Annotated in this window: 193 protein-coding genes, 1 pseudogene and 2 other annotated features (1 of these 196 cut by a window edge); of the genes and pseudogenes, 140 read left to right on the top strand and 54 right to left on the bottom strand. The window is 46.8% G+C overall.

Annotation, left to right across the window (positions count from 1 at the left end; all coding sequences use genetic code 11):
* A protein-coding gene (locus tag MKY73_RS23920; RefSeq protein ID WP_076214488.1) for a sugar phosphate isomerase/epimerase crosses the window boundary here: on the bottom strand, positions 1-782 show its 5' portion. Its footprint begins 106 nt before the window's first position; 782 of the gene's 888 nt are visible here — the first part of the coding sequence; the start codon lies at positions 780-782; its stop codon lies beyond the left edge, outside the window.
* A gap of 129 nt (positions 783-911) precedes the next feature.
* Between MKY73_RS23920 and MKY73_RS23915 the strand changes: the two genes are divergently transcribed.
* The 3 genes from MKY73_RS23915 to MKY73_RS23905 are packed head-to-tail and all read left to right on the top strand — an operon-like array spanning position 912 to position 4,087.
* Positions 912-1,808 carry an AraC family transcriptional regulator gene (locus tag MKY73_RS23915; RefSeq protein WP_339303733.1) on the top strand — a complete coding sequence of 299 codons (897 nt, stop codon included), beginning with the start codon at positions 912-914 and terminating at the stop codon, positions 1,806-1,808.
* Between the two features lie 58 nt (positions 1,809-1,866).
* Complete coding sequence (locus MKY73_RS23910; RefSeq protein WP_339303732.1) at positions 1,867-3,186, top strand: FAD-dependent oxidoreductase; 1,320 nt, start codon at positions 1,867-1,869, stop codon at positions 3,184-3,186.
* On the top strand, positions 3,176-4,087 hold the full coding sequence (locus MKY73_RS23905; protein ID WP_339303731.1) for an RNA polymerase sigma-70 factor: 912 nt from the start codon (positions 3,176-3,178) through the stop codon (positions 4,085-4,087). Before MKY73_RS23910 ends, MKY73_RS23905 begins: the two co-directional genes overlap by 11 nt.
* 103 nt (positions 4,088-4,190) lie before the next feature.
* Here MKY73_RS23905 and MKY73_RS23900 read toward each other — a convergent pair whose 3' ends face one another.
* Positions 4,191-4,874, bottom strand: coding sequence for a serine/threonine protein kinase (locus tag MKY73_RS23900; protein ID WP_339303730.1), 684 nt, complete (start codon positions 4,872-4,874; stop codon positions 4,191-4,193).
* 355 nt (positions 4,875-5,229) lie between these two features.
* Between MKY73_RS23900 and MKY73_RS23895 the strand changes: the two genes are divergently transcribed.
* The gene (locus tag MKY73_RS23895) at positions 5,230-6,147 is read left to right on the top strand and encodes a PD-(D/E)XK nuclease family protein (protein ID WP_339303729.1); all 918 of its coding nucleotides are present in this window, start codon (positions 5,230-5,232) and stop codon (positions 6,145-6,147) included.
* 170 nt (positions 6,148-6,317) lie between these two features.
* Here the strand turns inward: MKY73_RS23895 and ald are convergent, their stop codons facing one another.
* A complete protein-coding gene (ald, locus tag MKY73_RS23890; RefSeq protein ID WP_339303728.1) occupies positions 6,318-7,451 on the bottom strand; it encodes an alanine dehydrogenase in 1,134 nt (377 codons plus the stop codon).
* 189 nt (positions 7,452-7,640) lie between these two features.
* On the opposite strand from ald, the gene MKY73_RS23885 reads away from it, so the two are divergent.
* Positions 7,641-9,311 carry a PucR family transcriptional regulator ligand-binding domain-containing protein gene (locus tag MKY73_RS23885; protein ID WP_339303727.1) on the top strand — a complete coding sequence of 557 codons (1,671 nt, stop codon included), beginning with the start codon at positions 7,641-7,643 and terminating at the stop codon, positions 9,309-9,311.
* 59 nt (positions 9,312-9,370) lie between these two features.
* Here MKY73_RS23885 and MKY73_RS23880 read toward each other — a convergent pair whose 3' ends face one another.
* Positions 9,371-9,661 (bottom strand): hypothetical protein, encoded by a 291-nt coding sequence (locus tag MKY73_RS23880; RefSeq protein WP_339303726.1) that lies wholly within the window; start codon positions 9,659-9,661, stop codon positions 9,371-9,373.
* 319 nt (positions 9,662-9,980) lie between these two features.
* On the opposite strand from MKY73_RS23880, the gene MKY73_RS23875 reads away from it, so the two are divergent.
* Complete coding sequence (locus tag MKY73_RS23875; protein WP_339303725.1) at positions 9,981-12,050, top strand: hypothetical protein; 2,070 nt, start codon at positions 9,981-9,983, stop codon at positions 12,048-12,050.
* A 48-nt stretch (positions 12,051-12,098) separates the two neighbouring features.
* Here MKY73_RS23875 and MKY73_RS23870 read toward each other — a convergent pair whose 3' ends face one another.
* Positions 12,099-13,946 (bottom strand): sigma 54-interacting transcriptional regulator, encoded by a 1,848-nt coding sequence (locus MKY73_RS23870; protein ID WP_339303724.1) that lies wholly within the window; start codon positions 13,944-13,946, stop codon positions 12,099-12,101.
* Positions 13,947-14,417: 471 nt separating this feature from the next.
* The gene (locus MKY73_RS23865) at positions 14,418-15,341 is read right to left on the bottom strand and encodes a proline dehydrogenase family protein (protein ID WP_339303723.1); all 924 of its coding nucleotides are present in this window, start codon (positions 15,339-15,341) and stop codon (positions 14,418-14,420) included.
* Positions 15,342-15,666: 325 nt separating this feature from the next.
* On the opposite strand from MKY73_RS23865, the gene pruA reads away from it, so the two are divergent.
* On the top strand, positions 15,667-17,214 hold the full coding sequence (gene pruA / locus MKY73_RS23860; protein WP_339303722.1) for an L-glutamate gamma-semialdehyde dehydrogenase: 1,548 nt from the start codon (positions 15,667-15,669) through the stop codon (positions 17,212-17,214).
* A 129-nt stretch (positions 17,215-17,343) separates the two neighbouring features.
* Positions 17,344-18,648 (top strand): RNA polymerase factor sigma-54, encoded by a 1,305-nt coding sequence (gene rpoN, locus MKY73_RS23855; protein ID WP_339303721.1) that lies wholly within the window; start codon positions 17,344-17,346, stop codon positions 18,646-18,648.
* Positions 18,649-18,769: 121 nt separating this feature from the next.
* Here the strand turns inward: rpoN and MKY73_RS23850 are convergent, their stop codons facing one another.
* Complete coding sequence (locus tag MKY73_RS23850) at positions 18,770-20,203, bottom strand: aspartate ammonia-lyase (protein ID WP_339240121.1); 1,434 nt, start codon at positions 20,201-20,203, stop codon at positions 18,770-18,772.
* Positions 20,204-20,537: 334 nt separating this feature from the next.
* Between MKY73_RS23850 and MKY73_RS23845 the strand changes: the two genes are divergently transcribed.
* The 3 genes from MKY73_RS23845 to MKY73_RS23835 all read left to right on the top strand — a co-directional run bounded on the left by MKY73_RS23845 (position 20,538) and on the right by MKY73_RS23835 (position 23,841).
* Positions 20,538-21,815 (top strand): methyl-accepting chemotaxis protein, encoded by a 1,278-nt coding sequence (locus tag MKY73_RS23845; RefSeq protein WP_339240122.1) that lies wholly within the window; start codon positions 20,538-20,540, stop codon positions 21,813-21,815.
* 199 nt (positions 21,816-22,014) lie between these two features.
* A complete protein-coding gene (locus MKY73_RS23840; RefSeq protein ID WP_339303720.1) occupies positions 22,015-22,860 on the top strand; it encodes a hypothetical protein in 846 nt (281 codons plus the stop codon).
* A 273-nt stretch (positions 22,861-23,133) separates the two neighbouring features.
* Positions 23,134-23,841 carry a hypothetical protein gene (locus MKY73_RS23835; RefSeq protein ID WP_339303719.1) on the top strand — a complete coding sequence of 236 codons (708 nt, stop codon included), beginning with the start codon at positions 23,134-23,136 and terminating at the stop codon, positions 23,839-23,841.
* A gap of 149 nt (positions 23,842-23,990) precedes the next feature.
* Here the strand turns inward: MKY73_RS23835 and MKY73_RS23830 are convergent, their stop codons facing one another.
* Entirely contained in the window at positions 23,991-24,965 is a 975-nt protein-coding gene (locus MKY73_RS23830; protein ID WP_339303718.1) for a ring-cleaving dioxygenase, read from the bottom strand.
* 231 nt (positions 24,966-25,196) lie between these two features.
* Between MKY73_RS23830 and MKY73_RS23825 the strand changes: the two genes are divergently transcribed.
* Positions 25,197-25,958, top strand: a complete 762-nt coding sequence (locus MKY73_RS23825; RefSeq protein ID WP_339303717.1) for a TIGR02206 family membrane protein — start codon at positions 25,197-25,199, stop codon at positions 25,956-25,958.
* 136 nt (positions 25,959-26,094) lie between these two features.
* Here MKY73_RS23825 and MKY73_RS23820 read toward each other — a convergent pair whose 3' ends face one another.
* From MKY73_RS23820 to MKY73_RS23810, 3 genes are all read right to left on the bottom strand, one after another.
* Entirely contained in the window at positions 26,095-26,889 is a 795-nt protein-coding gene (locus MKY73_RS23820; protein ID WP_339240128.1) for an SDR family NAD(P)-dependent oxidoreductase, read from the bottom strand.
* A gap of 208 nt (positions 26,890-27,097) precedes the next feature.
* On the bottom strand, positions 27,098-27,361 hold the full coding sequence (locus MKY73_RS23815; RefSeq protein WP_339303716.1) for a YqkE family protein: 264 nt from the start codon (positions 27,359-27,361) through the stop codon (positions 27,098-27,100).
* Positions 27,362-27,797: 436 nt separating this feature from the next.
* The gene (locus tag MKY73_RS23810; RefSeq protein ID WP_339259280.1) at positions 27,798-28,448 is read right to left on the bottom strand and encodes a peptidylprolyl isomerase; all 651 of its coding nucleotides are present in this window, start codon (positions 28,446-28,448) and stop codon (positions 27,798-27,800) included.
* Between the two features lie 256 nt (positions 28,449-28,704).
* Between MKY73_RS23810 and MKY73_RS23805 the strand changes: the two genes are divergently transcribed.
* On the top strand, positions 28,705-29,919 hold the full coding sequence (locus MKY73_RS23805) for an MFS transporter (protein ID WP_339308727.1): 1,215 nt from the start codon (positions 28,705-28,707) through the stop codon (positions 29,917-29,919).
* A 297-nt stretch (positions 29,920-30,216) separates the two neighbouring features.
* Here MKY73_RS23805 and MKY73_RS23800 read toward each other — a convergent pair whose 3' ends face one another.
* The 3 genes from MKY73_RS23800 to MKY73_RS23790 form a co-directional block, all read right to left on the bottom strand.
* Positions 30,217-30,411, bottom strand: coding sequence for a hypothetical protein (locus MKY73_RS23800; protein ID WP_339303715.1), 195 nt, complete (start codon positions 30,409-30,411; stop codon positions 30,217-30,219).
* A 39-nt stretch (positions 30,412-30,450) separates the two neighbouring features.
* Positions 30,451-30,822: a hypothetical protein gene (locus MKY73_RS23795; RefSeq protein WP_339303714.1), complete on the bottom strand. Its 372-nt coding sequence runs from the start codon at positions 30,820-30,822 to the stop codon at positions 30,451-30,453.
* Positions 30,823-30,943: 121 nt separating this feature from the next.
* Positions 30,944-31,105, bottom strand: a complete 162-nt coding sequence (locus MKY73_RS23790; RefSeq protein ID WP_339303713.1) for a hypothetical protein — start codon at positions 31,103-31,105, stop codon at positions 30,944-30,946.
* Positions 31,106-31,250: 145 nt separating this feature from the next.
* Here MKY73_RS23790 and MKY73_RS23785 point away from each other — a divergent pair, with 145 nt between their 5' ends.
* Both MKY73_RS23785 and MKY73_RS23780 read left to right on the top strand, forming a co-directional pair.
* Positions 31,251-31,532 (top strand): hypothetical protein, encoded by a 282-nt coding sequence (locus MKY73_RS23785; protein WP_062832955.1) that lies wholly within the window; start codon positions 31,251-31,253, stop codon positions 31,530-31,532.
* A gap of 153 nt (positions 31,533-31,685) precedes the next feature.
* Positions 31,686-33,584, top strand: coding sequence for a HAMP domain-containing sensor histidine kinase (locus MKY73_RS23780; RefSeq protein ID WP_339303712.1), 1,899 nt, complete (start codon positions 31,686-31,688; stop codon positions 33,582-33,584).
* 77 nt (positions 33,585-33,661) lie between these two features.
* Here MKY73_RS23780 and MKY73_RS23775 read toward each other — a convergent pair whose 3' ends face one another.
* Together MKY73_RS23775 and MKY73_RS23770 are read right to left on the bottom strand one after the other, a co-directional pair.
* Positions 33,662-33,904, bottom strand: a complete 243-nt coding sequence (locus MKY73_RS23775) for an NHLP leader peptide family RiPP precursor (protein WP_017690236.1) — start codon at positions 33,902-33,904, stop codon at positions 33,662-33,664.
* A 54-nt stretch (positions 33,905-33,958) separates the two neighbouring features.
* Positions 33,959-34,891 (bottom strand): hypothetical protein, encoded by a 933-nt coding sequence (locus MKY73_RS23770; RefSeq protein WP_339303711.1) that lies wholly within the window; start codon positions 34,889-34,891, stop codon positions 33,959-33,961.
* Positions 34,892-35,313: 422 nt separating this feature from the next.
* On the opposite strand from MKY73_RS23770, the gene MKY73_RS23765 reads away from it, so the two are divergent.
* Positions 35,314-36,051, top strand: coding sequence for a hypothetical protein (locus tag MKY73_RS23765; protein ID WP_339303710.1), 738 nt, complete (start codon positions 35,314-35,316; stop codon positions 36,049-36,051).
* 37 nt (positions 36,052-36,088) lie between these two features.
* On the opposite strand, the gene MKY73_RS23760 is transcribed toward MKY73_RS23765, so the two are convergent.
* Together MKY73_RS23760 and MKY73_RS23755 are read right to left on the bottom strand one after the other, a co-directional pair.
* Complete coding sequence (locus MKY73_RS23760; RefSeq protein WP_339303709.1) at positions 36,089-37,342, bottom strand: acyltransferase; 1,254 nt, start codon at positions 37,340-37,342, stop codon at positions 36,089-36,091.
* A 178-nt stretch (positions 37,343-37,520) separates the two neighbouring features.
* A complete protein-coding gene (locus MKY73_RS23755) occupies positions 37,521-38,516 on the bottom strand; it encodes an LCP family protein (RefSeq protein WP_339303708.1) in 996 nt (331 codons plus the stop codon).
* Between the two features lie 184 nt (positions 38,517-38,700).
* Here MKY73_RS23755 and MKY73_RS23750 point away from each other — a divergent pair, with 184 nt between their 5' ends.
* The 5 genes from MKY73_RS23750 (at position 38,701) to MKY73_RS23730 (ending at position 49,115) form a co-directional block, all read left to right on the top strand.
* Positions 38,701-39,252 carry an undecaprenyl-diphosphatase gene (locus MKY73_RS23750; RefSeq protein ID WP_339303707.1) on the top strand — a complete coding sequence of 184 codons (552 nt, stop codon included), beginning with the start codon at positions 38,701-38,703 and terminating at the stop codon, positions 39,250-39,252.
* 241 nt (positions 39,253-39,493) lie between these two features.
* Complete coding sequence (locus MKY73_RS23745) at positions 39,494-41,209, top strand: methyl-accepting chemotaxis protein (RefSeq protein ID WP_339308725.1); 1,716 nt, start codon at positions 39,494-39,496, stop codon at positions 41,207-41,209.
* A 333-nt stretch (positions 41,210-41,542) separates the two neighbouring features.
* Positions 41,543-44,536, top strand: a complete 2,994-nt coding sequence (locus MKY73_RS23740; RefSeq protein ID WP_339308723.1) for a glycoside hydrolase family 9 protein — start codon at positions 41,543-41,545, stop codon at positions 44,534-44,536.
* 43 nt (positions 44,537-44,579) lie between these two features.
* Positions 44,580-47,855 (top strand): glycoside hydrolase family 48 protein, encoded by a 3,276-nt coding sequence (locus MKY73_RS23735; protein WP_339303706.1) that lies wholly within the window; start codon positions 44,580-44,582, stop codon positions 47,853-47,855.
* A 465-nt stretch (positions 47,856-48,320) separates the two neighbouring features.
* Positions 48,321-49,115: an SH3 domain-containing C40 family peptidase gene (locus MKY73_RS23730; RefSeq protein ID WP_339303705.1), complete on the top strand. Its 795-nt coding sequence runs from the start codon at positions 48,321-48,323 to the stop codon at positions 49,113-49,115.
* 130 nt (positions 49,116-49,245) lie between these two features.
* Here the strand turns inward: MKY73_RS23730 and MKY73_RS23725 are convergent, their stop codons facing one another.
* Positions 49,246-50,154, bottom strand: a complete 909-nt coding sequence (locus MKY73_RS23725; RefSeq protein ID WP_339303704.1) for an ArsR family transcriptional regulator — start codon at positions 50,152-50,154, stop codon at positions 49,246-49,248.
* A 179-nt stretch (positions 50,155-50,333) separates the two neighbouring features.
* Between MKY73_RS23725 and MKY73_RS23720 the strand changes: the two genes are divergently transcribed.
* On the top strand, positions 50,334-51,839 hold the full coding sequence (locus tag MKY73_RS23720) for an alpha-N-arabinofuranosidase (protein WP_339240155.1): 1,506 nt from the start codon (positions 50,334-50,336) through the stop codon (positions 51,837-51,839).
* A gap of 352 nt (positions 51,840-52,191) precedes the next feature.
* Complete coding sequence (locus tag MKY73_RS23715; protein WP_339303703.1) at positions 52,192-55,287, top strand: S-layer homology domain-containing protein; 3,096 nt, start codon at positions 52,192-52,194, stop codon at positions 55,285-55,287.
* 140 nt (positions 55,288-55,427) lie between these two features.
* Here MKY73_RS23715 and MKY73_RS23710 read toward each other — a convergent pair.
* Positions 55,428-56,181 (bottom strand): annotated as a pseudogene (locus MKY73_RS23710) (MBL fold metallo-hydrolase).
* A gap of 131 nt (positions 56,182-56,312) precedes the next feature.
* Between MKY73_RS23710 and MKY73_RS23705 the strand changes: the two are divergent.
* Positions 56,313-56,744: an Lrp/AsnC family transcriptional regulator gene (locus tag MKY73_RS23705; protein ID WP_339303702.1), complete on the top strand. Its 432-nt coding sequence runs from the start codon at positions 56,313-56,315 to the stop codon at positions 56,742-56,744.
* Positions 56,745-56,773: 29 nt separating this feature from the next.
* Here the strand turns inward: MKY73_RS23705 and MKY73_RS23700 are convergent, their stop codons facing one another.
* The 3 genes from MKY73_RS23700 to MKY73_RS23690 all read right to left on the bottom strand — a co-directional run bounded on the left by MKY73_RS23700 (position 56,774) and on the right by MKY73_RS23690 (position 60,990).
* Positions 56,774-57,283, bottom strand: coding sequence for a hypothetical protein (locus MKY73_RS23700; protein ID WP_339303701.1), 510 nt, complete (start codon positions 57,281-57,283; stop codon positions 56,774-56,776).
* 160 nt (positions 57,284-57,443) lie between these two features.
* Positions 57,444-59,255, bottom strand: a complete 1,812-nt coding sequence (locus MKY73_RS23695) for an ABC transporter ATP-binding protein (RefSeq protein WP_339303700.1) — start codon at positions 59,253-59,255, stop codon at positions 57,444-57,446.
* On the bottom strand, positions 59,248-60,990 hold the full coding sequence (locus tag MKY73_RS23690; RefSeq protein WP_339303699.1) for an ABC transporter ATP-binding protein: 1,743 nt from the start codon (positions 60,988-60,990) through the stop codon (positions 59,248-59,250). Before MKY73_RS23690 ends, MKY73_RS23695 begins: the two co-directional genes overlap by 8 nt.
* A gap of 361 nt (positions 60,991-61,351) precedes the next feature.
* Here MKY73_RS23690 and MKY73_RS23685 point away from each other — a divergent pair, with 361 nt between their 5' ends.
* The 8 genes from MKY73_RS23685 to MKY73_RS23650 all read left to right on the top strand — a co-directional run bounded on the left by MKY73_RS23685 (position 61,352) and on the right by MKY73_RS23650 (position 72,795).
* Positions 61,352-62,275 carry an S-layer homology domain-containing protein gene (locus tag MKY73_RS23685; protein WP_339240162.1) on the top strand — a complete coding sequence of 308 codons (924 nt, stop codon included), beginning with the start codon at positions 61,352-61,354 and terminating at the stop codon, positions 62,273-62,275.
* Positions 62,276-63,089: 814 nt separating this feature from the next.
* Positions 63,090-64,061 (top strand): ABC transporter permease subunit, encoded by a 972-nt coding sequence (locus tag MKY73_RS23680; RefSeq protein ID WP_339303698.1) that lies wholly within the window; start codon positions 63,090-63,092, stop codon positions 64,059-64,061.
* Positions 64,062-64,076: 15 nt separating this feature from the next.
* The gene (locus tag MKY73_RS23675) at positions 64,077-64,985 is read left to right on the top strand and encodes a carbohydrate ABC transporter permease (RefSeq protein WP_105600785.1); all 909 of its coding nucleotides are present in this window, start codon (positions 64,077-64,079) and stop codon (positions 64,983-64,985) included.
* 41 nt (positions 64,986-65,026) lie between these two features.
* On the top strand, positions 65,027-66,622 hold the full coding sequence (locus MKY73_RS23670; RefSeq protein ID WP_339240164.1) for an extracellular solute-binding protein: 1,596 nt from the start codon (positions 65,027-65,029) through the stop codon (positions 66,620-66,622).
* A gap of 111 nt (positions 66,623-66,733) precedes the next feature.
* On the top strand, positions 66,734-68,020 hold the full coding sequence (locus tag MKY73_RS23665; RefSeq protein ID WP_339303697.1) for an alpha-L-fucosidase: 1,287 nt from the start codon (positions 66,734-66,736) through the stop codon (positions 68,018-68,020).
* A 59-nt stretch (positions 68,021-68,079) separates the two neighbouring features.
* Positions 68,080-69,102 (top strand): carbohydrate-binding family 9-like protein, encoded by a 1,023-nt coding sequence (locus tag MKY73_RS23660; protein ID WP_339303696.1) that lies wholly within the window; start codon positions 68,080-68,082, stop codon positions 69,100-69,102.
* A gap of 7 nt (positions 69,103-69,109) precedes the next feature.
* Complete coding sequence (locus MKY73_RS23655) at positions 69,110-71,743, top strand: transglutaminase domain-containing protein (RefSeq protein ID WP_339303695.1); 2,634 nt, start codon at positions 69,110-69,112, stop codon at positions 71,741-71,743.
* 5 nt (positions 71,744-71,748) lie between these two features.
* On the top strand, positions 71,749-72,795 hold the full coding sequence (locus MKY73_RS23650) for a glycoside hydrolase family 18 protein (RefSeq protein ID WP_339303694.1): 1,047 nt from the start codon (positions 71,749-71,751) through the stop codon (positions 72,793-72,795).
* Positions 72,796-72,956: 161 nt separating this feature from the next.
* Here MKY73_RS23650 and MKY73_RS23645 read toward each other — a convergent pair whose 3' ends face one another.
* A complete protein-coding gene (locus MKY73_RS23645; protein WP_339303693.1) occupies positions 72,957-75,257 on the bottom strand; it encodes a helix-turn-helix domain-containing protein in 2,301 nt (766 codons plus the stop codon).
* Between the two features lie 314 nt (positions 75,258-75,571).
* Positions 75,572-77,086, bottom strand: a complete 1,515-nt coding sequence (locus MKY73_RS23640) for a glycoside hydrolase family 43 protein (RefSeq protein WP_339308721.1) — start codon at positions 77,084-77,086, stop codon at positions 75,572-75,574.
* Between the two features lie 178 nt (positions 77,087-77,264).
* On the opposite strand from MKY73_RS23640, the gene MKY73_RS23635 reads away from it, so the two are divergent.
* The gene (locus MKY73_RS23635; protein WP_339303692.1) at positions 77,265-78,128 is read left to right on the top strand and encodes a helix-turn-helix domain-containing protein; all 864 of its coding nucleotides are present in this window, start codon (positions 77,265-77,267) and stop codon (positions 78,126-78,128) included.
* A gap of 135 nt (positions 78,129-78,263) precedes the next feature.
* Here MKY73_RS23635 and MKY73_RS23630 read toward each other — a convergent pair whose 3' ends face one another.
* The 4 genes from MKY73_RS23630 to MKY73_RS23615 all read right to left on the bottom strand — a co-directional run bounded on the left by MKY73_RS23630 (position 78,264) and on the right by MKY73_RS23615 (position 81,449).
* Positions 78,264-78,833, bottom strand: coding sequence for a YdeI/OmpD-associated family protein (locus tag MKY73_RS23630; RefSeq protein WP_339303691.1), 570 nt, complete (start codon positions 78,831-78,833; stop codon positions 78,264-78,266).
* Positions 78,834-78,844: 11 nt separating this feature from the next.
* Positions 78,845-79,354, bottom strand: a complete 510-nt coding sequence (locus MKY73_RS23625; protein WP_339303690.1) for a DinB family protein — start codon at positions 79,352-79,354, stop codon at positions 78,845-78,847.
* 82 nt (positions 79,355-79,436) lie between these two features.
* Positions 79,437-80,354 carry a YafY family protein gene (locus MKY73_RS23620; RefSeq protein ID WP_339303689.1) on the bottom strand — a complete coding sequence of 306 codons (918 nt, stop codon included), beginning with the start codon at positions 80,352-80,354 and terminating at the stop codon, positions 79,437-79,439.
* Positions 80,355-80,531: 177 nt separating this feature from the next.
* Positions 80,532-81,449, bottom strand: coding sequence for a winged helix-turn-helix transcriptional regulator (locus tag MKY73_RS23615; protein WP_339303688.1), 918 nt, complete (start codon positions 81,447-81,449; stop codon positions 80,532-80,534).
* A gap of 385 nt (positions 81,450-81,834) precedes the next feature.
* Here MKY73_RS23615 and MKY73_RS23610 point away from each other — a divergent pair, with 385 nt between their 5' ends.
* The 10 genes from MKY73_RS23610 to MKY73_RS23565 all read left to right on the top strand — a co-directional run bounded on the left by MKY73_RS23610 (position 81,835) and on the right by MKY73_RS23565 (position 92,563).
* Positions 81,835-82,755 (top strand): glycoside hydrolase family 43 protein, encoded by a 921-nt coding sequence (locus MKY73_RS23610; protein WP_339308720.1) that lies wholly within the window; start codon positions 81,835-81,837, stop codon positions 82,753-82,755.
* 132 nt (positions 82,756-82,887) lie between these two features.
* Positions 82,888-84,231 carry a sugar ABC transporter substrate-binding protein gene (locus MKY73_RS23605; protein ID WP_339303687.1) on the top strand — a complete coding sequence of 448 codons (1,344 nt, stop codon included), beginning with the start codon at positions 82,888-82,890 and terminating at the stop codon, positions 84,229-84,231.
* Positions 84,232-84,387: 156 nt separating this feature from the next.
* On the top strand, positions 84,388-85,278 hold the full coding sequence (locus tag MKY73_RS23600) for a sugar ABC transporter permease (protein ID WP_339303686.1): 891 nt from the start codon (positions 84,388-84,390) through the stop codon (positions 85,276-85,278).
* Positions 85,279-85,304: 26 nt separating this feature from the next.
* Positions 85,305-86,147: a carbohydrate ABC transporter permease gene (locus MKY73_RS23595; RefSeq protein ID WP_278296469.1), complete on the top strand. Its 843-nt coding sequence runs from the start codon at positions 85,305-85,307 to the stop codon at positions 86,145-86,147.
* A gap of 56 nt (positions 86,148-86,203) precedes the next feature.
* Positions 86,204-87,625, top strand: coding sequence for an arabinan endo-1,5-alpha-L-arabinosidase (locus MKY73_RS23590; RefSeq protein WP_339308718.1), 1,422 nt, complete (start codon positions 86,204-86,206; stop codon positions 87,623-87,625).
* A gap of 567 nt (positions 87,626-88,192) precedes the next feature.
* Positions 88,193-89,173: a family 43 glycosylhydrolase gene (locus MKY73_RS23585; RefSeq protein ID WP_339303685.1), complete on the top strand. Its 981-nt coding sequence runs from the start codon at positions 88,193-88,195 to the stop codon at positions 89,171-89,173.
* Between the two features lie 326 nt (positions 89,174-89,499).
* A complete protein-coding gene (gene tnpA, locus MKY73_RS23580) occupies positions 89,500-89,898 on the top strand; it encodes an IS200/IS605 family transposase (RefSeq protein WP_047840510.1) in 399 nt (132 codons plus the stop codon).
* A 5-nt stretch (positions 89,899-89,903) separates the two neighbouring features.
* On the top strand, positions 89,904-90,983 hold the full coding sequence (locus tag MKY73_RS23575) for a transposase (protein WP_339308716.1): 1,080 nt from the start codon (positions 89,904-89,906) through the stop codon (positions 90,981-90,983).
* A gap of 174 nt (positions 90,984-91,157) precedes the next feature.
* The gene (locus MKY73_RS23570; RefSeq protein ID WP_339303684.1) at positions 91,158-92,003 is read left to right on the top strand and encodes an EcsC family protein; all 846 of its coding nucleotides are present in this window, start codon (positions 91,158-91,160) and stop codon (positions 92,001-92,003) included.
* Between the two features lie 71 nt (positions 92,004-92,074).
* Positions 92,075-92,563 carry a prolyl-tRNA synthetase associated domain-containing protein gene (locus tag MKY73_RS23565; protein WP_339303683.1) on the top strand — a complete coding sequence of 163 codons (489 nt, stop codon included), beginning with the start codon at positions 92,075-92,077 and terminating at the stop codon, positions 92,561-92,563.
* A 428-nt stretch (positions 92,564-92,991) separates the two neighbouring features.
* Here MKY73_RS23565 and MKY73_RS23560 read toward each other — a convergent pair whose 3' ends face one another.
* Positions 92,992-94,266: an MFS transporter gene (locus MKY73_RS23560; RefSeq protein WP_036611474.1), complete on the bottom strand. Its 1,275-nt coding sequence runs from the start codon at positions 94,264-94,266 to the stop codon at positions 92,992-92,994.
* A gap of 617 nt (positions 94,267-94,883) precedes the next feature.
* Here MKY73_RS23560 and MKY73_RS23555 point away from each other — a divergent pair.
* Positions 94,884-95,768: a hypothetical protein gene (locus MKY73_RS23555; RefSeq protein WP_339303682.1), complete on the top strand. Its 885-nt coding sequence runs from the start codon at positions 94,884-94,886 to the stop codon at positions 95,766-95,768.
* Between the two features lie 13 nt (positions 95,769-95,781).
* Positions 95,782-95,994 carry a hypothetical protein gene (locus tag MKY73_RS23550; RefSeq protein ID WP_339303681.1) on the top strand — a complete coding sequence of 71 codons (213 nt, stop codon included), beginning with the start codon at positions 95,782-95,784 and terminating at the stop codon, positions 95,992-95,994.
* Positions 95,995-96,132: 138 nt separating this feature from the next.
* Here the strand turns inward: MKY73_RS23550 and queF are convergent, their stop codons facing one another.
* The 6 genes from queF to MKY73_RS23520 all read right to left on the bottom strand — a co-directional run bounded on the left by queF (position 96,133) and on the right by MKY73_RS23520 (position 100,502).
* The gene (gene queF / locus MKY73_RS23545) at positions 96,133-96,624 is read right to left on the bottom strand and encodes a preQ(1) synthase (RefSeq protein ID WP_017690202.1); all 492 of its coding nucleotides are present in this window, start codon (positions 96,622-96,624) and stop codon (positions 96,133-96,135) included.
* A 151-nt stretch (positions 96,625-96,775) separates the two neighbouring features.
* The gene (gene queE / locus MKY73_RS23540) at positions 96,776-97,486 is read right to left on the bottom strand and encodes a 7-carboxy-7-deazaguanine synthase QueE (protein ID WP_339308714.1); all 711 of its coding nucleotides are present in this window, start codon (positions 97,484-97,486) and stop codon (positions 96,776-96,778) included.
* 127 nt (positions 97,487-97,613) lie between these two features.
* The gene (gene queD, locus MKY73_RS23535; RefSeq protein WP_036611465.1) at positions 97,614-98,105 is read right to left on the bottom strand and encodes a 6-carboxytetrahydropterin synthase QueD; all 492 of its coding nucleotides are present in this window, start codon (positions 98,103-98,105) and stop codon (positions 97,614-97,616) included.
* Positions 98,102-98,782: a 7-cyano-7-deazaguanine synthase QueC gene (gene queC / locus MKY73_RS23530; protein ID WP_339308712.1), complete on the bottom strand. Its 681-nt coding sequence runs from the start codon at positions 98,780-98,782 to the stop codon at positions 98,102-98,104. Before queC ends, queD begins: the two co-directional genes overlap by 4 nt.
* A 542-nt stretch (positions 98,783-99,324) precedes the next feature.
* A complete protein-coding gene (locus tag MKY73_RS23525; protein WP_339240194.1) occupies positions 99,325-100,029 on the bottom strand; it encodes an AIM24 family protein in 705 nt (234 codons plus the stop codon).
* Positions 100,030-100,046: 17 nt separating this feature from the next.
* Positions 100,047-100,502 carry a hypothetical protein gene (locus MKY73_RS23520; protein WP_339259339.1) on the bottom strand — a complete coding sequence of 152 codons (456 nt, stop codon included), beginning with the start codon at positions 100,500-100,502 and terminating at the stop codon, positions 100,047-100,049.
* 330 nt (positions 100,503-100,832) lie between these two features.
* On the opposite strand from MKY73_RS23520, the gene MKY73_RS23515 reads away from it, so the two are divergent.
* The 3 genes from MKY73_RS23515 to MKY73_RS23505 all read left to right on the top strand — a co-directional run bounded on the left by MKY73_RS23515 (position 100,833) and on the right by MKY73_RS23505 (position 103,042).
* The gene (locus MKY73_RS23515; protein WP_339259341.1) at positions 100,833-101,000 is read left to right on the top strand and encodes a hypothetical protein; all 168 of its coding nucleotides are present in this window, start codon (positions 100,833-100,835) and stop codon (positions 100,998-101,000) included.
* A gap of 207 nt (positions 101,001-101,207) precedes the next feature.
* The gene (locus MKY73_RS23510; protein ID WP_339303680.1) at positions 101,208-101,912 is read left to right on the top strand and encodes a hypothetical protein; all 705 of its coding nucleotides are present in this window, start codon (positions 101,208-101,210) and stop codon (positions 101,910-101,912) included.
* A 158-nt stretch (positions 101,913-102,070) separates the two neighbouring features.
* A complete protein-coding gene (locus MKY73_RS23505) occupies positions 102,071-103,042 on the top strand; it encodes a WYL domain-containing protein (protein WP_339303679.1) in 972 nt (323 codons plus the stop codon).
* 56 nt (positions 103,043-103,098) lie between these two features.
* Here MKY73_RS23505 and MKY73_RS23500 read toward each other — a convergent pair whose 3' ends face one another.
* The gene (locus MKY73_RS23500) at positions 103,099-103,770 is read right to left on the bottom strand and encodes a 3'-5' exonuclease (RefSeq protein WP_339259345.1); all 672 of its coding nucleotides are present in this window, start codon (positions 103,768-103,770) and stop codon (positions 103,099-103,101) included.
* Positions 103,771-104,195: 425 nt separating this feature from the next.
* Between MKY73_RS23500 and MKY73_RS23495 the strand changes: the two genes are divergently transcribed.
* Together MKY73_RS23495 and MKY73_RS23490 are read left to right on the top strand one after the other, a co-directional pair.
* Positions 104,196-106,142, top strand: a complete 1,947-nt coding sequence (locus MKY73_RS23495) for an FAD-dependent oxidoreductase (protein WP_339303678.1) — start codon at positions 104,196-104,198, stop codon at positions 106,140-106,142.
* A gap of 368 nt (positions 106,143-106,510) precedes the next feature.
* Entirely contained in the window at positions 106,511-108,295 is a 1,785-nt protein-coding gene (locus MKY73_RS23490) for a proline--tRNA ligase (RefSeq protein WP_339303677.1), read from the top strand.
* 610 nt (positions 108,296-108,905) lie between these two features.
* On the opposite strand, the gene MKY73_RS23485 is transcribed toward MKY73_RS23490, so the two are convergent.
* The 3 genes from MKY73_RS23485 to MKY73_RS23475 all read right to left on the bottom strand — a co-directional run bounded on the left by MKY73_RS23485 (position 108,906) and on the right by MKY73_RS23475 (position 111,789).
* Positions 108,906-110,705 (bottom strand): 5'-nucleotidase C-terminal domain-containing protein, encoded by a 1,800-nt coding sequence (locus MKY73_RS23485; protein ID WP_339303676.1) that lies wholly within the window; start codon positions 110,703-110,705, stop codon positions 108,906-108,908.
* A 181-nt stretch (positions 110,706-110,886) separates the two neighbouring features.
* Positions 110,887-111,303: an ImmA/IrrE family metallo-endopeptidase gene (locus MKY73_RS23480; RefSeq protein ID WP_339303675.1), complete on the bottom strand. Its 417-nt coding sequence runs from the start codon at positions 111,301-111,303 to the stop codon at positions 110,887-110,889.
* 42 nt (positions 111,304-111,345) lie between these two features.
* Positions 111,346-111,789, bottom strand: coding sequence for a helix-turn-helix domain-containing protein (locus tag MKY73_RS23475; protein ID WP_339240212.1), 444 nt, complete (start codon positions 111,787-111,789; stop codon positions 111,346-111,348).
* 791 nt (positions 111,790-112,580) lie between these two features.
* Here MKY73_RS23475 and MKY73_RS23470 point away from each other — a divergent pair.
* The 7 genes from MKY73_RS23470 to MKY73_RS23440 all read left to right on the top strand — a co-directional run bounded on the left by MKY73_RS23470 (position 112,581) and on the right by MKY73_RS23440 (position 118,552).
* Positions 112,581-113,063: an ArpU family phage packaging/lysis transcriptional regulator gene (locus tag MKY73_RS23470; RefSeq protein WP_017690187.1), complete on the top strand. Its 483-nt coding sequence runs from the start codon at positions 112,581-112,583 to the stop codon at positions 113,061-113,063.
* A 100-nt stretch (positions 113,064-113,163) separates the two neighbouring features.
* The gene (locus MKY73_RS23465) at positions 113,164-114,831 is read left to right on the top strand and encodes a GAF domain-containing sensor histidine kinase (protein WP_339303674.1); all 1,668 of its coding nucleotides are present in this window, start codon (positions 113,164-113,166) and stop codon (positions 114,829-114,831) included.
* A 19-nt stretch (positions 114,832-114,850) separates the two neighbouring features.
* The gene (locus tag MKY73_RS23460; protein WP_339303673.1) at positions 114,851-115,585 is read left to right on the top strand and encodes a response regulator transcription factor; all 735 of its coding nucleotides are present in this window, start codon (positions 114,851-114,853) and stop codon (positions 115,583-115,585) included.
* 189 nt (positions 115,586-115,774) lie between these two features.
* Positions 115,775-116,350, top strand: coding sequence for an NAD(P)H-dependent oxidoreductase (locus tag MKY73_RS23455; protein ID WP_339303672.1), 576 nt, complete (start codon positions 115,775-115,777; stop codon positions 116,348-116,350).
* Positions 116,351-116,394: 44 nt separating this feature from the next.
* Complete coding sequence (locus MKY73_RS23450; RefSeq protein WP_339303671.1) at positions 116,395-116,853, top strand: VOC family protein; 459 nt, start codon at positions 116,395-116,397, stop codon at positions 116,851-116,853.
* Complete coding sequence (locus MKY73_RS23445) at positions 116,850-117,485, top strand: ring-cleaving dioxygenase (RefSeq protein ID WP_339303670.1); 636 nt, start codon at positions 116,850-116,852, stop codon at positions 117,483-117,485. The genes MKY73_RS23450 and MKY73_RS23445 overlap by 4 nt, the downstream gene beginning before the upstream one ends.
* A 107-nt stretch (positions 117,486-117,592) precedes the next feature.
* Positions 117,593-118,552, top strand: coding sequence for a hypothetical protein (locus MKY73_RS23440; protein ID WP_339303669.1), 960 nt, complete (start codon positions 117,593-117,595; stop codon positions 118,550-118,552).
* 94 nt (positions 118,553-118,646) lie between these two features.
* Here the strand turns inward: MKY73_RS23440 and MKY73_RS23435 are convergent, their stop codons facing one another.
* Complete coding sequence (locus MKY73_RS23435; RefSeq protein ID WP_339303668.1) at positions 118,647-119,129, bottom strand: hypothetical protein; 483 nt, start codon at positions 119,127-119,129, stop codon at positions 118,647-118,649.
* Between the two features lie 344 nt (positions 119,130-119,473).
* Between MKY73_RS23435 and MKY73_RS23430 the strand changes: the two genes are divergently transcribed.
* From MKY73_RS23430 to MKY73_RS23315, 24 genes are all read left to right on the top strand, one after another.
* Positions 119,474-121,324, top strand: coding sequence for a DUF4127 family protein (locus tag MKY73_RS23430; protein ID WP_339303667.1), 1,851 nt, complete (start codon positions 119,474-119,476; stop codon positions 121,322-121,324).
* A gap of 330 nt (positions 121,325-121,654) precedes the next feature.
* A complete protein-coding gene (locus MKY73_RS23425; RefSeq protein ID WP_339303666.1) occupies positions 121,655-122,578 on the top strand; it encodes a hypothetical protein in 924 nt (307 codons plus the stop codon).
* Positions 122,579-122,757: 179 nt separating this feature from the next.
* Positions 122,758-122,958, top strand: coding sequence for a hypothetical protein (locus tag MKY73_RS23420; protein ID WP_339303665.1), 201 nt, complete (start codon positions 122,758-122,760; stop codon positions 122,956-122,958).
* Positions 122,958-124,421 carry a phage tail sheath subtilisin-like domain-containing protein gene (locus MKY73_RS23415; RefSeq protein WP_339303664.1) on the top strand — a complete coding sequence of 488 codons (1,464 nt, stop codon included), beginning with the start codon at positions 122,958-122,960 and terminating at the stop codon, positions 124,419-124,421. The genes MKY73_RS23420 and MKY73_RS23415 overlap by 1 nt, the downstream gene beginning before the upstream one ends.
* A 244-nt stretch (positions 124,422-124,665) precedes the next feature.
* Positions 124,666-125,073: a phage tail tube protein gene (locus MKY73_RS23410; protein WP_278296442.1), complete on the top strand. Its 408-nt coding sequence runs from the start codon at positions 124,666-124,668 to the stop codon at positions 125,071-125,073.
* A 108-nt stretch (positions 125,074-125,181) separates the two neighbouring features.
* The gene (locus tag MKY73_RS23405; RefSeq protein ID WP_339303663.1) at positions 125,182-125,616 is read left to right on the top strand and encodes a hypothetical protein; all 435 of its coding nucleotides are present in this window, start codon (positions 125,182-125,184) and stop codon (positions 125,614-125,616) included.
* A 183-nt stretch (positions 125,617-125,799) separates the two neighbouring features.
* Positions 125,800-127,545 carry a hypothetical protein gene (locus tag MKY73_RS23400; RefSeq protein ID WP_339303662.1) on the top strand — a complete coding sequence of 582 codons (1,746 nt, stop codon included), beginning with the start codon at positions 125,800-125,802 and terminating at the stop codon, positions 127,543-127,545.
* A gap of 56 nt (positions 127,546-127,601) precedes the next feature.
* Positions 127,602-128,234 carry a LysM peptidoglycan-binding domain-containing protein gene (locus MKY73_RS23395; RefSeq protein WP_339308710.1) on the top strand — a complete coding sequence of 211 codons (633 nt, stop codon included), beginning with the start codon at positions 127,602-127,604 and terminating at the stop codon, positions 128,232-128,234.
* Positions 128,231-129,217: a phage portal protein gene (locus tag MKY73_RS23390; protein ID WP_339303661.1), complete on the top strand. Its 987-nt coding sequence runs from the start codon at positions 128,231-128,233 to the stop codon at positions 129,215-129,217. Before MKY73_RS23395 ends, MKY73_RS23390 begins: the two co-directional genes overlap by 4 nt.
* On the top strand, positions 129,210-129,620 hold the full coding sequence (locus MKY73_RS23385; protein WP_339303660.1) for a hypothetical protein: 411 nt from the start codon (positions 129,210-129,212) through the stop codon (positions 129,618-129,620). Before MKY73_RS23390 ends, MKY73_RS23385 begins: the two co-directional genes overlap by 8 nt.
* A complete protein-coding gene (locus tag MKY73_RS23380) occupies positions 129,613-130,068 on the top strand; it encodes a DUF2634 domain-containing protein (protein WP_339303659.1) in 456 nt (151 codons plus the stop codon). Before MKY73_RS23385 ends, MKY73_RS23380 begins: the two co-directional genes overlap by 8 nt.
* A 4-nt stretch (positions 130,069-130,072) precedes the next feature.
* Entirely contained in the window at positions 130,073-131,212 is a 1,140-nt protein-coding gene (locus MKY73_RS23375; protein ID WP_339303658.1) for a baseplate J/gp47 family protein, read from the top strand.
* A gap of 137 nt (positions 131,213-131,349) precedes the next feature.
* Positions 131,350-131,940 carry a YmfQ family protein gene (locus MKY73_RS23370; protein WP_339303657.1) on the top strand — a complete coding sequence of 197 codons (591 nt, stop codon included), beginning with the start codon at positions 131,350-131,352 and terminating at the stop codon, positions 131,938-131,940.
* Positions 131,940-133,448 carry a tail fiber protein gene (locus MKY73_RS23365; RefSeq protein ID WP_339303656.1) on the top strand — a complete coding sequence of 503 codons (1,509 nt, stop codon included), beginning with the start codon at positions 131,940-131,942 and terminating at the stop codon, positions 133,446-133,448. Before MKY73_RS23370 ends, MKY73_RS23365 begins: the two co-directional genes overlap by 1 nt.
* Positions 133,449-133,551: 103 nt before the next feature.
* Positions 133,552-134,049 (top strand): phage holin family protein, encoded by a 498-nt coding sequence (locus MKY73_RS23360; protein ID WP_339303655.1) that lies wholly within the window; start codon positions 133,552-133,554, stop codon positions 134,047-134,049.
* Between the two features lie 303 nt (positions 134,050-134,352).
* On the top strand, positions 134,353-135,315 hold the full coding sequence (locus MKY73_RS23355; protein WP_339303654.1) for a glycoside hydrolase family 25 protein: 963 nt from the start codon (positions 134,353-134,355) through the stop codon (positions 135,313-135,315).
* A 934-nt stretch (positions 135,316-136,249) separates the two neighbouring features.
* Positions 136,250-137,899 carry an ABC transporter substrate-binding protein gene (locus MKY73_RS23350; RefSeq protein ID WP_339308708.1) on the top strand — a complete coding sequence of 550 codons (1,650 nt, stop codon included), beginning with the start codon at positions 136,250-136,252 and terminating at the stop codon, positions 137,897-137,899.
* Positions 137,900-138,122: 223 nt separating this feature from the next.
* On the top strand, positions 138,123-139,127 hold the full coding sequence (locus tag MKY73_RS23345; RefSeq protein WP_339303653.1) for an ABC transporter permease: 1,005 nt from the start codon (positions 138,123-138,125) through the stop codon (positions 139,125-139,127).
* Positions 139,128-139,168: 41 nt separating this feature from the next.
* Entirely contained in the window at positions 139,169-140,068 is a 900-nt protein-coding gene (nikC, locus tag MKY73_RS23340; RefSeq protein WP_145146408.1) for a nickel transporter permease, read from the top strand.
* A gap of 728 nt (positions 140,069-140,796) precedes the next feature.
* A complete protein-coding gene (htpG, locus tag MKY73_RS23335; RefSeq protein WP_339303652.1) occupies positions 140,797-142,677 on the top strand; it encodes a molecular chaperone HtpG in 1,881 nt (626 codons plus the stop codon).
* Positions 142,678-143,398: 721 nt separating this feature from the next.
* A complete protein-coding gene (gene dgt, locus MKY73_RS23330; RefSeq protein ID WP_339303651.1) occupies positions 143,399-144,814 on the top strand; it encodes a dGTP triphosphohydrolase in 1,416 nt (471 codons plus the stop codon).
* A gap of 42 nt (positions 144,815-144,856) precedes the next feature.
* On the top strand, positions 144,857-145,891 hold the full coding sequence (locus MKY73_RS23325) for an MsnO8 family LLM class oxidoreductase (RefSeq protein WP_339308707.1): 1,035 nt from the start codon (positions 144,857-144,859) through the stop codon (positions 145,889-145,891).
* A 198-nt stretch (positions 145,892-146,089) separates the two neighbouring features.
* Positions 146,090-147,856 (top strand): methyl-accepting chemotaxis protein, encoded by a 1,767-nt coding sequence (locus MKY73_RS23320; RefSeq protein ID WP_339303650.1) that lies wholly within the window; start codon positions 146,090-146,092, stop codon positions 147,854-147,856.
* Positions 147,857-148,119: 263 nt separating this feature from the next.
* Positions 148,120-149,097 (top strand): RNA methyltransferase, encoded by a 978-nt coding sequence (locus MKY73_RS23315; protein ID WP_339303649.1) that lies wholly within the window; start codon positions 148,120-148,122, stop codon positions 149,095-149,097.
* A gap of 177 nt (positions 149,098-149,274) precedes the next feature.
* On the opposite strand, the gene MKY73_RS23310 is transcribed toward MKY73_RS23315, so the two are convergent.
* Positions 149,275-150,231 (bottom strand): D-2-hydroxyacid dehydrogenase, encoded by a 957-nt coding sequence (locus MKY73_RS23310; RefSeq protein ID WP_339303648.1) that lies wholly within the window; start codon positions 150,229-150,231, stop codon positions 149,275-149,277.
* A 207-nt stretch (positions 150,232-150,438) separates the two neighbouring features.
* Between MKY73_RS23310 and thpR the strand changes: the two genes are divergently transcribed.
* Both thpR and MKY73_RS23300 read left to right on the top strand, forming a co-directional pair.
* Complete coding sequence (thpR, locus tag MKY73_RS23305) at positions 150,439-151,041, top strand: RNA 2',3'-cyclic phosphodiesterase (RefSeq protein WP_339303647.1); 603 nt, start codon at positions 150,439-150,441, stop codon at positions 151,039-151,041.
* A gap of 130 nt (positions 151,042-151,171) precedes the next feature.
* The gene (locus tag MKY73_RS23300; RefSeq protein ID WP_339240257.1) at positions 151,172-152,017 is read left to right on the top strand and encodes a cell wall hydrolase; all 846 of its coding nucleotides are present in this window, start codon (positions 151,172-151,174) and stop codon (positions 152,015-152,017) included.
* Between the two features lie 275 nt (positions 152,018-152,292).
* On the opposite strand, the gene MKY73_RS23295 is transcribed toward MKY73_RS23300, so the two are convergent.
* Positions 152,293-153,507, bottom strand: a complete 1,215-nt coding sequence (locus tag MKY73_RS23295; RefSeq protein ID WP_339303646.1) for a glycosyltransferase — start codon at positions 153,505-153,507, stop codon at positions 152,293-152,295.
* Positions 153,508-153,888: 381 nt separating this feature from the next.
* Between MKY73_RS23295 and MKY73_RS23290 the strand changes: the two genes are divergently transcribed.
* The 4 genes from MKY73_RS23290 to MKY73_RS23275 all read left to right on the top strand — a co-directional run bounded on the left by MKY73_RS23290 (position 153,889) and on the right by MKY73_RS23275 (position 162,614).
* Positions 153,889-154,470: a TetR/AcrR family transcriptional regulator gene (locus tag MKY73_RS23290; protein WP_339240260.1), complete on the top strand. Its 582-nt coding sequence runs from the start codon at positions 153,889-153,891 to the stop codon at positions 154,468-154,470.
* 206 nt (positions 154,471-154,676) lie between these two features.
* Positions 154,677-156,959: a YhgE/Pip domain-containing protein gene (locus MKY73_RS23285; RefSeq protein ID WP_339303645.1), complete on the top strand. Its 2,283-nt coding sequence runs from the start codon at positions 154,677-154,679 to the stop codon at positions 156,957-156,959.
* 674 nt (positions 156,960-157,633) lie between these two features.
* A complete protein-coding gene (gene gltB, locus MKY73_RS23280; protein WP_339303644.1) occupies positions 157,634-162,232 on the top strand; it encodes a glutamate synthase large subunit in 4,599 nt (1,532 codons plus the stop codon).
* 226 nt (positions 162,233-162,458) lie between these two features.
* Positions 162,459-162,614, top strand: coding sequence for a hypothetical protein (locus MKY73_RS23275; RefSeq protein ID WP_215078381.1), 156 nt, complete (start codon positions 162,459-162,461; stop codon positions 162,612-162,614).
* A 97-nt stretch (positions 162,615-162,711) separates the two neighbouring features.
* Here the strand turns inward: MKY73_RS23275 and MKY73_RS23270 are convergent, their stop codons facing one another.
* Positions 162,712-163,080 (bottom strand): helix-turn-helix domain-containing protein, encoded by a 369-nt coding sequence (locus tag MKY73_RS23270; RefSeq protein WP_047841965.1) that lies wholly within the window; start codon positions 163,078-163,080, stop codon positions 162,712-162,714.
* Between the two features lie 348 nt (positions 163,081-163,428).
* Here MKY73_RS23270 and MKY73_RS23265 point away from each other — a divergent pair, with 348 nt between their 5' ends.
* The 28 genes from MKY73_RS23265 to MKY73_RS23130 all read left to right on the top strand — a co-directional run bounded on the left by MKY73_RS23265 (position 163,429) and on the right by MKY73_RS23130 (position 190,786).
* Positions 163,429-163,863, top strand: a complete 435-nt coding sequence (locus MKY73_RS23265) for a hypothetical protein (RefSeq protein WP_339240265.1) — start codon at positions 163,429-163,431, stop codon at positions 163,861-163,863.
* A gap of 155 nt (positions 163,864-164,018) precedes the next feature.
* The gene (locus MKY73_RS23260) at positions 164,019-164,777 is read left to right on the top strand and encodes a CpsB/CapC family capsule biosynthesis tyrosine phosphatase (RefSeq protein WP_339303643.1); all 759 of its coding nucleotides are present in this window, start codon (positions 164,019-164,021) and stop codon (positions 164,775-164,777) included.
* Between the two features lie 38 nt (positions 164,778-164,815).
* Complete coding sequence (locus MKY73_RS23255; RefSeq protein ID WP_339303642.1) at positions 164,816-165,565, top strand: Wzz/FepE/Etk N-terminal domain-containing protein; 750 nt, start codon at positions 164,816-164,818, stop codon at positions 165,563-165,565.
* On the top strand, positions 165,546-166,223 hold the full coding sequence (locus MKY73_RS23250; RefSeq protein WP_339259407.1) for a CpsD/CapB family tyrosine-protein kinase: 678 nt from the start codon (positions 165,546-165,548) through the stop codon (positions 166,221-166,223). Before MKY73_RS23255 ends, MKY73_RS23250 begins: the two co-directional genes overlap by 20 nt.
* Positions 166,224-166,403: 180 nt before the next feature.
* A complete protein-coding gene (gene galU / locus MKY73_RS23245) occupies positions 166,404-167,306 on the top strand; it encodes a UTP--glucose-1-phosphate uridylyltransferase GalU (protein WP_253431548.1) in 903 nt (300 codons plus the stop codon).
* A gap of 35 nt (positions 167,307-167,341) precedes the next feature.
* Positions 167,342-168,001, top strand: coding sequence for a sugar transferase (locus tag MKY73_RS23240; RefSeq protein WP_339308706.1), 660 nt, complete (start codon positions 167,342-167,344; stop codon positions 167,999-168,001).
* A gap of 34 nt (positions 168,002-168,035) precedes the next feature.
* Positions 168,036-169,412 carry an O-antigen ligase family protein gene (locus MKY73_RS23235; RefSeq protein ID WP_339303641.1) on the top strand — a complete coding sequence of 459 codons (1,377 nt, stop codon included), beginning with the start codon at positions 168,036-168,038 and terminating at the stop codon, positions 169,410-169,412.
* Positions 169,409-169,867, top strand: a complete 459-nt coding sequence (pssD, locus tag MKY73_RS23230) for a PssD/Cps14F family polysaccharide biosynthesis glycosyltransferase (protein WP_339303640.1) — start codon at positions 169,409-169,411, stop codon at positions 169,865-169,867. The genes MKY73_RS23235 and pssD overlap by 4 nt, the downstream gene beginning before the upstream one ends.
* Positions 169,864-170,343, top strand: coding sequence for a PssE/Cps14G family polysaccharide biosynthesis glycosyltransferase (gene pssE / locus MKY73_RS23225; RefSeq protein WP_339259410.1), 480 nt, complete (start codon positions 169,864-169,866; stop codon positions 170,341-170,343). The genes pssD and pssE overlap by 4 nt, the downstream gene beginning before the upstream one ends.
* A gap of 37 nt (positions 170,344-170,380) precedes the next feature.
* Positions 170,381-171,448, top strand: coding sequence for a glycosyltransferase family 4 protein (locus MKY73_RS23220; RefSeq protein WP_339303639.1), 1,068 nt, complete (start codon positions 170,381-170,383; stop codon positions 171,446-171,448).
* Between the two features lie 21 nt (positions 171,449-171,469).
* Positions 171,470-172,414, top strand: coding sequence for a glycosyltransferase (locus tag MKY73_RS23215; protein ID WP_339303638.1), 945 nt, complete (start codon positions 171,470-171,472; stop codon positions 172,412-172,414).
* 11 nt (positions 172,415-172,425) lie between these two features.
* Positions 172,426-173,448 (top strand): glycosyltransferase, encoded by a 1,023-nt coding sequence (locus MKY73_RS23210; protein ID WP_339303637.1) that lies wholly within the window; start codon positions 172,426-172,428, stop codon positions 173,446-173,448.
* 43 nt (positions 173,449-173,491) lie between these two features.
* Positions 173,492-174,397 (top strand): glycosyltransferase, encoded by a 906-nt coding sequence (locus MKY73_RS23205; protein ID WP_307539070.1) that lies wholly within the window; start codon positions 173,492-173,494, stop codon positions 174,395-174,397.
* Positions 174,398-174,405: 8 nt separating this feature from the next.
* Positions 174,406-175,782 carry an oligosaccharide flippase family protein gene (locus tag MKY73_RS23200; RefSeq protein ID WP_339303636.1) on the top strand — a complete coding sequence of 459 codons (1,377 nt, stop codon included), beginning with the start codon at positions 174,406-174,408 and terminating at the stop codon, positions 175,780-175,782.
* Positions 175,769-176,797, top strand: coding sequence for a polysaccharide pyruvyl transferase family protein (locus MKY73_RS23195; protein WP_339240282.1), 1,029 nt, complete (start codon positions 175,769-175,771; stop codon positions 176,795-176,797). Before MKY73_RS23200 ends, MKY73_RS23195 begins: the two co-directional genes overlap by 14 nt.
* Complete coding sequence (locus MKY73_RS23190; protein ID WP_339303635.1) at positions 176,794-178,176, top strand: sugar phosphate nucleotidyltransferase; 1,383 nt, start codon at positions 176,794-176,796, stop codon at positions 178,174-178,176. The genes MKY73_RS23195 and MKY73_RS23190 overlap by 4 nt, the downstream gene beginning before the upstream one ends.
* Positions 178,177-178,208: 32 nt before the next feature.
* A complete protein-coding gene (locus tag MKY73_RS23185; protein ID WP_339303634.1) occupies positions 178,209-179,540 on the top strand; it encodes a UDP-glucose/GDP-mannose dehydrogenase family protein in 1,332 nt (443 codons plus the stop codon).
* A 13-nt stretch (positions 179,541-179,553) separates the two neighbouring features.
* Positions 179,554-180,474, top strand: a complete 921-nt coding sequence (locus tag MKY73_RS23180) for an LCP family protein (RefSeq protein ID WP_339303633.1) — start codon at positions 179,554-179,556, stop codon at positions 180,472-180,474.
* A gap of 21 nt (positions 180,475-180,495) precedes the next feature.
* Positions 180,496-182,655: a hypothetical protein gene (locus MKY73_RS23175; RefSeq protein WP_339303632.1), complete on the top strand. Its 2,160-nt coding sequence runs from the start codon at positions 180,496-180,498 to the stop codon at positions 182,653-182,655.
* Between the two features lie 31 nt (positions 182,656-182,686).
* On the top strand, positions 182,687-183,250 hold the full coding sequence (locus MKY73_RS23170; RefSeq protein ID WP_339303631.1) for a VanZ family protein: 564 nt from the start codon (positions 182,687-182,689) through the stop codon (positions 183,248-183,250).
* A gap of 86 nt (positions 183,251-183,336) precedes the next feature.
* Positions 183,337-183,858 (top strand): hypothetical protein, encoded by a 522-nt coding sequence (locus MKY73_RS23165; protein ID WP_339303630.1) that lies wholly within the window; start codon positions 183,337-183,339, stop codon positions 183,856-183,858.
* 362 nt (positions 183,859-184,220) lie between these two features.
* Positions 184,221-184,400, top strand: a complete 180-nt coding sequence (locus tag MKY73_RS23160) for a hypothetical protein (protein ID WP_036668929.1) — start codon at positions 184,221-184,223, stop codon at positions 184,398-184,400.
* A 32-nt stretch (positions 184,401-184,432) separates the two neighbouring features.
* Positions 184,433-185,341 carry an ABC transporter ATP-binding protein gene (locus MKY73_RS23155; RefSeq protein ID WP_339303629.1) on the top strand — a complete coding sequence of 303 codons (909 nt, stop codon included), beginning with the start codon at positions 184,433-184,435 and terminating at the stop codon, positions 185,339-185,341.
* Positions 185,334-186,113 (top strand): DUF2705 family protein, encoded by a 780-nt coding sequence (locus tag MKY73_RS23150; protein ID WP_339240291.1) that lies wholly within the window; start codon positions 185,334-185,336, stop codon positions 186,111-186,113. Before MKY73_RS23155 ends, MKY73_RS23150 begins: the two co-directional genes overlap by 8 nt.
* A gap of 289 nt (positions 186,114-186,402) precedes the next feature.
* On the top strand, positions 186,403-187,470 hold the full coding sequence (locus MKY73_RS23145; protein ID WP_339303628.1) for an AI-2E family transporter: 1,068 nt from the start codon (positions 186,403-186,405) through the stop codon (positions 187,468-187,470).
* 161 nt (positions 187,471-187,631) lie between these two features.
* The gene (locus MKY73_RS23140) at positions 187,632-188,027 is read left to right on the top strand and encodes a GntR family transcriptional regulator (RefSeq protein ID WP_339303627.1); all 396 of its coding nucleotides are present in this window, start codon (positions 187,632-187,634) and stop codon (positions 188,025-188,027) included.
* Positions 188,028-188,050: 23 nt separating this feature from the next.
* Positions 188,051-189,151 (top strand): DUF5808 domain-containing protein, encoded by a 1,101-nt coding sequence (locus MKY73_RS23135; protein WP_339303626.1) that lies wholly within the window; start codon positions 188,051-188,053, stop codon positions 189,149-189,151.
* A gap of 51 nt (positions 189,152-189,202) precedes the next feature.
* Complete coding sequence (locus MKY73_RS23130) at positions 189,203-190,786, top strand: alpha/beta fold hydrolase (RefSeq protein WP_339303625.1); 1,584 nt, start codon at positions 189,203-189,205, stop codon at positions 190,784-190,786.
* 97 nt (positions 190,787-190,883) lie between these two features.
* Here MKY73_RS23130 and MKY73_RS23125 read toward each other — a convergent pair whose 3' ends face one another.
* The gene (locus MKY73_RS23125) at positions 190,884-192,242 is read right to left on the bottom strand and encodes a hemolysin family protein (protein WP_339240298.1); all 1,359 of its coding nucleotides are present in this window, start codon (positions 192,240-192,242) and stop codon (positions 190,884-190,886) included.
* Positions 192,243-192,617: 375 nt separating this feature from the next.
* On the opposite strand from MKY73_RS23125, the gene cls reads away from it, so the two are divergent.
* Complete coding sequence (gene cls, locus MKY73_RS23120; protein WP_339303624.1) at positions 192,618-194,057, top strand: cardiolipin synthase; 1,440 nt, start codon at positions 192,618-192,620, stop codon at positions 194,055-194,057.
* Between the two features lie 348 nt (positions 194,058-194,405).
* Positions 194,406-195,317: a YitT family protein gene (locus MKY73_RS23115; protein ID WP_339303623.1), complete on the top strand. Its 912-nt coding sequence runs from the start codon at positions 194,406-194,408 to the stop codon at positions 195,315-195,317.
* Between the two features lie 51 nt (positions 195,318-195,368).
* On the opposite strand, the gene ligD is transcribed toward MKY73_RS23115, so the two are convergent.
* The 5 genes from ligD to MKY73_RS23090 form a co-directional block, all read right to left on the bottom strand.
* Positions 195,369-196,259, bottom strand: a complete 891-nt coding sequence (gene ligD, locus MKY73_RS23110) for a non-homologous end-joining DNA ligase (RefSeq protein WP_339303622.1) — start codon at positions 196,257-196,259, stop codon at positions 195,369-195,371.
* A gap of 39 nt (positions 196,260-196,298) precedes the next feature.
* Entirely contained in the window at positions 196,299-197,249 is a 951-nt protein-coding gene (locus MKY73_RS23105) for a DNA ligase (protein WP_339303621.1), read from the bottom strand.
* A 54-nt stretch (positions 197,250-197,303) separates the two neighbouring features.
* On the bottom strand, positions 197,304-198,401 hold the full coding sequence (locus MKY73_RS23100; RefSeq protein WP_339303620.1) for an endospore germination permease: 1,098 nt from the start codon (positions 198,399-198,401) through the stop codon (positions 197,304-197,306).
* 182 nt (positions 198,402-198,583) lie between these two features.
* Positions 198,584-199,453: a VOC family protein gene (locus tag MKY73_RS23095; RefSeq protein ID WP_339303619.1), complete on the bottom strand. Its 870-nt coding sequence runs from the start codon at positions 199,451-199,453 to the stop codon at positions 198,584-198,586.
* 323 nt (positions 199,454-199,776) lie between these two features.
* On the bottom strand, positions 199,777-200,688 hold the full coding sequence (locus tag MKY73_RS23090) for a Ku protein (protein ID WP_339303618.1): 912 nt from the start codon (positions 200,686-200,688) through the stop codon (positions 199,777-199,779).
* Between the two features lie 257 nt (positions 200,689-200,945).
* On the opposite strand from MKY73_RS23090, the gene MKY73_RS23085 reads away from it, so the two are divergent.
* The 7 genes from MKY73_RS23085 to MKY73_RS23055 all read left to right on the top strand — a co-directional run bounded on the left by MKY73_RS23085 (position 200,946) and on the right by MKY73_RS23055 (position 207,493).
* Entirely contained in the window at positions 200,946-201,242 is a 297-nt protein-coding gene (locus MKY73_RS23085) for a hypothetical protein (protein ID WP_338592010.1), read from the top strand.
* 4 nt (positions 201,243-201,246) lie between these two features.
* Positions 201,247-201,423 carry an H-type small acid-soluble spore protein gene (locus tag MKY73_RS23080; protein ID WP_026081228.1) on the top strand — a complete coding sequence of 59 codons (177 nt, stop codon included), beginning with the start codon at positions 201,247-201,249 and terminating at the stop codon, positions 201,421-201,423.
* A gap of 190 nt (positions 201,424-201,613) precedes the next feature.
* Complete coding sequence (gene tsaE / locus MKY73_RS23075; protein ID WP_339303617.1) at positions 201,614-202,096, top strand: tRNA (adenosine(37)-N6)-threonylcarbamoyltransferase complex ATPase subunit type 1 TsaE; 483 nt, start codon at positions 201,614-201,616, stop codon at positions 202,094-202,096.
* Positions 202,093-202,947, top strand: coding sequence for a tRNA (adenosine(37)-N6)-threonylcarbamoyltransferase complex dimerization subunit type 1 TsaB (tsaB, locus tag MKY73_RS23070; protein WP_339303616.1), 855 nt, complete (start codon positions 202,093-202,095; stop codon positions 202,945-202,947). Before tsaE ends, tsaB begins: the two co-directional genes overlap by 4 nt.
* 198 nt (positions 202,948-203,145) lie before the next feature.
* Positions 203,146-203,667, top strand: a complete 522-nt coding sequence (gene rimI, locus MKY73_RS23065; protein WP_339303615.1) for a ribosomal protein S18-alanine N-acetyltransferase — start codon at positions 203,146-203,148, stop codon at positions 203,665-203,667.
* A complete protein-coding gene (gene tsaD / locus MKY73_RS23060) occupies positions 203,664-204,719 on the top strand; it encodes a tRNA (adenosine(37)-N6)-threonylcarbamoyltransferase complex transferase subunit TsaD (protein ID WP_339303614.1) in 1,056 nt (351 codons plus the stop codon). The genes rimI and tsaD overlap by 4 nt, the downstream gene beginning before the upstream one ends.
* Before the next feature lie 89 nt (positions 204,720-204,808).
* Positions 204,809-205,166: a binding site (T-box leader), on the top strand.
* Between the two features lie 67 nt (positions 205,167-205,233).
* Positions 205,234-205,582 (top strand) — a binding site (T-box leader).
* Positions 205,583-205,936: 354 nt separating this feature from the next.
* The gene (locus MKY73_RS23055; RefSeq protein WP_339303613.1) at positions 205,937-207,493 is read left to right on the top strand and encodes a 2-isopropylmalate synthase; all 1,557 of its coding nucleotides are present in this window, start codon (positions 205,937-205,939) and stop codon (positions 207,491-207,493) included.
* A gap of 567 nt (positions 207,494-208,060) precedes the next feature.
* Here MKY73_RS23055 and MKY73_RS23050 read toward each other — a convergent pair.
* Entirely contained in the window at positions 208,061-210,019 is a 1,959-nt protein-coding gene (locus MKY73_RS23050; RefSeq protein ID WP_339303612.1) for an ABC-F family ATP-binding cassette domain-containing protein, read from the bottom strand.
* 278 nt (positions 210,020-210,297) lie between these two features.
* On the opposite strand from MKY73_RS23050, the gene MKY73_RS23045 reads away from it, so the two are divergent.
* The 11 genes from MKY73_RS23045 to MKY73_RS22995 all read left to right on the top strand — a co-directional run bounded on the left by MKY73_RS23045 (position 210,298) and on the right by MKY73_RS22995 (position 218,868).
* Complete coding sequence (locus MKY73_RS23045) at positions 210,298-210,936, top strand: 5-formyltetrahydrofolate cyclo-ligase (RefSeq protein WP_339303611.1); 639 nt, start codon at positions 210,298-210,300, stop codon at positions 210,934-210,936.
* A gap of 15 nt (positions 210,937-210,951) precedes the next feature.
* A complete protein-coding gene (gene moaC / locus MKY73_RS23040) occupies positions 210,952-211,455 on the top strand; it encodes a cyclic pyranopterin monophosphate synthase MoaC (protein ID WP_223869015.1) in 504 nt (167 codons plus the stop codon).
* A 37-nt stretch (positions 211,456-211,492) separates the two neighbouring features.
* Positions 211,493-211,978: a MogA/MoaB family molybdenum cofactor biosynthesis protein gene (locus MKY73_RS23035; RefSeq protein WP_017690080.1), complete on the top strand. Its 486-nt coding sequence runs from the start codon at positions 211,493-211,495 to the stop codon at positions 211,976-211,978.
* A gap of 202 nt (positions 211,979-212,180) precedes the next feature.
* Positions 212,181-212,429, top strand: coding sequence for a twin-arginine translocase TatA/TatE family subunit (tatA, locus tag MKY73_RS23030; protein ID WP_036611264.1), 249 nt, complete (start codon positions 212,181-212,183; stop codon positions 212,427-212,429).
* A 78-nt stretch (positions 212,430-212,507) separates the two neighbouring features.
* Entirely contained in the window at positions 212,508-213,290 is a 783-nt protein-coding gene (tatC, locus tag MKY73_RS23025; RefSeq protein WP_339240316.1) for a twin-arginine translocase subunit TatC, read from the top strand.
* A gap of 476 nt (positions 213,291-213,766) precedes the next feature.
* Complete coding sequence (gene groES / locus MKY73_RS23020) at positions 213,767-214,048, top strand: co-chaperone GroES (RefSeq protein ID WP_153977313.1); 282 nt, start codon at positions 213,767-213,769, stop codon at positions 214,046-214,048.
* A 73-nt stretch (positions 214,049-214,121) separates the two neighbouring features.
* Entirely contained in the window at positions 214,122-215,756 is a 1,635-nt protein-coding gene (gene groL / locus MKY73_RS23015; protein ID WP_094939589.1) for a chaperonin GroEL, read from the top strand.
* A 291-nt stretch (positions 215,757-216,047) separates the two neighbouring features.
* Complete coding sequence (locus MKY73_RS23010) at positions 216,048-216,767, top strand: hypothetical protein (protein WP_339303610.1); 720 nt, start codon at positions 216,048-216,050, stop codon at positions 216,765-216,767.
* Positions 216,768-216,922: 155 nt separating this feature from the next.
* Complete coding sequence (locus MKY73_RS23005) at positions 216,923-217,159, top strand: hypothetical protein (protein ID WP_339303609.1); 237 nt, start codon at positions 216,923-216,925, stop codon at positions 217,157-217,159.
* 232 nt (positions 217,160-217,391) lie between these two features.
* On the top strand, positions 217,392-218,450 hold the full coding sequence (locus tag MKY73_RS23000) for an NAD(P)/FAD-dependent oxidoreductase (RefSeq protein ID WP_339303608.1): 1,059 nt from the start codon (positions 217,392-217,394) through the stop codon (positions 218,448-218,450).
* Between the two features lie 70 nt (positions 218,451-218,520).
* Positions 218,521-218,868 carry a hypothetical protein gene (locus MKY73_RS22995; RefSeq protein WP_339303607.1) on the top strand — a complete coding sequence of 116 codons (348 nt, stop codon included), beginning with the start codon at positions 218,521-218,523 and terminating at the stop codon, positions 218,866-218,868.
* Positions 218,869-218,981: 113 nt separating this feature from the next.
* Here the strand turns inward: MKY73_RS22995 and MKY73_RS22990 are convergent, their stop codons facing one another.
* Positions 218,982-219,749, bottom strand: a complete 768-nt coding sequence (locus MKY73_RS22990) for a hypothetical protein (protein WP_339303606.1) — start codon at positions 219,747-219,749, stop codon at positions 218,982-218,984.
* 93 nt (positions 219,750-219,842) lie between these two features.
* Positions 219,843-222,962 carry a glycoside hydrolase family 2 TIM barrel-domain containing protein gene (locus tag MKY73_RS22985; protein ID WP_339303605.1) on the bottom strand — a complete coding sequence of 1,040 codons (3,120 nt, stop codon included), beginning with the start codon at positions 222,960-222,962 and terminating at the stop codon, positions 219,843-219,845.
* 126 nt (positions 222,963-223,088) lie between these two features.
* Here MKY73_RS22985 and MKY73_RS22980 point away from each other — a divergent pair, with 126 nt between their 5' ends.
* Positions 223,089-223,922 carry an AraC family transcriptional regulator gene (locus tag MKY73_RS22980; protein ID WP_339240326.1) on the top strand — a complete coding sequence of 278 codons (834 nt, stop codon included), beginning with the start codon at positions 223,089-223,091 and terminating at the stop codon, positions 223,920-223,922.
* Between the two features lie 5 nt (positions 223,923-223,927).
* On the opposite strand, the gene MKY73_RS22975 is transcribed toward MKY73_RS22980, so the two are convergent.
* Positions 223,928-225,982 (bottom strand): helix-turn-helix domain-containing protein, encoded by a 2,055-nt coding sequence (locus MKY73_RS22975; RefSeq protein ID WP_339303604.1) that lies wholly within the window; start codon positions 225,980-225,982, stop codon positions 223,928-223,930.
* Between the two features lie 485 nt (positions 225,983-226,467).
* On the opposite strand from MKY73_RS22975, the gene MKY73_RS22970 reads away from it, so the two are divergent.
* From MKY73_RS22970 to MKY73_RS22955, 4 genes are all read left to right on the top strand, one after another.
* Entirely contained in the window at positions 226,468-227,688 is a 1,221-nt protein-coding gene (locus tag MKY73_RS22970; protein WP_339303603.1) for an amidohydrolase family protein, read from the top strand.
* A 62-nt stretch (positions 227,689-227,750) separates the two neighbouring features.
* Positions 227,751-228,917, top strand: a complete 1,167-nt coding sequence (locus MKY73_RS22965; RefSeq protein WP_339303602.1) for a hypothetical protein — start codon at positions 227,751-227,753, stop codon at positions 228,915-228,917.
* Positions 228,918-229,173: 256 nt separating this feature from the next.
* Complete coding sequence (locus MKY73_RS22960; RefSeq protein WP_339303601.1) at positions 229,174-230,109, top strand: helix-turn-helix domain-containing protein; 936 nt, start codon at positions 229,174-229,176, stop codon at positions 230,107-230,109.
* Between the two features lie 31 nt (positions 230,110-230,140).
* Positions 230,141-230,629, top strand: a complete 489-nt coding sequence (locus MKY73_RS22955) for a DinB family protein (RefSeq protein ID WP_339303600.1) — start codon at positions 230,141-230,143, stop codon at positions 230,627-230,629.
* Positions 230,630-230,686: the final 57 nt, after the last annotated feature.

Raw genomic sequence — 230,686 nt, 5'->3', positions numbered from 1 at the left:
CAGCCTTCAATATCAATCGTGCCCTGGTAACCGTTCTGACGCAGAATGGTGATGATGTCTGCCCAGTTGTTATCCCCGAAGCCGGGTGTGCGGTGCCAGACAAATTCACGTGGGCCGTGTACGCCGTATTCCTTGACAATATCCCAGGCAATCGTGGCATCTTTGCCATGTACGTGGAACACTTTGTGAGCCCATTTGCGCAGCTGTGGAATCGGATCGATCAGACTGGACATTTGATGACAGGGTTCCCATTCCAGGCCTACATTTTCATCCGGAACAGCATCGAACATCATCTCCCAGGCCGTCGGGTTATGGGCAATGTTCCAGTCACCTGTCTGCCAGGTTCCACCCATATCACAGTTTTCAAAAGCAATCCGTACACCCCGGTCTGCTGCCCGGCGTGCCAGTTCGCCAAATACTTCCTTGAACCGGGGGATGGACTCGTTAATGGGTTGATCGGTTAGTCGTCCGGTGAATCCGGAGACGATATCTGCACCGAAGAGCTGTGCGTGATCAATCACCCGCTCCCAGCTTGCCAGTGTATCGGCGTTATCTCCGGCTCCCGTGAGCGGGTTACCAAATACACTCACCGCGGAGATGACAATACCTTGTTCGTCCACGATTTCACGGACACGTTTGGCTGTCTCTGCCAGGTCCAGATCACCAGTGGTTTGCCAGAAGGTCAGGTTAAAAGATTCGAAGCCATGTTGCATGATCTGCGGGATAACGCGGACGGCGTCCTGCCCGCCTACAAGGGTACCGATGCGTAATGATTTATTCATGGTTGTATTTCACTCCAATATTGGCTTATAGTACTTCGTGACACACTCATTATAGCCGTGCTTTAACGGGATGGCTCTACACAATCTTGTGTAATATTAGTCGGATCTTGTGAAGAGGGGGAAGAAGTCGTGCTGGATCTGAAAGCGCTTCACGAAAACACCCGAATTGACCATAAATCACATCCATTTCAGCTGTTCCAAAATCGATGCTCAGATATGAAAGCGGAAGAATGCATTTTGTATTTGCATTGGCATGAACATTTCGAACTGATTGTCATGCGCAAGGGAAGTGCGCTGTTTCATATTGATAGCAAACCTTATGTGGTTAGCGCAGGTGAGGTCATCATCATTCCTGGAGGCGCGTTGCATGTGGGGTATGCCTTGGACGAGGGGGATGTGCATTATGATTCCGTTGTGGTGAACCGTGCCTTGTTTCATGACTTCACCCATGATCCCGTGCATGAGCAATATGTTGCGCCGTATCTGGAAGGAAGGGTGAGGTTTCCGGTCAAACCGGCAGAGGAAAACATCGCCTGCACAGGCTATTATTCTTTGCTAAATGAAGCCGTGGAAGAAATGGCATTACAGCCCCCCGCTTATCAGCTCGTGGTGAAGTCCAAGCTGCATGCCTTATTCACGCTGCTTGCGCGAACCTTTATGCCGCAGCAGCTGCCGGATCGATCGGTTGGATCGTATTTTCCCAACCGCGAACGTTTCAAACAGTTGATTGCACTGATTGAAGCGGACCCCACAGGTAAGATGTCTGTTACGGAAGCGGCAAGCCATGTGGGACTGAATGCGTATCACTTCTGCAAAATGTTCAAAAAGCTGACCGGACGTACCTTTGTTGAATACGTGAACGGATGCAGGATGAGTGAGGCCGAACAACTCCTGCAAGGCAGCAGTCTGACCATTACGGAGATCGCCGCCAGAGTAGGCTGCGACAACGCCAATTATTTTACGAAACTGTATAAGCAATACAAGGGGATGACTCCCTCCCAGGGGCGGTTGAAGAAAGAAGGTTGAGTCACAAAAATGCTCTGTTCATCGTCATGTATGCATCAAGCGGAAGGGATTGATATACATGATACAGAATCACAATAAGCCGATATGGGATGTTGTCATTGTGGGAGCAGGCATTGCCGGATTAACCGCCTCAATATATCTGGCACGGGCGGGCCAGTCTGTGCTGTTGCTCGACAAAGGAAAACATCCCGGAGGCCGGGCTATTTCGACTGAAATCGCAGCCGCACGCGTAAACTTGGGAGCCCATGCTCTCAGTAAGAGTGCGCTTCCCATTCTGAAAGAGGTAGGCGTCACACCTACCGGATCAGTACCGAAACCGCCAGGCACATTGGTGTTCGAAGGAACAAACGGCGGTTATAGGGCGATTCCTCTAGCACAGCTTTTGCTCGGATCGTTTTTGAAATGGGGGGAGAAGTGCCAGCTTCTTCGGTTCTACAGTTCTCTCCGAAAGGTAGATACATCCGTTTTGCATAACGTTAGTTTGCAGACTTATCTGGAAACCCTGGTTTCCAGTCCGCGTGTACGTAGTGTCGTATTTGGGCTCGTTCGTTTGAGCACCTATTGCGATGCTCCTGATCAGGTAAGTGCTGGCGCCGTCATTGAACAACTCAAACAGGACCAAGTGTTGTATATAGATGGAGGCTGGCAATTCCTCGTTAGTCGGCTGACAGAACAAGCTCACCAGGCGGGTGTATTCATCCGCACAAGCTCGGTCGTACGAGAAATTGTCGGAGGTTATCCCCAAATGATGGTTTCCTTAAAGGATGGTTCACAGTTGACGACTCGCCACGTGATATCCACTGCCGGTCCAATGGATACGCTAGATCTCCTCAATCCCGCTCTTACACCCATTGAAGTGGAAGCCTATAAAAAGTTAACTCCTGTTCGTGCCGCGTGTCTGGATATTGTCGTAACGGGGATGCCTCAACCAAAGACGAAATTTGTTTTAGGCGCCGATTTCCCGTTGTACTACTCCAACCATTCCGCTGCGGCTTCCTTATCAGAAAACCCGGCAAACGAGGTTGTGCATGTCATGAAGTATTTGTCGGCTTCAATCCATCCGGACCCCAGGCAGGATGAACACGAGCTTAAAGGCTTTCTTGATTTCATTCAGCCGGGGTGGCGCAAGCACGTCGTTCAGCAGCGTTTCCTTCCGCGAATGCTTGTCTCGCATGGCATTGTCACCGCAGCGAATGGCGGCCTCCCAGGCAGGCCTGGACCTGCGGTCAAAGGAAGATCCGGACTCTATGTTGCTGGCGATTGGGTAGGAGCTGAGGGGATGTTGATTAACGCATCTTTAGCGAGCGCGAAAGAGGCTGCTCAAATGATAATAGCAGGTAGAGAAAAAGATAAGGAAGGGATGTATCATGGAGCTTGACTTGGTATACAGAACGTACAGACCTCTTCTTCTTTCCATCGCATATCGTATGTTAGGATCTGTCACTCATGCTGAGGATTTGGTGCAGGATGCATTTGTAACGGTACAACAGCAGGATATCCATAAGGAGGGTGGCCCGGTTCGTAACCTAAAAGCGTATTTATGCAAAATGGTTACGAACCGTTGTCTGGATTACTTGAAATCAACACGTAAAAAAAGAGAGGTATATATCGGGCCATGGCTGCCCGAACCTCTAGTGCAAGACTACATGGTTGCTCCAGGATCGGCTTCAGTAGCGGGGCAGGATCCACTCCAAACGATTGAACTGGAAGATACGATTTCGTACGCCTTTCTTGTCATGCTTGATCGGCTAACTCCTATTGAGCGCGCGGTATTTGTTCTACGAGAAGCTTTCGAATTTGATTATCGCGATATTGCAAACTTCGTGAACAAGACGGAGCTGGGATGCCGCAAGATTTACAGTCGTCTCAAACGTAAAATCCAGGACGAGCAGGAAGTCGAGTTGACCCCCAGCGCACAGTCCGAGCAGCTTGCACTTCGTTTCCTCCAGGCCACCTCTACTGGTGATATGGAAGAGCTCCTCAGAATGCTTTCGGACGATATCGTGCTGTATAGTGATGGCGGCGGTAAAGTCATGGCAGCAATTAAACCTGTTACATCAAGCCAGCGAGTTCTTGCGTTCATTCAAGGGCTTGTATCCAAAAGTGACAGTATGGGAGCTGTGCGGCTCGTCAAGATCAACGGACAACTTGGATTTGTATTAAGCAGTCCCTCCGAGGCATTCCCGACTGTTGTCAGTCTTGCATTCAGAAACGACCGCATTCATCGGATTTATCTCATGCGTAATCCAGATAAGCTGCGGCATTTGAATTTAGGGTAAGGTTAAATTGGGTAGAGATGGCATTAGACAAACAAAACCCGGATGATCGCCAATCTCTGGCGATCATCCGGGTTTTGTTTATTGGAGTGAGTTTGCAATATGCTCATTTCATAAATCTGGAGAACAATCTATTCGCCTTTTTGGAGAGATCGTCCATTTTGACATTGGCATGATCGAGCTGATTGTACCCCCATTTGATCGTCTGCAGCATGCGCGGCGATATGGGCGTTCCTTTGATTCGCGGATAGATGTTGTGATAGGCCCAGACGAGATGCTCCCAGCGATTGTCATTGCCGTCCTGAATGTATTCGGATACGTCAATCACTTTCCCGCGCCCGTTCTGAAGAATTACATTTTTCAAATGAATATCACGGGGGTTCAGCCCGCGGCTGCGAACGGCTTCTCGCGCTGCGTCCACATCGAGCATCACCTGCTCGGGGACGGGGATTCCTTTTTCCAAACATTCCAGCAGGGTATCTCCGGGTTCAAAACTGATCACGAGAACATTTCGACCACTGCCGTAATAGGTAGGGAAATATGGCAGACCTTTGAGCTGTTCGTATACATGCTTTTCATTTTCGAGTTTGTCCAAGGCATGATCCGAGTACATCTTGAAGGCATACTGCGGCAAGCCGTCATACGTAAATACAGCCGCATCCGTACCTGTGCCAATGCAATTCAATCCTTCTACATCGCCGATGATGTTCACCAGCTCATTCCGGTCGCTTCCGATGACTTGGATCTGTTGTAATGCTTCTTCCGCCTGGAACCAATCCGGTCGATTCATGGGTGGTGCCTCCTTTTAGGATATGCCTGTACAATTTTTTTCATATAATCATTTTCTAACGAACGGAGTAAGTCTTATTTCGCGTTCGTGTGTGATTTGTTAGCGTTAGCGCCGGGCCAGCGCTGGACCCGACTAGCATCCCGGATTCACTGCCCTCTATGAAGTATATTATGCGTTCTGCTCCGCAATTTCATCTTTTGGTGATGTTACTATATAAACGATACGGATCGAATCGGAAACGGTTGCGTCCGAAGAAAATAACGGAAGTCCGCTTGCGGCAATGTTGCCCTGGCTTTATACTGTGAGCATTAAGGGATCTCATGCAGATCCGGCATACAGAAAGGCAGAAATCCTTATGGCACAATACCCGCAATGGTCTTATTCGCAGTCGCGGGCGAGTATGTTCGATGAGTGCCTGCGCAAATATTACTATCATTATTACGGTGCCCATAACGGCTGGAAGACAGACTCTGCTGATGAGATGCAGGTTCGTCTGTACCGTCTGAAACAACTTAGTAATCTGTACCTTGTCTTCGGAGACCTTGCGCATCGGATGTGTGAGTCGGCGGTACGCAGCAGGGAAGAGGGCAAGGATAAGCCGCGTGAACACTTTCTGGAACAGACCATACGCAAACTGCTGAATCAGGCATATGTGGAATCAATGGATGCGGATCAGTGGCGAATGAATCCCAAAAATCGCACGATGCTGTCCGAGATCTATTACGGGGATGATACGTTAAATGACCGAATCGCGACGATCAAGGAGCGAGCTTCGGCCTGTGTCAGTAACCTGTACCAGACGCTTACGTGGGAGGACTTGTCCCGGGCAAGCACGGACATTCTGGAAATCGAGAAATGGGATACCATGATGCTGCACGATACGCGTGTGTATGTGAAGATGGATTTGTTGTATCGGCGCAGTAACGGCAATATTGTCATTGTGGACTGGAAGACGGGCAAGGAAGATGACTTCTCTGATCAGCTCATGCTGTACGCATCGTATGTAAGAGAGCACTACCGGGTTCCTTTGGAGCAGATTGAGCTGCGAGTGGAGTACCTGTTAACGGGAAAACACCGGGAGTTTACAGCCACAGAAGAAGATATTCGGAAAGTGGAGGAGAACGTGGGTCGTTACATCGAGGAGATGCGATCCTGCGTGGAGGATGAGTATTACAACCGTCCAAAGGACGTCAGCTATTTCACAGCGATGCCTTCGCACCGGTCCTGCCGGGATTGCAACTTCCGCGAAGTATGCAGTGAACGGGCAGTCTGAAGCGCCATAACCCGAGTAACATAAGACAAGGCCTTATCCGAATTGATCTATTTTATATGTGGCAAAAAAACAAGAAGCGCAAGCCGGGTACAACATCTGCCCGACTCGCGCTTCTATTGCGTTCCACAGGCCTGGCGACATGGCGCCGGGGTGGAACGATCCTATCCAGATTACTGGACAGCGGCGGCATTCTCCAGCGCCTGGCCCACAGGAACATAGGCATGCCCGAGATCCCGGGCAACCGCCTCATACGTGATGTGTCCATTCAGTGCATTCACGGCGCTGCGAATGGACGAACTGCCGCGAATCGCAGCGGCTGCACCGTGGTTGGCCAGCTGCAGCGCATAAGGCATGGTGGCGTTGGTCAGCGCCACCGTAGACGTACGCGGCACAGCGCCCGGCATGTTCGCCACCGCGTAATGTACGACACCATGTTTCACATAGGTCGGGTCATCGTGGGTCGTGATATGATCAATGGTCTCAACGATCCCACCTTGATCAATCGCCACATCCACAATGACCGATCCCGGTGCCATCGTCTTTACCACCTGCTCGCTGACTAGCTTTGGCGCCTTGGCGCCCGGAATCAGCACCGCACAGATCAGCAGATCTGCCGCCGCAACAGCTGCCGCAATGTTGGACGGGCTGGATACCAGTGTATGAATTTGATTGCCGAAGATATCATCCAGCTGGCGCAGTCGATTCAGATTCAGATCGAGGATGGTTACATCCGCGCCAAGGCCAATGGCAATCTTGGCTGCATTTGTACCCACCGTACCGCCGCCAATAATGACCACTTTCCCCCGACTGACACCAGGTACACCGGACAACAGAATGCCCTTGCCACCTTCGGTCTTCTCCAATAGCTGTGCTCCGATCTGGGAGGCCATGCGGCCTGCAACTTCACTCATTGGAGTTAGCAAGGGAAGAGTACTATTAACCTCCAGTGTCTCATAGGCAATGGCTGTTACTCGACTTGCAATAAGCGCTTTTGCAAGCTCAGGTTCCGCTGCGAGGTGCAGGTAGGTGAACAGAATCAGCCCCGGACGAAAATATCCATATTCACTGGCAAGCGGTTCTTTCACTTTGATGATCATATCGGCCTCGGTCCACACGGACTTGGCATCAGGACGAATCTCGGCACCCGCAGCTTGATATTCATGATCCGTGAATCCGCTGCCGATTCCCGCGCCTTGTTCAATCATCACCTGGTGACCAGCTCTGATGAAATCAGCAGCCCCAGCCGGAGTCATTGCTACACGATTCTCATTGTTTTTGATTTCTTTGGGAATTCCGATTCTCATCACCATGCACCTCGTCCATTTATTGGTTGTTAGCTTATACTACAAGTTTATGACTTGCATATTTGTTTTGCACCAGACTTGATGTCTAATTTTTAGAAATAGTACTCAACATATTGTCGAAAAAGACTATTCAGGACATTTGTCCATGGATTATAATGTAAGAAAAAATAACACGATGAGGGATCACTATTGCAAAATGACCGCGTGTTTACGATTAAAGATATCCTTGCACGTCCGGTATTCGGCCGAGCGCGACTAGCGGCAGGGAAGGATGGAGTGAACCGTCAGGTTGGCTGGGTTCATGTGCTCGAGATTACGAATGTATCTCCATTTGTAAGCCCCCATGATCTTATTTTATCCACTGGACTGTGGCTTCAATCGGAAGAAGGGCGTGAAGAGTATCTGCTCCAGCTCATTGGAAGTGAGGCAGCGGGGTTATGTGTGGAGTTTGGTACCAGCATACACGGAATCCCGGAAGAACTGATTGAACTGGCGGACAGACACGAGTTTCCACTGATCGTATTCGAGCAACCAGTTCGTTTTGTCGAGATCACACAGGATATTCACTCTCTGCTCATTAATCATCAACACCAGCTGCTGAAAAGTCTGGAAGCTTATTCAAGACAGCTTCAGCAACGAACATTACAGAGTACGGATATGTCTGCTGTGCTGCATCTGCTGCATGAGTATGCTGCCAAACCGGTGGTGTACATTTCGTCCATGGAGCCGGGCAGTTTTGTGCCCGAACTTGTACCGGAGATGGAACAGACCATCTATACCTGGTATGAGCAAGAGGTAGAACATCTGGATTTGAATGATTCAGATACCGAATTATGGTTCCATATGGATGAAGAGAAAGTTCTGCTGTGCCATCCGGTCGTCTGTTTCGGCCAGGTTTTTTCTGCTGTAGGCATGATTGTGCATCCGGCAGCTCCAGTCGAATATCTCAAGCTGCTGCTTGACTACACCGCGAAGGCAGCGGCAGCACTCACACTTCGTTCCCAGTTTCTAGAAGAGAAGATGGTCCGCAATCAAAATGAACTGATCCAGGATCTGATGAATGGCAACATCCAGCAGGAGGACCAGGCTCAGACTCGAATGGGGCTTCGATTGCTGGTGAAGGGACAGTACTGGTTTGCAGGAGGGGTCATCGAGATTGAACATCGATTGAAAGGCACAGGCCGGGAGCGAATGGAAGCGAATCATCAGGATGTTCTTGTCCTGCTTCGTTCCCTGCTCAAGAAGAACAATCTGCCTAGCCTGATTATGCTGAAGAACAACCAGGTATATCTGTGTTGTGCCAAGGAAGCGGTATCGGCTGCTGCACGTCATCAACTGCTGCGATTGCTTGAAGGGATTGCCCTGGACGTGAAACGGTTTGCCAGTCGTAACTTGAAGCAGGTTATGATTCATGTGGGAATTGGCAAGTTCCGCAGCCGTTTGACCAGTCTGCCGGAGAGCCTTCAGGAAGCCTATCAGGTGATCGAAGTTTCGAGGTCGGTAGATCAGATGGAACATGTTCACTTTTACGATCGTATGGGTATATATCAAATGTTAAAGGCATTGCCCCAGTCGTTCCTTCAATCCTTTGTTCAGGATCACCTGGGTGTCTTGATTGAACATGACCAAACGCATCACCTGCGATTGGTAGAGACATTGGATGCTTACCTGCAGAACTTTGGTTCCAAACGGGATGCAGCTGCCCAGTTATTTATTCATCGGCAAACGTTGTACAACAGACTGGAGAAGCTGGAAGAACTGATGGGGCCAGATTACATGGATCAAGGGAGAAGAATCTGTCTGGAGATGGCGCTGCTGGCACACGCGATGATCGAGAATGGACAGTGGCAATCCTCTTGATGCGGTGAAAGGGATGCAAGACAGACTGTGCATCGATTTTACATTACTTTGTGCACAGTCTAGCAATTTTTACTAATCCGCCGGGTATGTTGTAATGAAACAGGCAGGCGTTGCAGGGTGGAAGTGGAGCGCCGGCCCCGATAAAGCTTCGTTTGACCAGAAGATGGTGCCAGTGATAATGAAGAGGGAGCAGCCAGGCGATACGGGGGTGATGACCGGTCGGGGCGTCCGTCTGTTTCTGCTTCAATGGCTGCCGCTGAAATGCCGCTTTGGTGCAGCCACTCCTGAAGTCGTATTGGATTGATTCCGAGTTGTCCGCTCAGATTACAGATATCGAGGTTTATTCTCACACAAATCCGCCTTTCCTGGAATATCGGGCTGGTAGTAGGGTTTGAAAGGGAAGCATGAATTCGAGATCAGTAAATGCTCATGTACATGGTAATCGTAACTTGATCGGCGGAATGATCCATTATATTGAGAAGTAGCGCGGAGGGGGATATGTATACCCTGTTAAACGTTCTCCTATCCGCTTTTTTTGATAATTCCCTATAAATTGGCTTTTAACAAGATTCTATCACTTCACATGAAGCTGTGCGTCTCAATATAGTCTCAATTTTGGTGAAAAAATAAATACATTAAAAGTACCAGTATCTAGTACGGAGGACATATATGGGAAACAGTAGTGAGGCTCAATATGACGAGTATGTTGAGGATGGCAAACGTTTTGTTGGTCGAATCAAAGAACTGACAACACTGGAACGGTGGTTCAATCATCCAGAAGCCCCATTGACCATATTTTCAATTACCGGCATGGGAGGTATCGGTAAATCTTCATTGCTTTCAGAGATGTTATCTGTCTCTCGGAATCGAGGTGCGACAGCAATCTGGATGGATGGCCGATCATGTGGGGGGACACCTTCCGTTTTTATGGATTATTTGTCCTCTACATTAGGATTGGAAACATTGGATAGAGAAGGATACCCACGGCCATTGAGTCTGCTGAAAGACACATCAATCGAGAAGCGAATGGTCCTTGCAGTGGATAATTATGAAGAGCTGGCTCTATTAGAAAGTTGGTTTATGGAAGTATTTGTATCCAAACTTCCGTTAAGAGGAATACTTGTCATTCTTGCATCACGCCCGGAATTGGCATCCACTTGGCGGACACATCCCCGATTGCATCAGAGGTTTGTACAGATGCAGCTTCAACATTTTACAGTTGATGAGATTACGGAATATATCATGGTGGCAGGCTCTCTGAATCAGGGCATGGCAGGCACTATCACGAGAATGACCGATGGGCATCCACTGGGTCTGGCCTTAGCTGTAGAAGCTGCGGATCAGAGAAGGAATCTTCCGCAATCCGAATGGGCTGAACTGTCGCATATGATCAGTGCTCGATTATTATTGGAACTGACTACACCTCGTCTGCATCCCATGGTAGAGGTACTAACATTGCTTGAGACAGCCAATCAGGAGTTGTTATCATCCGTACTGGATATGACCGTGACACAAGAAGAGTACCACATGCTGAGACAGATGTCGTTTATCCGTTCCGGCCCGGATGGTCTTGCCCTGCATGATATGGCCAGGGTACATCTACTCCGGGACTTTCGCCAACGTGAGCCTCATCGGTTGCAGAACATGCGCATCAAGATTGCGAAATTGCTAAAACCACTGCATGAACAGGCGGGACTACATGAGCGTCGCCAGATCGCCCGGAAGATGCTGTTACTGTGTCAGGAATCCATGCTTCAATACCGCAAGTACGCGGATGTGTCCCGTGATTCCTTGTTCTCACCTTTGGAAACGATGAGAAGCGAGGATCTGCCAGCTCTGCACAGCCTGTTACAACAATGGTGCGAGTACAGTGTGGAACCATGGCAGGCTGTACCCTATGGCCCCTTCCTGGATGAACTGGCACACCGTTATCCCGAAGGAATCGTATTAATGCGTGACAAGCTTGGGGAGACAATCGCCATGTTCATTACAGTCCTTGTGCATAAGGATAGTAGTGAGTTGCTGTTAAAATATTTTCCGAATGAGATGTATGAATGCTTCACACCACAGGAGCTGGAAAATGACCCTGATCAGAGTGATACGCACTTTGCTTTGCTGGCTGCCGCAAGAGATGATGTGCCTGGTTATACACGGGAAGAGCTTGTTGGATATATGACACTGGACCGACTGGCTCTGCTGGGTGATGGTGCGCGAGCGATGCTCGTCGCAACGAATCCTCATCTGAAACTGTTTTTGCAAAGTATTGGATTTCAGATGCGAAGAACAAGAACCCGGGTCTGCGACAGCTTTGAACATCAGGCGGACGTACTTGAATTGGATTTGCGTAGTGGGCAATTCGGACAGTGGGTCATGTCTCTGCTTGATCCGGAAGCAACAGAGAATCGGATACAGCCGGAAACAACGGATACAGATGACTCAGTTTGGACTGAACAGGATGTTCGCAAGATGTTGGGATACCTTCGATCTCCTGGAGAATTACATGAATACGCTGGCAGAGTTACAGGAGTAAGGGATGGTATCCAATTACAGCTGTATGTCATGGATTTGTTGGAAGGCAGAGTTCATGGTCTGTCCCCGCAGGATCAGATGCTGTTGTACGCGGCCTACTGGACACATGCTGGCAATCCAACTGCCGCAGCCCAGACGTGTTCCATGAGTCGGGCGACCTTCTATCGTCATCTCAGAACAGCGCTGACTCGCTTGGCGCGGATTTTGTAGGGAGCTGCCGATCCATCCATACCGTTAATTACGACAAGAAGAGGCGGGTCATAGACCAAGCCTCTTCATGCGATTATAGAGCGTTGCTCTGGAGATGCCGAGTTGTTTGGCGAGTGTTCGTTTATTGCCACCTGCTTCTTTCAGGTATTGAACCAGAAGTTGCGCCTCATAGGTGTCCAATTTTTGCTGGAAGGTAACAGGGGAGACTGGGTCTGAATGCTCTGAATGCTCTAATTCGTCTGCAGCTACAACAGTTCGAGGTTCTTGTTCGTCTCCCAACTTCTTCGGATGTTGCTGATATTCGCTATTGGCCTGTGGATGGATTCCCGAGGTCAGTTGAACTTCAGACTGCTCATGCACGATGAGGGAGGTGAGGGTGTCTGGCAGGTATTCTGGCTTCACCTCGCCATCTGTCGTCAGGATGGTCAAGCGTTCTATCACATTTCGTAATTCACGGACATTGCCTGGCCAATCATACTGGAACAGCAACTTAAACACTTCAGGTGGAACTAGCTCAATATGACGGTTATAGAGCAGAGAGAATTCTAGAAGGAACGTCTGGGTTAATTCATATATATCCTCCATGCGTACGCGCAGTGGAGGGATGACGAGGTTAATGACATTCAGCCGATAGTAGAGATCTTCCCGGAATTGATTGCGTACAATCATATTCAGCAGATTCTGATTGGTCGCAGCAATAATCCGGCAGTCCGCCTGTTTCATGCGTGTTCCGCCCACGGGGAAATAGCTCTTCTCCTGCAACACCCGAAGCAGCTTCACTTGCAATTCCAATGGCATCTCACCGATCTCATCCAGAAAAAGCGTTCCCCCTTCGGCAAGCTCAATCTTGCCCTTTTTGCCTTTGGGATCCGCGCCGGAGAACGCACCTTTCTCGTAGCCAAAAAGTTCACTTTCAAACAATGAAGCAGGGATTGCTCCGCAGTTAATCGCGATGAATGGTGCAGTCTGCAATTCACGAAGATCATGAATGGCTTTGGCGAATAACTCCTTGCCTGTACCGCTCTCTCCGAGGATCAGTACGGTTGCTGAGGTGGTACTGATCTTGCGAATGGTCTCCAGGCACTGCTGAATGACCGGGCTGCTGCCCTTGATTCTGGCGAATGGATCCAATTCGGGCCGTAGTCGAGCAACGGCTTTCTCCAGATGCTGGACTTTGGAAGTCATATGTAAGAGTTCCTGATGTAATCGGATTTCAGTTGTTATATCCACTTCAGCAGCAACTGCGCCCACAATCTGTCCATCCAGTTGGACAGGACGGGCATTAATTAGAGCGAACAGGTCGGGCCGTGGCTGATGCTGTTTGCGATAGACCGTTTCGCCGGTATACAGCGTCTTGAGAGACTGTAGCCGATCTGGAGGAAAAAAGTCCGCTGCGGGTTGTCCGATGATGTCTTTTTTGCTGATCGAAAAAACATGCTCCGCACCAGTTGTCCAGTAGGCTACCTTGGCCTCTTCATTAATTAATGTCAGAGCTGAGCCTGCTGTCTCCAGTGTGGTCTCAAAATAAGCTTCTATCAGGCGATGCGCATGCATCATGGCATGCAGGACATCGGATACGGCGATATATCCCACGTATTCGCCCTGATTATTCTTTATTAATAACAGGGGACTCTTAGCAAACAAAGGGATCACTTCCGCAAGTTCGATCGAAGCAGAGACGACAGGCACAGGAAGACGACCATATGATAATGTTCCATTAGGTGGGCTGTACAACCAGGCGTATTCTGTATTGCGGCGTACAAAGACAGGTCTGTCCGTACCGATATGGAGTTCTGACGGTATAGACTGAGGTGTGGTTTCGTCATATAGGACTTCATCCAAAATACTCATATCTGTTCGTAACAAAGCATTCAGCTCAGGAAGTAAATGTCTCATCAGGATCACCTCGGGTGCAGCATATACTTATAAAAAATGTAAATGTGAAATTATGTATATTATAACGTTCTGATGAAGCTGTGTATATATTTTTTGACATTAGGTGTGCAGGTTGGGATGTTGGAAACGTTGTATAAGAACTCACTTCAAATTGTATGCGATTACATAAAATTTAAACGAAGGAAAGTGTTGATTTTAGCCAGAATCCAAAGCCTCTAAGTGAATTTTATGTTATAAAACATAACGTATATATCTTTGCGAAATAGAGCAGATAGAACGGACTGAAGAGGGAAGTGGTGTGATTTAACTTTATGAAGAGGTACAGATGTGTCTATTATATTGGACATTTCAATTTGGGGATTCTTATTTTTTAGACATATGAATGAGTTGATATCATGTAAATTTGAGAATTCAGTTTTATAGCTCAAATAACCATGCTTTCCCCAAAAAACAGGAGAGCATGGTTATCATTTATCGAAACATATTCTTAACGACCATCCAGAGATTAGCCGGTTTTTCGGCCAAACGGCGCGTATAGTACGGATACCACATGGTGCCGTAAGGAACGTAACAGCGAATGCGATAGCCTTCTTTGGCAAGACGTTCCTGTTCGCTCATGCGCAGTCCATATAACATCTGAAATTCAAAGGCATCTGGTGAAATTCCACGGTCTTTAGCATATTGTTTTGTCCAGTTGATGATGTGATCATCATGCGAGGCCACCGCAGTGTATACACCCTGATCAAGGTGATTACGAATCATCGTTTTGAATTGATGAATGACCTCGGAAGCATTCTGATAGGCGACTGATCCGGGTTCTTTGTAAGCACCTTTAACCAGACGAAGCCGGATACCTTCCCGAATCATATCACGTGTATCTTCTTCGGTGCGATGCAGGTAGGCTTGCAATACGGTGCCTGTATTATGCAGTCCTTCCGAGTGCAGTCTTCGAACAATATCCAGCGTTGCTTGAGTGAATGGACTATCCTCCATATCAATTCGGACAAATAGATCATGCAATTTGGCTTGTGTGGCAACGGCACGGATATTTCGATAGCCCTCTTCCGGGTCCAGTGCGAGGCCCATCTGGGTTGGTTTCAGTGACACGTTGGAGTCTACACCTTCACGTGCGATGCCTTCTACCAGTCGTATATACTCATCCCTGTATAATGCCGCTTCGCTCAGGCGGGTGATACCTTCGCCCAGATGATCGAGGGTAGCCATAATGCCTTTATTATTGAGTATGCGGATCTCTTCGAGAGCTTCTTCCAAGGTGTTTCCTGCAATAAACTTCCCTGCAAGCTTCTTACCATATTTGATGGACAGGTTCTCTACAGCTTTGTTGCCTGCCACGGTCAATAAGGTCTTGCGATATATTTCCGTTCCTACACTCATTTTCGTTTCCTCCTTCAGCATTGTGCATCATTCGATTCAAGCTCGGTTGAATCATGCTTTTTTATCCCTTATAGAAGCAAGAAGCGTGCCAGATTTGGCGAGGCTCTACTATTTTTCATGAAACTTATCTATTTAAATTGAACTAACATTTACACAAAACGGAGTGGGCAGTGTGAATTTTCTTTAGTTAAATTTAATAAGAAAAATATTTCAGGTCCAACCGGAGTTGGCACGGATTTTGCTACATATATTTGGTGAAGAGTAACATGCAAAATAATTCAGGCGAGCAGCCAGCGAACCCTACATCCTGAAGGAGGAATCATTGATGAATATCCCTTTTGTTAACGAACCATTCACACCCTTTGCGGTCCAGGCGAACCAGGAAGCATTTGAAGACGCACTTCGTCAGGTAGAAGCTGAACTTGGGCAGGAATACCCGATTATTATTGGTGGGCAAAAAATAACAAGCAGCCGCACGTTAACGTCCGTGAACCCCGCGGCCAAGAATCAAGTCGTCGGAACGATCCATCAGGCAGATCAGGAATTGGCCGAAAAGGCCATTCAGACAGCGGCGGAGACATTCCACACTTGGAAACATACCGATCCGAACGAACGGGCTCGCTATCTATACAAAGCAGCTGCCATTATGCGCCGTCGCAAGCATGAATTCTCCGCATGGATGGTCTATGAAGCCGGCAAAACCTGGCCTGAAGCCGATGCGGATACAGCGGAAGCCATTGATTTTATGGAATTCTATGCACGAGATATGCAGCGACTGAGTGAACCCCAGCCCCTGGTGCGAATTGCAGGGGAAGATAATGAACTGAGTTATATACCGCTGGGCGTTGGCATTGTTATTCCACCTTGGAACTTCCCGCTGGCGATTATGGCAGGCATGACCTCTGCTGCACTGGTCTCTGGCAACACGGTGGTATTAAAGCCTGCCAGCACAACTCCGGTAATTGCCGCGAAATTTATGGAACTGCTCGCAGAAGTTGGCCTGCCGGATGGCGTCGTGAACTTTTTACCAGGACCAGGCAGTGAAGTGGGAGATTATCTCGTGGATCATGCGCTCACTCGGTTTATCAGTTTCACCGGTTCCAGAGATGTAGGACTGCGAATTAATGAACGTGCAGCACGTACAGCCCCAGGCCAGAAATGGATCAAACGGGTCATTGCAGAGATGGGTGGCAAGGATTCCATCGTTGTAGACAGTGACAGTGATCTGGAGCTTGCGGCAGAGTCCATTACCGCTTCGGCATTTGGTTTCTCCGGGCAGAAATGTTCGGCGTGTTCCCGAGCGATTATTCATAAGGATGTATATGACGAAGTGTTGCAAAAAGTGATTGAACGGACACAGAAACTGACGATGGGCAGTCCACTTGAAGTTGGCAGTCAGGTTGGACCGGTTATTGATGACAAGGCATATGCGAAGATCACGGAGTATATTGAGATTGGCAAGGGAGAGGGGCGTCTTGTGCACGGTGGCGGTACAGGGAATGTTGAAGGTTATTTCATTGAACCAACCATCATTGCCGATGTGGACCCCCAAGCCCGGATTGCGCAGGATGAGATTTTTGGACCCGTGCTTGCATTCATCAAAGCCGAATCTTTCCAGGACGCATTGGATATCGCCAATAATACCGACTATGGTTTGACCGGCGCGGTGATCTCGCGTAATCGTGAACATCTGGAACAGGCCAGACGCGAGTACTTCGCGGGTAATCTGTATTTCAACCGGAAATGTACCGGAGCACTGGTGGGCACGCATCCATTTGGCGGATTTAACATGTCAGGTACGGATTCCAAGGCAGGTGGAAGAGACTATCTGCTGCTGTTTACACAGGCGAAGCTGGTATCGGAGAAATACTAGACAGAAACTCATGATCGGACGGAATTCCTCTTACAATCGCGTGAATAGTATGCTATTATCCCTGCAAATCCTTTTGTTCGTATAAAAAACAAACGCTTATTACTCAGCTAGGCATAAGGAGGGAAACGGATGTTAGGTGTTCAGTTGGTGCAGGAACAACGTATTCGGCTGTCCATCACGCCGGAGATGAAACAATCCTTTCATTTGCTAACCATGTCCGGACAGGATCTGAATCGTTACTTGCTGGATGCGGCAGAGGAAAATCCAGTTCTTGAACTGGAAGAACAAGCTGGGCCCCTTGCCCGAATTCCACGGCGATTGGATCAGCGCAGGTATGATTCCTACGATCCGCTGCTTCAGGTCAGAGGTGCCGAGTCTACACTGGAACAATTGCTGATTGCGCAAATTCGAGTGATGACACTTCCAGACGAATTGGAAAAAACGGCAGTATATTTGGCAGGATGCGTCAATGATGATGGTTATCTGACCGTTGAATTGGCAGAGGTGCAAGCAGCAATTGAGCAACCGATGAGCAAAATTGCAGCGGGACTGGAGCTGCTCCAATCGCTGGACCCTGCTGGTGTAGGGGCGAGGAATTTGCAGGAATGTCTGTTGCTCCAGATTAGACGTGATTCATCGGCTGCGCTGTATGCGGAGCGGATGGTGGAAGCGGGATTGGAAGCACTGGTTCCTTTTCACCCAGGTAGAACAGGGAGTCGATTAGGTATGACTTCACGGGAAGCTCAGGTTGCCTACGACTATATTACACGTCTCGACCCCAAGCCCTGCCGATCCATCGGATGTACGGAAAGACCGCATTACATTATTCCAGATGCCATTGTTGGGTTGCGTAACGGTGAGGCCCATTTTAGCCTACATGTGGAAGGTAACCCTCGTGTATCGATGAATGAAGCGTGCATCCGCTGGATCAGGGAAGTGGCGCCAGATGAAATCTGGGCTCACCGCGCCGCAGAAGCGAGGGCGATCATTCGGAGTGTACACCTGCGGCGCAGGACTTTAGTGCGTGTGCTGGCGGCCGTGATGGAAGAGCAAAAGGACTTTTTGGTCAAAGGCCCGTCCGCGTTAAAACCGCTTAATCTGGCTATTATTGCAGAGAAGATTGGCATGCATGAATCAACGGTAAGTCGTGCCGTCAGTGGTAAGTACATTCACACGCCATATGGTGTATATGAACTCAGGGCTTTTTTTGCCTCGGGAATCCGTACAGCGTCAGGGAATAAAACATCAGCATCAGTAGTGAAACGAAGATTAAAAGAAATCATTCGTACGGAACAGATACAGCGGCCATACTCGGATAGTCACTTGACTACACTGCTTGCCGAAGAGGGGATTGTCATCTCCCGCAGAACGGTTGCCAAGTACAGGGAGGAACTTCAGATTCTGCCTTCCCTTGAGCGTAAACGATGGGCTTAACCAAATAGCTGGTGTCTTACCATCTCTGAACACAAGAACCCCCGCGAACCGGATGAACGGTCTGCGGGGGTTCTTGTTGCATGATTGGTGTTTAGGTTCCTGCCTTAGATTTCCTGAGTTCCTACAAGCGTTCCATATTGCGCAGGAAATGTTCTCCGGCAATTCCTGGCGTGGTCATCTGCTCTGGATGAAGAATCTCTTCCAGTTCTTCCGGAGTCAGCAGTCCGCGTTCCAGAATGATCTCTTGCAAGGTAAGTCCAGTTTTGAGCGCTTCCTTCACAATGGAAGCCGCCACATTATAACCTAAGTGTGGGTTCAGCGCCGTAACCACACTGAAACTTTGTTTCATGATTAATTCGCAGCGCTCACGGTTAGCATCCATCTCTTCAACCGCATAACGTGTGAACACATCAATCCCGTTATTCATGATTTTCAGTGATTGCAGCAAGTTAAACGCAATGACCGGGCCCATGACATTCAGCTCGAATTGACCAGCTTCACACGCCATGCAGATGGTATGGTCATTCCCCATCACCTGGAAGGATACCTGGTTAATCACTTCTGCCATTACCGGATTGACTTTGCCCGGCATAATGGACGATCCTGGCTGACGCGGTGGCAGGAGTAGTTCATTGAATCCTGCACGCGGACCTGAGGCCATCATGCGAATGTCGTTACAGATCTTGGACAGACTGACCGCACATACCTTCAGTGCCGCCGAAAGTTCCAGATATGCATCCGTGTTCTGTGTCGCATCCACGAGATCCTCAGCTGTTTGTAGTGGTAGTCCGGTAACATCAGATAGGTGTTCCGTAACCTTAACGATGTATTCAGGTTTCGCATTAAGCCCTGTACCTACGGCAGTTGCACCCATGTTAATCGTAAGCAAGCGGCGATTGGCGAATTCCAGACGCTCGATATCCCTGCCGATGACACGGGCATAAGCTCCGAATTCTTGTCCAAGGCGAATAGGCACGGCATCCTGAAGATGGGTACGGCCTACTTTGACCACATCGTTGAACTCTTCTTCTTTTTTATGGAACGCTTCCTGCAGTCTCTTCATGGTAGCGAGTAACGTCTCGGACAGTTGATATGCCGCAATACGCAGTGCTGTAGGTACCACGTCATTGGTGGACTGGGACATGTTAACATGGTTGTTCGGATTGCAGTGGAAGTAGTCTCCCTTGCTTTTGGTTAACAGTTCCAGTCCGCGGTTGGCCAAAATTTCGTTCATATTCATATTCATGGAGGTGCCTGCACCGCCCTGAATGGAGTCTACAATAAAATGATCCAGATGATGGCCTTTCATCATTTCTTCAGCTGCCATGACAATCACTTCGCCGATTTTGCTTGGTAGCATTTTCAGTTCCATATTCGTAATTGCCGCTGCTTTTTTCACCGCAGCCAGAGCTGTGATCAGCTCCCGGTGTACCGGAACGCCGGTAATCGGGAAGTTCTCCACGGCCCGCACCGTCTGAATGCCGTAATAGGCATAAGCCGGAATTTCTTTTTCACCGATAAAATCTTTCTCCGTCCTTGTGGACATAGTAGACATTTCGTTCGCCTCCAGTGGCATCCAATAAATAGGTCAGCTTCGGCAATGCCGAAGCGCACTCAGTATATCATTTAAGCAAAATGGATGCCAATCTAAATCATTTGGCCTCTTGTGCCGATAATAAATAAAATTAAGGATATTAAATGGAATATTATTCAATTTTATGAGAAAAGGAGGGGCGGCTAAGCTTGTCTTATATATTATGCACTTCATGATAGAGAAGTCATGCATAAACGGTAAATATGGGGCAGATAGAACGTTTTCAGTGATGTATATCACATGAAATTTGGTACATGATTGGTAAAATAGGAAAAAAGGACTACGGGGTGTAAACATGAAATGGACTTTAGGCGCAAAGACAGTCGCAGGTTTGGTACTAATCTCAATTATTACGTACGGAACTAGCGGCTTTTTTATATTTTTTGTCAAAGACTGGGTTACGTTAGATATTCCGAATTGGGTATACATATCGATTATCCTGATCATGGGGGTATGTTGGAACGGAATTCTCGGGTGGTTTGCCTCTCGCTGGCTGACTCGTCCGATTGTTCATCTGTCTCGTGCGGCGCAACAGGTCTCATCTGGTGACCTGACAACGGAGATTCCGCAGCGGCGTACACAGGATGAACTTACTGTATTATATGATGCTTTTCGTGTAATGGTCTCTAATCTCAGAAGTATTGTGAACGATATTTCGGACAGTACACGAACTACATCACAGAATGCGCAGTCGCTTAGTGAAGCGATTACCCAAGCTGCGGAGCAGATCGAGATGATGTCAGAAGCGGTGGATCATATTGCGGTAGGTGTAGAAGAGCAGAAGGTTACTTCCCATCAATCCCTGATCACGGCGGATGAGATGCTGAACGATTTTCAGCGTATGCATAGCCAGTCCATGGACATGACAGAGATGTCCGGTCAGATGGAACGATCGGTGGATCATACGAAACAGACATTTTCATCGTTGATGAAGGGCATGGACGAGCTGGCTGAGTCGCACAATCGTTCCCGCGACATTATGCTACTTTTGGAGAAGGAAGCCTCTGATATCGAGGTAATTACCCAGTCTGTCAAAAATATTGCTGAGGAAACAGGATTACTTGCCCTGAATGCTTCCATTGAGGCTGCACGAGCTGGCGAAGAAGGATCTGGTTTTGCAGTCGTGGCGCAGCAGATTCGTAAGCTGGCAGACGAGAGTAAGGAATCGGTCCATCGGATTAATGAGCTAATTAGTCGTGTGCAGCAGCGAATCAGAGAGACAGCACAACTGTCTCATGAGCAGCATGGTCTTGTGGTTAATGAATCGGAGCGGACCATCTCTGTGGATCAGACGTTGCATGAACTGACAGGCACGGTGGAAGTATTTATGAAGGGCGCGCATGATATCGGTTCCAAGATCGCAGAACAGACCGGCCGCGTGGAGCAAACGCACGGTCATGTGAAGAAGATCCAGGGGAAAGCAGGATCGTTCTCGGATGAGGCGAGACGAATCATGGATGCCGCACACGAAGAGACAGCCATCATGGAGGAGATTTCTTCCTCGGCTGAAGAACTGAGACAATTAACCGATCGGTTATTGGACAAAACCAAAGCATTCCGGATGCAGCCCTAAGCTGTGTTCGGGATTTTTTTTTGTTTTTTGAGAACAGTTTTGGCATAATAATTTGCTTATTCTGGTTAAAGCCGAACGTTCTTTCGTGAAAACAGAAATTTGTAAAGATTATTTTATGAAAGATTAACAAATTCGCAACTTGCGGGCGATAAATGAAGATATAATAGGATTATCACAACAGATAAAGGAGCCCAGTATATTGAAAACTTGGACAGGTATCCTGCTGATGATTATTTTGGCGGTAGCTACGATTAGTACAACTTCGGCTGCCAGAACCATGAATGAATCGCAAAAACAGCTTAATATAGATGATCAATCCAGCCAGACCGCAGCGGTCGAGGCTTCCAATATAGATAAATTGCATGACACGGCGAAGACAACACAGGAAGCAACCCCCGTGAAAGAGGAATACGTTTCGGTAGCTCCAGAGAATGAAAATGTCAGATTATACCCTATGAAAGTTGAGGGTTCGGGATATATATATAACGGAATGATTTTGGAAGTGGACGGCAAGACAAGAGAATTTAGTGATTGGCAAGGAGAAGGCGGGTCTTACAAACCCGAAGTGCACGAGCTGGATCTGAATGGAGACGGACAGAATGAGATCGTTGTTCTGTACACGGAAGGGCATGGAACAGGTATTTATTTGGGACAAGCACGTATCATTAATCCGGTAACGCTAGAAGAGATGAAGATGCAATCTCTGGAGGAGATTGCGAAACAGCATGTGAAGTCAAAAGTTACGGTTAGATCAGACCGTGTGGATGTGGATGTCGCCGTTGATGGCGTTCAAGCAGAACCTTTACGGATCGAGGAAGATACGAGTGGCGGCGTTTATAACATAGAGTTGGGATTCGGTGGAGTAACCTATTACAGTGTGGAGGATGGCCAACTTGTCGTATCCGCAGCAGGATCTTACGGTGCGGCTTTATATGCTGGTGATCTGACATTCGCTTATGTGTATCAAGATGGCGAGTGGAAGGCGGTAGATTTGAAATACAGCATGGAAGTATATGAAGAAGAATATTATGAATCCTTTGATTGATAGCGTCGTGTAGACATTGGTGCGGCGAGGGTTGCCGTTCTCGTGGTTTAAGTGAGGATCTGCCAGATATGCATTTGCAAAGAATATCTACCTTTCTCCCTGACGGGCAATAAGGAACAGGACGAGGCTGAAAAAAATGGGACATACAGCCTCGTTTTGTGCTGCGCAGAAATAGGCACACGGTACTAAAAATGCAGTAAACAATTGACATTCTCACTTTAGTGGTTTAAATGTATAAAGGACAAATCATTTTAACGTTCAGGAGGGATTTTGATGAAGAAGAAGGTTGTACTGGGTTTGATGGTAGGCACATTAACGCTTGGGATCGGGACGGGTGCGCTCGCAGCAACAGGGTTGGAGCAGATTAAAGCCTATCTAAACAGCAAGATTACGCTAAAAATGGATGGTGCCACGGTGACAGCCAAAGATGCCAATGGTAAAACGGTGTTGCCTATCACTTACAACGGAACAACTTATTTGCCTGTGCGTGCTGTGGGAACCTTGCTTGGGACAGAGATCACGTATGACAGTGCAACTTCATCCGTCCTGATTGGCGGAACAAGTGGATCTGCGCCCGTAACGAGCGGAAAAGTAACGCTAAGTGCACTTGGAACATCCGTACTGGGATCTACCGCTTGGCACACGAAAGATCCTAAGGATACCACATATAAAGGCAAGGATTACAAGGATGTTTATCTGCATAATGATCCTAAGAAACAGGGGGATGATATCCAGATTAATACGGATAAAAAGTACTCTTCTCTACACTTGGAACTTGCCGCGCTAACAGGAAATCAGGAGATTCATATCTATGATCAGGATCTCGCGACACTCAAAAAGTTCAATATCACTCCAGAAAGCGGTATGATGAGTCTGGATGTGGATGTTAAAGGTACAGACGCTGTCTATGTCGAGATTGTATCCGAAGATCCGGGTTCGGCTCTGTTTGTACCGCTCACAACATCGTATCTGACGAAGTAAAACACAATCTGCAAGTTTGCCACCTTACAGAAGGGGCAAGGCAAGCATACACATAAAAAAACGATGATTCATCAGGCGATTCCTGAACCGTATCCGGTATTCAGAGTTGCCTGGTGAACATCGTTTTTATTTTCGTTTTGTTACGAATATTAACGAATGACGGTATCCAGTGGTTTCAGGTTCGCTTCAATCTCGGCGCGGCGACCTTCAAGGAATGGAGGCAAGGCAAGCGATTCGCCCAGATGCTCCATTTCTTCGTCTGTATCAAATCCCGGACCATCGGTGGCAAGCTCGAACAGAATCCCGTTTGCTTCACGGAAATACAGGGAGCGGAAGTAGAAACGATCTACAAAACCGGAGTTAGGGAATTGGAAGTTATGAACCCGTTCCACCCATTGTTTCAGTTCTTCTTCATTGTCCACGCGGAATGCAACATGGTGTACGCTGCCACGTCCAGGACGTTCTTGAGCAAGGTCATTACGTTCCTCAACATGCACCTCGGAGCCGCTACCACCTTCACCGGATTCAAAAACGAGTACATCAGGCTGACCAGGAGTGAAGGCAGGATAACTTCCTTTCGCTCTGAAACCAAGCAGTTCGGTCAGAACGGGAGCTGTAAGGGAAGCATCTTTTACCGTAAGATGGATGGGGCCAAGGCCTATAATGCCATATTCAGCAGGCACAGGGCTCTGATCCCATGGTTTACCCCCAGCAACACCTGCATTGTTTTCATCCGAGACCAGAATCAGACGTTGTCCTTCAAAGTCTGTGAACGAGAGCGTGGCACGACCACCGCGTTCAACAATCTCTCCATGCGGGACTTCGAATTCGTCAAAACGTTGCTGCCAGTACGTAAGTGCCGCATCAGTTGGAACGCGCAGTGACGTTGCCGAGATGCTGTTCACACCTTCACGAGTCTGTCCAGCCATCGGAATCTCGAAGAAGGTAAGTTCTGTACCTGGATTGCCTTTCTCATCGCCATAGAAGAGGTGGTAGACGGACACGTCATCCTGGTTGACTGTTTTTTTGATCAGGCGCAGACCCATGACATTGGTGTAGAAACGATAGTTCTGATCGGCATGTGCTGTTAGCGCGGATACGTGGTGAAGTCCTTTAATTTGCATAATAATTCCTCCTAGTTAGGTTTTGATAACTGTATATTTCATTTCGTTTAAGAAAGTTACTAACTTTTCGTTTGTTTTGGTTCTGAATTTATCTTAACATAAAGATATTTAAATTACAATGCTTATTTAGAATTCCAACTGGACAGCTCTTTCATTCAATGGCAAAATGAAAAAGTTAACATTAAAGAGAGATAATGTAGCTGAGATGTTCGCAAAGGAGAGAAGAGATGCATGGCGTATCCACCATGGCTGGACCCTTATGATGCAGAGCTGTTTATCCTGTTCTCCACTTCACATATCGTAACCATTAGCTTAATTGCATTAATTATTATGCTATTGTTTTTGCTTCGACACCGTCTTCGATCTTGGTCAGAAGGGGCCCGCCGCAAACTGCGGATTGTTCTGGCCTGTATCATGTTTACCTGTGAAATCGTGCTGCAAATCTGGTATGTGTACGGTGACGGATGGAGCCTGCAGACATCACTGCCACTCGAATTATGCAGTCTGTCTCTGCTATTATCGGCGTTGTTACTACTGACACGCAGTCGACTGTTGCATTCTGCACTGCTGTTTGCAGGTATAGCTGGAGCCCTTATGGCGATCCTGACTCCTAATCTGGGTTATGCTTATGCACATTTTCGATTCATTCAATTTTTCGTTGCTCATGCCTGTATCATTCTGGCTTTACTCTACATGACCTGGGTGGAGCAGCTGCGACCTAGCTGGAGATCTGTAGCAGGTTCCATGATATTTGTGAATGTGGCTGCACTCATTGTATACGTTGTAGATGTTTTGCTTGACGCAAATTACATGTTTTTGAGATACAAGCCGAGTACACCCTCAGTGCTTGATATGTTAGGTCCGTATCCCATGTACATCCTTGGGGAAGAGGTACTTGCGCTAGTCTTGTTTTCGCTGATGTACGTCTTGTTCTTTGCCATTCCAGACCGAATGAAGCATCGTGTGAAAAAAGGTAAAAGTTCAGCGTTATAGCGATAATCCTTGGCATTGCCATTGCACAGGATTATAAACTTCTTATACTAAGATATCCCGCAGTAATCTGACCGGATCAGATCGCTTGCGGGATATTGGGCGTTGTCCCTGAATGGGTCAACTTATATTTATATGTTTATCCGCGAAGCAGAGATTCCGCGCCATCCACGTAGATTCGTGTTCCTGTAACATGAGAGGCTTCATCGGAAGCGAGGAACAGGACCAGGTTCGCCACTTGTTTTGACGTTCCGGGTTCACCCTTGAGCGGATGTTCATGACCCTCAGGGAATTCAACAGGAATCTGTACTTCTTTCAGATCATCCGACGGGTAGGTGTTATCATCGATGTTGGTATCAATGGCTCCTGGGCAGACGGCGTTTACACGGATTTTATAACGAGCCAGCTCCAATGCAGCCATCTTCGTAAATGCAGTTTGTCCTGCTTTGCTGGAAGCGTATGCAGAGAATCCGATTCCTGAGAAAACCCGGTTACCGTTGATGGAACTGGTGATTATGATGCTGCCACCATGTTCTTTCAGATGAGGGATGGCATATTTGACGGTTGCGAAGGTTCCGCGCATGTTGATCTCCATCGTCTGATCCCAGTCCTCCATTTCCATCGTTTCAATCGGAGCCATCGTTCCGTTGATGCCGGCATTCGCAAATATGATATCCAGCTTGCCCGCCTCAGCCGCAGCCTGATTGATCGCCTTCTGCACTTGGTCCGGTTTGGAGATATCACATTCGATCACATATGCTTCTCCGCCAGCCTTTTCAATCGTCTGCTTGGTTTCCTCTGCAGTTTCCGGTGTACGATCCAGCATGTAGACTTTGGCTCCATGCTCAGCGAATCGAATGGCGGTAGCTTGCCCAATACCCGAGCCCCCTCCAGTTACTATTGCAACTTTGCCTTCCAAACGTTGTTCAGTCATCTCTGATCCCTCCATGAGTTAGAATATCGTTGTACCTTCTACTTCTACATACCCGGCTCAAGACTGGTGAATCAATATGTGTCCATATCAAAAAAACAGGACCGCAAGGCGGCCCTGTCCTGTGAGCAGATCGGCTTCATGATCTGTCGGCTTGCAATATTATTTTGGCATGTGGGAGGTAGTAGACACCCTCAGATCATGCCCTGGCTTACTTATGTTTCTTCCAGTCCATCGCGCTGTTATTCAGCAGATATTCGAAGTCGTTATCCCGGCGCTTCTGTTCCGCTTGGCGAGCTTCTTCTGCTTGCTGGCTTTCCTTCTCTTTAAGTGCCGCCTCGGCAGCCTTCGCCTCATCTGCCTGAGCTTTCAGCTTCTCCAGCACATCACTGCTAAGCAGATCTTTCAGTGTTGTGGGTTTATCCTGTGCTACTGCCGCTTTGGGAGCAGGAGTGCGTTTCTTGGATTTTGCCATAGGAAAATCTCCTTTCCAAACATGAATCAGGTTCCATTTATCGTACAGTAGTCATAGTATATCAGGTTCCCGTAAAGCATTCCATGAATCTGCGGAACAAAAGCAGGAAAATGAGGGTTGCGTGGCGAATGAATTCGGGTATAAAATCATATACTATTACCGATACTGCGACTATTCCCTGGAGAAAGGAGTCGTTGTTCGTGGAAGTAAACCGTGGTTTACTGAAAGGGCTTGCATGGGGTGTTGCCTTTAGCTGCCCGTTATGGATTGCGATTATCGGCTGGTTACGTTTGATGGGATGGATGTATTGAGGATGATGCCGGAAGAGGTCATTTTATATAAAGTCAGATATGTAACCGCTATCATTAATATTATTAAATAAAGCTCTGCCTTGTGACATTCGCACAGGACAGAGCTTTTGTTTGTTTAGACTGCATTAAGGCATTTTTACCGGTTCTGGATATTCCAGACCATGGGTGTCCACCGTAACCTTTTTCATGACTTGATCCGTAACGGGTTTGTCAGCTTCACCTATTTCCTGAGCTGCAATTCCATCAACGACTTCCATGCCTTCAGTAACCTTGCCAAAGGTGGCATATGAATTATCCAGGTAATCCGCATCTGCTAACATGATGAAAAATTGGGAGCCTGCAGAATCCAGATTATCCGATTTACGTGCCATCGAAATGATTCCCCGAGTATGATTCAGGTGATTTTTGTGACCATTGGAAGTGAACTCCCCTTTGATTGTATAACCTGGACCGCCCGAACCGTTGCCCTCTGGATCTCCACCCTGAATCATGAAGCCCGGAATGACCCGGTGAAAGATCAGGCCGTCATAGAACCCTTTATTCGCAAGGGAGATGAAGTTATACACCGTGTTGGGCGCAATTTCCGGATAGAGCTCAATAACGATCTTTTGACCATCCTGCATCTCAATGGTTGCCACAGGGTTTGGACCTTCAGGTGCGGCTGGCACCGGCGTTTGCTCGGCACTGGACGCAGGGCGTCCGCAACCACTAATGACGATAAGCAGCATCGCAAGAACAAGCGATACTGCGGTTGTTTTTTTCCAACGTAAAGACATGAAAACGTTCCTCCTTGCATCTCTGCATGATATATTTACTCCAAATCATATTTGGATATTTACCCAACTATCATACCGTTTTTGTGGACAGAATGGCAATGTAATACGTGTGGTTGTGGTGAACAAGGGATGGCCTTCATGGAATGATGGGTGTAAAATAAGGAAAATGCTTCCGCATCGGGGACGTACGGGTCTGTTCCGTCCGCTCCAATATACGGCAGTCCCGGCGTCAGTAACGGAAAGGGCGTGCGGGTATATGAACTTCTCGTGGAAGCGAAATCTCATCATATTGTGGATTGGTGTATTTTTTTGCAGCACGGCGTATTCGATCTCAATTCCATTTCTACCCCTGTTTCTAAGTGCTGACTTGGGGGTTCGTGATCACCTGGAGTTATGGTCAGGACTTGCCTTCGGCATTACGTTTCTCGCGAGTGCGCTCGTGTCTCCGTTCTGGGGATCACTGGCTGATAAATACGGGCGCAAACCTATGCTCATCCGGTCAGGATACAGCCTTGCCGTCTTGTATTTCATCAATTATTTCGTGCAGGACCCCTATTCACTCATTGTTGTTAGATTGTTTCAGGGTCTGCTCGCAGGGTTTGTTCCAGCAGCGATTGCCCTGGTAGGCACGAATACACCTGAAGAGAAGACCGGTTATGCACTGGGGATTATGTCTACTGCAGGAGCCACTGGTGGTATTATTGGACCGTTAATTGGTGGCGTGGTAAGTCACTATTATGGCAACCGGAATGCATTTTTATTTTCGGCTATTGTTGTATTAGTGTCAGCAATTATCGCAACCTTTTGGGTAAAAGAAGAGAACTTCAACCGGAACAAGGCACGTTCCCACGTCATGGATGACATTCGTGAAGCGAGAGCGAATCGTTTGTTTATGACGGTGCTTGGCATGATGGGCATATGTACCTTCTCCGTCATGATTCTGGAGCCACTATTGACGGTCTATGTGATGGAGATGGGCGTTCAGCCGGATCGTGCCTCACTCAGCTCGGGTATTATTTTCTCGGCGGTGGGAGTTGCGACTGTTATTATGGCACCGCGTTGGGGCAAGATTGGTACAAGGATCGGATACGGTAAAGTGCTGATCATTGGACTGGTTGGCGGGGCTGTAGGCAATCTTCTGCAGTTCTTTACAACAGGTTATATCGCATTTGGCATTTTGCGATTTGTGTATGGTCTATTTTTTGCAGCTGTATTTCCGGCCATTAACGCCATGATTGTGCAGGCTACCGCATCGAGTTTCAGGGGAAGGGCTTTTAGTCTGAATCAGTCCGCTGCCCAGATCGGGACGATGGCGGGACCGATTATTGGCGGGGTTCTCGGTGGCTGGCTGCCGATACGCTGGATTTTTATCATTAATGGACTTGCACTGATCATCACTGCGATTGTAGCGAAGTGGTCGGGACTGGATCATAAACTGCCTGGAGCAGGTAAGGTTTCCGCAAAGCGGTGATACTGAATTGCAAAGGGAAATTGAACTTACAGGTAACGAAACGAAAAAAGATGACGCTGTGGAATTACAGACGTCATCTTTTTTAAGTCTACTATGGATCTATATAAGTTGAACTAATTTTTACACGAGAACGTAGAGGGTAGAAATAATCTGAAGAAACGGAGTGCTCGCCTTTATCCCCGGATTATTACCTTTGAAAAGTGAATCAAAAAATCTGGGGATAACAGCGATCAGAAGGTTATTCTGTCATCGGCGTGGCAAGTGTACATACTTTATAGTTCAATTTTTATAGGGAGTTTATTGATCATCTGAAGAGGGCTTGCGAGAAGCCTTCTCTTTAGGAATGGCATGCTCCACCGCATCACGTTGATCCTCATCCTCAAGTGCTTCGGGGAAGGAGTCCTCAGTGAACAGTCCGAAGTCCGTGTCAATATCCCTTTCGGTCACAAGATTATCCGGTTCATGCGCATGTTTGTCGCGATCTTCCTTCATCGTATATGCACCTCCTCATTCAGGATGTCATAACAGCCGTTAACGTCGTGGTGGAATGTCGTTCTCTGGTTGGGCATCCGCACCAGCACCATTGAGCAGATCGGTACCATGCAGTGCATCCGGATCGGGGGCAGCAGGATCAACTGGGCTGTTTGGTTGCAGCAGGTCTGCATCCGGTACAGATTCCAGCGGTGTCTCCGCCAAACGTGAATCCAATTCCGGCTCGTCCACAGCCGTTGCGGCTACGGGTGCAAGATCCGCATCTTCCGTTACAATCCGTCTGCCTGAAACTTCATCAAAGGTATCCATATCGCCTTCCGGGACTTCCGTCTCTGGCGGAATATCGCGTGACCTTTGATAACGGTCATAATAGCGGTCGCTCTCTTCGTTACTAATTGGTTTGTCGGACATGAATAACACTTCCTTTCATTGTCGGTTGTCCAAAGCTTCTTATCCCGTAGTTACCCAAAGCGCTAGTGTTGTAATCTTGTACAGCTTATTATCCCCGGTTGTTCGCTACGATATGAATGCCTTAGAATTTGGGGAATACGTATTTAACCAGGAAGTATAAGAATCCGAAAAATATAAGGACATAAGCGGCATATTTGATAAATGTGGAAGCGACCATACTTGAATCCGATTTATGCTGAATATCCTTATGTTCTACCTCAACCGTACGATGTGGCTCATTCATTGCAATCATCTCCTTAGTGTGTTTGTTTGCTTTGAGAAACCATTACACCCTGAGCAAAGGATTGAATCGCAGCCGCCCTTTTTAAAGCATTTCGTGTTTTGCCTATGTTATGATGAAGCTTGAATATATAAGGGAGGGATCTCAAGTGGACTGGTTCACACTGGGCAATATGATTACACGCATCCGTATCGGGCAAAAGGCGTCCACACCCGGGTTCTCCCGTACCGTCATCCGTCGTCCAGACGGTTTATTTTGGGTAGGCGGAATATGGTCCGGACAAGTTGTCCAGTTGCGGGATTTCCTTTTTTCCGATATATGGACCATCTATGATGATGAAGAAACAGAACAGTGGCTTGAATTCCGCAGTCAAGTTGAACAGAAAGAACGGGAAATGATAGAGAACCAGTTCGAAGACTTGCGTGATTAATCATATATGCATAACAATAAAATGGAAATAAAACTATAAATCGACTTAAATGTGAAAATTCATTTTATCTCAAGAAGGTGACGTGACAAATGGTGGCGAATGATAAATGAGAGAATCTAAGATAGGGAAAATTGGAACTTTGAGGTGCTGTGAATGAAAAATGTGCCCAAAGCTATCGTCATCTTATGGATGAGTGTATTGATTATTCTGGGTATGCCACATGGAATGGTCTTTGCAACTACAGGAGCGATTCAGCAACCTGCATCCATTACAGGATGGGAAGTAAAATGGGGGAACGTTGACGATCAAGGGTTCATAAGTGAGGTTAAGGGAACAGATGAGATATGGGAAAAGCAGGGCATCGATAAGTTAGAGTATAGCAATACGGATCAATCGAGTTCCTTATGGACTCGCCTGACCATCCCTGAATTGAGTGAGGAAAGCTCAGCCATTCGATTTGAGAACATTAAAGGCAATCATATTGTTATCTATCTGGAGGACCGCAAGGTCTACGAGAACTACCATTACAATTATGATAATAATGCGGTGTTACTACCCTTATCCAGCGAAAATTCGGGTGACACGCTCTATGTATGGTCGCAAAATGAGAAAGGTCGTCTGGGCATACAAGGTACTGTTCAAGTTGGACCATATGCTGCGTTACAGGAGAGATATATTCATAACGGCCTTATTGATGTCATTTTGGGTGCGACCTTTGTTTTCACAGCGATTACGATGCTGAGTTGTACGTTCTTCCTTGGCAAATTCCATAAGGGATTGTGGATCTCACTATGCATGGTGATGGGTTCCATCGGCACAATGATCATCACGTATTCGCAATTTTTGTATACATTCTATCAGGTATATGGTGACCTGTATTCGGTAGTCTTTGATCTGGCTATGCTGCTGGGAATGCCAGCGCTATGTTATTTTTTTGAGCAGATTATCGGGCCGGGACTGCATGGGATCTTCACCAAACTGCGAAAAATAACATTCATATATTCAGTTATCGCTGTGTTCTCTCTATTTATCTACGTTACTTCAGGTGGGCAATGGGAGTTTCTCTACAATCTGCTCGTACAGCGTGTGGTCGGTATGGTGCTGGTCATCCTGCTGACAATTCTGTTGGTTGGAACCATCGCCAAAGCACTGCAACGAAATCGGGAAGCCATCCTGCTTGCGACAGGATTCGGTACATTTGCCTTGATCAGTGTGGCTGAACTGTTGTGGTATTATCAGCGGAGTGGGACGTATCATCTGTTATGGTGGAAATGGTCCATGGTTGCATTTGTGATCTCGCTGATTGCCATTCTCGGAAGTCGGTTTGCCGAAAAACACACCAAAGTGCTGGAGTATTCCAAGGAACTGGAGTTATTCAACAATGAGTTGCAGCGATCCGAGAAGATGGAGATTATTAGCGAATTGGCAGCTTCCGTTGCCCATGAAGTACGTAATCCGCTTCAGGTGACAAGAGGGTTCCTGCAACTTATGACAGAACAGGAAGACAACAAAAATAAGGGATATGTGCGTATTGCACTGGAGGAACTTGACCGTGCTTCGGGCATTATCACGGACTTTCTTACCTTTGCCAAACCTGAGTTCGACCATATTATCTCGCTCAATATCTCGGATGAGTTCAATCATATTGAAGGTATTCTTGTACCGATGGCTAATCTGGAAGGTGGCAAAATCACCACTGACATTCCGCCAGATTTATATATTCGGGGCAATTCCTCGAAGTTTAAGCAGGCTTTTATCAACATTATCAAGAACAGTATTGAAGCTCTGCAGGGACAAGGCCAGATTGATATCTGGGCTTACAAGCAGGATGGGGTTATTAAGGTGCATGTCAGGGATAATGGAGAGGGAATGGATGAGGAAGCACTCTCCCGGTTGGGCGAGCCTTATTTCTCCAATAAAATCAAAGGCACAGGCCTGGGCATGATGGTGACATTCCGAATTGTTGAAGCGATGCAAGGACAGATCAGCTTTACAAGTACCAAAGGGGTAGGAACAGAAGCGGTTGTATCTTTTGCTGAGTTCGTCGAATGACGAACTCACAGAAGAATACAGCGGCTTTTTTTGTCCCTACCCCTAATCACTTACGTTACCAATTTAACTCACCCGATTTAACTTCTCCAAGGTCCGCAATTCACATCATAATTTACTTTGGAAGGATTAGGAGGTATGACAAGAACATAATCATTCTGCTGCTCCTCAACGGTACGTACCTGAATGTGCTCCGGGATTATGATTCCGAAAGCTTCACGAAGCGCTTGCTTCGGATTGGAGTGCAATTGTTGTCTGAAATGCTCGTCAGTCCAAGCCTTTTCAATAATATCCTCATGCAACGTTTTCTCTGATACCATCATCGTCAACATTCCCTTCATATTTGAAATTAAACTGAATCAGGGTAGTCCTTATGCTCATAATTCCAACTGTTGATCGCTGATCCAGTGATGAAACCCACCTTGGAGGAGCCGTTTCTTCCGTTGTGTAATGTCCTGAACAGCTTGTACTAAAGTGCTGCATAAATAAGAATCAAACACCTCGAGATGCGATATTCCTAAGTTAGACGATGTTAATGTACGATTATAGTGAAGTGCTATGTCTACATAAGAGTTCATGAGTTGAGTGTTGTATACATTGTCATGTATACGTTCGCTAAGAGGATGAGCGGGATAGTTGTGATTCAGTGCTGCGGATATGTGGGAGAGGTAGCTGTTGTAGTTTCCATGCACAGCATCTTGATGCGTATCTGTGAAGTCATCGGTCATCTGGAGTGTCATGAGTGTAATGTTGATGGCAGAACATACTGGGATGATCCGCTCGGACTGATTCAACAGAAGGAGTGCACCCGTAGCTCCGATGAGTAGAGGGGCAGCCTTTTGCGCAATCAACAAGGGATGCTGTTGAAAATAATCAATGAAATGCTCACCCGTAACACTCACGGCCCAATCCACTACATATTGTCTGAAATAGATCCAGAACGTGGAGGAAAGATCGAATAATGCCGAGTAAGATTGAAGTGCATCCATGTAATATAAATTGCCCAGGGATAACTTCAGAGCGGCATTCTCCGGTTGTTCATCCATCACGTCGTCCTGATTCAGAAAATATAACATGTGAATAAGACAGGCTGTACTTAATTGGTGTGCTTTCTCCTGAGGCAGTTGATCCGAGTACTGCATCCAAAGTGGGATGATATACCCGATATAACTGTGCCCCGAATCTCGTAACAGGGGATTAACCGAATGAAGTTGCTCCAATGCATGTCTTGACAAAGGTTCGGGATATTTCCGTACGAGTTGTTCCGCTGAAGCGAACACGACCTCCAGATCGGATCTAAACGGATCCAACCAATCTCTCCGCATCGTTATATCTCGTCCTTCCTGTGATAAGGTAATCCAGGACTGTTCGACTATATTAGTTGAAATAATCATTTACACGATAACGGAGAGGACAGAAAAAACCTGAAAAAGAGAAGCGTTCGCCTTTATCACCGGATTTTCCCTTGAAAAAGGGATCAAAAAAATCTGGGGGTAACAGCGATTGGAAGGTTGTTCTGTCAGCGTAGTGTCAGTGTAAATAATATGTAGTTCAACTGATATAGATCATGAAGTTACCTTCAGTATAGCGGAAATAAACTGAAAAAAATAGGTTTTTTTGTGATCATTTGTGAGAAAAATGATGACTTTTTGTATTTTATGGCATAAAAAAGTGGATTTTAGGTTCAAACTAGGAAGGCACAGGATTTCGACATCGGAAAGGCGGCAGAGAAATGAATTTGAAATGGAAAACATGGATGGCAGCTGGATTGGCAGCCGTAGTCATAACAGCAGCAACAGGACATGTAGCATTTGCTGATTCAACGGTTGGGACTGAGGAACATGACGGTACGTCACAAGCTTCTTCCTCCGGCAAACCAGCGAAGCCATGCATGCAGGCAGGACACGGTCTGTTCATGATTGGTGAAACGGCAGACTTGCTTGGGATTGGGCTTCGGGATCTGAAAGAACAGATGGAACTTGGCAAGACGTTATCCCAGATTGCGAAAGAGCGTAAGGGACTTAGTGAGGAGCAGTTATTGCAGAAGTTGAAGCCTACACTGGCCCAGCGTCTGGATCAAGCAGTAGAAGAGGGGTGTCTCACCAAGGAACAGGCTGCAGCCACGAAGGCTGACATGGATACCAAGTTAAAAAAGGTCATCAATACCCCGCTGCGTGATTTGCGGCGTGAATTTGCCCACCATGGCAAACGTCCCATGGTGGATAAGGGCGAAATTGCCCGGTTTATTGGAGTCACCCCTGCTCAACTTCATGAACAGCTTCAGGGAGGGAAATCCTTGGCTGAGATTGCTCAGGCAAAAGGCATTAGCGAAACACAGCTGGTTAACAAGCTGAAGGAACAATTAACGGGTGATCTGAAGAGATTTGTGAATCAGAAGGGCAACGTGCATCCAGCCCCAGGTCCCCAGGAACCTGTTCCGGGACGATCAACGTCGAGCGAAGCAAAATAAAGAAGCGTGTCTCCATCAGGGGACGCGCTTCTTTATTTTAGAACGGCTCACTTGTTCCCGGACTGCGAGTTGCGCCGGGTGAGGGAGTTCGCTCAGGTAAATTTCTTTTGTCCACAGCGCCAGCTGAATCCTGGGTTGAACGTGGTTTGCGCATTAACCCTACGGTGAAACGTGAGCCAGGAAGTTTGGAGAGTGCCCAGCTGATTGCAAGAGCAATACCAACCGTAACAAGGAACGATAGCAATGTTACAGGCAGATGCCATCCACTGAGTTGGAGCGGTCTGGTTACGTAAGCGATCGCGTAGATCACCAGTGCATGAACCAGATATCCACCAAACGAATAACGGCCAATCCAGGCTAATAGGCGCTGAAACCATGTGTCTCTGCTCCGCATCAGTACAAGGAAACCATACATCATAAGCATCTGGGCCATAATGATCAGAAATGTGGTTGGTTTCAGATAGGTGGAGATATTCAGATTAACAACATCCCCGGACCCGCGAAGCACATCGTAACCAAGCCATATATACATCCCTATAAACAGACAGATGTTCCATGGCAGTAACTTGGTGGTCCAACTTCTCCAGCTATCGACTGACCAGGCACATACGGCACCCAGTAAAAAGTAGAACCAGTACATCACCCATGAATAGGAGCGATATTGCAGCAACGTTGACCATGGCTCAGACATGGATTCTGTCCAGCCGCCCATATTATAGTAGGACCATTTCATAAGCAGGGCGTAGAGTGCAGCTGCACAGAGAATTAGTGTCATAATAACTTGCATTGGCGTGAAACGTATGACGTTTTGGACACGCTTCTGAATGGCTTTTGCTCCTGTCCAAAACAAGGGGAACAGAATATAGAACTGAAACACCATAATGACAAACCAGAGATGATATCCGGTCTGTGGTAGAAACAGTTCACGAACCAGACTGCGCATATCCGGTATGCCACTGGCCCAGAACGCAGGGGTGAAAATTCGGACAGCAAGCCAATAGATGAGTGTCCATACCACAAACGGCATATAGATATCGCCAAATCGCTTTCGAATGAAGCGAGGATAATCCGGTTTGGTGTTACGGTGATGGTAAAACAACATGACACCCGACAGAAATACAAATGTTGGCGTACCAAAACGGGTCAGATGATAAATCATAGTCAGCATAATGGAATCGGGTTGCTCAATATCGGCGCGATAGATATACTCGGCAATATTATGCTGCATGACGATCGCCAGAAAGGCTATGCCACGCAGTTCGGTCCATTCCGCTATTCGCGGTTTTTTCACATGGAATCCTCCCTCCAGGAACCGGAGTTCATCATATAAGGGTACCTGTTAAACATTAAGGCTGCATTAAATGGGGAAAATAGGTACAAAAGAAGACGGCCGAAGCCGTCTTCTTTTGTGGGTATTAAACTGAAATATACGTTGTTTAATAATCGCTTCATTTTCAACTCTGTTATTCTCAGTTCTGTTCATCTGATGATGGAGACACCGAGGGCGCAGCATCTTCTTCAAACAGTTTCTGAATATAGGACTGGAGTTTGCTTACATCGACACCCAGCACCTGAGCGGAACCGACCAGTTCATTGGTGAGCAGCTTGTTCGGTGGAATCTGCTGCTGGTCTATTTCGTTCGCATGGATATCGAAGCCAAGGGATGCCAGTTTCAACATCTGGGTCGGACTAAGATCCGTCTCTATGTAAGGTGCGATCGCTTCCAGGATATCCGGGATTTTGAAGAGCGAAGTGGTACTCTGCATCTTTTTGGCCAGTTCGGTCATGAAGATTCGCTGCCGTTCGGTACGGGTGAAATCCGAGGTAGCATCATGACGGAAACGAACATATTGAAGGGCTGTTTTGCCATCCATATGCTGCAATCCCTTTTTTAAATCGATGTCATACATATGTTTATCGGCTTTACTGGTGTAATACATATCTTTCTCAACATCAATCTCAATACCACCTACCGCATCAACGAGTGCCATGAAGCCTGTAAAGTCCGTGTACACATAATGCTGAATGGGAATACCGAGCAGATCACTGACGGTTTGTTTGGTGAGCTCTGCACCTCCGTAGGAAAAGGCTGCATTGAGCCTGCTCTTTCCATGACCGGGAATTGCGACATAGGTATCTCGCAGTACGGAGAATAGATGGGCTTTCTTCGTGACGGGATCAATAGAAGCGACCATGACCGAGTCCGAGCGTCCCGCATCGTCACCCCTTGAATCTCCGCCAAGCAGCAGAATGTTCACCCGTTCCTGGCCCTCCCATCTGGGAATCGTTGTGGTTGGGGTATCTGAGTCGCTGTCTGTGCCAGATGAGGAAGCGTTGGATGAAGTCCCGGAAGTGGTTGAAATGCTATTGGCAAAATGAACAATCGAATATCCGTAATATACAACGACCCCTGTGACAGCAAGCATCAGGGTCAGGGCTGTACCCCATAACCATTTTTTAAGCATAATCTTCACCTTTCTATGATTGAACTGATATGTAACCCAAACTAGTTTAACAAAAAGAAAGCAAGATGTCCTCTTTGATTTCGTAACTTCGGTCAATGTGAGGATTGTTTGACAAATAGTTAGTGAATATTTAATATGTAAAAAATAATCTTGTTGTGTGTAATGGAGGTATTAAAAGCTAGTTATGAATCAATCCGTATTTCATTGGATTAATCAGTTTGCAGACCAAATTCCATTTCTGGACTGGTTTATGATTACATCATCGGAGTATGCGGTCTGGGTTATGATTGCACTACTCGTTATTGTATGGTTTCTTGGCGATCCATCCAAACAGCGTATCGTTTTCTATGCTTGCGTGGCATCCATTGCAGCGTTAGTTCTGGCGAAATGGGGCATATCACCTGCGGTCGGCCATCCAAGACCTTTTGTGGAGGGAAACGTACATCAGCTGGTTGCCCATGTACCTGACCCATCTTTTCCAAGTAAGCATGCTTCCTTTGTATTTGCTCTCGCGGCTGCTTCATTCTTTATTGGGCGTCGCTTGGGGTTGTGGATGTTATTACTTGCTGTGTTGACAGGGGTGTCTCGTGTATACGTTGGTGTGCATTATCCAGGAGATATTCTAGGAGGATTCCTTCTCGGTAGTCTGCTCAGTGTGGTTCTGATTTCAACCCGCAATTATACCAAGTCGATACCTGACTTCTTCATTAACATACACCGGCGTGTTTTTGGGTAGCAATTGAAAGAAATGTCTAGTGAATTGATGGTAGTTTATTTTTAATGAAAGAAGTCTTATATCTCTGGTTCTACCAAAGATTGGAGGCTTCTTTTGCTTTATTTTCGAAGTTACATGAAATTTGCAGAAATTGAATTCTGACATCTACAATTCATGACTAGAGGTGACGATATATTATTCATATGCATTAGTTTATGCGCTAAGTTGAGGAGTGGGGAATGTGGAAGACACGCGGGGGAATATGTTGGGGAAATTGAGGTTAACGATTCGAGGCAAGTTATTGGTTGGTTTTCTGGCAGTCGTAATTCTGCTGGTTTTTGTAAGTGGCTATGCATTAGTCCAGATTCATAGTATGTCTGGAAGGGCGAATGAAGTGGATCAGACCTGGATGCCGAGTGTGAGTTTACTGGGGAAGATGAATGGTGATATTTCTGATGTAGAGCGATTGGCGCTTGCCATCATCGTGGAAACGAATGAAGATGAAACAAAAAAGATGAACGAAGCGCTACAGTTGCTGCTTACCAAGATTGAAGATGAGCGTAAACAGTTGCAAACGTTAATTGCAAACAACGAAGCAGCGCTTAAGCTCTATAATGATTTTAGTACGAATTATGATGCTTATGTAGCGAAAATGCCGGCATTTATCGAATTTGGTTTGAACAACAATTTTGTTGAGTCTAGTCGTTTACACACAGAGGCTTATCCGATGTGGTACACAGCAAATGACTCTATCACCAAGTTAATTAATTTGGGTAATGAAGGATCGGATGCTGCAACAAATGAGTCTGTTTTGCTTGCAGAAAATACATTTAACGTAATTTTGGCCGTGACAATTTTTGCCTTCTTGATTGCGAATTTCATTGCTTTCTTCATTGCAAGCATTATCTCACGTCCAATCAAAAAGATGAATGAAGCTGCCATGGCAATAGCAAGTGGTGATCTGACAGGCGAGAAAATTGTACTGAAGAATAAGGATGAATTAGGCACGTTGGCTAATTCCTTTAATACCATGTCGGGTAATCTGCGCGAGATGATTGAATCGGTATCGATGACTTCCGAACAGGTAGCTGCTTCATCGGAAGAGCTTCTTGCAAGTGCGGAGCAGAATACCCAAGCTTCGGAACAGATCTCCCAAACGGTAGAGGAATTGGCTGTGGGTACGTCCGATCAGGTCGATATTGTGAAGCGTTCTTCACAGGCGATGAATGAGATGGCTCTCGGGTCGGAACAGATTGCTGAGCTTGCCCAGAGTGTATCCGTATCTGCTGTGGATGCGGCGAATCAATCTTCCGAAGGGAACATGATCATTCAGCAAGCGGTTGAACAGATGGGTTCTGTTCGAAATTCCATCGCTTCACTTACAGAGTTGGTAACAGGGCTAGGGGAACGTTCAGCAGAGATTGGAACCATTACCGAGGTAATCAACAACATTGCCCGGCAGACCAATCTGCTTGCACTGAATGCAGCCATTGAAGCCGCACGAGCAGGAGAGCATGGACGTGGTTTTGCTGTAGTTGCAGGAGAAGTGCGTAAGCTTGCAGAGGAATCTTCCACATCAGCGCAACGGATTACGGATCTCGTTCAATTGATTCAGAAAGATACCGATCATGCTGTTCAGGCAGTCAAAGTGAACAGCAGTGAGACGGAGGCAGGAATCGAGATGGTTACTGCGGCAGGACAAGCGTTCGAGCAGATCTCGGATGCGGTTAACAAAGTAGCGGGTGAAATTCAAGAAGTATCCGCTGGTTCAGAGGAAATGTCAGCGAGTACGACTGAAGTCGTAGGCTATGTAAGTCAGATCTCCAACATCGCCGGAGAGGCAGCAGGCGGGGTTCATAATGTGTCTGCCGCAACTCAACAGCAGTTGGCTTCCATGGAAGAGATCGCTTCATCCGCAGGTTCATTATCCAAAATGGCTGAAGAACTGCAGGAGCAGATTAACAAGTTCAAAGTATAATCATTAAGATGTTTGGATACCTGGGTAGAAGAACATACAGACGGAATGATCAGAATGCCATTTAATTTGTGGTATTATAGCAAGGGCGAGAAGCTGTTTCTCTAACGCGTATATGGGTTAGAGAAACAGTTTTTTTGTCGTTTGACGCAGACTAGGTCACAACAATGTTATTTCAGAAGTCACCAACGCTTATATAGCTAGTAAAACAAACGGCTATAATGGTAATTAATGGTGGAACTTACACTCAAATACACCATGGAGAGGAGCGATATAAACTTGCAGTCCAGAGTAATGCATAAGGAATATTCATGAAGAGGAGATGAATAGTTGAACATGAAGGGGAGCTGGTGGAGACGAGTCGCCATGATTGCGTTATCGGCAGGACTACTGGCAGGCAGTTTATCGATGGGCACAGGAATACCTAAGGCGGATGCGGCCGCCGACAATCAGAACTATGCTGAAGCACTGCAAAAGGCCATTTACTTCTATGAGGCGCAGCGTTCGGGTCCATTGCCAGCGAGTAATCGGGTCGAGTGGCGCGGTAATTCGGGCATGCAGGATGGGGCCGATGTAGGCGTTGATCTGACTGGAGGATGGTATGATGCCGGGGATCATGTGAAATTCGGCTTTCCGATGGCTGCTTCCGCTACGATGCTCGCTTGGTCTGTCGTGGAATACGGCGATGGATATGAACAGGCCGGACAACTGGAGGAGATCAAGGATAATATCCGATGGGCGACCGACTATTTTATGAAAGCGCATACGAAACCAAATGAATTATGGGGACAGGTCGGGGCAGGCAATACGGACCATGCCTGGTGGGGGCCGGCAGAAGTCATGCAGATGAATCGTCCGTCGTTTAAGATCGATGCTTCCTGCCCGGGCAGTGATCTGGCGGCAGAAACGGCGGCAGCACTGGCAGCGTCATCGATTGTATTTGCAGATGATGATCCGGCATACTCGGCCAGACTGCTCCAACATGCTAAAGAGCTGTACAACTTTGCAGATACGTATCGTGGGGAATACACCGATTGTATCACGGATGCCGCAGCGTTCTATAACTCATGGACAGGATACGAAGATGAGCTGGCATGGGGTGGAGCATGGTTATATTTAGCTACTAATGATAGCGCTTACTTGTCCAAAGCCATTGCAGCTACGGACCGTTGGTCTTCTAGCGGAGGCTCAGCCAATTGGCCGTATACCTGGACACAAGGTTGGGACAGTAAACATTATGGTGCCCAGATCCTGCTTGCCCGGATTACGTCCAGCTTGAACATGCCGGAGGCGACGAGATTTATTCAGTCGACAGAACGCAACCTGGATTACTGGACAGTTGGAGTTAATGGGACACGAGTCAAGTATACGCCAGGAGGTCTTGCGTGGCTGGATCAATGGGGCTCGCTCCGTTATGCAGCGAATGCAGCCTTTATTTCTTTCGTATACTCCGACTGGGTCAGTGATCCTGTGAAAAAATCAAGATATCAGGATTTCGCCGTCTCACAGATGAATTATATTCTGGGTGATAACCCGCGTCAGAGCAGTTATGTGGTCGGATACGGGCAAAATGCACCCCAACATCCGCATCATCGAACCGCTCACGGTTCGTGGCTGAATAACGAGGATATCCCGGCTAACCATCGCCACATTCTGTATGGTGCCATGGTCGGCGGACCGGATGCATCAGATGGATATACCGATGATATCGGAGATTATGTGAGCAATGAGGTGGCAACCGATTACAATGCCGGTTTTACTGGCGCACTGGCCAAGATGAATCTATTGTTTGGTCAGAATCATCAACCCCTTGCGAACTTCCCTGCACCTGAGGTCAAGGGTGATGAGTTCTTTGTGGAAGCTGCCATCAAATCATCCGGTAGCAATTATACGGAAATCCGGGCACAGCTGAATAATCGTTCCGCTTGGCCTGCCCGAATGGGAGATCAACTGTCTTTTAAATATTTCCTGGATTTGAGTGAAGTATATGCTGCTGGACGTACTGTATCGGACGTTCAAGTGACAACCTCCTATACGGAGGGAGCGACGGTATCCCAACCGGTTGCGGTGAATGCAGCCCAGCATATCTATGCGATTACGGCGAACTTTGGTAATACGAAGATCTATCCAGGTGGGGAAGGGGATTATCGCAAAGAAGTACAGTTCCGCATTACAGGCCCACAGGGCGCATGGAATGCAAACAATGATCATTCGTTCCAGTCGCTGACCACAGGCAATCCTGTGAAGAGCATCTACCTTCCAGTCTATGATGCCGGAGTGAAGGTGTACGGACAGGAGCCTGGTGTGACACCAGTTACGGTTCCAAGCGCACCTGCTAGCGTGCAGGCTGTGGCGGGAAGCAGTCAGGTTAACCTGACCTGGACAGCTGGTTCCGGGGCTGAATCGTATACGGTGAAGCGTTCCGAGGTAAGTGGAGGGCCATATACCACTGTCGCGACGGGTGTGAATGGATTGACCTATACAAACACGGGGCTGACGAATGGAACCACTTATTATTATGTAGTGACTGCCGTGAATTCAGCAGGGGAATCATCGGGTTCTATGCAGGTGTCGGCTACGCCGCAAGCAGCTTCAACAGTGCCGGGAGCACTGACTTTAAGTGGGACGGCTGGCAATGCACAGTCAGTCCTGACCTGGACAGCAGCTTCGGGCGCTACCAGCTATAAGGTACAACGTTCGGTGGCAGGAGGAACATACGCGGATGTGGCAACCGGATTGTCCATATTGACTTACACGGATACGACTGCGCTAAATGGCACCACGTACAATTACCGGATTGCAGCCATGAATGCGAACGGGCAGACGCTGTCCAATGTCCTGGCACTGACGCCTTCTGCACCTCCGGTGACGACGGATGCACTCGAAGTGCAGTACCGCAGTGGAGGGTCCGGGAATTCAAGCAATGCGGTGACCCCGCAGTTCAATGTGAAAAATACCGGTACACAGGCAATCGATCTTAGTACAGTGAAGATCCGATATTATTTTACCAAGGATGGTACCGATGATATGACGTTCTGGTGTGATTATGCCCAGATGGGTACGGCCAATGTTGAAGGAACATTTGTCGCGGTGAATCCGGCGAAGGGTACAGCTGATACGTATCTGGAGATCAGCTTCAAGTCCGGAGCAGGCAGTTTGGCCGCTGGAGCAGAGACCGGCGTGATCCAGACACGCTTTTCCAAAAATAACTGGAGCAATTTCGATCAAAGTAATGACTATTCCTATGATGCCTACAAGACAGCTTTTGCCGCATGGAACAAGGTAACCGCGTATCAGGGAACCAACAAAGTATGGGGCTTGGAGCCGTAACTGATTGAATGTCAATTCCACTATTCCAGGGAGGTATATATCAATGTTGAAATCAGCTGCGAAAAAAAGTTTAACAGCCATGCTGGCGGGTACTGTCATGTTGACCGGATACACCGGACTGTGGGCAGGGCCGCAAACGGCACATGCCGCAGATCAGGCCATCGAGATTCAGTCCGACAGTATCAATGAAGCCCGGTTTTTGCAATTGTATGAACAGTTGAAAGATCCGGCAAACGGATATTTCTCGCCAGAGGGTCTACCTTATCATTCCATTGAGACCCTGCTGAGTGAAGCCCCGGATTATGGTCATATGACGACGTCCGAGGCATACAGTTACTGGCTATGGCTAGAGACCATGTATGGTCACTATACGGGAGACTGGTCCCAACTGGAAGCTGCATGGGATAGTATGGAGAAATTCATTATCCCGGTCAACGAAGGTGACGGCAAGGAAGAGCAGCCTACGATGAGCTCATACAACCCGAACAGCCCTGCTACGTATGCAGGGGAAAAACCATTCCCGGATCAATATCCATCGCAACTTAATGGGCAGTATGCAGCGGGTAAAGACCCGATTGATGCTGAACTGAAGGCCACTTATGGTGACAATCAGACTTATCTCATGCACTGGCTGGTGGATGTGGATAACTGGTATGGATATGGTAACCTGTTGAATCCATCCCATACGGCTACCTATGTGAACACATTCCAGCGTGGGGAGCAGGAATCTGTGTGGGAAGCGATTCCGCATCCATCCCAGGATGATAAATCCTTTGGTAAGGCAAACGAAGGCTTCATGAGCTTGTTCACAAAGGAAAATCAGACACCGTCAGCGCAATGGCGTTACACCAACGCAACGGATGCCGATGCACGTGCTGTTCAGGTTCTGTATTGGGCGAAGGAGATGGGATACAACAACCCGGAATATCTGGATAAAGCGAAGAAGATGGGCGACTACCTGCGCTATGGCATGTATGATAAATACTTCCAGAAAATTGGAAGTGCTAAGAACGGTACACCGACGCCGGGTACAGGTAAAGATTCCAACATGTATCTCATGGCTTGGTATACGTCATGGGGCGGTGGTTTGGGTCAAGGTGGGGATTGGGCTTGGCGTATTGGAGCGAGTCATACCCATCAGGCTTATCAAAACCCGGTTGCAGCCTATGCCTTGTCTGACCCGGCTGGCGGCCTGATTCCTGAATCAGCAACAGCGAAGGCAGATTGGAATGCCACGCTCAAACGTCAGCTGGAATTCTACACATGGCTGCAATCCCATGAAGGAGCCATTGGCGGGGGGGCAACCAACAGTATCGGTGGTTCCTATGCGGCCTATCCGGCAGGAATCAGTACCTTCTATGACATGGCCTATCAAGAAGCACCCGTGTATCGTGACCCGGATTCCAACACATGGTTTGGATTCCAGGCATGGCCGCTGGAGCGTGTAGCCGAGATGTATTATATTCTTGCCGAGAGCGGTGATCTGTCCTCTGAGAACTTCCAGATGGCCAAGAAAGTGATCACGAAGTGGATTGACTGGTCCAAGGATTATGTATTTGTAGGTGAGCGTCCAGTGACGGATGCGCAAGGCTACTATCTGAATGCGGCAGGACAGCGCATTTTGGGTGGAACCAATGTTCAGGTAGCGACAACACCGGCTCCGGGAGAGTTCTGGATTCCGGGTGGTCAGGAATGGCAGGGTCAACCGGACAAATGGAACGGCTTCAGTTCGTTTACGGAAAATCCGAACTTCCGTGTAACGACCAAAGATCCCGTGCAGGACACAGGAGTTCTGGGAAGTTACGTTAAAGCACTGACCTTCTTCGCGGCAGGGACACAGGCGGAGAACGGCACACTTAGTGTGAAAGGTCAAGAAGCCAAGGATCTGGCGGAAGCTCTGTTGGATACTGCTTGGGATTACAATGATGGTGTGGGTATCGTTACCGAAGAAGAGCGTAAAGACTACTTCCGCTTCTTTGCCAAAGAGATCTATATCCCTGCGAACTGGTCCGGAACCTTTGGTCAAGGCAACACGATTCCAGGTACAGCAGGTGTACCTTCCGATCCAGCGAAAGGCGGCAATGGCGTATACATTGGATACTCCGACCTGCGTCCGGCCATCAAGCAAGATCCGGCATGGGCTTACCTGGATAACCTGTACAAAACGTCGTATAACCCGACCACGAAGCAGTGGGAGAACGGAGCACCTACCTTTACGTATCACCGCTTCTGGTCACAGGTGGATATGGCTACAGCGTATGGAGAGTATGATCGACTCCTCGGAGATTCCGATAGTCCGGGAGTGGAAGTGCCCGGTGCTCCTGCTGGCGTAACAGCAACCGGAGGAAGCGAGCAGGTGGTTCTGAATTGGAACGCAGCCGCTGGTGCAGCCTCGTATACTGTGAAGCGTGCAGAAGTGAACGGTGGTCCTTATACGTCTGTAGCAACTGGTGTCACAGGATCAACATTCACGGATACGGGCTTGACCAACGGTACAACGTATTATTATGTCATCACTGCGGTGAATGCCGCAGGTGAGTCTGCACCGTCGGCACAGGCATCTGCAACACCACTCGCAGGTGTCGTTGTGCCAGGCGCATTCAACCTTACTGGAACGGCTGGGAATGCCCAGGCGGTACTGACATGGACAGCATCGACTGGAGCAGCAAGTTATAAGGTACAGCGTTCGGTAGGCAACGGGGCGTATGCTGATCTGGCAACGGGGTTGACTGCACTGACGTATACCGATGCCACAGCGGTGAATGGTACGGCATATAATTACCGAATCGTAGCCGTGAATACGAGTGGTCAGACGAATTCGAATGTCTTGGTATTGACCCCATTAGCCCCTCCGGTCACAACGGGAGCACTTGAAGTACAATATCGCAATGGTGGTTCAGGAACTTCAGGTAATGCGATCACTCCACAGTTCAATGTGAAGAATACAGGTACAACTGCTGTGGACTTGAGCAAAGTGAAGCTCCGGTATTATTTCACGAAGGATAGTGCGGCTGATCTGAGTTTCTGGTGTGATTATGCCCAGATTGGAAGCAGTAACGTGGAAGGACATTTTGTTTCGATCGATCCGGCCAAGGGCACGGCAGATACCTATCTGGAGATTGGATTCAAATCGGGTGCGGGCAGTTTGGCTGCGGGTGCCGAGACCGGAATTATCCAGGTGCGTTTCTCGAAAAACAACTGGACGAATTTTGATCTAACGAATGATTATTCCTTTGATTCCACCCAAACGGCCTTCAGTGCCTGGACGAAAGTGACAGCTTATCAGGACGGCACGAAAGTATGGGGAATCGAACCTTAATCAGTAAACAGCTGCTTAACCAGTTGTAGGATCATTAAGGACATGAGAAATACAGATTAAGCTGGGGAGAAATCCCTAGCTTTTTCTTTTTTTATAATAATCCTTCAAATGGATAACGGTAATTAGAAATTGAACCATAGTAATGTTTACCATATTTGCGATTTTAAACATTAAAACATAGTTCATATGACCCATGTACTGGATGAGGATTGACCTAACTCTTTTATCGGTAAAAAATGAAGCATATCAAATAGTTACAATAATTTAACCTTTGTAAAAGAAGGAATCAGCAGTGCTTTTTGCCAATAGAGGATGGACAGACCCTGTTACTTAGTGCTCAAGTGCGCCTGCATCAATACAGGACTTTTGGCTGATGAACGTTATGGATAGCCCGTTTACAATGGGGCAAGCCGGGGAGAAGCAACCCAGGTTAAAATTCTGTAACATCAGGGGGAACTCGACATCATGAATTGGAAGAAAACAATTATTACAGCAAGTGTCACAGCATCGATGCTGATGGGAAGTCTGACGACAGGAGCACTAACGGCACAGGTATCGGCAGCTGCTGTTGAGAATTCACAAGTAAAAGTAATTTGGGGCGTAAACCTACGCACAACACCTTCTTCTTCTGCGAAAGTTGTTCGCTTGATCACTAAAGGGGAGACGGTAACAGTGCTTCAGCAATCCGGTTCGGATTGGTATAAGATTAAGGATTCTGCGAATCGGACAGGCTACATATCTTCTTCATCCAAATACACACAAGCTGTAAGTGGCGGTACAAGCGGGTCGGGTTCAAATAGTGCCACATCGGAAACCGGCAATGCGTCTGTGGAGAAAGTTATTGCGGCGGGAATGAAATATTGGGGTACACCGTATGAATTCGGAGCGAGTCGTAACAGCACAGCTACGTTTGACTGTTCCAGCTTTGTACGTCAGGCGTTCATCGATGCACTTGGCATCAAGCTTCCAGCCGATTCTCGTAAGCAGGGAGACTATGTAAAAGCTAAGGGTGCTGTTCAGACCAACTGGAAAAACCTGAAGCGTGGTGACCTGATGTATTTCATGTCGTATAAAGGCAGCTCTGCATCATCGTATTCCAGCGTTAATAAATCTAGCGCAAGGATTACTCACACAGGGATCTACCTAGGCGACGGCAAGGTATTACATACGTATTCCAACGCCGGCGGTGGTGTAACGATTAGTGATATCTCTGGCAAACATTGGGAGTACCGCTTCCTGTTTGGTGGCAGTGCGCTGTAGGTTAGAACAAGAACTTTCTTAGAACCGCTATGATATTCTGCGGATGTTTATAGGTATACAAAACACCTTCCATTCTGCCTTTGACGGGCGAGTGGGAGGTGTTTTTGTGTTATCTATTGAACCGAACAATTCAATCCTGATAGTACAGGCGGAACAGGATGTCCTGATTGTAGTTGCCAAATCCCTCACCATACAATGTGAGTCCGCCTACATGCTGGGCATCTTCCTCTACAGATAGACGAAGGGTCCACTGGTTGCGTTCGACAGGGATATCCGCAAGAGTGATTTCGGATAGATGTTGTCCGTCAATGAAGCTACCTTCATTCGTAATTCGCAGTACCTTGAGCATACCATATTGATTGACACTGTCGCTCCACCATTCCGGGGTGAACATGCCGCGTCCGTTGCCTGAATCTCCAGGGCTTGTCCATTCACCCAATCGGATGCCATTGAGCATAAAAGTAATATCAGAGGGCCAATTCGGATTAACGGATGGGGCTTCTGATCCGATCTCCAGGGACAGTTCAATGGCGTTGATCTGCTGCCCGGATAAGATATAGTTTGGAATTTTGTATTCCACAAATCCACGGCCAAACCACAGAATATGGGCATGCATTCGCTCGGGGTCGAGGAAATAGCGAGGGTCATCGTACTGGCCAATCACCTGAGTGGACGTTGCCAGCCCGCATGTCGGATAGACGTCAAAGTGGGTGTAGTGTCCAACAGGTACAGAAACCTCGTGCAGCTTGCGGGCTGTGCCACTTTCTTGCGGCATGGAGATGCCAATCCAGTCTACAGCAAGGCTGTTCATTTTATGCGTGCCACCGTCTTTGCGTATCATTTTGGACTGAATAATGCCCACATCCTGAAGTTTGCGGACATGCATGGTCACGATGGCACTACTCAGACCCAATGAAGCAGCGAGGTCTTTCACATTCATGGGTGTCTCGGCAACAAGGCGGATAATCTGTAAACGTACTTCACTCGCAAGTGCTTCATATAGGGGTAGCCATTCGGCATCGGTATTTGCTCTGATCACAGTTGTTCCTCCATTATGTCTTTATAGAATTAAGTTAAACATAAATTCAGTAAAAAGAATAACATTTTGCAAAATTCAGGTTGAAATTGAGGCTATAATCGATTTTAATATAAATATGAACGTTGATCCATAGAATATCAATTAATTTTTATATTAATCTTAGGGAGTTGAAATTCATTATGGAAAAAGCAAAAATGACGGTAGACAAAGATTTTACTATTGGAGTAGTTGATAAGCGTTTATACGGTTCATTCATTGAGCATCTTGGACGTGCCGTGTATGGTGGAATATATGAGCCGGGACATCCATCTGCGAACGAACAGGGTTTTCGCACGGATGTGCTGGAGATGGTCAAAGAGCTGCACGTACCGATTGTACGTTATCCAGGAGGTAATTTTGTATCCGGTTACAATTGGGAAGATTCGGTTGGGCCCGTGTCAGAACGCAAACGCAGACTGGAACTGGCTTGGAGAACAATTGAGACCAATGAATTTGGCTTCAACGAATTCGTGGACTGGGCGAAACAGGCCAATTCCGAAGTCATGATGGCCGTTAATCTGGGAACACGTGGCGCCGATGCAGCCCGCAATATTGTAGAGTACAGCAACCATCCGGAAGGTTCGTATTATAGTGATCTTCGCATCAAGCATGGATACAAGCAACCGCATGCGATCAAAACATGGTGTCTGGGCAACGAGATGGATGGTCCTTGGCAGATCGGTCACAAAACGGCAGAAGAGTATGGACGTGCAGCTGTTGAAGCGGCAAAAGTCATGAAGTGGACGGACCCGACCATTGAACTGGTAGCCTGTGGAAGTTCGAATCTGAATATGCCTTCATTCCCGGATTGGGAAGCAACCGTGCTGGATCATACGTATGATCATGTGGAGTATCTGTCCCTGCATCAGTACTATGGTAATCAGGAGCAGGATACGCCAACGTTCCTGGCTCGCTCACTTGAAATGGATCGTTTTATCGATACCGTGAAGGCAACCTGTGATTATATTAAAGCGAAGAAACGCAGCAAAAAGACCATGTATCTGTCCTTTGACGAGTGGAATGTATGGTATCACTCCCATGAAAGTGACTCCAAAATGGACCCGTGGCAGATTGCTCCGCCACAGCTGGAGGATATCTACAACCATGAGGATGCACTGCTTGTTGGTTGTATGTTGATCAGTATGCTCAAACATGCGGATCGGGTCAAAATGGCATGTCTGGCACAACTCGTTAACGTTATTGCGCCGATCATGACAGAGACGGGCGGTGGTTCGTGGAGACAGACGATCTTCTATCCATTCATGCATACGTCCTTGTTTGGACGTGGAACGGCATTGGTGCCATTGATCCAATCTCCGAAATACGATACCAAACAAATCACAGATGTTCCTTATCTCGAGGGCATTGCAGTTCATAACGAAGAGCAGGGTGAAGTGACTGTATTCGCAGTCAACCGTCATCTGGAAGAAGCGCTTCCGCTCGAAGTGGATCTGCGCAGTTTCGGGAAATGCAGCTTGATCGAGCATATCGTGCTGGAAAGCGATGACCTCAAAGCATCGAATACGGCCGCACAACCAAACCGCGTTGCTCCTCATAATCGCGGGGGTGCAGTGGTATCCGAGACCCTGATTACAGCGAGCTTGGCGAAAGCGTCATGGAACGTGATCCGTTTGAAAGTGCAATGATGTCTTAGGAAAAATGCATAGGGTGACACGGCCTGAGATAGCAGAAGTATCGGCCGTTGAGTTGTCCCTTTAATAAAAGGCTGGATGCGATGAATTCGTATCCAGTTTTTTGCGTAGTCCGCATGATATGAGTAATCACTCGACGAGAAAATCCCGTTAAATTTTGATATCAATGCAGATCGAAATATATAAAAAAATGACGAAAAAAGTCGATAAATATATTATACGGTCAATCTATCTGTGATAATACAACACCATGTACAGACGTGCACCGTCTAAACCCTGATATTACGATCTGGGATGCAATGAGTACGGAAGAGGTTAAACATACGCCAAAAGGGAGAGCGATGCTATGGATCGAAGGTTGGTTTCTAGGTTTACTGCAATCATGATGATTGTAAGTCTGGTCATGACACTATGGGGGAGAGCCCCAGTCGTGTTGGCAGCTCCTGCTGCACCTACAGTCGTTTCTAAGGTGGAAAGTATTGAGGTATCAGACTTTGAGGCTGGTGCGGTTTTGAAGCTGTATACTACAAAAGGTGTTCTGAAGGACACGTCCGACGTACAGACAATAGCAGGGGTATATTTGTTTGAAAATGTAGTCCCTGACACACAAGAGTATTATGTGACTCAGACCGTAAACAGTGAAGAAAGTCAGAATTCTATCTTCACCAATGCCAGTCTCCGGACACCTCAAGTGACCGGCGGAATCGAGCAAGTATCTGTGAGTAATGTGTATCCGGGCGCAACAGTAACCCTGCACAACCTGAATGGAACTATTTTTAATAGCACGCCAGAAACTCAACCGGATAACACCGTTGTTTTCAAAAATGTGACAAGTCGAGCGACGTATTACGTCGAGCAAACGATCAATGGAGTGGTCAGTGTGTCTAACTGGGTAGATGTATCTCCCAATATTCCAGGCAAGCCCATCGTTGAGGGGAAGCTCGAAAGTATTGAAGTGAGGGGGTTCACTTCTGGTGCGAACTTGAAGCTATATCGGGTGGATGGCACGCTGGAAGCCACCGCTAATTCTGTAACAGACAGTACGTATCTATTTGAATCTGTTGTGCCTAGATCGGACCTATATTACGTGAAGCAGACGGTAAATGGAGAAGAAAGCACTAACTCGGACTTTGTCAATTCGATTCTTCGGAAACCAGAGGTAAGTGCCGATTCTACGTCGGTAACTGTGAGTAATGTTTATCCGGGAGCGACGGTTACGCTGTACAAGCTGAACGGGGATTTTGTATCAGATACGCCAAACGTTCGGTCGAATGGAACAGTTATCTTTGAAAGCCTTACCAATCGGACTACCTACTACGCTCAACAAACGATCAATGGAGTAATAAGCACCGTCTCCAAAACGGTCGATGTATCTCCCGTTTATCCTGCACGGCCTGTGGCTGTAGCAGGTATGGAAAGTATCGAAGTCAGCGGCTTCACACCTGGTGCGATCTTGAAACTGTATCTGGTGGATGGTACCCTGAAAACTACTTCTGACCCTGTAATGGGCAGTACGTACAGATTTGAGAACGTTGTGCCTGATTCCAGAGAGTATTATGTTACCCAGACCGTGGATGGTGAGCAAAGTGAGAACTCTGACTTCGTTGGGGTTAACTTGCGCAAACCCGAGGGGAGTGTTGGCGTTGGCTATTTGGATGTTGGGCAAGTCTATGAGGGAGCAACAGTAACCTTATACTTGACGGACGGAACGGCTGTATCCAATACTCCGCTGCTCCAACCGAATGGCACGCTACGTTTTGCTGATCTGCCAGCAGGGGGCGAATATTATGTGGTGCAAAGCATAAATGGTGTTATTAGTGAAGCTACGCCTTGGTTAATGATTCCTTCCGTACCCAAAGCCCCAACAAATGTAAAAGCAATGGCCGGCAATGGCCAGGCAACGATTACATTTAATGTTCCCGCGAAAGATGGGGGAAGTGTGATAACAGGTTATGAAGTAACTTCAACACCAGGTAATATCAAGGTTACTGGTACCTCCAGTCCAATCAATGTGACCGGATTAACCAATGGGATAAGCTATACCTTTACGCTCAAAGCAATCAATGCAGTGGGTAGCAGTGTGTTCTCTGATCCTTCCAATGCTGTGACTCCTTCTGTACCTTCCAGTGGCGAGAGTTCTGGGAATTCGGGCTCTTCTGTCGGTTCTTCCTCACCACAATCTGTTTCTGCCGAGGGCATCAATGTACTTATTAATGGTATTTCGGAACAGATCGGTAGTTTGATTAAAACGACTAGAAATGGACAATTGGTGAGTACGGTAGGCATTGATTCGGAAAAGTTAAAACAGAAACTGGCTGCCGAGGGAACAGGAGCAGTTGTATCCATTCGTGTGCCATCCGGCGCTGATGTTCTGATTGGTGAACTGGATGGCCAAATGGTACAAGAAATGCAGACAGCTCAAGCAGTGTTGAAGCTGGAAACCGGGCAGGCAACATATACGCTGCCTTTGAATCAGATTCAATTGTCCTCACTTGCCACGGATCTTGGAGATGTTTCTGACCTGCAGGATATGAAAGTCCAGGTAGAGATTGCCAAGCTGACCCAGGTAGCGACCCAGGCAGTGAGACGGGCAACGCAACAGAATAATTTTATTATTCAGGGTACACCGGTTGATTTTACCGTAAGAGGTCTTTATGAAGACAATTCTGTGGAAATTACCCAGTTCACTGATTATGTCGAACGGACTATGATCCTTGAAGAAGGTGTAGGCAATTCCGGTATTACCACGGGTGTTGTTGTGAATGCAGACGGGACGGTTCGTCACGTTCCTACCCGGGTTGTGCTTAGGGAAGGTCGTTATGAAGCCGTGATCAATAGCCTTAGTAACAGCACATATGCGCTCATTCTACATCCACTTAAATTCGGAGATGTAGTTGGTCACTGGGCGCAGGATGCGGTGGATGATATGGGTTCCCGCATGATTATTGAAGGAACAGGCAATGGCAGCTTCAGTCCAGATCAGAACATTACCCGTGCTGAGTTTGCTGCCATCGTAACCAGGGCATTAGGTGTCGCACCGAGAGCTTCGAATAGTGGATTTACCGATGTGTCATCAGATATGTGGTATTCTGCTGCAATAGGAACTGCTCGTGATTATAACCTGATTAATGGTTATGCGAACGGAACATTCCAACCGAACGAAGAGATTACACGAGAAGAAGCTATGGTAATGATTGCAAGAGCAATGGATCTCACATATTTATCTAGCCCGATATCCGATCAGAGGGCGGAGGAGATCCTTCGGTCATCTGGTTCAGGGGCGAGTGTATCTTCCTGGGCGATAAAGGGTGTTGCCCAGTCGATTCAAGCAGGGATTGTATCCGGTCGAACGAGCGGAGATCTGGCATCTGGAGAGTTCATCACCCGTGCTGAAGTGACCCAGATGATATCGCGGATGCTCAAGAAGTCTGGTCTGATCTGATCATCACTCTTCAGAAGATCAGGCAATTACAAATGCAATGAAAATTAGACCAAACAGACCGAAATCTCCTCGATGAGATATGCGGTCTATTTGGTCTATGTTGGATTATTTCTCATTGGCTTAGCTTCTGAATCCAAAACTCAAAATTCAAAACTTTCGCCATCACGCGGAATGAGTACCTGACCATCCAACTGCTCGGATGTCAGATAAGTGGCAAGATCCGTACGAGACATCATACAATGATTAATCGCATCCATGTGCACAGCGATGACATGAGCAGACGGCGCATGGCGCTTCACGGCTACAACGTCAGGCCCGTCCATTGTAATGGGGTCACCCTCCAGGAAGCGTGCGCCTCCGGCATTCACGATAATGACTTCAGGTGTGTATTGACGAATGGCTTCAGCAGGTTCTTCGCACCAGATGGTATCCCCAGCGATATAGGTGACGGGTTCTCCATCTGCTTCAAGTACGAAACCGGACACGTTGCCCATGCGTTCTCCGATTTCACCTGTGCCATGATGCCCGGATGTGCGGGCGAATCGGACAGAGTGATGCTCGTGTTTTTCTTCGACAGCTGTTACATTTGTGAATCCGGCACCCAAAAATACATGTTCATCCCCAGGCTGGCAGATTAGAGGAATGTCTTTACCGAGTTGTTTCGCCGCTGCTTCCATCCCAGTGATCGGGATGGGTATGTGTCACAATCAACAGATCTGGATTCAGATAATCCGTTTCGGTTTCAGGCAGAGCTACTCTTGGATTACGTAACTCATTGGGTGTATTGGGGAATGCGGGCATGACTTCGGCGTCCATCAGCATGGGATCAACGAGAATGTTCAGCCCTCCGTATTCCAGCCACAGTGTTGCATTGCGAATCAATTGAATTTTCATGATATTTGCACTCCTTCGGGTTGTTGAATAGTATTACCCTATATGGTATACAACCCGTTTAACGGCGTACATAACATGATGAATGGAATTAGGCTAAGCTAATTTCACCGTGAAAGGATTGCTGAAGCAAGATGAATGAAATGATAGATGACACAGATATCCGTATTTTGCAGATCCTGATTCAGGATGCCAAACGTTCTCACAAAGAGATCGGTGAAGAGGTTCATCTCACGGGACAGGCCGTCGGTGCAAGAGTGCGCAAGCTGCAAGACCTGGGTGTAATCGAAGGGTACACGGTAAAATGGAACCCGGAACGCCTTGGCCTCGGCCTACAGGCCTTTGTCACGGTTTTCTTGAACTCCGGTGACAGACATGCTGCCTTTCGTACATTCATTGCTGATCGTAAGGACATCATTGAAGTCCATCGCGTCAGCGGAGAAGGCTGTTATCTGATGCGGGTGCAGACCAGCACCACAGAGCAACTTGGACAACTGTTGGAAGCATTGCTGCCTTACGGCAATTACAGAGTCAGCCTGTCCATAGGTGTGGAGAAATCACAGTGATGTGTGGTGTGGGAGGCTTGTCTCATCCCTCACGATAGTGCATGATCTTGCTGCTGATCATGCAAAGTCTCCTGAAGCAAAGTCACCGCTTGGTTCAGCTCTTTTTTGCTGAGCAGATGATCGGTCTGAATATGAGACCGGGTGCCGTCCTTCAGGAACAGAACGATCATGGGAGAAGCAGACAGGAGCCACTTGCTGCGGGCAGGTGAGGCAAGTTCGAATTTGCGAATCCGGCTCCATGGAATCTTCCGCTTGCCCGTGTTCAACGCATCATCATCCCAGGATAACAACACGGCAGGGCTTCTGGTTAGTCGTGACACGAACATGAAGAATAGCGGTCCGATCAACCACATGCCCAGCACGGCAGCGATGGAATAGTATATCGTCTCCAGTCTTTCGGCTTGTCCGTCCACGATGATCCATAACAGGCTCACACACAAGAGAAGGAAAAGGAAGCATAGACTTGCTTTCCATAGAGCGGTGCTGCGTCGGTAACGAATCTGCCGATGGTCGCGCTTGGTTGTTTCAGGTTGTTGCATAGATGCTCCTCCTAATGAACAATGCTGATCGATATGCGAAACGTGCCGCCTGCATGAGCAGAGCGGCATGTTCAACGTTATTGGCTATAACACAGATGACAGACTCAGCTCACTTTATTAGCCCCGATCTATAGTTTAACACGAACTTTATTCAGGTCCATTATCCTGATATCGCTGAATTTTTACCTGCATCACGCGCATGCGTGTACAGGTCGGCATATACGCCTTGAGCTTCAATCAGCTCCTGATGCGAGCCTTCCTCCACAATCTCGCCATTCTCCATCACCAGAATTCGATCGGCATGCATCACCGTGGACAGACGATGGGCAATGACAATGGTGGTGCGTCCTTGAGATACCGATTCGAGTGCCTGCTGCACAAGCTGTTCCGTGTGCGAGTCCAGATTGGCCGTCGCCTCATCCAGGATGAGCACTCGGGGCTGGAACACAACGATTCGGGCAAACGATATCAACTGCCGCTCCCCGGCGGAAAGCCCGCTTCCGCGTTCGGACAGATGTGTATCATATCCTTGTGACAAACGTGAAATCATGGCATGTGCTCCGACAAAACGGCAGGCTTCAATCGCTTGCTCTCGCGTAATATCCTCACGAAACATTCTCACATTATCAATGATGGAACCGGAGAAGAGGAATGGTTCCTGTTGAATCAGACCCACGATCCGATGAAGTTTGGCCTGCGGCAACTGCCGAATATCGGTACCATCAATTTCGATACTGCCTTTGTCTACATCATAAAAGCGATTGAGCAGGGAGATCAGGGTGCTTTTGCCAGCGCCTGTTGTGCCCACGATCCCTACCATTTCACCCGGATAGAGGTGCAGATTCATATGCTGGATCAGGGGCCGATCTGCCCGATAACCAAAAGACACATCATTAAAATCAATCTGGCCCATCACGTTCCGAGGTTCCAGTGAAGAGACTTGCTTAGGCTCAGGATCGGCAACTTCAGGCCGCGTATTCAGAATGTTCCAGATGCGATCCATGGATACGGTGGTGGACTGGAATGTATTCCACTGCATCGTGATCTGGTTAATCGGTTGAAAGAACTGACGAATATAACTGATAAACGCATATAATACCCCGACTTGCAGGGACTCACCGAGAACGGCGCGACCTCCAAGCCAGACCATCATGACCAGTGCCGCATTGCCAAGGATATCAAAGGTCCGGTTGAATATGACATTGGAGCGGGCTTGAGCAATGTTGGCTTTCAGATGGAGCGCATTTTGTTCCGAGAAACGTTTCTTCTGTTCTTCTTCCTGGTGAAAAGCCTGAATCAGGAACATGCCGGACAGGTTCTCCGCTGTAAATGCGATTAAACGGGAAAGACGCGTACGGGCATTCTGATAAGCCTTCCGCAGTCGACTACGGAATAATACCGCAACCACTGCAATGACAGGCAGGACAATTAGGGAGTAACCCGCGAGCACAGGATCAAGTTGGAACATAAAGACGATAATGAGCACCAGCATCATACCATCTCGAATCAGACTGAGCAGGACTTGGGTGAAAAAGCTGCTGATGGTTTCCGTATCACTGGATACGTTCGTGACTAGACTGCCGATATGAAAACGGTCAAAGAAAGACATGGACATCTTGGAGATATGTTTGAACAGGTCCTTTCGAATCCGGGATACAATGTTCTGTCCCACATGCTGCAACAGATTATTCTGCACATAGGTAAAAATAAAACTAATAACAGCCAGCCCGAGAAAGATGGCTGCGAGCTGAACGAGAAAGCCTACACTGGTCTGGCCGATGGCCAGATGATCATCGATGGCGATCTTCACCAGATAGGGTTGCAGCAGATCTGCCGATATGCCCAGCAGTGAGCAGAAGAAGATACCGGCAAATGCCCATTTATGCGGTTTGGCGTATGCCATCATCGCTTTGAACGAAGTTCGTTTACTCTGATCTTCTTCTGCATCTGGTCGAAGTTCAGCGTTAGACATGATGTAATCCCTCCTCCTGCAAACGGTAGGTGGCCGCATATAACCCCTTGGCAGCCATCAACTGCGCATGTGTTCCCTGCTCAGCGACTCGCCCTTCATCCAGAACGATGATATCGTCCGCATGACGGACCGCGCTGATGCGATGAGAGATGATCAATGTGGTCTTGCCCTTGCCGATCTCGCGCAAACTGCGCAGAATACCACTCTCTGTGACGGCATCAACCGCGCTCATGCTGTCATCCAGAATAAGTAACTGTGCTTGCTTGATTAGTCCTCTTGCAAGGCTGGTTCGCTGACGTTGTCCACCAGACAGGGTGAGTCCGCGTTCGCCAAGTCGTGTATCGAAGCGATCAGGAAAACGGACAATATTGTCATAGATCATGGCTTGCCGTGCACTATGTTCCACTGTATCCAGCGATACTTCCCGGTCGCTGAATGCGATGTTATCCCGGATGGTGGTGCTAAACAGGAAGCCATCCTGAGGGACATAGGCGATGCGCGATCTCAGACTTTCCAGCGATAGCTGCCGAATATCGGTACCATTGATGCGAATCGTTCCTTCAGGTGGTTCATATGTACGCAGCAACAGCTTAACGAGGGTGCTTTTACCTGAGCCGGTCTTGCCTACAATACCCACCGTTCGCCCGGCACGAATATGGAGTTGAATATTTTTGAGAGCAGGGGATGAACTGCCAGGATAGGAGAAGGTTAGATTCTCCATGGTGATATCTTGTACGGTATGGAGCGCTGTGGCTTCGGGAAGTTCACGCACATCCGCTACTTCGCTGAGCAGGTCATTCACCCGCTCCAGGGATGCGCCTGAGCGCTGAACGGTATTGATGACATTACCGATCTGTTGAAGCGGTCCCATGATAATGCGCAGATATAAGGTTAGGGCGACAAAACTCCCGAGTGTAATGGAATTCTGCATGGTCATCATACCTCCGACAAGCAGAGAAACAACCAATGAGATGGCTCCCAGCAGCGGGAGTAAGGCTTGAAACAAGGAAGACAAACGAACAAGCCGAAGCTGTTTGCTCTTAATTGCATCGACGGTAGTTCCAAAACGTGCACGAGCACTGTCTTCGATGGCAAACGTCTTGGTTACGCGAATGCCGCCCAGCTGTTCTTCTGCAGATTCTGTCATGGTTGCAAGGGCTTCCTGTACATCACGAGAGCGCTTGCGAATCCGCGGACCGAAAAATACGACCAGAAATGGAATCGCCAGCAAAGGTACAACGCTGATTAGAATGAGTGTCAACGGAATCCCGCTAAGCAGCATCATGACAATGCAGGACAACAGCAGGAAGGTGGCATTGGTCATGAGTGTCACGCCATTGGATATTGCTTCACGTACGGAAGTAACATCGTTCATGACATAACTGAGCAGTTTTCCGTTCCCTTGTTTGGAGAAATAATGTTCGCTAAGTTCGGAAAACTTACTGAATATACGCTCACGCGTCATGAATTCGAAGCGTCGACCAAGCTTCATAATCATGAACTGTCCGGTACCGAACAGTAGATTATAGCCGATGGCAATAGCTAGAAGGGACAGGCTGTACCTTACGATTGTCTGCATCTGGAGTGTGTTCTGCATCAATTGATCTGTGAAACTGCCGAGTATGCGGGGCAGGGATGCTTGCCCGACATTGGAGGCAATAATCAGAAGAACAGCAAACAGATAGATAGGCCAGTTCGATACGACATAACCGCGAAGTAATCCTTTCTTGGACATAAGCATTGTTCTCCTTTTGTTATAGGTGAAGTCAGTTCAGCGGGTGGAGTCAAGAAAAGGGCCGACACCTGTTATTAGCGCGTCGTGCCCTCTTACTGTATGCGATCCGGTTCGCTGTTTATCCGTCATCCGATGGATTTCTCTATTCTTATTTTTGCGCTAATCCGATGGGATGTCAACGAAGTCAGTTAGCAGCAGGCAGGTGGATCGGATTAGTGACTGCGGAGAAAAGTTCTATGCAGTGTTCCCGTGTTGTATTCACCAGATGTCGAAATTACTGAAACATTTTCTAGAGGTACCCCGTCTGTAGGAATGAAGAGGTAAAAAATAGGCTTTACTAATCATATGGAGGTGCCAGGAAATGAAACATAAAAAAGGATTGGCCGCAACGCTTGCACTCTGCGTTTCTTTGACAGCAGGAGGTGCATCCGTATTTGCTTTCTCAGATGTGAAAGATGAGGGTCAGAAGTCGATTGTGGATTCATTGAAAACAAAAGGTGTGATTAACGGAGTAACAGCGGATCTGTTCCGTCCAGATCTCGCATTGTCCGAGCCACAGGGTGTTCAACTGATTGTGAATGCATTTGGTCTGAAAAATGCATACGCGGCGTCTGCCGCTCAGAATAAAATTAGTCCGGACACATGGTATGCGGATGCTGTACAGGCCGCTACCCAAAATGGATTGTCTATTCCGGTAGAAGTAAACCCGCAGGGCAAAATGACACGCGAGCAATTTGTTATTTTGCTTCATGAAGGTATTAACACAACCGGGAATTATCCGGTCATCATGAAGTATAATCTTGTTAAGGACGAAAATAAAATCGGTAAGGACGCAATATCTGCGGTCCAGAACTTGCTGAACATGAACATCATTGAACTGGATAAGGACGGTAATTTCCGTCCAGATCAGTCACTTACCCGTATGGAGGCTGCAAGCATGATCTTCAATGCACTCGAATTCGTGGATAAACACGGCAATGGCGGCTCAGCAGAGCCGGCTCCAACCAATCCAGGTGAAGGCCAACAAGCGATCGTACCTGAAGTGACTACAACGAAGGTTGATGACAAAACAACCAAAGTTAAACTCAGTGCTGAAATGCCACACCCTGGTTATGGATTGAAGATTGATGATGTGAAACTGGAGAAGGATGGACGCGCGATCGTGCTCTATTCCATTATTCAACCTGACCCGGACATGATGTATCCGATGGTTATCACGAATGTGACTGCAGAAACGGATATCCCAACAGGATATACGGCAGAAGCTCAACCTTCAGGCAAGTAAATTCACTGCAAATTCTATAAACTATCCTGGATAAACGAATTGTATCCTGGAAACCACTCTCCATACGTATATGGAGAGTGGTTTTTTTATTTAACTGAAAACGTAAAAAAGATCTTGTATGTTCACTTATATTACATTTGAAGATAAATATAATTACACTTAAATCGATTGAAATGGATAACTGCTTGGCTTATAAGGCCAATTCATGTTATGAAATCGGTTGTTTTGAAATAGTATTTTCCCAAATATCTATGGGGCTAAGCGTGCAAACCTTGTGCAAAATCTACATATAAGACTTCAAAAACCCAATGTTTATAAGCATTTGTGTATCCTGCACGCAAAGATAAAAACAACATATATACGAAAGAGAGAGGAGAAATATAGAATAAAAGCAACCAATGAAGGGCTTGTAAAATGCGATAGATGTATGATAGGTAATATTACATAATTTCGCATCGGTACCATCTGTAAACCTCCACATTCAGCATAATGATTGTAAACATGAACACGGTGCCTGATCGTATATGTGGGTTTTGACTTTAATGCCTGTTTTCTAACCTCATTTAAGATCTGACATCTTTCCAGGTTCATGTGACGGAATCCTAAATGACACTTAAGGAAGGAAACCGGTCAAATTCTACATGTTTTACTTCCCCAAAATGACAATGACAAGCTGGCAACTAAAGTGTAAACCCCCGTTGTAACAGGTTATTCGGTGATTTTAAATGGAAAGGTTGAAATGGCATATTTACGGATTCGAAAATGAACCATAAACTCGGTATGTAAGCGTTACCAAAAAAGGAGGAAACAACTGATGCAACCAGATGGGAAGTCCACCTTGTCGCAAAACCTATCGGTATACACCAATTCGAGCAGTAAGAAAAATAAATTAGGGAGAAGGATGATTCGAAACTGGGAGTTGTATCTGTTTATCGCGCCAGCCTTTCTATACTTTCTGATATTCCATTATGGTCCGATGTACGGCATACAAATTGCATTCAAAAATTTTATTCCAACGCTTGGTGTCACGGGAAGCCCATGGGTCGGATTCGATCATTTCATCCGTTTCTTCAATTCTTATTATTTCTGGGATTTGCTATGGAATACACTTAGCATCAGCTTATATGAATTGGCTATAGGTTTTCCACTGCCGATCATTCTGGCGTTAGCGTTCAATGAAGTGAAGGATTCCTTCTTCAAGCGTACTGTGCAGACCGTCACGTATGCACCGCATTTTATTTCGGTCGTTGTGATGTCGGGCATGATCATTACCTTTTTGTCTCCCTCATCAGGCATGATTGTCAATTTGGTGGAAGCCCTTGGATTTCAGGCACCTCAATTCCTGACGGACCCTGCGTGGTTCAAAACAGTGTACGTACTGTCCGGAGTCTGGCAAAGCGCAGGCTGGGGCACCATCATATACCTTGCCGCCCTATCTGGCGTGGACCCGCAACTGCATGAAGCGGCTGTGGTGGATGGTGCGAGTCGCTTTAAACGAATTTTACATATTAACATCCCAGCGATCATCCCTACGATCACCATCCTGTTAATTCTGAATATGGGCAGTATTTTGGGCGTCGGATTTGAGAAAATCCTCCTGCTGCAAAATCCGCTGAACATGGGGTCGTCCGATGTCATCTCAACGTTTGTCTATCGGTCCGGTCTGGTTGATGCGCAGTACAGTTTCTCCACGGCGGTGGGATTGTTCAACTCCGTAGTTAATGCGATTCTGCTCATTACCGTGAATCAGATCGCACGTCGTACCAGTGAAAACAGCCTGTGGTAAAAGGAGGGAATACACATGTCATCCGCAGTGAAAGAAAGCAGAAGCGATAAGGTGTTCTTAGTGTGCAATTACATCTATCTTACGGTAGCGCTCGTCATCGTGTTGTACCCGCTGTTATACATCATCAGTGCTTCAATCAGTGATCCCAAATATGTAAGCTCCGGTGAGATGTGGCTGCTTCCCAAAGGGATTACGTTTGAAGGTTATGCCAGGGTGTTTGAAAACACCAACATCTGGATTGGCTACAAAAATACGATCATCTATACCGTTGTAGGTACCATCGTCAACCTGATTGTCACGTTACCAGCAGCCTATGCGCTCAGCCGCTCGGATTTTGTGGGGCGCGGATTCTTCATGGCGATGTTTATGGTAACGATGTTCTTCGGCGGAGGGCTTGTCCCAAGTTACCTGCTAGTCAAGGATCTTGGTATGGTGAACAGCATGTGGGCACTTATTCTGCCTGGAGCTGCATCCATCTGGAATATTATCGTATGCCGTACGTTCTTCCAATCGACGATTCCCAAGGAGCTGCAGGAAGCGGCGCATATTGATGGGTGTACCAACACCCGGTTGTTCATCAAGATTGTGCTTCCACTCTCCATGCCAATCATTGCAGTGATGGCACTCTTTTATGGAGTCGGACACTGGAACAGTTATTTCAGCGCCATGATCTATCTGAATGATTCTTCCAAGTATCCGTTGCAGCTCTTTCTGCGGCAGATTCTCGTGCTTCAGGAAATGGCAGCTCAAGGGGGAGGAGCCATTGATACCTCTTCAGCAACGGCGATGAATACCAAAGCGGAGATTGCTGCACTGGTTAAATATGCTGTCATTATTGTTGCGACCCTTCCGGTCATTGCAGTGTATCCATTCCTTCAGCGTTACTTTGTCCAGGGTGTTATGATCGGTTCCGTTAAGGGCTGATCTTAATCCATATACCACATTAAACAAGGGGAGTTGTTGTCATGAAAAAGCTTCGCAAGGCTTCATCCATTACACTCTGTCTCACCTTATTCGCAACATTGCTTGCAGCCTGTGGTTCAACCAATGAAGAAGGAAGTGCGACCTCCACAATTGAGGGGGTCAAAAAAGAAGGTTTCCCCATTGTAGACAAAACACTAACGCTGAAGGTCATGTCCCAGGATGCGGGTGTAGCCGACTGGAGCACAATGCCTGTGCTGCAAGAGATGGAGAAATTGTCGGGCATCAAGCTAGAATACCAACTATCACCGATCGACAGCTTTGAAACGAAAAAAAATCTGGTATTTGCCAGCGGAGACTTGCCGGATATGTTCTATGCTGCGGACCTCAAGCCAGCCGAGCAGGTGACATATGGCAGTCAGGGCATTCTGATCCCGTTGGAGAAATACATTGACGAAGGTTACGCTCCGAATATCAAAAAGATTCTCGATGAGAACCCGGATGTCCGCAAATCATTTACAACACCTGATGGGCATATGTATGCACTCCCATTCATTGATAAAGCCGCTGTGTGGTATAGAGGCCCAATGTGGTACAACGGGGAGTTCCTAAAGGCACTTAACGTAGAAGAGCCTAAGACCACGGAAGAATTGTATACGTATCTCAAGCGTGTCAAAGAAGAAGACCCGAATGGCAATGGCCAGCAAGATGAGATTCCGCTGACTTCTGTAAAACTGGATGATCTTCGCATGTTTTTCTTCGGCTTCTGGGGGATGTACAACGAAGGTATCTATTCCGATAAGGACGGAAAAGTTCACTACCCTTATCAAGAAGAAGGCTACAAAGGGTATCTGACATTCATGAATCGCTTGTGGAAAGAAGATTTGCTGGATCATGAGACCTTCTCTCAAACAGGCGATCAGAAAAAAGCAAAAGGTGTGAGCAACAAACTTGCACTGTTCAACGATTACCATCCATACTTCACACTCGGCGGTGAGCCCAGCACGGATCATCCGCTGATGACACCCGTGAAGAGCGAGGTGGCAGACTCTCCGGTATACGGCAAGCACCCAGGTATGTCGGCTCGCGGTACCTTTGCGATTACGAGCAGCAACCCGTCACCCGAGGCGACGATGAGATGGATCGATTACTTGTACAGCTATGAAGGTGCGACTCTGTTCAATCAAGGTCCGGAAGGTGTGTTATGGCAATTCAAAGACAAGGAAAATCACGTAAAAGAGTGGCTCCCCGTTCCTGGGGGTGGAGATCGTGAAGAATATCGGGGTAAGATCACGCCGAACTTTGGTATCTTGACACCGGGCATTAATGATCCCGAAGTAGCGAAGGGTCTTCGCACCGAATTTGATGAGTGGATTGACCAGCAGAATCAAGAGAAGTTGGTACCTATCGGAAAAGCACCATTTCCTAACGTTTATCTGACAAATGAAGAGCAAAGCGAAGCCACCGCTCTATTGTCTGACCTGGATACGTACGTCAAGCAGATGGAAGCCAAGTTTGTGACGGGTCAGGAACCCCTTGAGAACTGGGATAAGTACATTGCACAGATGAAGAAAATGGGCAGTGACCGTATCATCGAACTGTATCAGGGAGCATACGACCGCTGGAATTCCGGGCAATAAAAAGGTCTGTCGATCCAACATATTTCCCAGGGAGGAAGAAAGATAACCGCAAGCTTCATTGATTTTCATATTTTTCGTATATCACAATGCTCGGGGGAGGTGTGAACAGATATGCAAAAATGGTTTGAAGAAGCCAAGCTGGGGATATTCATCCACTACGGCATCTATGCGGTAGACGGGGTAGCGGAATCCTGGTCCTTCTATAATGGCAGGATATCCTATGAAGAATATATGAAGCAGTTGGATGGTTTTACGGCATCGGAATTCAACGCGGAGAAGTGGGCGGACTTGATTGAGAAGTCTGGTGCCCGATATGCCGTATTAACAACGAAGCATCATGATGGCGTTGCATTATGGGATACGCAATATAGTGACCTGAATGTCGTCAAACAGACACCGGCGAATAGGGACATCGTGAGGGAGTATGCGGAAGCGATCCGTGAGAAAGGGATTCATCTGGGGATGTATTACTCGCTCATTGATTGGTCGCACCCGGATTATCCTAGCGTGTATGAAGGGGAAAAAGTGCCGGACGATCTCAGCGATGTCAACCCGTATTCAAGTCCAGTGGATGGCGTTCAGAATCAGGAAAAGTGGCAGAAGTTCCTGCAATTCAATAACCATCAACTGGAAGAGATTTTAACGAATTACGGAAAGGTGGATCTGCTATGGTTTGATGGGGATTGGGAACGGAGTGCACAGCAGTGGAATCTGCCGGAGTTCAAACATTACCTGCACTCCTTCAACCCGGATATTATCATCAACTCCCGCCTTCAAGGTTATGGGGATTACAAAACGCCTGAGCAGGGCATTCCGATTACAAGACCGGAGGGACCTTGGGAATTCTGCACCACGATCAACACATCCTGGGGATATGTACCAACCGATCATAAATATAAATCCCTGAATCAGATCATTCGGATGTTCTGTGATTGCATTTCGATGGGCGGTAATATGTTGCTGGATATCGGTCCGCGTGAAGATGGCACCATCGATCAGAGGCAGGAAGATATTCTGCTTGGGTTGGGAGCTTGGATCCGAACCCATGAGGAGGCTGTCTTCGGAACGGGTGAAGGCATTATGTCCCGCTATTATCTGGGAGGAAGCACGGTATCTGAGGATCGAAAGACGCTGTACCTGTTTGTGTACGACGATCCAAAAGAGAATGTGTGCATCAAAGGTCTCTGCAATCCGATCCAAAAGATTACTGTGCTGCATTCAGGCAAAGAGCTTCATCATGAGATCCATGGGGGCGTGCCTTGGTTCAATATCCCAGGAACAACGTGGATTAAGATGACCCCGGAGGATACAAATGAACAGGTGACCGTTCTTAAGCTTGAATTCGATGAGGAGCTGGAAATGTACGGCGGCGCTGGAGCCGTTGTCACCCATAACTAACCATTACGGGGAGGGCGTGTGCTGATACATGCTCTCCCTTACGAATTGGAGAGAGTGACATGAACAGAATTGGAGTGCCAGAGCCCAGGATTGAGTATGCTCCCAAACATTATATATGCAATCGTGCGCAGGAACCGCTAGTATTGGACGGCCGTGTGGATAAGGCATTTTGGGATACGGCCCCTTGGACAGATGATTTCGTTGATATCGAAGGTGATATTTGTCCAAAGCCAGAGAAACAGACGCGGGTAAAAATGCTGTGGGATGACGACTATTTCTACTTTGCTGCCGAGCTGATGGAAGATCAGATATGGGCTACGTTGACGGAGCGTGATTCCGTTATTTTTTATGATAATGACTTTGAGATTTTTATCGATCCCGACGGGGATTCCCATCAATATTATGAGTTCGAGATCAATGCGCTTAATACGGTATGGGACCTGTTATTAGTGAAGCCTTATCGGGATGGTGGGCCTCCGGTTAACGGTTGGGATATCAGCGGTCTCAGGACGGCCGTATATATCGATGGAGAACTGAACGTACCTGGGGCTGATAACCGCAAATGGAGCTTGGAAGTCGCGATTCCCTGGAACAGTCTAAAGGAGTGCGCCGAAGGAAACCGTCCACCTGCACCAGGTGAGTTCTGGCGTGTCAACTTCTCACGTGTGGAGTGGCAGACCGAGGTACAGGGCGGTGAGTACCGTAAGGTGCTGAATCCGGAGACAGGCAGACCTTATCCGGAGGACAACTGGGTGTGGTCACCTATGGGCATTATTAACATGCACTACCCGGAGTTATGGGGGTATGTTGTATTCTCGAATGACGGAACGGATGATTCGTTTGCGTTGCCGGAAGACGAACGAATCAAATGGGAGCTTCGCAAGCTCTATTACCGTGAACGCAATTATTATGAAACCCATGGCGAATTTACCCAAGATATGAAGTTGCTTATGGGTGAGGATTCGTGGAGTTGTGACCCTGTAATCGAAACGACGCGCAGCCTGTTTCAGATTACTGCGCCTTCTTCGGACGGCACGGCCTTAATCTGTATTCGGGAAGACGGAAAGCTGTGGAAGGAGTGAGAACATAATGACCAGTCAAACCTTGATATTTTCCCTTGATGCACAGTCTTTGGCGAGGATCGAGCAGAAGTTCCAAGAAAAGGTGCAGTTTGCAGAGGCCCGCAAATCGGAGTTGTTTGATATTTTTCAGCAGGAGCTAACGGAAGAAGAGACCTGGGCGTTGAAATATGTCTATGCCTATATGCCGGTAAACGACATGGCTGATTATAATGGGGACCTGTTCTTGAGCCATGTACGGCGGGCTTTGGACACCCGCATACGTGTGCCTTGGGGAGATCGCGTTCCGGATCATCTGTTCCTTCATTTTGTGCTGCCATATCGGATAAATACGGAGAATATTGAAGATTATCGCGGTTTGATCTATGACGAATTAGCTGAGCGGACAGCAAAGTTATCCATGGCAGATGCCATTCTGGAGACCAATTACTGGTGTCATGAGAAAGCGACTTATATTGGCAGTGATTTGCGTACGATATCACCGCTGACGATGATCCGAAATGCTCGGGGTCGATGCGGCGAAGAATCCACGCTGGCGGTGGCCGCTCTTCGCAGCATCGGCATCCCTGCCCGTCAGGTCTATACACCTCGCTGGGCTCACTGTGACAGTAATCATGCTTGGGTAGAAGCTTGGGCAGATGGTCAATGGTATTACATTGGGGCATGCGAGCCGGAAGCTCGTCTGAACCAAGGATGGTTCAGTCCGCCAGCCCGCAGGGCCATGCTCATTAATACGAGAATATATGCCAACTATCCCGGACCGGAGGATATAACGCTCTCCGAAAAGGAATTTACGGAAATTAATCTGCTTGAGAATTATGCACTGACACGCACCATTCGTGTGAAAGTGAACAATGAGCAGGGAGAGCCCGTACCCGATGCCAGCGTCCGCTTTGAGCTGTATAATGCGGCGGAATGCTATCCGATTGCCGAAGTGAGGACGGACGCACAAGGGGAAGTGACCTTAAAGACAGGCTATGGCGACCTGTTGATTCGTGCGGTCAGTGAGGGTAAGTGGAGTGAGATCCTATTCAAGGCTCAGGGGAACGACCATATAGAGCTTGTGCTGGATTCGTCAGAGCAGCCGGCAGGGAGCGTGGACTTTGATATGGTTCCTCCTCCAGAAGGGGATGGAGAGAACACGGTTGCGTTATCTGAAGAGCAGATTCAGATTCATAATCATCGTCTGGAGGAAGGAGCACAGACCCGAAGCGAGTATGAGGATACTTTCCTGAGGCAAGAGGAGGCCGTCTCACTGGCTCATTCGGTTGGACTACCCCAGGTGCGGGTGTGGGATATTCTCCAGAAGGCACGAGGGAACAGTCGTGAAATTGCAGCTTTCATAGAGGAATGCTCCAATGTATACGGTGAGTGGCCGCTTCGTCTGCTGGAGTCGATGAATGAAAAAGATTTAATTGATACCTCTCGCCAGACGCTGCACGATCATCTGATTGGTGCGCTCTCGCAGCAAGGATCATGGGCGGAAGATACATTTGTGAGATACATCCTGTGTCCGCGGATCTCCTATGAGATGCTGGTCCCTTATCGAAGTGTATTCCAGAATGCATTTTCGGCAGATGAGGCAGCAGCGTTCAGGGAGAATCCCTCGACACTTGTCCGAATGCTGGAACAGCAATATGAATACTATGACGATCTTCCTAATCTAAAAGGCAAAGGCAATCCGATTGGAACGTTTAGTCTAATGAAGGGCGACGCTCAGTCGCTGGATATACTGTTTGTGGCGGTATGTCGCAGTTTGGGTATCCCGGCCCAATTACATCCGAGCGCTCAGAAACCACAGTATCTATGCGATAGAGGATGGGAGGATGTGGTGTTTAGTCTCACCTTACCTCCAACTCAGGGAAGTACAACTTGGGGAAAGCTCCAACTTCATAGAGATCCAAAATCTACGCAGGATACCCCTGCAGCATCTTATTTTGAGAACTTCTCGTTTGCCCGTCTGGAAGATGGTATATATAAGACACTGATATATCCTTATGGCAGTACGGATGTCTATAGCGAGCCATATGAGGTTGAACCGGGCGCTTATCGCTTAACGACAGGCATTCGTCTGAACGATGGAACGGTAAACGTACGCTTCGTGTACTTTACCGTGAATGCCGGAGATACAACTGAGGTTGTGTTAACTTATCGCGAGATTGAGGTTGATATTCCTGTACTGGGTAAACTTGCACCAGGAAGTATACTGACCCATCTGAATGGTTCAGAGGTGGAGCTGGAAGAACTTCTGGGATCGGAGGGCGCCATAGCTGCCTGGATTGAACCTGAGCGTGAACCAACGAAACATCTGATTCGTGAACTGTGCGAGCTGGCAGAGCCGCTGGATAAGTTGGGCATCCCCATCGTGCTCATAATTGGAGATATGGAATGGAACGCTTCCTTTGATCCTGTTGGTTATCTTAAGCTGCCTGTACGCACGTTTTTTGTACGGGATTCCAATTATGCTTCCTTGTCCGGTTTCATTTCGAAACCTGCAGCTCACGAAGCGGGTTACCCACATCTGTTTGTGCTGGATAACCAGCTTCAGATTCGTTACTCGGCTTCCGGGTACAGGATCGGTACTGGGAAGGAAGCCTTGCAGATCGCTGCTGCGATAACACAATCATCGAATGGATTGGAGTGAAGCGGGTGACGAAATATATTGTTGCAGGTTATGCCGTGGATTCTGTTCTTCCTGACATGACACATGAGGATCTATCTAAGTTAACACATCTGAACGTAGCCTTCGGACATGTTAAGAATGATACGATCACTACCGAGCATTTAAAAAATGGTCATGTGATCGCGAACATGAAGCGAAATCATCCGAATCTTACGGTGCTGTTATCTGTAGGCGGATGGAGTGCGGGCGGTTTTTCCGAAGCCGCCTCAACCCAGTCTGGAAGGGAGAGCATGGCTGCATCGGCGGTTAGGGTGCTGGGGAAATATCCTTTTGACGGGATCGATCTGGACTGGGAATATCCTTGTTACGGTGAAGCTGGTATCGCATCCAGTCCTGATGATAAACGGAATTTTACCTTACTTCTCAAGACGATGCGGGAGGCGATGGATACCAAGGGCGCAGTGGATGGTCGTCATTATCTGCTCACCATTGCGGCAGGGGCTGATCAATACTACGTTGATGGTACAGAGATGGCCGAGGTGCAGCAGTATCTGGACTACGTGCAGTTGATGACCTATGATATGCGCGGCGGTTTTCAGGTTCTGACCGGACACCATACGAATCTGTACACGTCAACAGGAGATCTGTTTCGAATTAGTACGGATGCTTCCGTAAATCTGTTCATCCGCGCCGGCGTTCCGAGAGAGAAGATTGTGATCGGCTCCGCATTTTATTCCCGGATCTGGACGGAGGTTCCTGATCGAAACCACGGGCTTCATCAAATGGCTGGCAGCACAGGCGGCTACGGTCCGTCCTTTGCCGAGCTGGAAGCGAAGTACATTAACAAGAATGGTTATACCCGTTATTGGGATGAGGAAGCCTGTGCACCGTTTCTGTTCAATGGGTCCAGTCTCATATCTTATGATGATGAAGAATCGATCCAGTGCAAATGTGCTTACGTAAAGGAGCAAGGTCTGGCCGGCATCATGTTCTGGGAGTACGGCTGTGATCCGACGTACCGTTTGCTTGGTGCACTGCATCAAGGACTTCATTATTTTCCGGCTGGAAAATAGGATAAGTAAGTCGGAGCAGGAAGATCAGATTATGTATATGGACTAAAAACATACGAAGGGGCCGTTCCATAAGTCAAGAGCATGACTTATGGAACGGCCCCTTGTTTGCATTATTTTGGTCTAATGAATCACGCACTGCATCACAGAGGCGATATCTCCATTTATCCAATACACTCCTCGTCATCATCATCCGGGGAATCGGCGGAGCCGTTGGGACGGTGCATTTTACGGTATTGCCCTGGGGTATAACCTGTTTCTTTCTTGAATTTGCGGATGAAGTTTGGTGTGTCCAGATAACCGACGCGGGTGATGATATCCTTTAACGGATCGGTTGTATACAGCAGTAGCCGAATGACCTCATCCACCCGTTTTTGCCAGATATATTGGGTGAAATTCATGCCGATCTTTTCTTTGAAAGAACGACTGAAATAGGATGAAGAGATTGTAAATTTTGATGAGATCGTACCCAGACTGAGGTCATAATCCGAGTAATTGGCATCAATATAAGCAACGATTTCATCCATCAGGGAGCTTTCTTCCGTCACACTCTTCGCCTCGACATGAGCGCAGATTTCAGCGGCAAGGCCTGTCAACTTCTTCTCCAGATCCTCCAATGAGTCATAGGACGTGATCCTTGGAAGTTGATCAACCACATGATGGATTCCAAGCTCCGAGGCGGTTTTGAGCATGGTATTCAGGATATCAAAGCAGATGCAACGCAGTAGCGGTACAGATGGCATTTCAGTTTTCAAATTGTTCAACGCGGTCGAAACCATCTGAACCGCCACATCATAGCTGCCCTGTTTTAAGCTCTGGACCAGCTTCAATAACACATCCTTAGGGACCCAGAAGGAAGAATCCTGCACAGCGGAACCGGAAAGGTCGTCAAAGTATGTACTGCTTCCCTGTCCGTGCAGCATCGATGCTTCCAGAGCGGTCGACGCCTCGATGTAGGACTGATTCAGTTGTTTCGGATAAGTGTATCGATTGCCTATCCCGATTGCGGGCGCGACCCCGGTGTGTTCTGCCACCATCCATTGCAGTTTTTCAACAATAGGCTCCATACGGGCATTGAGACTACCTTCATGCCCAATTTCGGCATCGAATCCCACGATAAGGGCCAATTGGTCTGCCTGCGGCAGCTCCACGCCATAAGCATAGGCAGACAACTCCGGCAGCTCCACATCGTTCATCAGCTGCATGAACGTAGGCTGCTCGGGGTCATCCCCGATACGTAAAGCATGCATCTCCCAGCCCATGGTCACGACAAAATAATGGGATCGGTTGAAGTGTATGCCAAGCTTATCCGTAAATTCAGCAGGGAAATCTCCGGTGTGACCGTGCTTCAGCAACATGAGCAAAATATGATTGCGCGCATAGGGTTCTTGAAGATCTACGCGCTGACTATAATCATGCAGTGTTTTCTTGATCCATTCCAGCTCGTTGGTGGTTGAAGAAGTATCAGGATCATTTTTCAACCGAATGAACTCCATTAAGTCTGAAATGGGATGGTATTGTCTTCGGGCCAACATGATGGCAAGGATCGTGCCCATCGTCACCACAAACGAGAATACAAGGATAATAAAGGTGCGAATATGGACAATTCGGCTGAAAAACTGGTTGCTTGGCATAGCGGTGACATAGGTCCAACCCGCATCCGATTTAACGGATACAACCGAATGGGGTTCTTGATTTAAGGAGATGCTGTGCGTACCGGGTTCAAGTGAAAACAGAGCGCTGACTTCCTGTTCGGATATGATTTCTCCTTTGTAATTGGCTGCCAGTACTTGCCCGTAATTATCGAAAATATAAGTCATCCCGTGATAATCACTCAGGATGGAATCAATTAAGCCTGTCAGATTGGACTCGTGAATCAGGTACATGACGGTTCCATGGGCGGGCGTATTGTTAGGTGCAATCGGTACAAGGTAGGCCAGCATGGAATTGGGGATTCGGGTTCCTTGGACGACCTGCTCGGCTGGTCGTATCGTGGGGAACGGGACGTTATTCAAATCCCGGATCATGTCCGTTTGGTTCCAGGTATTAAATCTGTAGCGGGCCGTGAATACATCCAGATTCTCCGAGCCTTGAGAAGAGTAGATGTTATCATCTCCGCGGAAGAACAGGAATAACTCATCAATAATGGAACTGGTGGCTTTGTATTTGACTAATGCGTTAATGGATTCCCGGCTATAGTACGGATGGTGGGTCCAATACCGCGTTAACTGCTCATCATAGGCGATGCGAAACGCGATGTCCTGTAATTCCTTCATGCGATCATCAATGACCGTTTTGGCTTGAGTGAGCTGATTAACATTGGTCTGTTCAATCTCTGAACGGAGCGTGTCCACAGCATTGTGATAAATAATGATGGTTAGGATAACAAGAGGGATAAGGAAGATGGAGATATAGGATAGTGTGTACTTAAGCAGAAGCTTGGACTTGAAGTGATTCCATTTCATATCTGCAACCTCCCGTTTTCTTTCGTGCTGCAGCGATAGCGCTCTCATATGGGCAGTGAAGGTATTGCCAGAATGGGAGCTGCTGGGGTGTTCCTTCTAAAAATACTAGGAGAACTTCTCTAATAAAGCAATGGTTCTTTTATATATTTCAGAGCAATCCTCGAGAAAAATATAAAGATAGCAAAATCCCCTCAAAGTTTACTCATTTCCTTATGCTACCACATAAGGCTTTGGTAAGAGTATCTACTTTAAGGGGATAACTTTAGCTGATCATATATTATATTTTCTATTACTGAATATAGGAGTTAAAACGATTATTCATCCAGCGGTTCATAGTCAAACCAATCGAAACTTGCAGGTGTACACTCCTCTGATGGAGCATAGGCGTACATGGCTATCATCACACCTGTGAAACCACTCGCCACTTCGGTAGATAACAGATGTGTTTCTCCTGAACCCACTTCAATGGCATCGGATGAACCCTGCTGATAGATAAACGTAAAGTGATTACGGTCAGCCTTGATTTGTAATACAACTGGCCCTTTGTCACAATCAAGCACCTGTTCGGTTCGCATAGAGCCGACGGTTCGCCGCAATACAATTTTCTTCTGACCGTCAATCCGAGTTACAGCCAAATCATAATGATATTTATGATTCATAAATACCGTTAATCCAGCCTCCTCGCCATTTGCAATCGGCTCATAATATAGCTCGGTCGCCATATTACATAAGAAATGGCTCAATCGACGCCCAACAAAGGCTGGATTTCTACCCTCATCAAGTGAAATCGAATGACCACGCAAGATGAGCCGCCCTGGATTTTCTGTGAGTGTCCAACTACCCGGAGCCGGGTTACGCAAGAAGATCCAGTTCAAGCCTAATGATGCTTCGTCAAAATCATCCCGGATAGGCTCAGGCGACCAAAGGTGCTCAGTTAGCAAAGGCCCGGTCATCTCCTGCTCGATATGTCCGTCCACACCGATTATGGGCCAACCGTTATCCGTCCAAGTAACGGGTGCCAGGAACGTTTCGCGTCCCAGATGGTGCCGCATGGGGTAACCTGCTGGACGAATGCCAAGAAATACAGCCCACCAGCTTCCATCCTGGATCTGGACAAGGTCTGCATGACCGGTTGCGTGGATGCTGGATTTCATGCTTCGATTGGAGAGAATCGGATTATGAGGACATGGATCATATGGTCCGTATGGCCCTGTGCTTCGAGCAATGGTCTCCATATGGCCATACTCTGTTCCGCCTTCAGCGATCATCAGATAGTAGACGCCGTTTATTTTATACATGTGGGGAGCTTCGGGGGCTGCTCCTCCGGTTCCGGTCCAGATTAGTCGGCTATCTGACAGTCTCGTTCCGGTCTTAAGGTCTATTTCGCACTGATAGATGCCCTCGCCTTCATCACCGTTGCAAGCAGTTTGAAAATACACTCGTCCATCTTCATCGAAGAGAAAAGAGGGATCGATGCCCCCCTGATCAACAAAAATCGGAGCAGACCATGGTCCTTCGGGTTGGGTACTACGTACATAAAAATTTCCGCCGCCGCTGACATTGGTTGTTGTCATATAGAACCAGCCATCATGGTACCGCAGTGTTGGGGCAAAAATGCCGCCAGAGCTGCCTGCGTTTGCTAAAGGGAGCTGCTCCGTTGTGGTGAGGACATGGCCGATCTGTCGCCAGTTCACAAGGTCTTTGCTATGGAAGATGGGCACGCCAGGGAAATATTCAAAGGTGCTGGTTACCAGATAATAGTCTTCATCTACACGGCAGATACTTGGATCTGGATAAAACCCCGAGATTACCGGATTGGTATATTTCATCATGTGATGCTCCTATTCATTGTGAGAGTTTGATATGGAACTGAACATATGAGAGGTATCCTTGCTATGTCATAAGGGGAATTATATCGTCTTTAATCATTTCCAACCTTGATTTTTCGGTCCTCGAATAGCATGATATAGACATTCAACCCAACATGGCTTTCGGAGGGGAATGCTTTTGAGTAATGCATATTTGAGATGGTTTACTTCGGATCAGCAGTTTCCATTTTTCATTCAGTATGGTGGACACGACCAAGACATGGAGCTTCATAATCATGTGGATTTTACGGAACTTGTCATTGTTCTGAGTGGTCATGCAACCCATGTGGTGAACACCGAGGAGTTTTTTATCAAAAAGGGGAACGTATTTGTAATTAATGGCGACACCCATCACGCTTATAAAGACCCTTATGATTTTAAGATCTGTAACATTATGTTCAGTCCCGAGATGCTTGCTTCGGCCGGGCCCGATCTGAGAAAATCAAACGGCTTCCAGGCGCTATTTGTTTTGGAACCGTTTTATCGTAATATTCATTCATTTCCGAGTAAACTTTCGTTATCCATTTCCAGTCTGGAGTATGTGGAATCACTGATATCGTTCATGATTGAAGAGTATCAGAGTAAACAGCAAGGGTATCAGACCATGTTGATCTCACGTCTTACGGAGATGGTCGTTTATTTGTCGAGACAATATGATACGCAGGAGAAAGGGATCGAAGGTAATAATCTCATGCATCTGGCCAATGCCATTTCATTCATTGAAGATCATTATCTTGAGCCGCTGTCGTTGGAGGATATTGCGGGGAAGTCGAATATCTCCATAAGGCATCTTAATCGGATTTTCCGATCCTATTATCAGATGACCCCGATCTCTTATCTGCAGAAGTTGCGTCTGGAGAAGGCATGCCATTTGTTGAAAAACGGGAATATGTCCATTACGGAAATTTCGTATGAATGCGGATTTAACGACAGTAATTATTTCACCCGCCAGTTCAAGAAGACCTTTGGTAAATCTCCCAAAACCTACAGGCAGAATCATTAACACCCGAATGAATATGATGTGTGAGCGCGGAGAGGTGAACAGAGAGTCTGGGCCGAGATTTGCCAACGTATAAATCCAAAAAAACAAGCAGGACCATCCTACGAGGAGGTCCTGCTTTCGTATTTTCAAGGCATCTTAATAATCCAGAAGCCGTCCGTGATCATGCCACTGACCGTACATTTTATTTTCCTTCGTGTTGGTTATGAATTTATCCAATCTGCTCTGGAATAAGGCGGGTTGATTTGTAACACTTTGAATCGTGTCAATCCTGACCTTCTGATACAGGGCAGGGAATGCCGCGAAATTCGCATAAACCTGCGGATTCTCTTTCAACCTTTGTTCGATCACACCATCCATAATGAAAGCATTTGGGTCCATAACAGGTAGTACCTGTCTACCCTCGTCATGCATGAGGCCTAACTTTTCAAGACGGCGGACACGTTCCTTGTTCAATTCAGTCCAAGAGCTACGTTTGCTTCTAGGCGACAATCTCTGTGCTAATTGTGTCTCGGATAGTTTCTTTTTGACCCCATCGATCCAGCCAAAGCATAGCGACTCCTCAACCACGTCCAAATACAGCAGGGTATCCGGAGCGGGTTTCAAGCTAACCATGACCCAGCAAGATTTCTGGACTTTTCCATGCTCCTGCAACCAACTTCTCAATTCTTCCCTCGATGTCGCGGGGATACAATGTACATTTTCCATCGCATCGTTGTCTATACTTGAGCCGGTTCTTGATACCAGAAGAGAGAATAGTCGTTCATGACGGAAGCATGCCCCAATTGACGCAGCATGGTAGAAACATTGCCTCGATGATAGGTGCCGTGGTTAACCGCATGGAATACGATTTCCGATAAGCGGGTTTCGCGGACGCTGGCAAATGGATTATCGAGCAGTACGGTGTGTTCCAGATTGGTTTGGCCTTGGAGCCATTCGCTATATTGTGCCGACAGATCGGCAAACATTTGCATGTACTCATCTATTGAACCATGAATTTCACCATTGAGAGGCATACATGCCTGGAGTGCCTCGGGCATACCGGTGCCCGTTAACACCAGATACCACATCTTATCCACTGCATAGATATGGCTGAGGGCATGGGCGATGGTTGGAAATGAACTGTTCACTTCCTGACTTAGTACAGAAGAGGGGAGTTCTTTAATTCTGTTCAGGATGGTTTGATTAGCCCATGCGTTGTAGTTATACATTTGTTCCGGATGATTCATGAATGATCGTCTCCTTTAATTTGGCGAGGAATGTGGTTACTTACTAAAATGATTATAAAAAAAGAAGTATGACAACAGCGTGTCATACTTCTTCATAGAGTTTAAGTGCGTCTCGAAGCTGTTCTTTCAGAATACCTCGTAATTCAATCGGTTCAAGCACCTCAGCGCCACTTCCCAAACTAAGCAGAAACGACCATAACCACTTGGCTTGTAACGGTTGATGAACCGAGATGCGCATCGTCATACTGCCATCCTCGTGAAATTGCTTATCTGCCTGTTGAAAATGATCCATGGCTTCCGCTAGCGCTTCCGGGTTCACCCGAAATACAACATCACTTACCTGATCTTGCCACGACGGATCGGATACAACCGTCTCTTGGGGAGGCTCAAGGTGGGGTTGAAAGTGTTCCGATGTTAGGGCCACATTCATCATCCGGGACAGTCGGAACTCGCGATAATCCTGCCGTGTCTGGCAAAATCCATATACATACCAATTACGGTATTTGAACTGGAGTCTTACCGGCTCCAGATGGCGAGGGGTGTGTTCGTTTTTTGTATTGATGTAGTCAAAACGCACAACCTGATGCTTCGTAATCCCTGTACGCAGATGAGGAAGGGCATCAGGCTCCGTTCGGCGAGTCTCCAGATCCACAGATAGACTTGAGGTCTGATGCTCCGGTCCAATCGTTTGCAGACGTTCAATTGTGCCCTGTGCACGTGCATCCTCAAAGACCGTGGAGAGACTGCTAAGAACCGTAATCAGAGAATCGACATCATATGAACCAAGCAAGCTTTTATCCATTTTATATCCGTCCATCATGCCGTAGCCGCCCTTGAGTCCCTGATGGGAAATGACGGGGAAACCGGCTGCACAGATTACATCAATATCCCGATAGATCGTTCTCGGGGACACCTGAAACTCTTCTGCCAAGGTGGAAGCAGACAACACTTCGTGGTTCAGCAGTTTGTATATGATTGAGATTAATCGCTCCAATTTCAAGAAATATCCCCACCCGTTATTCCATTTTGTCATTACAGGCCATTAGTATATCACATGAAAAAAAGAGTGCTAGATAGCACCCTTTTAAAGACACATTGTTGTTGCTGTGGTTGTGTTGATAGTTACGTTAACAGATGATCGAGCTAATTCATATCAAGTGAATAGTCAGAGCTGGCTCTACTCTTCTTGCACGTTATAAAGAACCCGAGCAAGCAGATTCTGTCCATAGTTACCAAAGTTTTTGCCAAAGATCGTTAAGCCCCGTTTGTTCAAAGGTCTGTCCGTAACCGCAATGCGGAAGTGAATATCGCTCTTGTAATCCAGCCCAATCTGGTCCAGCGTTACGTCCGAGATGCGGCATCCGTCGATATAGCTGCCTTCCTGCGTAATCCGGATGAGCTTCAGCATGCCGTACTGATTCAAGTGCGGAGGCCACCATTCCGGGTTGAAGGTGCCACGTGTATTGCCAAAATCCCCCGGACTCGTCCAGCAGCCAATCTCAATACCGTTGATGTAGAAATAGATATCCGAAGGGTAATTATCGCAAAAACCAGGTGCCTCCGATCCCAGTTCCATCGACAACTGAATTTCGCTAAACGACTGATTGGGCTTGAGGTAGTTGGGGATACGATACTCCAAGTAACCTTCAGCCAGCCAGATCATCTCCGCATCAATTCGCAGTGGATCAGCAAAGTAACGCGGATCGTCGAACTCTCCAACAATGCTATCCCGGGTAGCGAGACCACATGTAGGTGCAGCCTGATAATCGCTGTAATGACCGACCTGAATTTCCACCTCGTAACGATTGTTAATCTCCTGTGAACGCAGATCAACCATCAATTTTTCCTCATTGAGATAACATATCTTCTGAATTCCATGTTTGCCAACGGCGGTGTTGATCTCGATCAATCCGCTCTCTTCAAGCTTCTTAATATGCATGGTGATAGCGCCATTGCTCAGTCCCAGCTTGGTTGCTAGATCATTGAGATTAAGACTTTGGTTCTTGGCCAGCAGCTCGATGATCTGAATCCGGATTTCCGAACTGAGCGCTTTGAAAATATTCACACCCGACATCAGATCTTTAATATAAATCATAGGTGGATTCCTTTCCCCGTTCTGAACAAAGTCTCTTCTTCATGCAGACATTTGCACATTTATATGTTTTATTTCAGATAATTATAAATCATTCCCTCATGGAAGGGAAGGGCAGAGAAATAGAAGCCAAAACCCTTCTGTATAGCGCAAATATGAAAATGTAATCCACTTTTTGTTCACTATTACGGTTAAAATAAGTGTTAATCAGTTCATGTATATTTGAAATATACCATTGAAATGTAATGTAACCGCTTTTATAATCCTATTATACCTAAATTGATTCAATACATCATGAACCAAATTAACCATTTGAAAGGTGGAGTTAGGTTTGGATAAGTTGAAGACGGTGCAAAAGTTCAGAAGGAAACGTTGGGCATTACCCGCATTGCTTGTCTTAGTGTTGCTGCTTGCAGGTCAATCACGGGCTTTTGCAGCATTTTGGAATCTGACCGGAGATATCGCTGTTCATGATCCATCGATTATCAAAGAGGGCAGCTCCTGGTACACCTTCTCAACGGGGCCGGGCATTCAGGTATTGAAATCGGATAATGGATCGTCCTGGTATCGGGTTCCGCAAATCTTCCTGAGTAAGCCATCTTGGTGGGCTTCTGCGGTTCCGGGACAGAGTGGATTGGATGTATGGGCACCGGACGTAGAGCAGTATAACGGAAAAGTGTGGCTCTATTATTCAATCTCCACCTTTGGTTCTAATCGGTCTGCGATTGGTCTCGCGTCCGCGAACAGTATCGGTGCAGGGCAATGGAAGGATGAAGGGATGGTGCTTCAGACAACGACCGCCAATAATTATAATGCGATTGATCCGAATCTGGTCATTGATGCTTCAGGCAATCCATGGCTGGCCTTCGGTTCTTTCTGGAGCGGTCTGAAGATTGTCAAGCTGGACAAAAATACGATGAAACCGACAGGCAGCATAACTTCCATTGCTGCGCGCCCGAATAACGGAGGTGCTATTGAAGGACCAAGTGTTGTATACCGTGGCGGCTATTATTACCTGTTTGCCTCCATCGATTCTTGCTGCCAAGGAGTGAACAGTACCTACAAAATGGTCTATGGACGTTCGACCAGCATAACAGGCCCTTATGTGGACAAAAACGGAGTCAATATGTTGAATGGTGGCGGTACGATATTGGATACAGGCAATGTGAAATGGAAAGGTCCAGGTGGTCAGGACGTGTACAACGGTAATGTCATCGCAAGACATGCCTATGATGCAGAGGATAATGGCAATCCGAAATTGCTGATTAATGACTTGCTTTGGGATGCGAATGGCTGGCCTATGTATTGATTTATTTTATATAAATATAAATTGTTTTATAAAAGTGTTGACTAAAGTGATCTGGATTTGATAAATTTAACAACAGAAATCTTATTTCATCCAATTGAATACGTTTACAAGTCCAGATCAGGAGGGGTTCAGATGGTAAAGAAAAAGAATTGGGTCACATTTATGCTTCTAATGCTGGTAAGTGCACTGGTACTTGCGGGCTGCGGAGGAGGAAGTAGCGGTTCAAATGGGGACAAGGAGTTAACATTTATGTTCCGCGGCGGTACGGACGAGCAGAAAGCATACCAGGCGGTGGTCAAGAAGTTCGAAGAAGATCATCCAGGTGTAAAAGTCAAAATCATTGTAACGGCTGCAGATCAATATGCAACCAAGCTGAGAGCGGCAATTACAGGCAACAGCTTGCCTGATGTATTCTACATCAATCCGGGCGATGTGAAAGCGTATGTGAACAGTAATGTACTGATGAATCTTACACCGTATGTTGAAAATAACCCGGATGTTGATCTCGATAATATCTGGAAATACGGTGTGGACTTGTACCGTTATGATGGCCAAATGTCAGGACAAGGTGACATCTACGGTATGCCGAAGGATCTGGGGCCATTTGCACTGGGATACAACAAAACTTTGTTTGAAAAAGAGGGCATTCCATTCCCTGATAAGGATAAACCATATACATGGGACGAGTTCATTAAGGTGAACCAGCAAGCGACCAAAGATACCAATGGGGACGGTAAACCCGATGTGTACGGTACAGGATTTAACGTGCAATGGGCACTGCAAGCCTTTGTATGGAGCAATGGCGGCGATTGGTTGGATGAGACTAAAACAAAAGTAACGATTGATGATCCGAAATTCGCGGAAGCGCTGCAATTCTTCGCGGATATGCAAAACAAATACAAAATCACACCTTCCATTGAGGAAGCGCAAACATTGGATACGTACCAGCGCTGGATGAAAGGTGAGATGGCTTTCTTCCCTGTTGGACCATGGGATATGAGTACATTTGAGAAACTGCCTTTCGATTATGATTTGCTGCCATTCCCTGCGGGATCTACTGGCAAATCGGCAACGTGGATCGGATCTCTGGGTATCGGAGTATCGGCAAAAACGAAACATCCGGAAGAAGCTGCCGCATTGGTGAACTACCTTACGGCTTCGAAGGAAGGCATGCAGCAACTGGTGGATGCCAAGGTACAGATTCCAAACTTGCTTGATATGGCAGACGAGTGGGCCAAAGATACATCCACAAAACCAGCCAATAAACAGGAATTCATTGATATCGTTGAGGATTACGGTCGGGCTCTGCCAGGCAACTACACATACAATGCGGAGTGGTATGACCTGTTCTTCACGGACATCCAGCCGGTATTGGATGGCAAGATTACAGCCGCAGACTATGTGAAGCAGCAACAGCCGAAAATGCAGAAGCTGCTCGATAAAGCAGTTGAACAAGAAAAGAAATCACAGAAATAGTAGATAGGTAGAGCGATGCCGGCAGAGTGCAATCATGCTGCTGGCATCATTCGTGTTGGAATTTGTGGAGTTCCATACGGGCATGTGGCATTCGTTGATCGGCAAGGTTCAATCGAAGAATGCCACATGCTGATACTAGAAACAGGGGTGAACGCCGTGATTACGAAATCGAGTTTGTATCGCAAAGAGATGCTGTATGGATATCTGTTTATTTTACCTCCGATTCTTGGATTGCTGATCTTTGTCATGTTCCCGTTCCTCTACTCCCTTTATGGTTCCTTTACGGATTGGGACGGACTGGGACAGATGAATTTTATTGGCCTGGCCAACTTCAAGGATCTGCTCACGGATGACCTGTTTTATAAAGCGATGTTTAACACATTTTTCCTGATGCTTGGTATCCCGATTGGTTTGTTGCTCGCATTGTTGCTGGCCATGGGTCTTAATCGTAAAATTCCCGGCACCACGACATTCCGAGTGATCTATTACATTCCGGTCATTTCATCCCTCGCGGCGGTGTCCATTATGTGGAACTGGGCGTACAACGGAGATTACGGTCTGGTCAACCAGTTCCTTGACCTGTTTGGAATTAAGGGTCCTAACTGGCTCGCGAACAAAGACACGGTCAAGCCTGCTCTGATTATTATGACGGTGTGGAAAGGCCTGGGATACACCATGTTATTGTACTTGGCAGCCCTGCAAAGTGTATCACGTACATATTACGAGGCGGCTGAGCTGGATGGAGCGAATAGCTTCCAAATCTTCCGTAACATCACTTGGCCGATGGTCAAGCCGGTTACCTTTTTCCTCATCGTTACGAATATCATTGGCGGTTCCCAGATCTTCACCGAGATGAACATTATGACACCTACCGGGGGGCCTGAATATTCTTCGGCATCAATCGTTTTCTACATCTGGCAGAAGGCCTTCAGTAACTTGCAGATGGGTTATGCCTCAGCGATGGCCATGATTCTGGGTATTTTCATTTTTGTCATTACCCTTGTGCAATTCAAAATGAACGAAAAATCAGCCTATGATGGGGATTGATTGTCAAGGAAAGGAGTGAACCGGAGATGTCTTACAGTCAAAAGAGGAAGTTAACGAATTCGATCATTTTTATCGTACTCGCGATTGGTGCAATTGCGATGATTGCACCACTGATCTGGATGTTGTCCACGTCATTGAAGGAGAAGCAGGATGTGTTCGCGCTTCCGCCTGTATGGATACCTGAAGTATTCCAGTTTGGAAAGTATAAAGAAATCTGGGAAGCAGGGCCGCTGCTCAGCGGGATCAAAAACAGCCTTATCGTTGCGGTGAGTGTAACGGTGGTGGGTACGTTTACGTCCAGTATCGCTGCATTTGCTTTTGCCAAATTAAGATTCCCGCACAAAAATAAACTGTTCCTCGCATTGCTGGCATCCATGATGATTCCTTATCCGACCGTCATGATCCCGCAATTCATCATGTTTGCGAAGCTGGGCTGGGTGGATACGCTGCTTCCACTGATCGTTCCAGGCCTGTTCGGTAATGTCATCATGATTTTCTTCCTGCGCCAATATCTGCTTAGTGTGCCTGATGCGATTATTGAGGCGGCCAAAATCGATGGAAGCTCCTATTTCCGGCTGTACTCCAGCATTACGTTCCCGCTCATCAAACCTGCGGTAGCTGCGCAGTTGATTCTCTGGTTCATGGGCATCTGGAACGATTATCTGGCACCAATTATCTATCTGAACTCACCGGAGAAGCAGACGTTACAGCTCGTTATAGCGAATTTCAATGCCACGTATGCGATTCAAACCGATTACCCACTTATTATGGCGGCGTCCATCGTAGCTCTGTTACCAGTGTTGATCATCTTCCTGATCTTCCAGAAACAGATTATTGAATCGGTTGCGATCTCGGGAGTGAAGGGATGAATCAGTGGAAGAGATTACGGGGTTGGACATTTTCGAAGAGAGGGGTTGTTGCTTCCATGTTGCTTATGCTAATTGTTGGAGCTACAGGTTGTTCTGGAGAAGGAGCAGGAGAAACGGTGCCCCGTCCGGTCTTTCCTGAAGCTCCTCAAGATACCCAACTGTATGACACCTCCATACTGGATGATGAATCCCGTTGGACAGTAAACAATGCACATGATCCGGCCATTATCAAAACAGACCAGGGTTACTACGTCTATTCCACAGACGTTCGTGTAGCGGGAGAACCGAAACCCGGCGTCATGGTACGCAAATCGGATGATCTGATCCACTGGACATGGGTAGGCCAGGCTCTGCCAGGCATTCCGCAAGAAGCGCTGGATTGGACAGGTGCAGTGAACCTGTGGGCGCCGGATGTGATTCAGGTTGGTGACACCTATCGGATGTACTATTCGGCATCCAGTTTCGGTAGTACCCAGTCGGCCATTGGTTTGCAGACAGCTAAGTCCCCGGAAGGCCCATGGACAGATGAAGGGCTGGTTGTGAAAACCCTTGCGAATGAACAGGATAAACTGAATGCCATTGATGCCAATCCCATTGTGGATGCCGAGGGCAATTCGTGGATGGTATACGGTTCGTTTTTTGATGGCATATATATTGCCCCACTCGATCCGGATACCGGAAAATTCAAGGGTGAGGGTTATGGTACCCGCATTGCTGCACGGGATCGTGCAACCGAAGAGGGCGCAGTCGAAGGTCCATACATCGTGTATAACCCGGAGTTCAAAAAGTATTATCTGTTCGTCTCCTATGACTCCTTATTCGAGGACTATAACGTGCGGGTTGCGCGTGCCGATTCAATCACAGGACCGTACACGGACATGAATGGCATGAACATGCTGGATACGGAACATCTGCCTCAATATGAGATCGGCACCAAAATTCTGGGGGGTTATCGCTTCACAGAAGGTGAGGGCTGGGTTGCGCCCGGACATAACTCCGTTCTCAAGGACGGAGACGATTATTATATCGTGCATCATGCTCGGGGTGAGACGGATAAAAACTGGCCCTATCTGCATGTACGCAAAATGGTATGGACGAAGGACGGCTGGCCTGTGGTGTCACCTGAACGGTACGCCGGTGAGACTGCACAGGATATTCCGAAATCCATGATTGCCGGGGAGTGGGAAGGCATGGCGCTTGATCCGTCCGTGGACGGGCAGATTCAGGCAGTGCCTTATACCCTAACAGGCAACGGTAAAATTAAAAGCGAAAATGGTTCTGGAACCTGGACATTTGATGGCCAACAAACATTGACACTGACGTGGAAAGAAAGTCCATGGGGCGGAGCTTCCATAGAAGAGCTGAAGCTGCTCCCGTCCTGGGACTGGGAGCGAAGCCAGCCTGCGCTGATGGTAACAGGACTTAATGACCGCGGTGTAGCGGTCTGGGGCAAGCAGATTAGCGCAGTGGAGGAGTAAGGCGGGAAGCAGCGCGTAACCCAGCGAGCGCGAAAAGAGCGAGCTGCTGAACCAAAGGTGCACAAGCAGTGAGGGGGAGGAAGGAGCCGCAGGAGCGAGTTTGGCATCCGATTTCAACCGCCAGGAGCGGTGGAAAAAGAAATCGGAGGACAAGAGAGCACCGAGGCCCTGCCATCCCCGAACGTCCGCTGTGCACCAAAGCTGGCCTATAGCTCTGCGGCCAGCTCTGTATACATGGGGAGAGTTGACCCTGCGAAGCGGTCAACCCCATTCGACCGAGCCAATATAAGGCTCGAAGTGAGGTTGTAACCCAGCGAGCGCCGTAAGAGCGAGCTGCTGAACCAAAGGTGCACAAGCAGTGAGGGGGAGGAAGGAGCTGCGGGGGCGAGTTTGGCATCCGATTTCAACCGCCAGGAGCGGTGGAAAAAGAAATCGGAGGACAAGAGAGCACCGAGGCCCTACCACCCTCGAACGTCCGCTGTGCACCATGTCTTGCCTGTTCTTTTCACGTATGCGTTACATCCTCAACTCCGAGCCATCACACACATTTGAAAGGGGAGCATTCCCATGACAGATTCCATTACCTTTACTAATCCCATTCTGGAGCAGCGTGCTGATCCGTGGGTGTACCGTCATACAGACGGCTACTATTATTTCTCCGCTTCCGTGCCAGCCTTTGACCGGATCGAGATCCGGCGAGCAGAGACGTTGGAAGAGTTAAGAGATGCGGAGCCGGTAACGGCTTGGACCAAGCGTGACACGGGGCCGATGAGTGCCAACATCTGGGCACCGGAGATTCATTTTATCGATGGCAAATGGTACATACATTACGCTGCGGCTCATACCAGTGAGACCAACGAAGGTCTGTTTGATCACCGGATGTATGTGCTGGAGAACGATTCTACGAATCCACTCGAAGGGGAGTGGGTAGAAAAGGGACAGATCTATACACGCTGGGAATCATTTGCGCTGGATGCAACGACCTTTGAACATAAGGGAATCCGCTATCTGGTCTGGGCACAGAAAGATCCCGATATCGTGGGTAACTCGAACCTCTACATTGCCGAAATGGAAAGCCCATGGACGCTACGGGGCGAACAGGTCATGATCTCTACGCCGGAGTATGATTGGGAAATCATCGGCTTTAAAGTGAATGAAGGCCCTGCGGTGATGCATCGCAATGGACGGTTATTTATTGGATACTCGGCGAGCGCGACCGATTACAATTATTGTATGGGTTTGCTCACCGCAGATGAAGATGCCAATCTGCTTGATCCGGCGAGTTGGGTGAAGTCACCCAAGCCGGTGTTCCAGACCTGTGAAGCGAACGGGCAGTATGGTCCGGGTCATAACAGCTTTACTGTATCACCAGATGGCAAGACGGATATCTTGATCTATCATGCACGTAATTACAAAGATATCGAGGGTGATCCATTGTATGATCCAAACCGTCATGCCCGTGCTCAAGTGATTTGCTGGCGTGAAGATGGCACACCTGATTTTGGTGTTCCGGTACCGGATGGAAAAGCAGTAGCAGAAACGAAATAAGATGTAGTATGTCTTTCAATACGAGAGCCCTTGGTTAGCGAGTGATGCTGATTTAAGGGCTCTTTTGTATGGAAACGATAGGAAAGAGCAGTATGGGTGTCAATGTGTTGGATATAAAACAAAGCAACCACAACGATGATTTCTGCGTATGAAAAAGATACAGATTACAGAATCCCGAACGAGAAAGCCCAATTCTTTAGATGTGGGATGAAAGTGAGGTCGGATACGGAGTATCACTATTGTGATTCTTCAAGTATCCGAAATGTCTGCCTTCTTAATTTTTTTAGTTTGTTTCAATTCATCTATTAAACTGATACAATATAGATATGAATGAATATAGAAGAACAAACACAACCGTATCTTTGTTGAACTATCATTTTGTGTTCTGCCCACGATACAGAAGAAAGATATTTCTCAAATTAGAGGTAGAACAGCGCTTCAAGGAACTGGTGCATGAGGTATGTGCAGAGCTTAAAATTGTGATTGTTGCCATGGAGTGCGACAAAGACCATACACATATGTTTCTCAATGCACTTCCAACATTAAGCCCTGCTGATATCATGGCAAAAATAAAAGGAGTCACATCAAAAAAACTACGAGAAGAGTTTCCACACCTTCTGCATTTGCCCAGTTTGTGGACACGTTCCTATTTTGTTTCTACCGCTGGAAATGTATCAAGTGAGACCATCAAGCGTTATGTTGAACAACAAAAGACAAGGGGGTGAAGTAACTGTCTCAGACCCTAACGGTTAAGGTAAAGCTGCTGCCGACTAAAGAGCAGATCCAACTATTGCAACAAAGTAGTCATGAATATATCCGAGTTGTTAATACACTCGTGGCCGAGATGGTAGAAGAAAAGAAAAGGTTGAAGAAGACAACAAAAGACATTCCTGCTAATCTACCAAGTGCAGTAAAAAATCAAGCGATTAAAGATGCGAATAGTGTCTTCTCTAACAAAGTTAAGAAAAGTAAATACGCAATCATACCGATCCTAAAGAAACCGATTTGCGTATGGAATAACCAAAACTATTCTCTTGACTTCACGCACATTTCCATTCCATTCATGGTAGAGGGGAAATCTAAGCGTTTAAAAATTCGTGCATTGTTCATCGACAAGGACCATCGAAACGTTGACCTTTTGAAGCATAAACTTGGTACGCTCCGTGTCACGAAAAGCTCAGGTAAGTGGATAGCCCAAATTGCTGTCACCATGCCAATAACTGAAAAAACGGGTATGCGGATTTTGGGCATTGATTTAGGACTTAAAGTCCCTGCCGTAGCCATCACAGATAATGATCACGCTCGATTCTTTGGGAATGGGCGAGAAAACAAATACAAGAAACGGAAGTTTCGTAGTGTTCGTCAAAAACTAGGAAAACAAAAGAAAGTGAACGCTATTCGCAAGTTAGATGATAAAGAACAACGATGGATGAAAGACAAAGACCACAAAGTCAGTCGTGAAATCGTTAATTTCGCAGTCGAAAATAAGACTTCTGTCATTCGTTTAGAGCAACTAACGAATATTAGGCAGACGACAAGAACAAGTCGTAAAAACGAAAAGAATCTACACACATGGTCATTCTACCGTTTGGCACAATTCATTGAATACAAAGCAAACATGGCAGGGATCAAAGTGGAATATGTGAACCCTGCATATTCAAGTCAAACCTGTCCAGAATGTTCAAAAAAGAACAAGGTGCAAGATAGAAGATATACGTGCCCATGTGGATTCAAGAGACATCGTGATATCGTTGGGGCGATGAATATTCGCTACGCAACTGTGATTGGCGGTAACAGTCAATCAGCCTAAGATGCTATATGCACTGTCTTAGGAGGGGTAATGGCATACCCTAATCTTAGCATCTGTCCAAAGCAGAAATGAAATGAGGACGTTAAGCTTAGCTAAGAATCCCAATCACTTTAGTGATCTTGCCCCTTTAGGGGTGGGAGTGTCAAGATGCACAACCTATTAGGAGGATTATATATGGATTCACGCGAAACCTTGGACCAGGAACTTGAACAGATTTTGAAATGGGAAAAACAGCAGAAGGACTTGTTTATATGGGATAAAATCGGGCGTTTGCCCTTTGCAATGTTGGATAAAGTGATGCCTAAAGCACTGAAACAGAAAATCGGTGATTCCCTGAACGATGTCGGGCAGTATGTACAACATGGAGGTAAGTTTCTCGTACAGAAGAAAAAAGTAGCCAAGCTGCTGCAGGAGGAAGCCGAGAAGTCCGGTTATTCCATGATAGATACCACCTATCGTCTGGAGCAGGAAGCTGAAACCGAGGGCTCAGCGAAGATTCATAGTGTGGAAAAGTTGCCACTTCAGGTGCTGGACCAGGTGGCCGATAACATTACCGAGAGTCGAACGAAGTTTGCTGCGGCTCAGGGAGCAGCCACAGGATTTGGTGGTATTGTAACCATTGCAGCAGATATACCGATGGTGATGGGGCTTTCCTTGAAGGTACTTCAGGAGATGGCGCTATGTTACGGGTATGATCCCGATGAACCGCTGGAGCGCATCTTTATTGTGAAATGTCTGCAATTCTCATCTGCTGATATCGTAGGCAAGAAAGCGATCATCGAAGAACTGGCCGCTTACGATGACCCGGACAAGCCCATGGAAGTGGTATCGCAGATGCAGGGTTGGCGGGAAGTTTTTAATTCCTATAGTGAATCCTTTGGTTGGAAAAAGCTGTTCCAGCTCATTCCAGTTGCCGGCATGGTGTTTGGATCGGTGAGCAACAAAAATACAATCCGGGATGTAGCGGAAGCAGGCAAAATGCTGTACAAAAAAAGGCTGATCCTTCAGCGTTTGAAGTAATTTAGAGAGAACGTAATAATCGTAATATTGCAGAAGAATACTTCATTTACAATGAAAGAGATGAATTTAACATGTTAAACAAACAAGGTTTCTATGATCTTTTGGATCGGAATAATATCGTTTACGAGAGTATTGAACATCCCGCCGTATATACGATGGAGGAAATATTCTCTTACCAAATTCCACATACAGAACATATCGTTAAAAACCTATTCCTGCGTGATGACAAGAAACGCAACTATTATCTGGTGACGATTGCTGGAACGAAGTCAGTTGATTTGAGAAGTTTAAGCGAAAAAATACCTAGCCGCAAACTAAGTTTTGCTAGCGAAAAGGATTTGTTGGAATACCTCGGACTGGAAAAAGGACACGTCAATCCAATAGGGGTTCTCAATAATATTCAGAAAAACGTAACCGTCGTTTTTGACAAGGATCTGGCTGGTCAAAAAATCGGAATTCATCCCATGGAAAATACAGCAACAGTATTCCTAGAGTTTGAAGATGTAAAGGAACTGATCACAGCTCAAGGTTATAGCGTTGTGATGTGTGACGTAGAGTAATACGGTTGAAGCTAATTGTGAGTAAAACCAATATAACAAAAAGGGTTCCTGCCGGTCTGTGCATCCAGATGGCGGGAACCCTTTTGTTGTTATGGTTTAAACTTTTTATTCAGAGTACAAATGTAGGCTATTAAGTTAAATTGTATCTAACGAACTCAGCAGACGCTATTTTGCGATATTTCACTCATCCCAATTTCTAAAGAATCTCAGACACGTTATTTCTACATTTCACACGCACATCCCACAGTTTTCGGCCTTTTTCAGGGGGATAGCGTTGCTCAGATTCCTTAGATTGCGAAACATGCGATATCCGTTCAAATAAGAGCTGTCACGTTCGTTAGCACAGCTAACGTCTTATAAGGGCAATGTTGCCACGTAAGGATTGGATCCAATATAGAATAAAAAGTTGACACCTGTTGATGTATTGCTTACTCCTCACTACCGTTTTCTTTCGCCCAGATATTCAGTAATTTATCGGATGGAAGCAGGAACGTGAAGATCCCGAGTAGAGGCAGGAAGCTGCACATCTGCATCACGGGTGATACGCCGAAGACGTCAATCCAGTTGCCCAGCACGAGTGCGCCCAGACCTCCCATACCAAATGCCAGACCCGTAATTAGGCCGGAAACCGTTCCGATTTTGCCTGGAATCAGCATTTGTGCATATACCACCGTAACCGAGAAGCTGGATAACATGATAAATCCAATAATGGTTAACAGTACACCTGTCCAGAACAGATTCGCATAAGGTAGCAACAGAGCAAGTGGAGCAGCTCCGGCCATGGACAGGAAAATCAGATTACGTTTGCCGAATCGATCCGCCAAGGGTCCTCCGAAGAACGTACCAAGTGCTCCCGCAGCCAGGAACAGGAAGATATAGATCTGTGCGTCCTCTGTGGACAATCCAAAGGTATCTTTCAGATTAAACGCATAGAAACTGCCAATGGAAGCGATATACCAGGAACGAACAAAGACGAGCAAGATTAATAGCGTAATGGCTGCTGTAATCTTTTTGCGCAATGCTGGATTTGGTGCACGACGTGCAGCAGCCTGTCTACGCAGGTATCCACCCGATTGCAGCATGCGGCCATACCAACGGGCGATGTAGATCTGAACTGCAATCCCCATGGCAGCAATGCCAGTGAATCCAATGGCACCGAATAGTCCAAACGGGATAAAGATCCAGCGTGTAAGCAATGGTGCAAGCGATTGCCCGGCATTACCACCGACCTGGAAGATGGATTGTGCCAGCCCACGGCGCTGACCAGCAGCCATATGGGATACTCGTGAACCTTCCGGATGGAAAGCCGCTGAACCCAGACCGACAAAGATCACGGAGATCAGGACAGCCATGTAACTGTCAGCGAAGGCCAGCAGCAACATGCCCGTAAATGTAAAACCCATGCCAATGGGCAGGATGGATGGTGTTGGTTTTTTATCAGCAAACCAGCCTACGACAGGCTGCATAATGGATGCGGTAAAGTTGATGGCAAAGGAAATCCATCCGATCTGCGTATACGTGAGATGCATGGAGTCTTTGAGAATCGGAAAAATGGCTGGAATGACCGACTGGATCGAATCATTGAACAGATGGACCAGACTGATCGCAATAAGTATCCGGTAAACGGTGCTTTGGGCATCCGATCCGGGTGGGGCTTTCGAACGCGCAGCGGCGTCCTTGGTTAATGTAGATTGCGTAGACATGTACAATTCTCCTTTGGTCGCGGTCACGAGGGATCAGCGCCTGATGTTGTATTCTATGCGTGTAAGCATATTGTTACATAATAGGACAGATTGAATGGACCGACAAGGGGAACAAGAGAAAACGCTAGTGAGAAAAGGGGACTAAACTGATCTCTAAGAATTTAAAAATGCAGCAGATAGCCTGATTACTAAATACAGTGATGAAGGTAACAACGCAGGTGATCTTGAATCCAGTCTGGACAAAATAGTAGCGATGGTCAACATGGAGTGTGGTGAATTTTCCACGATCAATCCGCACAAAAAATGTCAGTAACCTTAACTATTCTGCTAGGTAAGTAATTCGATTGACTTACAGATTAGAGTGGATCACCAACAGTGATGATTCTCATTCTATTTCAGGTGCTTTTTAGGTTTAATTTATTTAAATGATGTTATATGAATAGTTACAGATACAAAAGTCTTGAAGAAAATTACTATAATTTTTAAAAAATAAATAATTATAGGTAAATAGTACATTTTATTCTTTTGTTGCCCATTTTAATGGATAATTCGTGTAACATTGTATATGCGCTCGGATTAATACTTGGCGTAAAATATCCGGAAAATCAGGAGGGTTTATGAAAAAATTAGCGGTTACTATTTCTTCTGTAATGTTGTTGTCCACATTATCATCCTTTTCTACAAATATTTATGCCGAAAAAGTTATGGATTCTCAAGACGAAGGAATTCAATATAATGTTTCTAAAGATGGGGCTAGGGTAGAATATAGTACATCATATGAAGAAAAAGATACTGGTTTAAATGTAGAACTTAAAATTACTGAAGAGGGTGACATTCGTAAAGTAGAGCATTATGTTGACAATAAGTTTTTTTCTGAAGCAACTTATAATAAAGCTGAAGATCAAGTGGTAACTAAGCTGGCGAATGGTGATGAAATTATACAAAAGGCTAGTGACCTTGTTATGGAATTACCTGAACATGAAATTCTCTCGGAAGAGAAATTCGAATCTGATTCTGCTATGGGAAAAAATGAAATTGATTCTATGATGGAAGTTGCTTTAAATGCATCCCCAGGCTATAATTTTGTGAGGACAAAATATAATACAGCTTGGAATCAATATGGTTCAATTTATCAAAAGCAGTCACTTGTGGATACAAAAGTTTACCGATTGAATATATCAGCGGGGACCGTCGTGTCTACCATTGCTTCGATTATTGACATTTTTGCAACAAAGGGTAAGGTGACAGCTCTGTTTAGAACATTGCTTTATTCGACGTCTGGTGTAATTATAGATACAATTGTTGGCCAAATGGATGCTAAAAAGCATTTGACACAAGTTGAAGTATATTCACAAGGATTGCTTGGTTTAAGATCAGAAAGGTACATTGTCACAGCGAACATTAACGGTAGAACAGCGCAGATTATAGATACCGGTGACGAAAGAACCTATGATGAGTTAATTGACATTGGCGTATATAATGTGGTACTTCAGAAATTATAAAGGAATGATGAAGATGAAATCGCTATCACCCTATGTTCTTGCCAAACGTAACTTGGCGATGACCGTTTTATTCATGGCAGTCATGACTTTCCTGGCTATTTATGTTTCATCTACATCTATGTACTTTGCTATTGGATTCTTTGTAGTTGTTCAATCGATTGGTGTGTGGATGTTGAAACATTACCTTAAAAAGGTCAAAGAACTAAAGGAAGATCAGTCTACTTGATTGCGTTGCGATCCCATTATATCTGAAGACTGAGGTTCTAAAAGTTTATACTACAAAGCCGAACTTCTTCGAATTTGAAGAGTTCGGCTTTTGACATTCTATGATTCTATTTTATACAGAGTGGATGAACCTGAAGGATTAACGATTATCAATCGTCTCCGGATACATATCATGATTCATCATGCGATGGTCAGCCATCTGTTCATACTTCGTTCCTGGCTTACCGTAGTTCGTATACGGGTCAATCGAAATACCGCCGCGCGGTGTGAATTTGCCCCATACTTCGATGTAGCGCGGGTCCATCAGCTTGATCAGGTCGTTCATGATGATGTTCACACAATCCTCGTGGAAATCGCCGTGGTTGCGGAAGCTGAACAGGTACAGCTTGAGCGATTTGCTCTCGACCATTTTGATATCAGGAATATAGCTAATATAGATCGTCGCAAAGTCCGGTTGGCCTGTAATCGGGCACAGGCTGGTGAACTCCGGGCAGTTGAATTTCACAAAATAATCACGGTACGGATGCTTGTTATCGAAGCTCTCCAGGATTCCCGGATCATATTCAAACGTATATTTTACGTTCTGGTTGCCCAACAACGTCACATCTTGCATCTCATCAGGTTGTCTCATCGGTTCGTAAACGCTCCTTGTTTCCGCCAAAGCCCGAAGCCTCGCGGTATATATGAATAGGCGATTTGCCTGTTTAATTCTCTTTATTATCTGGGTGTTTCATCTTCCATCCTCATCCGTACATCATGCCGCCCATTCACCCATCTGCCCATCAAACGCCGCGTTTGTTCCCCCATACCAACGTATGAAGCTGTGGAAGCACACGAACATCATTCAGGTCATCGGATGCACTGACTTGGTCAATCAGCCACTCATAACGAGCAAGCAGCGAGGACGCCAGATCTGGGGTATCGGCGGAAGTCACATCCGGGTTCCCGGTTTGTAAAAATAGATCCGTGCCCGGATATCGTGCATGCACACGGCGGGAATAGTCGAGGTCTGTCTCATCGAAGATCACGATTTTCAGACTATGACTTCGCTCTGCCGGGCCAGCGGCTAGCCGTTCGATCAGATCATCCAGCACGGACCAATCCGTGTCCATGCCGGAGCTGGGTGGCTTGGGCGAGACGGTGACTTCGTCAATGTCCGCCAGCCAAGGCTGCCAGCGGGAGCCCTGCGTCTCCACCGCGGTGCGGATGCCGTTCTCCCGCAGCAGGGCAACCAACCCGCCCAGCGAAGCGAGCAGGGCGGGATTACCGCCGGAGATGGTGACATGGGAGAAACGCGTGCCGCCAACGCGGCGCAATTCTTCCCATACATCCTCCGGCGTAATCATCTGGATCTGGTCCTTGCCACTGCCGTCCCAGGTAAAGGCCGAGTCGCACCAGGAGCAGCGATAATCGCAGCCCGCGGTGCGAACAAACATCGTTTTTTGCCCGATGACCATGCCTTCGCCTTGAACCGTCGGACCAAAAATCTCCATCACAGGGATGCGAGCCTCTTTGCGAGGTTCCGCCTCATTCACCGCATGATCCTCAACGGTTGCATCGGATGAGGGGGGAAGTATGCCGACGTCTCTGCTTGACGAGGTAAGCTTCTCGTGTGCCATACTACTCATCAATCATCCACTCCCGTCTCGCTTCCGCGTAACTGGTTGGTGTCTCGAAGAGCCTTACAAACTCTGTCCGTCCGCCGTCGGTCAGCCCGGCATAAGGCTCCGTCTGGAGCGCATGTTCCATCTGTTCGAACAGCCAAACGACCATATTCTCAGCCGTTGTATTCATTAAAGGAAGCGTCTCGTTGAGGTACTGATGATCCAGATAACCTTCAATCTGAGTTTTCCATATATCCTTGATATGTCCAAAATCAACCGTCAGCCCGGTTTCACCCGGATAACCGCTGATGCCAAAGATCACTTTATAGGTGTGACCGTGCAGGTTTTTGCACTTGCCTTCATAACAATGCAGATGATGTGCTGCGTCAAAGGTAAACTCCTTGCTTACCAGCACACGTTTGCGGTGATAGCGAAGCTGGGTGGGGAGAATATCTTCTCCGATACGTTGCAGATGCTCCACAATACGGAATGTTCCAGGTTCTCTCATCGCACATCCACTCCCGCTGATGCAGCAGCAGTACGCTGCTGCACATAGCGATCCAGTCCGGCTTTGCGCAGCTTGCAGGCAGGACATTCTCCGCATCCATCGCCGATCACACCGTTATAACAAGTCAGCGTACGCTCCCGAACATAGTCAAAAGCACCGAGATCATCCGCCATCTTCCACGTTTGCGCTTTGTCCAGCCACATGAGTGGGGTATGAATGACAAATGGATAATCCATCGACAGATTAAGTGTCACATTCATTGACTTCACAAAGGAATCCCGGCAATCCGGGTATCCGCTGAAATCCGTCTCGCATACACCTGTAACCAGGTGGCGTGCTCCTTTTTGCTTTGCCATAATGGCTGCAAAACTGAGGAACAACAGATTCCGTCCATCCACAAATGTACTTGGCAGTTCGCCATCTTCATGTGTAATCTCCACATCCGTGCGAGTAAGCGCATTGGGTGCGAGCTGGTTTAACAGGCTCATATCCAGAACCGTTTGCTGTACGCCCAGATCACGAGCGATCTCGGCTGCACATTCAATCTCCAGCTTGTGGCGCTGACCGTAATCAAACGTAACGACCTCGACTTCGGCAAACTGCTGTTTGGCCCAGAACAGACACGTGGTGCTATCCTGACCGCCGCTGAATACAACGACTGCTTTTTCTTCGTTCAACATAAAAAAACCTCTCCATCTTCTTGAGATCAAACCATGCACGTAGGCATGGAGTGTCGGAAGAACAGAGAAGTTCATGAACTGGCATCCATCAAAAAACACACCTTCTCGATAACCACTTCAAAAAAGCAGCCATGAGCAAGTGTCCTTAGTTTTTTACGTACATTACGTTAAGTAACGTGTACGCAAGACTTATACTGACCATCGTAGGGTCAAGTCTTATAGAGGGAGTTCGCGAACCTCTCCCATGCCGTAGGGCGTGTCTCAAAACTCGCTGAAGTGCATCTTTTACCACCTTTTCGCCCCATTCTGCGTCACTTTCCCTTGACGTGCCCCGGCACGCCTGCGGAAAACTTCCTTGCTTGGAACGAAAATTCGGCAAAATCTGCTTCCTTCGGAGTTCTCAGACACGCCCTATGGCATGGATTTTCTTCTTCAATTGTCTGAACCATTATAACATGAAACCGCGTGGTGACCACCCCACTGGAGCACAGTGGCAGTTAATCGGTTGGCTTTATTAACTAACGGTCTATTTGATATGTTTATTTAATCAGTACATTCCCGAAAGGGATCACTTCTTTCAGAATTCGTTTGAACAGACCCTCATCGTTGAGATCCTGTTCCAAGCGACGATTCTCACGTCCAGCCTGAAAGAGTACAGATCCATGTCCTGTCATCTTCCAATGATAATTCATATGCTGACTGGCAAGGTTGTTACCATATACCGTGAGTTCCAGATGTGCATTCTCGGGATAGGCAATGATGCTACCGGCATCCACATACAGTGGTGCTGTTGGGTGAAGTTCCTGTTGGCAGACCTGGCCTTGAGTGAGCAATCCGATTTTACCTCTGCCGGAAAATTTCATTTTCACTGCATCACGGGTGATCAGCATGTTTTTGATTTTTTGGATTTTGGTATGCATCGTTACACCATCCGAGTAGAAGAACAGGTGGCGGAAATCATAGAGCAGATCGCTGTCCTCCGTGAGCTCCACTTCCTTCATGGTGAATCCGGGAGGCAGGGCAGCCACAAATTGGCAAGGTCCGGTAATTTCAGATTTAATCAGCTTTTTTTTGCGATATATGCCCGTGATATTCATGAATTTATCATTGCGGCTCCCACTTGGACCGCGGAAGGCCACTATTTGCTGTGGATGCAGAATATGAAGGCGGTCATCTTTAATCAGTGAAAATGTGACGACTTGTCCAGTTCCGCCTGCTTCAGCATGGTTCAGGTGTATGTTCATGCAGTTGCTCCTGTCTTTTATACTCGGCCTGAACGGCGACGCATTCCCCAACGCATCACACGAATCAGAACAAAATAACCCAATATGAGAGAAACGACAGTGATGATCATCGTCTGAATTCGTTTGCTGGCAGCCGCTCTGGCATTCTGGTCATCTTGCAATTTACTTACCATTTCAGTAAGTTTCTGGTTCTGAGCCAATAGCTGTTCGTTCTGGGTCTTAAATGCTTCGACATTGGCCTGGGCTTGTCCCAGCTGAGCGGATGTTTGATTCAATTGCTCCATGGTTTGCTTGTAACTTTCCTGCAGAGCGTTCACTTCTCCAGGCAATTCGGAGACTCGCTCCCAGCCGCTATATATATCCGTAAAAATATTGGCACTGGCTGCATTTGCTGTCGAAGCGATCGAAACGGTAAATAGAATGCATGTGGTGAATAACACCCGAATGAAATAACCCTGAATGGATTTTGGCATCGTTAACACCTCTTTCTTCGGTTAGATCGAGCAATCGCCGAAATCGTCGTCTATTGTTGAAATACGGCTCTTACATTATACGTCAAAATCGGGACGATGGGTTCAAGATGATATCGTTTATTACCCGAAATATTTAAAATCATTTAGGAACAGGGCTGTTTAGCATATAAATGTGTGGGGTAATAGAACGATAGGCAAGCACACCGGACCGTTTTAACAGAACTTTTACTTCAGCTCCGGGTGCATGCTATTCACAAATACGCAATTTAATGAACGATACCAATATATCCGATTGAATATAAGATCGCGAACATGAAGGAGTAGAAACATATGTATACGACAGATCAGAACACATCAACCAAAACAATTATGATTACTGTTAACGGAGAGCCAGTAGGGCGTAAGCTGGTCATTGACAGTGTCACCTATGCCCCGGTAACCCAAGCAGATGGTGCACAGTATTTACACAAAATGGGAATTGATCATCCTACAGTTTAATTTGGGACTTGTCATAGATAAAGGATTGAAAAGCTTGGCATAGTGCCAGGCTTTTTCGTCGTTTATTGTCGTATTCAGGCGGATTTGGGGATGAGAAACTAATATATTGGAAAAATTTAATGGGAACATGTGTTCCGTGACAATATAGTGTCCATTCACCCTGATAACTTAGAAGATAATACACATAAATCGGGGGAGAGACTACCAGTGAACTCAGTCTTTGAAGTATCTTATTCGTGGAATAAAGAGGCCATACCGACAGGGGGAGCCGACCCCGTATATATGATGGTAGAGTGGCGTAACGGTGCCCCTGCCAAAAGACTTAGGAAAATAGCACCCAAAATTGTATCAAGAGATTTGGAACTTTTGCTCAAACCGGAATATGGGGTACAGCTCAAAGGCATCTATGGATGTCGCTCCAAAGAGACAGATATTGGTTGGTTACTCAGGCTTGGTGATGTATACAAAGGGGAGAGCAAACAAATTTTGCTTGAATTCGTCATGGGACCCCGGGTATCTGGAAAAGCAGCGGTATGTTCAGCCTACTGGAGCACAAGGAAGTTGAAGCAAAGTCAACGCGTATTGTTACGAAGAGAACAGTTGTATATTCAGTACACCAGTCATCTCGGCATGCTGAGACAGCCGGAAGATCCGAAGGTGGAAAAGACCATTAAGTTAAGTGAAACTGTACCGTTGATCAAGCAAGCCTTACGTGCCTATGAAAGGGGCCGGGTTCAAGAGGGGAGTCATATGTTGCGTCGTCATGTAGATGCGCTGTTAATTGAAGCCGCACGCAAGCAGGATCTGGATTATTACACAGAAGCCGAGATCGTTGAGAAGCTGCGTTGTCATTATGAAATCACGTTTACAACCGGATATCATGACCGTGAACAAAAGATATTAGGCGAATAGGGTTGATTTCAGATGGTTACGGTATAGAGAGAACGAGTCTACATATGTTTTGAAGGTGAAGTTTAGGAGAAGGTCGAATCTATGTATCAATATCATATTAAACTATGGATGGAGTTGTATCAAATTTATTGAAACAACATCGTGGAGGGTCCGGCAAAATGACAGACCGACTAATCCGATTAATGCGCATTATCACGCTGGTACAAGCCAAGCCGGGCATTCTGGCGCGTGAGCTTGCCCAGCGATGCGAGACGACGGAAAGGACGATATACCGCGACATGGAGGCCCTCAGTGCAATGCATATCCCGATCGCCAATATGGGACACGGACAAGGGTACATGTTTATCAGCCATTTTGCCATGTATCCGCTTAATTGGTCTGATGAAGAAGCCCAAGCTTTCATGCATCTTGCTGAAATTATGGAGAATATTCGTCCTTTGCTGAAACCTGCTTTTGAGAGCGCGTATGAGAAAGTGGTTGCTTCGAGTCAGAAAAACAAAACAGAACGTGTGGAATGGTCGGAGCAAATAAGTGGATTATTCAAAGTGGGATTGCCCGTATGGCAACATGAAAATAATGATTCACAGAACCAATCCCTGATTACCCTGCTTCAGGCTGGAATATCACAGAACACTATTGAAGCGGAGTATCTGTCTCAAGGAAAAAAAGGAATTGTACGCATAGATCCTTACTGTCTTATCCCACAAGAATACAGATTTGAGCTGTTAGGGTATTGTCACCTGTCGGAGAAACTTCGAATATTTCAGGTGAGCCGGCTGCTAAGGATACGGATCTTGCCGCGTACGTTTCGAAAAGAGGACTATCTCATACAATCACACTTCCGCATTCCTTGGGCATATGAGGGAAGTACGGAGTGGACTGCGTTCAAAATTCGATTTGCACCCCATGCTGTGGAGCGTGTAATGCAGGAACAATTCTATATACGCCCCATCTTAACCATAGAACCGGAAGGTAGCCTGTTATTTGAAGCCATATTAAGTGACGTTGAGGAGTTTCTCGTATGGATATTCAAATATGGACCTGATGCGGAGATCCTCGAACCTGAGATATGCCGCATCAAGATGAAAGAACGCCTGAACTATTGGCAGCAAATGTACAATAGAAGTTGAGATTAGAAGGCTCCTATTCTATCGCAACACACGATTAGGCACCGTGCTGTGGAGAGCTACTCTTTGCTTTTGAACAGGTTTGCCAGATTGCCAAACGGAGATTCTTTCTCTTCATCTTCTGTAGAGCTGGAATAGACAACCTTGGATGCAATGCCTTCATCATCGGCTGCACAGTTATTTTCCAGCGTGAATCGGTCGAATTGATGCATGAATACCTTGGCTGTATTGATGGCATCATCCAATGCGCGGTGCTGGGTACCATCGAATTCAATGCCACAGATTTCAAGAGCCTGAGCGAGACCGAGTTGACGGAACTTGCCTTCTTTGCGAACGGTGCGCGACCATTGTTGCTGGAGATCGTTATGATTGGTGATCCAGGCCACATCCAGTTGATGGGTACGACAATGAGAGATCAGTTTGCTGCGGTCATCGGGTCCCCAGGAACACATGTAATAGGGGTCACTTCCCATCCAGGCAATGAATTGATTCAATGCTGCCGGAAAAAGTGGGGCTGCATCAATATCTTTCTGCGTGATGCCTGTAAATTGAATCGTGTCAGTGGACAGAACGGATTTGTTGGAAGGACGAACATACGTATGGAACGTATCCGTAACGGCCAATCCATCCGCACTTTCCGTAACTTTGACGGCGCCGATATCAATGATTTCAGAAGAATAGCGAGTATTGCGGCTTACCGTGAATTCAAGATCATATATGATATATGGCATAGGACAAGCTCCTTTATCGATTAATACCTGTGGTAGATTTCTATTTCTCTATATTACAGGGAACATGCTTCCATGTCAGCCATCGCCAGAGAATTCATTGTAATCAGGATGAACGAACTGTTTGAATGTTTAATTATCTAACAGATGCATTACCGGTTTTGGTAAGTCTTTACTTCGCAAAAAGTGGTCGTTATAATGAGTGGAGTTAGGGGCTTTCCTATATATTGGTCTGTATTTATGGCAACATAAAAGTAGAATTATTATCAAAACTTCCTAACACAGTTTGAAATGTTGGGAAGTTTTTTTGTTATTTATGCCTATTCTTGCAGGAAAGGAGAGAAATTAGTCGGTTGTTGGTATAACATAGGAAAACTGCTTCACGAGTTCTATTATTGAATTTACAGTACATATGGAGGTTTGTTTCTTTGATTAGTAGAAAAATGAAAATAACAGCAATTACAGCTAGTGTGTTTGTTGTGTTAATGAGCGCTGCTTATGGTGCATTTTATATTTGGAACAAGAATTATAAATTTAATAATAATTATGTATGGCAGCCACTGGAGAACGTAGAATCTACATTAACCTTCAAAGATTCCTATAACGTGATTGTAGCTGGAACGGACCCTGAAGGTATTACCGCTGCCTTATCAGCTGCTCGTAATGGGATGCGTGTGTTACTAGTGGAAGCAAGAGATCGCAACATGTTGGGCGGATTGTTAACCGAGGGAGGCCTTAATACGCTGGATCTAAATTATTCCCCTGAACAACCACAGTTATTGAGTAGTTTGCGACAGCCTGATTTTTTGAACAAGGGCATTTTCCAGGAATGGTTTGACCAGATCGAGGGCAGTTCTTTTGATACCCATACAGCAGCTAACGTTTTCTATCGGATGGTTCGTTCTGAACCTAATATTGACCTGTTGATGAACGCGAAGGAATTAGTTCCTCTTACTGAACAATCTACGGGAGATCACACGACAATAACGGGGATGAGCATAACGAAAGAAGACGGAACAACGGTTCAGATATCAACCCGCTCCATTATTGATGCGACGCAAGATGCGGATATTGCAGCCGCTGCAGGAGTTCCATACTCCATCGGTAGACAAGATATTGGAGATGGTAAATCCAAAATGGTCTCTACGCTCGTATTCAAGCTAAGCGGTGTTACAGATGAGGTATGGCAAAAGTTTAGGGAAAGAGAGGGAACCGGGGTTGATAAGATGAGTGCTTGGGGGTACGGTGATGCTCGAAAATATGAATCCTCCAATCCACAACATATTAAGATTCGTAGTCTGAATATTGGAAGACAAAATGATGATACAATCTTGGTTAACACGATGCAGATCTTTGGGGTAGACCCGTTAGATCCCATATCTGTGAAAGAAGGTTTGGAGATCGGGAATAAAGAAGCCCCACGAATTGTTGATTTTCTGAAGAAAAATTATGATGAATTCGCAGGGTTGCAATATGCTGGGACAGCGAATGAGCTTTATGTGAGGGAGTCACGTCACATCTATGGCGAATATCGATTAACTTTAGCGGATGTCATGGAAAATCGTGATCATTGGGATGCCATTGGATACGGTTCATACGATATTGATATTCAGAGCACGAGTGTTGGAAATGCTGGCACGATTATGTTAAGTCCGATTCAATATGGTGTACCTTTTCGTTCTCTTGTTCCGCTAAAGGTGGATGGTATGCTTGTCGTCGGACGTGCAGCAAGTTATGATACAATCCCACATGGTAGTGCGAGAGTTGTACCGCTGGGAATGGCAGAGGGAGAAGCGGCAGGAGCGGCGGTCAAACTGGCCTACGTCCATAAGGAGTCCTTCCGAGAACTCTCAGCTTCTGAAGAGCGAGCATCTGAATTACGCAAAATGCTGGAAAAACAGGGTATGGATCTAAAAGTACATCATTTCGAACAGCCTAAGTATATGGAACATAAGGATTACAAGGGATTGCTGGCTGCCGCGAGTATGTATATGACTTCAGGCAATTATAATAACGATGGTTGGGAACTGGATAAAGGAATGAATCCGGAACGATTTTTAAGTAAATTGAAAAGAATGCAGTCGATGTTCCCAGAAGCCTACACCGGCAGTGCCGATCAAGCTCTGGCCACTATGGAGAATGCCTCAAGTCTACCTTTAACGTTGGATCAGGCTGCGTATATGTTATGTCTGGCAATGGGATCTGCAGAAACTGAAACTTCACTTGAGGATGCACTTGCTCAATTGCAAACGCAAAACTTTATAAGTGACGACACACTTGCTGGTATTGCTGACAAGAACAATCTTACCAATGGGGATGCGTTTATGCTCATTCGTGATGTAGTGGAGTATTATTCAGGAGTTGTATTTGGTTAAGTTGGTTGACAATTACTTGTAAATGAACTAATGTGGTCAAAAATGATAACAGCGTTATAACGAGGACATGATTGTGCAAGCCAGCTTCAACAGAGAGGGGACAGTATGGTGTAAGGTTCCTGTAGCTGCTTCCTAATTCCTACCTCGCGAGCTGCGGAAGAGAATACTCATTCAGGGTTGCAACATCCGCCGGCAGGGCCCGTTATGCCCCGTAGGACTGCATTTTACAGATCGCATAGATTGCGAACGGATGAATATGCAGTTAAACAAGGGTGGTACCACGACACATTCGTCCCTTGACGGATGTGTCTTTTTGCTGTTTACACGCCGTATTTTGATAATAAAAAAGAAGATTGGGAGTGATCCAGATGCGTCAAAGTGAAATGTTTGTTCCAACATTACGTGAAGCGCCAGCGGAGGCAGATGCGGCAGGACATCGCTGGTTATTACGCTCCGGTATGATTCGCCAATTGGCAGCAGGGATCTACAGTTACCTGCCTCTTGGACGCCGTATACTGTTGAACGTTGAACGGATCGTTCGAGAAGAGATGGATCGTGCCGGTTGTCAGGAAGTATTACTGCCGATTATGCAGCCAGCCGAACTGTGGGAAGAGTCCGGAAGGTACACCCAGTATGGTCCTGAATTAATGCGTCTAAAGGATCGTCATGCAAGGGAGTTTGCTCTTGGACCAACACATGAAGAAGTGGTAACTGCGTTAGCGCGAGATGAGGTGAACTCGTATCGTAAGCTGCCATTCACGCTGTACCAGATCGGAACCAAGTTCCGGGATGAACGCCGTCCTCGATTTGGATTGCTGCGCGGTCGTGAATTTATCATGAAGGATGCTTACTCTTTTGCTTCCGATTGGGAAGAACTTGATCGGACTTATCAGGCGATGAACACAGCGTATAGTCGCATTCTGGAGCGTTGTGGTCTGGACTATATCCGTGTCGAGGCGGACGCAGGAACGATTGGCGGTCAGGGGGAGACACACGAGTTCATGGCTCTTGCTGATGTGGGTGAGGACACGATTGTCACCTGCAAACATTGTGGATATGCTGCAAATCTGGAGAAAGCTGATTATCAGACTTCAGAAGATATAGGTGAACTCAAAGGGAAACCGGAAGTTCCTGCTGTCTCTGCGAATGCAGACTCCGCAGTTCAAACGGATGAGCAATCTGGGGTGGAAAGCGTAGTACGCATCTCGACACCGGGCGTTCGCACGATCGCAGAATTAAGCGCCTTTGTGGGCGAAGCTGCTAATCATATGATCAAAACACTGCTTTATCTGGCAGACGGTCAGCTCGTTGCTGCCCTTGTACGTGGAGATCATGAACTGAATGATATCGCATTGAAGCAGGTGTTGGGTGCGGAGGAACTGATCCTTGCAGACGATGCAGCCATTGCAGCACATCCGAGTCTGAAGGTCGGTTTTCTGGGTCCGATTGGACTGAATCTGCCGATGGTGGTGGACGCTGACGTGGCAGTGATGAAGAGTGCAATCACAGGAGCCAATGAAGTGGATATGCATATTTCCGGTGTACGCCCAGGCATTGATTTTGCATTGGAGCGAGTAGAACGAATCCGTTTTGCTGCTGAAGGGGATGCTTGTCCAGCATGTGGCTCACCACTGGGTTTTACCAAAGGCATTGAGGTTGGACACATTTTCAAATTGGGAACGAAATATAGTGATGCCATGGGTGCTTCATTCCTGGATCGTAATGGTCGCCAGTGTGCGCCAGTCATGGGGTGTTACGGCATTGGCGTATCCCGTCTGATGGCTGCGATAGCTGAACAGTATGCAGGAGATGAAGGCATACGTTGGCCTGCGACTGTGGCGCCATATGATGTGCATCTGATTCCGGTAAGCTGGAAGGATGAGCAGCAGCGTCAACTCACGCTGGAACTGGAACAACAATTGGTCGAGGGTGGTTACACGGTATTAGTCGATGACCGGGACGAACGACCAGGTGTGAAATTCAAGGATGCGGAGCTAATCGGATTGCCTGTACAGATCGTGATTGGCCGAGGAGCAGCAGAAGGACAGGTTGAACTGGGATCACATGCGCTTGCTGCATCAGGTGAATCGAAGCGAATCTCGTTAACGGCCCAGGAAGCCGTGTGTTATGTGAAGGAACAGCTCACTTCCTAGATCTATTTGGCTAATGATATAAGTTCATATAGTAGTACCGAATATCATGCGGTCGATCATTTTGATTGCCAAAATTCCAATTCGAGTATGAAAAAGAGGGCTATAGACATATAAATAGGCGAGATTGTAGTTGTTGTATCAGACGAAATAACTAAATGGGGATCGTTGTATTCAGTATACAAATAGTTTTATGATTAAGGAATCCGAGACCATCATGCTCAGGGCGGATTGATGTGCAAGTATGCAATTTTTAGAAGACAGAGATGTCGAAATCAATTGTATAATAACCGCATGAATACAGGAATTTCGGAGAGTTTTTATATAGTTCGGTATCGAAGGCACGTGATAAACTTGGTCCGTAAAGTCCATGCAGGGATTTATTTTTACTTCAAATGATTGTCAAGATCAGCAGGATATGTCCACGGGAAATGTTCAACATAACTGATATGGGTGGATGTTTAAAAACAGATATTAAAAAAATGGAATAGAAAAAAAGGGAGTCCCTTAACCAGTAATCTGGCTTGAGGGACTCCCTTTTTGTTATGGCAAGATAGATTGGTGATGTAATTGAACCATATCAGCGATCACGCCTATACGCACTTTGCTGAGCTTAAGAAGCTGCAGGCAGTTTCAATTGTTGACCTGGATAAATCCAGTGTGGATTTTTGATATTGTTCAGCTTTTGCAATGCCTGCCAAGTTGTGCCGTATTGTTTGGAGATAGAGTACAGGGAATCTCCAGATTTCACAACATGCAGTTTGGCTGGAGCTGGTTTGCTTGGTGTTGGTTTAACCGGTTTTTCCGGTTTTGGTGTTTCTGGTTGTGGCTTGGTTGGAGCTGGTGTTTCTGTTGCCGGAGTTTCCGGCTCTACTGCAGGTTTTTTCGCTTCACTGATCCGACCATCTGTTTTGATGTTAACTGCGCCAAGCTTCTGCATGTAATTGATCAAAGCTTCGTCCAGCGCGCCATACATACCTGTTGTTGGGTATTTGGCAAACATGGTGTATTCGTCACCACCAACAGCTGTGAAATCATTGGTTGCGAGCGTGTATGTGGCTTCCGGATCAAGGGCTTTATCACCAACAGTCACGGAATGTACACGGCTACCTTCAGCAGCGGAAGCGTCGATCTTGAACTTGATTCCAGATACTTGCGGAAATCCACCGCTTGGTTCCGGATAGGAGGCTACACCGACTTCAAGGGCTGCCAGGATATCGGACCCCTTCACTTCAAGAGTTACCACTTGATTACCAAAAGGAAGCACGGTGATGATATCACCTTTGGTTACGACACCTTGCTCAATGGAAGCACGGATACCCCCACCGTTAGTCAGGGCGATATCGGCTTTGCTTACATCACGAATGGCATCTGCAAGCAGGTCACCCAGGTTAGTTTCACCTGCACGTACTTGTTCACGTTTACCATCCAGCAGTATAGCTGTATTGGCTACTTCTTCTTTCAAAATCGGTTCTTGTTCTTTTTGAATGGCGTTTACGAGAGTTGCAACTTTCTCATTCGGTTTGATGTCTTTTGCTTCCGTTTCATCAATTAGAGTTGCTTGTTTCTTCGTTACTTTACCACCGTCTACCCACAGATCGATAACACCTACATAGTTGGTGTATTCCCCTGCGCTTGCGATCAATGTACCGTTATCGGATACTAGGCCATCTTGCAGTACTGTGTGACTGTGACCATCGATGAATACATCGATGCCAGGAACGTCTTTAACGACTTTGAAACTAGTGTCCGTGCTGGATGCGTCTTGTCCAAGATGTCCCAAGACAACAACAACATCAACTTTGCTACGAATTTCGTTTACCAGAACTTTGGCTTCCGCAGACGGATCCGTAATATCAAGACCTTCTACGTTTTTCGGATTCGTTTTGTACAACGTTTCCGGTGTAGTCAAAGCGATGATACCGATCTTCACGCCATCCACCTCTTTGATGAGGTAAGGATCGAAGAGTCGTGTTCCGTCTTTTTTCTTCACGTTGGCACTCAGCATGGGGAAGTTCATCATGTCTGCCAGTTCAACCAGGCGATCTGAACCATAGTTGAATTCGTGGTTACCCGGCACGATGGCCTGGTATCCCATTTCATTCATGACTTTAACGATGCTCTCACCATTTACGAGAGTGGCAAAAGTTGTACCATGTACAGCATCTCCGGCATCCAGCAGGAGTGTGTTCGGGTTTTCACTGCGATATTTGTCAGCGATTCCAGCTACTTTCGCAAAACCCATGGCAGGTGAAGATTCAACTGCACGGGCATGCGTATCATTCGTATGTAGAATGGTAATGTGTTTGCCTGTGCCCGGAGTGGTGTCCGTTGCAGCCGCGGCAATACCTACACTGCCAAACAGCAAACAGACCGTTAGCAGAAGTGAAACATAATTCTTCCAGATTTTCATATGAATCCGATACCTCCCCAAATAATAATCTACTAGAGCGTTTACATAGCTCAAATAGTATTTTAACAGACTATTATTAGGAAATCTCGCGAATCACGTAAAAATAAGTAACCTGAAAGTGACATGTCAATCTACTAATGGAAAATAGAGCAGAAATAATACCGATAAGGAACATATGTTCTTAAATGGTGTAAAAAAAATGCTGCACTTCACGCGGCAGTCCGGTACGTAAACAAAATTTCTCCAAAGATTCATCCGGTTCAGGCATTATCCCGGAGGTTAGTAACTGAATGGCAAAATGGTTAGCCTGTCTTTCCAGCTTGCCTGGAGCAAAATAGGAATGTTCCTCCAGAAAGAATCGATTAATCCCTTTATGAAGCCGGTCATGGCCAAGCTCATGGGCGCACACGAACCGTTGCCATTCCGGCGGCAAATCATTGTGTATGACGATAAACCTGCGCCGGAGCTTGCGGAAGTACAGCCCCTTGGTGGATTTCCCCAAATTGGTGAAACGAATCTGTATTCCAACCGCGCGGGCAATGCTGAAAGGGCAGTTGGTCCGGTGTTTTCGAATCAGCTTTGTTACGATATCATCCATATGATCTCACCTGCTGCTTCATTAAATTCAGTTCGTCGTGCCTCATGGGCGATTGTCCGATTCGTCTGTCTTTTTGCGTTTGTTCATCTGTTTGGCTTCCCAGAACAGACCTGTCAGTACATCCTTAATTCGTTTCTTGTCATCTTCATCGAGTGGAATGCCGTCAAACATCAGATCATCATCGTCCTCCAGCATCTTTTTGAAATCACGACGGTCTTTGTATGTAGCCCATTCCGGTACTTCCTGAAGTTCAGTGGCACTCCCTGGTTCGATATAACCAGCCTGCTTCATCATCTCTGTATAAGGCACCGAGAGTGCATCTGAAATCTTGCGGATAGTTGCTGGTTTCGGCACACCCCGGACCCCATTTTCAATACGTGAAATCTGTGAGTTGCTTATTCCGGCTGCTTCGGCGAGCTGATTGATGCTGTATCCCTGTTGCTCGCGCAGTTGTTTCATATAAGGACCAAAAGCGTGCTCCACCATGTATGCCAACTCCTTTGATTCGTACAAGTGCTTGAAATTATAAATTATGAGAGCTTGGGCTGCACAGATCACTCCGATGACAGAACAACCTTCCGATCGCTGTTATCCCCGAATTTCCTGAATGTATTTCTTCATGGGTGGAATTTCGGTGATAAAGGCGAACGCTTCGCTTCTTCAGGTTCTTTCTGTCCTCTCCGTTAACGTGCATATCTAATCCAGATCTTAACTTATAAAAATCAAATGACTTATACGGAAGTTCATTAATTAAACAGTACTATAACGTATATATACCATTAGGTAAAGAGATATGAAACAATTATGCCAAAAGGCATAGGAAATGAGAGCGAAGGTTTTATTTTATCGTCAAAACGAACCAAAATGAAGGTTTACTCCGATCTCCAGAAAGTGGTATTCTCAAATAGAAATACGAACACTATACGAACAAAATGTAACAATGGCACAGGTTGGACTTGTTGAGATGACATTCTGAACAATGGAATTACTCGGATTATACCGATTTGGAGTGATTCCAAAAGGCAACAGTGGGAAATTGCAGACATGTCGTTATTTATTTGGGAAACTGGACAACTCTATGAATAAGAGTGTTTTGCGATCGTGCAAAGAACGATGGCAAAACAATATGATGTGAATGATCGAGGGATCTGAATGATGAGAAGAGATGCTGGAGATGAGACGTTTACTTGTTTGACTAGGTTGTTCTGTCATCGCAGTGATCATATGAAACTATTAGAAATGTAGTTAATAGAGAATACTGAAGGAGGAGAATGAATATGGAATTGATGCTGCCCGAATTGGACCGACGCAAAACGCAAACGGCTGTTGAAGCTGCGCTGGAGAAATATCGAATCTATAAAACGATTGCATTTGAAGAACGAGAGGTTATGGTGACGGCAAGTTATGCCGAGCGTTTCCACGGTGCAACCAATGTGACGGGGGATTCCACGGCACGAACGGCGATCTATAATGTGGATGTGCAGCGAGCGCGTCAGGCATACTGCGATACGATTGATTTTGTGGTGTCCCGCCTGAGTGAAAAGGAACGTGTTCTCGTATGCGAACGATATCTGAAAGACGATGATGTGTTTGACTATAAAGTGTATAACCATGTGTTTGATCCTCCTGTCAGCAAGGACACGTATACGAAGATTCGTACGCGTGCTTTCTACAAAATGGCGCTGGCTCTGTCAGATCGTGGTCTGATTAATATGGAACCTTTGTCTGTGTCCCGCAAGGAGCGGCAGAAGCTGGGCTAAGTTATCGATTGAAGAAGTTGATCCTTTAATATCCAGAGTGGATTGGTTACAATAGTTGAACAAACCACAGTTGGCATTAGCCAAAGGAGAGAAGTCTGTCATGTCGGAAGAAGTCGGAATGCAGGAAATGGTCACGCTGAAGACAATCGCAGAAACGCTCAATACGTCCAATGATCTGAACTTCATGCTGGATACCGTGGTAGGCAAATTGTTGGAGTTGACCGGATTAACAGCAGGCTGGATGTTTCTGATTAATGAACGTGGAGACTATTCCTGTGTTTCGGATTACAATCTGCCCCCGGCATTACTGCGTAAAGATAAAGAGCCCATGCGTACGGGTGCCTGCTGGTGTGTGAACCGCTTCAGGGACGGCCGTCTGAATCATGCGGTCAACATTATTAACTGTAAACGGTTGGAGGATGCCGTGGAATTCCAATGGGGAGATACCCAAGATATTACCCACCATGCGACCGTTCCGCTGCGGTCAGGTGATAAAATGCTTGGCTTGCTCAACGTGGCTGCCCCAGCCAAGGAACATTTTAGCGACAGTGAACTGGCACTGTTACAGGGCGTGGCGTACCAGATTGGTAGTGCGATGGAGCGGATGAGATTGTATCGGGCGGAGCAGCAGCGAGCTGATCTGTATGCCAAGGTAGGGGAGTTCAGCACGGCCTTGGGCCTTGCGGTGAACGAATGCAGCAATTCGGATGCCTTTTCTGTAAAAGTTGTACAGCTGCTTGGGCAGCATTATGACTGGCCTTTTGCCGCAATCATTCAGCAGAAAAATGGAATGTTTGTTTTGCAGGCAACCTATGCAGAGGGTAAGGTTCTAGCGACATCAAGCGTGCTGGTATCTTCAGAAACTGCAAACCACATGAACCGGGTAATCCATAGTCACCGTGCCACATCTCTGTCTGCAATAGAGGTGGCTGAGATACTTAGTCTATGCGAGCCTGACCAGACGATGAAATCCATTGCCTCGGGAATGGCTGTTCCCCTCCCGTATCATACGCCAGGGGAAACGGGAGTTCTGGTGATGGGACTAGGAACAGCAGGTCCTGTACAGGCAGACCTTGAAGTGCTGGAAGCATTGGCTGAGCATATTGCGGCTGCATGGGAGAGTCTGAAGCTGGCGGAGAATCGCCGAGAACTGGCACGACTGGAAGAGAGAAACCGGTTGGCACGCGATCTTCATGATTCGGTTAATCAGATTCTATTTTCACTATCGTTAACGGCTAAAGGTGCGGAAAGTATGTTATCCGGCTCCGAACAGCAGCACCCGGCAGCGGAAGCAATGAAGGATATTCGGTCTTTGTCTCAGGAAGCACTTAAGGAAATGCGCGCATTGATTATGCAGCTCCGTCCCGCAGGATTGGAAGCAGGGCTGCTCCATGCGCTACAGGAATATGGCACCAGTCAGGGTCTTCAAGTCGTGGTGGATCGAACTGGAGTGCAGTCTTTGCCCCGTAATATAGAAGAAGCCTTGTGGCGAATCGGGCAGGAAGCACTGAATAATATACGGAAACACGCTGATGTTCCTACTGCTGAGGTCACTCTCAAGTTAAGTGATCATGAAGTGGTGTTCACCGTCACAGATCAGGGAATAGGCGGTGCCAAAAGGCCAAAAGCATCATCTGGAAGTTCGCTTGGCCTGTCCATTATGAAGGAACGGGCTGAATCGCTTGGAGGCAGGTTAGAACTAGTTAGTTCTTCCCGTAAGGGAACAACAGTAACGGCAGTCATTCCACTTCCGTTCGAATCTGTATAAAGTCAGGGGGGAAGAAGAGATGCCGATTACGATTTTGTTAGCAGATGATCATGCGATGGTGAGACGAGGGCTGCAGGTATTTTTGACCACACAGCAAGATATGCAGGTTGTCGGTGAAGCATCGAACGGGCAGGAAGCTCTGGCGCAGGCGGAATTGTTAAAACCTGACGTGGTATTAATGGATCTGCATATGCCGGTCATGGACGGAATCGAAACAGCGAGACGATTGCGTACATTTATGCCAGCAACGCGAATTATTGTGCTCACCTCGTTTTCCGATCAGGATCATGTGGTTCCTGCTGTGCGCGCTGGGGTGAAAGGATATCTGCTCAAGGATATTGAACCAGAGGACCTGGCTGTGGCCATTCGTAATGTGCATGCGGGTCAGGTGGAATTACATCCTGCTGCTGCAGGTCAATTGATGCATGTGATGGCTTCATTCGATGGGTCGATGAGCGAACAGTTATCAAAGCAAATACCGACAGATCAGTTGGCGGACACTCTACATCCAGAGCTGAAGCAGGTGGAGAAAACAAAGCAAACATCTCCTGGCGGTCCGGATATGCTCACTCGCCGTGAACAAGAGGTCTTGGGACTGATTGCTCAAGGGCTGAGCAACAAGGAAATTGCGGTTCAATTGGTCATTACCGAAAAAACGGTCAAAACCCATGTCAGTCATCTGCTCGACAAACTGGGATTGGCGGATCGGACACAAGCGGCTCTTCATGCGTTAAGAAATGGCTGGGTCGTCTGACCATTTCCGACATATCTTCATACTTAAGTCGTATAAACTCAACCTAAAGGTTGAGTTTTTTTGGTATTCAAGTTAAGTCTATCTGCTGACGAATTGAATGCGGAAAAAAGGTAAGATAAGGATAGTCAAAGACGGATCGGTTGAAGGAACGTTAGCGTTTGAACCCAAAAAACAAGGAGAGTGACATGAATGAATGTTGTTATTTTGGCAGGCAGCAATCGGAATAATGCAACCAGTACACGATTGGGAGAGTATGCGGTGGAGATTATTCGGGGTCAAGGACATCAGGCTAGACTGTTTGATCTGTATAAGTCACCGCTCCCATTCTACGCACCAGATGAGAAACAAGCGGATCACGAACATCTGACAGACCTGAACACGCGAATGCTCGCTGCGGACGCAATCATCCTGTCTACACCGGAGTATCACGGCAGTATTAGCGGTGTGCTCAAAAATGCACTGGATCACCTGAGTCAGGTTCATTTCAGCGGCAAACCTGTCTTGTCCATTAGCTCCTCCGGCGGAGCAGTGGGGGTAAGTTCGCTTTTACAACTGCAAGCGATTGTCCGCAATCTGCATGGCATTAATGCTCAAGAGTGGATCTCCATTGGGGGGGCACAGCGCAGACGATTCGAAGCGACATTTGACGGATATGAAGAATACGAAGGCAGTCAGGATATAGAGGACCGGGTGCAGCGGGTTGTTGGATCGTTTTTGAATCTGGCCCAGACGTTAACGAATGCGCGGAATGCATCCACGAGTTAAGAAAGAATTGAAGAAAAGGGAAAATGGAAAAGAGGTTGAGCATCATGATTACAGGTATATTTGAAACACATCTAAACGTGACGGATCTGGAGAGATCCCATCATTTCTATGAAACGGTCTTGGGTTTACCTCATGCCTATGGGCAGAAAGAGCGCGGAAACTCCTTCTACTGGATAGGCGGAAAAGGCAATGCCATGCTGGGATTGTGGCAAAAGGAACCTTCCAAGGTGCAGCGTCAGCACTTTGCTTTTCATGTATCTCTCGAGGATATGAAACATGCGGTGGCTCACTTGGAGAATAAAGGGATCCAGACACGCAACTTCCTGGATGATGATATCGGTGAACTGTACGTCTTTGGCTGGATGCCTGCGGTATCTGTATATTTTAACGACCCGGATGGTCATTCGCTTGAATTCATCGCCATGCTCCCGGATGAAGCGAAGCCTGAAATTGGCATGGTGCCATGGAGTGAGTGGGAGAAGATGCAGGGGCGAAGCGTATGATGATCGAAGAATTACAGTTATATACAACTCGGCTGGAGGATCTCAAGCATTTTTATAATGTTACGTTAGGCATGGAGGTGTCCAACGCGACGGATCAGTCCTTCCACCTGCAGGTTGGATCGACTAGGATGATATTCAAACAGTGTGAGACGGATCATGAGCCCTTCTATCATGTGGCCTGGATGATTCCGACGAATCGATTCAAAGAAGCGAAGCAGTGGGCTGCATCACGTGTTGTTCTAAGCAGGGAAGGAGATCGGGATGAGACGTACTCTACGAACTGGAACTCTCATTCTCTTTATTTCGAGGATCCGGCAGGTAATATTATCGAGCTGATTGCTCATCATCGTATTCAGAACGAGAGAGATCATAACTTCTCCACTAAAGACATCGTACAGGTATGTGAGGTTGGATTGGTGTCGGATGATGTTCTGTCTACGGTGAATGAGCTTCAGCAGATGGGACTCACGCGCTGGGGGGAGGTTAGTGAAACCTTTGCTCCTGTAGGAGATGTACATGGTTTATTCATTGTGGTGAAGAAGGATCGAACATGGTTTTTCTCTAATCAAAAGGCACAGATCTATCCTCTGGAAGTATCCATCCGTGGCGTGGGCAAGCTTCGAATGGGCTAAACTTTGCATTCCGAGGCAAAACGGGCATATGTGGAGCATTTCCATCATGTTATAGAAGTAAACGCTTTATTTATTAAGCTGCTTCGTAATACAGATGATGAAGGGTGGTGGCAAGCTTGGATCGACGTTTGTTGGAAGAGGGACTATCGATTATCGTTTCCAGTCGGGAACGTACAGGAGATCTGTGGCACGCCCATTATGGGGCGGGTGCGATTGCGGCATATTTTTGGGTGCGGGAAAATCGTCTCACTGCCCTTGCCGCCGGCAGTGTTACCGCCGAAGCAAAAGCCATGCTTCGTCAGCATGGAATCAGCCCTGGTCAGACCTCTCCGATTGGTGAGATGATGCCCAGGGAAGATGCCGAAGCGCGTATTACGGACGCATTGGATCGAACGATTGGAGAACTGCACTGGGTGGGACACCAGGCCATCTACGGGGCAATCAGTCTAAAAGCCATTCGTGAACTGGATGGATGGGGCACTGCGGAGGAGATTGGTCGGTTGGTTGAACTGATCGATTCATTCGATCGAACCATCCCGGGAAGATCGTGGATGAATACAACGATGAAAGAAATCCGCAGTCTGAAGCCGGAAAAAAGCGATGGTTTCCCCGAGATCGAAGATCCAATTCAGTTGTCACGCCTGATTCTGGATGAGCTTGGTGCGTTCCAAACCATTTATCACGCGGAAGCGCATCATGATCTGATTGGTCATATGCTGACCTATGGACATGCGCTTAACATATTATATGAATTGGGTTATCCGGCATTATTCCACAAAGGCATCCCGCCATTCCTTACCATGGTGAAGGCATTACGATTAAGCCGAGATGTGGATATTGAACAGGCGATGCCGACATTGCAATCCCCTGTAGACCTGCTGCCACTAGAACGGGCGGAACGATCGGTGGCGCTCCCCCATGAACTGGAATACTGGCTCACCGACAGACGTTCCCGTGACTGGAATGGTGGTCATGTGTTCAAATTCCCGTTCAGCTTCTATCATCATGCGAAGAACGGGGAGCCTGTACCGGAAACATGGGAGAACTTTCGTTATATCATCGCATGAGATAAAACATACATTTCAGAAGGGATGTCCGTCATGACGGACGCCCCTTCTAGACATTATTCTGGTCACCGAATTGTGGTCATTCTGCACCTTTTTAACGGGGCCAAATTTCAAGGATAAAAAGGATCAGCATGACTCTGGACGCCAGCATGTATGGTGATTTTCGTACGGGCTGACGAGTCGCCCATATTCCCCAGGAACTAATAAGTGCAATACTCCCCCAGAACATCCATAAGGAGATGCCTTCGGGCGTAAATAGAAAGGACAGCTTGGGCAGTCCCCTGTTGCCAGCCCCAACAAGAACAGTGGTCATATAGACGAGGGCAAGGAAAAGCAACTCGAAGAGCAGGGTTTGCAGCCAGAAATAATAGATGTTGAACACTCGTAACATGATGACCGTGATCAGGATAAACAGGATACCAACGGATAAGAATGTTGCCGCAATCCATCCAATGAGAGAGGTGGTTATAACATCTGTTTCCTGATATAAGATGTACATCACCAATGCATACATAACGGGGCCCGCCATATAACTGGTGACAGCAATCCAAAGATAGAAGAAATACCTCTTTTTCATGGTCATATCCATCCTTTATTGTTCGTAGGATTTGAAAGCTGCTTATGTCATATAAACATCATCAGGATGGGGTTGGTTGGATTATCAATAGGAGTTTCTCTCGAGAAATCGACATTTAACCGCCACGGAGACGACCACATTCAGGCGTAATTCATCCCGATTACCATCAGCGCGAGTGGGTAAAGGCGGTAAAATGGTATTATCGGATCAGCAGCAAGGAAGACACACCGACAGCTCATACGCTAACGTACAGACCGGCCATGGGGCCGGTTTTTTAATTCGGTGATTGTTCCCTTGCCCTGATCGGGTAATAAGACTAAACAGATAACAGGAGGCTACGTGATATGAAAACAGTATTGTATGTTCCACTGGATGATCGTCCAGCGAATCTGGATGATGTGATTGTGCAAGGGAAAGCAGCCGGTATCCATATCGTTACACCGAACCTGAGTGATCTTAAGAATCGTCTGGACTCGGAGAAAACCGTAGATGGCACAACGCTGCTCGGTACCTCTACGCCGGTGTATGGCAAACCGTCCAATATTCATGACTTTATTCTGAAACATGCTGCCAAAGTTGACGGATTTATTATCTCATCCGATATGCTCGCTTATGGCGGTCTGATTGGCAGCCGTCAGCTCCGCGAAGATGGGGGAGGCACCTATCCTGAATACGATGAGGAAACAACGCGTTTGCTGGATGTGATCCGCGTAATCAAGCAGAAATACCCACGCAAACCTGTCTTCGTAATGGATACCATCATGCGCTTGGCTACAACCTCGTTTGCAGATGGCTTGGCGCTTGATGCATATAATGAGTCCCGTGGGTTGATGCAGCAGCCGCGTCAGACATACACCGAATTTGAAGATATTATTCAAGGTTATAACCTGTCCCCGGATGGAGTGGAATATGGGACAACAACCTATTTTGATAAAGAACAGTATTACAATACAAGACAGCATAAATTCAAAACAAATCTGTACATTTTGGATCAGCTGGCTCGCTCAGGTTATATCGATTTCCTCGCCGTGGGTGTCGACGATGCCAACACGCAGGGTGTTCAGATTAATGAAATCAACTATGTAGAAGCACGGATCAATGAATGGCTCAGTGGAACCAATGGACAAAATCCGGATCGTGCCATCATTTTGCCGGATGCGGATGGTCTGGGGCATGCTTTGGTTGCTCGTATGGCTAACCAGTTGTTCCGAGGTGGGGCGAAGACACGTTACGCCGTGAAATATTTTGGTCCTCACGGCAATACCATCATTAACACATATGAATACATGGACGTACATGAGAATGTGGTTCGTCATGTGGATATTGTGGGCGGTGTGCTTGTGGCCGATTCGGCATATCCTGAACCGGAGGTGGTGACGGATCCGATGACTAGTGTGGATAATGAACAGCTGGTGGCTGTATCAGTCGAGCAAGTTGTTCCATTTGATATGGCTTCCGAACTGGATCGTATGACCAAGGGTCACCCGGGAAATTCCGGAGAGAACACAGCCGTCGACATCGAGATTATTGCGATTACCGCTCTGGATCAGGTGCAGGCTGCGTTGGAGCAGTTGACGCTGAATGGGGAGCAAGGTCTGCCTTCGGTGTTGATTGATTTTGTGGGAAAAGGTCCAGCGAATGTTGATGTTGCTGAAGCGTTGCTGAGCAGTCCATATACCGGACGGGTATTGGGATACAGTGCGTGGAATACGCCGGGCAACAAGATCGGTATTGCCGTAGGTATGGGGCAGTCCAGGTACGCGTTGATCACCACAGAGAAGCATGAGCATAAATTGCGAGATGCAATGAATGCACATGGCTCCTTGTTGTTTAAACGTTTCCTTAAGGATTATTACTATAAAGCGGTAGCGATTGCAGAGATTCGCACGTATTCCCGAGCACACGCGTTGTATACCAATGTGGCTACTCTTTCGGATCAAAATATGCTGCTGTTCAACTCAGAGGAAGACTATGCCCATCTGCAAACATTGCTGCGTGATTTGATGCAGACTTATACTACGGCGCTTGCGAATAAGACAGCCTTCCAGACAGGCAATGTGGCGATCAAACAGATCTGTAATGACGAATTGTCCTACGCGACGTATGCTAGTGCGCTGCTGGAATATGCAAATCCCGACTTCATCTGGGGCCGCGCATTTGAGATCATATTGAACCCGCAGGTTACTTTGAACTAAGGTTTGAAATAGTAGAACGCGTTATGTCGTCTTTTTTCCACCCGAACGACTCCCTTATTCGCACCGAAGTCGTACGGAACACCATCCGCGCTAGGGATGAAAGGGTGTAAGATTGTATTATCGGATCAATAACAAGGGACGCACCGAAAGCACATACGCTAATGTACAGACCGGCCAAGTGGCCGGTCTTTTTGATGCGGTGAATGTAGTCCCTGTAATGGTTCGATAGCATACAGACTCTGAATTCAAAGGGGGAGTCTACTGCTGCTGCATTGTCGCTGCACGGTGTGGGCAGATCTCAAACTTGCAGCCAAAGGGGGCGAAATGAATGTGTCTATGAACAATGAGATTAGCACGGTCATGAGCACCGATAAAATGAGTATGCTCATTAAAAAAACGCTGAAACAGAAGCTCACTGTACTTGTTTCAGATTGGGATGGTCGTGTGCTGGATGTACCTGCGTCAGGCGAAGGATTGGCTGGGCCTTGTGCCGTGGTTGCCTTTGCCGAAGAAGTGCCGAAGTCTGCTTGGGCAGGATATCGACGGATCATCAAAATCTCACCATACGCTCGTCCGGAAGATGGCGGTGCTGAAAAGGTGGAATCTTGGTCAGCCCTTCTAATCGAAGGGTTGCATCAAGTAAGGCTGGTGGATGAAGCAGGTGAGTCCTTCACTTGTATCTATCTGGGTTCTTCCGATAGTGACCGGGTAGATGCAGGGTCTGGCATGCTTACGCGTAGTCTGCGATTCGGAGTGTATGTTCCCGAAGACTCGGGAACTGCTCTCGTTAAAACAGAGGACGCATGGCTAGCTGCGCTTCAAGGCTGGACACAGCAGGAACTTGGCTCGAACTGGTCGGTATATGGGGATGTATGGCCCGGTGGATACGAGAAGCCGTCTGTGTTATGGAGAATGGCCGGATGCAGCACGTCTGTGGCGGGCACTTCAGCATTGGAGGTTCGACAACAGTGGATTGGACATGTGCTCACCGATCATACAGTGTTAACACGGAATACGGTTACTCGCTTGGTCCGGCAACTTGCGGTGCAAGCTCGCCTTGCCGTTAATGAAACGGGGGGCGAAGCGCACGAAGGTAACACGAGATATATTACAGTGGATGAGGTCACGGCAGATTTACAGGCAGATGCGTATCTGAATGGTCAGATTCGTCTGACACTACAGCAGCGGATTCGTCGCCCGGGTACGAATGTACCTTTGATTCGTGAGATCCACCATACCAAAGGCATGGAGTAAACGTTAGTCGAGAGGAACCTTCTATTAAGAGTTGTTCCAGATTATAGCTTTGAGTAGATTTATATAGCTTCAACAATGTAGCTTCAAATTCATAGGTTCATAGGATCGAAAATTCATAGGTTACGCTTAAAGATTAATGTTAACGAAATTAGTAGTCCAATAAATGAGGTGAGAAGGCCATGGCAAACTCAGTGAAAAAAAACAAACAGACAGCCCCGCGCTATACACGGGCAGAACTGATGAATCATGCAGAAGCTCTCTTTGCCGTTAAGGCAGAGGTGCTGTACGGTGCGCTGTACGAAGCGGCGCAAGAGACGTTTTCCATAGAAGAAACACAAGAACGAATTAACCAATTTATGAAAGCGAAGGTGAAGGCATAATGGCAGGTGGAACTTGGGAACAAACGAATCGTCCGGTCCTTCCGGGCTTATATATGAATTTTCAGGCGGCAGCATCCTCAGCCATTCAAGCGGGTACGCGGGGAACGGTCGTTGTGCCGGTTAAGGCCAACTGGGGTCCTGTAGGAACTTTTGTTGAAATAGGGAGCGAAGCGGCGATTGAACGCATGTATGCGGCGAATGTGCTGGACAACGGTACAGCCTATACGTCCTTGAAGCTCGCCCTGTTGGGTGGGCCGAAGAAGTTGCTCGCTTATCGGGTAGCAAGTGCTGCGGCCAAAGCAGCTACGCTTACGTTGAAGGACAGCGGTGATGCCAATGTGCTGCAACTGGATGCGAAGTATCCGGGGGATCGTGCAAATGGATTCTACGTCACCATCCAGCCAGGTGTGATTGATAATACGAAGCATGAAGTGCGCCTTTTTGAAGGTAACCGGATGTTGTATGCACTCCTGACAGCGGATATTTCAGCAGCTTCTCTGGCAAAAGAGATTAACGCGGATGAACAAAATGTCTGGGTAACGGCTCAGGCGATTGGCGATGGTACTGGCGCGGTTGCTACTGTTGCGGGTGCGGCATTCAAAGGCGGCGTAAGTGGCAACGATGACCTGACCAATGCGGAGTACATTGCAGTACAGGGTGCGCTGGAAGGGGAGCAATTCGATGTCTTGGCTTTGGATCAGGCGGCTGATGCACCTCTGCTTGCGAGTTTTGCGGCATGGGTGAAACGTGTACGTAGTGAAGGTAAACCGGTGATGGCTGTGTTTGGCGGTTCCGCAGCGGATGATATCTCTGCTACAGCAGCACAAAAAGCAGCAGCACGTTCGCTTGCGCTCAACCATGAAGGTGTGATTAACGTCGGTACAGGCGTTCGCCTTGGAGATGCATTCTACAGCTCGGCTGAAACGTCTGCTTATGTTGCAGGACTGATAGCCGGACAACGTCTGAACCAATCCACAACCTATGCAGCTACGCCGTTCGATGATGTGACACGTCGCTGGACGCGTACTGAACAGGAGCAGGCGGTGCAAAATGGCGTATTTATTTTCTTCCATGATGGACGTCAGGTGAAAGCCCTTCGCGGTGTAAACACACTGGTAACCCCGGCCGCTGGACAGAATAATGCGTGGAAAAAAATCCGTTCCATTCGAGTGTTGGATGCTATTAACACGGATCTGCAACGATCCGCGGAAGATACGTATATCGGTAAAGTGAACAATACCGAAGAGGGTCGTCAGGCACTGATTAGTGCCATGAAGGCCTATTTGGCGCTGCTTGCACAGAGCAATGTGATTGAAGCTGACGGTTATGATGTCATTCTTGACCCGGCATACTATGGTGCTGCACCCGTTCTCAAGCCGGAGGCAGATCAAGTATTCCTGCAATGGAATGTGAAACTGACCGATGTGATGGAGCAGTTGTTTGGTACATTTTACGTGCAATAAGACTGTGTGGAAGGAAAGAACTGTTTTCTAGAATTATTACTACACGTTGAACTGATGGTTTACACGATAACGGAGAGGGCAGAAAAAATCTGAAGAAGCGAAGCGCTCGCCTTTATCCCCGGATTTTCCCTTTATGAAAAGGAATCAAAAAAATCTGGGGATAACAGCGATCGGAAGATTGTTCTGACTGCGGAGTTATACCGTGTAATATTTATTAGTTCAACGAACCCAAGGAGGAAAATTTATGTTGGATGCGTCAAGAGTAATTCTCGGTACCCATGGTCAGCTGCATATCGATGGTGTGTGGCAGACAAACATTAACAAGTTGGAAGCAAGTGTGGAGATTGAAAAGCGTGAGCTGAACCTGGTCGGTAACGACTGGAAAGTGCATAAAAACGGCGCAAAAAAAGGAACAGGCACGATCACGGGATACAAAGTCACTTCCGATATGATCCTGCGCGGTTTCACCAAATTCGAGATCATTTCGAAGCTGAACGACCCTGAATCATATGGACATGAGAGTGTACTGCTGAAAGGTTGCATGGTGGACAAAATTCAGCTTGCCAACTGGACAGCGGGTGAGGAAGTACCGGAGGAAACGGGCTTTACGTTTGAAGGATTTGAATTGCTGAATCCGATTGTGGCGAACTAAAAAGGACTTTAATGGAGGCCGAGATGATCTCGGTCTCTTTGTTGTCTCTACAGGCTTGGAATTTGGCATAGATGAACCCATTAGTGAACAAGAAGGAGATAACGCCCAATGAGTATGAATGAAAATATGTCAGAAGAACAGATTTTGGATCAATTGTTTGAAGCAGCAGAACGTTTGCCAGAGGAGAATGTGCGTATTCAGCGTCTGGATCTGCTGTTGACCTTGCGTGGACTGACGTCTTCCAAAGTGGATCACATTCGCGAACGCTGTACGATTCGAAAAACGACCAAAGGCCGCACCGAGGAAAAGGTGGACACTGAAACGTTTAACGCACTGCTCATTTCCGAAGCAACGGTGAAATTGCAAGTCCGCAGTCTGGAACTTTCCGGCTGGGGGGATACCCGCATTACCGGCCGCATGAAGCTGTCTGGTGGAGAACAGGCGGTTCGCCGCATGCTGCTGGCGGGTGAATTGGATGCTGTAGGTGACAAAGTGCTGGAGCTGTCCGGCTTCGGTGTGGAGATTGAAGACCTAAAAAACTGATTCACTCCGGCGGGATGACCACGTTCCTGTATCACATGTGGGTGCGTCATCATCTCCGGCCCGGAGAGTTCTGGTCTTTGCCACGCGGGGAGCGCTCGCTGTTGCTTGCTTTCTCGGAAGAGGAAATGTCAGCGATCACTTCGCAAATGAATCGATAACGATATAAGGCAGGAGGTGAATGAAATGGCAGAAATGATTGTAGGTCTATCCAAATCCAATACGGAAATGAGGACAACCCTTCGATACCTGGATCAGATCCAACGCTCGACGGAACGTCTGGGCAGAGTTCGATATCAGAGTCTGATTAAGGTGAACAATGAGCTGAGAACGACTGGGCGCAGGTTGGAGCATATTTATAGTATGGCTGTGCGAATCAGCAGGCTGCGTATTACACCGACGATTGGGTTGATTGATAAGCTGAGTCCAGCCCTGGATCGCGCATTGGCGAAACTGAATAGTTTCAGGGACCAGATGGTTACGGCTTCGGGAACAGTATCTTTTGAGGTTCGACAGAAGATCGAAGTGGCGATGGGTAAAGGAGTACCATCAGGTCCAACTATGACTATCATGATTCAGAACAACAAAAACATCACTAACAATTCGAAGGAAGAAGAACCAAAAAAATGGTGGGAAAAGGCACTAGAAGTAGCTAATAGTTTTATGGATGCGTTCAACAACATAGCAGATATTATTGATCGTTTCAAAAAGAAAAAAGTAGATAGTCCTCCACCAGATCCAACCAGAAGCCCTGCTTCCAAATGCTGCTGTTGCACAGGTGGAAAGGTGGCCAAAAACCGTAGAGTTCGTTCACCAAATGCGGGTGGAGGCGGAGGTCCTGATCGAGGCAGACGAGGCTACCGAAGTGGTAGAAGATCAGGCAATGGACCGAATCCGGGCCCAAGACCAAATCCGGTACCAAGGCCACCTGTACCTGATCCGCCTAATCCTCCACCCAATCGAAATAGAAATGGGAGAAGAGGACGAAGAGTTAGAGGCATGGGTGGATTAGGTTTTGCCGACTCGGGTTCACTCGGATCATTAACCGATATGCTGGCAGGTAGTGGGTTGATGGACAGCTTGAGCGGAGGTTTCGCCAAAGGTGCCAAAAGGCTTCTCGGACCCATAAGCATGCTCGCAGATGTGGCGAATGTAGCGACAGCACCCCCGGAAGAACGTGGTCGAGCGGTAGGTTCCATGATTGGCGGCACAGCAGGCACTGCGATTGGTAGCGCCATCGGTAGTGTACTTTTACCTGGTATCGGGACATGGGTTGGTGGTGCAGTAGGTGGTTGGGCCGGAAGTGCAGCAGGCGGTTGGATCGGAGACAAAGCGAAGGATATTGGAAACTTTATGTCTAGTGCTACCGAGGGTGTAGGGGATGCTTTGTCAGGTGCAGCGGACTATGTCTCTGAGAAAACCAAAAAAATCACAGATGGTATATCCAGCTTCTTCGGCTTTGATTCCAAAAAAGAAGAAAAGACAGTCTCGGCAGCAACGGTGGCTTCACCGTCGCAAGTACCAACAGGGCCGCAGATGGCACCTGCTTATATTCCACCAGCACTGACCATGACAGGCCCAACGGCATATATGAACAGTAAGGTCGGTCAACCTACATCTGCTGGCTTCATGGGAACTAGCATGATGCAGAACCAAGCGATGGCGCTTGGTAACGGTGCACAGACGAATGGAAAATCGTCCACGATGACGGTACAGATATCTGAAGAACAGCTGAGCAGTCTGTCCGGATACTTGAAAGATTTCAAAACCGAAACTACCAATCAGATTGCGATCAATATTCCACCAGGTGCGGTGCAGGTGACCGTGCGCGAAAATGCCATTGATTATGACGCAGTTTCTCACCAGGTGGGGCAACGGATATCTAACGAGTTCCGCCGTGCGATGCAAAATCGCAAAACAATTATGGCCTAAGCAGAAAGGAGGCCGCAGATATGTCAGTACTTGAAGATAATGTTGGTCCTAACAAAATGTCATTTACATTGAAGGACGGCAATACTCGATTTCAATTCCCAGTGAACCCTGAAGAAGTTAATATTTCCAGGTCTAAGGGATATGAAACGGTCAATATGTTGGAGCATGGCGAGTTTGATTTTGCGCAGGGGGAGAAGGTGAAGGAGATCACCTTCTCTTCTTTTTTCCCAAAAAGATTTGATCCGTCCTATTGTATGGATGAAAAATCTTTTCTGGATCCACGTGTGGCGATGAATGTGCTGAACACCTTTCTGATTTCCAAAAAGCCGCTGCGTTTCATCATTTCAGAGACGGGCGTGAACGTGCCTGTTTTTATTGTTTCGCTTAATTCAAGCTTTCGTGGGGGGGAGACGGGGGATATTTATTTCGACCTGACCCTGCGAACATGGCGGGATTCCAAGGTGGAAAAGGTGGGCTCTGCGGCATCCGCGAGCAAGTCAGGTTCTCGTACCGATTTGAAAAAGAGCAGCAAGACCTACACCGTCAAATCTGGCGACTCCCTGTCCAAAATTGCAAAGCTTGAGCTGGGCAGCAGTTCCAAATGGAACGAGATCTATAAGCTCAACGCAAAGATTATCGGGAGTGATCCGAACCGGATCAAGCCCGGGCAAAAGCTGGTGATGCCATGACCTACAAGGTCATTGTCGACGACAAATATGACATCACCAAGCTGGTGGAAACGATTACGCTAAAGGATTCGCTCGACCAGATTGCCTATCAGGCCAACATCCGGCTGGCGGTGTCTGCGTCTTCCGGTCTGCCTTCGATCTCACCTGGGATGGCGGTGCGGATTAGCGGGGTTCCTTTTGGCGAAAAATCCATGGTTCACTTGCTGCATCCTGCGGTCATCTGGGAGGTGGAAAGCTCGAACAGCGGCACCAAGCGGCTGTCCCTCACAGTGTACGACCGGATGATTTATCTGGAAAAATCGGAGGACGAGTTCCTGTTGCCGAAGGATCAGACGGCTACGCAGCGACTTAAAACCTACGCCAAAGAGTGGAAGATTCCATACGCTACATTGCCGGAAACCAAGACAAAGCTGGGAAAAGCCGTGTATCGATCACAGACGATTTTCTCGATGATGTTTGCCGATCTGAAGGAAACGGCGAAGTCCGGCGGGGACATGTACCATCCACGGATGACACCCGGCGGCTTGCAGCTCTTTAAGGTCGGAAGTAATGCGAAGGTGTATGAGCTGGATCGACTGATTGATCTTACCCAGATGCGTACGCTCGAAGGGGCGGTTACCAAAGTGAAGGTGATGGCGGCATCGGAGTCTGGCAGTGGCAAAGAGGTTCCATCCAAAGTGCTCGCGATTGAGCAGAATGGTGTGGAAGAACTGGGCACATTGCAAAAGCTGGTAGAGGACGATCAGGTGAAATCGACAACTGCCGCGAAAAAACTGGCGAAAAGTCATCTGACGGGTATTCAGGAGACCTTTACGATCTCCGCACCGGATGTGAATACGATTCGCGCTGGGGACGCGGTGTTGTTAAAAGGGCTGAAGCTAATCGTCATGTCGGTCAGCCGTGATCTGTCTGCCGGACCTGGAACGATGACGTTGGAACTGGGGACGGCTGAGCTGGTGAAAAGGAGGGTTTACCTTGAATAAAGATGATCCGTATGGGCATTTTGCCGACGTCATGCGGGGCGCGATGAGCACGCATTCCCGTCAAGCCGTGAGCGGGCTGGGAGCAGTGTTGGGTACGATGACATCGTCCGGCGTGAAGCTGGATGATTTCAAGCACGAAGTGCAGGATTATCTCGTGGCCGAGTTGCCGGGCACGCTTGGACTGCCGGAGCGCGAGGTTGCTGGCGCGATCTCCGGTATACCTGACGTGGCAAACGGCGGGACGACGGGCACGGGACGGTTTCTTTTGCAAGAAGAGGAAGTGGAAGAAGCGGTGTGGTCTCTTGGTAAAGGATTAAAAGCGGGAGATCGCGTGCTGGCGATGCGGGTGAATGGCGGCAACGACATTGTGGTGCTGTGTAAGGTGGTGAATGCACATGCCTAGTTTGTTCCCGGAAAAGGGTGTGGTCTGGGGAGATGAGGAGGATCTGTCGGGGGCGGCTTCGGAAGAGGTACGCTTTGGGCGGAGCTGGAGATTCGATTATGATGCGGGAGATTTTGTACTGACTCCGAGTGGCAAAGTCGCTGCTGCTGATGGGCATGAAGCATGGGTGCAATGGTGCATCAAGGCGGTCAAGACGCCACGGTACAGACATGTGATTTACTCTCGAAACTATGGTTCGGAGCTGGAGGATCTGGTGGGGCAGGGCGACAGCCGAGGTGTGATGGAAAGTGAGATAACCCGGATGGTGACGGAGACGCTGCTGGCTGATCCACGCACGGATTCGGTAGACCAGTTTACATTCGATTGGAATCGGGAACAGTGCATGTTTTCGTGTCGGGTGGCGAGTGTGCAGGAAGAGATGTTTATTCTGGAAAGTGAGGTGATCTGACGGGATGGCTGAGATTCCGCGTTATTTGGAGGACCAGACGGAGGAACAGATTATGCAGCGTATGCTGGATCGTCTGCCCGCGGATCTGGATAAGTCGGAGGGTTCGTTTCTGTGGGATGCGGAGGCTCCAGTTGCATTTATGCTGTCTGAGGCGGCGTTGTGGGCGCAGGAATTACTGCGGCGGGGGTTTGCAAGTACGGCTGCGAGCAGTGATCCGAATTTTCGTTCGGAAGAGCTGGATCTGCGGGCGGGAGAGCACGGCATTACGCGGCGAGCTGCTGTGTCGGCTCAGGGTGCTGTGAGGTTCACGGGTACGCCTGGGAAAGTGGTGCCTGCAGGAACGGTCGTGGCTACACTCGCGGATGAAGTTTCTGCTGAAGCTTCACTCGAATATGAGACAGTGGGACGTTTGGAACTGGATGCAGAGGGCTCTGGGGTGGTAGGCGTGCGAGCGCTTGTTGCTGGAAAAGAGAGCAATGTGCCCGCCGGCACGGTAACGGTGCTGTCTACACCTGTAAGTGGCGTGACTTCTGTCACGAACGTTGATGTGATAAAAGGCGGTGCGGATGTGGAGGCGGATACCGCGCTGCTGGAACGCTTTTATGCCAAAGTCCGCAACCAAGGAACAAGCGGCAACAAAGCACAATATGTGCAATGGGCCAGTGAAGTGCCGGGGGTTGGTGCAACGCGTGTGATTCCGTTATGGCAGGGGCCAGGCACGGTGGGATTGTATCTGTTGGACACGGACAAGCGTGCGGCGGGTACCGACTTGGTAGCCGCCGTGCAGAAGTATGTTGACCCAACGCAGGATGGGCAAGGTAAAGGTGTTGCGCCAGCTGGGCCAGTGGTGTCGGTGATGCCAGCCGAGGAAGTGCCGATGAATATTCAGGTGAAGCTGACACTGGCAAGTGATGCAACGTTGGCTGATGTACGGGAACTGATCGAACGCGGGGTGACCGCGTATCTGAAGCAGCTCGCTTTTGCCGATCCGCTCGTTCGTTACACCCGTATTGCCGCGATCCTGCTGGACATTCCGCCCATTATCGACTATTCGGAGCTTACCGTGAACGGTGTGAGCGACCAGAATATTGAGATGACCGCGAGTCAGGTGGCCGTGTTGGGGACGGTGGAAGTTCATGAGTAGTGTTGGGCATATGGTGGATGAGGAAGTAGTTAGGGAGTGCGGAGAGCAAGGAAGATTGGGAGAAATACGCCAATCTGGATTGGATTTGGTGAGCGAGACGCTCCATGATGATGTGCAAGGAAGGGAGGGGACAGGGCATGAGTGCTCCTTCTACTGTAGATGCTGGACTGACGAGTGAGAAAGGGCGGGCGCTGTTCTCGTATTTGCCAAGGTATTATGAGACTTCGCGCGTTATGCAGGCCGATATGCAGGCCAAAGGCGTCGAAATGGATCTGCTGTATCATGCGCTGGATGAGACGTTGGCGCAGTTTTTTGTTCGTACAGCAACGTGGGGTCTGGACTTCTGGGAGCAGGAACTTGGTATTGAGACGGATCGTCTCAAACCTGTGGACCAGCGGCGTGCCGTGGTGGAGTCCAAGCTGCGTGGTGCCGGGAAATTTTCGGGAAGACTGGTTACGAATGTGGCTGAGGCGTATGCAGGGGGCAAAGTGGATGTAACTTTTCAGCCGGAAGCATGGAGTTTTACGGTGAGCTTTGTGGATACGATGGGCATCCCGCCCAATATCGATGATCTGAAACGGGCGATTGAGGAATTGAAACCAGCCCATATGGCCGTGGAATATGAGTATCGCTATCTGGTCTGGGATGATCTGGACAACAAACAGATGACATGGGACGAACTCGATGCCGCGTCTTTGACGTGGAATGAACTGGAGGTGTGGGCGTAATGCCAAAAGAAACAGATCGACTAAAATTGCCTCTTCCCTTGGGGAACGAGTATGTGACCCGGGAGAGTATTAACGGGATTTTTGAAAAGATTGATGCAGGTGTTGCAACACGTGAATCCATCCTTATACCTGCGGAATCGGATCTTAATAGCTATATTACAGAAGGGGAATATTATTGCCCAACGAATGCGACAGTAGGAACTTTAGCTAATTCCCCAGTAGGAGTAGCCTTTCATTTGACGATAGAAAGACATGCTGGTGTGGTTCAAACTCTAACAACCTTTGAACCGAGTAACCTACAAGTTTTTCAAAGAAACTACTATGTCGGATGGGGTCCATGGAAAAAAGTACCTACAAGTGATGATATTGAAGAGGTAAAGGGATATACCGATCAGAAACTCGGAGAAATCGTTATTAATGATGCATCCTTAACAGATAAGGGTGTCGTCCAACTGTCCAACGCAGTTGATGGCACCCGTGAAGATGTGGCTGCTACGGAGAAGGCGGTTAGAGATGCGAGGGTTGAGGTAGCCGCTCAAGCAGCAGCAAGTGCTAAAACGTATACAGACAATCAAATAACTCACGTTTCAAAATCAATTAATTTATTCTCAGCAGCTATACGTTCATCAAATAATATCTATGTTTGCGATTTTAATACTGAAGTTACTGTCTCTAATGGATTCTCTTTCAAAGTTCAATTTAACACTACTAATACAGTAGTGAATACACCGACATTCTTACAAGTAAATGGTGTTAATTACCATTTAAGAGCGGAACATTTTAAAAATTTTGATTTACCTATTAACTTTATTGATTCGAGTGTAGTTTATGAGGTTGTCTATCTTGTATCAATAAATTCTTTTGTTATGAATGAAGTTTCTAGGGATGCTGATTTACGTGGTGGTGAAGTCACAGTTAGGGTTGGAAAGAGTGCGTCTACTGCTCAATTTAGTACAATACAAGCTGCAGTAGATTTCTTGAAAAAATTTAATGCTGGAGTAAGAACAATTAAGATTGTAAATAGTACGACTTCGTCTGTAGAAACTTTCGCAGGAGATATAACTGTGAAAGATTTTCACGGTGCGCCATTATATTTTTCCTTCGATCCCAGAATAAGAATTGAAGGATTCTTTAATATTAGTGATTGTAGTGCAGAAATACTTATTAATGGTAACTATATGGTTCCATTGGAAATAGTACATGTTAATTTCGGGATCCATATACAAAATTGTAGCAAATTGAGACTAATATATGTAAATAAGACGACTTCAGGTTACACCTTTATTAGAGCCATACGCGTACCAGTTTTACACGTTAGTTACTGTAATATATCTAATCAGATGGATTGTTTTGATATTACAGATGGATCGATAGCATATTTTGATAGCATTAAAGGATCAAATAATACTTATGGCGGTAGTGTAAGAAACTCTATTCTCACGCTTAATAGCTACTCAGTAACAAGTTCTAATAATACTACTTCGAGTGCTGGCCTAATTTTGAAATAGCTAAAAACTAATGGAACCACGTTGGTAATGTAGTTTTTGTAAAGAGGGTATTATTAGATATGGTAATCTATTCGAGAGTCTAATATTCAAAGGAGGTGAAACAATGGAACGATGGGACACCTTATGGAAATGGGGAATTGCACTCATGAGCAGCTCAGTAACCTACTTCTTCGGAGGCTGGTCAGGCGTACTCGGCGTACTACTCGTGTTCGTCACCCTTGATTACCTAACCGGCATCGCGGCGGCGGGTATGACTGGCAAGTTAGAGAGTAATGTTGGCATGTTCGGCATCGCAAGAAAGGTATTTATTTTTGCAATGGTATCGGTGGCTCATCTGGTGGACGGTGTTCTGGGAGACGGACATTTGTTCAGGGATGCGGTCGCCTTTTTTTATATCGCAAATGAGTTGTTGTCCATTATTGAAAATGGGGGCAAGTTGGGCGCTCCGATTCCGCCTGTGATTCGGCAAGCCATTGAAGTGCTTAAAGGGAAAGGTGGATCCGGGGGGATCTCAGGTAACTATACTCCTGATTCCAGAGAATCTTTTGTACAGTCAGATCATGAGGACATTGATCAACAGATTAGAGATGAAACGAAGTAAAGGCTCAGTATTCATTCGAAATTGTCCTGTGGCAAGATATAGAGCACTACAGAGTCGAAATTCTGCACCAGTAGCCTACAAGTAGTGAAAGAGACGGAATCGATTCTGAAGAAGCGGAGCGATCGGAAGAACGATCCGTATCTGGAACGGTCGCATACCGGCTTGATATTTCTTCCTAAGAGGATAGATACTCATTGAACATAGCTATTACCATCAACAAGGGACACGCACACAAGCAACCCCTGATCCCCAAGCATTAACTATATACAAACGGCAATTTGCCGCATAAAGGGTGTGAGAAACATGCAAACGAGAAGTTCGGGCAACACACAGGGCATTGACGTCTCCCGATATCAGGGCAATATTGACTGGGCGAAAGTGAAGGCAAGTGGCATGACATTTGTATTCATCAAGGCAACTGAAGGACAGACGTATACCGATCCGAATTACCAGAAAAATGTAACAGGTGCACTGGCTGCAGGTATGCTGGTGGGAACGTACCATTTCTTCCGCGCGACCTCTACCGATGGTGCTAAGGCAGAAGCGGAACATTACGCCAATACACTTAACAAAGTTGGAGGCGCCAAGGCGCTACAACTGCCACCTGTCATGGACTACGAGAACAACCCCGGCAACCTGAGCAAAGCACAGATGAATACGGTAGCGAAAGCCTTTTTAACCGAATTACAACGTCTGACAGGTGTAAAACCGATCATATACACGGGCAATTCTTTTGCCGGGAATTTTGACACATCACTCAGCTCATACGATCTGTGGATCGCGCGTTACAGTAGCACTCGTGTACCGGACGACCAGCCGGCATGGAAGCGTTGGACGTTCTGGCAGTATACTGATTCGGGCAATGTGAATGGCATTAGCGGCAACGTGGATATGAATGAATTCGAGGGAACAGCGGCACAGCTCAGAGCAAGATACGCAGCAGCCACGCCGAAACCACCGGAGCCATCCAATCCAACGAATCCAACCAACCCGAATCCAACCAACCCGAATCCACCAACCGAACCACCGAAAGGGGGCGAACCGATGACAGCCGAAGAGAAAGCAGCGTTTGATGCGCTCAAATCCCAGGTCGATAAACTGCAGGCGCGTCAGCAGATGGAAGTTCCAGTATGGGCGAAAGCAGCAGTGGATGCAGCGCTGGCATATGACACCAAAAATCCGTTGTTCAGCATCGATAATGGGGCGAGTTATGATTTTTACCGTTTTATTACCGTGATGCATCGCAGAGGTTTGTTTAAAAAGTGAGCTGATTCTTAGCAAATAAAATATTGATTTTATCTGAATGTGGATGGAATGGAGAAGGGACACGAGACGCTTTTTGTCGAACTGTGTTCCTTTTTTGTGTTTTGTGTAAGTAATATTAACGCATATAATAAAGTTGAAGACTTATGTCTGTAAATCTCTTGTCTAATTGATTAATGTGATGTAAAGTAAGTTACACGAAATTGTTTTTTACCACAGTTTATTTACACAATCCTCCTCATCATGACAAAACCATAACATATGAAGTTATTGTAATGTCTCCCTGTTGTACAATCCAACATCTCAAGATGACTCGTTCATACGTTTTACACATCCAATCTGCAAGAGAAAAGCACCGTCATAAACAACTTACACATCTAAACAACCTAGCCTATTTTGAGTTTCTTTCATATGTATTGCAAACGAACGATGCTTAATCGGGTTCCCACACTTCATGCTCCAAGTCGACACGCTCGAGGAACAGACGTTATTGGTACCCAGCAGCGTAGTATCCATATGCCTATTTATATATTGAATCCACTGACTTGAACTTGCTCTTACGAGTCCGTAACCATTCGCTGTTACTAATTGACCTTAGTTCAAATAAATTGCAACTATCACATTCCATCCGACAGATTCATCCTACAAGATACTTTGTTCGTTGTACTTTTTCTTTTTCTATAAAAGGAATAGTCCATATCCGTAATCCATGTGCATGATGATCTGACTGTTACTTATATCCATTATTCTGTCTCCCATGCTGTTTATAAATTTTATATACATGCCTTACTTTTCCCGGAACTTTAATTCAGGTATCACAGGCACCTAAAGCCTTTCATTGATACAAGCAAGCACCGAACCAATGGCTATCATTGAAGTTTTTTCATGCCAGCATCACACACATTATGAGACAGGGAAGGGTGTTGTACGTATGCGAATGAGAAAGAAATGGATATCCGGTTTTTTGACTCTGGCTTTGAGTACCGTCTTAGTGTTGTCAGGTTGCTCGAGCAATGAGGGGGCTGGGAATTCGCCTGCTCCGGCGGAAGGCAGCGAGCCACCAGCCGAAGTGACGGAAGCGCAGGATACGATGATTATGGGGCGTGGTGGGGATTCCGTAGCACTCGACCCGGCGATTGTGACCGATGGGGAGTCGCTGAAGATTGGACATCAGGTGTTTGATTCATTGCTGGATTACAAGGAAGGCGGAACAGAGGTCGTTCCTGGACTGGCAGAGAGCTGGGAGATTTCGGCGGATGGGCTCAAGTATGTGTTTAAACTGAAGTCCGGTGTGAAATTCCATGACGGTACGGATTTCAACGCTGAGGCTGTAGTGTTTAACTTCAACCGCTGGAGCGATCCGGCGAGTGAATATAAATTCGAGGGAGATTCCTTTGATTATTATGATTCCATGTTTGGTCCAGAGGATGGACGTGTGATCAAGGAAGTGAAGGCGACGGATGAGACTACGGTGGAGTTCACATTGAACCAGCCACAAGCGCCTTTCCTGCAAAATATTGCGATGACACCATTTGGCATTGCCAGCCCAACCGCGATTCAGGAGAAAAAAGAAAACTTCAAAAGCGAGCCTGTGGGCACGGGCCCATTTGTATTCAAAGAGTGGAAGCGTAATGACTCCATCACCCTGGAGAAAAACGCGGATTATTGGAAAGAAGGACTGCCGAAGCTGAACAAAGTTATCGTGCGTTCGATTCCGGATAACACGGCTCGCTTCAATGCCCTGCAAAACGGCGAGATTGATGTGATGGAAGACCTGAACCCGGACGATCTGTCCATCCTTGAAGGCAACAGCGAGTTGCAGAAGATCGAGCGTCCACCGTTCAACGTGGCGTATATCGGCTTTAACTTCAAGAAGAAACCATTTGATAATGTCAAAGTCAGACAAGCCCTCAATCATGCGGTGAACAAGCAGGCCCTTATTGATGCGTTCTTTGCTGGACAAGCTGAGCCTGCTGTCAACCCGATGCCGCCAACGCTGTGGGGATACAACGATACCATTGAGGATTACCCATATGATCTGGAAAAAGCAAAAGCTTTACTGGCCGAAGCTGGCTTCCCTGACGGTTTGCCTGATCCGGTAACCTTCTATGCCATGCCGGTATCCCGCCCGTATATGCCTGATGGCAAGAAAGTAGCAGAAGCGATCCAGGCTGATTTTGAGAAAATTGGCGTGACCACCAACATTGAATCCCCAGAATGGGCGACGTATCTCGATGATGCCAAAGCCGGGGAGAAAGACGATATCTACATGCTCGGCTGGACGGGGGACAACGGGGACCCGGATAACTTCCTGTACACCTTGCTGGACAAAGACGCCATCCCAGGTAACAACCGCAGTTTCTACGTCAACGAAGAGTTGCATGTATTGCTGACAGATGCGCAAAAAGAAACAGATCAGGAGAAGCGCGCCGAGCTGTACAAACAAGCACAGGTGATTATCAAGGAAGATGCACCGTGGATTCCACTCGTGCACACCACGCCAATTCTGGCGGGTAAATCGAACCTGAAAGGTTTTGTACCATCTCCGCTGGGCAGTGAATCCTATGCCGGTGCCTACTTCGAATAATACAGACGTAAGCTGAACTTATCCATTTCAGAATAACGGAGAGTGGAGAATCACTCTGAAGATGGCACTGCACCTCGGAGTGAGTAGGTGTAATTTCTTTCTATTAAAGCGCTGGTGAGACGAAATGCTTGGCAGAACCCACATCCGGACGTAACTATCCAAAGCATGCGTATCTGCCAGCGCTTTTTATTTTGCACGATATGTCGAAGGCAGGTGAACAGGATTGAACAGCTATATTGTCAAACGTGTGCTTGTGTTGCTGCCCGTACTGCTGGGCATGACCCTGATTGTCTTTTCCATCATCCACGCCATCCCGGGTGATCCGGCCGAGACCATACTTGGGCAAAAGGCAACCGAACAATCCAAGCAGGCCCTTCGTGACCAGCTCGGTCTGGATAAACCCTGGTTCCAGCAATATTTCGCCTACTTGGGCGATTTGCTCAAAGGCGACCTCGGAACATCCATCCGCACCAAGGTGCCTATTGCCCAGGAAATTGTGCCTTATCTGACAGCTACCCTCGAATTAACAATGGCAAGTATGTTGTTTGCTGTCATTATTGGGGTGAATGCCGGGATTATCAGTGCATGGAAGCACAACTCCTGGTTTGATTATTGCTGTATGGTCATTGCTCTAGTGGGTGTATCCATGCCGATCTTCTGGCTCGGCCTGATGGAACAATGGCTGTTTGCGAACAAGTTGCAGTGGCTGCCATCCATTGGGCGCATGAATGCACGTGATCCGGTGGAAGCCATTACGGGCTTGTATGTACTGGATACAATGATTGCTGGACAATGGGGTCAGTTGTGGACCGTAACGAAGCATTTGTTGCTTCCGAGTATTGCGCTGGGCACCATTCCAATGGCCGTTATTGCCCGGATGACCCGCTCCAGTATGCTGGAAGTGATGAGTTCCGATTACATTCGGACTGCAAAAGCCAAGGGACTGGGGCCGTTTTTTGTTGTATATGGACATGCGCTCAAAAATGCGTTTATTCCCGTGCTTACCGTGATCGGCATCCAAACCGGATCGTTACTTGGGGGTGCGGTGTTGACCGAAACGATCTTTGCTTGGCCGGGCGTGGGACGTTATATATATGAAGCGATTAGTTCGCGGGACTATCCGGTGATCCAGAGTGGCATTCTGATCGTGGCATTCTTTTTCGTGGTGATCAATTTGATTGTGGACCTGCTCTACGCCGTGTTCGATCCTCGTATTAGTTATAAATAGCGAATTCATCATTCAATCATATCCAGGAAAGGAGACGCCGTATGGCCAAATTATCGACCAATACCGGACCATCCATTGAAGCTGCAACAGCGAGCACAGCCGGTCCGTGGCGGGAAGCGTGGAGAACGTTTCGGAAAAATCGGCTTGCGCTTGCAGGTCTGATTATTATCGTGTTTTTTATCCTGTTGGCTTTCCTCGCGCCATATATCGCACCTTACGATTACAAGGAACAGGTGCTGGTGGATCGGCTTCAGGCCCCTTCGGCAGAGCATTGGTTTGGTACCGATGATCTGGGGCGTGATGTGTTTTCCAGAGTGCTGCATGGAGCGCGTATTTCCTTGTGGGTGGGCTTCTTCTCTGTCATTGGTTCCATTATCGCGGGTACGCTGCTTGGTCTGATTGCCGGATTTTATGGAAAATGGGCGGACATGCTCATCTCGCGTTTATTTGATATCTTGCTCGCCTTCCCGGGGATTTTGCTGGCCATCGCCATTGTGGCGATACTGGGCCCGTCGTTGCAAAATGCACTGCTCGCCATCGCTATCGTGAACATCCCGACTTACGGAAGATTGGTACGTTCACGGGTACTCAGCTTGAGACAGGAGGAATTCATTACGTCGGCACGGACACTTGGGGCGGGCAACGGGCGAATCTTGTTTCGCCACATCTTGCCCAACAGTCTTACTCCGCTGATCGTGCAGGGGACACTCGGGATTGGGACGGCGATTATCGAAGCGGCTGCACTCGGATTTCTGGGCATGGGTGCGCAACCACCCGACCCGGAATGGGGTAAAATGCTATCGGACTCCCGTCAATTTATACAAAAAGCACCGTGGACACTCATCTTTCCCGGCGTTTCCATTATGTTGACCGTGCTCGGCTTCAACCTCATGGGCGATGGACTGCGCGATACCCTTGATCCGAAAATGGCGAAAAAGTAAAAGTTTCTAACTCTAACTATGAGTGTCTCTACCTATGCCGGTTCGAACTTTGGTTCGAGGCGGCTTTTGTATTGCCTGCGGGATTACGTTAAAATGATTGGTGATGTGTCAAAGTTGAAGGGGGATTCGATCTTTTTGTTAAAATAACCGCCTGCGTATTGACACCCAATTTTCCCATATGTTATATAAAAGGAAGGGTTTAGCACTCCGATCATTAGAGTGCTAACAAATGATGTTTTTACTATACGCCTACATATGGAATGATTCTGTTTTTGAAAATAGATATTGAACCTGAGTAGCCATGCGGAGCCAACGGGCGCTACAGACATGAAGAAGCAAAATGTTTGCTTAATCAACAGAATCCATTTAATAAAAGGCCCTAATCCTCAAACAAGTTCCTGATCAAATGCGAAAGTAGTGCAGGGGACGAAATCGATTTGGAGGAAGCGAAGCGTTCGCCTTTATCACCGGATTTCTCCTTTTTTAAAAGGGAATCAAAGAAATCTGGGGATAACAGCGATCCGAAAAACGATTCGTAACCGGAACGGCTACATGGCAGAACGTCATGCACTTATTTTTTGCAATGACTCATTAGTGTGAGTCACCTTATCTGAGGACTAGAGCGCTCAAAGGTTTTTGAGTCTCCTAATGGTCGCAGGAATATCTCGGTTATTTCTATTTTCAATCCAATCATTCGATATCCAAATCTGAAAGGAGTCCAACCACTCATGGCTAAAAAAGAATTCCAGGCAGAATCCAAACGTTTGCTGGATATGATGATCAACTCCATTTACACCCAAAGAGAAATCTTTTTGAGAGAATTGATCTCCAACTCCAGTGACGCCATTGATAAAATTTATTACAGAGCACTAACTGACGATGCACTCGTTTTCAACAAAGAGGATTACTTCATCAAGCTCACCATTGACAAAGAAAACCGCACGCTCACACTGACGGATACCGGAATCGGGATGACGCAGGAAGAGCTGGAGAACAATCTGGGCGTTATCGCGAAGAGTGGTTCCCTGGCGTTTAAGAAGGAAAATGAAGCCAAAGACGGTCACAACATCATCGGACAATTCGGGGTTGGTTTCTACTCGGCATTTATGGTGGCGGACAAGCTGACCGTAACAAGTAAAACGCTGGGCAGCGACGAGGCTTGGAAATGGGAGTCCGAAGGCGCGGATGGTTACACGATCACACCAGCTGAGAAAGATTTCGTAGGTACAGAGATCGTCCTGACGATTAAAGAAAATACCGAAGAAGATTCGTATGACGAATTTTTGGAAGAGTACCGCCTGAGATCCATCATCAAGAAATACTCCGACTTCATTCGCTACCCAATCAAGATGGATGTAACGGGTCAACGTCCGAAAGAGGGCACGGAGAACGAGTTCGAGGAATACCAAGAAGAACAAACCGTGAACAGCATGGTGCCGATCTGGCGTAAAAATAAAAGCGAATTAACCGAAGAAGACTACAACAACTTCTATATGGAAAAACGCTACGGTTTTGACAAACCGCTCAAACACCTGCACATCAGCGCAGATGGCGCAGTGGTATACAATGCGATCCTGTTCATCCCAGAGAACACGCCGTTTGACTACTACACGAAAGAGTATGAAAAAGGCCTTGAACTCTACTCAAATGGTGTATTGATCATGGATAAATGCGGGGATCTGTTGCCAGATTACTTTGGATTCGTCAAAGGTATGGTGGATTCCGAAGATCTGTCCCTGAACATCTCCCGTGAGATGTTGCAACATGACCGTCAGCTTAGCCTGATCGCGAAGAACATCAAGAACAAAATCAAGAGCCAACTGCAAAGCCTGTTGAAGGACGAGCGCGAGAACTACGAGAAGTTCTACCAAGCGTTTGGTCGTCAATTGAAATATGGTGTATACAGCGACTATGGTGTGAACAAGGATACATTGCAGGATCTGCTGTTGTTCACGTCTTCTAAAGAGGGTAAACTCGTGAGCCTGGACGAATACGTCTCCAGAATGCCGGAAGATCAGAAGTACATCTACTATGCATCCGGTGAGTCCATTAGCCGGATTGAGAAGCTGCCACAGATCGAGGGTGTTCTTGAAAAAGGGTACGAAGTATTGTACTTTACCGATGACATCGACGAGTTTGCCATCAAGATGATCGCGAACTACAAGGAGAAAGAATTCAAATCCATCTCCAGTGGTGACTTGGGCATCGAAGATAGCGCGGATCAAGAAGAAACGGACGCTCAGGACAACGACAACAAAGAGCTGTTTGAAGCGATGCAAGCTCAATTGGCGGGTAAAGTCAAAGCCGTTAAAGCTTCCAAACGTCTCAGAAGCCACCCGGTATGTTTGTCCACTGAAGGTGAGCTGACGATTGAGATGGAGAAAATCCTGAAAGCTATGCCGAACAGCGAAAACGTACAAGCCGACAAAGTGCTGGAAATCAACGTGAATCACGATGTTTTCAAATCGTTGAAAGACGCTTTCGCGCAGGATCAGGAAAAACTGAACCTCTACACCAGCCTGCTGTATCATCAAGCTTTGCTGATTGAAGGATTGCCAATTCAGGATCCAGTAGAGTTTACTAACGATATCTGTAAGGTTATGGTGTAACAATCCGGCTACAAGGGTGCAATAACATCCTTGATGAAAAAATTTACGCCGCTTCAAAAGTTAAATGGCTTGAGCATTAAGGCTGGAAGTTAAATTACTTCGATGCATCTACCATATTTATCCGACAGGGCATTGCTCCTGTCGGTTTTTGTTTTTTTACCCACAACGAGAGGGTGCGGGTGAGGCAGACTATCATTGTAGTGGTGGATAATATTAATATAAGTTGAACTTGATTGTTATTTGATTTTAGCGTGATAAATGGTGAATACCATTAAGGTATTTAAAGGACAGCAAAAGTAGTGAAGGGGACGGAATCGATTCTGAAGAAGCGAAGCGGTCGCCTGAAAGCTTTCTGCAAGAAAGCTGCATCGGAAGCATACGCTATTCCCGAATTTCTCCCTTTCTAAAGGGAATCAAAGAAATTTGGAAATAACAGCGATCATAAGAACGATCCGTCACCGCAACGGCCACCTGCTGGCAAAGTGAATACTTGTTGTTGTTCTGCCATGTGAGCTAACGTATGTAAATAATAAGTTCAATGTTAATCATGATCATTTAGGTGCACGAATGATAGTCTGACAGGGTATAATAAAAGAATAAGACTGTTTATTACAAGTTGATGTAAGAAGAGATGACAATCGCAGACAGGTTTTGCTTTTCGAAACCACAGATGTTGTGTATAATCACTCAAAATAGAGACAGTCGGCTAGGAGTGATCCCCATGCAATGGAACGATCTGAGAGAACATAGACAATATCCTGAACTAACCAAATTGGATGGATCTCGTGCAGCATACGAACGGGACTATTCCAGACTCATTCATTCACCGACCTTCCGTCGGTTACAGGGCAAATCGCAGGTGTTTGGCGCAGGAACGGGTGATTATTATCGTACTCGGTTGACCCATTCCCTGGAGGTGGCGCAGATTGCACGCGAGGCTGCCCGCAGCTTGATTCGTCGTTTTCCCGAGGTGGACTGGGACCGTGCCGATAACCCCGGCCTTATTATTGATTCAGAAGTGGTGGAGTGTGCTGCAATCGCACATGATTTCGGTCACCCGCCGTTTGGACATAAAGGTGAAGAAGTATTAGACGGTATTCTGGATGACCTCATTAACACCGAGGCTAAGAAAATTATGAAAAAAAGCCGCAGCGCCAAAGTTCCCAAGGTGGAGTCTGAGGTCCGTGCCGAGCTAAAACGGAAATATGAGCATTTTGAAGGAAATGCACACAATTTCCGTCTCATTATGCATTTGGAAAAGCGTGAGGATATCGACGGACTGAATCTGTCTGATGCGGTATTACTAGGAATCAACAAGTATCCGTACCCTGGGACAGAGAGCAAGAAAGGCATGTATCATCATGAGTGGCAATATATTCGTGAGATCCGTGAACGTTGGAACGTGCCGGCAGGCAAGAAGACGCTGGAAGCGCAGCTGATGGACTTATGCGACGACATTGCATACTCCTCGCATGACCTAGAGGATGGTATCAAAGCAGGCAAAATTGAAGTACACGAGCATTTCCTGCAAGATCCGCATGTGAATCGACTAATTGTGGATAAGATTACAACACTGGAGGATCTATTCTGGGACGGATGGACCCGGGAAGCAATTGGGCAAAAGGTAGAAGAGGTGCTGGCTTCGTTCCTGCGCATCTGGAATGAGAAGATGCCGTTCTGCGAGCATGATTACTCGCGTACCCGACGTGAGGTGAAAGCTTATTGGGTGAGTTTCTTTGTAGGCAGCTTGGGTGTTATTGATGATGGTGACTGGAAGAAGGTTACCTTTGTCCGTGAAGGGGCTGAAGACCTTGATATGCTGCGTACGGTGAGTGTGCTTAAGAGTTTTGCATGGGTGACGATGATACGTGATCTGCGTGTGCAACGGCTACAGAAGCGAAGTGAGTGGATGATTAAGCGATTATGGGATGCATTCCTTGATCCGGAAACGTCCAAATCCATTATTCCATCCGACTGGCTGCAGCGGTATGAGAAGGATCAGGCCAAAGCGCAACCGATCTGGACCTGGGAACACATGGTGATTGATTATATTGCAGGAATGACGGATGCATTTGCCGAGAAAATATATAATGAACTCTACGGTCTGAAAGTGGGTTCCATCTACGATCTGGATTAAAATGAACCGATATAAAGGGAGATGAGACGCTTGGCTACAAGAATGAGTGATAAGTTCAGTCTGGGCGTACTTGACCTTGTTCCAAGGTTAAACGATGCCACAGCGGAACAGGCACTTCAACAATCGGTGACACTTGCGCAACAGGCTGAGGCTTGGGGATACACCCGATACTGGACATCAGAGCATCATGATATGGCTGAACTGGCATCGGCCTCTCCTGAAGTATTGCTCTCACATATCGGAGCAAAGACGACAACGATCCAGCTTGGCTCAGGTGCGGTCCTTTTACCCCATTACAGCCCGCTCAAGGTTGCAGAGTCGTTCCGTCTGCTGGCTACCCTCTATCCGGGACGCATTGAGCTTGGGCTCGGACGTGCTCCTGGCGGTGGTCCTCATGCGACGATGGCACTCAGTGGCAATTACTTGCAACATGTGTCCAAGCTGCCCGAATCACTTGCAGCACTGACGGAACTGCTTGAAGATCGATATACCTTCGAGAATCATCCTGTGACGGCTCGTCCGATTCCAAAGCTTCCGTTATCGCTTTGGATGTTGGGGACCAACGTAAAGAGCGCAGAATTTGCGGCACGGTTCGGCATGGGCTATGTCTTTGGTCATTTCATGAGTGATGCTGATGGTACAGAGGCTGTAAGGCGATACCGAGAAGGATTTGTTCCCAGTGCAACCATGAAGGAACCTGAAGTTATGGTGGCAGTCAGCGTATTGTGTGCGGAGTCAGAGACGGATGCCTTGGCCTGGAGTCGTCACATGGCAGAGAGACGCAGGGCGGATGGAAAAGAACGTTTAAGCGAGCTGAATTCGAGTGGTATCGAGGTCTCCGGCACGAATGATTCAGCCAGTGCTGATCTTCATGAAGCTGAGCGGCACTATGCAGGTACACCTGAGCAGGTATGGGGTCAATTGGAACAAGTAAGTCGCAGGCTGGATACGGAGCGGTTGCTTCTGGTTACAGCAGGACCCGATTATGAGCGCAGGCTGAATTCTTACCGATTGCTGGCCGGGCAAAGACAGAGCAATCTTGAAGTAGGCGAAGCACTTTATGATGCAAACCGTTAAAAATAAAGCGGAGAGCTGCAGATCGGGATGTTACCGTATGCTGCAGCTCTTTATTGTAGAATAAGCCAAAATTCAACAAGACTTTACTAAATTAAGCTTCTTAATAACAAAATAATGTTATAATACTTTACGTCTATTTTCCTATCGATATAATATAGATAAGTTCTTTTGACAAGAGGTCAAAAGAAGGGGAAAACAATGACAAAAGCACCTGAATTCGGGATGACCGAAGAGGTCAAGGGGGGAAATCATATGTTCAGCAGATTTAAGATCAAAAGTATCGGTCTGCGTATCAGCATCGCGTTCTACTTGTTAATCCTCTGTTTGATTGTTTTGAGTGTCACCATTGTCACCCGCATGAATTCAATCGAATCTAACACAAATGAGATTACAAACAATTGGATGCCATCAATCCAGCAAATTAACAGGTTAAACTACACTACGGAGCACGTCCTTTCGCTAAGTTATCGTCACTTTGACGCGGATAAATCGGACAAGGGAGCTTTGTTAGAAGAGCGTACCAAGTATATTCGTGAAACGACACAGGCGATTAAAATTTATGACCAGCAGGAAAAGTCTACGGAGGAACTCGAACACTGGAATGCGTTCAAGAATAAATGGGAAGCGTATCTTAAGATTAATACGCAAGCAATTAAACTGAGTGATGAGGGTCAGACACAGCTGGCCAAGGAAGTCGCTGAAAAAGGTGCAGACTCCTTTGACGCCATGCAAGTCGATCTGGATTATCTTGTGGAATACAATCAGAAACAGTCCGATATTGCGGCGGCCCAAACGATCAGATCGGTTCAGGATGGTAGAATCATCATTATTATCGGTGTTCTTGTCATGATTGTCATTACAGCGATCAGTATTCCGATTATTCGTTCACAGGTCGTGAAACCACTGTTACGTGTCATTAGTGCAGTGAAACTGATTGCCGAAGGCCAATTGAATGTTCAGGATATACATACCAAACATGAGGATGAAGTCGGTGTTCTGGCCAAAGCGGTGAATGACATGAAAGGTAACCTGACTTCCATGGTTCTGAGCGTCAGACGAATTGCGGAAGCTGTCAATCGTCAGAGCGGGGAACTGGCAATCTCCTCCGAAGAGGTTAAGATTGGTAGTCGCCAAATTGCTGTGACGATGGAAGAGTCAGCGAAGGCCGCGGAGAGCCAGGCAGAGACCGCTGTGGAATCAGCTCGTGCGGTTGAAGCGTTGAATGATCACATACAGAATCATACGGAGCAAGGCAATCAGCTGCGCGTCATGTCGGATCTGGTACTGGAGCAAGGGCTGAATGGTCGCAAGGCGATGGAACAGTCCGTGCAGCAGATGCAACAGATTTCCGGTTCGGTCTCAACTTCCATGAACAAAATGGAACGATTGAATCGTAAAAATGAAGACATTTCCAAGTTGGTCCAGGTCATTCATGACATTGCACGTCAAACTAATCTGCTGGCATTAAATGCCTCCATTGAGGCAGCGCGTGCGGGAGAGAGTGGACGCGGATTTGCCGTAGTGGCATCAGAAGTTCGGAAGTTATCTGAAGCTGTGCAGACTTCGGTCGAAGAGATTACGGCGATTACCGAGGATATTCAGCAGGAGTCGCAAGGCGTAGTTGCGGAATTGCGTACAGGCGTTCAGGAGACCGAACTGGGTCAGGAACATGTACTTGCTTCAGGTCAGCTCTTCCGTACGATTAATGAATCGGTGGAAGGCATGGTTGGAGTCATCAGCACCATGACGGATGGCCTCGCAGGCATGCAGGAGGCAAGTGGACGAATGAATGATTTCAGTCAGCAGATTTCCGCTGTTTCGGAACAATCGGCAGCGAGTGTGGAAGAAGTTTCTGCATCGGCGGAAGAGCAGGTAAGTTCCATGGAGACGATCAGCGGCAATATTCAAAGTCTGAAAGACTTGTCGGAAGATTTGCTAACATCCATTGAAAAATTAAAAATATAACCTTCTTCTTATAATAGAAGAAACTGGATCGTGCATGGGCGGTCTGTTGAGAATCTCAAAATAAGGTGTTCCTCAATCCTGGGGACACCTTATTTTTTTCTTTCCAAATAGTTACCTCCAAAGAAATGGATAGTTGTCTAGCAGTCTAACATTGTATACAATGACTACCTGAAGCATTCGTAACAGCTGATATTTGATATGTATACACTGAGCTACTATTTATATAGAAGAAACATGACTAATGAAGGAAGGAGAGGAGAATTTTGCCTGATGAAACACTTGGTAGTTACACTACTTCTGGGAAATACCTCTACACCTTTGCTTGCCACGAGAACGAGCGTGAATTATGCATGCTGGAGCTGGATACGTTGCTTGAACCGAGTTCAGAGATCGGTATGGATAGGGGAGCATATGTGTGGTCTGAACGACATATATCACCTGGACGTAGTCCTTTTATCCATGGAAGATTAGATGTAATCGGTGAAGGCGATACGGTGAATGACCTGCTCCCTCTTGCCAAAGAGATTCAGCTGCTGCCAGAAGAGACATTTAAGGTGATTTGTCTGAAAGAAGGGGACCATGCCCCTGATTATGCACAGTCTCGTCAACTGGAAAAAGAAGTCGGCATGTGCATTCAAGGCAAGGCACAGATGAAGCAACCAAAAGTGACTTTCGGCCTAATTCAAACAGGAGAAAAATGGATCTTGGGCCAGTGGACAGAAGCAGATCGATCATGGCAGATTCATCGGCAGAAGCCGCAAAACTACTCGACTGGATTTGGCATCACGCTTGCCAGAGCGTTGGTGAATATTGCTGTTCCGAACGTGGAAAACCATCGATTACTTGATCCGTGCTGCGGTATGGGAACAGTTGTCATTGAAGCTTTATCCATGGGAATTGATGCGAGAGGTAACGACCTGAATCCTCTGGCTGTCCGAGGTGCACGTATCAATCTGCCGCATTATGGATATGATTCGGATCGAATCACACTAGGGGATATGAATGAACTGCAAGATCGATATGATGCCGCAATTCTGGACATGCCCTATAATCTCTGTTCTGTACTCCCAGATGCTGAGCAACGAGCCATGTTGGAGAGTTTGCGCAGATTGACCCAGCGGGCAGTGATTGTTTCCACAGAGTGGGTAGAAGAGCACTTGTTGGAAGCGGGATGGACAGTAAAAGAGTACCGAACAGTAAACAAAGGCACGTTTATACGTCATATTTGGTTGTGTGTGTAAGTATAAAAAAACAAAACTCTACCTCTAAGGAAATTTCCAGAGGTAGAGTTTTTTACTGTGTACATTTTAATTGAACTAACGATTTACACGAGAAACGTAGAGGACAGAAATATTGTTTAGTTCAATTGATATCGTTGATCTGATTTGTACAATATTGCATGGGAACGGATGTTTGTGTTAATATTTATGACTATAATCCACCAGGTTAAGCGGAAGTGTCTGGCCAGCTACATAAGCTTCCAGATTTTTGACGAAAATATCGAGGGCACGATCCGTGTATTGCTCCGTGCTTCCTGCGATATGTGGCGTCATTAAGACGTTATCCATGCCCCATAACGGGTGGTCTGCCGGAAGGGGTTCTTCTTCGAACACGTCCAGTGCGGCGAAGGCAATCTGGCCGTTTTGGAGTGCATTCAGCAAGGCTTCCGTTTTCACACTGGGGCCGCGGCCCACATTGACGAAACATGCACCAGATTGGAAATGCTCAAATGCAGTTTGATCATATATATGTTTGGTTTCATCGGTCAACGGTAAAATGTTAATCACATAATCGCCTTGGCTCAAGGCTTCATGTAGCCCGGTCATGTCGTACATCTGATCCACGTTGGGGACATCTTTGCCTGAGCGACGAACACCGATCGTTCGCATGCCGAGTGCTTTGAGGATGCGGGCTGTTTCGGTTCCAATCTCACCTACACCAACGATGACCGCTGTTTTGCCGTGCAGTTCGGGTAGGGGGTTGGCGGGAGCTTTCCATTCGGACTGCTGTTGATGCAACATGGCTTGTCTCAGCCAGCGACTGTGGGATAACATCATGCCCAGAATAATTTCGGTGATTGGAATGGCGTGAACTCCATTTGCACTGGTGACCTGAATGTTCTTCTGCTGCAAATCTGCAAAAGGAAGATTGTCCACACCAGCGGACCAGACCTGAACCCACTTCAACAGGCTGTCCTGTCTCAATGCATGTTCAGTGACAAGAGGTGACCAACCGAGAATAATCTCAGCCTCTTTCAACTCAGCAGGGTCCAATTCCTTGGCTTTTCCGAATGTCAGGGTGTACCCCGGTGCGGCGTTCTGAATGCGTTGTTTCTGTTCTTCGGATAGAGATGGAAAACATACAATTTTACCCATAATGTGTGGTCCTCCTGAGATCAATAGTTTAATAAGTTTGGATAAATGAAGTGTATCAGATTTGATGTTGGATGTGCATAAGGTGGTAAATGCAGGAATCTAGCCTTATTTGCAAATGGTTATCTATGTGTCACTCTATACTTACCCAACTTGAAACGATATGTATAGTTATGAAATAATAGAGCGAACTTTAGAGAGGTGTATGCAATGAATAACCAATCACATCAGGATCATTCATCCCGACGGGAAAGATTGTTTGTGGCGATTCGTCTTCCTGGTCCTGTTCAGCAGTCTCTTCAGATGGATGCGAGGCTTGTACAGAACAAGCTTGATTTTCGTAAATGGACAGATCATCGAGATTATCATATAACCTTGCAATTTCTTGGGGATACACTTGTTAGTGAGATTGGACATCTTCGGAAAGCGTTGCGCTCAGTAGCAGTTGAATTCCAGGCGTTTGAACTTCAGCTTGCGGATTGGGGCACATTTGGACTTGAAGAAGCGCCTAAAGTGTTATGGAAGGGTGTTAGCGGAGAGATGGGTCGGTTGATTTCACTGCAAAAACAAATCGTTCAGGCCACATCGACTCTTGGATTCGAAGCTGAATTAAGACCATATGCTCCCCACATCACGGTTGCTAGAAAATATCTGGGACAACTCCCAGGTAATGAGAATAAAGGGGTATCTGGAGTGCTTCCGGAACATGCCTCAGGTGTTAATTCATGGATGGTGGAGGACATTGTACTTTACGTGACAAGGCTTGGACAATCTCCAATGTATGAGGTCTTGGACACGTTCTCTTTTTCCTGATAATCATTTTTATGCCATAAAATCACATTGACATTACGTTTATCCCTATGTAATATTAGCCATCGTTATTCAAATTCTTTTTTTTGGGTTACTTAGATAAGGGAAATGTTTCGACAGGAGGAATCTTCGAATGAACATTATAAGCAAGAATCGTTGGGTAGCACCGATGTTATCAGTGCTGCTTGTATGTATAGTGGGGGTAAATGTCGTTCAGGCGACGGGGAAGTGGAATGAAGCTAGTGATAGTAAACAGATGACCGAACTTGCGGCTTCTGTGCAAAATAACCAAACATCTGCGCAAGAAGAGAGGCGCATGATGGAAGATGGGACAAGTCTGTCTACACAAACCGTAGCGTGGACCGAATCTCTTCCAGCGAAGAACTGGCTGACGACTGCTCAAGAAAAGCAGGAATTGCAAGAAGCCAAGGCCAAGAACAAAGCTAGAGCTGTAGCTGCGGCCAAAGCCAAAAAAGAAGCTGCACTGAAATTGGCCAAAGTGGAACGTGCCAAAGCGGTGGCTGCTGTAACAACTCCCCCCCAAAAACTATACTTTACGCGGACCAAACTTCTGAACCAGGAAGACTCGAAACTCGCAACCTGGTCATACAGTGTGTCCGATAAAGAACTGCATCTGCTGCAAAAAATCGTCATGGCAGAGGCGGAAGGTGAACCGTACGAAGGCAAAGTGGCAGTTGCCAATGTTGTCTTAAACCGGCTGCGGTCAGCCAATTTTCCCGATACCATTTACAAGGTGATCTATCAGAAATCCCAGTTCAGTCCTGTAGCGAACGGACGTTTGAAACGTGTGGTTCCCAACGAGGACAGTATCAAAGCAGTGAATGCTGCGCTGAACGGGAAGAAGGAAGTTGCCGATGATACGTATTATTTCTTATCATTGACGCTTGCCGACGATCTGACAGTTGCCCGCTCGCAGAAAAAAGTAAAAACGATCGGTCATCATACTTTCTACAAGTAATCGACCCGTAAATTCTGCAAACAGGCAGGGTAGTTAACAGTGTGTGCTTCACACGACCCTTCAAAAAGCCTGAATCGCAGTTTTATTTCGTTATTTAAAATATGGTTATACTTTAAATTACCCTTTTTTCTGCCAAATCATACGGTCGAAATCAATGAAAATAAAAGAAGGTTCCCTTCCAATAATTCGGAAGGGAACCTTCTTTGTATATCGTGAGCACTTGCCTTGTCCTCTATAACACCTCATGAGAGCCGTTCTATAGGTCCATAGAGACGTTAGAATGGGATTCTGGTACCTGACAAGGACGTGGCAGCAATTCCGGCTGAGAATCGCTCTACGGGTGTTTTCGTAACTTCGGCTGTCGTCGGGAATAATAAATCATGAACAGCTTGGGCGCAACACGTTGGATCATAGGTTGAACGGCTGCCGGTAATATGTGCTACGTTCAGCGGGCTTTCAGCTTGAGTGGATGCCTGTTCACAAAGCTCGCTGAAACGTTTGGTAATCACATCGGCAGAGTGGATGACCTGGCCGTATCCGGCTTGTACAAAGTATTCACAGTTCTCTTCCTCTTGACCCGCCAGCGGAGGAATGAACAGCATGGGTAACCGCTTAGCCAACGCTTCGGTACATGTCATGCCACCAGGCTTCGTGATTAGCACATCGGATACATCCATCAGTTTGCTAACTTCACGGGTATATCCCAGAATACGAATATTAGGGTGCTGGAAGCAAGGCATCTCCTTCATTTTTGCAATCATTTTCTCGTTGCTACCAAGACAAAACACCAATTGAACACGATCTGCCCAGGACGTGAGAGCTTTCATATGATCTTCATCAAAAGAAAGTCCCCAGCCTCCACCCATAAGCAGCGCGGTAGGCATGTTCTGAAGCCCCATCTCTTGCCGCAGCTTTACTTTGTCGCCCGCTTCCCAGAAGTCAGGATGCACAGGAATTCCCGTGATCTGAATGTGGGAGGGATCGACCCCTCGAATTTCAAGTAATGCTTTGACCTGAGGGGTGGAGACCAGATATTTATTCACTTCCGGATTAATCCATGTTCCATGCACGTCATAATCCGTCACGACGGTATAGAGCGGGATATTCAGGCCCTGGCGTTTGAGCCGGGAGATCACTGCATTTGGAAAAGGATGGGTACAAATCACCGCATCCGGTTTCAGTTGGGATACGACCTGTGCCGTCTGTGTATAGAAAATTCGGTGCAACGCCAGCTTGGTAAAGCCATTTAATGACTTGTTGTACTGTGTGCGGTACAACAGACTGACCAGTTTGGGTTGAACCGACAGTGTCTTCCGATATGCAGAAAAGATTAATGGAGCTACCGTTGGGTTTAAAAATTTGCCTAGTTCAATGACACGACTGTGAACATGTGGACTGACTTTTTTGATGCCATGTGCCAGCGCATGAGCGGCCTGAGTGTGACCGGTACCGAATCCTTCCGATAATAAGAGCACTCTTGGTTTTCGCATGAGTTCACCTTTATTCATAAGTTTTAATTCATAATGAAGATATTCATCGTTTTCGTTAGCTATGGATTATACATTACTACATGAATATACATTGAAGCGCAGAATCATGTTTCATCCATAAATATTTACACCATATCTCTTGGTCTGAGACAGTCTGACTTCATTTATATACGTATGTTTGAGTCATCTTACACTATAGACGACGACAGGAGGAGTTTCCACTGCATTTCGGTTAAAAAAAATTAACACAATATTTAAATTGTTAGGGTTGCAATCTTATTGCTGAGGTGGTAATGTATATTTTGACCGAATGACCGGATTGTATTTTTGGTCATTTATGTAGGACGAATGAACATTGAATGGAGTAAAAGGAGGGATATGATGGCTCCGATTGACAGGAGACAGCAGGTTATTCATGCAGCAGCCCAGTCGTTTGCCATGTTTGGATACAAAGCAACTACGATGGACCAGGTCGCCAAGATTGCGAACGTGGGCAAAGGAACGATCTATACGTTTTTCACCAACAAGGAACAATTGTTTGATCAGATTCTGGTAGAAGTGATTCAGGAAATGAAGAACATCGCACATCGTGAAGTACATCAGGAAAGTGCATTTTTTGATAATCTCTTTCGGGTGCTGGATGCGTTGTTGGAATTCCGCCGTGATCACGAGCTACTGGTTAAGTTATCACAGGAACTGAAGGACTTTGGTACATTGCAGGCCAAGGAAGGTTTGGACAAAGTGGAGAAAGTGATTTCCGATTTTCTGGCCCGGGAGCTTGAGAAAGCGAAGGATAATGGAGAGATTCGGGATTGTGATCCGCAAGTGGTCGCTTTTATGATGATTCGCTTGTATATTGCACTCACCTCTGATTGGAACAAACAACATCAACCACTGAGCAAAGAGGAAATCAAGAATTACTTTCGCCTTTTCTTAATGGAAGGAATTGCTGCTGTAACGTAATCCGAATTTATTCTACTATAAATTAGGGTTATCATACATGTATGGCAGCGAGGCTTGTCGGAAGACAGGTTTGTTTTTTTGCTTTAAATTGACCGTTTGAGGAAAATGGTCACTTCGTGTTTCGGTAATTTTTCTGGAACGCGACATTTTATTTCATTATAGTTATTCCTGCTCATGAAGCAGAGAGATTAAGGGGAGAAAATGACATGAAATCTTTATCCGTGTTTTTCAAGGATGTGGGATCGGCCGTGAGAAACCCGAAGGTGTTGATCCCTGTTATTGCAATTATGTTTATACCGATCCTGTATAGTGGCATCTATCTGGCGGCTTATTGGGACCCATATGGTCATGTGGATGAGATGCCGGTTGCCGTTGTCAATCTGGATAAAGGCGCAGAGCTGGAGGGCAAATCACTTCATGTAGGTAATGATCTGGTGGATGAGCTGAAGAAAAATGCAGATTTCAAATGGGACTTTGTCAGTGCTAGTCAAGCCAAAGAAGGCATGAGTAATGACAAATATTATATGCAAATTACGATTCCGGAGAACTTCTCATCCCAAGCAACAACGTTGCTCGATGACAAGCCAGCACCGGCTGACCTGATCTATGAACCGAATGGCAATTATAGCTTTGTCGGTGCACAGATCGGCAAGACTGCGATTAAGGATCTGAAAGCCAAAGTCTCAGCCAAAGTAACAGAATCCTATGCAGAGACTTTGCTCGACAAGTTCTCAGAAGTATCTGATGGCTTAGCGGAGGCAGGTGATGGAGCTGGTGAACTGAACACCGGTGCAGGCAAACTGGATGATGGTGCAGTTAAGCTCAAGGATAACTTGGCGAAGCTTGCATCCGGGACGCTTGAACTTCAGGAAGGACTTTCTCCATTAAGTGATGGGGTTAACGCGTTGCACACGGGTGCGACCAAGCTTGAAAGTGGAACAACGAATCTTGTATCGGGTCTGCAACAGCTTCAGGCAGCCGCTTCGAGCCAGCTTCAGAGCGGAGCAGATCAGTTGAAGGATGGCAGTGCCAAGTTGGAAACGGGCCTTCAATCTTCACTGGATGGTACAAGTAAGTTGCAGGCTGGCCTGGCATCGTCAGAACAGGGCAGTGCGAAGCTGTCTGATGGTCTGCAAAGTGCCGTTCAGGGCAGCGGTACACTGGCAACAGGTCTGCAATCGGCTGTGGATGGCAGTGGGAAGGTTGCGGATGGAGCACAGAGCGTAGCCGCCGGATTGAAACAGCTTGCTGCATCGAACCCGGAACTCGCTGAAAATGCTGATGTACAGAAACTGCTTGCGGCGAGTGAAGCGGTTGCCGATGGCAGTGCGCAATTGCATGACAGCGAGCAGAAGCTGGCACAAGGTGCAGATCAGCTGCATCAGGGCAACCAGCAGTTGGCCGCGGGCGCATCCGAGCTTCATGTTGGTCAGAAGCAACTACTTGCTGGTGCAGACCAGCTGGTGGATGGACAAAAGCAATTGCTTGCTGGAGCCGGACAGCTTAGTCAAGGGGGAGCGAAACTCTCCGATGGTCTGAAGCAGTTCAGCGGCAAATTGGGTGATGCTGCAAGTGGCGGTACATTGCTCGCGAATGGTGCCAAGCAGCTGGGCTCAGGTACAACAGCTTTGCAAACGGGTGTGGGCAAACTCAGTGGTGGCGTTAGTTCACTAACCGATGGTTCCAAGCAACTGGGTGATGGCGCAGGCAAACTGGCTGACGGTCTTACTGAGCTAAAAGATGGTTCAAGTGAACTGGCAACCAAGCTGAATGATGCCGCGCAGAAAACATCCGAAGTGAAGAAAACGGATGATGTGGTGAACATGTTCGCTGAACCGGTGAACTCTTCGGAGAACACAGCAGAGAACGTGAGCAATTATGGTACAGGATTGACACCGTTCTTCCTGTCGATCGGTCTGTTTGTGGGTTCATTGATTTCGACGATTGTATTAAAAATGCGGGAAACGTCCGTACCTGGTGCAACAGGCTGGAATCGTTTTGTCAGCCGGACACTGGTATTTGGCTCCGTGAGTATCTTCCAATCGGTTATCGTGGCAAGCTTCATGTTATATGGTCTTGGACTGGAGACGCACAGTGTAGGGCTGTTCTATCTGTTTACCATTATTACAGGGCTGACCTTCATGTTGATCGTTCAGGCGCTTGTAACCTGGCTGGATCTGCCTGGACGTTATGTTGTCATTCTGCTGCTGGTCTTCCAACTTGCGGCTAGTGCAGGTACATTCCCGGTAGAATTGATTCCATCGTGGCTTCAGGCATTTAGCCCTTGGTTGCCAATGACACACAGCATTATGGGCTTCAAGGCTGTTGTATCGAGTGGTAATCTGGATGTGATGTGGCATCAGGCAGGAATTCTTAGTATCTATGCAGGTGCATCTATTCTGCTGACGCTTGCTTACTTCCTTTGGAATGGCAGACGTCCGAAAAAAGAAGTCGAACAGGCTGATTCCGGTCAAGTTGTGACGGCATAAGTCGAACCTGATCTTCAGCAGGGTCATATTTTTGAATAAAAACTTTATTTTCTTGTAGTGAAATTATGCAATATAGTAGTCAAATAGTGCAAATAGCCTGTGACCCCAAAAAGGGGTTGCAGGCTATTTTGTATACAAATGCATAAAGAAGTAAAGATTCGCTGGCTTACGCATTGGGAATTTGGTTGAATTATGGATAAACGCAGGCGGTACATGGAACGATTTTCTTCAGTCAGCAATTTAATTCAGTTGTACTCTGGCTTAAAAAGTGTATAATTATTCGAAAAAGAGATGAATTTAAACGTCACTACTGTAAAGCTGTACTGCAAAACATTTCTTATCAGAGGTATTAAAAAGTTTAAATTGCGCTGATGTTAGGTCGGTGTTAAAATAATAGAACTATATCAAAAAAACGTCGCTCCATTTCAGTAGCCGTGCCAGCGGCTGCGTGTTGATTTATACATGATGCTGTTTGCCGGATCGTCCGGATCAGCCCATCTCATTCAATGGCTTCTGCCCAATAGCAGGCTTATTTTTGACAGTCTCATGCTGTCACCTCTTCTATCTAGCAGGCTCTATCGCAAGCGAAAGGCCAGCTCCTCCCGTTTCATTGTTGCCTGTTGCCTATGTTCTTGATCTTTCCGAAATACTTCATTATAGAAAGGTTGCGTTCCATGAGACACATCGGATTACCTCCAAAACAGGGTCTATATGACCCGCAGTTCGAAAAAGACGCATGCGGAATGGGTTTTGTTGCCAACATCAAAGGAGTACCTTCACACGATATCGTTAGTCAGGCACTAACCATGCTCAGTAACATGGAGCACCGTGGAGGACAGGGAAGTGAGCCGAATTCCGGTGACGGAGCAGGTATCCTGATTCAGATTCCACATCGTTATTTTGCACAGGAAGCAGACCGTCTTGGTTTTGCATTACCTGAACAGGGATTCTATGGGGTGGGAATGTTGTTCATGTCCCAAGACCCTGCCATCCGTAGTGCGCACGAAGAGAGCCTCAAGAGTATTATTGAAGAAGAAGGACAGACGTTCCTGGGTTTCCGGGATGTGCCTACTTTTGATGAAATGCTTGGCCGTTCTGCACTTGCAGCGAAACCTTATGTACGTCAGGTGTTCATTGGAAGATCCGCAGATGTGAAGGATGAGCTTGGATTCGAACGTAAACTGTATGTTATTCGCAGACGCGCTGAGTTGGCTATTCGATATTCGGCAGATGAAGCAGAAGGTGGTTCATTCTACCTGCCAAGCTTGTCTTGTCGCAAAATTGTTTATAAAGGCATGCTCACAACGGAACAGGTGGGAGAATTCTATCTGGATCTACAGCAAGATCTCGTAGAATCTGCGATTGCACTCGTGCATTCCCGTTTCAGTACGAACACCTTCCCGAGCTGGGAACGTGCCCACCCGTATCGCTTCATGATCCACAACGGTGAGATCAATACGATGCGTGGTAACGTGAACTGGATGCATGCACGGCAGTCCTTGTTCGAGAGCGAATTGTTCGGTGACGACATCGCCAAAGTGAAACCGGTCATTAACCCGGATGGTTCCGATACAGCGATGTTCGATAACACACTGGAGTTCCTGTATCTCAGTGGTCGTTCACTGCCACACGTGGCCATGATGATGGTTCCTGAACCTTGGAGCACAGATGAGGGCATGGACCCTGCCAAAAAGGCATTTTATGAATATCACAGCACAATGATGGAACCTTGGGATGGACCAGCAGCAATGGCCTTCACAGATGGTTTGCAGATTGGTGCCACACTTGACCGTAACGGTTTGCGTCCAGCTCGTTATTATGTAACCAAGGATGACCGCATTATCCTGTCCTCAGAAGTTGGGGTACTTGATATTGCGCCTGAAGAGATCCTATACAAAGATCGTCTGCGTCCAGGTCGGATGTTGCTTGTGGATACACAAGAAGGTCGCATCATCTCAGATGAAGAAGTAAAAGCGATCATTGCAGCCGAGAATCCGTATCAGGATTGGCTTGATGAGCATTTGATGGATCTGAGCGAGCTGCCGGAAGCACCGGAACTTCCTGATCCAAAACATGATAACGTGACCCAGCTTCAACTGGCATATGGATATACATTTGAAGAGCTTCGCAAAATCCTGGAGCCAATGGCGACAACAGGTATGGAAGCTACCGGTTCGATGGGTTATGATGCACCACTGGCTGTGCTGTCGGATCGTCCGCAGCGTCTGTACAACTACTTTAAACAGATGTTCGCCCAGGTAACCAACCCGCCAATCGATGCAATCCGTGAAGAGATTGTAACGTCTACGGCAACAACCATTGGTCCTGAGCGCAACTTATTGAACCCTGAACCGGAGAGCTGTCGCCAGATCCGTCTGGATACACCGGTATTGTCCAATGAAGACTTTGCGAAGATTCGCCATGTGCGTCGCCCAGGCTTCCGCTCCATGACGATTCCGATTTTCTTCACTGCTGCGGAAGGAGCAGAAGGACTGCGCAAAGCAATGGATCTGCTCTTCGAAGCTGCGGACCGAGTCATCGACAAAGGTCATAACATTCTGATCCTGTCTGACCGCGGTGTGGACGCAGAGAATGCGGCCATTCCTGCATTGCTTGCTGTAGCAGGTCTGCATCACCATCTGATTCGTCAGGGAACCAGAACAAAAGTCAGCATTTTGCTTGAATCAGCAGAGCCGCGTGATATTCACCACTACGCATTACTGCTGGGTTACGGTGTGAGTGCTGTGAACCCTTATCTGGCCTTTGAAACGCTAGATGACATGATTCAGCAAGGATTGCTTCGTGGCATTTCGCATGAGAAAGCAGTGAAAAACTACATTAAAGCAGCTACCAAAGGCGTTACGAAAGTGTTGTCCAAAATGGGGATTTCTACGATTCAATCGTATCGTGGCGCTCAAATCTTTGAAGCGGTGGGTCTGAAATCAGACTTCGTTGACCGTTACTTTACCTGGACACCTTCCCGGATCGGTGGAATTGGGTTGGAAGAAGTAGCTGCCGAAGCGCTGACACATCACAACCGTGCCTTTACGGATAAAGACGGTAACGATAAAGTATTGGATTCCGGTGGCGATTATCAATGGCGTAACGACGGAGAAGAGCATCTGTTCAATCCGCAAACCATTCATACGTTGCAACACGCAGTTCGTACTGGAGATTACAAGCTGTATAAAAAATATTCCAAACTTGTGCAAGGTGAGAATGATCAGCTGTTGACCATTCGCTCCATGCTGAAACTGAAACCGGTTGGAGCTTCCATTCCACTTGAAGAAGTTGAATCCGTAGAAGATATCATGCGTCGTTTCAAAACGGGTGCAATGTCCTTCGGTTCAATTAGTAAAGAGGCGCATGAAGATCTTGCCATTGCAATGAACCGTGTTGGAGGTAAGTCCAATACCGGTGAAGGTGGAGAAGATCCGGCTCGCTTCATTAAAGATAGCAACGGGGATTCCCGTCGCAGTGCGATCAAACAGGTAGCATCCGGACGTTTCGGTGTTACATCCAACTACCTGGTTAATGCCGACGAAATTCAGATCAAAATGGCACAGGGAGCAAAACCGGGTGAAGGCGGACAACTGCCAGGACGCAAAGTGTATCCTTGGGTTGCTGAAGTCCGTGGTTCAACACCGGGTGTAGGTCTGATCTCGCCACCGCCGCATCACGATATCTACTCGATCGAGGATCTGGCAGAGCTGATCTATGACTTGAAAAATGCCAATCCGCGTGCTGAGATCAACGTGAAGCTCGTATCGGAAGTGGGCGTGGGTACCATTGCGGCAGGTGTAGCCAAAGGGCGTGCCGATATTATCCTCGTCAGCGGTTATGACGGTGGTACAGGTGCATCTCCGCAAGGTTCGATCCGACATGCGGGTATGCCGTGGGAACTGGGTCTTGCAGAGACACATCAAACGTTGATGCTGAACAATCTGCGTGATCGCGTCGTACTCGAAACAGATGGCAAAATGCTTAACGGCCGTGACTTGGCGATTGCAGCTTTGCTTGGAGCTGAAGAGTATGGTTTCTCTACAGCACCACTCGTTGCACTTGGCTGTATCATGATGCGTGTCTGTCAAATGGATACCTGTCCGGTGGGTGTAGCAACACAGAATCCGGAGTTGCGTAAAAATTATATGGGTGATCCGGCTCATGTGGTTAACTTCATGCGATTTGTTGCTGAAGATGTGCGTGAGATCATGGCTGATCTTGGTTTCCGTACCATTCAGGAGATGGTTGGACGTACAGATTGCCTCGAAACGGTAGAAGCCGTAGATCACTGGAAGAAAAAAGGTGTGGATCTGTCTGTATTGCTGCACGTGCCTGAAATGCCGGAAGGCTCTGCACGTTACCGTACACAGCATCAGAACCACCAATTGGAAGAAACGCTGGATATGCAGCAATTGTTGCCACTGGCACAGTCTGCTATTGAATCCGGTCAACCGGTTGAAGCGGTGCTTCCAATTACGAACGTTAACCGTGCAGTAGGTACCATTCTGGGTAGTGAGATCACACGTAAATATGGTCTCGCAGGATTGCCTGAAGATACGGTTAAATTCAAATTTGTCGGCTCTGCCGGACAAAGCTTTGGGGCCTTTGTACCTAAAGGCATGACATTGACCGTTGAAGGGGATTCCAATGACTACGTAGGTAAAGGATTGTCCGGAGGTAAACTGATCGTGATGCCTTCTCCGAAAGCAACGTTTGAGGCTGAAGATAACATCATTATCGGTAACACGGCTCTCTACGGTGCAACAAGCGGTGAAGCGTATATCCGTGGTATTGCGGGTGAGCGATTTGCTGTACGTAACTCCGGTGCCAAAGTAGTCGTTGAAGGGGTAGGCGACCATGGTTGTGAGTATATGACAGGTGGACGTGTCGTTGTACTCGGCGATACAGGTCGTAACTTTGCAGCAGGGATGTCCGGAGGTATTGCCTATGTGTATGATCCGGAAGGCACATTCTTGCAACGTTGTAATCTGGAAATGGTTCTTTTGGAGCGTATCGAAGATGTTGCCGAAAGTGCAGATCTGCGAGGCATGATTCAACGTCATGTTGCCAATACAGGAAGTGCTGTCGGTCAGCGCGTTCTGGATAACTGGCAAGATGCGGTGAACCAGTTCGTTCGGGTTATTCCGAAGGACTTCAAGCGTATGACGGAGCAGATTGAACGGGTTCAGGCGACAGGCTTGACTGGAGAAGCAGCACTGCTTGCAGCGTTTGAAGCAAATATGCGTGAACTTGCACGTGCTGGGGGTTAACTCCTTGTTCAAAGGTGAACGTGCATGAACAGGTTGTATGAAGAATAATAGGAGCTATATGGTTGCCATTTTGGCACCATATAGCTCCTATTTGGCTTTCGACAAAATTAGAACCCCTTCAAAAAACGTTATCGTCATGAGACGACAACATCACGGAACGTTCTCAAGTATAATAAGGCTAGTTTTGGAGGGCAGGGAAAGTATATAGATAAGAGAGGTTAGCGGAATGAATATGAAGCATCCAAACAGGGACGATCGTAGGCCGACAGGGAAACAAGTCGAAGCAACCCAGATGGACATCATGAAAGTTTTACTGCAATGCGGAATCGACCCGGAGCGTTGGAACCATTTCATATCCTCCGTCAACAACAAGCGTCCTTGACACAATAGATAACCATGGAATGGAGGGAATTAGGACACAAAAAAAAGCCCAGAAGCCAGAGATAGCATCTCTTGGGAACTGGGTCCTCTTTTCGGGTTTAGTCCATGCTGCGTTCCATGCGGACAAACGCAATAAAACGACGTGCCTCTTCTTCCGTTAAGGACTTCCCATCAATCATCAGATCGAAGCGTTCTAACACTTCTTTGTCCGATAACTCCAAGGTATCAACGAATTCACGTACGTCCTCATCCATCACGACATCGCTTTGCTTCGTACGTCCTATAAGATAATCAATAGACACATCAAAGATGTCAGCAAGTCTCGTTAACACTTCGAAGTCCGGTTTACGTCGGTTCTTCTCGTAGTGGGAGAGAGCAGCTCTGGTAATATGAATGGAGCTCGCAAGTTCTTCTTGAGTAAGTCCCCGCTGTTCCCGTAATTCAGCAATGCGATTTCCGTAGCTCATAAGCTATTTCCCCCTGAACGACATCAAATATATATAGAAACAATCCTGAGCCAAGTTTTTGATCAGGGCAGCTTTCCTGCAAAAGAGTAACTCCTCATAAGTTTCCTTTAACCCATTTCCATTTGTAAATAGGTCTGTCTAAGGACATCTCAAATTGTCGTAAATCAAAAGAACCATGTCCAAATACCGCTTGACATGATACGTTTTGTATCGTAAATTGGACGTATGGAGTTACAAAATGTATCATTTGGGATATTTTAAGTATCTCCTTGTTGCCTGGACCATATACCTGTGAGAAGGAAGTAGAGGCAGTCCATGTAGGCTAATCCATTCTAAAGGAATGAAACCATGCAATCAATAATTCAGGAATGGGCTGATATGAAATTAAATGTCCATATGTACATTCAGGAGTTTCATAAGAAAATGGTAGACCACAAAAGACGCCCTGTTCTGTTACTTGGAATGGACACTCAAGCAATCACCTTCCTGAGCGACCTGAACTTGCCAGTATCATCAGAAATGCTCATAGGTTTGGATGTTGAAGATCATCATGTATGTGTGAGACTTCACGCAAGGTTGCAATGGAAACAGCCCTTCGGAGAGCTCACAATGTATCATTCAAATTTGCATATTCAGCACGAACAGAAACTATATATAACTGGACAGTTAAACACAATGCTTACTGAAGTTCAGTTTCCCACGGTTTCCCGTTCTCAGTATGAAAAGGCAACAGAGCAGAAGGATCTGCAGAAAACCTATCATTACATCGATTTCACCATATAATTCCAAGTCGATTCTTAACAAATTCTGAACAAAACATGTACTTAACGCCATTTTACTATATTTCATAGCGTTATGCATTAGTTCTTTAACACCAAAAGCATTTGCGCAATGAATAAAGGGGCGAGGGGGCTCATACTATTTCAGGAAGTTTGGATATGGTTGAAATGCACTGCCACATATTATCCGGTCTGGATGATGGTCCTGTTCGAATGGAGCAGTCCGTTGCGATGGCTGAGAAGGCGGCAGCCTCTGGAATCACCTCCATTATTGCTACTCCGCATCACCTGAACGGGCAATACAACAATGAACCGATGGTGGTTAATCAGGCCGTGAACCTGCTACAAGCAGAACTTCGCAAACGTAACATTCGCCTGGAGATCCGTCCCGGACAGGAGATCAGGGTGCATGACAACCTGATTGGAGACTTATATGCAGGAAAGTGCTGCACACTCGCCGGAAGTCGTTACATGTTGCTGGAACTGCCCTTTGGTCATATTCCCTCACAGTTCCCCAGGATACTGCATGAATTACGAATAGCGGGAATTACCCCTATCATTGCTCATCCGGAACGCAATCGTATCATTTTGAAGAAGCCAAAGTTGTTGGCGGATTATTTGAGTCAAGGCGGGTTATGTCAGCTTACGGCTCAATCTTTCACTGGGCTTTTCGGACGGAAAGTTCGGCAGTGGTGTTTTCATTTTTGTAAAGAAAACGGGTTTCATTTCATTTCATCAGATGCACATGATACGTGCAAAAGGACATTTGCCATAAGTGAAGGGGAGCGGGTGATTGAGCGTCGTTTTGGAGCTGAGGCCGTTAAGAGGCTTGCAGAGAATGCGTCGCACATCCTATCGAATTCGTGTCTGGTCACAGAACGCTGGAAACCTCGCAAATGGCTACTGTCCATCTGGTAGTTACATATGATAGATCACAACGTATAGGAGGAATGAAAGTGGAACTGAAAGGATATTTTCGACTCTTACAAAAGAAACTGTGGTTGATTGTTGCAATTGCTCTGGTAGCGGGTGTGGGTGCAGGGGTCAAAAGTATTTTCTTCACCCAACCGATCTATGAGGCGAGTTCCAAGCTTATCGTGAACCAGACCTCCAATGTTCAAGGCCAGGCGATGATGGACTTCAGCATGATTCAAACCAATATCAAACTCATTAACTCCTACAGAGAAATTATTAAATCTTCAGCCATTATGGATAAAGTGGCTTCCACGTATCCAGACCTTGGCTTAACCTCAGCACAGCTCATGAATAGCACCTCCGTCTCTACAGCCAGCGAATCCCAAGTGATGAGCATAACTGTACAGGGGACTTCCTACGAAAAAGCCGCAAAAACGGTCAATGCCATCTCCAACGTGTTCCAATCTCAAATCCCCCTAATCATGAAAATCGATAATGTCGCTATCCTCAGCGAAGCCAAAGTGGATAGTAACGCATCTCCAATTAATATGAAAACCACATTAAGCATCATTGTCAGTCTGTTCGCAGGTCTTGTGCTCGCGATTGCACTTGTATTCCTGATGGATTATCTGGATGACACATTCAAATCCGAGACTGAACTTGAAAAAGAACTGGGCCTGCCTGTGCTTACGGTGATATCCAAGATGAAAAAAGATGATCTGAAAAATACGAAAAATTACGTATCTCAACAGAAAGTGGGGGATGGCAAATATGTCACGGCTAACCAATGATAATAACAGTCTGGTGACCTATTTTAACTCCAAATCTCAAATCTCGGAGGGGTACCGTAAATTGCGGACCAATATTCAGTTCTCCTCAATCGACAGTCATATCAAAAAAATTATGGTGGCTTCGGCCGAAGCCGGTGAAGGCAAGACCACCACCATTAGCAACCTGGCGGTAACCTATGCTCAGGAAGGCAAAAAGGTTCTGTTAATCGATGCCGATCTGCGTAACCCTTCTTTGCACCAGGTGTTTTCCGTACCCAATCATATCGGCCTTAGCAGTGTGCTGTCCAATCAGTACAGTGTGGAGGAAGTGCTCAGAGAGAGCTATATCGATAATCTTCAGTTATTCACTTCCGGCCCAATTCCGCCCAATCCGTCGGAGATGATCGGTTCCAACCGGATGAAGAGGCTGATGGAGAAGTTAGAGGATCAATATGATGTCATCATGTTTGACACACCACCGGTGCTCGCAGTAACGGATGCGCTCATTGTGAGTTCGCTGTGTGATGGTGTGCTGCTGGTCGTGAACTCAGGCAAGGTCAAGAAGGAATTGGTGAAGAAGACCAAGGCTGCTCTGGAGCATGTGAATGCACGAATCCTGGGCGCAATCCTGAACAATATCAAAAACGTTGCAGTTCCGGTGGGTTACGGAGAGAAATAAAGTTCTGTCCGTTGTTCCAGGTAAACAGGTAATGTCTACTGCACCTTTATCACTGTAGGCACTCGGTCATGCTGTGGGTTCAGTGAACCTTAGACGTTAATCGTCAAAGGTATGACGTGAGGACGGGTTAGATGCCCTGGTTCAACTTTTAAACTAAAAAAAGAGGATAGGGTGGTATTTATGAAAAAAGTGAGAAAAGCAATCATTCCTGCAGCTGGACTGGGTACACGTTTTTTGCCAGCCACGAAAGCGATGCCCAAAGAAATGCTCCCTATTGTGGACAAACCAACTATACAGTATATCGTTGAGGAAGCCATTGCCTCTGGAATTGAAGACATTATCATCGTAACAGGTAAAGGGAAGCGCGCGATTGAAGATCATTTCGACAATGCTTTTGAACTGGAACATAACTTGCTGGAAAAAGGGAAGCTGGGCCTGCTTGAAGAGGTTCGCAAATCCTCTAACGTGGATATCCACTACATAAGACAAAAAGAGGCCAAAGGACTTGGTCATGCTGTCTGGTGTGCACGTAACTTTATCGGTGACGAACCTTTTGCCGTGTTGCTCGGAGATGATATCGTCGTATCGGAAGTGCCATGCACCAAACAATTGATTGATCAATATGATCAGGTTCAACATTCCATTGTTGGCGTACAAACCGTACTTGCTGAACAAACAGACAGATACGGCATTGTGGACCCGCTTCAATCGGATGGCCGTTTGACAGAGGTTCTCAGGTTCGTAGAGAAACCTGCCCAAGGCACAGCGCCTTCCAACCTGGCGATTATGGGGAGATACGTACTGAGTCCAGAGATTTTCGAACATCTGGAACAACAAGAGATTGGCCAAGGGGGAGAGATTCAATTAACAGATGCGATTCAGCGTTTAAATGAGACACAAGGAGTGTATGCTTACGATTTCGAGGGAGTACGTTATGACGTGGGTGAGAAACTGGGATTCATTCTGACAACCATCGACTTCGCTCTGCAAAAACAGGAACTTAGAATTCCAATGCTGCAAGCACTGCAACATATTTTGGAAAAAGAGTCGGTAGAATATGCAGCCGGGGGGGAGTTTGAATGAGTCCATCTCCCCAAACGAAGGAAGCGGAGATTGTTATGGACCCAAGTCTGGGGTACAATGCATCAACGATGTCAGGACAAAATGCGGATAAAGTGTATCTATTTATGAAAAGAATGCTCGATTTGCTGGGTTCTTTCATAGGTTTGATCATTTTGTGCCCCTTGTTTGCGGTCATCGGAATACTAATCAAAATCGAGGCCCCTCAGGGGTCTGTTTTTTTTCGCCAGATACGGGTTGGACAGAATGGGAAAGAGTTTCATATGTACAAATTCAGGTCCATGGTTGCGAATGCTGAAGATTTGCTGGAACAACTGATTGATCAGAATGAAGTGAACGGGAATATGTTCAAAATGAAAAACGACCCCCGCATTACCCGCATTGGCAAATTCATTCGGAAGACCAGTCTGGATGAGCTGCCCCAGTTGTGGAACGTGTTCAGAGGTGAGATGAGTCTCGTTGGACCCAGACCAGCTCTGCCCAGAGAAGTGAAGAACTACACTTCCTATGACAGACAACGCCTGCAGATGATCCCGGGATGTACGGGATTATGGCAAGTCAGCGGTCGAAATAGTGTTGGGTTTGAAGAAATGGTAGAGCTGGATCTGACGTATGCCCGTGAACGCAGCATGATGGTGGATATCAAAATTATCTTCAGAACGTTCAAGGTGCTGGTAGGTTCGAAGGATGCATTTTGAAACACGATTCTGGCTTTGAGGTGGCATAGCAGATATGCAAAAAACCGGTATACTTGCTGCATTAAATATGAAGTCGTTTAACATCATTTTGTTTTCACTGATAATCGTCTTCGCAGCAATCTATCTTCCGCTAGTTTCAGTTGTTGCACTTATAGCTGTGATTCTGCTGGGCGTTTATATTAAACAGCCCAGCTGGATTTTTATGATTCTTACTGTAAGTTTCTCATTGTCCATTGATAAGATATTTAGCATTCATCTGGCAGGACTGGATTCGCTGTCCTTTTACAAGCTGGCGATTCTGGGTTTTGTTATTTCTCTTTTTTTACGATTTGGTATTCGAAAAGATCTGATATATCCTGCACTCGCAATTGTTTTTTTATTTGTGGAGAGTTATTTTCTATCGGATCTGCCCAGTAAGGTTAATCCGCTGGATCCATTCAAAGCCTTTCTAGGAGTCATTGTTCCTTTTTTGTTGCTGATGCCCCATTTTTCAAGAGAGATCAGTCAACGAATTATACGTGTACTCGCATGGTTGCCACTGTTCAGTCTCGCTGGTGGTTATATTCTGCAACTCGCCGGCATATTGTCCATTACGAACCTGGAGATGTCGGGCGTAACCCGGTTACAGGGAGCTAATATCGCCGCGCATCTGGCCATGTTGTGTTTTATCTCGATCTGCGTCTGTCTAATTCAGATCAAGCAAGGCCATCAGGTTGTACTGTATTACATGCTTACCTTGACACATCTGGTTATTCTGGTCCAGACAGGAACAAGGGGACCACTTATTGCGCTTATTCCAATTATTCTGGTCTATCTTTTTGATCAACTGAAAGCCTTCATCAAAGGCAGAGTCAGTGCCATTATTCCTCTCATTCTATTCGTTGTGGCCGTCGCCTATATGGTGATTGCGCAGTGGGACAACTATGAGATGAGATCAGAGAGCAAAGGCTTGTCGGGAAGGGATGTAGCCTGGAACTATTTCATTGGCAAAGCGAATGAGTATCCGATATTTGGACGTGGGCTCGGCTCAACGCTCGTGGCTAATGATGGAAGTATCTTTTCTGGCTTCGTCGTTCCGCATAATGAATACATTCGTTTTTATTACGATGGCGGGTTAGTTGGAGCCATCCTGTTGTTTCTATCGTTGCTTCTGGTATTCCGTGCCGTATTCTTCCGATTGAGCGGCATGATCCGGTTATATTTTGCCGGTATGATTATCGGTTTCCTGACCTATTCCTTTTTTGACAATACTCTGTCCACCGTTCATCTGATTGCTCCATTCTGTATCTTCCTGAACGCATTATATGCTACGGGAAAAGGAGTACACTCCAAGTCAGGGGCTGAAGCAGAAGTGGATATACAGGTACAGCGAGCCAAGGACGCATCCTTTTCAAAGGAGATTAGAACATGAAGGTCTGTTTGATCAGTTCTACAGGCGGTCATTTTGATGAATTGACCAAGATTATACCTGCGGTTGAAGAACATGATTATTTCCTGATTACCGAGAAGAACAAAAGCAGAAAAGTAGATTCATCTCAGGGCAAAATATACTTCTTAATGCAGCAAGAGCGTAAGAATGCGATGTTTTTGCTGATTTTTATGGCTAACATTATCCAATCATTCTTTTTATATCTGCGCGAGCGTCCAAAGGTCATCATTACGACAGGGGCAGGGGCCACATATCCATTTTGCCTCATCGGTAAAATCTTCGGTGCCAAGCTGATTTATATCGAAAGTTATGCCAAAATCTATTCCTCCAGCGCAACCGGGAGATTGATGTACAAAATCTCGGATGAGTTCTTTATCCAGTGGGAAACGTTGCAGGATAGCTATCCCAATGCAAAATACAGGGGGGCTTTATTTTGATATTTGCTATTGTTGGAACCCAGCGCTTTCCCTTCAATCGCATGTTCGAGCTTATTGATGAGGCGATTGAGGCTGGAATTATTGAAGAGGAAGTTATTGCCCAGTCGGGATATACGGAGTATCAGCCGCGAAACTTCACTGCAATTCCTTTCCTGACGCAGGAAGAGATGAATGGATATGTGCAGCGCAGCAGATGTATTATCACTCATGCGGGTGTTGGCTCCATCACGAATTGTCTCGAACGCGGCAAGCCGGTGATCGTCATTCCGCGCCGGAAAGAGTGGGGTGAACATGTTGATGATCATCAACTTGAGATTTCTAAGGTTTTTCAGGAGAACGGCTATGTTGCCGTTGCAGAGAGTCAGGCTGAATTACAAAAACTGGTTCCTTGCATAGAGGAGCAGACGTTCCAGCCTTATGTGAGAAAACAGTCCGATCTGATCTCATCCATCAAAAATTACGTGAATAGTCTGTAAGTATTCTGAAGATTAACCATGAAAAAAGGAGTCTATCATGAAACCAAAAGTATTGGTTGTTGGATCATCCTTGAAGGATATGGGTGGAATTGTGAGTGTCATCAAAAACATTGAGGATTCTTCCATCTCTGATATGTATGCCATGCAGCGGGTGGAAACGTATATCACGGGCAGCGTGTTCTCACGGCTGCTTATTTTTATACGGGGATTCATTCAATTCTGGATGAAGCTGTACACGTTCAAGCCGGATATTGTTCATATTCATATGGCGAACAACGGGAGCTTTTATCGGAAGTCACTATTCCTGCTAACCGCAAGAAAATTGTTTCGAAAGTCAGTCATTCTGCATATTCATGCGGCCAGCTTTGATGATTTCTACAATCGATTCGCCCTGCAGCGCAAGTATTGTCACTACATTTTGAATCAGGCCGATAAATTGATTGTCTTATCCCAGACGTGGAAAGAATACTTTGTCACGATTGTTCCGGAGACAGCTATTGAGGTGCTCTATAACGGAGTCTTTGTGAAAGAGCCTTTTGCGAAGGAGCAGAAAACGGCAGTTAATGCTCTCTTCATGGGAAGACTGGGTGAGCGAAAAGGCGTCTATGATCTGCTTCAGTCTATTCAGCAATTAAAGGCGCTGGGCGTTACAGCTACCTTCAATCTGGCGGGGGATGGCGAAGTCGAAGAGGTCAAAGCGCTTGTACAGCAGTATGGAATAGAAGAGCGTGTCAACGTACTCGGCTGGATTAACGGAGAGCAAAAGGAAAAGCTGATGCGGGAAGCGGATCTGCTGGTCCTGCCTTCTTATCATGAGGGATTACCTATGGCCATACTTGAAGCAATGAATTGTGGCTTGCCCATTATATCGACCAACGTCGGAGGCATCCCCGAAGTGATTACATCCGGTCATAATGGGCTGTTAATCGAGCCGGGAGATGTGCACGGGCTAACATCAGCACTGGAATATCTCATTACGGATGAAGAGATTAGAGCAAGAATGGGTTCATATAACAGAGCGATTATATCGGATAGATTCGATATGAATCTTCTCGTAGGCAGGCTGTCAGGAATATATGATGCACTTCAAGTGAAGGTATCCTAGTGAACAGGAAAAGGTGATGAAATGAACCCCTTGGTATCTTGCATCATTACGACCCATAACCGGGCCGAGTTATTGAGAAATGCGTTGAGAAGTGTACGAGAGCAAACACATCCGTATCTGGAGATTTTCATTGTGGATGATGGATCAGAAGACCAGACGCCAGAGATCTGTCAGGCTTGGGCTCGGGATGATTCACGGATTCGGTACATCCGGGTTCCATATCCCAAAGGAGCCAATCATGCACGGAATGTGGGGATATCCCAAGCCAATGGCAAGTACATTGCCTTCCTGGATGATGACGATGAATGGATGGCTGACAAAATCAAAACCCAGGCGGAAGTGCTGGAGCGTACGCAGGAATCGTTTACCTTTTGCAGCAAGTATCTCGCATACACGAATGAGCAGCATCAGGTGGTCAAACGGAAATTGTCGGTGGAGCCTCGTGATGTTGTGCGGTATGAGGATCTGCTTACATTCAACTGGATCGGGGAAACGTCCAAAATCATGGTACTTACCTCGCTTGCCCGTGAAGTTCGATTCGATGAGAATCTGACATCCGCTCAGGACTATGATTTTTACCTGCGCATATTGAAACGAGGCTACATTGCCGTGAATGTGAAAGAACCGCTCGTGGATATCAATATCCATAGCGGGCCGCGCATTTCAACCTCCACAACGGCCAAGTACAAAGGCCAACGCAAGATTATTTTGAAATACTACAACGATATGTCCAAGGAACAGAAACGCCGCCAATTACATCATTATCGAATGCTCGAATGGTCGAGAAATACGCTGCGCAATAACGTTTATTTGAAAAAAGCACTGTCGCTGTATCCCTGGTGGAAAGATTGGGTGCTGCTCAAGCGTAATACCAAAATTCTGATGCAAGGTTTTCTGATGAGATTTCATGCAAGGCGCGCAGTGGGAACGTATACAGAGGAACCTGTGCGAATGAAACTAAAGTAAGAGGTGCCTGGATGGAAAATCCAACGGTGTATATGCTGCCCAAGATGATTGAGAACAATAAATTCAATGAGCTGTTATCCGATTCCATTGAGAACAAGGGATGGGAAGTAAAACAGTTTACCAAAAAAGATCTAATCAAACTGAGAAAAAATGATGTGCTGCATTTTCATTGGCCCAGCTTCTATTACAGAGGTTCATCCGTGCTGTCAACCGTGATCAAATCCATTCTATATGTACTGATGATTTGTTTTGCGCGGTTGCGCGGGGTCAAATTGTTCTGGACGGTGCACAACATCTGGCCTCACAACAGCGGTAAGACGCGCTTCGATTATTGGATGAGAAAAATACTTGTCCGAAACTGCTCCAAGCTGATTGTCATGGGCAAACCCCTGATCTCTGAGATCTGTTCAACATTCGGGATTGATTCCAGCCGGATCGAGGTTATTCCGCATGGGCATTACAAGGGCGTGTATCAGGGAAAAGGCGTGAATATCCGCTCCCGGTTTGGCATTCCGGAGGATAGTTATGTGTATGCATTCTTCGGTCAGGTCTCGCCGTACAAGGGCGTGGATGATTTGCTGGAAGCATTCAAGGAACTGGATTCGGATCAAGCCCATTTGTTGATTGCCGGTAAAAAAGTGAAGGACTACGATCTCGGTGAAGAATTTCTCGAGAGCGGACATATTCATACCCATTTTCATTTTATTGAAGATGATGAATATTCGGACTATTTTGATGCGGTCGATTCGATCATTCTTCCATACAAGCAAATTGCAACTTCAGGTAGTGCCATTCTGGCATTGACCTTCAGCAAACCGGTGGTGGCACCACGGATTGGCTTGTTGGAGGAATACCTGCCCGATGATTGTGCGGTACTCTATGAACCTTCCGATCCGGATGGATTGCTCAAAGCGATGAATATGATCCGTTTAAAACAATCGGAGTTTCAGGAAGGCAGTGGTTTTGTCAAAGCGTTAGAGCGGCTGGATTGGCCAGTGATTGCCCAAAGGACTCTTACCCTGTACTCCAGTTAGTGCAGATGAGAGGGTGGACCTAATTGAACAATATGGGGATGAAATGATGAAGGTAACCGTCGCGATCTGTACGTATAACCGTGCACATGATGCGGTAGAGGCGATACGAAGTGCAATACAACAGAATTACGCAAGCAGCGACTATGAGATCATACTGATTGATAACAACTCAAAAGACAATACACGGGAAATCGTGCTGCAAACGATCCTGCAGCATGAGAACCATTCGATCCGGTATGTGCTGGAAGAGAAGCAAGGCTTGTCTGTAGCCCGTAACCGGGCCATTCACGAGGCGCGCGGCGAGTATATCCTGTTTCTTGACGACGATGCCTTTGCTTGCAGAGACTGGATTCGCCAGATCGTTAGTGTGTTTGAGATGAACGAAAATATCGGTTGTGTCGGTGGCAAGATTGATCCGATCTGGGAAGTACCAGAACCGATGTGGATTCCACCCGAGAACAGGTCACTGTTCACCATTCTGGATTTTGCAGATGAAGTCACTGAAATGAAAAGTCCCTATATTCCATTTGGCGCGAATGTGGCTTTTCGTTTATCCGTCTTTGATCAATTGGCCCCCTTTCGTGAAGACCTTGGCAGAGTGGGGAACAATCTTCTCTCCAGTGAAGAGAGTGAGTTAATTGCAAGAATACGGACAAAGTTCAAGGTATATTACACGCCGTATGGGGCAGTACAACATAAAGTAGCCAAAGAGCGAACGACGAAGAACTGGTTTCTGCGCCGAATCTATTGGCAGGGTGTGAGTGATGCCATTCGTGATCAGGATCGTGGTGTTGTGCGTACGGCCAAACATGGCATCAAGCTGGCACAGGGGATAACAACTTCTCTGATCTACATCTATAATGCAGATCGGTTCACACGTCAGCTTGCCAAAGTATGTTACCGAAACGGCATGATTGTTGGGTCGCTTCGTCAAAACAGTAAGGGATGAGGATCGCTATGGCGCAAGTTGCACTTCGCAAAGTATTCAGAGGAAATGGCTTAATGAGTGCCATATTTCAGACAAGTGGAACCAATCTGCTGGTCATGACACTGACGATGCTGTCTTCCATTTTGACGTCACGCATGTTCGGCGTAGAGGGAAAGGGCGCATTCTCGGCCATCCTGTTCTGGCCTGCGCTCTTAACCGGATTGGTCGGATTCGGACTACCCACGTCTATCATCTATAACATCAAACAGAGTGCAACCGAGAAGAGTGCACAGTATGTTCGATTAAGCTTTCTTTTTCAAGTTCCAGTGTGCATCATCATTGGTGTTGTGGCCTGGTTTGGATTACCTTTCTGGCTCTCCAGCTTTCCGCCGGAGGTTGTGCAGATATCCAGATGGTATACGATTGCTACAGTTCCTGTACTTATTGTCATCAATCTCATATCAGCCCTCTCGCAGAGTCGGGAGAAATTTGCTGTATATAATGGCATCCGGTTAATGATCCCCCTGTTTAATGTAGGGGGGCTTTTTGTGTTATGGGGCCTGGGCATGCTGAGCATTCAGCTCGCGGCTGCGATCTATTTTGTAACCAGCTTCTCCGTAGTGGCGTGGGCCATCTATGCCAACCGTAATGAATTGAGACTGAGATGGTTCAAGGATCGGGTGGACCGGAGCTCAGCCAAGAAGCTTTTTGGTTATGGCAGCAAGGTGTATGGCGTTGAATTGTTAGGAACGCTGTATACCCAATTCGATAAAATCATTATTTTGGCTTTGCTCACCCCACGCGATTTTGGACTGTATTCCGTCGTATTTGCCTTATCCCGAATCTACAATGCCGTTCAGACGGCAATTAGCAATGTGGTTTTTCCAAAAGTGACCGGATTGCCCCAAGAGCAGATTATTCGAACGGTCGGCAGAGCCTTCCGCATCTCGCTCATGGTTATGATGATCATTGTGATCCCGACCATGTTCGTGGGGAACTACCTGATGGGTCTTCTGTTTGGCTCCGAATTCCTGGAAGCAAGCGTCGCATTTTATATTTTGGCTGTGGAATGCATCATTGGTGGGGGCTCCTGGATTCTGGCATCCGCATTCAATGCACTTGGTCGACCAGGGCTTGTGATGATCAGACAGTTGATTGCTTTATCGGTTACCGTGGCCTTGTTCTTTGTGTTCACACCGCTGTGGGGGCTCAACGGAATTGCGATTGCCTTATTGATCGGGTCCATTGTACGAATGGTAGTCACTGTGGCCGCGATGAAGATTGTATTCAAGGTGAAGTTCGCCGCCATGTTCTATGACAAGGAAGATCTGCCGTTTCTCTATGCACGGTTAAACAAAAAAAGAAGAAGAGTCACCCAAGGAGGAGATGGAGATGCTGGGCACTAACAATATTCATCCAATGGAAGAGTTGAAGGGACATTTACGTCAGATTTTGAAGGTCATTCCACCGCGTACCGAAATCTATTATTTGGATTACCCGGTGCATAGCAATGGTGGCGACTTGTTGATTATGAAAGGGACTGAGGCTTTCTTCCGGGACAATGATATTCAAGTACGTGCCAGATACAGCATTCTGGATTGCCCTTTGTCTCTCAAGGTACCGGAAGGTATCACAATTGTGTTGCATGGGGGAGGTAACTTTGGTGATCTGTACCCTGCTCATCAGAAATTGAGAGAACGAATGATTGCCCAGCATCCGAATCATCGGATCGTCATTCTGCCTCAGACGATGTTTTACAAAAGTGATATTGAATTGAAAAAAACAGCCCAAGTATTCAATCGTCATAAGGATGTGCACTTTTTTGTCCGGGATACCTTATCTTATGAGATAGCCAGTAAAGAATTTCAACAAACAAATGTCTATCTGTCTCCCGATATGGCGCATCAATTGTGGCCTCTGAAGTCCAAGAGCAAGCCCAATGCAGAGATGTTGTATTTCTTCCGTAAAGACATTGAGAAGACTCAGAATCAGGTGCATTACGAATCCGTCAGTGGACCTAAAGCCACGTTTAAAGACTGGGAGACATTGTACAACCGGGTTGACCGGAAAATCATTCGCATGATTACATCCCGGTTGAAGTCAGGGAAAGGCAGTTCTTTCGCCCGCTGGTTGTGGTACAAATACTCTGATCGGATGGTACATACGGCCATTAAGGAATTCAATAAGTACCAAACCATTACGACATCCCGTCTGCATGGACACATTCTGGCCTGTCTCCTGGATCAACCGAATATCCTGCTGGATAATTCATATGGCAAGAACTCGAATTATTATGCAGCCTGGACCAAGAGCAACCCAGCAGGCAGACTCGAATCCAATCAGACCAGCACATATACCAAGCAAACCGAGACCGGCAAGGGAGCAAGTTCGGTCGTACTGTCAGATGGTGCAGCCCTATGAGAAGTATTCTGTTATCCGGTGGTTCTGGCAAGCGACTCTGGCCGTTATCCAATGATTCCAGATCCAAGCAGTTTCTTAAAGTGCTCCATGGACCGGGGGGGAATCCGGAATCCATGGTACAGCGGGTATGGCGACAGTTGAATCATGCCGGACTTGCATCAGAGGCATTGATCGCAACCAGTTTGCCACAGGTCGAGATTCTGACTTCTCAGTTGGGAGATGATGTGAGACTGGTCGTGGAGCCAGAACGGAGAGATACGTTTCCTGCAATTGCGCTCGCAGCCTCTTATCTGTATTCCGTAGAGAGTGTGAGTTTGAATGAGACGATTGCAGTGTTGCCGGTGGATCCTTTTGTTGAAAAAGAATTCTTCGAAGTGCTGGCAACCTTGCCGGAGATACTCGACAAGTCAGGTGCTGATCTGGCCTTAATGGGAGTTGTGCCGACCTATCCGTCAGAGAAGTACGGGTACATCATTCCGCAATCCCGATCTTCCAGTGAAAATAACGATGAATACGTCAATGTAGCGAAGTTCCAGGAGAAACCCTGCGTATCCGATGCGGTCCTTATGATGGAGCAGGCCGCATTATGGAATTGCGGGGTTTTTGCTTTTAAGCTGGGGTATTTGATCAATCTGCTGATTGAGATGGAACTGCCGATCCAGTATGACGAGATGCTGAAGCAATACGGAAGATTGAACAAGATCAGCTTTGATTACCAGGTTGTCGAGAAGGCGAATCAGATTATCGCCATTCCTTATAGTGGATTTTGGAAAGATCTAGGCACATGGAACACACTCACGGAAGAGATGGGAACTTCGGTGGTAGGAAAAGGGTGGATTACAGGCGATTCCCTGAACACACATCTGGTCAATGAACTGAACATTCCGGTTGCCATATTGGGCTTGTCGAATGTGGTGGTGGCCGTAAGTCCGGATGGCATTCTGGTCAGTGACAAAGAGGCGAGTCCACGCATCAAGGAAATCTTGAAGAATGAGGATCAACGTCCCATGTATGAGGAGCGTAGGTGGGGTTGCTACCGGGTTCTGGATTACACCAGAAACGAAGCTGGTGGTGAGGTTCTTACCAAACGAATCTGCATCAGTGCCGGGAAAAATCTGAGTTATCAATACCATTTGCTTCGCAATGAGGTGTGGACGGTTGTATCGGGAACAGGCGAATTGATTCTGGATGGGCAGAGCCGAATGATCGGGCAGGGAGATACGGTGGTCATTGACCGGAGCATGCTTCATTCCGTCAGAGCCGTTACGGAACTGGAGATCATCGAAGTACAGATCGGAAGCCAGTTGATCGAGGAAGATATCGTTAGAGTGTCTACCGAATGGCAGGACATTGTTCAGACATATGTGAAGCACGCGTAACCAACACATTAGGACATGGGGGAGATTATGGAATGAATATTACGGTGATTGGCACAGGGTATGTGGGTTTGGTATCAGGCGTATGCTTTTCGGAACTGGGAAATAACGTGATCTGTGTCGACAATAATGTGGAAAAAGTGAATTTGTTGACGGATGGTCACGTTCCGATCTATGAACCGGGTCTGAAGGACATTATGAATGCCAATATGAAAGCGGGCAGGCTGTCCTTCACGACGAACATTCAGGATGCCATCAGTCGTTCGGATATTATTATCATCGCTGTAGGAACACCATCCCTGCCTAATGGCGAAGCGAATCTGAGTTATATTGAGCTTGTTGCACGAGAAATTGGTTCTCATATGGATAATTATAAAATAATAATGACTAAAAGCACTGTTCCTGTCGGAACTAACGATCGTATTCAGGAATGGATCAGCAGTTTGACGAATCATCCATTTGACATGGCATCGGTACCAGAGTTCCTGCGTGAAGGTACCGCTGTGCAGGACACACTGTATCCTGACCGGATAGTCATTGGCACACATAGCGATCGGGCAATTGCCACCTTGAAAGAGCTGCATCAGCCATTAACCGATCAGATTATCGTCACGGATATTCGCTCAGCCGAAATGATTAAATATGCATCCAACGCATTTCTGGCAACCAAGATCTCTTTTATTAATGAAATCTCCAACATTTGCGAGAAAGTAGGAGCCGATGTCAGCCGGGTTGCCGAAGGCATGGGCTATGACAGACGAATCGGCGCTTCCTTCCTCAAGGCGGGCATTGGTTACGGAGGGTCCTGTTTCCCCAAGGATACACAAGCTCTGATTCAAATTGCAGGTAATGTGGATTATGACTTCAAACTGTTGAAGTCGGTGGTGGAAGTGAACAAGGATCAACGCTTCAACGTCATTCGCAAACTGGAAGACGCGCTTGGCTCACTTGAAGGGAAGGAGATTGCGATCTGGGGGCTCGCCTTCAAGCCGGATACGGATGATGTTCGGGATGCTCCGGCAATTGAGATCATTCAGCGTTTGCTTGAGCAAGGAGCAGTCATTCGGGCGTATGACCCCATTGCTACCGAGAACTTCCGCAAAGAGGTGGACTCCCCATCCATTACGTGGGAGGATCATGCGATGAACGCAGCGGATGGCGCTGATGCACTCTGTGTTCTGACCGAATGGAAAGAGTTCATGGAGGTTAATCTGACCGATTTGGCAGCACATATGAATCAGCCCATTCTGATTGATGGAAGAAATATTTATGGAGAAGAACAGATTCAAGACACCCCCTTTCAATACTACTCCGTCGGTCGTCCAGGTCTAACCAATATCGATGGAAGAAAAACGGCAGTTATCTGACGGAGGCCATAACATGAGACGCGGGATTAAAATAACATTAGGTGCCATTTCCCTTGTTGCAGTCGTTATGATTGGATATTCTGTGTATCTGTATCTGCATGTTAAATCAGCGGCAGATCAGATGTATGAACCCCGGGAGCCCATCAAGCAGGTATCTATTGTCGACCAGAGGGGCGGGGGAGATTTCCCCGTGGACATGGAGAAAGAGGAACCTTTCAATGCTTTGATTCTGGGTGTGGATGAGCGTTCGAATGATCGGGGTCGCTCCGACACCATGATTGTATTGAGTGTTAATCCTGCGAAACAATCGGTACTTATGTTTAACATCCCTCGGGATACCCGAACTAGTATCGTTGGGCATGGCACGGAGGATAAGATCAACCATGCCTATGCCTTTGGGGGCGTTAACATGTCTGTGCAAACGGTGGAACAAATGCTTGACATTCCCATACATTACTACATGAAAGTGAATATGGAGGGCTTTGCACAGGTCATCGACATGGTGGGTGGAGTGGACGTGAATAACCCGTTCGCATTTGACTACGAGGGTTACCGGTTTGAACAGGGGAATATTCATCTGGATGGTGAAGCTGCTTTGGGATTTTCGCGGATGCGTTATGATGATCCAAAGGGAGATCTCGGGCGTAATGACCGCCAGCGGGAGATTATCAAACAAGTGCTGAAGAATACGGTTCAGGTATCCAATGTGCTGCAACTGGAGACGTTGCTGGACGAAGTCAGTGCACATGTGAGAACCGACGTTACCTTTGATGAAATGAAGCAGATGTTCTCCAACTATCGTCCGGTGCTGAATCATATTGAATCTGTAGAGATCAAAGGCACAGGCAAGAAAATAGACGGCGTGTATTACTATATCGTGGAACAGTCAGAGCGAGACAGAATACATCAGATGATTGAAGGCCATTTAAAATGATCAGATAGGGCGGTGAACCAGATGCGTATCTCCAGGCTATTGAAATTATCCCTGATTGTGCTACTAATGTATATGCTCATGATACCCGCAAGTACAAACGTTGTTCAATCAGCCCAAGACTATCAATGGAAAAATATCCCCATTGGTGGAGGGGGGTACGTTACAGGCGTGGTCATTCATCCGACTGAGCCTGATCTGGTTTACGCTCGAACCGATGTGGGGGGAGCCTACCGACTGGATGTAACTTCAGGAGATTGGGTTCCACTGCTTGATCATTTTGGAGATGAGGATAGCAATCTGTATGGTGTGGATGGCATTGCGCTGGATCAGCAAAATCCCAATGTCGTGTATATCGCTGCTGGGAAGTACGGAAATGTGGGGCCAAGCGATATTCTGAAATCTACAGACCGAGGAGAAACCTGGATTCGAACCGGACTTAATCTTCGGAATGAATCGAATGGAAATATCCATCGAGCCATGGGAGAGAGCATCGCTGTGAATCCAACCAATTCCAATTACCTGCACGTCGGTACACGATATGATGGATTGTACACCTCCAGTGACGGTGCAGCCACGTGGAGCAAAGTGTGGGATGTACCAAACGGGTTGGCCGGTGAGGGCATACGGAGTGTAGCATATGGATTAAATCCGGTGACGAAACAAGGTCAGGTTGTGTATGCGGGAGTTCGCGGTATTGGTGTCTATAGCAAAGCGCCTAGAAGCAATGGGCAGACCACTTGGCAGCTTACCGGGAGAAGTCCCGAATATCCTGCCCGTATGACTGTGGCGAAGAACGGAACGTTATATGTCACCACTGATAATCAGGGTGTCTACAAGTTCAATGGTGTGCAGTGGACGAATATCACGCCAAGTTCCAGTTACTCTTCTTATTATGGGATCACCATCGATCCAACTAACGATAATCATATCCTGGCAGCCGTTCGAACAGGCGGAGATAATCTGCCCCTGTATCGTTCCGTTAATGGCGGACAGAGTTGGACTGTAGTTAATAAAACGCTGGTATCCAAACCATCATGGTGGACACCCAACATGTTTTTCTCAGCAACATCCAGTATCAAGTTTGATCCAATTCATCCGGGCACCGTATACGCTACAGACTGGTTTGGTGTGTACAAGACGGAGAATATTAATGGTACTAATGGATTGACTGGTAATTCTTCGAGTACTTGGGAAGCCATTACCGATGGTCATGAAGAAGTCGTTGCACTCACTGCATCCACACCGCCTCAAGGTGTATCGTTCTTTAGTGGGTTAACGGATCAGGTCGGATTTAGACATGATAATGTCAACACTGTTCCACTTAATAAAATACCACTCTCAGGTATGCGAGAAATTGTGAGTATTGACTATCATGAGGCAAATCCGAATTACATGATATTTCTCGGAAGCAGTGACTGGTATGGTACGACCACACGCTTATTTGTCTCTTCAAATAACGGAGTTACAGTAACTCCGGTAAATGTTCCCGCAGGCTCCACGCTGGGGCGAGTGGCCTATTCTGCCATTAATCCAAATGTAATTGTTTATTACCCTCAGACAGGTAATCCGGTCAGAAGCACGAATCGTGGCGCAACATGGCAAAATATGAATGGTGCCCCTTTTCAGGCCATTGGGGGAAATATGGTCTTCGCCTATAACCATCCACTGGCTGCGGATCGCATCAATGGATATAAATTTTATATGTACGCTGCTGGTTATATGTATCGCTCAACGGATGCAGGTGCGAACTGGTCCAAAGCCAATACGGTTCGTCTTCCTGTTAACACGGATATCAATACGAGCTTCATTAAAGTCGAAGCTGCCCCAGGTGTGGCGAATGCCGTATGGGTAAGTCTGGGAACCGATGGACTATATGCATCGACGAACTCGGGAAATACATTTTCCAAAATCCAGAGCGTGCAGAATTCCAAATTATTTGCCTTTGGAAAAGCTAAGCCAGGAAAATTGGTTCCAGCCGTCTATGTATACGGCACCGTTAATAACGTGCATGGTTTCTTCCGTTCAGATGATATGGGAGTAACCTGGAACAATATAGGTCCAGTAGGTGAAGGAATTGGGCTAGGCAATGAGCCGCAAATTATGGCGGCAGACCGTCAAATCTATGGTCAGGTATATGTAGGTACGAATGGCAGAGGCATGTATGTTGGATCAATAGAATAACGAGAGAGATATGAAAGTGGTGAAGCTCAACATGATGGAGGAGGGCTCCGGGCGCGCGAGACAAAAGCATGTACGAAGAACGTACGGGTTTCTCATTGCTCTGCTGTTGATTGTGATCTGGATTCTGGTCATCTGGTCCATGTCAACGCAATCCTCTCAACAGCAAGACATTCAGCCTTGGCTTCATAAATGGTCTCAAAAATTGCACATCGGTTTTACGCTTCCCGATGTGCAATTCACTTACGGGGAGTATGAGTATTCACTGAAACAGAGGCCGTATGATTTTGCAGAGTTCATCTTTCGCAAGAGTGCGCACTTATTTGTCTACGCTGTGCTTGCCATGCTTGTGTATGGCGGGCTTCGATACAGGAGAACATCCCTTGTGACCAGTATCGTGTCTGCTCTGGCTGTAGTGTTCGTCATAGCCTCTATCGATGAGTATATTCAGCAGTTCAGCCCGGACCGGACAAGCTCGGTACGTGATGTTGGAGTGGATTTGCTCGGTGGTTGCTGTGGAATTGCCATATATGCAGGACTTCATTCCATTATTCGCAGGATTATAAAGAAAAGGCATGCTTCCATCTACGATAAGTGATTTCCCAGGAAATGCTGTCTTCAGAACCTGCTTCTACTTGTCTTCCAACCATCATAAGTATGGAGTAGGACAAGGAGGGCGGAGACATGCTGCGAAGAAGGAACAGGAATGCTATGTTTAAGAAGATCGGTTTCATTGCGATCATTCTAATGTTACTGTGGTTAATTGCCAGAACCGTTCCGTATCTGTTTCGTGCAGATACACCGGATGAAGCTGCAGCTGTTGCCGAAGAATTTTACAAATATGAGCAGACGGGTGACTTCGGCAGTTCGTGGGAACTCTTTCATCCGCTGATGAAAGAGCGGTTTCCGAAAAGCGCATATGTACAGAACAGAGCACATATATTTATGCAGCATTTTGGCGTGGAGACCTTTGAACTGGAGATGGAAAAGCCGGAGCGCGAATTCGATGTAACCGTGATCGATGGCGTTAAGCCATTTTCTGAAGCCTACAGAATCCGTGTCACCCAGAAGTACTCCGGTACCTTTGGCCAATTCGATATTGTGCAGACCTGTTATCTGGTAGAGGACGGTGATGAGTGGACATTACTCTGGTATTATCCAAATCAGAAGAATAAGGATACCTCACATGTCGACAATAGTGACTGATCAGGCATCGTGGGATCGTTGTAAGAGAGACTGGAACTCTGTCATGATGATATTCACCTATACATTGAACCAAATTGTATCATTTACCTTACATGAAGCTCTGTGAATGCGAGACTTTTGTCGCATTTATGGAGCTTTTTTTGTGTTTTTCTCGTTTTTATGGCTGTAAAGCCTTGACAATAGTCCCGGTGTCAAGTAAATTACGAGATAGATACAAAATGTATCAATTTTCAGCGTCTAACGACAAATAACAAGGACTTCTAAGCTCCTTGTGAGGGGAAGGAATATCATTGATCGAAACGGGCCGCTTTTACTGTGTCAGTTGTGGGATGATTGTGTCGGTCGCTAGGAGCTCTGTCGAAATGAAGGAAGAGGGCAATGGAGGCAATCACGTATTTCGCACCGGCTTTTACCGGAGTGAAATGCCGCTTGGATGCTGTGAAGCGTGTGTAGTTGAAGCGAAACGTCAGGGGAAATCCCAGTTTGCGGGACAATATACTAAAGATTATGATACACTATGTGCATATGAGAAACGGGCATGATGTATATGCTCGTCCATGAAGGAGGGGATTGAATGCAGCAGGAGCCGGTCGTCCGGATTCAGGGCGTCAGCAAAATCATATCCTCCCGATCATTGGTCAGCGACCTGACTCTGGATATTTCTCCGGGGCAGGTTTTTGGTTTTTTAGGACCTAATGGCGCGGGGAAAACAACGACGATCCGAATGATGGTTGGACTGATGTCCATCAGTAAGGGTGACATTTTAATCTCGGGACACAGTGTGAAGAATGAGTTCGAGCAGGCGGTAGCGCAGGTAGGAGCCATTGTGGAAAATCCGGAGATGTACAAGTTTCTGACCGGGTATCAGAATCTCGTACACTTTGCCCGCATGTCACCTGGAGTGACCAAAGAACGAATTGCGGAAACGATTGAGCGTGTCGGGCTTACCGCCCGTATTCACGATAAAGTCAAAACCTACTCACTGGGCATGCGCCAGCGTCTGGGTGTCGCGCAAGCGATATTACATAAACCGAAGCTGCTCGTACTGGATGAGCCAACTAATGGGTTGGACCCTCAGGGCATACGGGAACTGAGAGATTATTTGCGTGAGCTCACCCAAGAGGAAGGCATTACGGTCTTCGTCTCCAGCCATTTGCTGTCGGAGATGGAACTGATGTGTGATACGGTGGCTATTATCCAGAACGGCAAGTTGATTGATGTAAGAAACCTTCGAGCTGAAACGGGTGCGGATGCATTAATTGAAGTTGCTTTTGAAGTGAATGATGCAGAACGCGCTGCGAGCCTGATTCAGGGTGCAACTGCACAGGGCAATGTGCTTGTGGCACGGGTGTCTCGTGAGCAGATTCCAGATATCAATGCCAAGCTGGTTAGCGAAGGGTTTCAGGTATACGGTATTCGTAACGTGACTCATACCCTGGAAGAACAATTCTTGCAAGTCACTGGGGGTGGAGGCATTGGGTAGTTTTGGTAATCTGATATTGAATGAAAATATGAAAATATTCCGTCGTCCACGTACCTGGATCATGTTATCCATTCTGGTGCTGATCTCACTGTTAATGCCCGTGTTATTGCGAGAAGGAATGGGTTCCGCTGGTGTTCCATTCTGGGAAGCGGCTGTAACCACAGTTCAGATTGTATTCTTTCTGAATACGATCTTCTGTGTTGTGATTGCAGCGGAAGCGGTCGCGGGCGAATTTACTTGGGGAACAATCAAACTGCTGCTTATTCGTCCATGGTCACGAAGCAAAATTCTGGCTTCCAAGTACCTCACTGTGATCATCTTCAGCATTTTGAGTACTCTGGTTGTTATTGTCATGGCAACAGGGATGTCCTATCTGCTGTTTTCGCATGATGCTCCTTCGGGGAGTGGCAATGCACTAACGTTATGGGGATATTTGTACGTTGATCTGTTCATTACACTTGCGATTGCCTTCATGGTGTCGTCCGTATTCCGTTCAGGCGCACTTGCAATTGGCTTATCCCTGTTCATTATGTTCTCACAAAGTATCTTCTCACTCATATTTAATCCGGCCCGTTATGAGTGGGCCAAGTATGTTCTATTCAACAACATGGACCTTAGCAAATACATGAGCTCGGGAGCGGATTTTGCGCTTATGGGTGGTCCGAGTGCAGGAATGACACTTGGTTTCTCCATTGCAGTCCTGGCAGTGTATTATGTTATTTTCATGGTGATTTCCTGGGTTGTATTCAGCAAAAGAGACGTGGCAGGCTAACGCCTGCTTCTTTTTTTTGCTCCAATGCTGTCTTGGTAAGAAAACAGTGTATAATCAGCATCGCCTGTGGCATGACTGTCATTTAAGGGTAATTAGTACCAGTAGCGTTTTTCATAATTCGAATTTCATCGCTCACGGGTACAAGATATAGACGAATAGGATCATTTCGATCTCTATCTTGCTGATTGGAAGACGCTCAGGGGATTTATGAAAAAAGCTCTCATGACTAGATATACATATGAACGCCGCAGTCACTTTGGCCGAGCAGCGCATGGAGGGATCACGTTCCTTGATTAACAACAAGTTCTACCGCATATGTACAGCAATTATTCTGTTGCTGCTCATTGTGTACCTGGGGGATAAAGTAAACTTTATTTTCAGCCCCCTGACCTCACTAATTCACATTATTATCATTCCGCTGCTGATTGCGGGTTTCTTCTATTATCTGCTGCGACCGCTCGTTGATTATATGGAAAGGCATAAGATTAAGCGTGCATTGTCAGTTCTGATTATTTATGTCGTGACTGCACTGATGATAGCAGGTTTTAGTGTACTGGTATGGCCTTCATTGAGAGAGCAACTGCTGAATTTTGTGGAGAATGCTCCAGTATTGGTTACTTCGCTCAGTGATCAGTTGAATGCACTTGAGAAGAGTAATTTTGTTTCCAGATACCTGCCTGATGATTCCAATCTATTCTCACGAATATCCGATGTTCTGAGCCAAGGGATCACTTCGGTAACCGATTATGTCTCCGGGTTATTCTCCGTGGTATCGAATCTGGTTATTATTCTGGCGACGTTCCCGATTATGCTGTATTACATGCTTAAGGAAGGTAGCAAGTTTGGAACGAATCTGACCTTATTGTTGCCAAGGCATTATCGGAAGGATGGGGAAGAAACCGTCCATGAGATCGATGAAGCACTAAGCAGCTATATTGTTGGCCGGGTCATTGTTAATGTTGCTCTGGGGATTCTGATGTACATCGGTTTTCTTTTCTTAGGTTTGCCTTATGCATTGCTGCTGACGGTTGTATCCATTATTCTGAACTTCATCCCTTATGTGGGTGCATTGCTGGCAGCTATTCCGGTTGTCATTGTCGCGTTTATTGAATCCCCTTCGATGGCGATCTGGTCACTGGTGATTATTGTGATCGCACAGCAAATTCAGGATAACCTGATCTCACCTTACGTTTATGGCAAACAGCTTGATATTCATCCTCTCACTACCGTTATTCTATTGCTCGTGGGTGCCGATCTGGGGAATATCCTGGGCATGATTATCGTTATTCCGTTGTATATGATTCTGAAAATTATCGTTCGCAAAATCCATTATCGGATTGTCGAAGATAAGACATAGATAAGCTCACTAGGATAAGCCGCATATCAATGGTGATGGGTCAGGTAAGTTGGCCCTCACGATGGATATGCGGCTTTATTTTTTATTTTCATTTTTATTGCTCACTTATGTTATAGCTGTTATACTTGATATATAACAGATAACAAAAAGAAGGTGAACCCTTGATTATTCAACTGGATATGCAATCCGAACTTCCCATCTATTCGCAACTTGTCTATCAAATTATTGAAGGCATTGCTAGTGGCGAGTTACAGCTAGGTGAGGCGTTACCATCGGTTCGGAATTTGGCCGCAGATATTGGTGTTAATCTTCATACGGTCAACAAGGCTTATACACTACTCAAGCAAGATGGATACATTCTAGTTCATAGACAAAAGGGAGTTGTGGTGAACCCTGATGGAATGCCTGAGCTAACGGATGATTTTTTGAAAAAGCAACAAAGAGAATTAAGACCGATTATTGCCGAAGCGATCTGTCGCGGAATGACCAAAGAGGAACTATCTGCGGTGTTAGCCCAAATGTATGATGATGTGAAGATGGGTTACAACAAAGAATAAAGAATCGAGGGAGTGTGTTATGTATGCAACTATTTAGTATATTACCTATCATTTTAATCTTTGCTCCATTAGCCGTACTTCTATCTTTTGCACCTTATGTGACAAGGGAAACCATCAGCTTTGGGGTTACGGTAAGTCAATATAATTACTACACACCCGTCTTACGTAAGCTACGGAGAACGTTTGCTATAGTAAGTCTGATCGGAAACGGGATGGTTATTCTTGCCTGTCTGTATTTACTCCGATCTGCCAATGAAGAGTCTACCGCAATGATCACCGGTGTTTGCACAGTGCTGTTCATTGTATACTGGGTAGCACTACACATCTTATTTCATTTCAAGATGAAAAAGATAAAAGGAACACTTGCAACTGTAGATGCACCTCAACGGGTTAAAATCGATACCACCTTCCGTCAAAATAAACTCACCTATTCCAACTATTGGTTTCTCATTCACATTGCTATTATCGTAGCCATTGCGATCATTTCAATCCTGAATTACAAGGTACTCCCTAACGTCATTCCAATGAAATATGATCTTCAGGGCAATGTCATTTCCAGTGCGCCTAAAACCTACCTCTCGGTACTGGCTATTAATCTTGTGCAGCTAGGCATCATTGCACTTATGATATTGGTGAACTGGAGTATCAAAACAAGCAAACAACAGCTTACCGCGTCTAACTCTGCCCAATTTGCTGCTGAAAATATTCAATTCCGCCGTAAATGGTCCCTATTTACGATCATAACAGGCTTGCTTCTTACCATCTTATTTACCTTCATTCAGATAAATATGTTCGTTCCTAACCTGGCCTTGTTAACAAGTATGAGCTTCATCATCCCTGTGTTGATCGTGTTAGGCGCTGTATGGCTGTCTCTCACAGGCAGACAAGGCGGCGGGAAAATTCGTAATCATCAGGGAGATCGCGAACGATCCAAGGAACAGCCTGTGAATGATGATGATTATTGGAAGCTTGGTTTTATTTACTTCAATGCCAATGATCCTTCTTTTACCGTAGAGAAACGATATGGAATAGGCTGGACGATTAACTTCGCTCATCCACTATCTTGGGTTCTGTTGTTATTTATCATTGCTATTGTTGTTATAAGCAGAGTTCTGAGCCAATAAAAGCTCATAGAGCTATGCATATTATAAAAATGATTTGGAGGAAATATGACGATGACCAATTGGAAAAAGCTACTCCTGTCTCTTAGTTTCGTATGTCTCATCCTGCCCGTGACATCGATCTCAGCAGCTGCTGAAGAACACGCTGGGAATGAAAATCTGGTTCCTATTCGTGAGATTGCAGAACAGAATGGTGCAGAGGTATCTTGGCAACAAAAAACAGGACAGATCACGATACGCAAAAATGAACTTATTATTGTAGCTAAGGTAGGGGAGAAACAGGCGATAGTGAATGGGCAAGTCGTACCCATAAGCAATCCTGTTCGGTTAACGAAAGGGGTTACCTTCATGGATGAAGGATTTCTTAACGAGACTCTGAAGACATCAACTGAGGATCGGTTCATTTCACTTATAAGTGAGGGCAATGGCAAGGAAGCTGCGAAGTATGTTCATAGCTCTGTGAGTGGAGGGTTGTCTCCTGCGTTGTTGAGTCAGTTATGGACAGCATTAGAAGGACAAAATGGTAAAATCACAAATAAAGCCATAGCTAAACACGTAGAAAATAACACCGTGCATCGCAATGTCACCTACACGTTCAAGACAGAGCTTACTCGTATTAATATTACGGTCAGAATGAATGATAATGGACTTGTGGATGACTTGCATATTGCCGCCGCTACTCCAGATGTGTATCAAAAACCAAGCTACGACGACCCATCTGCGTACATAGAACAAGACATAACGGTGGGTCAGGGCGATTTAGCTTTACCAGGAACATTAACATTGCCCAAAGGAGAGGGGCCTTTCCCGGTTGTCATTCTGGTACACGGTTCTGGGCCTAGCAATCGAGACGCTGCCATTGGTGGGGCGAAGCCATTCCGTGATCTTGCGGTAGGTTTAGCTTCACAAGGCGTTGCCGTATTAAGATACGATAAGGTCACGTATGAGCATACCTATAAGGTCGCTTCACAGCCTAAATTCACGTTAAAACAAGAAAGTGTAGATCAGGTAGCCGATGCAGTAGATTTGCTTAAAAAGAATTCAAATATTGATCCTACAGCCATTTTTGTGGCTGGACATAGTCAAGGCGGGTTTGCAGTACCGTTGATCATTGCTGACGATAAGCAGCATGATCTTGCAGGGAGCATTCTGCTTGCTGCGCCAAGTAGCAGCTTTGCGGATGTGCTTATCGAGCAGCAGGACGAATTGGTAGACCGGATGGAGCGGCTAGGTTTAGACACGAAGATCATCAAAGAACAGGCTGCTTTTTATAAAAATGCTGCTGCGATCGTCAAAGATCCTCAATACTCTATAGATCATCTTCCTGAGGCATTTCCACTTCAACCTGCTTATTGGTGGTTTGAGCAGAGAGATTATGTGCCTGCGGAATTGGCTAAAACACAAAATACTCCTATGCTTGTTATACAAGGCGAAAACGATGTGCAAGTGTCTATGAATCAGTTCCAAACCTGGAAATCGGCTCTTCAAGGTCATTCCAATGTAACGTACAGTAGCTATCCAAAGGTAAATCATCTTTTATCCAGCTATGATGGACTTTCGATTGGTCAAGAGTACGCTGAGCCGTCTAATGTCTCCAAAGCCATTATCGATGATATAGCGAATTGGGTATTAAAATGACATGGAGAAGAGTAACACATTGAGCCTAAAATAAACAAAAAAGAGGAGCACTTGCCAATGCAGGCAGGTGCTCCTCTTTTTTGTTTATGAATGTGCTTTATTTAACCCGATTGGACTCTTTGTCGTCTTCATCGGTGTAATCAGACATCGTCAATGGTTCCTTGGGGACAATAGCCACTTTGTAGAACCGATTCTTGTCTTTTTCCAGCAAAACAAAAGTAAGATTCTCGAACTCATATTCTTCCTGTTCGTTCATCTCGGGACGATGACTGTAGAGCCATCCACCAATGGTGTCCCACTCATCTGCATCCAGGCTAGACATAAACATGTCGTTCACCTTCGATAAGGAAACCTTGCCATCCATAATGACATAGTTCTCATTGATGACCTGAATATCTTCCACTTCGTCTGCGTCGAACTCATCGCGGATCTCACCGACAATCTGTTCAAGCACATCCTCGATGGTTACAATTCCGGATGTTCCTCCATATTCATCCACCAGCACGGCGATGTGCACGCCATCCTTCTGCATTTTCTTGAGCAAGTCCTTTACAGGAGTTGTTTCGTGAACAGCGGATACAGGCTGAATCAGGGAAGACAGATCGACAGGCTCATCATTTCCGTATAGTTCCAGGAAGAATTGCTTCGTATTAATGATACCGATAATATCGTCTTTGCTCTCATTAACTACTGGAAAACGGGTATACTGTTCTTCACGAATAATCTCCAGGTTTTCCTCATTCGTTCTATTTACATAAAGGCAGACCATATCGGTCCGGGGTACCATGATTTCTTTGGCTAACATCTCATCAAAAGCAAAAATCCGGCTTACATAACCGAACTCGGCTTGGTTTATTTTACCGTTTTCGAAGCTTTCATTAATAATGATCTGCAACTCTTCTTCAGAGTGAGCATCTTCGTGCTCGGAAGCAGGTTTGATTCCGAACAGTTTCACCAGTTGGTTCGCTGAGCCGTTTAACAGCCAGATAAAAGGATACATAATTCGGTTAAACCAGATGATAGGTGTAGACGTCAGCAGGGCTACAGTCTCTGCTTTGCGGATTGCAATCGTTTTTGGAGCAAGTTCACCAACCACAACATGCAGATACGTGATGGAAGCAAACGCAATAACAAATGATAAGAATGAAGAAACGGCCTCAGGAATTTGCAAGCTTTCGAACACAGGGTGGAGAATCTTCTCTACCGTCGGTTCACCGAGCCAGCCCAGTCCCAGAGAGGTAATCGTGATGCCGAGCTGGCAGGCGGACAAATATCCATCCAGATTGGCAACGGCTTGTTTCACAGCCAGCGCACGCTTGTTTCCTTCTGCAATCATTTGGTCGATCCGGCTTGGACGAACCCGTACCAGAGCGAACTCCACTGCAACAAAAAACGCCGAAAGTCCTATCAAAAACGCAACCAATATTAAATTTAACGCATACCTCTCACTGTCCATTCACTACTGTTCTCCTTTAAGTAATAAGTTTTTAACGAGTATTATATCTAATTTTACGTAAGAAGACCACCTTCTCATGAAGAAAAGAGGAAGAGTCTGGAAGGGACGATGAGCAAATTGGCGCTGCAATGCGGTTCTGTATCATGATTAATCTGATATGTAGAAGGTAACACAGTCATAATATACAACCTGTGATGAGATATTCCGATTACCAGAATCAAGTATGCGGTCTGCTTATGTAAAGTTTTATCTAAGCAAACGTTACGAATAGGGGCTACATTGGGTATCTATGATTAGCTGTATGCATAATCGTCAAAGCTGTGTAAGTGAGAGAACGGCAAGGTCATGAAGCTTGCCACCTAAGGAGGAAGCCGAATGTTCTGGCTGGTCATTATATTAGTCGTATTTATTTTTCAGGCAGCCACGATTCTTTTGCTGGAATTTCGGAATCCGGCTAAAGCTGTGGCTTGGCTGTTTATTTTGTTCTGCGTGCCTTTGATCGGTTTTGTAGTTTATTATTTCGTGGCGCAGGATTATAACAAACGAAAAAAACTCCGCAAGGGTGGATCTCGCATCTTCCGTGAAATGAAGGAAAAGATCTGGGAACAAGCCCACATCATTGGAGATGTCGAACAGATGCCGGGCGATCGTTTTAGCCATCAGCATCGATTGTTTAACCTGTTATCCCATCTGTCCGAGAGCCCGATCACGGGTTGCAACCACAGTACGGTACTCACCAATGGGGAAGAGGCATTTGCGGCAATGCTGAGAGAAATGAAAAAAGCAAAGCACCATCTGCATGTGGAATTTTACATTTTCCGTGATGATGTCATCAGCACTATGTTTCAGGATGTCATGATTCGTAAAGCGCAAGAGGGTGTGAAGGTTCGGTTCATCTGCGACGGTCTCGGCAGCCACAAGATGAAAGGGAGCTTTATCCGCAAACTTCAGGAGGCAGGTGTGGAATTCCATTATTTTCTCCCACCGCTGATCGCTACGATTGACCGCAGAGTAAACTACCGCAATCACCGCAAAATTGTTGTTGTGGATGGACAGGTTGGTTTTGTGGGCGGCATTAACGTAGGTGATGATTATCTTGGACAATATCCAGAGGTGGGTTTCTGGCGGGATACACATGTGCAGATTGAGGGAGACGCCGTATACTTTCTGCAAAGTACGTTTCTTAACGACTGGAAATTGGCTGCTGGTGAGCGCATTACCGAACCCCAGCTTTCAAGCTTGTTTCCTCCCCATATCTGTAGCGGGGAAGAGCGAATTCAGATCCTGGCTAGTGGACCGGATCAGGACTGGGATGCCATTCAGGAGATGTGTTTTGGGGCCATTTCGGTAGCCTGTGACCGGATTTACATTACCACACCTTATTTTATACCTGATCCTGCACTGTATGAGGCACTCAAAACAGCGGCTGTCAGTGGCGTCGATGTAAGAATTATCATTCCGTATCAATCCGATTCAAGGCTTGTGCATCTGGCGTCACTTTCATATGTGGAAGAACTGTTGCGAGCAGGTGTGCAGTTCTTCCAATATCGCAAAGGATTTGTACATGCCAAAGTGATGATTGTAGATGAGTTGCTCGCTACAGTTGGAACAGCCAATATGGATATGCGCAGCTTTTTCTGCAATTTCGAGTTGACGGCTGTCCTTTTCGAGTCCTCATCGATTCAACGTTTGATCACTGACTTTGAACGGGATCTTGGGGAATGCAGTCAGATCGATGGGAAGGTATTTCAGAAGCGTTCACGATGGCAAAAAGGCGCAGAAATGCTTTCTCGGATGCTTTCTCCGCTTCTTTAGCCGATTTAGGGCAGATTTCTGAAGATAAGTTCACTTTTTGTGAATTTATCTTCTTTTTGCTAAGTATTTTGCGCAAATTTGATCTTTTATGATATAATAGATATATAAATTATGTCTTGGCGAAGGAGGGGAGTCTGCGGGAAACAGGCTCCCTTTTGCTCTCTTTTGAAAGTGCAAACCGGGATAAAGACCATTTTGAATCCATTTTATATCGCCTTTAGATGCTTATGCTTGTACAGCCAGGGTACATGTAGAACGCAGTTTGCTGTTTTCTAGAAGTAGATTCATCCTGAGTATTTAAATGATTTATAAAATGGATTCACACACTGATTTAACGGGGGGGATACCATGTCCAATGTAACGGTGAAAGAACTAACAGCGAAGCCAGCTGACCGTGGGGTCAAAAGCTCGGTGTTTACATTAAAGCTGCTGCAACGTATTGTGATGATTCTGATTGGTGCTGCACTAATGGCTGTATCACTTGAAATATTCCTTGTGCCCAATGGCGTAATTGATGGTGGGATTACGGGGATTTCAATTATGGTATCAGAACTTACACATCTGCCACTCGGTGTATTCCTGACTTTGCTCAACCTGCCATTCCTGATTCTGGGATACAAGCAGATTGGTAAAACATTTGCGTTATCAACCCTGCTCGGGATTGTGGTGATGTCCATAGGTACTGCGTTATTGCACCACGTGCCTGCTTTGACACCTGGGGAACCATTGCTTGGAGCCGTGTTTGGGGGGTTGATTCTGGGTGTGGGTGTTGGACTTGTTATTCGTTCTGGCGGTTCACTCGATGGTACGGAGATTGTGGCCATCCTGCTTAGTGAGAAGTCACCATTATCTGTAGGACAGATCGTATTGTTCATTAACGTATTTATTTTTGCAGGAGCAGGATTCCTGTTTGGTTGGCCAAATGCCCTGTACTCCATGATTGCATATTATATCGCGATGAAGATGATTGATATTGTCAATGAAGGACTCGATCAGTCCAAATCGGTATGGATCATCAGTGAGAAGTATCGTGATATCGGTTCAGCCCTGACAGACCGTCTAGGTCGGGGTGTGACTTTCCTGGATGGCGAGGGCGGATTCAGCGGGGACGAGAAAAAGATCATCTTTGTTGTCATTACCCGATTGGAAGAAGCCAAACTTAAGTCCATCGTTGAAGATTGGGACCCGCAAGCCTTTGTGGCGATCGGTAACATTCATGACGTGAAGGGCGGACGTTTCAAGAAAAAAGGCATCCATTAGCGATTTACCCATGCATATATGATAATAGCCGACTCCCTTGTAAGGGGTCGGCTATTTTTTTTTCAAGTGCTTGAGAATCAGTTCAACGGGCTGTGGCTCGACGGATGCAATCAAATCACCGGTATCCTTCAGACGCTCCACAATGTTCATCAGATGGTAATCCTGGATGGAGACGTTGTTTCGAACCTCATCCCAGGTAAGTGGCGTAGATACGGTGGCTCCTGATTTGGCACGAGGTGTATAAGGTGCCGCAAGGGTCTTGCCGCCATAATGTTGGAGGTAGTCAAAATAAATGCGGTCTCCACGGTCTTTTTTCAGTCGTTCCAGTGTGAACAGATCGGGGTGTTTTTGAGTGATATATTTGCCAACAAAATAACCAATATCCCGCAACTCATCAAAGGTTACACCTTGCACAATAGGAACAATAATCTGAACGCCAGTGGCTCCTGAAGTTTTAGGAATGGACCTCAGACCAAGGGAAGTCAAGGTTTCTCCAACGATGAGTGCAGCCTGCATGATCCGTGGCTCATGTTCCTGAGAGGGGTCCAGATCAATCATCCATTCACAGGGCAGCAGGCTTCCGACAGCATGAAGAGAAGGATGGAATTCAAGTGCAGCCAGGTTGCCGAGCCACAATAATTCAGGCAGTCCATTCATTACCACATAACGGATGCCATCGTGCACTTCAGTCCGAACATAATCCGGGACGGGTTCGGGGGCATTCTTTTGGTAGAAAAATGTCCCTCCCGCTCCGTGGGGGTATCTTATGGTGGTTAATAGTCGATTGCTTGTATATGTGAGCAGATATGGAGCTAAAGCTGCCAGCTTTTGCAGATAGATCGCTTTGGTGACACCTGCTTCCGGCCATAACAGCTTGTCCGGGTTCGTTACGGTCAGCTCTGTGCCTTCTATTATGATGGTTCCTTGGATCTTAGGGGCCACACCGAACACCTCCTATACGTAATCTACATACGGACTCATTCATTGAAGAAGCTGATTCGCCAGGCAATCCTCACGGGTTACCTCTGCGAAGGTCTGAATACTGGGATGGCGTAGTGTGCGATGATGCGTCAGTTCCATATATTGCACTTTGACACCTATTCGTGGTTCTACCCAGGTGGTTTCCGCACTGCGTTCGGGTACATTAAGGAACGGTCGGTCCTGCCTAATCAGAGGCTCAACCTGATGGGTGAGTTCACGCCAAGTATTGGAGTTCAGCTTGCCAGTCCCAACATGACCAATATAGACAAAGTTAGGCCCATCATATACGCCAACCGCGATGGCGTTCACAATACCGCTTCGGTACGTGACTCCCCCGATCATGGCATATACATCATGCATGATTTTGACCTTCTGCCAGCGCTGGTCCTTACCCTGTATGCCATAAGTGCTAGTGAGATCCTTGCAGACGATGCCTTCCATCTGATGCTGTCTCATGACCGTAAGCAGGGATGCGGCATCAAGTGTATTGGCGACCTCCTGAACATGGGGAGCGCTGTTAAGAACCTCGTGCAACAGGCGCTGTCGATCTGCCAAAGGTTGATCCGTCACCCATTGTCCCTCATAGAACAGGATATCAAATACCATATACGTGACCGGAATCTGATGTATGGCTTGGGCGATGCCTTCCGATCTGCTCATGCGATCCCGCCGCAGAACGTGATAAAACGAAGGTTTGCCGGTGTCCGGGTCTAGTGCAATTACTTCTCCATCCAAGATATAGGATGCTCCTGAACATAAATTACGTGGTGTGACCAACTCGGGATACTGTGCGGTTCGATCATGTAACCTGCGATTCACCAGGCGAAGCTCATGCCCGTCCTCATAAGCAAGCATACGGACTCCATCCCACTTGACCTGTGCAATCCATTGAGGTCCTGTGGGCAAGGTATCCCTGGAGATGGGTTCGAACGGAATCAGCGGTTTGAACATGGGGGAACTCCTTCCTCGCCCTAATGAGCCGGCGCAGGTTCATTCAGAATTTTGTTATATTTTTTGGAAGCGGGACTTCATATGATGCACCAGAATGAGCAGTAACGGAAGTGCAATACCACAGGTCAGATCCCAATCAATCCAATAGGGAATGATGACCTTGAGATAAAAGGTCTCGTTCGGAGCGATTAGAATAGACATGGAGAGAATAAGCATGGAACCCGGCAGGATCAGAGAACGGTGGCTGGACAGGCGACACAAGTTGGCGAGACCCAGTACAAAACTGTAGAAGAACAGAGCGGCTTTGAAGAAAACAGCGATAATCCAGACCGATGCCATGAAGGCTTCAATGCGTTGCAAAAAATTACCGATATTGATCTTCTGTGAAAGGTTGAATGAGGCGAACCAATGATGCTGGGTCATCGATGGTCCCATGACGAGCAGACACATACTTAGCGTCATTGTGAGTAACAATCCCCCAATCATCCCTGCTAACAGAATGTCTTTTTCCAGATGCGGCTCATTTTTTGTGTAGGGGAAGAGCATCATGAAGATACATAGTTCACAGTAGGGATATGTGAGTACAGCGAAAAAACCTTTAAGTGGATCGAGATACCCCTGCGCTAGTACAGGTTGGATGTTAGCTAATTGTATATGGGGGATTAGACACCCCGTCAGAATAAGCAGAAATAACACGATCAGAGGAAGAAAGACCTCAGCACTTCTGCCCAAGCTCTCCAGACCGGACAGAAGCCCCCAGACAAGCGCACACATGAAAACCAAATGCAGAATCAGTAATGGGGATTCCGGCAAGATCTGGGTAGACATAAAATCGCCAATCTCCCTAATGAACGTTGAGGTGCTGATTAGGAAATAAAAAATATAAAAAGAACCAAACAATGTCCCGATCCAGGGTCCCAATGTTCGAAGGGCATTTTGAATCAGATTCAGCCGGGGATGCATTCTGTAGGCAATAAGCATAATGAAGAGTATTCCAAGGCCCCCTGCGACTCCCAACAAGGCTGATAACCAGGCATCCTGATGAGCATAGGATGTGATCATGGAAGGGAAGACGAGAATTTGCTCCCCGATGGTGCACAGGAACATAAGTGAAGCGAGCTGTCTAACAGTCAAACGTCCCTTTTCGATCATGAGGTATCTCCTTAACAGATCATGTCTATGTATTGGTTAGAATGCACCAATTGTGCCAGTTTTATAAAAGCCAATGTAAAAAGCCCGTGCAGCTGATCTCTCTGTGATGTAGAGAAATCAGTTACCCGGGCTTATTAACATGTGGTTAAGCAATCATATTGTATTATAACGGCTACATAGAATCAGTTCGCAGTTGTCAGACGTATACGAATATTCTGTGGGTCTACCGTAAACCAAGTGTCCTCTACTGGTGTAACGACTGTACCAGATTGACGTAATTGTTCAAGTGCCTGTTCCAATTGTTCCTTGGTGGCGTACACAATGGTGAAGTAATCAATTCCTGTAGCGTTATCTGGATTGACAGGTGCATGTACTCCTGCCCAGATATTGAGTCCCAGATGATGATGATAGCCGCCTGCGGATACAAATAGTGCTGACATGTTGGCGAAGTTACCCACGATATCAAAACCGAGTATGCCGGTGTAGAAGTTGCGGGCTTCTTCCAGGCTGCGGACGTGCAAATGAACGTGACCGATAACTGTGCCAGCAGGCAGACCTTGCCAAGGTTCATTCTCCGATATGGCAAACAGGCTTTCCACATCAACCGGATCACTTGCCATCACGTAGTTATTGTCGCTATCCCGTTTCCAGGTATCACGTGCGCGGTCAGCATAGATCTCAATTCCGTTCTGATCAGGATCGGAGATATAGAAGGCTTCACTGACCAAGTGATCGCCTTGACCGATATCGATACCGGATGCAGCCAGATTACGAAGAGCGAGACCAAGGGACTTGCGGTCAGGCAGCAGAATGGCGAAATGATACAAGCCAGCGTGTGAGCGTTCCGGCAGGGTAATGCCATCCGTGAGCTCTTCCAATCGCAGCAGGGAATGTTTTCCATCGGCTGTCAACGTTGCCACGTTGTCACTCCGCTCCAGTAATTTCAATCCAACTACATCGGTATAGAACTTAATCGAACGGTCCAGGTTCATAATTCGGAGACTCACTTCTCCCAGATGGGTTGTAGCAGGGATCTGATACGTTGTATTCATAATTGTTTCCTCCTGATAATAGATGATATGGGTTCTCGTTTGATTGTGTATATGCGTTGAAAACGGATTATTGAATTGCATGAGGTTGAAGCAGAAGTGCAAGGTGACTGTATATTCATAAATAAGTTACTTTTCATAAGTTAATATAAAATATAAATCAACTTTCGTCAATCGTATTTTGCAATTATAGCTGGAGTTTTATTGACAAAACTGTTCCCAAAGTTCTGTAAAATAAAAAAAATCCGACTGTGAAGCCGGATCGGGAGTAAACATCATGACATGGGTATATAACGGAATTGGTCTTGTCTTAGCCATAGCGACATTCAAACTTTTGGTTTGGGTGTCGCCTTTTTTCTTTTGGCTGGTGCAGGTGTATCGGATTCTCCTCCGGCAACCGCTTGAGCAGGCGTTTTTCTCGGTGCACGTTTCTTCGGCTTGGCCGTTGTTGTCCCAGGGTCAGCCGGAATAGGTTTCACGGCCTCGATACTTGCCTGCAGGGCAGCCATCAAGTCCATTACATTGGCTTCAGGTTTGGCTGGAGCAATCTTGATTTCTTCGCCTGCCACTTTGTGCTGAATGAGATCCAGCAATTTGCTGCGGTAGTCATCGGTGTATTTGCTCGGCTCAAAAGGTGTGGACAATTGATCAATCAATAGCTTGGCCATCGTAAGTTCCTTCTCATTCACGTTTTGCACTTCCGGCAAGTTGGGCACCTGGGAGACAGGACGAATCTCGTCCGGATAGAAAATGGTCTCCATGGAGAGGCAATCTTCCAGCACGCGTATGGCAGCCAGGCTGCTCTTGGAGCGGATGGAGATTTTGGCAATGCCAATTTTGCCGGTATCCCGCATCGCGTTCATCAACAGCTGGTAGGCATTCCCTCCAGCCTGATCGGGCGAAAGGTAATACGTTTTCTGAAAATAAATCGGGTCAATCTCAGTCAAATCAACAAAATCCAGTATGGTGATGGTTTTGCCGGTGGAATCATTCAATGCTTCCAATTCATCTTTCTCGAAGAGTACGAACTTTCCCTTTTCATATTCATAGCCTTTGGTGATCTCTTCCCACTTGACGTCCACTTCACAGGAAGGACATTGACGAACATAAGCGAGCGGGCTGCCGCAGACTTTATGGATATAACGCATGGAGATGTCTTTGTCTTCGGTAGCCGAGAACATTTTGACAGGTACATGCACAAGGCCAAAACTGATTGCGCCTTTCCAGACGGTATGCATAGATCGGCTCCTTTCGAAAATTCTTTTTAGAGGTTGTTCAAAAATCCTCTTGGTACTGAAAACCGGACTTTTTGAACACGGATGTATATTCAATAGTATGGGCATCTGGCGCAGGGGATAATCGTCTTATGGACGAACGAATTCGTATGGTTCGGCGAGACTCGGGGATGATAACAGAAACATGCTTGAATTCCGAGAGGAAGATGGGCATGGGATAGATAGTTATTCTCGCAGAACATATGCCGGGAGGTGCAATATTGAAGAACAGACGTGATGAGGAAGAAGCACACAAGCATGCATTTTCTCCGTATCCTCTTGGGGAAGCCGAAAGCGCTGAAGAATTTTATACACCAGCAACAGATGTGAATTGGGAAGCGGTCACTTCTGAAGAATTGCCCCTTGATCGGGAATCCTTCATGCTTGACATTGACCGGATGGTGAATGAAGGGTTAGGTGGGGGGCAGGTTACGGAAGATAACGGTTATATTGGTGAAAGTACAACAGATAGCATGGTTCGAGAATCACATGATGATCCGGAAGGGGAGTATGAATAAGATGATGGATGCAAAGCGCGCCAAAGCGATCTATGATTCCAAGGATACCATTGCCGTTACGCTGGAGGGAGATCCAGTCTGGATCGAGAATGTGGATGAAGCGAATGGCATGGCGACCGTTCAGGTTGGCAGCAGGCCGGGAAATACCCAGACGGTTCGTGTGGATCGTTTGGAGGAATAGATCCAGGTAGTATATCGTTATTGAGGATTCGGTGAATGAATAAAAACTGAAATATATGCTTGGCACGGCCGGTACCGAGAGGTGCCGGTTTTTGGTTTTGGCTAGGAGTTGTTGCGGGGGAAGAAAGGGACCGATATAATAAGGTTCAAAGTGAACTCAGGCGGCTGGACCGCCAAAGGTGGGGCGAATATTGAATCAGACGCACGAGCAGTGGGTGTATCAATCCCATGGCATTGCAGATACAGAAGCACTTGCTTCCGCACTCGCCAGACAGGCAAACGCCGGCATGGTGATTGCTTTGGATGGTGATCTGGGTGCGGGTAAAACGGCATTTTCGCAGAAATTTGCCTGGCATTTGGGTGTACGTGATGTGGTGAGCAGTCCCACATTCACGCTAATCAAGGAGTACGAGGGGCGTCTGCCTTTATATCACATGGATGTATATCGCATATCGCTGGAAGAAGCGGATGAGCTTGGACTTGATGAATATTTCTATGGAGCCGGAGTCAGTCTGGTGGAGTGGTCGAGTATTATTCCCGAATTGCTGCCGCAAGAGCACTTGCATGTGCAGATTGAAACAACGGGCCTGGAGGATCGAACGATTACACTGGATGGGTACGGCGAGACTTATGCAGCCTTGTGCCGACAGTTCAGACAGAATGGGGTCAAATGATGATGGAAGATTTACAAAAAGAGCCGCGTCAGCGGTTTTTGGCGTTGGATACATCCACCGCAGTAATGGCTGCTGCGATGATGGAAGGTCATGCGCTTCTGGAAGAACGCAATGAACGGGCTGAGCGCAACCATTCGGTACACGTTGTACCGGTGATGGAACAGCTGCTGGCCGCCAGCAGCACACAGCCTGGTCAACTGGACGGCATTGCCGTTGGCGTTGGGCCAGGCTCGTACACGGGCATCCGCATTGCGGTGACCGCGGCGAAGACACTGGCCTGGGCGTGGGATATCCCCGTAGCCGGGGTATCCAGCCTTCAGGCCCTCGCCTGGGGCGGCTGGCACAGCGGCCTTGCCGCCAAGAGGGAAGCTGCGGCAGACGATGCCGCAGCAGGGGCTGGCGGAACGCCATCCGCGGACCAGGGCAGCACAGGTGCTGCCCCAGTCCACTGGATCGTTCCGCTTGTGGATGCAAGGCGCGGTCAAGCGTGCACCGCGCTGTTTGCCTCCGCCGGGAGCGATGCGCCCCGGCGTCTGGCGCCTGATGCCATCCGCAAGATGGACGGATGGCTGGAAGCCCTCGCCGCCCGCATGGCGGAGGCGGCGCCGGAAGAGCGGCCCGCAGCCGTCTGGATCGTCGGCGAGACGGGCTCTCATGCTGCGGCAGCGGCGGAGCTTCGCTGCCCCGCAGGAACGGCGCTCCAGCTCGTACCTTATGAGCTGGAAGGCCGCTGGGTTGGGCGCCTAGGCGCCGCCGCGCTGCTTGCAGGTCAGCGTGATGACGTGCATGCGCTGGTGCCGAACTACACCCAGCTGTCTGAAGCGGAAGCCAATCTTCTGCGCAAAGGCTGAAAGAGGTTGTTCAAAAAGTCCGCTTTTGATTACGAAGGATGCCTGGTGGCATCATCAGCATCGATTATGGAATTCAGCCGAAATGTCCGTTGCTCACGTAGTTTTCCCTACGCTCCGCTACTCCATTTCTAGCTTCATCCCATCTTCTCGGTACTGAAAACCGGTCTTTTTGAACACGCACTAAAGGGGGGAAAGCAGATGGACAACGTGGCGAATAATAAGCAGGAAGCATCGCTTCAGTTCAGGTTCATGACACTCGCGGATATTCCCGATGTGATGGAGATTGAACATGAGGCCTTTACCCTGCCTTGGACAGAAGAAGCATTTCAAAATGAATTGACACACAATCATTTTGCTAAATATATGGTGATGGAATTGGAAGGCAAAGCCATTGGTTATGCCGGAATGTGGACGATTATGGATGAAGCCCATATTACCAATATTGCAGTCAGAGGCGCGTATCGTGGACGCAAGCTTGGCGAAAAGTTACTGGATGAATTAATGAGTACAGCGGCTTATCTCGGGATGGAACGAATGACGCTGGAGGTCAGAGTGTCGAACAGCATAGCTCAGCGTTTATATCAGAAAAAAGGGTTTGAATCGGCGGGTCTTCGTAAAGGGTATTACTCCGATAATGGGGAAGATGCGATGATTATGTGGGCGAACTTGCCGTCTGCAGGCCGGAGCGGCGAAGAGGAAGGAAGCGTACTGGATTCATGAACGAACTCAATGAAAAAATAAATTCTGCACCATCCTACATTTTGGCGGTGGAGACAAGCTGTGATGAAACATCGGTAGCTGTAGTCAAGGACGGACGGGAAGTGCTGTCCAATCTGATCTCAAGTCAGATCGAGACGCATAAGGCATTCGGTGGTGTGGTCCCTGAAGTGGCTTCACGTAAACACGTGGAAGTCATTACGTTGATGCTGGAACAGGCGATTGAACAGTCCGGCATTCGTCCGCGTGATCTGAGTGCGATTGCCGTGACGCAAGGTCCGGGACTCGTTGGGGCATTGCTGGTCGGAATCGTTGCGGCCAAAACGCTGGCGATGGCACTCGGCAAACCGCTCATTGGCACACATCATATTGCTGGGCATATCTATGCCAACCGACTTACCCATGAACTTCAATACCCGGCGATGGCACTGGTCGTATCGGGTGGACATACAGAGCTTGTGCATATGGAATCCGAAGGCAAGTTCAAGTTGATTGGTCGTACGCGAGATGATGCCGTCGGCGAAGCCTATGACAAAGTAGCACGTGCATTGGGCTGTCCTTATCCGGGAGGTCCACATGTGGACAGGATGGCGTCTGAAGCGGAGGATGTGGTACCACTACCACGGGTATGGCTTGAAGCAGGTTCATATGATTTCAGTCTCAGTGGTCTAAAGTCTGCTGTACTGAATGCGCTCAATCAGGCTAAAATGCGCGGAGAAACCTTGGAACCATCTGCCGTTGCACGTGGTTTCCAGGAAGCTGTCGTAGAAGTCCTGGTGGAGAAAGCTGTAAGAGCCGTTCGTGAGTATGGTTCAAAACAATTGCTGTTGTGCGGTGGTGTTGCCGCCAACCGGGGATTGCGTTCAGCACTACAGGAGCGTTGCACGAAGGAAGGGCTTGAGCTGTTAATCCCGCCAATGGAATATTGTACGGATAACGCGGCCATGATCGGAGCGGCTGCATATCTGAAATGGCAGCGGGGAGAAATCTCTGAATTTGATGCCAAAGCTGACCCGGGGCTTTCCCTGGAGGCATGGTCCGTTCAGTCCCTATAAACAGGCAGTTGAAGATAAGAGTTGACAGCCTGCATGTGAAGAATGTATATTAGTTACAAATTTAAACAGGAAGTTATTTTCCTGAATGGATAAACGCGATGAACAGGAATAGTAAGGTCGATTCCCGGTTTAGAGAGCTGCGGGTTGGTGCAACGCAGTCGAAGGAAACCTGAAACTCACCTGGAAGCGGAACGATGGAACACGGTGACTCCCCGGGAGAATCCGAAGGCCGATTATGGCTCAAAGTACATGGTTACGGGTTGCCTCCGTGAATGGGCCGTTGTCGGAAGGACCGTTATTACAAGGATTGCCGACAATAACTGAGGGGGCTTTCAGGCTGCTTCAAGTGATCCGGAGGTGCGAAAGCATCTAGGGGTTCTCTTGAATGAACAGGAAGGAAGTCAACAAGAGTGGTACCGCGAAGGTGAACAGCCTGTCGTCTCTTGCATTATTGCATGAGGTGGCAGGCTTTTTTTGATTTTTAAAATAAGGATGAATGAAGTTAGGTCATAGGTTAAATGTGATGAACGGGAGCAGTAGAATGACAAAGCGCTCAGAGAGCTGCGGGGTGGTGCGACGCAGTGGCTTGAGTCATTCGAATCTCGCCCGGGAACGGAGTTGTGGAAGCATGGGGACGATATCAATCGCCCCGTTGTCCTAATGGTCAACGACATGTGTTACACAGCAACGGTTAACCCCCGTTATAGGGTGTTTCTTCGAATTCCAGTGATTTCCAGTGATGTCGTACGTGCACACACATCCAACGGATTTCGGAGACGACGAGGTGGATGGAGTCCGGAGTAAGTCTGGCCCATCAAGCAAGAGTGGTACCGCGGAGGGGAGAATAACCCGCCGTCTCTTATATGAGATGGCGGGTTATTTGTGTTTGCTGCCGGCAGCAGGGTGGGCGTGGGATAAACCATATGGAGATTGAAAAGGGAGAAAGACAGGGGGTAAGTCGACGTACAACCTGTCACAAGCAAGTAGGCTATTTAACAAACGAGCAATGAATATGTAACATCGAGTAAATGAACATGAAATATCAAGTATAGGCACTAAATATACAATAGGCTCTAATGATTACCAAGGACTAAGCTACTAACGACATACGCATTCACAAACAAAATATATAACAACATTGATGGCGATCAGCGGGTGTTCTATGGCTCGTGGATCGTAACAAAAATGAATATAAAATTTGATGGAGGTTGATGAATATGACAACGATTAATAACAAACGCATGATTGAGATTTTTGATACAACGCTGCGCGATGGAGAACAGGCACCGGGAGCGAGTCTGCAACCCGAGCAAAAGATCGAACTGGCACACCAACTGGCATCTCTGGGGATTGACGTCATTGAGCCTGGATTCCCGATCTCCAGTCCAGGTGAGTTCGCGGCGGTTCAGGCGATTTCGAGACAGTTGCAGAACGTGGAGATCTGTGGATTCGCGCGTGCGGTCAAAGGCGATATTGATGCAGCCGTTCAAGCAACAGCGGATGCAGCACGGCGCCGAATTCACCTGTTTATCTCTTCCTCGGATATTCATATAGAGCACCAGCTGCGCCGTCCGCGCAGTGAAGTGGTGGCTACCGCTCGTGAGATGGTATCTTATGCGCGTCAGTTCACGGACATCGTAGAGTTCACTGCTATGGATGCGGCTCGTACCAAGATGGACGATCTGATTGAAATGGTTGAAGTCGCTATTGAAGCTGGAGCGAGTATTATCAACCTGCCGGATACGGTTGGTTATGCTCTGCCACATGAGTATGGCGAGATGTTCCGCTGGGTACGTGAGGGTGCAAGAGGCGGCGATCAGGTTCGCTATAGTGCACACTGTCACAATGATCTGGGCCTGGCCGTAGCGAATAGTTTGGCCGCAATTGCCAATGGGGCTTCCCAGATTGAAGTGACGATCAATGGTATCGGAGAACGGACGGGGAACTGTGCACTGGAAGAGCTGATTATGGCTCTGGAGACCCGGGGAGATGCAATTGGTGCAACGACCAACATTAAGCTGAACCAGCTGTATGAGACTTCTCGTCAGATTAGCCGTGCCATGCACTTCCCGATTGCATACAACAAACCGGTGGTGGGACGTAATGCATTCCAGCATGAATCCGGCATCCATCAGGATGGTCTGCTGAAGAATCGGAGCACTTATGAGATTATGGACCCGGAAGCGCTGGGTATCCCTCGCAGCATGATTATTCTGGGCAAACACTCTGGTCGTCACGCCCTGAAGGATCGGGTTCGCAAATACGGTTTTGAGCCGGATGAGCAACAAATGGAGCAATTGTATGAGGTGTTCAAAGAAACCGCAGACCAGCAAAAAGTGGTCAGTGACGACCAGTTGCTGCAGATGGTTAGCCAGACCATGAATATTCCTGCACAGGATTATGAGCTGGTTGAATTGCAGGTGACGGCGGGCAGCATGACCGATCGAATGGCTGCCGTTCGTATTCGCACAAGTGCGGGAGAGCAATCCTATTCTGCCGTCGGCGGGGGACCCGTGGATGCAACCATTCGTGCGATTGGTCAGAGTATTTCGGATGACATTGCTTTTGTTGATATGGAGATGCATGCCTTGAGTGGTGGAGAGGGTGCAAGTGCGGAGGCTGTAATTACCGTGGAGCGTGCAGGACGTGAGTTCCGGGGAACGGCAACACATAATGATATCGTCATGGCTGCCGGTTTGGCTTATGTGGCGGCTTGCAATGCTGCTGGGCTGAAGGCGGAGCCTTCCGAACATCACGAACAAGCACATGCGTAGATCATCTGGGTCAGATCGTATGTATAGCAGCCATAGTACCCATCGCGATTCGATGTGATCTACATTGTATTAAATGAACAAGGGACAGGCCTTGAACGACAGAGGTCTGCTTTTGTCTTTTTATGGAGGAAGTATGAAGAGAGGGAAAGTCTATTTGTCAAGGTGTGACTATAGTTATCCACATATCCAGTGAAAATTGTGGGTAACTGGGATAAAGTCAAACCAGTGCAGTTTTCGAAACGAAAAGGGTTTAGGGGATAGAACGACTCCTTACTATCCACAAAGTTGTGGATAACGTGGATAACTTGGTGGATAAATATGGTTTTTGTGTGTGAAAGGCTATTCTACCGCTGTATAATTAAGGTTATTAATGTGCTTGCTATCTTGCTTTGCTGTGGATAAGTATGAAAGATGGGCGTATAAAAATATTTCTCCTCATTCGAGTGAATTTGACAAAATCCAAAACAAGTCACCCCAACTTAAACAAAAAGCTGATCCCAGTAAGGAATCAGCCGAGGTACAACTATATTTGTAAGGACTTGTTCAAGCCATGTTTCTCAATTTGGGCTATTCCATAGCTAGTTCTTCCCACTCCTCATACGCCTTGGTGAGCTCTGCCTTGCGCTCCTCCGATTGTTGCTGGAGTTCTTGCAGCTTCATATAATCCTGGTAGATTTCAGGCAGAGCCATCTGCTCCTCAAGCTCTGTAATTTTCGTTTCCAGTTCCGCGATCTGTTGTTCCAGAGCTTCCTGCTTGCGTTGCCGGTTACGTTCTTCACGCTTTGCTTGTTTTTCCGCTTCGAACGAAGCCGCTCCAGATTTTTCGGTTGTTGCTGTACTCGGATCGGATTTGGAAGAGTTCTTAGATGAAGCCTGACGTGCCTCAGCAGCTTCGCGTGCGATGTCCTCAAGCTCCTGTTTCTTCTCCACATAATCATCATAATTTCCGAGATAGTGTTCTGTTCCACCTGGATGAAGCTCGACAATGCGCTCGGCCATTTTGTTGAGGAAGTAGCGGTCATGGGAAATGAACAGCAGGGTACCTTCATAATCCATTAACGCCGCTTCCAGCACCTCTTTGGCAAATAGGTCGAGATGGTTCGTAGGCTCATCCAGAATGAGCATATTGGCTTCCTTTAGCATCAGCTTGGATAGAGAGACACGTGCTTTCTCACCGCCGCTGAGGGAGGAGATTTTTTTGAGCACATCGTCACCGCTGAACAAAAAGTTCCCCAGTACGGTACGAATACGAGCTTCTTCCATCCCGGGATAGGCACTCCACAGTTCTTCCAGAACCGTGTTGGACGGATTGAGCCCTGTCTGTTCCTGATCATAATAGCCAATCTGAACTTTTGTTCCCCATTGGATCTCACCGGTTACCGGACGTAAACTTCCCGTAAGACACTTCAACATGGTGGATTTACCAATACCGTTTGGACCAATCAGTGCAACGGTTTCCCCGCGCCGCAGATCGAAGGATACATTGCGGAACAATGGAGAAGATTCGTCATAAGCGACAGACAGCTGATCCACACGAAGCACTTCCTTGCCGGACATCACGGCGGTTTCGAAGGAAAAATGTGCTTTTTTCAAATCTCCCATCGGCTTATCCAGTCGCTCCATTTTGTCGAGGGCTTTGCGGCGGCTTTGCGCCCGTTTGGTTGTTGAAGCACGTACAATATTTTTCTGGACAAAATCTTCCATCTTGGAGATTTCACCCTGTTGTTTCTCATATTGCTTCATCTGCGTCTCATATTCGGCAGCCTTGAGTTCCATATAACGGCTATAATTGCCCGTATATTTTTTGGAGCGATGCCGTTCGATCTCTACGATGGTCGTTACGAGCCGATCGAGGAAGTACCGGTCATGGGATACAACGAGCAATGCGCCTGAATAACCTCTCAGATAATCTTCCAACCAGGTGAGGGTGGCGATATCGAGATAGTTGGTAGGCTCGTCCAGCATGAGCAGATCGGGTGCCTGAAGCAAAATGCGAGCAAGTGCAAGGCGTGTCTTCTGCCCGCCGCTCAGCGTAGCAATGGGGGTATCCGGCGAAAATTCCCCGAATCCCATCCCGTGCAATACGCTGCGAATGCGGGTTTCCATCTCATAACCGCCATGGTCCTTGAACCAGTCGGAGCGTTTCGCATAACGTTCCAGCAGGTCCGCGTACTTTTTCTCGTCTTCCATCTGGGCAGGGTCGGCAATATCGCGCTCCATCTGACGCAAATCGGCTTCAGCCTGTGTCAGGTGAGCGAACACGTTCATCATTTCTTCCCAGATGGTGCGATCGGATTGCAGCCCGCTGTTCTGGGCCAGATAACCAAGCGTCGTTTCTTTGGATTTGAAAATCTGTCCCCCGTCATAAGACATTTCACCAGCTACAATTTTGAGCAAAGTGGATTTTCCTGCACCGTTTACACCGACAAGGCCGATACGCTCGCGTTCTAATATTTGTAAGTTCACGCCGTCCAGGATTGGATCGACACCAAAACGTTTGATAATTCCGGATACTTGCAGCAGCATAAAATTAAGTTCCTCCATAGGTCCAGTTCTTGATATGACAACTATATCCCAGTTTACATGAAATACAGAGCAATTGCACCGATTGGGAACGCATGGGGCATGTAGTCTTTTTGATCAATCAATGATAAACTGAAAGAAGGCATGTTATTACATGAGGATTTTGCAGAAAATGAATCATTTTAACCTTTTCAACAAGATGACAACTGGTCATAACATATAATTTGTTTTTAATGAAAGCTTTTTGTACCTTCCCTATCAACAGGAGGTTATTCAAGGATATGCAGGATCATGCGGAACTGAAAAGCCAGCTTCGATCCAGACTGAGACACAGCCGTGATCTGATGGATGCGAGCATGCATCAGCAGGCGATGACTAAGATTAACGTTGGAATGAGGCGTGAGCTGGATCGCCTTAGACAGGCCAAGAGTAAGGTCATGAACAGACCACTCGTCATATTCAGTTATCTGTCCTATGGAAGCGAAGCATCCACAGCTTTTCTTTTTCAAGAGGGCTGGAATCATGGAGATGTGATGTATGCACCGAAAGTGTTGGCGAACCCACCTCGAATGGAGCTACGGCGAGTGACCGGAGAACGGGATCTGGAGCCAGGCATATGGGGGATACCGGAACCTAAGGATTCCTGTGAAGTTCTCAAGCCTGAAGATTGGCCGGATATCGATCTCGTCCTGGTACCGGGGCTTGGTTATGATCTGCATGGGGGGCGTATTGGTTACGGTGGCGGTTATTATGATCGTTTTGCCGAGACGCTTGCAGCAACATGTGTGATAACTGGCAAGAAACCTTTGATGGCTGCGATGGTATTGCCGGGTCAGCTACAAGAGGAGATCCCGATGGACCTGCTCGATCTGCGGATGGATCTGTTGATAACAACCGAAGGTATATTACATATCGAATAAAGGGTTGTGATGTAATTGAGTTCAGAAGTGAACAACGGCCAGGCTTCGGGTGGAAAACTGACCCATTTTAATGAACAGGGGCGGGCCCGGATGGTTGATATTTCGGGTAAGGAAATTACTGTGCGTACGGCTGTGGCCGTAACCAAGGTGACGATGAATCCAGATACACTGGAAGCGATTCGGGAGGGCCGAATCGGCAAAGGTGATGTTCTGGCTGTTGCTCAGATTGCCGGGATTCAAGGCGCGAAGAAAACGTCGGACTGGATTCCGATGTGCCATCCGCTGGCACTGACGGGTGTGGATATTCGTTTTCATGATAACGGAGTGGATGAATTACACATTGAAGTTACTGTCAAAACCGAAGGTAAGACGGGTGTTGAGATGGAGGCCCTCACGGCTGCCTCGGCTGCAGCACTGACGGTCTATGACATGTGCAAGGCCATGCAAAAAGATATGATTATCGGTCCTACCATGCTGAATTCCAAGAGTGGTGGCAAAAACGGTGATTACAGCCGATAGACAATATTTATTTTCATAGAGGAGAAGGGTGATCTTTATGGTGTGGAGAACAGCAATCCTGACAGCCAGTGACAAAGGAGCCCGCGGGGAACGTGAGGATACGAGTGCACAAGTCATTCGGGAGCTGGTGGAAGAAGAGCTGGGTGGTCAAATCGTGGAGTACCGTATCGTTCCGGATGAACCCGATGAGATTATTGCGGCTTTGATTGAGATGACGGATTATTTTCACGCCGATCTGGTGCTGACTACCGGTGGAACGGAGCTGGCCATTCGTGATATTACTCCAGAAGCGACCCGGCGCGTAATTGAACGGGAAGTTCCAGGGATGGCAGAGGCCATGCGGTACAGTGTAATGAGCAAAAACCGTTCTGCCATGCTGTTCCGTGGTGTATGTGGTATTCGTGGACGCACGCTGATTGTCAATCTCCCAGGTACACCGAAGGGTGTGCACGAACATCTGGCTGCCATTATGGATCAGCTTCCGGAAGCGCTGCTGATGGTTACAGGTCAGTTCAAGCAATAAGCGAGTACGGACTCTCGTGCATGATATCCGATTAGACATAAACCATTGTTCGGGTAATATCTCTTATTTGTGAATATTGCGGGTTATGTAAGTGGTTACATCTGTGGTATGATGGGCTTAAATTAAGAGCGACGCAGAAGACATCTATGAACATCTGGCCGAATATGCGCATCTTTGAAGCTTGAGACGAGGAGGAATATCAATGTTAAGTTCCATTGGACCAACGGGTTTTATTTTGCTGGCCGTGATTGCATTGCTGTTGTTTGGACCCAACAAACTTCCGGAACTGGGACGTGCAGTTGGGCGTACCTTCCGTGAATTCAAAGAGGGCGCTCGCGAGATTATCTCTGAGGATGACTCGTCCAATCGCAAAGAGCAGGAGAAGGCAAAACCACTGGCGGCTGAGAGCACACCTGCAGACAAGCCTGCTGATAAACGCCTGCCGGAATAATCTTGACGGCAATGAAAGAGAAATCCCTTCCTGCCGGAAGGGTTTTGTATTTTAAGCTGGCAATAATGGGGGGCAGGCATGACGCAGCAAATGGAAGAAATGTCGATTACGGAACATCTGAGTGAGCTGCGGAAGCGGCTGATCTACGTATTAAGTATTTTTGTGCTGGGACTGATTGCAGGATTTTTTGTAGCGGACCCGGTATACCAATATCTGACCAAGTCAGAGTCGGCCAAAGGTTTTGTATTGCATGCCTTCTCGTTCTGGGACGGGATTGGCATTTACATGAAGATTGCGGGTTTATTTTCACTTATCATTACGCTGCCGTTTACGGTGTATCAGATCTGGAAGTTTGTTAGTCCGGGGCTTAAACCGCGCGAACGAAAAGCAACGCTGAAGTATGTGCCTTATGTATTTCTGTTATTTCTTATAGGGATGGCTTTTTCGTATTATGTTATATTTCCGATGGCACTCGCCTTTACAACAGCGATTACGGAGAAGATGGGGCTTGTGGAAACCTACGGGATGAAACAGTATTTCAGCTTCCTGTTTGGTATTGTGTTGCCTGTGTCCCTGTTATTCGAGCTTCCTTTGCTTATTATGTTTCTGACAGGACTGCGGATTCTGAATCCCATTCGTCTTCGCAAGATGCGCAGAGTTGCTTATTTTGTCCTGATCTTCATTGCAGTGGTGATTACACCTCCAGACTTTATTTCCGATCTGCTGGTGATGATTCCCTTGCTTCTGTTATATGAGATCAGTGTGTTATTATCCGCAATTGTATACCGCAAGCAGCTTGCGGCCGATGAAGAGATCGAATCCCGTTACGTCCGTGCCGAGGATAAGAAACATGCGGGTTAGAACATAAAATGCTATCAAAGTGGAACACAGGATATCTCATTCATGGCTGGTATAACTGGTATGCGTGTGAATGAGGATGATCAGTAACTGTAATGTGCCCGGAGAAGACGGTTTGTTCTTTTCCGGGCTATTGTTGTAGATTGTTCCACTGCTAGGCAGGACAAGCAGGCATATTATGTTCAACAATGGATACAATGGGAAAGGGACTGTCAGCTAACGTTGCAGAAGGGCTCAAGAATTTCGTAAAATAAGAATAGTGAATTTCCACATAGAACCAGGCACAGCGGGTGTACTTTGGCTATGTTCGTGTAAATTCAACGTAAATTCTCGCAGGAATTCGTCAAAAGGACTTGAAATCATGCTTCAAGTTGAGTATCATAAAGTTGGTTGTTAGCACTGAACACTGTCGAGTGCTAATACATATGGCTACAACCTACAATGTAACGTTATATAATTTCAAAAGGAGGCTATTTTTCATGATCAGACCTTTAGGTGAACGCGTATTGGTAGAACCACTGGAGCAAGAGCAAACAACTTCTTTCGGGATCGTACTCCCGGACTCCGCCAAAGAAAAACCGCAAGAGGGTAGAATCATTGCAGTTGGTGCTGGAGCATTGAAAGACGGCGTACGTGTGGCTCTGGAAGTGAAAGAAGGAGATCGCGTTATTTTCTCCAAATATGCCGGTACAGAAATCAAGTTCGAAGGTAAAGAATATTTGATTATGAAAGAAAGCGATATTCACGCGATTCTCGACTAATTCAAATTTAATCGGATAACCGAACCATATAGCAATACCATTTTCCAACAAAAACTAGGGAGGTTTTCTTAACATGGCTAAAGACATTAAATTCAGTGAAGACGCTCGTCGCTCCATGCTTCGTGGTGTGGATGCATTGGCTAATGCAGTAAAAGTAACACTCGGTCCTAAAGGCCGTAACGTGGTTCTGGAGAAAAAATTCGGAAGCCCGCTCATCACTAACGATGGTGTAACGATTGCTAAAGAAATCGAACTGGAAGATGCATTCGAGAACATGGGTGCACAACTGGTTAAAGAAGTAGCTACTAAAACCAACGATGTTGCCGGTGACGGTACTACAACAGCAACTGTACTCGCGCAAGCGCTGATCACAGAAGGTCTGAAAAACGTAACTGCAGGTGCTAGCCCAATCGGTATCCGTAAAGGGATCGACAAAGCGGTTAAAGCTGCGGTTGCTGAATTGCAATCCATCTCCAAACCGGTTGAAACCAAACAATCCATCGCACAAGTTGCAGCAATCTCTGCAGCTGACGAAGAAGTAGGCGAACTGATCGCTGAAGCTATGGAAAAAGTAGGTAAAGACGGTGTTATCACTGTAGAAGAATCCCGTGGATTCGCTACGGAGCTTGAAGTGGTTGAAGGTATGCAATTCGACCGTGGATACATCTCTCCTTACATGATCACAGACACGGACAAAATGGAAGCTGTTTTGGACAATCCGTACATCTTGATCACAGACAAAAAAATCTCCAGCACGCAAGACATCTTGCCATTGCTTGAGAAAATCGTTCAACAAGGCAAACCGCTGGTATTGATCGCTGAAGATATCGAAGGCGAAGCACTGGCTATGCTGGTTGTGAACAAACTGCGTGGTACATTCAATGCTGTAGCTGTTAAAGCTCCAGGATTCGGTGACCGTCGTAAAGCAATGCTGCAAGATATCGCTGCCCTCACTGGTGGCCAATTGATCACGGAAGAACTGGGTCTGGACCTGAAATCCGCTGTTGTGGAACAACTGGGTACAGCTCGTCAAATCCGTGTAACCAAAGAAAACACAATCATCGTTGACGGTGCTGGTAACAAATCCGATATCGATGCACGTGTTAGCCAAATCCGTACACAATTGGAAGAAACAACTTCCGAGTTCGACAAAGAGAAACTGCAAGAACGTCTGGCTAAATTGTCCGGCGGTGTAGCAGTAATCAAAGTCGGTGCGGCTACTGAAACAGAATTGAAAGAACGCAAACTTCGCATCGAAGATGCCCTGAACGCAACTCGCGCTGCGGTTGAAGAAGGTATCGTATCCGGTGGTGGTACAGCGCTCATGAACGTATACAACGCGGTTGCAGGCGTAGCCCTGTCCGGTGACGAGCAAACAGGCGTAAACATCGTCCTGCGCGCTTTGGAAGCACCAATCCGTACAATCGCAGCTAACGCTGGCGAAGAAGGTTCCGTAATCGTGGAACGTCTGAAAAAAGAACAAACTGGCGTAGGCTTCAACGCTGCGACTGGCGAGTGGGTTAACATGATCGAAGCAGGTATCGTTGACCCTGCGAAAGTAACTCGTTATGCATTGCAAAACGCTGCTTCCGTAGCAGCAATGTTCCTGACTACTGAAGCGGTTATCGCTGACAAGCCAGAACCAGCAGGTGCTGGCGGCGGAATGCCTGACATGGGCGGTATGGGTGGAATGGGCGGCATGATGTAATAAAGGTGTAAAAACCTTAAATGCATCATGTGCCTGGCAGAGCGAATTCTTGTTATGATGTGACGAGAATTCGTGAAGCAGCCGCTGTTAGAAATGATAAAGAATATAACCACCATGTCTTAATGAACTCATTAAGGCATGGTGGTTTATTGTAATAATGGCAATAATATTCTTATAGAATGATATGATTTTACATAGGTGTCTCAATAACCTGAAAATTTTTTTAGTGCTTTACTTTTAAGTTTGTCCTATATGAGTAATACAAAATATGCTAATTGACGTGGAGATTATATGATTATCAAAAATTTAATAAGCTATTACGAAGAGAATGTTTCAGATTATGGATTGGTTTACAAGTACATACCGTATCTTCGTCGTTTGATTTCTTTACTTGGGCTTGCTTATGTGATTACAGCAGTTTTAATGATTATTGGTCTAATTCACAAGATGATAAGTGATAATATCTATTATTGGTTTTTTATACCTTTTATAGTTGTTTTTGTGGCTATTATATGTGTAACAAAATTCCAAGTATCTAAAATCACCAAAATTTTAAATAATAATTATCAAATATTTCCCGATCCAATGGAAGGCTGGAAAAATCAAGAATACAAAGAGAAGCAACATGGACTCTTAGTGGGCTACTTGAAACGAAATAAATTATATGAAAAACAAAAAATTGAATACCTTATAGATCGGATCAATGAACTTAGTTTAAGAAAATTTCCACCACTACTAGCACCTAGTATAGTAGTAGCATTCATTTTGCCGCTCTGGAACCATTTAATTCCTATAATATATAAGTATATTTTTTTAGGATCAACTTTATGGAAAGTGGTTTTTATGCTTTTATTAGTATTATCAGTCTTTATATCTATATTTTTCACAGGGATAATTAATCGTTTGTTTCATAAGTTTAAAGATACAGTGTGGTCCAAAATATTTAGGAACGAAAATACAAAGAGGAAGGAGATCAATGAGATTCTACATGATATTTATTTAAGTTTATAAAATACTGGAGAGCCATTAATTAAATTTTTTGAATATTTAAATTAGATATAGTGTTCTGAATAGGAAGCTCTAAGACTAAAACTTTGCTTCGATGATTTCGTATATACTGTGATACATAGACAGCTTATCAGTAACGACTTGAGGAGGAAATGATTTTGAGAAAGGGTACAAAATGGACATTGTTGATTCTGGGCTTGATGCTCGCTGCAATTTTTATTAACTTCTTTATGAATCTATATAGCTTTGCATATGCACTGATTACGGTACTTTTACTTGCCTTTATGGGCTGGGGATTCTTAGCGAAGTTAAAGAACGACGTTCGTCAGCATGAAGACAATCATAGAAGAGAGCATCAGTCTGCGATTGATGACATTGACAGATACACCAGGTAATTATCAACGGGTAAACAAAATAACATATCAATTTAGGATCAAAGTTACGATAGTTCGAATCACACCTGAAATATGTAAAGGCTCCCTTAAGGGAGTCTTTTTTAATGATCATTTTTTTGAAAAAAAGGTATGGATAATTTCTTTTATTGCTAAGCAGATAGTTGTTAAGTAAAATAAACATATGAATAAGTGTTCATATATTACTTCATAAATAATATTGGAGATGATACATATGTATGATGTATTGGTTATCGGGGCTGGGCAAGCAGGATTGGCAGCAGGATACTATCTTCAGCAGTCGGGGTTGAATTTTTTAATCGTTGATGCTGTCTCATCTGTGGGGGAATCTTGGCGTAAACGGTACGATTCTTTGCGTCTTTTTACTCCACGAATGTATGATGGGTTACCGGGAATGCCGCTTGGTGGAAACGAAAATGATCTGCCAAGCAAAGATGAAATTGCAGATTATTTAGAAAGTTACGCAAAGCAAATGCATCTTCCCATAAAGTTAAACTGTGAAATCTTCCGTCTCTCCAAGCAAGATGAAGTGTACTATGCCGAAACCAATGATGGAATAATTGAAGCGCGCAATATTATCGTTGCCACGGGGCCTTTCCAGAGCAAGAATGTTCCTCATTTTGCAAAATCATTATCCGAGAGCGTAATTCAGCTTCATTCATCAGAGTATCAAGATAGCTCTCAATTGCTCCCTGGCACAACAGTAGTTGTAGGCGGAGGTAATTCAGGCGCACAAATCGCTGTAGAGTTAGCATCAGATGATAGACAAAAGGTATACATATCCATTGCTCGAAATATTACCTTTAAGCCATTGCATATCATGAAACGAAGTATATTCTGGTATTTCGAAAAGCTCGGAATATTACGTGCAAGTGCTGACCGTATGGTTGGAAAATGGTTGCGGAATCAGCCAGAGTACGTCTATGGCTATGAGTTAAAAGAATTGATGACCCAGGGGAAAGTTAACATGCGCCCACGTGCCATTAATGCAATAGATGATCGTATCCTATATGAGGATGGGAGTGAGACACGAATAGACAATATGATCTGGGCGACTGGATTTAAGCGAAATGATAGTTGGATCGATATCCATACTGCTTTTGATTCCAAAGGTGAAATGATACACGAGAGAGGCGTATCACCGGTTGCTGGACTGTACTATATTGGACTACCTTGGCAAACATCACGGGGCTCAGCACTGTTGGGATGGGTCAAGTACGATGCTCAGAAGATCGTTAGCCATGTGATTCAAAGGCAAGACACATTGTACTAGTAGATGCTAGGGATGATTAGCGAATATCATAACTCACATTTTTGGGTATATTCCTAAAAGGAGGGATTTTATGAAATTATTTAAACTGCCAATCATTCTTTGTGTTATAGTGCTTGTATCTATTGTCTCAGCTTGTGGTGCGGATGATATCATCCGCGGAAAGAGCGATAACTGGAATATATCTCTTCAGAGATCGACAGGGATCTATACGATAACCTACATCGGTGATGAAAAGCGTATAAAAGATTTTGTGTTTGACCTTACGGGCAACAATTTATCACAACAGGGGAAATCACTTGATGAAGAAGGGGTACCGTTCACGATGTCGGGAACAATTACGGAGGCGGAGAAAACGAAAGATCCGATTACCTTTAAAATGAGTTGGAACAATCAAAGCGAGACTGTAACTTTTGAGTAGATAGCGGAGGTGTTCATCATTGGTTGGCCATTACTTCATCATTTCTATAGTACGCACTACATAACTTGCGTTAGGCCGTTCCTTATGGGAGCGGCCTTTCTCACAATTGCGCCTTACTTCGCAACAGAGATTTTAAAAGTAGATTGTTCATGATCCTGTACGCTGAAGCGATATTGCAATCCATCTCGAACCGTTGCCCCATCAAAATCTGACTGATTCACATCGCGATCCAATAGACCGATATCCTGAATGACATCTTGTGCATCGTTATACGTGTACTCACTATGGGTTGTGAGAATGAGTGTGGCGATCGCGGTCAACAGAACTCCACCTGTGGGTTGGCTCGTGTCACCAGTTGAGTATAAACTGATTTTCTGAATGCTCCGATCTGCATTAAGTGCACCAACCAAACGCAATTCGTCATTAAAGACATACTCGAAAGCACCGCTACCTTCGGAGGAGTCTTGTATATCCAAGCGGGTAATGCTCAACCCATTCAATCGGTATTTGCCTACGGCACTGTTAAACTTGTTTTTAAATTCATCGGTAGTCATATGGAGGCCAGAAAGTTCCATCTGAGATGAAGGGGGCTGATCTTCTCCAGACTGAGCAGAGTTCGAAGATAAAGTCAGCATGCCATACAACCCAATTGAAGCAATCGCAAAACAGGCCACCGTTACAAAAATGTATTTGAATGGCAACCTATTACCTTTACGCATAGACAAGATCATCAGAACAAGAAATCCCAAGAAAGCAATGAAACCAAGAATGAAAAGAGCGGTAAACAGATATTGCAAATTCTCACCTCGTAATAGACTGGTATTTGAAATTGTATTGATTCCATAGTTAAACGGGTGCAATTCAGTTTGCACCTCATTCATTATAATGTTCCATTGGAAAAGTTCAAACTCACAATACTCACGACCCAACAAAAAAAGCACTGCTGGCAGTATGCCAGCAGTGCTTGCTTGGTGTTATACAGGTTTTACCGTAAAGGTGAAATGATATGCGCGGTTGGCCGGCAAGGTGTATTCAGCGTGGGTACGTGCGCCCCAGCTATCATCCCCGCCGACACCCATTTGTTTGTAATTAATGCGGGCGACAGTCTGTGTACTCTGAGGTAATTTATACACATGATCATTGGCTTCGAGTTCCTCAGGTGTCCACGGCAACGCATTGATCTCAAATGGTATGTTAGCTTCAACGTGCAGTCCACTTTGACCATCTGTTGACGCGATTTCAGCAAAGCGTACATCGGTTTTGTTACCACACTCTTGTGGTTTCAGGTATGGAACGAATTGATCTCGAACCGCACCTGTGTAATAGCCGAGACGTGCACTGGTTAGGCGGTCTGCGTAATTGTCATGCGGGCCTCTGCCGTACCAAGAGATTGTATCCAGGCTGTTATTCAGTTGCAGCAACATACCGAACTCTGGTAGATCAGGTAGGCCCTCGCCTGGAATAAGCGTTTGACTGATTTCCAATATGCCATCCATATCAATGCGGTACGAGATGGACAACGTACATCCCGGATGTTGATCCCACGTATAATCGGTCGTCACGAGAATGCCTTGCTCGTCTGTATGGTGCTCAAAGCGAATTAATCTGCTGGTAGCGTGAGCATCTCTCCAGAAAGCAGAACGTATATTCAGCTTGTTCCCCATATCGTTGTCTGTCATGGCTCTCCAGAAATTCGGCCGGATCGGTGCCAGCAATTGTTCCTGATTGTTGATCTGATAAGACGTTAACACGCCAGTAGTCGGGTTAAAGCTCAACGTGACTTGACCAGTCGCTACTTTCAATTCATCTTGCAGCTCCTGTACCTGTGGCGAATTGCCTTGTCCTTGGTGTACCGGTTGGAAAGGACGCAGTCGCGGAGATACCACGAATTGATCCCAGGCAATCTCATGACCTGTTCCTGCCCATGTGGTTGCAACTTTGGTAACCAGAGATACAGTCAGTACCGCTTCCTTAAACAGATCGGATGATGGCGTGTAAGGGATACGCACTTCAGCCGATTCGCCAGGCGGTACCGCAATATCCAACGTGCCGTTCTCAACGGATATACCATCGTGTGTTACTGTCCATATGAGCGAATAGTCGCTCAGATCCGTGAACAGGAACTGGTTTCGGATGCGCAGCAGGCCGTCTTTGACGTCAATAGCCTCCATACGAACGTTCTGATAACATTTCTTCACTTCTTCCAGCTTCGGTGTAACCGTCTTATCGGCCAGAATCAGTCCGTTTCCGCAGAAATTGCCATCATGAGGGGATTCGCCAAAATCTCCGCCGTATGCGAGATATTCTACTCCGTCTGCCGTCGTGGTACGAATGGACTGATCGACCCAGTCCCAGATGAATGCACCCTGTAACACTTCATATTTATCGAACAGATCCCAATACAGATGCAGTCCGCCGCAAGAGTTACCCATGGCATGGCTGTATTCACAGATAATATAAGGTTTCTTCGGTCCTTGCATGCGAGCATAATTCTCCACATCCTCAGGACTGATATACATCGTCGATTCAATGTCGCTTGCCGAATCGGAAGGTCGATAATGGAAAGTCCCTTCGTAATGAACGAGACGGGTCGGATCGACTTGTTTCAGATAATCGTACATGGCGATGAAGTTATCGCCGCCGAAGGACTCGTTACCCAGAGACCAGATAATCACGGACGGATGGTTTTTGTCCCGCTGGAACATCGAGTTACAGCGATCGATGACGTTGTTGCGCCATTCCGGCTTACTCGCCGGAATATTGTTTTCGTTCATTTCCTTTTGCCCATAGTACCACGTGCCGTGAGTCTCCAGATTCGTTTCATCAATGACATAGAGACCATACTCATCACACAGTTCGTACCAGAGGGACTGATTCGGATAATGGGATGTACGCACAGCATTAACGTTATAGGACTTCATCAGCTCGATGTCACGAATCATATCTTCCCGACCAATGGCTCGACCGGTATCCGGGGAAAATTCATGACGATTCACGCCTTTGAATACAATGCGCTTGCCGTTGATTTGCATCAAGCCGTCCTTCAGTTCAAACTTGCGGAATCCAATCTTGCTGCGAACCGCTTCCAGCGTTTCACCTGTGTCATTCTGAATGGACAGCACAAGTGTATACAGATGAGGGGTCTCGGCGCTCCATAGAAGCGGTTTCATAACCTCTGTTGACAACTGGAATGAAAGTTCATCCTCGCCCTGGAAATTAACCACTGCAGTAAGTGGTTGCTTCAATACAGTCTGCTGTTGTGCATCATAGAGCTGTGCCTGAACGGACAATCCGGCAGTAGTCTGCACCGCGTTATGATTGAATAATTTTACATCCAGCAGCAGCTCCGCATCCTGATAGGCATCATCCAGTTCAGTGCGAACAAAGAAATCGGCGATCTGAACAGGTGAAGGTGAATGCAGGTATACACCACGGAATATGCCGCTTAGCCGCCAGAAATCCTGATTCTCCAGCCAGCTCGCATCACACCATCGATATACCTCTACAGCCAGCTTGTTTTCACCCTCCGTCAGATATGCAGTGATATCGAATTCTGCGGGTGTGAACGTATCCTCGCTATAACCGACGAGCTCCCCGTTAACCCATACATAGAAGGCGGATTCAACGCCCTCAAAGTGCAGCAGGACAGGCCGGTCTTTCCAGTCTGCAGGAACAGTAAACGTACGGATGTACGAACCCACCGGATTATAAGTCGTTGGTGCAAAGGGTGGCTTCAATTCAGGCTCACGCTCGACCCACGGATACGTCATATTCGTATATTGGGGATAATCGTAACCTTGTAGCTGCCAGTTGGAAGGAACGGCGATCTCGTCCCAGTCACTGGCATCATAGTTGTTCTCATAAAAGGATGCAATCCGTTGCTCCGGTGTCTCCGCAAAGGCAAACTTCCACTGACCATTCAGTGATGCGTACCATGGTGATGCACTGGATTCATTGGATAACGCTTCTGCTACAGATGGAAACGCTACCATAGACGCATGTGCGGGTAGACGGCCTACTTGAAAAGTCTCAGGATTATTGTTCCATTCCGGGTATCCATTAGCCGGAGGGGTGTATACCAGTTTGTTTCGCATAACAGCAACTCCTTCTGAAATGTTATAATATTGTCATTATAGAATTGAATGATGACTTAGAGAATAAAGAATATTGCCCATATATATTACAATATGAAACTAACGATGGAGAAAGGGGTGTACTGGATGGATACCCGGATTTTTTTTGGTAAAACAGAAGAAGCTGCTCGCCTGCCGATCTATATGACCACGGTTGGTTACTGGGAACACCAATATGAAACCGAGCGTCCAGAGGGATTCCCGGATTATCAGATCCATCAGATTATTCATGGCCAGGGGAGACTGATTATACAGGAAGAAGAGTATATCGTCGGCCCGGGAGACGTTTTCTTTCTGTATCCTGATATTCCGCATCGATATATGCCCATCAGTGATCGTTGGGAGCTGGCTTGGGTGTCGTTCCAGGGGAGAGAGGCCAGCCAGTTATTATCTTACGCGGGGATAACCGGTTCAAGCGTGTGCAGACTCAGAAAAGCCACGCTGTTACGTGGCCTAGAGCAACTTCTGGTTAGAGGAGAGCATGGGGATACGACGGATTACGCAGATTACGATGTGGAATGCTCCAAACAATTATATGCCCTGCTGCTGGATCTAAAGCCAATGCTCATCGCTTCCGCCAATTATAATGATGAACTGGAGCGATTGAAGCCTGTGCTGCGTTATATTGCAGAGCATCTGGATCGTTCATTGTCGCTGAAGGAACTGGCCGATGTGGCTGTAGTATCTCCCCAATATTTGTGCAGGCTGTTTCAGAAGGCGCTCCATATCAGACCTGTATTTTACGTGAACCAGGAACGGATCAATCGGAGCAAACAACTTATGTTCAGTGAGAGAGAGCTGCGAATCTATGAAGTGGCTGATCGAGTGGGTTACGAGAACGCCAGTTATTTCTGTGCGATGTTCAAACGGCATACAGGCATGAGTCCCGAACGTTTTCGCAAACTGCATGGACTGAATTGATGAAGTTACAATTTTGATGCTCCACCTGCCCTAGGGGCAACAGAGTACACATCGCTTAAATGACATGCCAGATACACCTTCATCCAACCCTCGGAATCGTTCAGATCCACGCGTAGAATCTCCTCTATTTTGCGCAGACGCAGGTACAGCGTATTGGTATGAATATGAAGACGTTCGGCTGTGACTTGCACAGATCGATTTGCGGCAATGTAGGTTTTGAGTGTGAGTTCAAGCTCTCCTGATTTTTGCTGTTGAAGAGGCGACAGAATTTCATGAATGTAGTTCTCAATATCAGACGGTTCCTGATTCAGAAACAGCCGATTGATCCCGATTTCTTCGTAGAGCATCAGGCCCGCTTTGTTTTGTTTCAGCAAAAAGGATAACGAGCGTGTAGCCTCGTCATTGCTTTTGGACACGTACTCAAGCCCTTGATAAAGTCCACCGATGCCGATAGATAGGGCAGGGGTTTTGGAGGTGGTCCATTTCTCTACAGCCGATTCCAGCCTGCTGATGATCCAATGTCTGACCTTGGGCTCGGGTGCCGCAGCCAGAATCGTAATTTTGTGATGTGCACTGAACAACAGATGTTCACGGGTGCCTAGTTCCTTTTCGATAAATCCAATCAATTTGCGCACCCAATTTTCAGTGGTTTTCATATCGGGATGTTCCCCATAGAGCTGCAATTGTGCGACGAACAAGGACTGATGGGCTGGCAATTGAAAGCTGGAAAGTCGTGCCTCCAACTGCTGTGGATCTCTATATTGCACCAGATCGCTGAAGAAATCCTGGTTTTTTCGATAGGACATTTCGGTGAGGGAGTAGGTGTTCATCATCTCCAGCATGACAATAGCTCCGCCTTGTTCCAAAATCACATGATCCAGCTGACCTATCGGATGATCTAATTGGATGGCAAAACAACCAAGCATCAGTGATCCATTCACAATCGGATATAGGTAATAATCGCTTTGATCCGTTCCACCGGATAAGGTGATGGGGTTAAATTGACTGTCCAGAGCAGTGTAAATATCTAGCTCACTTAAAAAGACACTTTCTGGGAGAATAGGGTACCAGTCATTTCTGGCCATGTCCACATAATAGGTAGGAAGCTTCAACATCGACCCAACCGTCTCAATGATATGTTCAAGGCTCACATGTTCAATGGAAAGGGCCGTGAATTGATTATGAATTTCATTGCGGCTAACGAGATATCGGTTCGTTTCCAGCAGTTCTGAATACATGGTGGCATTGGAGATCGCAATGGCTGCCTGATCCGCGAATCCCTGCATCACATTCAGATCATGTGGGGCAAATCGTCTGTGTTGTTCAAATTGGTATACCAGCATCACTCCGATTTTATGGGTGTTCATCGTCACAGGAACGGCGATAAGCCCTTTCGCCATAACACCATCAGGCAATGAACGTACAATGATATCCGCATTCTCCTGACTGACATTGCCCATATCCTTAAAGGCATCATCCGGTGTGCTGTACATTCGGCCAATGCCTTCCTCGTATACTTTTCCCGTAATGCCCTCATCCAGCTCGCCCTGATATTGATACACACTATCCTGAAAACCGACCTTGGCTCTAGGGATCATCTTGCCAGAGTCCGGATCAACCATCATGAACAGTCCACAGGAAAGAGAAGGGATGACATGCAGTGCATTCTCCATGATTTTGAATAACAAGTCGTTCAACTCCAGGGAACAGGTCAGCTCCCGCAGTCCGGTCAACCATCGATCATTGTGTGCACGTTCCATCTCGATCTGCTGCTTCAGCAGTCCTTCCCGAATCAAGGACTCCAGACGTTCACTTTGTAGCAGGGTGAGTTGTTTCTGGGTATCGATCACCACACGAATGTTGATATTGGACAGGAAATCAAACGTATACCTGAGAATCTTCCAGGATGGCTCGATCTGTTCTTGATCTGTATATTCAGGTACCTCTCCTTCGCGCACCCAGTTATTCCATTGGAAATCGTATTCGTCCTTCATCCAGATTCCGTACGAAGCAGATCCAAAGACCTGAACCATAAATGAGCGAACCGCTTCATGAATCATAGCAAACGTACTCCTTTCGTGTTCACACGGTGGCAAATGCTTACATATATAACATGACCTTCACTATGCTGTGTAATTTATATTCGATATTGTGTATATCACCATAATAAATATCAAAATGCTGTTGCTATCAACAATGACATTATACATTTGCAGCTTATATAATGTCATTAACTTTAACACTATACAATTTTATCGTAGTACAGCAATAGAGCTATAAATCAATAATATTGAAGTTCAACTTAACTTTTTACACGAGAACGGAGAGGACAGAAATAACGTGAAGAAGCAGAGCGTTTGCCTAAAAGTTTTCGTAAGAAAGCTACTTCGGAAGCATACGCTATCCCCGGATTTTCCCTTTGGAGAAGGGGATCAAAAAAATCTGGGGATAACAGCGATCGGAAGGTTATTCTGTCATCGGAGTGGAAGTGTAAATATTCTTTAGTTGAACTTGCAACCAAGTCTGAAAATGAGGTGGAGTACAGATGAGTCAAATTACTGCTTTTGTAGGTGCATTGTTGATTGATGGACAAGGTGGAGAGGCTGTTTCCGATAGTGTGGTCCTGGTTGAGAACGGGAAATTCATAGCTGCGGGTGCGAAGGCGACCGTTCCAGTTCCGGAAAGTGCCAAGCTTGTTGATGTAACAGGCAAAACGGTGATGCCCGGATTAATTGATGCCCATGTCCATGTGCACGGGGCCAAAAACTTGAATATGGCTGCGGTGGCGCTGGAAGCCAATGAACTTCAGATGGGGAGAGCGCTTCAGGATCTGCCGAAGCTGATCAACGCGGGTTTTACAACCGTCAGGGATGTAGGCAGCCACGTTGCTGTGTACATTCGTGATCTGATTAAGGAAGGTGTGGTGAAGGGGCCGCGAATTAAAACATCCCGTCATATGCTCTCGCAGACGGGTGGACATGCAGATATTCATATGATTCCAACGGAACTGAATATGTTTACCGTGTGTGACGGCGTTCCCGAAGTGATTAAGGCAACACGTACGCAGTTCCGTGAAGGGGCGGATTTCATTAAAGTGTGTTCCACAGGCGGGGTGCTTTCGGAGAAAGATGACCCTCGTTGGTCGCAATTCCGCTTGGATGAGCTGAAGGCGATCGTGTATGAAGCGGAAGCGGTACAGTCATATGTGGCTGCACATGCGCAAGGTACACAGGGGATCAAAAATGCGCTGGAAGCGGGCGTGCGCACGATTGAACACGGAATCTACATTGATGAAGAAGGCCTTGGCATGATGCTGGATCAAAAGGCGGTTCTGGTTCCAACGTTGGCCATTGTACATCGGATTATCAAAGAAGGGCATAAATACGGTGTTCCCGAATTTGGCATCCGCAAAGCCCAAAGTGTATATCAGGAGCATATTGAGAACATGATTATTGCGCGTAAGGCAGGCGTAACCATTGCAGTAGGGACAGATTTCTGCACGTGTGCACCTGTTGAGCATGGCGGGAATGCACTCGAACTGCGATTGCTTGTGGAAGATGTTGGATTTACGCCGATGGAAGCGATCGTGGCTGCAACACGAGATGCAGCAAGAGCGATGCAGATGGAAGCGGAGATCGGTACGATTGAGCCGGGGAAAGCTGCTGATCTGCTGGTATTAAATATGAATCCGTTAACGGATATCGGACTGCTCGAAAACACAGAGAATATCGAACAGGTCTATTTATCAGGTGAACGCTTGAAATAAGAAAGAGAAAGATGGTTCTGCGTGTACTGCACTGACAACATAGAGAATGGGGAGAAGCCACCATGTTTAGTCAACCGATATATATCGCCACGGTATTACTTGTTATTTTAGCTATAGGGGAACTGGTTTCGATCTGGTCCAAAGCACGAATTCCTTCCTTGCTTGTGATTCTGATTGGATATTTGCTGCTGAACTGGGCGGGGTTATTTCCCAAAGGAGTAGTATCGAGCTCCGCTCTCACTGCGTTCGGGGCTCTCATGGTGGCTCCGCTGATCGTACACATGGGCACATTAATACCGCTGAAGTTAATACGTTCCCAATATAAAGCAATACTGATCTCTTTGTTCGCATCACTCACGGCGACAGGTCTTATCCTGTTAATCGTATCACCGTTCTATGGTTATCCTACGGCTGTTGCCGGATCAAGTCCGGTTGTCGGTGGCATTATCTCTTATCTGATCACAACCACGAAGTTGCAGGAGATGAACTTGGGGCATCTGATTACGATACCAGCCGTTATTCTGGGAATTCACTCTCTCGTGGGAATGCCGATTGCAACCAACATGCTGCGCAGATATGCGCTGAACCTACAAAAGCAGGGTGCTTTTGAGAACAAGGTTGCAGGCGAATCCAATGTGAACATTAAAGAAGCGAATGCCAAAACATTCCTTCCACAACGTTTCCAAACTGCACCTATTCTGCTGTTGCTTTTGTTCATGATGGGCAGTCTCTCCATTTATCTGGGCAATGTAACCGGACTTAGCTACAGTATCTGGGCTCTGTTGCTTGGGGTGCTAGGACATCTGATTGGATTATTCCCATCTCGTGTGCTGGATAAAGCAAGTACATCGGGGATTGCGATGACAGGTCTGATCGTAGTCGTGATGACAAGTATGGAGTCGATCACTTTCGATGCGGTGGTTAGTTCCATTATTCCGGTGTTATTCATTATCGCAATCGGTGTAGTTGGGGTGCTAATCGGTGGATTTGTCGGTTCCAAGCTGTTCAAATGGGACCCGCTCAAAGGTCTGCCTGTAGCACTGACCGCACTATTCGGTTTTCCGGGGGACTATATTATCTGTGAGGAAGTAAGCCGTTCGGTTGGACGTGATGAAAATGAACGCAAAGCCATCCTCGATGAGATTTTAACGCCAATGCTGGTGGGTGGATTCACAACAGTCACAACAGCATCTGTGTTAATTGCGTCCATACTGATCAAGACACTTTAAGAGAGTATTCAAGAACGGACTTTTTGAACACGCACGGTAAGTAAAATTGATGTTCTTTTCATCCCAATTTCAGTTTCTATTAAGGTTACGAAGGTAAGATAAGTCTTGTAAACCCCTTCTCGTGTTAAATAGATGTGTGACTGGCCCTATCGGATTGTCCTCCGGTAGGGCACTTTTTTTCTTCATTTGTGCGGTTGATGGTATGATAGATGAATACATAATGTGTAACCAACTCTAGTGATCGGAGGATTGCATAGTGGATCACAGCTTGCACCCGTTGTTTAAGCCGATTCAGATGAATGGAACGTATTCGAACAGTTATTATGTTGAGAAAATACCTGCTACTGGCTTGATGGCATATGTGGCCTGTTATTGGGAATCTGGATCTCTTTCAAGCACATATGAAGATGTTGTTAAGGCAGAGGGTCCAGAGCGATCAATGACGACAGTACCTGCCCGGGTATTGCCGGATGGTTGCACGGACATGCTGATTACATACGATCCCGTCCGTTCAGAGCACGCCTATGCATATTGTGGCAATTATACACAACCATTCACTATACCTGAGCCATCTGATGATGGTCCTCCTGCTGGAGATTATACTTTTGGTGTCCGGTTCTTCCCAGGTGGAGCGCATGTCTTCCATGGCATGCCTCTGGAGTGGTTTACGGATAAGCGAGTTGCCCTACAGGAATGTTGGCCGGAGGGGCTGAACGAGCTTCAGGAACGGATGGCTGAAACGAATAGTTTTGCAGAGCGAGTAGAGGTTATGAACGCGTACTTGAGTCCGTTGTCCGTGCAGGCTAGCACATCCGAGAACGATCTGATGAAAAACGTGTTGCACCGTATTTTTATAGATGGGGGACGTATGAGTGTCCAGGAGCTGGCAATGCGTGAAGTGATCAGTGAACGGCAGTTGCATCGCAGATTCTCGGAATGGGTCGGAATCAGCCCCAAACGATTCAGTGAGGTGGTTCGTTTTCATCGTGTACTGAGCGATATTCATCAGGGGAACACGGCAGACTGGGCCATGCTTGCCCAGAATCATGGTTTTTTTGACCAAGCCCATCTGATTCGGCAATTTCGCAAGTTTTATGGAGAGACTCCGTTGACGGCAGCCAGAGAGCATGGCAGGATGTTGTCCGATTTGTACAATAGATCTGTAGAGTCTTCAGTTATACTAAGATCATGAGTGAGAATAAAAGATAAGGGAGACATCATATATGAATGGAACATTGCAGATTCGGGATCATTTGTTAAATGAACTGGAAACAGGCGTACGGACAGGGGCTTCGTTAATTCGATTGATCCGTCCGGAGGATTGGTCGTATCGTCCACAGGAGAATATGCGTTCATTGGTGGAGCTTGTACATCATTTTATCCAGATCACGGCATCGGATCTTGCCATTATGAAGGAGAAAGGTGAAGCAGAGGTTGGTCTGGTGGAGAATAGCTTGTCCGGGATTCAGGATATCGAGAAGCTGGAAGCAACGTTGTGGAGCAATTTCGAATCCTACAAAGCCTATATCACAGGATTAAGTGAAGAAGATTATCTGAACCGCTCTACCAAAGCTTTCTATATGGAACACGGTCACTTGCAGGCACAATGGCAGATTGAAACGTTAACGCATGTGTTCCACCACCGTTCACAGCTCTATAACTACCTCAAGCAGCAGGGGCATGAATTAAATTTCTACATGCTGTATGCGTAGTTAAACTTATAATATCAAAATAAGCTTAGTTGGCTCCATCGAATGTTCCGGTGGGGC

Source organism: Paenibacillus sp. FSL R5-0519, from assembly GCF_037974275.1.
Classification (GTDB): Bacteria; Bacillota; Bacilli; order Paenibacillales; family Paenibacillaceae; genus Paenibacillus.
Note: the sequence above shows the minus strand (reverse complement) of the source record. Positions and strands in the feature narration are given on the sequence as shown.

Bases quoted from the DNA above. Each gene is read 5' to 3' on its own strand.
- MKY73_RS23050 (WP_339303612.1), bottom strand. From the start codon at position 210,019: ATGCTGCTGCAAGTATCCGGAATTATCAAACGTTTTGGTGTCGATCCA.
- MKY73_RS23870 (WP_339303724.1), bottom strand. From the start codon at position 13,946: ATGAGACATTTACTTCCTGAGCTGAATGCTTTGTTACGAACAGATATG.
- MKY73_RS23160 (WP_036668929.1), top strand. From the start codon at position 184,221: ATGAAGGAAGAGGGCAATGGAGGCAATCACGTATTTCGCACCGGCTTT.
- MKY73_RS23380 (WP_339303659.1), top strand. From the start codon at position 129,613: ATGCCTAGTTTGTTCCCGGAAAAGGGTGTGGTCTGGGGAGATGAGGAG.
- MKY73_RS23105 (WP_339303621.1), bottom strand. From the start codon at position 197,249: ATGTTCAAACCGCTGATTCCGTTCGAACCCATCTCCAGGGATACCTTG.
- MKY73_RS23290 (WP_339240260.1), top strand. From the start codon at position 153,889: ATGGCTCCGATTGACAGGAGACAGCAGGTTATTCATGCAGCAGCCCAG.
- MKY73_RS23240 (WP_339308706.1), top strand. From the start codon at position 167,342: ATGGACCCAAGTCTGGGGTACAATGCATCAACGATGTCAGGACAAAAT.
- MKY73_RS23115 (WP_339303623.1), top strand. From the start codon at position 194,406: ATGTCCAATGTAACGGTGAAAGAACTAACAGCGAAGCCAGCTGACCGT.
- MKY73_RS23295 (WP_339303646.1), bottom strand. From the start codon at position 153,507: ATGCGAAAACCAAGAGTGCTCTTATTATCGGAAGGATTCGGTACCGGT.
- pssD (WP_339303640.1), top strand. From the start codon at position 169,409: ATGAAGGTCTGTTTGATCAGTTCTACAGGCGGTCATTTTGATGAATTG.
- rimI (WP_339303615.1), top strand. From the start codon at position 203,146: ATGGACAACGTGGCGAATAATAAGCAGGAAGCATCGCTTCAGTTCAGG.
- MKY73_RS23795 (WP_339303714.1), bottom strand. From the start codon at position 30,822: ATGTCCGACAAACCAATTAGTAACGAAGAGAGCGACCGCTATTATGAC.
- MKY73_RS23460 (WP_339303673.1), top strand. From the start codon at position 114,851: ATGCCGATTACGATTTTGTTAGCAGATGATCATGCGATGGTGAGACGA.
- MKY73_RS23155 (WP_339303629.1), top strand. From the start codon at position 184,433: ATGCAGCAGGAGCCGGTCGTCCGGATTCAGGGCGTCAGCAAAATCATA.
- cls (WP_339303624.1), top strand. From the start codon at position 192,618: ATGTTCTGGCTGGTCATTATATTAGTCGTATTTATTTTTCAGGCAGCC.
- tatC (WP_339240316.1), top strand. From the start codon at position 212,508: ATGACGCAGCAAATGGAAGAAATGTCGATTACGGAACATCTGAGTGAG.
- MKY73_RS23660 (WP_339303696.1), top strand. From the start codon at position 68,080: ATGAACAGAATTGGAGTGCCAGAGCCCAGGATTGAGTATGCTCCCAAA.
- MKY73_RS23455 (WP_339303672.1), top strand. From the start codon at position 115,775: ATGAATGTTGTTATTTTGGCAGGCAGCAATCGGAATAATGCAACCAGT.
- MKY73_RS23905 (WP_339303731.1), top strand. From the start codon at position 3,176: ATGGAGCTTGACTTGGTATACAGAACGTACAGACCTCTTCTTCTTTCC.
- MKY73_RS23685 (WP_339240162.1), top strand. From the start codon at position 61,352: ATGAAACATAAAAAAGGATTGGCCGCAACGCTTGCACTCTGCGTTTCT.
- MKY73_RS23195 (WP_339240282.1), top strand. From the start codon at position 175,769: ATGCTGGGCACTAACAATATTCATCCAATGGAAGAGTTGAAGGGACAT.
- MKY73_RS23185 (WP_339303634.1), top strand. From the start codon at position 178,209: ATGAATATTACGGTGATTGGCACAGGGTATGTGGGTTTGGTATCAGGC.
- MKY73_RS23010 (WP_339303610.1), top strand. From the start codon at position 216,048: ATGATTATCAAAAATTTAATAAGCTATTACGAAGAGAATGTTTCAGAT.
- MKY73_RS23865 (WP_339303723.1), bottom strand. From the start codon at position 15,341: ATGAGTGTAGGAACGGAAATATATCGCAAGACCTTATTGACCGTGGCA.
- pruA (WP_339303722.1), top strand. From the start codon at position 15,667: ATGAATATCCCTTTTGTTAACGAACCATTCACACCCTTTGCGGTCCAG.
- MKY73_RS23405 (WP_339303663.1), top strand. From the start codon at position 125,182: ATGAGTATGAATGAAAATATGTCAGAAGAACAGATTTTGGATCAATTG.
- queE (WP_339308714.1), bottom strand. From the start codon at position 97,486: ATGGAGATTTTTGGTCCGACGGTTCAAGGCGAAGGCATGGTCATCGGG.
- MKY73_RS23805 (WP_339308727.1), top strand. From the start codon at position 28,705: ATGAACTTCTCGTGGAAGCGAAATCTCATCATATTGTGGATTGGTGTA.
- MKY73_RS23565 (WP_339303683.1), top strand. From the start codon at position 92,075: ATGTTAAACAAACAAGGTTTCTATGATCTTTTGGATCGGAATAATATC.
- MKY73_RS23700 (WP_339303701.1), bottom strand. From the start codon at position 57,283: ATGCAACAACCTGAAACAACCAAGCGCGACCATCGGCAGATTCGTTAC.
- MKY73_RS22985 (WP_339303605.1), bottom strand. From the start codon at position 222,962: ATGCGAAACAAACTGGTATACACCCCTCCGGCTAATGGATACCCGGAA.
- MKY73_RS23645 (WP_339303693.1), bottom strand. From the start codon at position 75,257: ATGAAATGGAATCACTTCAAGTCCAAGCTTCTGCTTAAGTACACACTA.
- MKY73_RS22980 (WP_339240326.1), top strand. From the start codon at position 223,089: ATGGATACCCGGATTTTTTTTGGTAAAACAGAAGAAGCTGCTCGCCTG.
- MKY73_RS23815 (WP_339303716.1), bottom strand. From the start codon at position 27,361: ATGGCAAAATCCAAGAAACGCACTCCTGCTCCCAAAGCGGCAGTAGCA.
- MKY73_RS23355 (WP_339303654.1), top strand. From the start codon at position 134,353: ATGCAAACGAGAAGTTCGGGCAACACACAGGGCATTGACGTCTCCCGA.
- MKY73_RS23750 (WP_339303707.1), top strand. From the start codon at position 38,701: ATGAATCAATCCGTATTTCATTGGATTAATCAGTTTGCAGACCAAATT.
- MKY73_RS23170 (WP_339303631.1), top strand. From the start codon at position 182,687: ATGATGGAGGAGGGCTCCGGGCGCGCGAGACAAAAGCATGTACGAAGA.
- MKY73_RS23465 (WP_339303674.1), top strand. From the start codon at position 113,164: ATGTCGGAAGAAGTCGGAATGCAGGAAATGGTCACGCTGAAGACAATC.
- MKY73_RS23125 (WP_339240298.1), bottom strand. From the start codon at position 192,242: ATGGACAGTGAGAGGTATGCGTTAAATTTAATATTGGTTGCGTTTTTG.
- MKY73_RS23835 (WP_339303719.1), top strand. From the start codon at position 23,134: ATGAAGAAGAAGGTTGTACTGGGTTTGATGGTAGGCACATTAACGCTT.
- groL (WP_094939589.1), top strand. From the start codon at position 214,122: ATGGCTAAAGACATTAAATTCAGTGAAGACGCTCGTCGCTCCATGCTT.
- MKY73_RS23790 (WP_339303713.1), bottom strand. From the start codon at position 31,105: ATGAATGAGCCACATCGTACGGTTGAGGTAGAACATAAGGATATTCAG.
- gltB (WP_339303644.1), top strand. From the start codon at position 157,634: ATGAGACACATCGGATTACCTCCAAAACAGGGTCTATATGACCCGCAG.
- MKY73_RS23135 (WP_339303626.1), top strand. From the start codon at position 188,051: ATGCAACTATTTAGTATATTACCTATCATTTTAATCTTTGCTCCATTA.
- MKY73_RS23035 (WP_017690080.1), top strand. From the start codon at position 211,493: ATGGTGTGGAGAACAGCAATCCTGACAGCCAGTGACAAAGGAGCCCGC.
- MKY73_RS23325 (WP_339308707.1), top strand. From the start codon at position 144,857: ATGAGTGATAAGTTCAGTCTGGGCGTACTTGACCTTGTTCCAAGGTTA.
- MKY73_RS23695 (WP_339303700.1), bottom strand. From the start codon at position 59,255: ATGTCTAACGCTGAACTTCGACCAGATGCAGAAGAAGATCAGAGTAAA.
- MKY73_RS22995 (WP_339303607.1), top strand. From the start codon at position 218,521: ATGAAATTATTTAAACTGCCAATCATTCTTTGTGTTATAGTGCTTGTA.
- MKY73_RS23520 (WP_339259339.1), bottom strand. From the start codon at position 100,502: ATGCCAAAATCCATTCAGGGTTATTTCATTCGGGTGTTATTCACCACA.
- MKY73_RS23180 (WP_339303633.1), top strand. From the start codon at position 179,554: ATGAGACGCGGGATTAAAATAACATTAGGTGCCATTTCCCTTGTTGCA.
- MKY73_RS23390 (WP_339303661.1), top strand. From the start codon at position 128,231: ATGACCTACAAGGTCATTGTCGACGACAAATATGACATCACCAAGCTG.
- thpR (WP_339303647.1), top strand. From the start codon at position 150,439: ATGAATAACCAATCACATCAGGATCATTCATCCCGACGGGAAAGATTG.
- MKY73_RS23595 (WP_278296469.1), top strand. From the start codon at position 85,305: ATGTCTTACAGTCAAAAGAGGAAGTTAACGAATTCGATCATTTTTATC.
- rpoN (WP_339303721.1), top strand. From the start codon at position 17,344: ATGTTAGGTGTTCAGTTGGTGCAGGAACAACGTATTCGGCTGTCCATC.
- MKY73_RS23480 (WP_339303675.1), bottom strand. From the start codon at position 111,303: ATGGATGATATCGTAACAAAGCTGATTCGAAAACACCGGACCAACTGC.
- MKY73_RS23800 (WP_339303715.1), bottom strand. From the start codon at position 30,411: ATGAAGGAAGATCGCGACAAACATGCGCATGAACCGGATAATCTTGTG.
- groES (WP_153977313.1), top strand. From the start codon at position 213,767: ATGATCAGACCTTTAGGTGAACGCGTATTGGTAGAACCACTGGAGCAA.
- MKY73_RS23470 (WP_017690187.1), top strand. From the start codon at position 112,581: ATGGAATTGATGCTGCCCGAATTGGACCGACGCAAAACGCAAACGGCT.
- MKY73_RS23735 (WP_339303706.1), top strand. From the start codon at position 44,580: ATGTTGAAATCAGCTGCGAAAAAAAGTTTAACAGCCATGCTGGCGGGT.
- MKY73_RS23730 (WP_339303705.1), top strand. From the start codon at position 48,321: ATGAATTGGAAGAAAACAATTATTACAGCAAGTGTCACAGCATCGATG.
- MKY73_RS23350 (WP_339308708.1), top strand. From the start codon at position 136,250: ATGAGAAAGAAATGGATATCCGGTTTTTTGACTCTGGCTTTGAGTACC.
- MKY73_RS23375 (WP_339303658.1), top strand. From the start codon at position 130,073: ATGGCTGAGATTCCGCGTTATTTGGAGGACCAGACGGAGGAACAGATT.
- MKY73_RS23570 (WP_339303684.1), top strand. From the start codon at position 91,158: ATGGATTCACGCGAAACCTTGGACCAGGAACTTGAACAGATTTTGAAA.
- MKY73_RS23850 (WP_339240121.1), bottom strand. From the start codon at position 20,203: ATGTCTACTATGTCCACAAGGACGGAGAAAGATTTTATCGGTGAAAAA.
- ald (WP_339303728.1), bottom strand. From the start codon at position 7,451: ATGAGAATCGGAATTCCCAAAGAAATCAAAAACAATGAGAATCGTGTA.
- MKY73_RS23900 (WP_339303730.1), bottom strand. From the start codon at position 4,874: ATGAATCGACCGGATTGGTTCCAGGCGGAAGAAGCATTACAACAGATC.
- htpG (WP_339303652.1), top strand. From the start codon at position 140,797: ATGGCTAAAAAAGAATTCCAGGCAGAATCCAAACGTTTGCTGGATATG.
- MKY73_RS23875 (WP_339303725.1), top strand. From the start codon at position 9,981: ATGGGAAACAGTAGTGAGGCTCAATATGACGAGTATGTTGAGGATGGC.
- MKY73_RS23100 (WP_339303620.1), bottom strand. From the start codon at position 198,401: ATGATCGAAAAGGGACGTTTGACTGTTAGACAGCTCGCTTCACTTATG.
- MKY73_RS23435 (WP_339303668.1), bottom strand. From the start codon at position 119,129: ATGAAAAAGAGGTATTTCTTCTATCTTTGGATTGCTGTCACCAGTTAT.
- MKY73_RS23190 (WP_339303635.1), top strand. From the start codon at position 176,794: ATGAGAAGTATTCTGTTATCCGGTGGTTCTGGCAAGCGACTCTGGCCG.
- MKY73_RS23445 (WP_339303670.1), top strand. From the start codon at position 116,850: ATGATGATCGAAGAATTACAGTTATATACAACTCGGCTGGAGGATCTC.
- MKY73_RS23210 (WP_339303637.1), top strand. From the start codon at position 172,426: ATGGAAAATCCAACGGTGTATATGCTGCCCAAGATGATTGAGAACAAT.
- dgt (WP_339303651.1), top strand. From the start codon at position 143,399: ATGCAATGGAACGATCTGAGAGAACATAGACAATATCCTGAACTAACC.
- MKY73_RS23250 (WP_339259407.1), top strand. From the start codon at position 165,546: ATGTCACGGCTAACCAATGATAATAACAGTCTGGTGACCTATTTTAAC.
- MKY73_RS23410 (WP_278296442.1), top strand. From the start codon at position 124,666: ATGTTGGATGCGTCAAGAGTAATTCTCGGTACCCATGGTCAGCTGCAT.
- MKY73_RS23400 (WP_339303662.1), top strand. From the start codon at position 125,800: ATGGCAGAAATGATTGTAGGTCTATCCAAATCCAATACGGAAATGAGG.
- MKY73_RS23550 (WP_339303681.1), top strand. From the start codon at position 95,782: ATGAAATCGCTATCACCCTATGTTCTTGCCAAACGTAACTTGGCGATG.
- MKY73_RS23310 (WP_339303648.1), bottom strand. From the start codon at position 150,231: ATGGGTAAAATTGTATGTTTTCCATCTCTATCCGAAGAACAGAAACAA.
- MKY73_RS23625 (WP_339303690.1), bottom strand. From the start codon at position 79,354: ATGAATCATCCGGAACAAATGTATAACTACAACGCATGGGCTAATCAA.
- MKY73_RS23370 (WP_339303657.1), top strand. From the start codon at position 131,350: ATGAGTGCTCCTTCTACTGTAGATGCTGGACTGACGAGTGAGAAAGGG.
- MKY73_RS23640 (WP_339308721.1), bottom strand. From the start codon at position 77,086: ATGAAATATACCAATCCGGTAATCTCGGGGTTTTATCCAGATCCAAGT.
- MKY73_RS22955 (WP_339303600.1), top strand. From the start codon at position 230,141: ATGAATGGAACATTGCAGATTCGGGATCATTTGTTAAATGAACTGGAA.
- MKY73_RS23450 (WP_339303671.1), top strand. From the start codon at position 116,395: ATGATTACAGGTATATTTGAAACACATCTAAACGTGACGGATCTGGAG.
- MKY73_RS23175 (WP_339303632.1), top strand. From the start codon at position 180,496: ATGCGTATCTCCAGGCTATTGAAATTATCCCTGATTGTGCTACTAATG.
- MKY73_RS23045 (WP_339303611.1), top strand. From the start codon at position 210,298: ATGCAGGATCATGCGGAACTGAAAAGCCAGCTTCGATCCAGACTGAGA.
- MKY73_RS23755 (WP_339303708.1), bottom strand. From the start codon at position 38,516: ATGCTTAAAAAATGGTTATGGGGTACAGCCCTGACCCTGATGCTTGCT.
- MKY73_RS23830 (WP_339303718.1), bottom strand. From the start codon at position 24,965: ATGCAAATTAAAGGACTTCACCACGTATCCGCGCTAACAGCACATGCC.
- MKY73_RS23525 (WP_339240194.1), bottom strand. From the start codon at position 100,029: ATGAACATACACCTGAACCATGCTGAAGCAGGCGGAACTGGACAAGTC.
- MKY73_RS23720 (WP_339240155.1), top strand. From the start codon at position 50,334: ATGGAAAAAGCAAAAATGACGGTAGACAAAGATTTTACTATTGGAGTA.
- MKY73_RS23705 (WP_339303702.1), top strand. From the start codon at position 56,313: ATGAATGAAATGATAGATGACACAGATATCCGTATTTTGCAGATCCTG.
- MKY73_RS23285 (WP_339303645.1), top strand. From the start codon at position 154,677: ATGAAATCTTTATCCGTGTTTTTCAAGGATGTGGGATCGGCCGTGAGA.
- MKY73_RS23615 (WP_339303688.1), bottom strand. From the start codon at position 81,449: ATGATTTATATTAAAGATCTGATGTCGGGTGTGAATATTTTCAAAGCG.
- MKY73_RS22965 (WP_339303602.1), top strand. From the start codon at position 227,751: ATGTTTAGTCAACCGATATATATCGCCACGGTATTACTTGTTATTTTA.
- tatA (WP_036611264.1), top strand. From the start codon at position 212,181: ATGTTAAGTTCCATTGGACCAACGGGTTTTATTTTGCTGGCCGTGATT.
- MKY73_RS23235 (WP_339303641.1), top strand. From the start codon at position 168,036: ATGCAAAAAACCGGTATACTTGCTGCATTAAATATGAAGTCGTTTAAC.
- MKY73_RS23765 (WP_339303710.1), top strand. From the start codon at position 35,314: ATGAATTTGAAATGGAAAACATGGATGGCAGCTGGATTGGCAGCCGTA.
- MKY73_RS23745 (WP_339308725.1), top strand. From the start codon at position 39,494: ATGTTGGGGAAATTGAGGTTAACGATTCGAGGCAAGTTATTGGTTGGT.
- MKY73_RS23845 (WP_339240122.1), top strand. From the start codon at position 20,538: ATGAAATGGACTTTAGGCGCAAAGACAGTCGCAGGTTTGGTACTAATC.
- tsaD (WP_339303614.1), top strand. From the start codon at position 203,664: ATGAACGAACTCAATGAAAAAATAAATTCTGCACCATCCTACATTTTG.
- MKY73_RS23505 (WP_339303679.1), top strand. From the start codon at position 102,071: ATGACAGACCGACTAATCCGATTAATGCGCATTATCACGCTGGTACAA.
- MKY73_RS23090 (WP_339303618.1), bottom strand. From the start codon at position 200,688: ATGCATACCGTCTGGAAAGGCGCAATCAGTTTTGGCCTTGTGCATGTA.
- MKY73_RS23585 (WP_339303685.1), top strand. From the start codon at position 88,193: ATGACAGATTCCATTACCTTTACTAATCCCATTCTGGAGCAGCGTGCT.
- MKY73_RS23265 (WP_339240265.1), top strand. From the start codon at position 163,429: ATGCAATCAATAATTCAGGAATGGGCTGATATGAAATTAAATGTCCAT.
- MKY73_RS23670 (WP_339240164.1), top strand. From the start codon at position 65,027: ATGAAAAAGCTTCGCAAGGCTTCATCCATTACACTCTGTCTCACCTTA.
- MKY73_RS23080 (WP_026081228.1), top strand. From the start codon at position 201,247: ATGGATGCAAAGCGCGCCAAAGCGATCTATGATTCCAAGGATACCATT.
- MKY73_RS23485 (WP_339303676.1), bottom strand. From the start codon at position 110,705: ATGAAAATCTGGAAGAATTATGTTTCACTTCTGCTAACGGTCTGTTTG.
- MKY73_RS23475 (WP_339240212.1), bottom strand. From the start codon at position 111,789: ATGGTGGAGCACGCTTTTGGTCCTTATATGAAACAACTGCGCGAGCAA.
- MKY73_RS23165 (WP_339303630.1), top strand. From the start codon at position 183,337: ATGCTGCGAAGAAGGAACAGGAATGCTATGTTTAAGAAGATCGGTTTC.
- MKY73_RS23775 (WP_017690236.1), bottom strand. From the start codon at position 33,904: ATGATGGTATCAGAGAAAACGTTGCATGAGGATATTATTGAAAAGGCT.
- MKY73_RS23630 (WP_339303691.1), bottom strand. From the start codon at position 78,833: ATGGAAAATGTACATTGTATCCCCGCGACATCGAGGGAAGAATTGAGA.
- galU (WP_253431548.1), top strand. From the start codon at position 166,404: ATGAAAAAAGTGAGAAAAGCAATCATTCCTGCAGCTGGACTGGGTACA.
- MKY73_RS23825 (WP_339303717.1), top strand. From the start codon at position 25,197: ATGGCGTATCCACCATGGCTGGACCCTTATGATGCAGAGCTGTTTATC.
- MKY73_RS23055 (WP_339303613.1), top strand. From the start codon at position 205,937: ATGACAACGATTAATAACAAACGCATGATTGAGATTTTTGATACAACG.
- MKY73_RS22970 (WP_339303603.1), top strand. From the start codon at position 226,468: ATGAGTCAAATTACTGCTTTTGTAGGTGCATTGTTGATTGATGGACAA.
- MKY73_RS23205 (WP_307539070.1), top strand. From the start codon at position 173,492: ATGATGAAGGTAACCGTCGCGATCTGTACGTATAACCGTGCACATGAT.
- MKY73_RS22975 (WP_339303604.1), bottom strand. From the start codon at position 225,982: ATGATTCATGAAGCGGTTCGCTCATTTATGGTTCAGGTCTTTGGATCT.
- MKY73_RS23365 (WP_339303656.1), top strand. From the start codon at position 131,940: ATGCCAAAAGAAACAGATCGACTAAAATTGCCTCTTCCCTTGGGGAAC.
- MKY73_RS23715 (WP_339303703.1), top strand. From the start codon at position 52,192: ATGGATCGAAGGTTGGTTTCTAGGTTTACTGCAATCATGATGATTGTA.
- tnpA (WP_047840510.1), top strand. From the start codon at position 89,500: ATGAATGAATATAGAAGAACAAACACAACCGTATCTTTGTTGAACTAT.
- MKY73_RS23810 (WP_339259280.1), bottom strand. From the start codon at position 28,448: ATGTCTTTACGTTGGAAAAAAACAACCGCAGTATCGCTTGTTCTTGCG.
- MKY73_RS23895 (WP_339303729.1), top strand. From the start codon at position 5,230: ATGGCACAATACCCGCAATGGTCTTATTCGCAGTCGCGGGCGAGTATG.
- MKY73_RS23415 (WP_339303664.1), top strand. From the start codon at position 122,958: ATGGCAGGTGGAACTTGGGAACAAACGAATCGTCCGGTCCTTCCGGGC.
- MKY73_RS23680 (WP_339303698.1), top strand. From the start codon at position 63,090: ATGCAACCAGATGGGAAGTCCACCTTGTCGCAAAACCTATCGGTATAC.
- MKY73_RS23275 (WP_215078381.1), top strand. From the start codon at position 162,459: ATGAATATGAAGCATCCAAACAGGGACGATCGTAGGCCGACAGGGAAA.
- MKY73_RS23515 (WP_339259341.1), top strand. From the start codon at position 100,833: ATGTATACGACAGATCAGAACACATCAACCAAAACAATTATGATTACT.
- MKY73_RS23780 (WP_339303712.1), top strand. From the start codon at position 31,686: ATGAAAAATGTGCCCAAAGCTATCGTCATCTTATGGATGAGTGTATTG.
- MKY73_RS23820 (WP_339240128.1), bottom strand. From the start codon at position 26,889: ATGACTGAACAACGTTTGGAAGGCAAAGTTGCAATAGTAACTGGAGGG.
- MKY73_RS23300 (WP_339240257.1), top strand. From the start codon at position 151,172: ATGAACATTATAAGCAAGAATCGTTGGGTAGCACCGATGTTATCAGTG.
- MKY73_RS23215 (WP_339303638.1), top strand. From the start codon at position 171,470: ATGAACCCCTTGGTATCTTGCATCATTACGACCCATAACCGGGCCGAG.
- MKY73_RS23560 (WP_036611474.1), bottom strand. From the start codon at position 94,266: ATGTCTACGCAATCTACATTAACCAAGGACGCCGCTGCGCGTTCGAAA.
- MKY73_RS23555 (WP_339303682.1), top strand. From the start codon at position 94,884: ATGAAAAAATTAGCGGTTACTATTTCTTCTGTAATGTTGTTGTCCACA.
- MKY73_RS23395 (WP_339308710.1), top strand. From the start codon at position 127,602: ATGTCATTTACATTGAAGGACGGCAATACTCGATTTCAATTCCCAGTG.
- MKY73_RS23430 (WP_339303667.1), top strand. From the start codon at position 119,474: ATGAAAACAGTATTGTATGTTCCACTGGATGATCGTCCAGCGAATCTG.
- MKY73_RS23360 (WP_339303655.1), top strand. From the start codon at position 133,552: ATGGAACGATGGGACACCTTATGGAAATGGGGAATTGCACTCATGAGC.
- nikC (WP_145146408.1), top strand. From the start codon at position 139,169: ATGGCCAAATTATCGACCAATACCGGACCATCCATTGAAGCTGCAACA.
- MKY73_RS23590 (WP_339308718.1), top strand. From the start codon at position 86,204: ATGTTGCTTATGCTAATTGTTGGAGCTACAGGTTGTTCTGGAGAAGGA.
- tsaB (WP_339303616.1), top strand. From the start codon at position 202,093: ATGATGATGGAAGATTTACAAAAAGAGCCGCGTCAGCGGTTTTTGGCG.
- MKY73_RS23690 (WP_339303699.1), bottom strand. From the start codon at position 60,990: ATGTCCAAGAAAGGATTACTTCGCGGTTATGTCGTATCGAACTGGCCT.
- MKY73_RS23675 (WP_105600785.1), top strand. From the start codon at position 64,077: ATGTCATCCGCAGTGAAAGAAAGCAGAAGCGATAAGGTGTTCTTAGTG.
- MKY73_RS23420 (WP_339303665.1), top strand. From the start codon at position 122,758: ATGGCAAACTCAGTGAAAAAAAACAAACAGACAGCCCCGCGCTATACA.
- MKY73_RS23910 (WP_339303732.1), top strand. From the start codon at position 1,867: ATGATACAGAATCACAATAAGCCGATATGGGATGTTGTCATTGTGGGA.
- MKY73_RS23260 (WP_339303643.1), top strand. From the start codon at position 164,019: ATGGTTGAAATGCACTGCCACATATTATCCGGTCTGGATGATGGTCCT.
- MKY73_RS23320 (WP_339303650.1), top strand. From the start codon at position 146,090: ATGACAAAAGCACCTGAATTCGGGATGACCGAAGAGGTCAAGGGGGGA.
- MKY73_RS23500 (WP_339259345.1), bottom strand. From the start codon at position 103,770: ATGCCATATATCATATATGATCTTGAATTCACGGTAAGCCGCAATACT.
- MKY73_RS22990 (WP_339303606.1), bottom strand. From the start codon at position 219,749: ATGAATGAGGTGCAAACTGAATTGCACCCGTTTAACTATGGAATCAAT.
- queD (WP_036611465.1), bottom strand. From the start codon at position 98,105: ATGAGAGAACCTGGAACATTCCGTATTGTGGAGCATCTGCAACGTATC.
- MKY73_RS23095 (WP_339303619.1), bottom strand. From the start codon at position 199,453: ATGAATACAACGTATCAGATCCCTGCTACAACCCATCTGGGAGAAGTG.
- MKY73_RS23605 (WP_339303687.1), top strand. From the start codon at position 82,888: ATGGTAAAGAAAAAGAATTGGGTCACATTTATGCTTCTAATGCTGGTA.
- MKY73_RS23490 (WP_339303677.1), top strand. From the start codon at position 106,511: ATGCGTCAAAGTGAAATGTTTGTTCCAACATTACGTGAAGCGCCAGCG.
- MKY73_RS23270 (WP_047841965.1), bottom strand. From the start codon at position 163,080: ATGAGCTACGGAAATCGCATTGCTGAATTACGGGAACAGCGGGGACTT.
- MKY73_RS23130 (WP_339303625.1), top strand. From the start codon at position 189,203: ATGACCAATTGGAAAAAGCTACTCCTGTCTCTTAGTTTCGTATGTCTC.
- MKY73_RS23200 (WP_339303636.1), top strand. From the start codon at position 174,406: ATGGCGCAAGTTGCACTTCGCAAAGTATTCAGAGGAAATGGCTTAATG.
- queF (WP_017690202.1), bottom strand. From the start codon at position 96,624: ATGAGACAACCTGATGAGATGCAAGATGTGACGTTGTTGGGCAACCAG.
- MKY73_RS23740 (WP_339308723.1), top strand. From the start codon at position 41,543: ATGAAGGGGAGCTGGTGGAGACGAGTCGCCATGATTGCGTTATCGGCA.
- MKY73_RS23000 (WP_339303608.1), top strand. From the start codon at position 217,392: ATGTATGATGTATTGGTTATCGGGGCTGGGCAAGCAGGATTGGCAGCA.
- MKY73_RS23665 (WP_339303697.1), top strand. From the start codon at position 66,734: ATGCAAAAATGGTTTGAAGAAGCCAAGCTGGGGATATTCATCCACTAC.
- MKY73_RS23220 (WP_339303639.1), top strand. From the start codon at position 170,381: ATGAAACCAAAAGTATTGGTTGTTGGATCATCCTTGAAGGATATGGGT.
- MKY73_RS23655 (WP_339303695.1), top strand. From the start codon at position 69,110: ATGACCAGTCAAACCTTGATATTTTCCCTTGATGCACAGTCTTTGGCG.